This is a genomic window from Nonomuraea sp. bgisy101 (assembly GCF_057708945.1).
Genome location: NZ_JBYITD010000024.1, coordinates 1 through 179,344, shown reverse-complemented (window position 1 = coordinate 179,344; position 179,344 = coordinate 1). Strand labels below are relative to the sequence as shown.

The 179,344-nt window shown below is 71.1% G+C and carries 160 protein-coding genes, 5 tRNA genes and 2 pseudogenes; 77 read left to right on the top strand and 90 right to left on the bottom strand.

Annotated elements, in window-relative coordinates; translation table 11 throughout:
* Positions 1-126 precede the first annotated feature (126 nt).
* A complete protein-coding gene (locus AC3EO4_RS37360; RefSeq protein ID WP_431900174.1) occupies positions 127-1,011 on the top strand; it encodes a TIGR03619 family F420-dependent LLM class oxidoreductase in 885 nt (294 codons plus the stop codon).
* Positions 1,012-1,295: 284 nt separating this feature from the next.
* Here the strand turns inward: AC3EO4_RS37360 and AC3EO4_RS37355 are convergent, their stop codons facing one another.
* Entirely contained in the window at positions 1,296-1,862 is a 567-nt protein-coding gene (locus tag AC3EO4_RS37355; RefSeq protein WP_431900173.1) for a histidine phosphatase family protein, read from the bottom strand.
* A 101-nt stretch (positions 1,863-1,963) separates the two neighbouring features.
* On the opposite strand from AC3EO4_RS37355, the pseudogene AC3EO4_RS37350 reads away from it, so the two are divergent.
* A pseudogene (locus AC3EO4_RS37350) lies at positions 1,964-2,182 on the top strand (hypothetical protein); the annotation flags it as partial.
* Between the two features lie 70 nt (positions 2,183-2,252).
* Here the strand turns inward: AC3EO4_RS37350 and AC3EO4_RS37345 are convergent.
* The 3 genes from AC3EO4_RS37345 to murQ are packed head-to-tail and all read right to left on the bottom strand — an operon-like array spanning position 2,253 to position 6,071.
* Positions 2,253-4,160: a S9 family peptidase gene (locus AC3EO4_RS37345; RefSeq protein WP_431900171.1), complete on the bottom strand. Its 1,908-nt coding sequence runs from the start codon at positions 4,158-4,160 to the stop codon at positions 2,253-2,255.
* Positions 4,157-5,179: a serine hydrolase domain-containing protein gene (locus tag AC3EO4_RS37340; protein ID WP_431900169.1), complete on the bottom strand. Its 1,023-nt coding sequence runs from the start codon at positions 5,177-5,179 to the stop codon at positions 4,157-4,159. The genes AC3EO4_RS37345 and AC3EO4_RS37340 overlap by 4 nt, the downstream gene beginning before the upstream one ends.
* Positions 5,169-6,071 (bottom strand): N-acetylmuramic acid 6-phosphate etherase, encoded by a 903-nt coding sequence (gene murQ / locus AC3EO4_RS37335; RefSeq protein WP_379572081.1) that lies wholly within the window; start codon positions 6,069-6,071, stop codon positions 5,169-5,171. The genes AC3EO4_RS37340 and murQ overlap by 11 nt, the downstream gene beginning before the upstream one ends.
* A 48-nt stretch (positions 6,072-6,119) precedes the next feature.
* On the opposite strand from murQ, the gene AC3EO4_RS37330 reads away from it, so the two are divergent.
* Entirely contained in the window at positions 6,120-7,199 is a 1,080-nt protein-coding gene (locus AC3EO4_RS37330; RefSeq protein ID WP_379572079.1) for an exo-beta-N-acetylmuramidase NamZ family protein, read from the top strand.
* Positions 7,200-7,201: 2 nt separating this feature from the next.
* Here AC3EO4_RS37330 and AC3EO4_RS37325 read toward each other — a convergent pair whose 3' ends face one another.
* The 9 genes from AC3EO4_RS37325 to AC3EO4_RS37285 all read right to left on the bottom strand — a co-directional run bounded on the left by AC3EO4_RS37325 (position 7,202) and on the right by AC3EO4_RS37285 (position 17,103).
* A complete protein-coding gene (locus AC3EO4_RS37325) occupies positions 7,202-8,017 on the bottom strand; it encodes a GNAT family N-acetyltransferase (RefSeq protein ID WP_379572077.1) in 816 nt (271 codons plus the stop codon).
* The gene (locus tag AC3EO4_RS37320) at positions 8,017-9,027 is read right to left on the bottom strand and encodes an ABC transporter ATP-binding protein (protein ID WP_379572075.1); all 1,011 of its coding nucleotides are present in this window, start codon (positions 9,025-9,027) and stop codon (positions 8,017-8,019) included. The genes AC3EO4_RS37325 and AC3EO4_RS37320 overlap by 1 nt, the downstream gene beginning before the upstream one ends.
* A complete protein-coding gene (locus tag AC3EO4_RS37315; protein ID WP_431900166.1) occupies positions 9,024-10,010 on the bottom strand; it encodes an ABC transporter ATP-binding protein in 987 nt (328 codons plus the stop codon). Before AC3EO4_RS37315 ends, AC3EO4_RS37320 begins: the two co-directional genes overlap by 4 nt.
* A 6-nt stretch (positions 10,011-10,016) precedes the next feature.
* Positions 10,017-10,913, bottom strand: a complete 897-nt coding sequence (locus AC3EO4_RS37310; RefSeq protein WP_379572071.1) for an ABC transporter permease — start codon at positions 10,911-10,913, stop codon at positions 10,017-10,019.
* Between the two features lie 64 nt (positions 10,914-10,977).
* The gene (locus tag AC3EO4_RS37305) at positions 10,978-11,985 is read right to left on the bottom strand and encodes an ABC transporter permease (protein ID WP_379572069.1); all 1,008 of its coding nucleotides are present in this window, start codon (positions 11,983-11,985) and stop codon (positions 10,978-10,980) included.
* A gap of 3 nt (positions 11,986-11,988) precedes the next feature.
* Positions 11,989-13,806: an ABC transporter substrate-binding protein gene (locus tag AC3EO4_RS37300; protein WP_379572067.1), complete on the bottom strand. Its 1,818-nt coding sequence runs from the start codon at positions 13,804-13,806 to the stop codon at positions 11,989-11,991.
* A gap of 216 nt (positions 13,807-14,022) precedes the next feature.
* Positions 14,023-15,336: an ABC transporter substrate-binding protein gene (locus AC3EO4_RS37295; protein ID WP_431900165.1), complete on the bottom strand. Its 1,314-nt coding sequence runs from the start codon at positions 15,334-15,336 to the stop codon at positions 14,023-14,025.
* A gap of 13 nt (positions 15,337-15,349) precedes the next feature.
* Positions 15,350-16,213 (bottom strand): carbohydrate ABC transporter permease, encoded by an 864-nt coding sequence (locus AC3EO4_RS37290; protein WP_379572063.1) that lies wholly within the window; start codon positions 16,211-16,213, stop codon positions 15,350-15,352.
* Positions 16,210-17,103 (bottom strand): carbohydrate ABC transporter permease, encoded by an 894-nt coding sequence (locus AC3EO4_RS37285; RefSeq protein ID WP_379572061.1) that lies wholly within the window; start codon positions 17,101-17,103, stop codon positions 16,210-16,212. Before AC3EO4_RS37285 ends, AC3EO4_RS37290 begins: the two co-directional genes overlap by 4 nt.
* A gap of 105 nt (positions 17,104-17,208) precedes the next feature.
* Between AC3EO4_RS37285 and AC3EO4_RS37280 the strand changes: the two genes are divergently transcribed.
* Entirely contained in the window at positions 17,209-18,123 is a 915-nt protein-coding gene (locus AC3EO4_RS37280) for a carbohydrate kinase family protein (RefSeq protein ID WP_431900163.1), read from the top strand.
* A complete protein-coding gene (gene melA, locus AC3EO4_RS37275; RefSeq protein ID WP_431900161.1) occupies positions 18,120-19,424 on the top strand; it encodes an alpha-glucosidase/alpha-galactosidase in 1,305 nt (434 codons plus the stop codon). The genes AC3EO4_RS37280 and melA overlap by 4 nt, the downstream gene beginning before the upstream one ends.
* On the opposite strand, the gene AC3EO4_RS37270 is transcribed toward melA, so the two are convergent.
* Together AC3EO4_RS37270 and AC3EO4_RS37265 are read right to left on the bottom strand one after the other, a co-directional pair.
* Positions 19,421-20,197, bottom strand: a complete 777-nt coding sequence (locus AC3EO4_RS37270; protein ID WP_379572055.1) for a DeoR/GlpR family DNA-binding transcription regulator — start codon at positions 20,195-20,197, stop codon at positions 19,421-19,423. The two genes, melA and AC3EO4_RS37270, sit on opposite strands and share 4 nt — an antisense overlap.
* Before the next feature lie 8 nt (positions 20,198-20,205).
* The gene (locus AC3EO4_RS37265) at positions 20,206-21,540 is read right to left on the bottom strand and encodes a family 4 glycosyl hydrolase (RefSeq protein WP_431900160.1); all 1,335 of its coding nucleotides are present in this window, start codon (positions 21,538-21,540) and stop codon (positions 20,206-20,208) included.
* A gap of 182 nt (positions 21,541-21,722) precedes the next feature.
* On the opposite strand from AC3EO4_RS37265, the gene AC3EO4_RS37260 reads away from it, so the two are divergent.
* Entirely contained in the window at positions 21,723-22,568 is an 846-nt protein-coding gene (locus AC3EO4_RS37260) for an endo alpha-1,4 polygalactosaminidase (protein ID WP_431900158.1), read from the top strand.
* A gap of 261 nt (positions 22,569-22,829) precedes the next feature.
* Here AC3EO4_RS37260 and AC3EO4_RS37255 read toward each other — a convergent pair whose 3' ends face one another.
* The gene (locus AC3EO4_RS37255) at positions 22,830-23,540 is read right to left on the bottom strand and encodes an SDR family NAD(P)-dependent oxidoreductase (RefSeq protein WP_431900157.1); all 711 of its coding nucleotides are present in this window, start codon (positions 23,538-23,540) and stop codon (positions 22,830-22,832) included.
* A gap of 167 nt (positions 23,541-23,707) precedes the next feature.
* Between AC3EO4_RS37255 and AC3EO4_RS37250 the strand changes: the two genes are divergently transcribed.
* Both AC3EO4_RS37250 and AC3EO4_RS37245 read left to right on the top strand, forming a co-directional pair.
* Complete coding sequence (locus AC3EO4_RS37250) at positions 23,708-24,466, top strand: Mut7-C RNAse domain-containing protein (protein ID WP_379572047.1); 759 nt, start codon at positions 23,708-23,710, stop codon at positions 24,464-24,466.
* Between the two features lie 547 nt (positions 24,467-25,013).
* On the top strand, positions 25,014-25,511 hold the full coding sequence (locus tag AC3EO4_RS37245) for a cupin domain-containing protein (RefSeq protein WP_431900156.1): 498 nt from the start codon (positions 25,014-25,016) through the stop codon (positions 25,509-25,511).
* Here AC3EO4_RS37245 and AC3EO4_RS37240 read toward each other — a convergent pair.
* Positions 25,508-26,269 carry an aminotransferase class IV gene (locus tag AC3EO4_RS37240; protein ID WP_431900154.1) on the bottom strand — a complete coding sequence of 254 codons (762 nt, stop codon included), beginning with the start codon at positions 26,267-26,269 and terminating at the stop codon, positions 25,508-25,510. The two genes, AC3EO4_RS37245 and AC3EO4_RS37240, sit on opposite strands and share 4 nt — an antisense overlap.
* Positions 26,270-26,344: 75 nt before the next feature.
* Here AC3EO4_RS37240 and AC3EO4_RS37235 point away from each other — a divergent pair, with 75 nt between their 5' ends.
* Positions 26,345-26,932: a nuclear transport factor 2 family protein gene (locus tag AC3EO4_RS37235; protein ID WP_431900152.1), complete on the top strand. Its 588-nt coding sequence runs from the start codon at positions 26,345-26,347 to the stop codon at positions 26,930-26,932.
* Between the two features lie 248 nt (positions 26,933-27,180).
* Here AC3EO4_RS37235 and AC3EO4_RS37230 read toward each other — a convergent pair whose 3' ends face one another.
* Positions 27,181-28,386 carry a M20 metallopeptidase family protein gene (locus AC3EO4_RS37230; protein WP_379572039.1) on the bottom strand — a complete coding sequence of 402 codons (1,206 nt, stop codon included), beginning with the start codon at positions 28,384-28,386 and terminating at the stop codon, positions 27,181-27,183.
* A 61-nt stretch (positions 28,387-28,447) separates the two neighbouring features.
* Here AC3EO4_RS37230 and AC3EO4_RS37225 point away from each other — a divergent pair, with 61 nt between their 5' ends.
* Positions 28,448-29,227: an HAD-IIA family hydrolase gene (locus AC3EO4_RS37225; protein WP_379572037.1), complete on the top strand. Its 780-nt coding sequence runs from the start codon at positions 28,448-28,450 to the stop codon at positions 29,225-29,227.
* Positions 29,228-29,269: 42 nt separating this feature from the next.
* Positions 29,270-29,890, top strand: a complete 621-nt coding sequence (locus tag AC3EO4_RS37220) for a hypothetical protein (RefSeq protein ID WP_379572035.1) — start codon at positions 29,270-29,272, stop codon at positions 29,888-29,890.
* On the opposite strand, the gene AC3EO4_RS37215 is transcribed toward AC3EO4_RS37220, so the two are convergent.
* Genes AC3EO4_RS37215 through AC3EO4_RS37205 form a run of 3 tightly spaced genes read right to left on the bottom strand, consistent with a single transcriptional unit; the run spans position 29,851 to position 32,049 of the window.
* Complete coding sequence (locus AC3EO4_RS37215; RefSeq protein WP_379572033.1) at positions 29,851-30,504, bottom strand: response regulator; 654 nt, start codon at positions 30,502-30,504, stop codon at positions 29,851-29,853. The genes AC3EO4_RS37220 and AC3EO4_RS37215 overlap by 40 nt on opposite strands.
* A complete protein-coding gene (locus AC3EO4_RS37210) occupies positions 30,501-31,541 on the bottom strand; it encodes a sensor histidine kinase (RefSeq protein WP_431900149.1) in 1,041 nt (346 codons plus the stop codon). The genes AC3EO4_RS37215 and AC3EO4_RS37210 overlap by 4 nt, the downstream gene beginning before the upstream one ends.
* A 58-nt stretch (positions 31,542-31,599) precedes the next feature.
* Positions 31,600-32,049 (bottom strand): NUDIX domain-containing protein, encoded by a 450-nt coding sequence (locus tag AC3EO4_RS37205; RefSeq protein WP_379572029.1) that lies wholly within the window; start codon positions 32,047-32,049, stop codon positions 31,600-31,602.
* A 65-nt stretch (positions 32,050-32,114) separates the two neighbouring features.
* On the opposite strand from AC3EO4_RS37205, the gene AC3EO4_RS37200 reads away from it, so the two are divergent.
* Together AC3EO4_RS37200 and AC3EO4_RS37195 are read left to right on the top strand one after the other, a co-directional pair.
* A complete protein-coding gene (locus tag AC3EO4_RS37200; RefSeq protein WP_431900147.1) occupies positions 32,115-33,044 on the top strand; it encodes an acyl-ACP desaturase in 930 nt (309 codons plus the stop codon).
* A 7-nt stretch (positions 33,045-33,051) separates the two neighbouring features.
* Positions 33,052-34,974, top strand: coding sequence for an ABC1 kinase family protein (locus AC3EO4_RS37195; protein ID WP_379572025.1), 1,923 nt, complete (start codon positions 33,052-33,054; stop codon positions 34,972-34,974).
* Between the two features lie 83 nt (positions 34,975-35,057).
* Here AC3EO4_RS37195 and arfB read toward each other — a convergent pair whose 3' ends face one another.
* Positions 35,058-35,465, bottom strand: a complete 408-nt coding sequence (gene arfB / locus AC3EO4_RS37190; RefSeq protein WP_431900146.1) for an alternative ribosome rescue aminoacyl-tRNA hydrolase ArfB — start codon at positions 35,463-35,465, stop codon at positions 35,058-35,060.
* 97 nt (positions 35,466-35,562) lie between these two features.
* Here arfB and AC3EO4_RS37185 point away from each other — a divergent pair, with 97 nt between their 5' ends.
* The 5 genes from AC3EO4_RS37185 (at position 35,563) to AC3EO4_RS37165 (ending at position 42,861) form a co-directional block, all read left to right on the top strand.
* On the top strand, positions 35,563-36,399 hold the full coding sequence (locus AC3EO4_RS37185) for a hypothetical protein (protein WP_379572022.1): 837 nt from the start codon (positions 35,563-35,565) through the stop codon (positions 36,397-36,399).
* An 8-nt stretch (positions 36,400-36,407) separates the two neighbouring features.
* The gene (locus AC3EO4_RS37180) at positions 36,408-38,168 is read left to right on the top strand and encodes an HSP90 family protein (RefSeq protein WP_431900144.1); all 1,761 of its coding nucleotides are present in this window, start codon (positions 36,408-36,410) and stop codon (positions 38,166-38,168) included.
* 4 nt (positions 38,169-38,172) lie between these two features.
* A complete protein-coding gene (locus AC3EO4_RS37175) occupies positions 38,173-40,698 on the top strand; it encodes a hypothetical protein (RefSeq protein ID WP_431900142.1) in 2,526 nt (841 codons plus the stop codon).
* 62 nt (positions 40,699-40,760) lie between these two features.
* Positions 40,761-42,254 carry an alkaline phosphatase D family protein gene (locus AC3EO4_RS37170; RefSeq protein ID WP_431900140.1) on the top strand — a complete coding sequence of 498 codons (1,494 nt, stop codon included), beginning with the start codon at positions 40,761-40,763 and terminating at the stop codon, positions 42,252-42,254.
* Between the two features lie 40 nt (positions 42,255-42,294).
* Complete coding sequence (locus tag AC3EO4_RS37165; protein WP_431900138.1) at positions 42,295-42,861, top strand: HAD family hydrolase; 567 nt, start codon at positions 42,295-42,297, stop codon at positions 42,859-42,861.
* A gap of 163 nt (positions 42,862-43,024) precedes the next feature.
* On the opposite strand, the gene AC3EO4_RS37160 is transcribed toward AC3EO4_RS37165, so the two are convergent.
* Positions 43,025-44,437 carry an FG-GAP-like repeat-containing protein gene (locus AC3EO4_RS37160; protein WP_379572012.1) on the bottom strand — a complete coding sequence of 471 codons (1,413 nt, stop codon included), beginning with the start codon at positions 44,435-44,437 and terminating at the stop codon, positions 43,025-43,027.
* A gap of 66 nt (positions 44,438-44,503) precedes the next feature.
* On the opposite strand from AC3EO4_RS37160, the gene AC3EO4_RS37155 reads away from it, so the two are divergent.
* Entirely contained in the window at positions 44,504-45,733 is a 1,230-nt protein-coding gene (locus tag AC3EO4_RS37155; RefSeq protein ID WP_379572010.1) for a cytochrome P450, read from the top strand.
* Here AC3EO4_RS37155 and AC3EO4_RS37150 read toward each other — a convergent pair.
* The 5 genes from AC3EO4_RS37150 to AC3EO4_RS37130 form a co-directional block, all read right to left on the bottom strand.
* Positions 45,715-47,121, bottom strand: coding sequence for an MFS transporter (locus tag AC3EO4_RS37150; protein ID WP_431900137.1), 1,407 nt, complete (start codon positions 47,119-47,121; stop codon positions 45,715-45,717). The genes AC3EO4_RS37155 and AC3EO4_RS37150 overlap by 19 nt on opposite strands.
* A gap of 77 nt (positions 47,122-47,198) precedes the next feature.
* Positions 47,199-47,798 carry a TetR/AcrR family transcriptional regulator gene (locus AC3EO4_RS37145; RefSeq protein WP_379572006.1) on the bottom strand — a complete coding sequence of 200 codons (600 nt, stop codon included), beginning with the start codon at positions 47,796-47,798 and terminating at the stop codon, positions 47,199-47,201.
* A 9-nt stretch (positions 47,799-47,807) separates the two neighbouring features.
* Complete coding sequence (locus tag AC3EO4_RS37140) at positions 47,808-48,446, bottom strand: biliverdin-producing heme oxygenase (RefSeq protein WP_431900135.1); 639 nt, start codon at positions 48,444-48,446, stop codon at positions 47,808-47,810.
* A gap of 9 nt (positions 48,447-48,455) precedes the next feature.
* Positions 48,456-49,526 carry an acyltransferase family protein gene (locus AC3EO4_RS37135; RefSeq protein WP_431900133.1) on the bottom strand — a complete coding sequence of 357 codons (1,071 nt, stop codon included), beginning with the start codon at positions 49,524-49,526 and terminating at the stop codon, positions 48,456-48,458.
* Between the two features lie 114 nt (positions 49,527-49,640).
* A complete protein-coding gene (locus AC3EO4_RS37130; protein ID WP_431900131.1) occupies positions 49,641-50,369 on the bottom strand; it encodes an alpha/beta hydrolase in 729 nt (242 codons plus the stop codon).
* 213 nt (positions 50,370-50,582) lie between these two features.
* Here AC3EO4_RS37130 and AC3EO4_RS37125 point away from each other — a divergent pair, with 213 nt between their 5' ends.
* Together AC3EO4_RS37125 and AC3EO4_RS37120 are read left to right on the top strand one after the other, a co-directional pair.
* Positions 50,583-50,834 carry a type II toxin-antitoxin system Phd/YefM family antitoxin gene (locus tag AC3EO4_RS37125; protein ID WP_379571998.1) on the top strand — a complete coding sequence of 84 codons (252 nt, stop codon included), beginning with the start codon at positions 50,583-50,585 and terminating at the stop codon, positions 50,832-50,834.
* On the top strand, positions 50,834-51,274 hold the full coding sequence (locus AC3EO4_RS37120) for a type II toxin-antitoxin system VapC family toxin (protein WP_431900129.1): 441 nt from the start codon (positions 50,834-50,836) through the stop codon (positions 51,272-51,274). The genes AC3EO4_RS37125 and AC3EO4_RS37120 overlap by 1 nt, the downstream gene beginning before the upstream one ends.
* Here the strand turns inward: AC3EO4_RS37120 and AC3EO4_RS37115 are convergent.
* Genes AC3EO4_RS37115 through AC3EO4_RS37100 form a run of 4 tightly spaced genes read right to left on the bottom strand, consistent with a single transcriptional unit; the run spans position 51,259 to position 55,658 of the window.
* On the bottom strand, positions 51,259-52,623 hold the full coding sequence (locus AC3EO4_RS37115) for a phenylacetate--CoA ligase family protein (RefSeq protein ID WP_431900127.1): 1,365 nt from the start codon (positions 52,621-52,623) through the stop codon (positions 51,259-51,261). The genes AC3EO4_RS37120 and AC3EO4_RS37115 overlap by 16 nt on opposite strands.
* Positions 52,623-53,792: a sensor histidine kinase gene (locus tag AC3EO4_RS37110; protein ID WP_431900126.1), complete on the bottom strand. Its 1,170-nt coding sequence runs from the start codon at positions 53,790-53,792 to the stop codon at positions 52,623-52,625. Before AC3EO4_RS37110 ends, AC3EO4_RS37115 begins: the two co-directional genes overlap by 1 nt.
* Positions 53,785-54,438 carry a response regulator gene (locus AC3EO4_RS37105; protein ID WP_431900125.1) on the bottom strand — a complete coding sequence of 218 codons (654 nt, stop codon included), beginning with the start codon at positions 54,436-54,438 and terminating at the stop codon, positions 53,785-53,787. Before AC3EO4_RS37105 ends, AC3EO4_RS37110 begins: the two co-directional genes overlap by 8 nt.
* Complete coding sequence (locus AC3EO4_RS37100; RefSeq protein WP_431900124.1) at positions 54,435-55,658, bottom strand: sensor histidine kinase; 1,224 nt, start codon at positions 55,656-55,658, stop codon at positions 54,435-54,437. Before AC3EO4_RS37100 ends, AC3EO4_RS37105 begins: the two co-directional genes overlap by 4 nt.
* Positions 55,659-55,826: 168 nt before the next feature.
* Between AC3EO4_RS37100 and lon the strand changes: the two genes are divergently transcribed.
* The 6 genes from lon to AC3EO4_RS37070 all read left to right on the top strand — a co-directional run bounded on the left by lon (position 55,827) and on the right by AC3EO4_RS37070 (position 63,510).
* Positions 55,827-58,187, top strand: coding sequence for an endopeptidase La (gene lon, locus AC3EO4_RS37095; RefSeq protein ID WP_431900123.1), 2,361 nt, complete (start codon positions 55,827-55,829; stop codon positions 58,185-58,187).
* Positions 58,188-58,565: 378 nt separating this feature from the next.
* Positions 58,566-59,516, top strand: coding sequence for a methionine ABC transporter ATP-binding protein (locus AC3EO4_RS37090; RefSeq protein WP_431900121.1), 951 nt, complete (start codon positions 58,566-58,568; stop codon positions 59,514-59,516).
* Positions 59,513-60,172, top strand: coding sequence for a methionine ABC transporter permease (locus AC3EO4_RS37085; protein ID WP_431900119.1), 660 nt, complete (start codon positions 59,513-59,515; stop codon positions 60,170-60,172). The genes AC3EO4_RS37090 and AC3EO4_RS37085 overlap by 4 nt, the downstream gene beginning before the upstream one ends.
* Positions 60,173-60,249: 77 nt before the next feature.
* On the top strand, positions 60,250-61,071 hold the full coding sequence (locus tag AC3EO4_RS37080; protein WP_379571960.1) for a MetQ/NlpA family ABC transporter substrate-binding protein: 822 nt from the start codon (positions 60,250-60,252) through the stop codon (positions 61,069-61,071).
* Positions 61,072-61,214: 143 nt separating this feature from the next.
* Positions 61,215-61,802, top strand: coding sequence for a hypothetical protein (locus AC3EO4_RS37075; RefSeq protein ID WP_431900118.1), 588 nt, complete (start codon positions 61,215-61,217; stop codon positions 61,800-61,802).
* 181 nt (positions 61,803-61,983) lie between these two features.
* Positions 61,984-63,510, top strand: a complete 1,527-nt coding sequence (locus AC3EO4_RS37070; RefSeq protein WP_488186372.1) for an AMP-binding protein — start codon at positions 61,984-61,986, stop codon at positions 63,508-63,510.
* Positions 63,511-63,774: 264 nt separating this feature from the next.
* Here the strand turns inward: AC3EO4_RS37070 and AC3EO4_RS37065 are convergent, their stop codons facing one another.
* Complete coding sequence (locus tag AC3EO4_RS37065; protein ID WP_379571955.1) at positions 63,775-63,960, bottom strand: hypothetical protein; 186 nt, start codon at positions 63,958-63,960, stop codon at positions 63,775-63,777.
* Positions 63,961-64,256: 296 nt separating this feature from the next.
* Here AC3EO4_RS37065 and AC3EO4_RS37060 point away from each other — a divergent pair, with 296 nt between their 5' ends.
* On the top strand, positions 64,257-65,528 hold the full coding sequence (locus AC3EO4_RS37060) for a S1C family serine protease (protein WP_431900116.1): 1,272 nt from the start codon (positions 64,257-64,259) through the stop codon (positions 65,526-65,528).
* A 92-nt stretch (positions 65,529-65,620) separates the two neighbouring features.
* Here AC3EO4_RS37060 and AC3EO4_RS37055 read toward each other — a convergent pair whose 3' ends face one another.
* The 5 genes from AC3EO4_RS37055 to AC3EO4_RS37035 all read right to left on the bottom strand — a co-directional run bounded on the left by AC3EO4_RS37055 (position 65,621) and on the right by AC3EO4_RS37035 (position 70,633).
* On the bottom strand, positions 65,621-66,361 hold the full coding sequence (locus AC3EO4_RS37055; protein ID WP_379571951.1) for an ABC transporter permease: 741 nt from the start codon (positions 66,359-66,361) through the stop codon (positions 65,621-65,623).
* The gene (locus AC3EO4_RS37050; protein ID WP_431900114.1) at positions 66,354-67,235 is read right to left on the bottom strand and encodes an ABC transporter ATP-binding protein; all 882 of its coding nucleotides are present in this window, start codon (positions 67,233-67,235) and stop codon (positions 66,354-66,356) included. The genes AC3EO4_RS37055 and AC3EO4_RS37050 overlap by 8 nt, the downstream gene beginning before the upstream one ends.
* Entirely contained in the window at positions 67,232-67,534 is a 303-nt protein-coding gene (locus AC3EO4_RS37045; RefSeq protein ID WP_379571947.1) for a transcriptional regulator, read from the bottom strand. Before AC3EO4_RS37045 ends, AC3EO4_RS37050 begins: the two co-directional genes overlap by 4 nt.
* A complete protein-coding gene (locus AC3EO4_RS37040) occupies positions 67,531-68,142 on the bottom strand; it encodes a hypothetical protein (protein ID WP_431900113.1) in 612 nt (203 codons plus the stop codon). The genes AC3EO4_RS37045 and AC3EO4_RS37040 overlap by 4 nt, the downstream gene beginning before the upstream one ends.
* A gap of 148 nt (positions 68,143-68,290) precedes the next feature.
* Complete coding sequence (locus AC3EO4_RS37035) at positions 68,291-70,633, bottom strand: ExeM/NucH family extracellular endonuclease (RefSeq protein WP_379571943.1); 2,343 nt, start codon at positions 70,631-70,633, stop codon at positions 68,291-68,293.
* A 124-nt stretch (positions 70,634-70,757) separates the two neighbouring features.
* On the opposite strand from AC3EO4_RS37035, the gene AC3EO4_RS37030 reads away from it, so the two are divergent.
* Together AC3EO4_RS37030 and AC3EO4_RS37025 are read left to right on the top strand one after the other, a co-directional pair.
* On the top strand, positions 70,758-72,143 hold the full coding sequence (locus AC3EO4_RS37030; RefSeq protein ID WP_431900111.1) for a pentapeptide repeat-containing protein: 1,386 nt from the start codon (positions 70,758-70,760) through the stop codon (positions 72,141-72,143).
* Positions 72,144-72,202: 59 nt separating this feature from the next.
* Entirely contained in the window at positions 72,203-72,871 is a 669-nt protein-coding gene (locus AC3EO4_RS37025) for a permease prefix domain 1-containing protein (RefSeq protein WP_379571939.1), read from the top strand.
* On the opposite strand, the gene AC3EO4_RS37020 is transcribed toward AC3EO4_RS37025, so the two are convergent.
* On the bottom strand, positions 72,846-73,190 hold the full coding sequence (locus AC3EO4_RS37020) for a helix-turn-helix transcriptional regulator (RefSeq protein WP_431900109.1): 345 nt from the start codon (positions 73,188-73,190) through the stop codon (positions 72,846-72,848). The genes AC3EO4_RS37025 and AC3EO4_RS37020 overlap by 26 nt on opposite strands.
* 89 nt (positions 73,191-73,279) lie before the next feature.
* Here AC3EO4_RS37020 and AC3EO4_RS37015 point away from each other — a divergent pair, with 89 nt between their 5' ends.
* A complete protein-coding gene (locus AC3EO4_RS37015) occupies positions 73,280-74,452 on the top strand; it encodes a cytochrome ubiquinol oxidase subunit I (RefSeq protein ID WP_379571935.1) in 1,173 nt (390 codons plus the stop codon).
* Between the two features lie 37 nt (positions 74,453-74,489).
* Here AC3EO4_RS37015 and AC3EO4_RS37010 read toward each other — a convergent pair whose 3' ends face one another.
* From AC3EO4_RS37010 to AC3EO4_RS37000, 3 genes are read right to left on the bottom strand one after another with little or no spacing between them, the layout of a single operon-like run.
* Positions 74,490-75,503 carry an RNA-guided endonuclease InsQ/TnpB family protein gene (locus AC3EO4_RS37010; RefSeq protein ID WP_431900107.1) on the bottom strand — a complete coding sequence of 338 codons (1,014 nt, stop codon included), beginning with the start codon at positions 75,501-75,503 and terminating at the stop codon, positions 74,490-74,492.
* Complete coding sequence (locus AC3EO4_RS37005; RefSeq protein WP_431900105.1) at positions 75,500-75,670, bottom strand: helix-turn-helix domain-containing protein; 171 nt, start codon at positions 75,668-75,670, stop codon at positions 75,500-75,502. The genes AC3EO4_RS37010 and AC3EO4_RS37005 overlap by 4 nt, the downstream gene beginning before the upstream one ends.
* The gene (locus AC3EO4_RS37000; RefSeq protein WP_431900104.1) at positions 75,663-75,824 is read right to left on the bottom strand and encodes a transposase; all 162 of its coding nucleotides are present in this window, start codon (positions 75,822-75,824) and stop codon (positions 75,663-75,665) included. Before AC3EO4_RS37000 ends, AC3EO4_RS37005 begins: the two co-directional genes overlap by 8 nt.
* 154 nt (positions 75,825-75,978) lie before the next feature.
* On the opposite strand from AC3EO4_RS37000, the gene AC3EO4_RS36995 reads away from it, so the two are divergent.
* The 6 genes from AC3EO4_RS36995 (at position 75,979) to AC3EO4_RS36970 (ending at position 86,760) form a co-directional block, all read left to right on the top strand.
* Positions 75,979-76,707, top strand: a complete 729-nt coding sequence (locus AC3EO4_RS36995; RefSeq protein ID WP_379571932.1) for a cytochrome d ubiquinol oxidase subunit II — start codon at positions 75,979-75,981, stop codon at positions 76,705-76,707.
* 32 nt (positions 76,708-76,739) lie between these two features.
* Positions 76,740-78,548: a thiol reductant ABC exporter subunit CydD gene (cydD, locus tag AC3EO4_RS36990; protein WP_431900102.1), complete on the top strand. Its 1,809-nt coding sequence runs from the start codon at positions 76,740-76,742 to the stop codon at positions 78,546-78,548.
* On the top strand, positions 78,545-80,314 hold the full coding sequence (gene cydC, locus AC3EO4_RS36985) for a thiol reductant ABC exporter subunit CydC (protein WP_431900100.1): 1,770 nt from the start codon (positions 78,545-78,547) through the stop codon (positions 80,312-80,314). The genes cydD and cydC overlap by 4 nt, the downstream gene beginning before the upstream one ends.
* A 91-nt stretch (positions 80,315-80,405) precedes the next feature.
* Complete coding sequence (locus AC3EO4_RS36980) at positions 80,406-83,585, top strand: FtsX-like permease family protein (protein ID WP_431900099.1); 3,180 nt, start codon at positions 80,406-80,408, stop codon at positions 83,583-83,585.
* On the top strand, positions 83,582-86,323 hold the full coding sequence (locus AC3EO4_RS36975) for an FtsX-like permease family protein (protein WP_431900097.1): 2,742 nt from the start codon (positions 83,582-83,584) through the stop codon (positions 86,321-86,323). Before AC3EO4_RS36980 ends, AC3EO4_RS36975 begins: the two co-directional genes overlap by 4 nt.
* Before the next feature lie 59 nt (positions 86,324-86,382).
* A complete protein-coding gene (locus tag AC3EO4_RS36970) occupies positions 86,383-86,760 on the top strand; it encodes a thioredoxin family protein (RefSeq protein WP_379571922.1) in 378 nt (125 codons plus the stop codon).
* A 52-nt stretch (positions 86,761-86,812) separates the two neighbouring features.
* Here AC3EO4_RS36970 and AC3EO4_RS36965 read toward each other — a convergent pair whose 3' ends face one another.
* The 4 genes from AC3EO4_RS36965 to AC3EO4_RS36950 all read right to left on the bottom strand — a co-directional run bounded on the left by AC3EO4_RS36965 (position 86,813) and on the right by AC3EO4_RS36950 (position 91,393).
* The gene (locus AC3EO4_RS36965; RefSeq protein ID WP_431900096.1) at positions 86,813-87,589 is read right to left on the bottom strand and encodes an SAM-dependent methyltransferase; all 777 of its coding nucleotides are present in this window, start codon (positions 87,587-87,589) and stop codon (positions 86,813-86,815) included.
* A 178-nt stretch (positions 87,590-87,767) separates the two neighbouring features.
* A complete protein-coding gene (locus AC3EO4_RS36960) occupies positions 87,768-89,096 on the bottom strand; it encodes a class II 3-deoxy-7-phosphoheptulonate synthase (protein WP_379571918.1) in 1,329 nt (442 codons plus the stop codon).
* A gap of 140 nt (positions 89,097-89,236) precedes the next feature.
* Positions 89,237-90,403, bottom strand: coding sequence for an FAD-dependent oxidoreductase (locus AC3EO4_RS36955; RefSeq protein ID WP_431900094.1), 1,167 nt, complete (start codon positions 90,401-90,403; stop codon positions 89,237-89,239).
* A 42-nt stretch (positions 90,404-90,445) separates the two neighbouring features.
* Entirely contained in the window at positions 90,446-91,393 is a 948-nt protein-coding gene (locus AC3EO4_RS36950) for a LysR family transcriptional regulator (protein WP_431900093.1), read from the bottom strand.
* A 75-nt stretch (positions 91,394-91,468) separates the two neighbouring features.
* Here AC3EO4_RS36950 and AC3EO4_RS36945 point away from each other — a divergent pair, with 75 nt between their 5' ends.
* A complete protein-coding gene (locus AC3EO4_RS36945) occupies positions 91,469-93,736 on the top strand; it encodes a M64 family metallopeptidase (RefSeq protein ID WP_431900091.1) in 2,268 nt (755 codons plus the stop codon).
* Here AC3EO4_RS36945 and AC3EO4_RS36940 read toward each other — a convergent pair.
* From AC3EO4_RS36940 to AC3EO4_RS36910, 7 genes are all read right to left on the bottom strand, one after another.
* Positions 93,733-94,731 (bottom strand): phosphotransferase, encoded by a 999-nt coding sequence (locus AC3EO4_RS36940; RefSeq protein ID WP_379571910.1) that lies wholly within the window; start codon positions 94,729-94,731, stop codon positions 93,733-93,735. The two genes, AC3EO4_RS36945 and AC3EO4_RS36940, sit on opposite strands and share 4 nt — an antisense overlap.
* Entirely contained in the window at positions 94,710-95,537 is an 828-nt protein-coding gene (locus AC3EO4_RS36935; protein ID WP_379571908.1) for an aldose 1-epimerase family protein, read from the bottom strand. Before AC3EO4_RS36935 ends, AC3EO4_RS36940 begins: the two co-directional genes overlap by 22 nt.
* A gap of 49 nt (positions 95,538-95,586) precedes the next feature.
* Positions 95,587-96,591 (bottom strand): LacI family DNA-binding transcriptional regulator, encoded by a 1,005-nt coding sequence (locus AC3EO4_RS36930; protein WP_379571906.1) that lies wholly within the window; start codon positions 96,589-96,591, stop codon positions 95,587-95,589.
* Positions 96,592-97,992 (bottom strand): GH1 family beta-glucosidase, encoded by a 1,401-nt coding sequence (locus AC3EO4_RS36925; RefSeq protein WP_431900088.1) that lies wholly within the window; start codon positions 97,990-97,992, stop codon positions 96,592-96,594.
* Positions 97,989-98,840: a carbohydrate ABC transporter permease gene (locus AC3EO4_RS36920; RefSeq protein ID WP_431900087.1), complete on the bottom strand. Its 852-nt coding sequence runs from the start codon at positions 98,838-98,840 to the stop codon at positions 97,989-97,991. The genes AC3EO4_RS36925 and AC3EO4_RS36920 overlap by 4 nt, the downstream gene beginning before the upstream one ends.
* Positions 98,837-99,793 carry a carbohydrate ABC transporter permease gene (locus tag AC3EO4_RS36915; protein ID WP_431900086.1) on the bottom strand — a complete coding sequence of 319 codons (957 nt, stop codon included), beginning with the start codon at positions 99,791-99,793 and terminating at the stop codon, positions 98,837-98,839. The genes AC3EO4_RS36920 and AC3EO4_RS36915 overlap by 4 nt, the downstream gene beginning before the upstream one ends.
* Positions 99,794-99,890: 97 nt before the next feature.
* Positions 99,891-101,222: an ABC transporter substrate-binding protein gene (locus AC3EO4_RS36910; protein WP_431900084.1), complete on the bottom strand. Its 1,332-nt coding sequence runs from the start codon at positions 101,220-101,222 to the stop codon at positions 99,891-99,893.
* Positions 101,223-101,690: 468 nt separating this feature from the next.
* On the opposite strand from AC3EO4_RS36910, the gene AC3EO4_RS36905 reads away from it, so the two are divergent.
* Positions 101,691-102,215, top strand: coding sequence for a CGNR zinc finger domain-containing protein (locus AC3EO4_RS36905; RefSeq protein ID WP_379571896.1), 525 nt, complete (start codon positions 101,691-101,693; stop codon positions 102,213-102,215).
* A 265-nt stretch (positions 102,216-102,480) separates the two neighbouring features.
* Here AC3EO4_RS36905 and AC3EO4_RS36900 read toward each other — a convergent pair whose 3' ends face one another.
* Together AC3EO4_RS36900 and AC3EO4_RS36895 are read right to left on the bottom strand one after the other, a co-directional pair.
* Complete coding sequence (locus AC3EO4_RS36900; RefSeq protein WP_431900083.1) at positions 102,481-104,055, bottom strand: MFS transporter; 1,575 nt, start codon at positions 104,053-104,055, stop codon at positions 102,481-102,483.
* A 24-nt stretch (positions 104,056-104,079) separates the two neighbouring features.
* The gene (locus AC3EO4_RS36895; RefSeq protein WP_431900081.1) at positions 104,080-104,511 is read right to left on the bottom strand and encodes a hypothetical protein; all 432 of its coding nucleotides are present in this window, start codon (positions 104,509-104,511) and stop codon (positions 104,080-104,082) included.
* A gap of 87 nt (positions 104,512-104,598) precedes the next feature.
* On the opposite strand from AC3EO4_RS36895, the gene AC3EO4_RS36890 reads away from it, so the two are divergent.
* A complete protein-coding gene (locus AC3EO4_RS36890) occupies positions 104,599-106,071 on the top strand; it encodes a helix-turn-helix domain-containing protein (protein WP_431900079.1) in 1,473 nt (490 codons plus the stop codon).
* Between the two features lie 290 nt (positions 106,072-106,361).
* On the opposite strand, the gene AC3EO4_RS36885 is transcribed toward AC3EO4_RS36890, so the two are convergent.
* Together AC3EO4_RS36885 and AC3EO4_RS36880 are read right to left on the bottom strand one after the other, a co-directional pair.
* Positions 106,362-107,330, bottom strand: coding sequence for an alpha/beta hydrolase (locus AC3EO4_RS36885; protein ID WP_431900078.1), 969 nt, complete (start codon positions 107,328-107,330; stop codon positions 106,362-106,364).
* A gap of 287 nt (positions 107,331-107,617) precedes the next feature.
* Positions 107,618-108,382, bottom strand: coding sequence for a VOC family protein (locus tag AC3EO4_RS36880; protein ID WP_379571886.1), 765 nt, complete (start codon positions 108,380-108,382; stop codon positions 107,618-107,620).
* A gap of 141 nt (positions 108,383-108,523) precedes the next feature.
* Between AC3EO4_RS36880 and AC3EO4_RS36875 the strand changes: the two genes are divergently transcribed.
* Positions 108,524-108,772, top strand: a complete 249-nt coding sequence (locus AC3EO4_RS36875; RefSeq protein WP_379571884.1) for a hypothetical protein — start codon at positions 108,524-108,526, stop codon at positions 108,770-108,772.
* Positions 108,773-108,982: 210 nt separating this feature from the next.
* On the opposite strand, the gene AC3EO4_RS36870 is transcribed toward AC3EO4_RS36875, so the two are convergent.
* From AC3EO4_RS36870 to AC3EO4_RS36835, 8 genes and pseudogenes are all read right to left on the bottom strand, one after another.
* Positions 108,983-109,219 (bottom strand): DUF6508 domain-containing protein, encoded by a 237-nt coding sequence (locus AC3EO4_RS36870; protein WP_379572105.1) that lies wholly within the window; start codon positions 109,217-109,219, stop codon positions 108,983-108,985.
* Between the two features lie 63 nt (positions 109,220-109,282).
* A pseudogene (locus AC3EO4_RS36865) lies at positions 109,283-109,792 on the bottom strand (O-acetyl-ADP-ribose deacetylase); the annotation flags it as partial.
* 178 nt (positions 109,793-109,970) lie between these two features.
* Positions 109,971-111,374, bottom strand: a complete 1,404-nt coding sequence (locus tag AC3EO4_RS36860; RefSeq protein ID WP_431900075.1) for a dihydrolipoyl dehydrogenase family protein — start codon at positions 111,372-111,374, stop codon at positions 109,971-109,973.
* A gap of 34 nt (positions 111,375-111,408) precedes the next feature.
* Positions 111,409-112,605 carry a cytochrome P450 gene (locus AC3EO4_RS36855; protein ID WP_379571880.1) on the bottom strand — a complete coding sequence of 399 codons (1,197 nt, stop codon included), beginning with the start codon at positions 112,603-112,605 and terminating at the stop codon, positions 111,409-111,411.
* A gap of 111 nt (positions 112,606-112,716) precedes the next feature.
* Positions 112,717-112,791: transfer RNA gene (locus AC3EO4_RS36850), tRNA-Val, on the bottom strand.
* 1 nt (position 112,792) lies between these two features.
* Positions 112,793-112,863: transfer RNA gene (locus AC3EO4_RS36845), tRNA-Cys, on the bottom strand.
* 29 nt (positions 112,864-112,892) lie between these two features.
* Positions 112,893-112,964, bottom strand: a tRNA-Gly gene (locus tag AC3EO4_RS36840).
* Positions 112,965-113,020: 56 nt separating this feature from the next.
* Positions 113,021-113,674, bottom strand: a complete 654-nt coding sequence (locus AC3EO4_RS36835) for an ACT domain-containing protein (protein WP_431900073.1) — start codon at positions 113,672-113,674, stop codon at positions 113,021-113,023.
* A gap of 134 nt (positions 113,675-113,808) precedes the next feature.
* Between AC3EO4_RS36835 and dusB the strand changes: the two genes are divergently transcribed.
* From dusB to AC3EO4_RS36820, 3 genes are all read left to right on the top strand, one after another.
* Positions 113,809-114,918, top strand: a complete 1,110-nt coding sequence (dusB, locus tag AC3EO4_RS36830; protein ID WP_431900071.1) for a tRNA dihydrouridine synthase DusB — start codon at positions 113,809-113,811, stop codon at positions 114,916-114,918.
* 69 nt (positions 114,919-114,987) lie between these two features.
* Complete coding sequence (locus tag AC3EO4_RS36825; RefSeq protein WP_379571874.1) at positions 114,988-116,874, top strand: TRAP transporter permease; 1,887 nt, start codon at positions 114,988-114,990, stop codon at positions 116,872-116,874.
* Positions 116,871-117,836 (top strand): TAXI family TRAP transporter solute-binding subunit, encoded by a 966-nt coding sequence (locus AC3EO4_RS36820; RefSeq protein WP_379571872.1) that lies wholly within the window; start codon positions 116,871-116,873, stop codon positions 117,834-117,836. Before AC3EO4_RS36825 ends, AC3EO4_RS36820 begins: the two co-directional genes overlap by 4 nt.
* Positions 117,837-117,894: 58 nt before the next feature.
* Here the strand turns inward: AC3EO4_RS36820 and AC3EO4_RS36815 are convergent, their stop codons facing one another.
* Positions 117,895-118,389 (bottom strand): DUF2087 domain-containing protein, encoded by a 495-nt coding sequence (locus tag AC3EO4_RS36815; RefSeq protein WP_379571870.1) that lies wholly within the window; start codon positions 118,387-118,389, stop codon positions 117,895-117,897.
* Between the two features lie 48 nt (positions 118,390-118,437).
* Here AC3EO4_RS36815 and AC3EO4_RS36810 point away from each other — a divergent pair, with 48 nt between their 5' ends.
* On the top strand, positions 118,438-119,037 hold the full coding sequence (locus AC3EO4_RS36810; RefSeq protein WP_379571868.1) for a hypothetical protein: 600 nt from the start codon (positions 118,438-118,440) through the stop codon (positions 119,035-119,037).
* A 208-nt stretch (positions 119,038-119,245) separates the two neighbouring features.
* Here AC3EO4_RS36810 and AC3EO4_RS36805 read toward each other — a convergent pair whose 3' ends face one another.
* From AC3EO4_RS36805 to AC3EO4_RS36795, 3 genes are all read right to left on the bottom strand, one after another.
* On the bottom strand, positions 119,246-120,391 hold the full coding sequence (locus AC3EO4_RS36805) for an ROK family protein (RefSeq protein ID WP_431900069.1): 1,146 nt from the start codon (positions 120,389-120,391) through the stop codon (positions 119,246-119,248).
* Between the two features lie 101 nt (positions 120,392-120,492).
* Positions 120,493-122,997 (bottom strand): DEAD/DEAH box helicase, encoded by a 2,505-nt coding sequence (locus AC3EO4_RS36800; RefSeq protein WP_379571864.1) that lies wholly within the window; start codon positions 122,995-122,997, stop codon positions 120,493-120,495.
* Between the two features lie 174 nt (positions 122,998-123,171).
* Complete coding sequence (locus AC3EO4_RS36795) at positions 123,172-124,413, bottom strand: acyltransferase family protein (RefSeq protein ID WP_431900067.1); 1,242 nt, start codon at positions 124,411-124,413, stop codon at positions 123,172-123,174.
* Positions 124,414-124,594: 181 nt separating this feature from the next.
* Here AC3EO4_RS36795 and AC3EO4_RS36790 point away from each other — a divergent pair, with 181 nt between their 5' ends.
* A complete protein-coding gene (locus tag AC3EO4_RS36790) occupies positions 124,595-125,842 on the top strand; it encodes a sensor histidine kinase (protein WP_431900065.1) in 1,248 nt (415 codons plus the stop codon).
* Positions 125,833-126,480: a response regulator gene (locus tag AC3EO4_RS36785; protein ID WP_379571858.1), complete on the top strand. Its 648-nt coding sequence runs from the start codon at positions 125,833-125,835 to the stop codon at positions 126,478-126,480. The genes AC3EO4_RS36790 and AC3EO4_RS36785 overlap by 10 nt, the downstream gene beginning before the upstream one ends.
* A gap of 211 nt (positions 126,481-126,691) precedes the next feature.
* Here AC3EO4_RS36785 and mihF read toward each other — a convergent pair whose 3' ends face one another.
* The 3 genes from mihF to AC3EO4_RS36770 all read right to left on the bottom strand — a co-directional run bounded on the left by mihF (position 126,692) and on the right by AC3EO4_RS36770 (position 128,743).
* Positions 126,692-127,000, bottom strand: a complete 309-nt coding sequence (gene mihF / locus AC3EO4_RS36780) for an integration host factor, actinobacterial type (protein ID WP_183659676.1) — start codon at positions 126,998-127,000, stop codon at positions 126,692-126,694.
* 102 nt (positions 127,001-127,102) lie between these two features.
* Complete coding sequence (locus AC3EO4_RS36775; RefSeq protein WP_358131934.1) at positions 127,103-127,525, bottom strand: GlcG/HbpS family heme-binding protein; 423 nt, start codon at positions 127,523-127,525, stop codon at positions 127,103-127,105.
* Between the two features lie 54 nt (positions 127,526-127,579).
* Positions 127,580-128,743 carry an ROK family protein gene (locus tag AC3EO4_RS36770; protein ID WP_379571856.1) on the bottom strand — a complete coding sequence of 388 codons (1,164 nt, stop codon included), beginning with the start codon at positions 128,741-128,743 and terminating at the stop codon, positions 127,580-127,582.
* Positions 128,744-128,766: 23 nt separating this feature from the next.
* Between AC3EO4_RS36770 and AC3EO4_RS36765 the strand changes: the two genes are divergently transcribed.
* Positions 128,767-129,936, top strand: coding sequence for an MFS transporter (locus tag AC3EO4_RS36765; protein WP_431900064.1), 1,170 nt, complete (start codon positions 128,767-128,769; stop codon positions 129,934-129,936).
* Positions 129,937-129,969: 33 nt separating this feature from the next.
* Positions 129,970-130,959 (top strand): phosphotransferase enzyme family protein, encoded by a 990-nt coding sequence (locus AC3EO4_RS36760; protein WP_379571852.1) that lies wholly within the window; start codon positions 129,970-129,972, stop codon positions 130,957-130,959.
* Positions 130,960-131,013: 54 nt separating this feature from the next.
* On the opposite strand, the gene AC3EO4_RS36755 is transcribed toward AC3EO4_RS36760, so the two are convergent.
* The gene (locus tag AC3EO4_RS36755) at positions 131,014-136,167 is read right to left on the bottom strand and encodes a DNRLRE domain-containing protein (protein WP_431900062.1); all 5,154 of its coding nucleotides are present in this window, start codon (positions 136,165-136,167) and stop codon (positions 131,014-131,016) included.
* A gap of 78 nt (positions 136,168-136,245) precedes the next feature.
* Positions 136,246-137,205, bottom strand: coding sequence for a hypothetical protein (locus tag AC3EO4_RS36750; protein ID WP_431900060.1), 960 nt, complete (start codon positions 137,203-137,205; stop codon positions 136,246-136,248).
* 455 nt (positions 137,206-137,660) lie between these two features.
* On the opposite strand from AC3EO4_RS36750, the gene AC3EO4_RS36745 reads away from it, so the two are divergent.
* The 10 genes from AC3EO4_RS36745 (at position 137,661) to AC3EO4_RS36700 (ending at position 148,464) form a co-directional block, all read left to right on the top strand.
* Positions 137,661-138,848 carry a LacI family DNA-binding transcriptional regulator gene (locus AC3EO4_RS36745; RefSeq protein WP_431900058.1) on the top strand — a complete coding sequence of 396 codons (1,188 nt, stop codon included), beginning with the start codon at positions 137,661-137,663 and terminating at the stop codon, positions 138,846-138,848.
* Positions 138,845-139,756, top strand: coding sequence for a carbohydrate ABC transporter permease (locus AC3EO4_RS36740; protein WP_379571844.1), 912 nt, complete (start codon positions 138,845-138,847; stop codon positions 139,754-139,756). The genes AC3EO4_RS36745 and AC3EO4_RS36740 overlap by 4 nt, the downstream gene beginning before the upstream one ends.
* Complete coding sequence (locus tag AC3EO4_RS36735) at positions 139,753-140,571, top strand: carbohydrate ABC transporter permease (RefSeq protein ID WP_379571842.1); 819 nt, start codon at positions 139,753-139,755, stop codon at positions 140,569-140,571. The genes AC3EO4_RS36740 and AC3EO4_RS36735 overlap by 4 nt, the downstream gene beginning before the upstream one ends.
* Before the next feature lie 9 nt (positions 140,572-140,580).
* Entirely contained in the window at positions 140,581-141,897 is a 1,317-nt protein-coding gene (locus tag AC3EO4_RS36730; protein WP_431900056.1) for an ABC transporter substrate-binding protein, read from the top strand.
* Complete coding sequence (locus AC3EO4_RS36725; protein WP_431900054.1) at positions 141,894-142,838, top strand: ADP-ribosylglycohydrolase family protein; 945 nt, start codon at positions 141,894-141,896, stop codon at positions 142,836-142,838. Before AC3EO4_RS36730 ends, AC3EO4_RS36725 begins: the two co-directional genes overlap by 4 nt.
* 8 nt (positions 142,839-142,846) lie before the next feature.
* A complete protein-coding gene (locus AC3EO4_RS36720) occupies positions 142,847-143,815 on the top strand; it encodes an ADP-ribosylglycohydrolase family protein (protein ID WP_379571836.1) in 969 nt (322 codons plus the stop codon).
* The gene (locus tag AC3EO4_RS36715) at positions 143,812-144,951 is read left to right on the top strand and encodes an ADP-ribosylglycohydrolase family protein (RefSeq protein ID WP_379571834.1); all 1,140 of its coding nucleotides are present in this window, start codon (positions 143,812-143,814) and stop codon (positions 144,949-144,951) included. Before AC3EO4_RS36720 ends, AC3EO4_RS36715 begins: the two co-directional genes overlap by 4 nt.
* Positions 144,948-146,279, top strand: a complete 1,332-nt coding sequence (locus AC3EO4_RS36710) for an ADP-ribosylglycohydrolase family protein (RefSeq protein ID WP_431900053.1) — start codon at positions 144,948-144,950, stop codon at positions 146,277-146,279. Before AC3EO4_RS36715 ends, AC3EO4_RS36710 begins: the two co-directional genes overlap by 4 nt.
* Entirely contained in the window at positions 146,276-147,160 is an 885-nt protein-coding gene (gene rbsK / locus AC3EO4_RS36705) for a ribokinase (RefSeq protein WP_379571830.1), read from the top strand. Before AC3EO4_RS36710 ends, rbsK begins: the two co-directional genes overlap by 4 nt.
* Before the next feature lie 119 nt (positions 147,161-147,279).
* The gene (locus AC3EO4_RS36700; protein WP_379571828.1) at positions 147,280-148,464 is read left to right on the top strand and encodes a low temperature requirement protein A; all 1,185 of its coding nucleotides are present in this window, start codon (positions 147,280-147,282) and stop codon (positions 148,462-148,464) included.
* A gap of 91 nt (positions 148,465-148,555) precedes the next feature.
* Here the strand turns inward: AC3EO4_RS36700 and pyrF are convergent, their stop codons facing one another.
* Both pyrF and pcp read right to left on the bottom strand, forming a co-directional pair.
* Positions 148,556-149,362, bottom strand: a complete 807-nt coding sequence (pyrF, locus tag AC3EO4_RS36695; protein WP_379571826.1) for an orotidine-5'-phosphate decarboxylase — start codon at positions 149,360-149,362, stop codon at positions 148,556-148,558.
* Between the two features lie 10 nt (positions 149,363-149,372).
* A complete protein-coding gene (gene pcp, locus AC3EO4_RS36690) occupies positions 149,373-149,990 on the bottom strand; it encodes a pyroglutamyl-peptidase I (RefSeq protein ID WP_379571824.1) in 618 nt (205 codons plus the stop codon).
* 141 nt (positions 149,991-150,131) lie between these two features.
* Here pcp and AC3EO4_RS36685 point away from each other — a divergent pair, with 141 nt between their 5' ends.
* Positions 150,132-150,401, top strand: a complete 270-nt coding sequence (locus AC3EO4_RS36685; RefSeq protein ID WP_379571822.1) for a DUF6968 family protein — start codon at positions 150,132-150,134, stop codon at positions 150,399-150,401.
* Here the strand turns inward: AC3EO4_RS36685 and AC3EO4_RS36680 are convergent.
* Positions 150,394-150,738, bottom strand: coding sequence for a hypothetical protein (locus AC3EO4_RS36680; protein ID WP_431900051.1), 345 nt, complete (start codon positions 150,736-150,738; stop codon positions 150,394-150,396). The two genes, AC3EO4_RS36685 and AC3EO4_RS36680, sit on opposite strands and share 8 nt — an antisense overlap.
* Before the next feature lie 24 nt (positions 150,739-150,762).
* On the opposite strand from AC3EO4_RS36680, the gene AC3EO4_RS36675 reads away from it, so the two are divergent.
* A complete protein-coding gene (locus AC3EO4_RS36675) occupies positions 150,763-151,563 on the top strand; it encodes an alpha/beta hydrolase (protein ID WP_431900049.1) in 801 nt (266 codons plus the stop codon).
* 24 nt (positions 151,564-151,587) lie between these two features.
* Positions 151,588-152,385 (top strand): Cof-type HAD-IIB family hydrolase, encoded by a 798-nt coding sequence (locus tag AC3EO4_RS36670; protein ID WP_379571817.1) that lies wholly within the window; start codon positions 151,588-151,590, stop codon positions 152,383-152,385.
* On the opposite strand, the gene AC3EO4_RS36665 is transcribed toward AC3EO4_RS36670, so the two are convergent.
* Positions 152,375-152,725, bottom strand: a complete 351-nt coding sequence (locus AC3EO4_RS36665; protein ID WP_379571815.1) for a winged helix-turn-helix transcriptional regulator — start codon at positions 152,723-152,725, stop codon at positions 152,375-152,377. The genes AC3EO4_RS36670 and AC3EO4_RS36665 overlap by 11 nt on opposite strands.
* 59 nt (positions 152,726-152,784) lie before the next feature.
* Here AC3EO4_RS36665 and AC3EO4_RS36660 point away from each other — a divergent pair, with 59 nt between their 5' ends.
* From AC3EO4_RS36660 to AC3EO4_RS36645, 4 genes are all read left to right on the top strand, one after another.
* Positions 152,785-153,342 (top strand): NADPH-dependent F420 reductase, encoded by a 558-nt coding sequence (locus AC3EO4_RS36660; protein ID WP_431900047.1) that lies wholly within the window; start codon positions 152,785-152,787, stop codon positions 153,340-153,342.
* A 79-nt stretch (positions 153,343-153,421) separates the two neighbouring features.
* The gene (locus AC3EO4_RS36655; protein ID WP_431900044.1) at positions 153,422-153,799 is read left to right on the top strand and encodes a hypothetical protein; all 378 of its coding nucleotides are present in this window, start codon (positions 153,422-153,424) and stop codon (positions 153,797-153,799) included.
* Positions 153,800-153,928: 129 nt separating this feature from the next.
* On the top strand, positions 153,929-155,050 hold the full coding sequence (locus AC3EO4_RS36650) for an alpha/beta hydrolase family protein (protein ID WP_379571809.1): 1,122 nt from the start codon (positions 153,929-153,931) through the stop codon (positions 155,048-155,050).
* A gap of 131 nt (positions 155,051-155,181) precedes the next feature.
* The gene (locus AC3EO4_RS36645; RefSeq protein WP_431900043.1) at positions 155,182-156,471 is read left to right on the top strand and encodes an FAD-dependent oxidoreductase; all 1,290 of its coding nucleotides are present in this window, start codon (positions 155,182-155,184) and stop codon (positions 156,469-156,471) included.
* Between the two features lie 310 nt (positions 156,472-156,781).
* Here AC3EO4_RS36645 and AC3EO4_RS36640 read toward each other — a convergent pair whose 3' ends face one another.
* On the bottom strand, positions 156,782-157,675 hold the full coding sequence (locus AC3EO4_RS36640) for a hypothetical protein (RefSeq protein ID WP_431900041.1): 894 nt from the start codon (positions 157,673-157,675) through the stop codon (positions 156,782-156,784).
* Between the two features lie 18 nt (positions 157,676-157,693).
* A complete protein-coding gene (locus tag AC3EO4_RS36635) occupies positions 157,694-158,509 on the bottom strand; it encodes a helix-turn-helix transcriptional regulator (protein ID WP_379571803.1) in 816 nt (271 codons plus the stop codon).
* Positions 158,510-158,593: 84 nt separating this feature from the next.
* On the opposite strand from AC3EO4_RS36635, the gene AC3EO4_RS36630 reads away from it, so the two are divergent.
* The 3 genes from AC3EO4_RS36630 (at position 158,594) to AC3EO4_RS36620 (ending at position 162,348) form a co-directional block, all read left to right on the top strand.
* On the top strand, positions 158,594-160,177 hold the full coding sequence (locus AC3EO4_RS36630; protein WP_431900040.1) for an AMP-binding protein: 1,584 nt from the start codon (positions 158,594-158,596) through the stop codon (positions 160,175-160,177).
* Positions 160,178-160,276: 99 nt separating this feature from the next.
* Positions 160,277-161,584 carry an ABC1 kinase family protein gene (locus AC3EO4_RS36625; RefSeq protein ID WP_431900038.1) on the top strand — a complete coding sequence of 436 codons (1,308 nt, stop codon included), beginning with the start codon at positions 160,277-160,279 and terminating at the stop codon, positions 161,582-161,584.
* A 32-nt stretch (positions 161,585-161,616) separates the two neighbouring features.
* Positions 161,617-162,348 (top strand): sulfite exporter TauE/SafE family protein, encoded by a 732-nt coding sequence (locus AC3EO4_RS36620; RefSeq protein ID WP_431900036.1) that lies wholly within the window; start codon positions 161,617-161,619, stop codon positions 162,346-162,348.
* Here AC3EO4_RS36620 and AC3EO4_RS36615 read toward each other — a convergent pair.
* From AC3EO4_RS36615 to AC3EO4_RS36590, 6 genes are all read right to left on the bottom strand, one after another.
* Positions 162,345-163,220, bottom strand: coding sequence for an SGNH/GDSL hydrolase family protein (locus AC3EO4_RS36615; protein ID WP_431900034.1), 876 nt, complete (start codon positions 163,218-163,220; stop codon positions 162,345-162,347). The genes AC3EO4_RS36620 and AC3EO4_RS36615 overlap by 4 nt on opposite strands.
* A 97-nt stretch (positions 163,221-163,317) precedes the next feature.
* On the bottom strand, positions 163,318-164,805 hold the full coding sequence (locus tag AC3EO4_RS36610; RefSeq protein ID WP_431900033.1) for a M1 family metallopeptidase: 1,488 nt from the start codon (positions 164,803-164,805) through the stop codon (positions 163,318-163,320).
* Positions 164,806-164,870: 65 nt separating this feature from the next.
* Positions 164,871-165,557: a type 1 glutamine amidotransferase gene (locus AC3EO4_RS36605; RefSeq protein WP_431900031.1), complete on the bottom strand. Its 687-nt coding sequence runs from the start codon at positions 165,555-165,557 to the stop codon at positions 164,871-164,873.
* 80 nt (positions 165,558-165,637) lie between these two features.
* A complete protein-coding gene (locus AC3EO4_RS36600) occupies positions 165,638-166,171 on the bottom strand; it encodes a hypothetical protein (protein ID WP_379571789.1) in 534 nt (177 codons plus the stop codon).
* Positions 166,172-166,189: 18 nt separating this feature from the next.
* Positions 166,190-167,191, bottom strand: a complete 1,002-nt coding sequence (locus AC3EO4_RS36595; protein WP_431900029.1) for a LacI family DNA-binding transcriptional regulator — start codon at positions 167,189-167,191, stop codon at positions 166,190-166,192.
* On the bottom strand, positions 167,184-168,539 hold the full coding sequence (locus AC3EO4_RS36590) for a rhamnulokinase (protein ID WP_431900027.1): 1,356 nt from the start codon (positions 168,537-168,539) through the stop codon (positions 167,184-167,186). The genes AC3EO4_RS36595 and AC3EO4_RS36590 overlap by 8 nt, the downstream gene beginning before the upstream one ends.
* A gap of 99 nt (positions 168,540-168,638) precedes the next feature.
* On the opposite strand from AC3EO4_RS36590, the gene rhaI reads away from it, so the two are divergent.
* The 5 genes from rhaI to AC3EO4_RS36565 all read left to right on the top strand — a co-directional run bounded on the left by rhaI (position 168,639) and on the right by AC3EO4_RS36565 (position 174,433).
* The gene (rhaI, locus tag AC3EO4_RS36585; protein WP_431900025.1) at positions 168,639-169,784 is read left to right on the top strand and encodes an L-rhamnose isomerase; all 1,146 of its coding nucleotides are present in this window, start codon (positions 168,639-168,641) and stop codon (positions 169,782-169,784) included.
* Between the two features lie 144 nt (positions 169,785-169,928).
* Positions 169,929-172,193 carry a bifunctional rhamnulose-1-phosphate aldolase/short-chain dehydrogenase gene (gene rhaD, locus AC3EO4_RS36580; protein ID WP_431900023.1) on the top strand — a complete coding sequence of 755 codons (2,265 nt, stop codon included), beginning with the start codon at positions 169,929-169,931 and terminating at the stop codon, positions 172,191-172,193.
* A gap of 267 nt (positions 172,194-172,460) precedes the next feature.
* Positions 172,461-173,351, top strand: coding sequence for an SMP-30/gluconolactonase/LRE family protein (locus AC3EO4_RS36575; RefSeq protein ID WP_431900021.1), 891 nt, complete (start codon positions 172,461-172,463; stop codon positions 173,349-173,351).
* Positions 173,352-173,434: 83 nt separating this feature from the next.
* A complete protein-coding gene (locus AC3EO4_RS36570; RefSeq protein WP_431900019.1) occupies positions 173,435-173,911 on the top strand; it encodes a nucleoside deaminase in 477 nt (158 codons plus the stop codon).
* A gap of 12 nt (positions 173,912-173,923) precedes the next feature.
* Positions 173,924-174,433 (top strand): pyridoxamine 5'-phosphate oxidase family protein, encoded by a 510-nt coding sequence (locus AC3EO4_RS36565; RefSeq protein ID WP_379571779.1) that lies wholly within the window; start codon positions 173,924-173,926, stop codon positions 174,431-174,433.
* A gap of 15 nt (positions 174,434-174,448) precedes the next feature.
* Here the strand turns inward: AC3EO4_RS36565 and AC3EO4_RS36560 are convergent, their stop codons facing one another.
* The gene (locus tag AC3EO4_RS36560; protein WP_379571777.1) at positions 174,449-175,336 is read right to left on the bottom strand and encodes an NAD-dependent epimerase/dehydratase family protein; all 888 of its coding nucleotides are present in this window, start codon (positions 175,334-175,336) and stop codon (positions 174,449-174,451) included.
* 269 nt (positions 175,337-175,605) lie between these two features.
* On the opposite strand from AC3EO4_RS36560, the gene AC3EO4_RS36555 reads away from it, so the two are divergent.
* Positions 175,606-175,740, top strand: a complete 135-nt coding sequence (locus AC3EO4_RS36555) for a hypothetical protein (RefSeq protein ID WP_379571775.1) — start codon at positions 175,606-175,608, stop codon at positions 175,738-175,740.
* Between the two features lie 55 nt (positions 175,741-175,795).
* On the opposite strand, the gene AC3EO4_RS36550 is transcribed toward AC3EO4_RS36555, so the two are convergent.
* From AC3EO4_RS36550 to AC3EO4_RS36540, 3 genes are all read right to left on the bottom strand, one after another.
* Positions 175,796-175,870: transfer RNA gene (locus tag AC3EO4_RS36550), tRNA-Val, on the bottom strand.
* Between the two features lie 9 nt (positions 175,871-175,879).
* Positions 175,880-175,951: transfer RNA gene (locus AC3EO4_RS36545), tRNA-Gly, on the bottom strand.
* Positions 175,952-176,115: 164 nt separating this feature from the next.
* A complete protein-coding gene (locus AC3EO4_RS36540) occupies positions 176,116-176,685 on the bottom strand; it encodes a CGNR zinc finger domain-containing protein (RefSeq protein ID WP_379571773.1) in 570 nt (189 codons plus the stop codon).
* A 72-nt stretch (positions 176,686-176,757) separates the two neighbouring features.
* Here AC3EO4_RS36540 and AC3EO4_RS36535 point away from each other — a divergent pair, with 72 nt between their 5' ends.
* Complete coding sequence (locus AC3EO4_RS36535) at positions 176,758-177,516, top strand: class I SAM-dependent methyltransferase (RefSeq protein ID WP_431900015.1); 759 nt, start codon at positions 176,758-176,760, stop codon at positions 177,514-177,516.
* A gap of 217 nt (positions 177,517-177,733) precedes the next feature.
* Positions 177,734-179,284: a histidine ammonia-lyase gene (gene hutH, locus AC3EO4_RS36530; RefSeq protein WP_379571769.1), complete on the top strand. Its 1,551-nt coding sequence runs from the start codon at positions 177,734-177,736 to the stop codon at positions 179,282-179,284.
* Positions 179,285-179,344: the final 60 nt, after the last annotated feature.

Sequence of the window (179,344 nt, the reverse complement as noted above, 5' to 3'; positions counted from 1 at the left end):
CAGTTTGGCCCTGCCGGGTTATGCCCGGCGGGGCCTTTCTGCGTTTACGGGGAGGTTCGGGACGCCCGAGCCCGTGCCACGGGCCGCTGCCGCGGAACGCGGGGGCGGGGGCCTAGGCTGGCGGCTATGAAGATCGGATTCGCCGTTCCCGTCTCAGGGCCGTGGGCCACCCGTGACAACATGCGCAGGATCGCCACCCGCGCCGAGCGGCTCGGCTACCACGAACTGTGGACCTTCCAGCGTCTTCTCTACCCCGTGGGCCACGCCATGGGCTCGACCTACCGCAGCGTCCACGATCCCGTCGTCACCCTCTCCTACCTCGCCGGGGTGACCGAGTCGATCAGGCTGGGCGTGGCCGTGGTCAACGCCTTCGAGCCGCCAGCCCTGGTGGCCAAGCAGCTGGCCACGCTGCAGGAGGTCTCGGGCGGGCGGGTGTCGTTCGGGCTGGGGCTCGGCTGGCTGCGCGAGGAGTTCGAGGCCATGGGGATCGGCTTCGAGAAACGCGGTCGCAGGGGCGAGGAGTTCGTCGAGGTCCTGCGGAAGTGCTGGACGGACGACGTGGTGCGGCACGAGGGGGAGTTCTACCGGATCCAGGCCTCGCACATGGACCCGAAGCCGTCGCCGGTCCCGCCGATCCTGCTGGGCGGCGGGGCCGAGGTGGCGCTGCGCAGGGCCGGCCGGCTCGCCGACGGATGGGTGAGCGCGAGCAGGGAGGACCTGGCCGGCATCGCGGAAAGAATCTACATCGTAAAGGCGGCGGCCAGGGACGCGGGACGCGATCCCGGGGCGCTGCGGTTCGTCTGCCGGGGCGTCACCAGAGTGACCGAGGCCGTTGACGGTCCGCCGTTGAGCGGGCCGTACGAGAAGATCAGGCAGGATGTCGCGGACCTGGAGGCGCGGGGCGTGACGGAGGTGTTCCACGACCTGAACTTCGACCCCGAGATCGTGACCGCCGCTCCCGAAGAGGCCATGCGCAGGGCCGAGGCGGCGCTGGAGGCGCTGGCCCCCTGACCACGGAGCGGTGGCGGCAGGTTCCCCCGGCGCGCGGAAGGACCTGGTGCTCCAGCGGCGTCCCCGGCACCAGTCCGGTCCTTAAAGCGATGAGGTGGCGTTCCCCCCAGCGCCAGGTCCGGTCCTTGAAGCGATGAGGTGGCGTTTCCACCCGGATGAGGTGGCGTTCCCACCCGGGTGGTTCCGTGGCGATGAGGCGGCATCCCACCACGTCGGATCCTGGGTGAAGGGGCGGCGTCCCTGCACAGGTCGGGTTCCAGTACTCCGGCCGTACTTGGCGATCTTCAGTCCAGCTGGGGAGGGCTCTGCGGGGCCCGGTAGAACTCGACGCCGACGAAGTGACCGTCGGTGAAGCCGAGGCGGACGCCGTCGCAGTGGGCGAACGGCGTTCCCCACGTGTAGTGCGGAGCATCCGGCAAACACGCCACCAACGCCAGTTCGATCGCCCCTCCGTGGCCGATCAACAGCGCCGACCCGCCCTCCGCGACATCGGCCACCGTGTCGGCCCAGATCGCGTGGTGGGTCTCGGCCACGGCCGCCGCGGCACGACCCTTCCGGATGATGTCGGCGATCTGCTGGTATGGCTCGGCCCAGTCCCACTGTGCATGCCGAGGGATCTCTCCGGATACGTAGCCCGACGGCATCTCCACGGTGTCGTCGACGGCGAACCCCATCGCGACGGCGGTCTCGACCGCCCGTGGGGACGCACTGGTGACGACGCGCTCGTAGGGGCCGACTCCAGAACCGATGAAGCGGGCCAGGGCGATGCCGTCAGCCGACAGATGAGTTCCCCTGCCGCGCATGGCGCCCTTCTTGGTCAAGCTGTGTCGGCGCACGTCCAGCCAACGCATGAGGCGTCCTCCTTGACAAGGCGGTGTGGTGGGCGAGTGCAACGGACACGTGCGACCACCGCGATGACAAACGAAGATCATAAGGTGGCGGTGGACGCGGCCGCTGGTACGCGCCGGGCCCGCTGCCGCTGTCGGTCCCGGTCAAGGTGGCCGGCACGCGCCGGCGCATCTGGCACGTTTCCGCACCTCGCCCGGCCGCTGGTGAGCCTAGGTCCTCCGTCGGCAGCGCCGATCCGCCATAGGAGTCCCTCCAGACCGGCACAGGCCTGACCGGTCTGGACGAGCATCAGGTCCGCACTTGGACCTCTGGGCACCGGTGGATCAGTCGCGTCATCAAGCACGCGCCCGAGCCGGCGCTACGCACGACACGTTGGGCACGAACCCGGAGTGCTAGGCGGTGAGGTGGCGTTCCCACCAGTCGAGGATGGCCTCGAAGCGGGCGATCCGGTGGGACGGCAGTCCCGAACGCGACATCTCGTGTCCCTCGCCGGGGAACAGCAGCATCTCCGTCTCCACGCCGCGCAGCTTCAACGCCACGAACAGCCGCTGCGCCTGCTCGACGGGGCACCGCCAGTCCTGCTCCGAGTGGATGATCAGGAACGGCGTCTCGATCCTGGACGCGTGGCTCAGCGGGCTGAGCTCCGCCCACCGGGCGGGGTCGTCGCCGTAGAGGTCACGCGCGAATGACCAGCCGATGTCGCTGGAGCCGTGGAAGCTGTCGATCGCGTTGACCGCCCGCTCGCTGATCGCCGCCCTGAACCGCTCGCCGTGGTGGGCGGCCAGCCAGGTGGTCATGTAGCCGCCGTGGGAGCCGCCGAGCACGCCGACGCGGCCGGTGTCGAGACCGCCGGTGGCGAGGGCGGCGTCGAGGAGGGCGAGCAGGTCCATGGCCGAGACGTTGCCGACGTCGCCGATGACGGCGGCGCCGTGGGCCTGGCCGTAGCCGGAGGATCCGCGCGGGTTGCCCATGACGACCGCGTATCCGGCGGCGGCGTAGACCTGGGCCTCGTCGAAGACGTGCCAGCCGTACTGCGTGAAGGGGCCGCCGTGGATCATCAGCAGCACGGGGTGCGGGCCGTCGCCGGTGGGGCGGACGAGCCAGCCGTGGACGGGGTAGCCGTCGGGCGCGGTGGTGGTGATCTCTTCGAGAGGGAGCGGGGTGAGGGCGGCGAAGGAGGTGAGCGTGTTCTCCTTGCCGTCGCGGAGGGCGACGAGCTCACCCGAGCTGGCCTGGTCGGCGACCGTGGCGACGATCACGCCCGCGGCCTGCGCGGCCGCGTAGACCTCGCGCGGGCCGGAGATGAGGACCTCGGGCGCTGATCCGTCGTACGGCACGAGCAGCAGGTCGGAGGCGCCGCGGTTTTCGGACGGGAACAGCACGCCGTCGTTGGTGGTGACGATGACGCCGTTGCTGGCCAGGTGGTACGGCTCGGCCTCGGTGAGGCGGCGGGGCGGGTTGGCGCCGTCGGCGGCCACGGACCAGACGCCGCGGTGCTCGGCGACGAGCGTGCGGCCGGTCGGGCCTGGGGCGGCCGCGGTGAAGCAGACGGTGGCGCCGTCGGGGGTGAAGCGCGGCTGGCCGACCGAGAGGGTGGTGTCGGTGATCTGGCGGAGGCCGGTGCCGTCGGGCGCGGCGAGCCAGACGTCGGAGTAGTGGGTGCTGTCGCGGGTGTCGTGGCGGGCGGCGGTGAAGGCCAGCAGGGTGCCGTCGGGGCTCCAGCTGGGCTCGTCGTGGTCGTAGTCGCCTCCGGTCACCTGGACGGCGGGCGGCACGGAGGCGCGGGAGGCGAAGGGGTCGGCGACGAACACGTGGGATCGGCGGTCGCTGTAGAAGCCGAGGTTGTCCACGCGGTACTTCAAGGTGGTGATGCGGCGGGGCCGTTCCTTGTCGGGCTTGGTGTCGCCGTACCTGCCCTCCTCGGGGACGCGGGAGACGAACGCCAGCCGCCGCGAGTCGGGGCTCCACGCGGGCTTGCCGGCGCCGAGCGGTTGGTCGGTGACCTTCCACGGTTCGCCGCCCGCGGTGGGCATGACGTGCAGTTGGGGGCGTCCGCCGGATTCGGCGCGGGTGAAGGCGAGCCAGCGCCCGTCGGGGGAGTAGGCGGGTTCGCCGTCCCTGCGTCCGGCGGTGAGCTGCAGGGGTTCGCCGGTGCCGTCGGTGGGGATCAGCCAGAGCTCGCCGCGGTACTCGTCGGCGTCGAGGTCGGGCAGGGTCACGGCGACGACCGCATGGGTGCCGTCGGGGGACACGGTCGGGGCGCCGAGCTTATGCAAAAGGGAGATATCTGAGGGTTTCATGGTCGAGACACTATCCGGAGAGCCTTGGCGGAGACGGCTTCGCGGAGTTCTCTGATGCCGGGGCGGCCTCGGACGGGGTGGACGGCGTTGGTGAGCAGGACGACGGTCAGCTTGTGGGCCGGGTCGACGACCAGGGAGGTGCCGGTGAAGCCGGAGTGTCCGTAGGCGTCGGTGAGGGGGCCGACGATGCCGGGGTCGCCGATGCGCACGCCGAGCCCGTGGCGGAAGGCGGCGTCCTGGACGGGGTGCTCGCGGGTCATCTCGTCGGTGAGGGGGAGCAGACCGAGGCGCAGGGCCTCGCCGAAACGGATGAGGTCGTCGGCGGTGGAGAAGACGCCTGCGTGGCCGGCGACGCCGCCGAGGGAGTGGGCCGTCTCGTCGTGTACCTCGCCGATGGCGCGGTGGCATTCGGTCTTGGCGATGCGGGCCGGATCGTGGGAGGGCGGGGCGCCGATGCGGCGGTAGCCGGTGTCGAGGAGGCCGAGCGGGGTGGTGACCAGGTCGCGGACGAGGGTGTCGAGCGGGGCTCCGCCGGCGACCTCGGCGATCCGGCCGACGGTGATCATGCCGACGTCGGTGTACAGGTAGGGCCCGCCGACCGGTGAGGTGATGGGAGTGGCGAGGATCGTGTCGAGACGGTCGGCGGGGGGCACGCCGTCGACGCGGTGGGTGGGCTGGAGTCCCGCGGTGTGAGTGAGCAGGTGGCGCAGGGTGATGTGGGTGCGGTCGCCGTAGTGGTTGGGCAGCCAGGCGGCGACGGGCGCGTCCAGGTCGAGGCGGTCCTGCGACACCAGGGAGAGGATCACCGCGGTGGTGAAGAGCTTGCTGACCGAGGCGAGGTCGAAGACGGAGTCCCTGCGGGCGGGGGGCCTGGTGGGGGCGAGCGTTCCGTCGTGGTCGGTGTAGCGGACCAGTTCGCCCGCGGCCGCCGCGTCGGCGATCTCGCCGTCGACGGCGATGACCGCGACGGCGGAGGGGATGACGGAGGGTGTGGCGGCGGCCAGGATGTCAGCGAGCATGCCGTACCTCGCCGAGGCGGGAGCCGTGCGCCTCCAGCAGCGCCCGCGCCTCGTCGGCGTCGACGCCGTGCTCGATCATCACCACGGCGATCTTGGCCTGGCCGCCGGCGGCTTCGAGCGTGTCCTTGGCGGTCTCGACGGTGGCGCCGGTGATGTCGCTGACCATGCGGGCGGCGCGGCCGGCGAGCTTGGCGTTCATGGCGGACATCTCGATCATGTTGTTTCCGTAGGTGCGGCCCAGCCTGATCATCGAGATGGTGGAGATCATGTTGAGCACCAGCTTCTGCGCGGTGCCCGCTTTGAGCCTGGTGGAGCCGGTCACCACCTCGGGTCCCACGACGACCTCGATGGCATGCTCGGCGGCCGCCGACAGCGGCGTCTGGTGGTTGCACGACAGGGCCACGGTCAGGGCTTCACGCCGTCCGGCCTCGGACAGCGCGCCGAGGACGAACGGCGCGGTTCCGCTGGCCGAGATGCCCACGACGGAGTCCAGCGCGCCGACCTCGAGTTCGGCGAGCGCCTGCTGGCCGGCGGGGAAGTCGTCCTCCGCGCCTTCCACCGATCGGGTCAGCGCGGGCAGGCCTCCGGCGATCACACCCTGGACGAGCGAGGGATCGGTGCCGAAAGTGGGCGGGCACTCCGAGGCGTCGAGGACGGCAAGGCGGCCAGAGGTGCCCGCGCCCACGTACAGCAGCCTGCCTCCGGCCTGCATGCGGGTGGCGATCGCGTCGATGGCGCTGCTGATGGCCGGCAGGGCCGCGCCGACCGCGGTGGGCACGGTGGTGTCCGCCTGGTTCATCAACTGGGCGATCTCCGAGGTCGGCAGCCGGTCGATCTGGCTGTAGCGCGGATCGCTCTGCTCCGTGGACAGCTCGGGGAGTGGATCAATCATGACGCTAATTTCCACCTTTGGCATCTCGTATGCAAATAAGCTTCAGCTATGTCTTACGTACGCACCGGAGCCGAGCGGCTGGCCGCGGATCCAGATCTCGTGAACGGCGGCCGGCTCGGCCTGATCACCAACCAGACCGGAGTGCTCCGCGATCTGACCCCCACACCTGCGGTTCTGCGGAACCTGACCGCGTTGTTCAGTCCCGAGCACGGCATCAGGGGCACGGCCCAGGCCGGGTTCAGCGAGGGGCCAGGGGAGGAGTACGGCCTGCCGGTCTTCGACACCTACACGAAGACCGGAGCCGACCTGGACGAGCTGGTGGCGGGCTCCGGCGTGGACACGCTGGTGTTCGACCTGTTCGACGTGGGCGCCCGCTTCTACACCTACGTCTGGACGATGAAGGACCTGATGGAGTCGGCCAGGCGGCTGGGCGTCGGCTTCGTCGTGCTGGACAGGCCCAACCCCATCGGCGGGACCGTGGCGGAGGGCCCGCCGCTGGACCTCGCGTTCGCCAGCCACGTGGGCGGCGCGCCGATCCCCGCCAGGCACGGGCTGACGGTGGGGGAGCTGGCGCGCCTGCTCGATCCCGAGGTGCAGGTGATCACGATGGAGGGCTGGCACAGGGACCTGCCGTTCGCCGAGACGGGACTGCCGTGGGTGATGCCGTCGGTGAACATGCCCACGATCGACACCGCGCTCGTCTACCCGGGTACCGGGCTCATCGAGGGCACGAACCTCTCGGAGGGGCGCGGCACCACCAGGCCCTTCGAGCTGATCGGCGCGCCGTATCTGGACGACAGGTTCGCTCCCGCGCTCAACGACCTCGGGCTGCCGGGCGTGCGCTTCCGCGACCTGGCGTTCACCCCGACGTTCAGCAAGCACGCGGGCACCGCCGTTCGCGGGGTGCAACTGCACGTCACCGACCCGCAGGCGTTCAGGCCCGTGTTCACCGCGGTGTCGATGATCCACGTGGCCCGCTCGCAGCATCCCGAGGAGTTCGCGACCAACGAGTTCACCGACCACCTGTGGGGGTCGGACACGCTGACCCGCTGTCTGGAGGCGGGCGAGGACCCGCGCGGGCTGTGCCCTGAGCCCACCCGCCCCCGGGGTGAGCTGCTCTACCGGTGATCTCAACGCAGATCGCGCTGGTAGAGCCAGAAGACGCGCTCGGCTCGCGCGCCCACGGCGCGCGAGTAGAAGCGGAGCGGGCCCACCCAGCCGATCTGCGCCTCGCTCAGCCCCGTCGCGTGCTGGTCGGCCAGGCAGCGGCGCAGCAGCACGCCGCCCAGGCCGAGCCCGCGCGCCGCGGGCGCCGTGCCCATCGGGCCGAACCACGTGGGCCTGGCACCCCAGGCGGCGAAGGCGACGATCTCGCCGTCCAGCGTCGCGTGGTGCAGGCCGGTGGCGTTGGCCGCCTCCCACGCCCAGCTCGTGTTCCACTCCCGCTCGACGAACGCGGCGACGTCCGAGCGGTCCTCGTCCGGGCCGGTGGCGTGGAGCTCCACGCCCGCGGGCAGCGGCTCCTCCTCGGCGGTGACGGGAAGCCTGGCCGTCATGTTCCACGCGACGTTGTAGCGTTCGTAGCCCGCGCTCTCGGCCAGGCACGCCGCGGCCGTGTAGCGCACGTCGATGCCGGGCCAGGCGTAGGCCGGCGGGTTGCCGGCGAAGCGGGCCTGCGTCGCCCCCTCGGCACGCAGCCACTCCTCCGCGGCTGCGACCAGCTCGCGTCCGCGCCCCCTGCCCTGGGCGTCAGGGTGTACGGCCAGCAGGTCGAGATGCCCGATCGCCGGGTCCCGTTCCGACAGCGAGGCCAGGGCGAAGCCGCCGTCGGTGGTCAGCGCCTTCCACCTGCGGGTGGCCGGCGGCGACATGAGCCTGTCGACCATGGCGGGAGCCTCGGCGGCGTCGAAGACGAGCGCCGCGCGGGCGATCTCGTGCGGGCCCATCAGCCGCGCTCCACGTGCGTGGCGACGACGCTGCGCCGCTGGGGGTGGAAGCAGGCGTGCCGCTGCGGGACGCCGTCGGTGAGGTCGAGGGCGGGACGGCTCGTCTCACACTCGTCGGTTCTGAACGGGCAGCGCCTGGCGAACAGGCAGCCCGCGTCCTGGTGGCTCTCGTCCAGCGACTCCGTCGGCACCACCGGCTCGGCGCCAGGGACCTCGAGGCCGTGCAGCACGGGGATGGCCGACAGCAGCGACTGGGTGTAGGGGTGCACGGGGTCGGCGATGATCGTGTCGACCTGGCCGCGCTCGATGACCTGGCCGCGGTAGATGACGTACAGCTCGCCGTCGTCGCCGATGTAGCGGGCGGTGGCCACGTCGTGGGTGATGAACAGCACGCTCACGCCGAGGCTCTCGCGCAGGTCCTTCAGCAGCGCGAGGATGCCGAGCCTGAGCGACACGTCGATCATGGAGGTGGCCTCGTCGGCGACGAGCATCTCGGGGTCGACGGTGAGCGCGCGGGCGATGACCACGCGCTGGCGCATGCCGCCCGACAGCTGGTGCGGGTAGCGGCCGAGCACGGAGGCGGGGTCGAGGCCGACCAGCGACAGGACCTCGCCGGCCCGCGACTCGATCCACGACTTGGGCCTGCCGGTCTGCTTGGCGCGCAGCTCGAGCGGGGCCTGGAGCGTCTGGTGGATCGTCCTGGTCGGGTTCAGCGCCGAGTAGGGGTCCTGATGGATCATCTGGATCTTGCGGAAGTGCGGCTGCCTGGCCTTAGGCTTGAGCGACGACAGCTCGACGCCGTCGACGCTGATCTCGCCGTCGTCGTAGCTCTCCAGGCCTGCGATGATCCTGCCGAGCGTCGTCTTACCGCAGCCGGACTCGCCGATGAAGGAGGCCGCGCCGCCCTTGGGGATCTCGAAGTCCACCCCGCGCAGGGCCTGGACGGTCCGCCCCGACAGGACGCTTCCCCGCTGCTTGAAGGTCTTGGTGATGCCCTTGCCGCTGATCATGCGAGCTCCTTGACCTTGACCGCGTGGCAGGCGATGATCCGGTCCCCGTGCGCGAGGGCCTCGGGGTCGACGATGTCGCAGACGTCCATGCGCAGGGGGCAGCGCTCCCTGAACACGCAGCCCTCCTTCGGCACGGTGGCCAGCGTGGGCGGCCTTCCCGGCAGGGCCCGCGCCTCGTCGATGTCGCCGGTCAGGCGCGGGATGGCCCTGATGAGGCCGCGGGTGTAGGGGTGCTGGGGGTCGGCGAGCACCTTGCGGGTGGGGCCCTGCTCGACGATCCGCCCGCCGTACATGACCGCGAGCCGGTCGGCGACCTCGGCGACCACGCCGATGTCGTGGGTGATGACCATGGTGGTCAGCCCACGCTCGGCGTGGACCTCGCGGATGATCCGCAGGATCGTCGCCTGGGTGATCATGTCGAGGGCGGTGGTGGGCTCGTCGAGCACGACCAGGTGGGCGTTGAGCACCAGCGCCAGCATGATGCCGACGCGCTGGCGCATGCCGCCCGACAGCTCGTGCTGGTGGGAGTCGAGCACGCGCGCGCCGTCCAGGCCCATGCGGCCGAGCAGCTCCTTGGCGTCCTTCACCAGGCCGCGCAGGTCGTCGACGCCATGGGAGCGGCCGAGGTCGAGCAGCTGCTTGCCGACGGTCTTGAGCGGGTTGAGCGAGTTCTGCGCGGCCTGGAAGACGTAGCCGATGTGGGCGCCGCGCGCCTTGCGCAGCTGTTCGCCCTCGAAGGTGACCACGTTGCCCAGGTCGTCGATCTCGACGCTGCCCGCGCTGATCCGCCCTGGCGGCTGCACCGCGTTGAGCAGCGAGAAGGCCAGCGTGGACTTGCCGGAACCCGATTCGCCGACGATGCCGGTGATCGTGCCCGCGGGCAGCTTCATGCTGACGTTCCTGACGGCGGGCAGCTCGCCCGCCGGGGTCTTGTAGACGACCGTGAGGCCGTCGATGCGCACGCCCGGCGCCTGTTTCGCCACTTGCTACTACTCCTCGCGCAGCCGGGGGTTGAAGATCTCGTCCATCGCGTCCACCACGAGCACGATCCCCAGCGTCAGCAGCAGGATCGCCAGCAGCGGGGCCAGCAGGTAGCCGAGCGCCGACGGCGTCGTCATGGCGCCCGCCTGGAAGACGGCCAGGTTGAGCATGACGCCCCAGTTGTTCGACTCGTACGGCAGGACGCCGAGGAAGAACAGGCCGACCTGCGCGTACACGGCGCCGGTCACCGCGATGAGCGTGTTCATCGCGATGTAGGGGGCCATGCTGGGCAGCAGTTCCTTGCCGACGATGTGCGTGGTGGACAGGCCGAGGCCGCGCGCCGCCTCGATGAAGCCGCGCTCGCGCAGCGACAGGGTCTGCGCGCGCACGGCCCGCGCCACGCCGCCCCAGCCGAGCAGGCCGAGTACCAGGCCGATCTGGAACGGGTTGCCGAACTTCCACACCGTGGACAGCACCAGCAGGAGGGGCAGCCCTGGGATGGTGAGCTTCATGTCGGTCAGGCGCATGAGGACGCTGTCCCACCTGCCGCGCTTGAAGCCGGAGAACAGGCCGATGGCCGCGCCGAGCACGACCGTGATGACGGCTGTGACCAGCGCCGAGAGCAGCACGTAGCGGGCGCCGGTGATGACGAGCGCGGTGACGTCGCGGCCCTGGGGGTCGGTGCCGAACCAGTGCTCCCAGCTGGGCGGGGCGGAGATCGCGTCGGTGTCGCGGGGCAGCAGCTCGGGGTAGAGCATGGGCCCGAAGATCCCCATGAGGGCGAAGCCGATGATGAGGGCGACGCCGAACATGCGGCTCGGCTTGCGCTTCATCACCCGCCAGACGCCGCGCCAGAAGTTGCGCCGCAGGGACGGTGCGCTGGTTTCGAGAATGACCGCCGTCACGAGCCCTCCTCCGTTGGTCCCGTGACCTGGGTGCGCTGTTTCATGCTCGCCTCGCGAAGCTCGGTCACGCCGCCTCCTCGCCGCTGCGGACCCGCGGGTCGATGACCGTGTAGAACAGGTCGGCCACGATGTTCGCGATGATGACCGACACGGTGATGAGCAGGAAGGCTCCGCCCATGAGGGCGTAGTCGCGGCCGTTGATGCTGTCGATGAGCAGCAGGCCGAGACCCGGGTAGTTGAAGATCCGCTCGATGAACACCGCGCCGCCCAGCAGCGTTCCCAGCGACAGCGCCAGGATCGTGAACAGCGGCAGGATCGCGTTGCGGGCGATGTAGCGGAAGACGATCGAGCGCTTCATCCCGCGCAGTTCGGCGGCCAGGATGAAGTCGTCGCCGAGCACGGTGACGACGCTGGACTTCATGGCCAGGATCCAGCCGCCGTAGGCCGACAGCGCGTAGGTGACCACGGGCAGGACGGCGTGCTCGACGAGCGAGCCGATGTACTCGGCGTTGAAGCCCGGCTCGAACAGGATGTCGGCGACGCCGTCGGCGGGCAGGATCGGGATCAGCGTGGCGAAGACCGCTCCGAGGAGCAGCGCCAGCACGTACTGCGGCACGCCGTGGATCAGCGAGCCGGAGATGGCCAGCAGGTCGCCGAGCTTGCCGGTGCGCTTGATGGCGGCGTAGACGCCCATGACGATGCCGACGAGGAAGCTCAGGAGCGTGCCGATGAGGACGGGTAGAACGGTCCACTTGGCCTTGTCCATCAGCACGTCGGTCACGGGCGTGCCCGGGTTGATCACCGAGATGCCCAGGTCGAAGTGGAGCAGCCCCGTCATGTAGTCGGTGTACTGCTCCCACAGGGTGCCCTTGGGCATGAAGCCGTACATCACCGCGGTGGCCTGGGCGGCCGCCGCGGGGTCCATGCCCTGCTGGACGAACTTCTCGACCTGGGCGGCCATCGGGTCGCCAGGGATGTTCCTCACGATGAAGAAACTGACCGTGGCGACCACGAAGATCATGACGAGCCCGCGGGCCAGGTGGCCCGCGAGTCGCCGTGCGATAACCGTCATGCGCTACTGCTTCTTCTTGACCATGCCGAGCTGGATCCAGACACCGGCGGGCTGCCTGAGCAGGTCGCTCTCGTTCTCGGGGAACCCGGTGAAGCGGTTGGTGTTGATGAACTGGGTGTTGACGTAGTCCCAGAGCTGGACGACCGGCAGGTCCTGGTTGGCCGCCTTGGCGAGCTGGCCGATGATGGCCTTCTGCTCCTCGGCGGGGGCGGTGTTCAGCTTGGCGGTCAGCTCACCCGGGTTGATCTTGGCGCCGTCGACCTCGATCTCCTCGGGGCCGCCCATCCAGTTGCCGCTCTTGCCGGGCGCGGCGTGGGTCACCTTGCCGCCGATGTTGGTCCAGCCGTTGGAGGCGCCGTAGAGGCGGGCGTAGATGTTGTACGGCGCGGGGCCGAGCGCGATCAGCCAGAAGCCGACGTCGTACTTGCCCGCCGCGATCTCCTCCAGGTAGAGGGGGTAGTCGGCGGTCGTGACGACCTCGGCGTTGACGCCGCTCTCGGCGAGCTGGCTCTTGATGTTCTCGGCGCCGGCCAGCCAGTCGGAGAAGCCCGCGGGCGCGCGCAGCTGGACGGTCCAGGGCGAGCCGTCGGCCAGCGCCCACTTGCCGTCCTTCTTCTGCAGCCCGGCGGCCTTGAACTCCTCCTCGGCCTTGGCCACGTCGTGCTTGTACGGCTCGAGCGCGCTCAGCTCGGAGCCGAGCCACTCCTGGGCGGGCTTCTGGTGGATGCCGCTGGTGGTGACCGCGGGGGTGCCGCCCTCGGGCGAGGCGACCTTGGTGGTCTGCTCGCGGTCGATGAGGTAGGCCAGGCCCTTGCGGACGTGCACGTTGTCGTACGGCTTCTTGGACTGGTTGAACGCCAGGCCGAGCGCGACGGGGGAGAAGCCCTTGATGACGCCGTTGCCCGCGGTCGCCTTGATGCGGGTCATGGTGTCGGCGGGCACCGCGACGAACGGGGCGCTGTCGAGCTTGCCGCCGATCAGGTAGTTCCACACCTGCTCGTTGCCGGTGTAGTTGAGCAGCTTGACCTGGTCGGGGCCGACGTTGGCGGCGTTGTAGAAGCTCTTGTTCTTCACCAGCAGCGCCTCGCCGGGGTTGACGCGCTGCAGCACGAACGGGCCGGCGGAGACGTCCTTCGGCGGGGCGAAGGCGATGATCTTCTGGCCGAGCGCGGTGATCTCCTCGCGGGCCTTGTCGGCGGCGGCGCCCTCACCGCGGGCGGCCTTGATGGTGTCCCAGATGGTGGCGGGGACGACGCTGCTCCACACGTGCGCGGGCACGACGGGCATGTCCATGATGCCGCGGACGAAGGTGACGCTGGGGTTGGCCATGTCCTGGGTGATCTTGAGGGTCTTCTCGTCGACCACCTGCACGTCCGAGGCCGCGCCCGCGGCGCCCGGCTGGACCGAGAAGGCCGTGTTGCCCTGCGAGTAGGCGATGGCGATCGAGAGCTTGACGTCCTCGGCGGTCACCGGCTTGCCGTCGGACCACTTGTTGTTCGGCTGCAGGTGGACGGTGAGCGAGGAGTTGTCGGGAGCGATCTCCCAGCTGGCCGCGATGCCCGGGTAGAACTGGTTCGGGTCGGTCACGTGGTTCTTGGTCCACGCCAGCTTCATGGCGTTGTACCCGGCGAACGAGTTGCCCTTGGGGTTGAAGGGGTTGGCGGGGCCGCTCGGGTCGATGCCGGGCTTGTTGCCGTCGATCGTGGTGTAGAGGCCGCCACCGGCGCTGCCACCACCGGCCGCGGACTTGTTGTCGGTGCTGCTGCACGCCGTCATCGTGGCGAGCCCGAGCAGCGCCACTACGGCTGCTAGTCGCTTCATGTACCGCTCCGTGGGGGGCTTATCGATGGGTCCGGTATAGATCGGGGATTGTCCGGACCCTATGGTCAGCCCGCGGATGCGTCAATAATCTCCAGCGGTTGTGAGGTGAATGTAACTTTCCTTCATCGCACCGCGCGCTGGAAAAAGGCCGTCACAGGGGGGTTGGGTCGCACGGCGCGCATGGGCGCGCCGGGACCCCCGTAGTGTATCCGCTGGTCAGCCGGTTCCAAAGAGAGCGTTGACTTGGGTGTTGGCGGCGGTGAGAGCGGTGGCGGCGTCCTTCTGCCCCAGCCACACCTCCTCCATCGCGGTCTGCACGATCTGCCCGATCTCGTCGCCGTGGTCGCTGACCGGCAGCAGGAACGTGCCGTCCTTGGCGTCGGCGATGGCGGTGAAGGCCGTCACGTCACGTCCCGCCTTCTCGTGCGCCTTCATCGCCCGCTCGGCCGAGGAGGTGATGGCGGGGAAGACCACCGCGCTGTCGCCCACGATGTCCTGGCAGCCGGTCGAACCGAGGAACTTCACCCACTTCCAGGCCTCCTCCTTGTGCTCGGTCCCGGCGTAGACGACGTCGGCCAAGCCGTTGAAGGCGGATTTGCGCCCCTGCGGGCCCTCCGGCAGCGGGGCGAAGGCGAACGTGCCGTCCGCCAGATAGGTGTTGATCATCCAGGAGCCGGTGATGCCCAGCGCGGCCTTGCCCGAGTCGAGCACCGCGTCGGTGCCCAGCGAGCTGGTCTTGTCGTAGGGGGCGGTGTAGCCCTTGTCGCTGAGGCGCTTGAACCATTCGACGGTCTCGGCGAGCTTCGGGCTGTCGTAGAAGTACTTGCCGCCGAACGGGTTCTTGTCGATGAAGGTGAAGCCGTTGGAGACGGCCAGGTCGCCCCAGCCGTTCTGGCCGAGCGCGCCGTCGCGCAACTCGGGGACGTAGCCGTGGACGGCCACCTTGCTCTTGTCGAAGCCGGGCTCGTCGCCGCGCCTGCCCGCCGAGTCGACGGTGAGCCTGGCGATCGCCTTCTCGAAGCTGCCGCCGTCGGAGGGGTTCCAGGTGAGGTCCTTCAGGTCCACGCCCGCCTTCTCGGCCTGCTCGACGTTGTAGACGACGGCCATGGTGTCCCAGTCCTTGGGCAGGCCGTACCGCTTGCCGTCCTTGACCCACAGCTCGGCCAGGCCGGCCCGGTACTGCGACAGGTCGACCTTGTCGGCCTTGACCATCGGCTCGATGTCGAGCAGCTGGCCGTTCTTGACGAACTGCGGGTAGTAGGAGGCCTGCATGGTGATCACGTCGGGGGCCTCGCCGGAGACCATCTGGGTGGTGAGGTTCTGCCAGTACTGGTCCCACGCGCTCTGCTGGATCTTGATCGTGATGCCCGGATTGGCCTTCTGGAAGGCGTCCGCGCACTTCTGGTAGGCGCCCTGCTGGACGTCGTCCCACAGGCCGTAGGTGAGTGTGACGTTCCCGCCGCCCTCCTGCGCGGAGGTGCCGCAGGCGGCCGTCAACAGCAGTACGGCGAGCGCCGCCGCTCTTCTCATGGGGGAGACCCTCCTATTTGAGTCCGCTGAACTGGATGGAGTCCACGAGGCGGCGGCCGAAGAAGACCAGCAGCAACAGGACGGGGATCACCGACAGCGCCGAGCCGGCCATCAGGCCCGTCCAGTCGGGTGCGGTGTTGGGCGACTGCTTGAGGAAGATGCCGAGCGCGGCGGTCAGCACGCGCGTCTCCTCGCCCGGCGCGATCAGCAGCGGCCACAGGTAGTCGTTCCACGCCCAGACCGCGGTGGTCAGGGCGAGAGTGAGCAGGGGGCCCCTGGTCATGGGGAGCACGACCCGCCAGAACAGCGTCCACCTGCCCGCGCCGTCGATGGTGGCGGCCTGCTCCACCTCGCGGGGGAAGCCCAGGAAGAACTGCCGCAGGAAGAACACCGCGAACGGCGTCATCAGCAGGCTGGGCGCCACCAGGCCCTGGAAGGTGTTGAGCCAGCCGAGCTGCTTGATCACCGCGAAGCTGGGCAGCAGCGTGAAGATCGGCGGCACCATCAGCGCGGCGACGAACAGGCTGAACAGGGCGTCCCTGAAGGGGAAGCGGAGCCTGGCGAAGGCGTAGCCGGCCATCGCGCAGAACAGCGTCTGCACCAGAGTGATCAGGCCGGTGTAGATGAAGGAGTTGCGCAGGTAGAGGAAGAAGTCCAGGTTGGCGCCCGAGCCTCCTGCGGCCCTGGTCTCCTCGCGGGTGGCCAGGCCGAGCACGCGCTCGAAGTTGACCAGCGTGGGGTGCTCGGGCAGCAGCGCGAAGTTGTCGGTGGCCAGCTCCCTGCCGGGAGTGATGGCGGTGCGCAGCATCCAGTAGAAGGGGAAGAGCGTGATCAGGATGGCCAGGGCGAGGCAGGCCCAGGCGAGGATACGTCTCATGCGAGGTCCGAGGTCGAGGCGCGGAGCATGCGCATCTGAACGAAGGTCAGCACGCCGAGGATGAGCACCAGCGTCAGCGCCATGGCCGAGGCGTAGCCCATCTTGAAGTGGGTGAAGGCCTGCTCGTAGATGTAGTAGTAGACGACCCTGGTGGCGTTGACGGGGCCGCCCTTGGTGGTCACGGCGACGGTGTCGAACAGCTGGAACGACCCGATCAGCGAGACGACGAGCACGAAGGCGAGGATCGGCCGCATCAGCGGCAGCGTGACCCTGAAGAAGGTGCGCAGCTCACCGGCGCCGTCGAGGGCGGCGGCCTCGTAGACCTGCTTGGGCACCAGACACATGCCGGCGTACAGCAGCAGCGCCGTGTAGCCGGTCGAGGTCCATGCGTTGATCATGGAAACGCTCGGCATGGCCAGGTCGGGCGCGGTCAGGAAGCCCTGGTTGTCCAGGCCCATGCCGGTCAGCAGGTGGTTGAAGAAGCCGAGGTTGGCGTCCAGCAGCCACATCCAGAGCAGGCCGACGGTCACGTTCGGCACCAGCCACGGCACCACCAGCAGCGATCGCAGGACGACCGAGCGCGTCAGCCGGTGCATGAGCGCGGCCAGGAACAGGCCGCCGACCATCTGCACGGTGATCGTCAGCACCACGTAGTAGCCGGTGACCTTGAGGGAGTTCCAGAACAGCGGGTCGTGAAGGAGCGTCACGAAGTTGTCGGCGCCCACGAAGGCGGGTTCCGACAACAGGTTCCAGTCCGTCATCGAGTACCAGGCGCCGAGCAGGGCCGGATACACGTAGAAGACGCCGAAGCCGACCAGCGCGGGAGCGAGGAAGAGCAGCGCTACCCGTCTGTCGTCGCGCCCTCGGTTCGGCAGCGAGAGTGTGGACACGGGGCCAACTCTTGGCAACTTACGAAAACTTGTCAATACCTTCGCTGCGAATCCACTTTTGAAAGACTTGACAAGTAAGTGAAGGCGCTGGGAACGTTCGTGCCCATGGCCACAACAGACTTCGACCTGCTCGTCGTGGGAGACGCCAACCCCGATGTGATCGTGTCGGGGACACCGTCCACGCTCGCCTTCGGGCAACGCGAGCAACTGGTCGAGACGGGGGAGCTGGTGCTCGGCGGATCGGCCGCCATCACCGCGTGCGGGGCGGCCAGGCTCGGCCTGCGCACCGCCTTCGCCGGCCGGGTCGGCGCCGACGCCGCCGGCGAGTTCGTCCTGTACACGCTCGCCGGGCACGGAGTGGACGTCTCCGCCTGCGTCGTCGACGCCGCCAGGCCCACCGCGCTGACCGTGGTGCTCGTACGCGGAGCCGACAGGGCGATCCTGACCTCGCCCGGCTGCCTGTCCGACCAGTGGGCGGTACCGCCATCGCTGGTCGCCAGGGCCGCCCACGTGCACGTCTCCTCCTTCTTCCTGCAACCGGGGCTGGACGTCGCCGGACTGTTCCGTACCGCACGCGAGCTCGGCGTCGGCACCTCGCTCGACACCAACGACGACCCGTCAGGGGAGTGGAAGGGGCTCGACGGCATCATCGGCCTGACCGACGTCCTGCTCCCCAACGACGCCGAGGCCCTCGCGATCGCCGAGCTCACAGGTCAGGACGTGACGGCCGCGGCACGCGCGCTCGCCGCCAAGGGGACGCTGCCGGTGGTGAAGCGGGGCGCGGCAGGCGCCCTGGCCTGGCCGCCCGAGGGCCCCGTGCACGCTCCCGCGGTCCCGAACCCCTCGTTCGTGGACGCCGTGGGCGCGGGCGACAGCTTCAACGCCGGATTTCTCGCCGCGCGGCTCAACGGGCTGCACCTGGAGGCATGCCTGCGGCTCGCCGTCAGGGCGGGCACCCTTTCCACCCGAGCCGCGGGGGGCACAGCGGCGCAACCGACCTGGGAGGAAGCGACATCATGAGAAACCCCAAGATCGTGTTCGTGGGCGCGGGCAGCGTCGTCTTCACGCAGGGGCTGCTCGCCGATCTCCTGCGCTATCCGGAGCTGTCGTCACTCCACCTGTCGCTGCACGACATCGACCCCGAGCGGCTCCAGGTCGCCGAGGCCGTCGCCCACCGCATCGCCGCGGCCAAGGGCGCCAAGCCGCGCATCACCGCGACCCTCGACAGGCGCGCCGCCCTCGACGGCGCCGACTTCGTGATCAACATGATCCAGGTCGGCGGGCACGACTCCACGGTCACCGACTTCGAGATCCCCGCACGCTACGGCCTGCGCCAGACCATCGCCGACACCATCGGCGTCGGCGGCGTGTTCCGGGCGCTGCGCACCTTCCCCGTGCTCGACGCGCTGGCCGCCGACATGGCCGTCGCCTGCCCGGACGCGCTGCTGATGAACTACACCAACCCGATGGCCATGAACGTGTGGTACCTGTCCGGCAGGGTGCGCAACGTCGTCGGCCTGTGCCACTCGGTCTACTGGACGATGCGCGGGCTGTCCGACCTGGTGGGCGTGCCGTACGAGGAGGTCGTCTACCAGGCGGCCGGCGTCAACCACCAGGCATGGGTGCTGCGCTTCGAGCGCGAGGGCGAGAACCTCTATGACAGGCTCGACGCCCGCATCGACGTCGACGCCGAGCTGCGGCGCAGGGTCCGTGTGGAGATGTACCGGCGGCTGGGGCACTACCCGACCGAGACCAGTGAGCACTCGGCCGAGTACGTCCCCTGGTTGCTGCGCCACGCCGGAGAGATCGACAGGCTGCGCATCCCCGTCGGCGAGTACCTGCGGGTCAGCGAGGAGAACGTGCGCGAGTACAAGCGCACCCGCGACGCCGTACGGCACGGCGCCGAGCTGGAGATCGCCGGCACCGACGAGTACGCGCCGCAGATCATCCACAGCATGGTCACCGGCACGCCACGCGTCGTCTACGGCAACGTGGTCAACGACGGGCTGATCTCCAACCTGCCCGACGGCAGCGTGGTCGAGGTGCCGTGCGCGGTCGACGCCACCGGCGTGCGGCCCACCCGCGTGGGCGCGCTGCCCCCGCAGTGCGCGGCGCTCAACCGCGCCTACGTCAACGTCAACGAGCTCACCGTCCGCGCCGCCGAGGAGGGCAGGCCCGAGCACGTACGGCACGCCGTCATGGTCGACCCGAACGCCTCGGCCACCCTGTCGCTGGACGACATCTGGCGCATGTGCGACGACCTGACGGTGGCCCACGGCGACCTGCTGCCGGAGTCGCTGCGGGTCACACCGGCGAGCTAGCCGGCCAGCTCCACCCTCAGGCCCCGCTCCCGCAGCCGAGCCACCTCGCCAGGGTCGGCCGACTCGCCCGTGATCAGCAGGTCGACGCCGGACAGCGGGCAGATCGGGGCCAGCTCGACCCTGCCGAGCTTGGTGGAGTCGGCCACCATGATCCGCCTGCCGGCCGCCCGCAGCATCCGCTGCTTCATCTCGGCGTCCGGCAGGTTGACGTTGGTGAAGCCGCTGTCGACGTGCACGCCGCCGCAGCCGAGGAACACCGTGCTCGCCCTGATCCCGTCGAGCAGCCTGCCGCCCATGGGGTCGACCAGCGAGTGCTGCTGGCGGCGCAGGCTGCCGCCGGTGACCACCACGGAGAAGCGGGGAATGGCGGGCTCCAGCTCCAGCGCGGTGCGCAGGCCGTTGGTGAAGACGGTCACCTCGGCCAGGTCGGCGCGGGCCACCAGCTCCCTTGCCACGTAGGCGGTGGTGGTGCCCGCGCCCATCAGCACGCTCTCACCTGAGCTGATCAGGCGGGCGGCGGCCTTGGCGATCAGGCCCTTCTCCACCGCGGCGGCGCCGAGCGACATCTCGAACGAGGCCTCGGTGAGCGCGGGACCGGCGGCGACCGCGCCGCCGCGCACCCTGCGCACCTTGCCCTGCTCCTCCAGCGCGTCGAGATCGGCGCGGACGGTCACTCCCGAGACGCCGAACGCCTCGGCCAGCTCGTTGACCCTGGCGAAGTCCTGCTCCCTGAGCAGGCCGAGCATGCGCTCGCGGCGTACCTCCGTCGGCATCGACTCCTTCACCCGCGCACCGCCTCCGGCAGCAGGTCGCCGTGGGCGGCCAGCAGTTCCTCGCAGAGCGCCTCGATGGCGGGCAGCGGGAGCGTCGCGGCGGTGTTCGGGTCGAGCATCGCCGCGTGCAGGACGTGCCTGCGGTCACCGTCGAGCACCGCCCGCACGGTCAGTTCGACGACGTTGAGGAAGGTCCGGTTGAGCGCGGCCAGCTGGATCGGCAGCTCGCCGACCCGCTGCGGGCGGATCCCCGCCGCGTCGACCAGCGCGGGCACCTCCACGCACGCCTCCTCCGGCAGGTTGCCGATCAGGCCGCCGTTGCGGACGTTCACGTGGACGAGCTTCTCCTGCCCCGTCAACATGGCCAGCAGCGCCGCCGCCGCGGGCTCCTGGTGCTGCCACCTGATGAGCAGCGGCCTGCCCGCCGCCAGTGCCCGCCTGGTCTCCTCGTAGACGTGCAGGGACATGCCGGCCCTGCGCAGGTACTCCTCGACCGGCACACCCAGCCTGGAGGTCTCCGCCGCGTGGCGCATGATCCACGGGACGTACTCGGCGGCGTGCTCGCTGGACTCGGTGGGGAAGAAGCCGAAACGGCGGTACATCTCCACCCTGACGTGGCTCTTCAGCTCGGCGTCCGCGGCCAGCGCCGCGTCGAGGTCGGGGTAGAGGGAACGGCCCTCGGCGTCGGCGAAGACGAGCACGAACGACTGGTGGTTGACGCCCGCGCTGCGCAGGGTCAGCTCGTCGAGGTCGCGGCGCACGAGGTCGGCCAGGTAGACGTGGGTGTCGCAGACCGCGTGACAGACCCCCGCGAACCTGGTGAAGCCTGTCGCCTCGTGCATCGCCCAGCCGGTCATCGCCATCGGGTCGGTGTGGCTCAGCAGCCACGCGTCAGGACACAGCTCGGTCAGCTCGAGGCCCAGCTCGACCGCGGCCGGGATGGTGCGCAGGCCCCTGAAGATGCCCCCGATGCCGATCGTGTCGCCGATGGTCTGGCGCAGGCCGTAGCGGTGGGGGATCTGGAAGTCGCGCAGCGTCGCCTCGAACCCGCCGACCTCGATCGAGGCGACCACGTGGTCGGCGCCGTCGAGCGCGCGCCGCCTGTCGGTGTGGCCGACGACGCGCGCTCCCGCGCCGGCCTCCGCGTTCAGCGCCCTGGCGAGGGCCTCGGCGGTGGCGAGCCTGGCCGGGTCGTCGTCGTGCAGGACGATGTCGAGGTCGCCGTGCAGGGGGTCGGACAGGAAGAGATCGGACAGGATCCTGCGCGTCGGCTCGACGTTTCCCGCCCCGACGAAGACGATCCGCGACATCCGCACCTCCAACCTGGGCGACCAGTATTCCATGACAGCATCTTGCTCGAAGCTGTTGAAATCCCGGGTCTGCTGCGCAACTCTAGACGCGTGCTGGCGTGGGCACCCCGATCTCACCGGGCCACGCCACCGCTCGCGGGCCACGGGCCTGGCCGCGAGTCGGAGTGCGGAACAGCATGCCTGGCGCCCTTGCCGATCATCACGCGAGGAGAAGCATGCGAGCCTTACAGATCCTTGCCGCCACCCTGCTGACCTGGGTGGCCTTCGTCGTCGTTCCCCCGCAGGCCCAGGCGGCCGCACCGCCGCCGCCGACCCCCTGCCCCGGCTGCTGGAAGCCCGCGCTGAACACCAGCTGGCAGTGGCAGCTGTCGTCGGTGCCCGGCGAGCCGTTCCTCAACGTCACCATGTACGACATCGACGGCTTCAACGCCACCGCGGCCACCGTCCGGCGCCTGCACGAGACCAAGGCGGGTCGCAAGGTCGTCTGCTACGTCAGCGCAGGCTCCTACGAGGACTGGCGGCCCGACGCCGCCCAGTTCCCCGCCTCCGTCCTCGGCGCCGACCTCGACGAGTGGCCGGGCGAGCGGTGGCTCGACATCAGGCAGTACGGCGGCCCGCTCGGGCAGATCATGCGGGCGCGCATGGACATGTGCAAGAGCAAGGGCTTCGACGCGATCGAGTTCGACAACGTCGACGGCTACACCAACGAGACAGGGTTCCCGCTCACGGCCGCCCACCAGATCGCCTACAACGCGTGGCTGGCCAACGAGGCCCACGCCCGGGGGCTCTCGGTGGGGCTGAAGAACGACATCGCGCAGATCCCGCAGCTGCTGCCGTACTTCGACTGGGCGCTGAACGAGCAGTGCTGGCAGTACAGCGAGTGCACGACCGGGCAGAACGGCGACTACGGCTACGACCAGTTCGTGAGCGCGGGCAAGGCGGTGTTCACCGTGGAGTACGAGCTGGGCACCTCGAAGTTCTGCGCCAAGTCCAACGCGCAGAACTTCAACTCCCTGCGCAAGAACTACGAGCTGGACGCCTACCGGGTGGCCTGCCGCTAGACGGGCGGCCTCGAGCGGGGCGCTTCGGACGAGGGGTACGGACCGGGTTCTCGGGGGAACCCCGGCCCGCACCCGCCCCGATCACCTGCCGCACACAGGGCCCGGCCACCCGGCCGACGATCCCACCATCGGGGGCCGGCCGGGTGGCTCTCCGGCCGGCCCGAGGCCGCCGTGAACGACCAGGAGCACGGCCAGGTGGCCCGCCGGTCAGGCGGCGTCCGGGCGGTTCCTGCGGGGCGGTACGGTCACGTGGTCCGCTGGTCAGGCGGGTGCCGGAGGTTCCGGCTGGGCGCCGGACACCAGCCGGCCCGCACGCCGCGTGATGGCGCCGCTCCAGATGTCCGGCAGCACGGCGAACGTTCCGGCTCGCACCGCCGCCAGAGCCTCGTCGGCGACGATCTCCGGATCCTCTCCCTCGGCCGACATGCCGGTGCGGACGAGAGCGGGGCACAGCACCGTCACGCCGATCGGCGTGTCCGCGAGTGAGAGCGCGGCCTGCTCGGCGAGGGCGACAACCGCATGCTTGGACGCCGCGTAGGCCCCGCCGGTGGGGAACGTCACCAGGCCGGCCAGAGACGCCGTGATCAGGATGTGCCCGGGACGGCCGGTCGCGAGCATCGGCGGAACGAAGGCGCGCAGCCCGTTGGCCACGCCCCCCACGTTCACGGCGAACACGCCGGCCCAGTCCTCCGCGCCGACCTCCCACGGCGCGCCCAGGTCCCTGCCGACGATGCCCGCGTTCAGGCACACCAGCTGAACGCCGGGCGCGGCCGCGGCGAGGGCCGCCATCGCCCCGGCGTCGGAGACGTCGGTCTGGACGGCGTCGGCGCCCAGCTCCGCGGCGACGCCGGCGAGCGCGGCCGCGTCGATGTCGGCGAGCACGACGCGCGTCCCCGACGAGCGGAGACGCGTGGCGATGGCTCTCCCGATCCCGCTCGCGGCACCGGTGACGACGGCACTCGTGATGTCCATGGTCCCCCCTTGTCGACCCGCACCTGATTATCCCCGAGTGTGATCAACGAGCGATGTCGCCAGGCCCGCCAGGTCGCCGAGACCATGACGGATGACCGCACCGACCTCCGGCCGGTCCCGCACCGCCGTCGTGGTCGCTCGGGGTGGTGGGTCCGCGGGAAACGGGCATGCGTTCGCGTCATCCTCGATGGCATGCTGGCAAGGTGGTCGTACGCCTTCGCATCGCCGCAGAGCTGAGACTGTTCCTGCCGGTGGCCCGTCGCCAGGAGTGGCACCAGGTGCCGCTCGACGGCACGGCCACGCTCGGCCACATGGTCGAGTCGCTCGGCATCCCGCTCACCGAGGTCGGGCCCATGAAGGTCGGTGACAGCGGGGTCGAGCCGTCGTACCAGCCCGCCGCGGGCGACGTGGTCGAGGTGCCGCCGGTGCCGCGCCCGCAAGGGCTGCCTGAGGGGCCGCGCTTCCTGCTGGACGTCCACCTGGGCACGCTGGCCAGGCGGCTGCGGCTGCTGGGGATCGACACCGCCTACCACAACGACATGGACGACCCCTCGCTCGTCGCGCAGGCCAACGAGGAACGGCGGGTGCTGCTGACGCAGGATCGCGGGCTGCTGCGCCGCCGCGCGTTGTGGCTGGGCGCGTACGTGCGGGGCACGCGGGCCGACGAGCAGCTGCACGACCTGCTCGGACGGTTCGCGCCGCCGCTGAGGCCGTGGACGCGCTGCACGGCGTGCAACGGCGAGCTGGTCACGGTCGGCAAGGAGGAGGTCGAGCCGCTGCTCGAGGCGGGCACCCGGCGCAGCTACGACGCCTACGGTCAGTGCGGGGAGTGCGGGCAGGTCTACTGGCACGGCGCGCACAGCGACCACCTGGAGGAGATCGTGCGCACGGCGTACGCGCACCCGGCCGTCGGCGCCACCTCGTAGCGTCGACACGCGCCGGGCCCGGAGCACGGCGGGCATCCCGAGCCAGGGATCAGACCAGACGGCGTCAGGACCGGCCAACCGGCAAACGACGCGACCGGCACACCCACCCCACCGGCCTGGCGTGGTTCGCTGCGCAGGGTGGTCGGTGGTCGCGGGGTTGGGGAGGTCGTGGGTCTCGCGGTTGGTGCGGCTCGTGGGTTTCGGTGGGGTCGCTGCGCAGGGTCGTAGTCGATGGCTGCCGAGCGCGGGGGCGTGGGCTCGCGGTTGATGGTTTCTCTGGGCTCGACGGGGTGGCTGCTGGTGGCGTGACGGGTGGTCGGTGGGTTCGGGAGGGGCGCGGTTGCACCGTTGAGGCGTTCTCGCGGGCTCGGCGGGAGCGCCATCACGGGGGTGTGGTCGGTGGGCCACCTGGGGCGTCGGAGACCTGTGGCCCTGGCGGTGGCGTGGCGGAGGATCTCGATGAGTGATGACTGCGGGCTGCGATCGCTTCTGGTTCGCCCGGCGTTCCCGCCCTGAGATGGAAGCCAACCCAACGAAGGGATGGATGATGGCCTCCACCGAACAGGACACCCGTGCGCTCGTCGTGCACGGCGAGGACGCCGAAGTGGTCGGCCTGCCGCACGGCGGGGCGTTCCGCCTGCTGGCCGACGCGGGCGTGACCGGGGGCGCGCTGGGCGTCAACAGTCTCACTCTGGGCGTCGGCGCGGACGGCGCGCGCCCGCACCGCCACATGCTGTCCACGGAGCTGTTCTACGTGGTCGGCGGGAAGGCGGTGTTCTATGTCGGCGGCGACGTGGTCACCGTTGAGGCGGGCGGACTCGTCGTGGTGCCGCCAGGGACGCCGCACGCGTTCGGCGCCGCCGAGGGCTCCACGGCCGAGGTGCTGGCGGTGCTCACCCCTGGCGTCGAACGGTTCGAGTACTTCCGGCGGCTCGGCAGGATCGGCGGGGTCAGGAGTCGTTCGACAGCTTGCTGCCCGATCAGGAGCGCTTCGACGTGCACTTCCTGGACCTCCCGCACTGGCGGAGCCCGTGAGCGCGTCTAGATCGTGTCCCAGGGGACGTCGTCGTAGAGGCCGAGCAGGCGGGTGGCGAACGCGTCGTCCAGCTTCAGCGTGTCCTCCTCCAGCCGGCCGACCATGACGACGCCGTGTGAGTTGGTGAGGAAGACCGCCTCGTAGGAGCGCAGGTCGGGCACCCTGATGGGCCGGCGCTCCTGGGGGATGCCGGCCGATTCCAGCGCCCGTTCCATCAACTGCATGGTGATGCCGTGCAGCATGGGCAAGTCGGGCCAGATGACGGCGGTCCCGTCGAAGCAGCCGAGGTTCGTGATCAGGCCTTCGGAGATCAGGCCGTCGGGGGTGGTGAGCAGCCCCTCGTCGTAACCCCCGGCGTCGACCAGCCGGCCGTGGTACGCCTGGGGGAAGCCGCCCAGGTGCTTGATGCGCGGCAGGAAGCGCTGGTAGGCGACGGGTTTGACGCTCCGGGGCTCGGTGGCGACGTCGACGGGAGGGCGCGTGCTGACGAACACGTGCGGGCCGTCGTCGGCCTCCATCACGTAGACGCGGACGCTGACATCGGTGAGGTCCGTGCCGAGCGCTGCTCTGATCGAGTCGAGGACGAGCTCGGTGTCGAGCTCGACGTCGAACAGCTCACGGGTCGCGGCCGTCAGGCGGGTCAGGTGCAGGTCGAGGCCGCGGGTGCGCCGGTCGCGTACCTGCATGGCGGTGAAGTGGCCGTAGCGGGCAAGGAGGGGCAGGCCGGCATCGGGGTCCGCGACCCGGCCGTCGATGACGGTGATCATCTGACCAGCCTACGCCGGGCGGGTGCGGCGGCCCACGCCGGTGCGAATGTAGCAAGCGTTTGGTTTGATCTGAGCATGGACGAACGTGAGGTCGCCGACAGGCTGGAGATCGCCGATGTGCTCGCCCGCTACGCCAGGGCCGTCGACGCGGGGGAGTGGGACAGGCTCTCGGAGGTGTTCACCTCCGACGCCGTGATCGACTACCGGGCGGCGGGCGGGATCGTCGGGGGACTTGCCGAGGTCAGGGGGTGGCTGGCCGAGGTGCTCGCGCGCTGGCCGGGTCGGCTGCACCTGATCGGCGCGCCGGTCGTCGACTTCATCGGCGCGGATGCCGACGGTAGGGCCGGCGTGGAGAACGGTGCGGCGGACGGTGGTGAGGGCGGCGCGGAGGCGGGCCCGGCGGACGGCGGCGAGGGCGGCGCGGAGGCCGACGGTCGGGACGGCGAGGAAGGTGGCGGCGAGGCGATGCGTGAGGTGGTCCGTGAGGCCGTGGTCCTCGCGCCGTTCACCGACACGCTGGCCCCGTCCAGGGAGATGACGGCCGCCGGTGCCAAGGGGTTCTGCCAGGGCGGCGGCTGGTACCGGCATCGCATGATCCGCACGCCCGATGGGTGGCGGAGCAGGGAACTGGTCGAGGAGCAGTCCTGGCGGACGGTCGGCTGACGACGTGACGGCGGCCCGCCCCGCACGCTGGAGCGGCGTGATGGACGGGCCCCCGCCCCGTGACCGCGGTGGGCCATCGGGTGCCTGCCGTACCAGGAGGGGCGGCGAGCACCCGATGTGAGGCGGACCGCTGTACAGGCGAGCCCGATGGGAGGCGAGCGGACCCCGAACGGGCCCGATGGGAGGCGGGCCTGAGACCGGACGGGCCGACGCGGGGCAGGCGGTCAGTGCCGGGGGAAGGCGGGGCGTCAGGCGGTGGCGCGGTCGGCGGAGAGCCTGCTCAGCGCCAGCGACGCGTACAGGGCGGCGCCGTCCGGCAGGACGGCGTCGTCGAACTGCGCCTCGGGGGAGTGGTTGTACGGCGCGCTGGCCGGGTCGCGGTCGGGCGGGCAGGCGCCGAGGAAGACGAACGCGCCGGGCACGTCCTCCAGCACGTAGGAGAAGTCCTCGGACCCGGTGACCGGCTGCGGGGCCACGAAGAAGCGGCCGGGTCCGAAGAGCCCGTCGACGGTCGCGCCCGCGAACGACGCCTCGTCCGCGGTGTTGACCGTGACCGGGTAGCCCATGCCGAAGGAGGCTTCGACGCGCAGGCCGTGCGCCGCGCCGATGCCTTCGACGAGCTGGACGGCGCGCTGCTTGATGCGGGCCCTGCTGTCCTTGCTGAAGGTCCTGATCGTGGCGGAGAAGCGGGCGTCGTCGGGGATGACGTTGTCGACGGTGCCGGCGTGGAAGCTGCCGACGGTGACCACGACGGGGTCGAAGACGTCGAAGGCCCTGGTCACCAGCGTCTGCAGGGCGGTGACCATCTCGCAGGCGGCCGGGATGGGGTCCTGGGCGCGCTGGGGCGTGGAGCCGTGGCCGCCCCTGCCGATCACGTGGACGTTCAGGGTGTCGGCCGCGGCCATGATGGGCCCGCCGCGCGAGGAGAAGACGCCGGGCGGCAGCATCGCCGAGACCACGTGCATGCCGTAGGCGGCCACGGCTCGTGAGCCCGCGGCGTCGAGGACGCCCTCGTCGATCATGACCTTGGCGCCCTCGTAGCCTTCCTCACCCGGCTGGAACATGAACACCACGTCCCCCGCCAGTTCCTCCCGCCTGGCGGCGAGCAGGTGCGCGGCCCCCGCCAGCATCGAGGTGTGCAGGTCGTGGCCGCAGGCGTGCATCCTGCCCTCGTGGGAGGAGATGTACGGCAGGCTGTTGCGCTCGGTGACGGGCAGCGCGTCCATGTCGCCTCTGAGCAGGACCGCGGGCCCTGGCCTGCCGCCGCGCAGCACCGCGGTGACCGAGCTGAGCGACTCGCCCGTGCTGATCTCCAGCGGCAGGCCGTCGAGCGCGGCGAGCACCTTCTCCTGCGTGATGGGCAGGTGGAGGCCGACCTCAGGCGTGGTGTGCAGGGAATGGCGGAGCCGGATGAGCTCGTCGCGCATGTCCTGGGCTGATTCAAGAAGCGACATGGAGAACATTCTTCATGTGTCTGACATCGGTTGGACAAGAGGCGATTTATAGGATGACGAGATGACTGAGCGTAAGCCCATCCAGAGCTGGCTGTCCGACATGGACGGTGTCCTGGTGCACGAGGGGCAGCCCGTCCCCGGCGCCGACGTGTTCATCAAGCGCCTGCGCGATTCGGGCAGAAGCTTCAGGGTGCTCACGAACAACTCCATCTACACCCCCAGGGATCTCGCGGTACGGCTGCGCGTGGCGGGGTTGGAGGTGCCCGAGGAGTCGATCTTCACCTCGGCGATGGCGACCGCGCGCTTCCTCGACGACCAGCGTCCCAGGGGTTCCGCCTACGTGATCGGCGAGGCGGGGCTGACGACGGCGCTGCACGAGATCGGCTACGTGCTGACCGACCTCGATCCCGACTACGTGGTGCTCGGCGAGACGCGCACCTACAGCTTCACGCAGATCACCAAGGCGATCAGGCTGATCGAGGGCGGCGCCCGCTTCATCGCGACGAACCCGGACCCGGTGGGGCCGTCGAACGAGGGCTCGCTGCCGGCGTGCGGCGCGGTGGCCGCGATGATCACCAAGGCGTCGGGCGTCGAACCGTACTTCGTCGGCAAGCCCAACCCCATGATGATGCGTCACGCGCTGAACGCGATCGAGGGCCACAGCGAGACCACCGCGATGATCGGCGACCGGATGGACACCGACATCATCTGCGGCATGGAGGCGGGCCTCTACACGATCCTGGTGCTGAGCGGCGTGATGAAGCGCGAACAGATCGAGCGTTTCCCGTTCCGTCCGTCGCTGGTCGTGGAGTCGGTGGCCGACCTCATCGACAGGATCTGATACCTGCCGCCCTCTGTCAGGTACGGCTGGCAGGCTGGCCCCATGCATCGCATCTACCTGGAGCTCGGTCCCAAGAAGGTGTTCGCCTGCTCGCTCGACTGGCCCGGCTGGTGCCGCGTCGACAGGACCGAGGAGCCGGCCGTCGACCGGCTGGCCGAGTACGCCCCGCGCTACCGGTTGATCGCCGAGCGCGCCGGACTGGTCTTCGAACCGGGTGAACCCGTCGTGGTCGAGCGGGTCAAGGGCAGCAGCACCACCGATTTCGGCGCGCCGGACGCCGAGCCCGCCGCCGACGCCGAGCCCTTCGACCCCGCGACGGCCGCCCGCGACGTGGCCCTGCTGAGGGCGGCGTGGGCGCTGTTCGATGAGGCCGTCGCCGTCACCCCCGAGGAGCTGCGCAAGGGCCCGCGCGGCGGCGGGCGCGACCGCTCCAAGATGGTCGCCCACGTGACCGAGGCCGAACGCGGCTACGCCCGCAAGCTCGGCGTCAGGCACCCGCCGTACACGTCGGTCGCCGACCGGGAAGCCATGCGGGAGGAACTGGCAGGGGTCCTGCTGGAGGGCGGCTCGGGCGGCTGGTCCTGCCGCTACGCCTGCCGCCGCATCGCCTGGCACGTCATCGATCACCTCTGGGAGATGGAGGACCGCAGGTCGTTCTCGTAGGCCAGGATGACCAGCTGGACCCTGTCCCTGACGCCCAGCTTGGTGATCGCGCGCGAGATGTGCGTCTTGACGGTCAGCGGGCTGATCACCAGATGGCGGGCGATCTCCTCGTTCGACAGCCCGGCGGCGATCAGGCCCACGACCTCCAGCTCGCGTGCCGTCAGCGCGTCCAGGCTGCCCGACGGCGCCGGACGGCTCGCGAAGCGCTCGACGACCCTGCGCGTGACGCCCGGCGACAGCAGCGAGTCGCCCGCGTGGACGACCGCGACCGCGCGGCGCAGCTCCGCGGGCTCGACCTCCTTGGTCAGGAATCCGCTGGCGCCCGCGCGGAGCGCGGCGAAGACGTTCTCGTCGGTGTCGAACGTCGTCAGGATGATGATCCGACAGGCGGGCAACTCGGCGAGAATGCGCCGGGTGGCGGCGATGCCGTCCGAACCCGGCATGCGGATGTCCATCAGCACCACGTCGGGCTTGAGCCGCAGCGCCTGGCGTACCGCCTCCTCGCCGGTGCCTGCCTCGCCGACCACGGCGATCTCCTCGTCCTTGGCCAGCAGGGCGCGGAAGCCCGCGCGCACGAGCGCCTGGTCGTCGGCGAGCAGCACGTCGATCGTCATACCGGCAATCCTGCCCTGACGGCGAAGCCGTCGCCGGCCTCGATCTCCAGCCAGCCGCCGAGCGCGGTGACCCGTTCGCGCATGCCGGTCAGGCCGTGGCCCTCGGTGTAGGAGACGGGGCCCGTGCCGTCGTCGACGACCTCGACCCGCACCTGGTTCGAGGAGTAGTCCAGGTGGACCAGCAGGCGGCGCGCGTCGGAGTGCTTCAGCGCGTTGGTCATGGCCTCCTGCACGATGCGGAAGGCGGCCATGGCCTGCGCCGCGGGTACCTCGGTGGGATCGCCGCCCTCGTCGAGGGTCACGTCGAGTCCCGCCTCCCTCGCCCTGGCCACCAGGTCGGCGATGGAGGAGAGCTCGGGCTGGGGCTCGCCCGACACGTCCCGCAGCACGCCGATCAGCGACCTGAGGTCGGCCATCGCCTTCTTGCGGACGTCGGAGGCGACCCTGATGGCTCCCTTGGCCTCGGGGAGGGAGTCGGCCTCGGCGGCGACGTTCAGGTGGAGGCCGACGACGGTGAGGGTGTGCGCGACGACGTCGTGCAGTTCCCTGGCGATCTGCAGCCGCTGCTCGGCCAGCCTGGTGCCGGCGGCCTCGCGCAGCCTGGCCTCGTGCTCGGCGCGCCAGCGCAGGTGCTGGCGGTAGCCGTGCGCCAGGGCGAGCACCAGGGCGAGCCACAGCAGCTCCGCGCCGCCCCTGGCCAGCTCCATGGTGGGCCCGACAGCCGCGGCCAGGGTGAGGACGCAGATCGCGGCCGTCCAGGGCAGGTTGGCCAGCCCCGCGGTGAAGACCGCGACCGTCATCGGCCAGATGACGCCGCCCTCGAACAGCCCGCCGTACTGCGCGCCCAGCAGCACCGCGGCCGACAGCGCCAGCACGACGACGGGACCGCGCCGCCTGGCCAGCAGCAGCAGGCCGAGTGCGATCGCGACGGGAATCGTGCCGTCCCAGGTCAGCGGGGCGCCGACCGAGGCGAGGGAGGTCAGGGCGCAGATCGCGGTGAGTACGGCGAGCACGGCGTCGAGAAGCAGGAGAGGCATGCCGCGAACGCTAACGAGGGCTGTGCCCCCGGGTCGTCCTCCTTCGCGAGTCATCGGGCTACATCGATCGATGTATGAGCCGGGGCAGCGACGTGATGTGCGCGGCGAGATAGACGCCGAGGGCCTCGGGGACCAGCCGCCGCGAGGTGATCTCGGCGGGGTCGAGGGGCAGCCGCTCGACGTCGTAGACGCCGCTCGCGGGGTCCTCCACCTCGGGGCCGTGACGCAGCGCCGGGTCCATGGAGACCAGGCGGCAGCCGTACACGTGCTGGGTCTTGACCGCGCCCTGGTAGGGATAGGTGAGCGTGGTCAGCGGCGTGACCGCGGAGACGACCGCGCCCAGCTCCTCCAGCAGCTCTCTGCGCAGGGTGTGCTCCAGGCTCGCGTCCTCCGGTTCGACGTGTCCGCCCGGGATCGACCAGTACAACTCCTTGCCGGGGACCGTGCGCCGGAAGACGACCAGCCGCTCCTCATCATCAAGCAGGACACCTCGGACACTAGGTCGCATAAAGACCCTCCAGTTTCTTGGGGTAGCCTAACTTACGGTTGCGTAGCTTGAAGGAGATGAGCTTTATGGTGATGAGTCAGACGGAGCTCCTGCACGAGCTTGAGCCGGTGGTGGCGGGCGAGCTCGACCGGCACCTCAAGGTCGCCAAGGAGTGGTTCCCCCACGAGTACGTTCCGTGGAGCGAGGGCCGCAACTTCGACGGCATCTTCGACGGTGACGCCTGGCAGGAGAGCGACTCGACCATTCCCGAGGCGGCCCGCGTCTCGCTGATCGTCAACCTCCTCACCGAGGACAACCTGCCCAGCTACCACCACGAGATCGCCACCACCTTCGGCCGCGACGGCGCGTGGGGCACCTGGGTCGGCCGCTGGACCGCGGAGGAGGGCAGGCACGCCGTCGCCATCCGCGACTATCTCACCGTCTCGCGCGCCGTCGACCCCGTCGCGCTGGAGCGCGCCCGCATGGTCCACATGGAGGGCGGCTTCCAGACCGAGTACGGCACGATGCTGCAGCAGCTCGCCTACGTCTCCTTCCAGGAGTTGGCCACCCGCATCTCGCACCGCAACACCGGCAAGGCGTCGGGCGACCCCAACTGCGAGCGCCTGCTCGCCAAGATCGCCGCCGACGAGAACCTCCACATGCTCTTCTACCGCAACCTGCTCAAGGCGGCCTTCGAGCTCGACCCCAACCAGACGATGCGCGCCATCACCGACGTCGTGACGACGTTCCAGATGCCGGGCACCACCATCGAGGGCTTCACCCGCAAGGCGATGGTCATCGCCCACGAGGGCATCTACGACCTGCGCCTGCACCTCGACGACGTGCTCATGCCGGTGCTGCGCCAGTGGGCGGTCTTCGACAAGACCAACCTGGACGGCGACGGCGCCAAGGCCCGCGACGAGCTGGCCGCCTTCCTGGACAAGAGCGAGACGACGGCCGCCAGGTTCGTGGAGCGCAGGGAGGCCCGCAGGGCGCGCGAAGCCGCCATGCGATGATCTGCGGATGCCCCTGCTCCTAGCCGTCTCCCTCGCCGTCGTGCTGCTGATGCTCGCGACGGCGGCGCAGCGATTGCTCGACGTCAGGTTCGGCCCCGTCCGCATGACCCTGGCAGTGCTGCTGGCGCTGATGCTCACCCCGGTGTTCCTGGCGCCGGTCTTCCAGTCGTTCGAGAAGTACGACGCCACTCGCGATCCCGGCCTCGGCCCCCTGTGGATCGTGATCCTGGTGTCGATGTGCGTCGTGCTGATCCCCATGGTCATCCTGGTGCTCGGCGAGGCGCTCGTGCCGCCCGGCTCCATCCCGGGGCCGATCGAGCTGGTGAAGTCGGTGCGCGGGCGGCTCGCCCGCGCCCGCCGCTACTCCCAGATCACCAGGATCGCCTTCAGGCACGGCCTCGGCCCCTACCTCAGGGGCAGGGGCGACGACCCGGCGGACCGCGGCGGCAGGGTACGGCTGGCGGCCTCGCTCCGCGAGGCGCTCGACGACGGAGGCGTCACGTTCGTGAAGCTCGGGCAGGTGCTGTCGACCAGGCGCGACCTGCTTCCGCCCGAGTTCGTCGACGAGCTCGGCCGGTTGCAGGACCACGTCAAGCCCGCGCCCTGGGAGGAGATCGCCCAGGTCGTCGACCTGGACGCGTTCGCCTCCTTCGACCGCACGCCGCTGGCCGCCGCCTCGATCGCCCAGGTCCACGCCGCCCGCCTGCACAGCGGCGAGGAGGTGGTCGTCAAGGTTCAGAGACCAGGGATCGCGCCGGTCGTGGCCAAGGACCTCGACATCGTCGCCAGGCTGGCGGCGACGCTCGAGGCCAGGACGAAGTGGGGCAGGGCGCTCGGCCTCAGGGAGCTGGCCGCGGGGTTCGCCGCCGCCCTGCGCGAGGAGCTCGACTTCCGCGTCGAGGCGGGCAACATGGCGGCCGTCGCCGCCTCGGCCGGCGGCTCCGTGGTCTATCCGACCCCCTACACGCCGCTCTGCACCGAGAGGGTGCTGGTGATGCAGCGCCTGTCGGGCAAGCCGCTGGCGACGGCCCCCGCCGCCGAAGGCCCCGCGCTGGCCCGCACGCTGCTCGACTGCCTGCTGCGGCAGATCCTGCTCGACGGCGTCTTCCACGCCGACCCGCACCCCGGCAACATCATGCTGCTGACCGACGGCTCGGTGGGCCTGCTCGACTTCGGCTCCGTCGGGCGGCTCGACGCGTCGCTGCGCTCTGCGCTGCAGCGCTTCCTCCTGGCCATGGACAGACAGGACCCGCTCGGCGTGACCGACGCGCTCCTCGAGGTCGTCCCCAGGCCTGAGGACATCGACGAGGCGGGACTCGAACGCGCGCTCGGCCAGTTCATGGCCAGGCACCTCGGGCCCGGCATGGACAGCGTCGCGATGTTCACCGACCTGTTCAGGATCGTCTCCGAGTACGGCCTGTCGATCCCGCCGGAGGTCGCCGCCGTCTTCCGCGCGCTCGCGACGCTGGAGGGCACGCTCGTCAGGCTCTCGCCCGGATTCCACCTCATCGGCGAGGCCAGGGCGTTCGCGGCGCGCTACCTGGCCGAGCAGGTCAACCCCGGCAGCGTGAAGGAGGCCGTGGCGCAGGAGGTCACCGCGCTGCTGCCGATGCTGCGGCGGCTGCCCCGACGGATCGAGCGGATCGCCAGCGCGGCCGAGCACGGCAGGTTCTCGATGAACGTGCGGCTGCTGGGTGACGAGCGCGACCGCGCGTTCGTCACGAACCTGCTGCACCAGACGCTGCTGACGGTGCTCGGCGCGACGGCGGGCCTGATGGCGGTGCTGCTGCTCGGCACCGAGGGCGGCCCCGTGGTCATGGCAGGGCAGATGTCGCTGTTCCAGCTCATCGGCTACAACCTGCTGGTGGTCAGCTCGGTGCTGGTACTGCGCGTCCTCGTCGGCATCTTCCGCCGGAGACCGCCCTCGTAGGCCTCACATCATGGACGGCGGGCGCGGGCCGTCCATGGCGAAGACACGAGCAGGGCGGCTGGATCACGGGAGCGCCGCCGAGCTCAGAACTCGCGGCGGAGCCGTTTGAGGTCGGAGCGGTGCTTCTTGGTGAAAAGCCGGCGCTCGACTGCGCCCTTGCTCGGCTTGGTCGGTCTGCGCCGCTTGGGCGGCGGCGCGACGGCCTCGCGGATCCGCTGGGCGAGCCGGTGCGCCGCGGCCTCGCGGTTGCGCAGCTGGGAGCGGTACTCCGAGGCGGCCACCGTGATCACCGGCGACGGCAGCCGCTCCAGCGCGCGAGACTTCAGCGCGGGCGGGATCGCCGTGCTCGCCGACACGTCGAACAGCAGCTCCACCCTGCTGTCGGTGGTGTTCACCCCCTGACCGCCCGGTCCTGAGGAACGCGAGAAACGCCACACGAGCTCGTCGCCAGGAATGGCGATCGAGTCGTTGACGATCAACGGGCCGACCATCGGAACGCCTCCTTCGCCTGGAAACCGTACCCGGGTGACATATGCCCAAGGCAACAAGATTTTCCCCGTAACCCATCCGCAAGCCGGGCGTGGCACCATGTCCCCGGAAAAGTGGGGAGTGATCACGGTGGGGATCGTCGGCGTGCACGGCATCGGCAAGTACGACTACTACCTGCGGGCCGGCAGGTCGGTGGGAGGCGCGGCCGAGGCGATGCGGATGAAGTGGGACCGCTACCTCAGCGCCGGGCTGGGCGGCCCGCCGGGCGCCTACTTCGCCGAGGTGGCCTACTACGCCCACCACCTCAACGACCAGGGCAAGGCCAAGCAGGTCGAGTCGATGGGGGCCACGGAGCAGCAGGTGTTCGTCGCATGGGCCAAGCAGCTCGGCGTGGGCGAGACCTTCACGGGGGCGCTCAAGGCGTTCACCGGCTGGCTGCTGACCAGGCTGGACAGCAGGGCTGCGGCCTTCGCGGCGCTGTTCTGCCCCGAGGTCGCCGCCTACCTCACCGACGCGGCCAGGCGCGAGCGGTGCAGGGGGGAGGTGGCCGAGGTGCTCAGGCGGCGCGCGCCCAGGGTCGTGATCGCCCACTCGCTCGGCAGCGTCGTCGCGTACGAGACCCTGCACGCCAACCCGGACATCGAGGTGGACCTGCTGATCACCCTGGGCAGCCCGCTCGGCATGCGCAACGTGGTGTTCGAGCGCCTGCTGCCCGCCCCCGTCAACGGCCTCGGCGAGCGGCCGAAGGGTGTGCGGCGCTGGGTCAACATCGCCGACAAGGACGACATCGCGGCCATCCCGCCCGGCCTGCGCGACCACTTCACCGGCGTCGACTTCGAGGCGCTGGTCAACCTGGACTGGCTCGACTTCCACACCGTGGAGAAGTATCTGGGCTGTGGTGCGATAAATCAGCATCTCCACCCATACCTGGCATAGTGTCGGGCGTGGAAAACGCCTTTCAAGTGGACCTGCGCGGCGTCGTCGATCTGCTGAGCCGTCACCTGTACTCCAGCCCCCGCGTCTACGTGCGCGAACTGCTGCAGAACGCGGCCGACGCCATCACCGCCCGCGCGGAAGGCGAGGGCCGCGTCGCGATCGAGGTCGCCGAAGGACAGGTGCGCGTCCACGACAACGGTGTCGGCCTCACCGAGGCCGAGGTGCACACGCTGCTCGCCACCATCGGCCGCTCCTCCAAACGCGACGAGCTGGGGTTCGCCAGGCACGAGTTCCTCGGGCAGTTCGGCATCGGGCTGCTGTCGGGCTTCCTGGTGGCCGACGAGATCCACGTCGAGACCAGGTCGGTCACCGGCGCCCCCACCGTGAGCTGGATCGGCAGGTCGGACGGCACCTACCAGGTGTCGCCCGCCCCCGCCGAGCGGCCCGAGCCCGGCACGACGGTCACGCTGAAGGCCCGCAGGGACGCCGCCGAGTGGGTCGACCCGCGCACCGTCGCCGAGCTGGCCGCCCTGTACGGCTCGCTGCTGCCGATCGCGGTCACCGTCAACGGCGTCGCCACGACGGCCGACCCGCCGTGGCTGTCCCCGCACGACTCTCCCGACGCGCGCAGGGCGGCGCTGCTGGAGTACGGCAGGCAGCTGTTCGGCTTCACCCCGTTCGACGTCATCGACCTCGACGTCCCCGAGGCGGCCCTGACCGGCGTCGCGTTCGTGCTGCCCAGCCCCGCCAACCCGACCGCGCGCGCCACCCACCGCGTCTATCTCAAGCGCATGCTGCTCACCGAGCGTGCCGAGGGGGTGCTGCCCGAATGGGCGTTCTTCGCCCGCTGCGTCCTCGACGCGGGCGAGCTGCGCCCCACCGCCAGCCGCGAGGCCCTCTACGAGGACGACCTCCTGGAGCACACCCGCGACCACCTCGGCCGCCAGCTGCGCGAATGGCTCGTCAGGCTGGCCGAGACCGACCCCGCCCGCCTGCGCGCCTTCCTGCGCCTGCACCACCTCGGCGTCAAGGCCCTCGCCCTGCACGACGACGACATGCTGCGCCTGGTCGACAGGTGGCTGGAGTTCGAGACCAGCGACGGCCCGATGACGCTCGCCCAGTTCAGAACCCGCCACCCGCAGGGTCGCTTCACCTCCAGCGTCGACGAGTTCCGCCAGCTGTCGGCCGTGTCGGGCGCGCAGGGCGTCGGCCTCGTCAACGGCGGCTACGTCTACGACAGCGACATCCTGCAGCGCCTGCAGCGGATCGACCCCGACATCCGCCTCGACCGCCTGGACCCCGGCGAACTGGCCACCCACCTCGGTCCCGTCGACCCGGGCGCGGACCTGGCCGCCAGGCCCTTCCTCTCCGCGGCCGCCCGCGTCCTCGACCCTCTCGGCTGCGAGCTGGTCCTGCGCGACTTCGATCCCGCCTCGCTGCCCGCCCTCTACCTGACCAGCAGGGCCGCCGAACACCAGGCCGAGCTGCGCGAGGCCAAGGAGGCCGCCGACGACCTGTGGGCCGACGTGCTCGGCGCGATGGAGCGGACCGTCGCCGCCGACCGTCCCCGACTGGTGCTCAACCACCGCAACCCGCTCGTGCGCCGGGTCGTGGTCCTCAAGGACCTGTCGCTCGCCGCGACCGCCGTGGAGGCGCTGTACGGCATGGCGCTGCTCCACGGCCACCACCCCCTGCGCGCCGCCGACACCGCCGCGCTGAACCGTTCGTTCCTCGGCCTGCTCGACTGGGCCGTCCTCGGCAAGGAGTGACCCGATGGCCGACGTTGAGGAGATGCTGGACCAGGCCAGGCAGATGCCGTACGGCGAGGCCAGGTCCGTGCTGCTCGAACAGGCGCTCAAGGCCGCCGGTCACGACCCCGAGCTGGCCTTCGAGGTACGGCTGGAGCTGACCGAGGCGTACCAGTACGGCGCGGAGCCCGCCAAGTCGTTCGCCACGTTCTCCCGCAGCGTCGCCGACTACGACGCCGACCCGGGGCGCTGGTCGGACTGGCAGACCTACAGCCTGCTGTGGCAGTTCAAATGGATCGCCAGCGACATGCGCCGCTTCCCCGAGGTCCCGCTCCAGCGGGCCTACGACGCGCTCGCCGAGATGGAGCGCCGCTACGTCGAGGCGGGCTACGGCCTGCACGCCGTCCACACCCAGCGCACCTACGTCGCCGAGCACATCGGCGACAGGGCCGCCGCCGACGAGTGGTTCCACCAGTGGCAGACCACCCCGCGTGACGACATGTCCGACTGTGAGGGGTGCGATCCGAGCGGCAAGGTGTGGCACCTGTCGTGGATGGGCCGCGACGAGGAGGCCATCGAGCTGGCCGCCCCCGTCGTCGCAGGGCATCTGACCTGCCACGTCCAGCCGCAGGGCATCCTCAGCAACCTGCTGCTGCCGTACCTGCGCACGGGGCGGCTCGACGAGGCCGCCGCCGCGCACCTGCGCGCCTACCGGCTCGTCCAGGGCGACGCCAACTACGTCGACGACTTCGGCGACCACATGGAGTTCTGCGCCCTCACCGGCAACGAGACCCGCGGCCTGGAGATCCTGCAGCGCGAGCTGCCGCTGCTCGAGCGCTCGCCCACGCCGAGCGACCGCATGCACTTCGCCGGGTGCGCGGCGCTGCTGCTGCGCCGCCTGGAGGACCTCGGCCAGGGCGGGCTGACCGTGCGGAGGAACGGCGCGGACGTTCCCGTCGGCCGCCTGCGCGAGGAACTGGAGGCCGACGCGCGCGCCCTGGCGGCCCGCTTCGACGCGCGCAACGGCACCGGCGAGCAGAGCCGCAGGCTGGAGGAGCGGCTGGCGGCCGAGCCGCTGGTCGACCATCTGCCGCTGACCCCGCACGCGCGCAGGGTCGTGATCCCCACCGCCCCGTCCGCGCCCCCGCCGGCCACCGCGGGACCCGACGAGCTGCTCGACCTGGCCGAGGACGCCTGGCGGCGCAGCGACCACGACGCGGCCTTCGCAGCGTGGGAGCGCTACGACGAGATCGGCGGTGAGGCGGGCGGCAGGCGCACCGACGGGCTCGGGTTCGCCGCGCTCGTCCAGGGCGACGTGGAGCAGGCGCGCGAGCTGTGGACCCGCGCGGCCGAGCTCCACGCACTGGCGGGCGACGAGGTCAGGCGGCAGGTCGCGCTCGGCAGGCTCGGGCTGGTCACGCCCGAGGGGCTGCCGCTGGTGGAGGAGTCGCACCGATGGCTGTCGGCCAACGGCGACGAGCGTCAGCGCACGGCCGCGGTGTCGCGGCTCGCCCAGGCGTACGCGAGCGCAGGGCGGGTCGGCGAGGCGATCGCACTGCTCGAAGGGTCGAAGGACGGCGACCGGCTGTCCCTGCTGGCCAGCCTTCTCGCCGACGGCGACCCGGAGCGCGCGGCCGAGACGGCACGAGAGGCGAGGAAGGCGCTGCGGGCCGAGGGCGACGTGCTCGTCCTCGCCAGAACCGCGCTGTTCCAGGGGCAGCTCATCCAGCGGCACGGCGGCGAGCTGGAGGAGCTCCTCGGCGCCTTCGGGGAGGTGCTGGCCGTCGCGCCGCGCACCGAGCCTGGGCTGCGCGCGGTCGCCCACGCCTCCAGGGGCGAGGTGCTGGTCATGGTGGAGCGCGCGGCCGAGGCGACCGAGGACCTGGTCGAGGCCGTCGCCCTGTTCACCGCGCTCGGCCAGTCCGGCAACGCCGCGCTCGCCAGGGTCGACCTGGCCGCCGCCTACCTGGCGGGCGAGCGGCCCATGGACGCCGCCATCGCCGCGGAGGAGGCGCTGGCGATGCTCGACACCGACGACCTGGACAACACCACGAGCGTCATGTGGACCCGCGCGAACGCGCTGCGCATGCTGGACGACAGGGACGCCGCGCTCGCCGACTTCACCGCGCTCGTCCCGATGTACGCTCACCCGTTGCAGTCGGCCAGGGCGGCGGAGTCCGCGGCGAGCATCCTCGACGAGCTGGATCGCGACCAGGAGGCCGCGGACACCTTCGCCGCCGCGGCTGGCTACTACCGCGCCGCAGGGAGCACCGATGACCAGGCCAGGATGACCCGCAGACACGCCATGTCGCTGCACTGGGCGGGCAGGAGCGCCGCCGCGATCGAGGCCATGGCCGAGGCGAGGACTCTGCCCCAGGACCCGTTCCAGCTCGCCGCCCTCGCCTACGACGAGGCCCGCGTCCTCGACGGCCTCGGCAGGAAGGACGAGGCGCTCCTGCGCGCCCGCGAGGCGGTCGAGCGCTTCACCGAACTCGGCGACGAGCGGGCGGTCGAGTCGGCGAAGGACCTGCTCACCTGGTTGGAGGAGTGATGTTCATCTCCGCTTGACTCGGCTGTCATGGCCGGGTCAGCGGAGAAGGACATACCTGGGGCGTGGAACGCAGAACCTTCCTCGCCGCGACGGCCGCCTCCTTCCTCCTCCCTCCCTCCCGAGCTCTCGCAGGTGATCCGTTCACGCTCGGCGTCGCCTCGGGAGACCCCACCACCGACGGTTTCGTGCTGTGGACCAGGCTCGCGCTCGACCCGCTCGGCGGGGACGGGCGCGGCGGGATGCCCTCCCGCTCCATCGACGTCGACTGGCAGATCGCCACCGACGAGCGCTTCTCCACGATCGTCCGGTCCGGTACGGTGACCGCCACGGCCGCAGGCGCGCACAGCGTGCACGTCGAGGCGCGCGGCCTCGAACCGGGACGCGAGTACCACTACCGCTTCAGGACCGAGGGCAAGCTGTCGCGCGCCGGCCGTACCAGGACCACCCCGACCGGGGCGCAGCCCCTCTCGTTCGTCGTGGCGGCCTGCGCCCACTACGAGCACGGCTACTACACCGCCTACCGCCGCCTGGCCGAGCAGGAGCCCGACCTGGTCGTGCACCTGGGCGACTACATGTACGAGTACGGCCCCAGCGGCTACACCGCGCTGGCCGGCAGGGTCCGCACGCACACGCCGGGCAAGTGCGAGACGCTGGCCGACTACCGGTTGCGGCACGCGCAGTACAAGAGCGACCGCGACCTGCAGCGCGCGCACGCCGTCGCGCCGTGGCTGGTCGCCTTCGACGACCACGAGATCGAGAACAACTGGGCGGGGCCCGTCTCCAGCACCGGCGCCCGCGACTTCGCCAGGCGCAGGGCCATGGCCTTCCGTGCCTACTACGAGAACATGCCGCTGCGCCGCGCGAGCGTCCAGGGCGCCGTCCTGCGCGTCAACCGGCGCGTCTCGTGGGGCACGCTGGCCCGCTTCCACCTGCTCGACACGCGCCAGTTCAGGGACGACCAGGCCTGCCTCGACGGGGTCCGCGCCTCCTGCGACGAACGGCTGTCGGCGCGCCGCACCCTCCTGGGCGACGAGCAGCGGCGCTGGCTGTCGGAGGGGCTGCGCTCGTCCACCACGCAGTGGAACCTGCTCGGCCAGCAGATCATCATGGCGCAGCGCGACTACAAGGTCGGGCCGGGTCGCGAGGTCAACCTGGACTCGTGGGACGGCTACGCGCCCGAGCGCGACCGCCTGCTCGGCTGGATGAAGGAGACCTCCAATCCCGTCGTCCTGACCGGCGACGCGCACATGCACCACGCGGCCGAGCTCAAGCTCGACTTCGACGACCCGTCCTCGCCCGTGGTCGCCCGCGAGCTGGTCACCTCCTCCATCGCCAGCGACGGCGACGGATACCGCGACAAGGCCTGGATCGCCGAGGCGCTGGCGGAGAACCCGCACATCTCCTACATCGACCAGCGGCGCGGCTACATCGCGGCCAGGCTCACCTCGTCGGAGCTGTCGGTCGACTTCCGGACACTCGACTTCATCTCCCGCAAGGGCGCGCCCGCCAGGACCACCAAGTCCCTCACCATCCCCGCCGCCCCACTCGGCCGCTGACCCCCGCGCCGCCGCGGGTCGTGAGTTAGCGTCTGTTGTCATGACCTGGGTGCTGTTTGACTACGGAAACGTCCTGTCCCTCCCGCAGCCGAAAGCAGACGTCGAGGCCATGGCCGCCGCCGCGGGGGCCGACCAGGACATCTTCGAGCGCGGCTACTGGAAGCACCGCCTGGAGTTCGACAGGGGCACGATCACCCCGCGCGCGTTCTGGTCGCTGGCGCTCAACCGCGATGTCGGCGACGAGGAGGTCGCCAGGCTCGTCGAGCTGGACGTGGCCAGCTGGTCGCACCCCAACCGCGACACGGTGGCCGTCATGGAACGGCTGCCGCGCGTGGCGCTGCTGTCCAACGCGCCCGACTGCGTCGCCGACGGCATCGACGGGCTGCCGTGGATGGCCAGGGTCGAACCCCGCTTCTACAGCGCCAGGATGGGCATGGCGAAACCCGACCCCGAGATCTACCTCGCCGTCCTGGACGGGCTGGGAGCCGAGCCTGGCGAGGTGACGTTCGTCGACGACAGGCTGGAGAACATCGAGGCCGCCGAGCGGGTCGGCATCGTCGGCGTGCACTTCCGCGAACCCGGCGACCTGGCGCCGCTGCTGGGCTGACCCGCTCGCGACCGGCTCCGCCGATGCCGGCCCGCTCTGCCCGCGACCGGCTCCGCCGAAAGGCTGACGCGCTGTCCCCGCGACCGGCTCTGCGAAAGGCTGACGCGCTGTCCCCGGCGTCCGGCTCCGCCGAAAGGCTGACGCGCTGTCCCCGGCGACCGGCTCAGCCGAAGGCGTAGCCGTACAGGCCGGGGCCGCTACCGAGCTTGTGGGCCTTGCCGGGGCGCAGCCCGGGAAACGGACCGGGGCGGCGCGAGCCAGGCACGAAGGTGACCACGCCCGTCCCGGGCGCCGCCACGACGAGCCCGTCGACGGGACGGGCCGTCGACAGCGTCCGGTAGCGGCCGACGGCGGGCAGAGCGGTCAGCGACGCCCCGAAGTCGCGGCCCCTGCCCTTGATCAGCAGGTCGCCGTACCGGGTCAGGCCGCCCTTCCTGGCGCTCGCCAGCACCTGCACCGAGTTCTCCCCCGGCACGCCGATCGCCAGCTCGGCGTCGCCGTCGCCGTTGAAGTCGCCCGTCGCCAGCGCCGCGCCGAACCTGTCGTAGTAGCGCGGGGTCCCCTTCAGCAGCCGCTGCGTCCACGCCTCCCAGCGGCCCGTGCCGTAGCGGACGTGGACCATGCCGTCGCCGTAGTCCATGGCCCGCTGGTTGGCGCTCAGGCCCTCGCCCGGCACGCCGATCGCCAGGTCGTCGCGCCCGTCGGCGTCGAAGTCCGCGGCGGCGAGCGAGGCGCCGAAGGCGTCCCACTTCTCCGAGCCGCCCTTCACCCCCGGCGAGGACTGGGTGTACTGCACGGCCCTGCGGCTGCGCGGGTTCACCACCGTCACCGAGCCCTGGCCGTCCAGGCGGACGGTGTCGGCCGGGGCGCCGATCGCGATCTCGTCCTTGCCGTCGCCGTCGAAGTCGCCGGTGGTCAGCGCCGAGCCGAACTGGTCGGTGACCAGACCGCGCTGGCGCAGGCCGCGCTGGGTGATCTGGTACCGCCCGCGGCCCTCGAAGCCGTCGACGACGACCGTGCCGCCGGTGCCCATCGCGGGCGCGCCGATGACCAGCTCGTCGGCCTTGTCGCCGTCGAGGTCGCCCGCCGCCAGGGCCGCGCCGTACCGGTCGGAGCCGCGCTTGGCCGGCGACAGCTGCCTGCCGGGGGTGAGGCCGCGGGGCGAGCCGTGGAAGAGCTGCACGGCGCCGTTGCCGTCGGCGCCGGGGACCGGCGTGCCGAAGAACTCCTCCGAGACGCCGACAGCGAGGTCGGCGCAGTCGTCGCCGTCGAAGTCGCCGACGGCGAGAGCGGAGCCGAAGGAGTCGCCGGTCTCCGGGTCGCCCGGCACCCCGGGCGTCGCCTGGGAGAGCCTGGCCTTCTGGCCGGAGCCGTACATGATCGTGACCGCGCCGGCGCGGGAGCGGCCTTCCACGCTCTCGTACGGCGCCGCGATGGCCAGGTCGGGCAGTCCGTCGCCGTCGAAGTCCGACGGGTGCCCGCCGCAGGACGTCACCGAGGCGCCGGCGGCCGGCATGGGGAGGAAGGGGAGGGTGAGGCAGGCGACGGCGAGCAGGGCGGTGCGCGAGACGTTCATGCCCGGATGGTCCCCAGGCCCGTCGAACCTGGCCTTAACACCCCGGGAACGTGCCAGGATAGGCGGGTGGACATCGACCTCGCGGACCTGGACTTCTGGCGTAAACCGCTCAAAGAGCGGCAGGAGGCGTTCGCCAGGCTCCGGCAGATGGAGCACCCGGTCTTCTTCCCCGAGCGGAAGGTGCCGCTGCTGCGTTCGGGCACCGGGTTCTACGCCCTCGTCAGGCACGCCGACGTCGTCGAGGCCAGCCGCAACGCCAAGGTCTTCTCCAGTGAGCCCGCCGTCACCAACCCCGAGCCGCCCGGCTGGGTCAAGCACGTGTTCGGCGAGTCGATGGTCAACATGGACGACCCCCGCCACGCGAGGCTCAGACGCATCGTCTCGCGCGCCTTCAGCCCCAAGATGCTGCAGAACCTGCAGGCCGACATCGAGAAGGCGTGCGAGCGGATCGTCGACGACGTGATCGCCGCGGGTCCTGGCGACTTCGTCACGCAGGTCGCCGCCCGGCTGCCCATCCACGTCATCTGCGACATGATGGGCATCCCCGACGAGTTCCGGGCGAAGGTGCACGAGCACGTCGACGCCTCGACCGCCTACAGCGGCGTACGGCCGAGCGTGCTGCAGAGCGCCCGCCTGGCGGGCAAGAACGTGGTGGCGCTGCTGGCCCTGCAGCGCATGGTCATCCAGCTCGGCCACCAGCGCGTCGCCGACCCGGGCAAGGACCTGGTGTCGGCGCTGGTCACGGCCAACCCTGACGGGGAGAGGCTGACCGACAAGGAGCTGGGCTCGTTCTTCGCGCTGCTGCTGGTGGCGGGCAACGAGACGGCGCGCAACACGATGGCCCACGGCATCAAGCTGCTCACCGACCACCCCGAGCAGCGCGAGCTGCTCATGGGTGACTTCGACGGGCACGTCAACGGCGCGATCGAGGAGATGGTCAGGCACGTCTCGCCGATCATCCAGTTCCGCAGGACCGTCACCGAGGACTACTCCCTGCGCGGCCTCGAGCTGAAGAAGGGCGACAGGGTCGTCCTCTTCTACGGCTCGGCCAACCGCGACGAGGAGGTCTTCCCCGACGCCGACGCCTTCGACATCACCCGCGACACCAAGCCGCACGTCGGCTTCGGCGGCCCAGGACCGCACTTCTGCCTGGGCGCCAACCTGGCCAGGCAGGAGATGCGGACCATGTTCCGCGAGCTGCTGACCAGGTTGCCCGACATCAGGTCGGTGGGCGAGCCCGAGCTGCTGGTGTCCAACTTCGACAACAGCGTGCGCAGTCAGTCGTTCACGTTCTGAGGCCGCTGCGGGCTCTGCGGGGCCAGCACGTTGGTCCTGATCGTGAGGAAGGTGATCAGCGCGGAGACGGCCATCATGCCGGCGCTGATCAGCATCGCCCTGGTGAACCCCGCGGCGTACCGCACGGGGTCGCTGAGAGCGTCGCCCGCCAGCCCGACGAACGGCGGGATCGCCGCCACCGCCAGCAGGCTGCCGGTCCTGGCCAGGGCGTTGTTGATGCCGCTTGCCGTACCGGCGTAGCGGTCGTCGGCGGTGGCCAGCACGGTCGCGGTCAACGGCGCGACCGCCGCCGACAGGCCGAGGCCGAAGACCGAGACGGCGGGCAGCACGTGCAGCCAGTAGCTGGAGCCCTTGCCGATCGTGCTCATCAGCAGGAAACCGGCGCCGGCCACGAGGATGCCGGTCGTCATCGGCAGCCGCGGGCCGTACCTCTTGGCCACCTCGCCCGCCCGCGCCGACAGCAGCAGCATGAGGATGGTCACCGGCAGCAGCGCCGACCCCGCGGCGACGGGGGAGAAGCCCGCGACCGTCATCAGCTGCAGGGTGAGCAGGAAGAAGACCACGCCCATCGCCGCGTACATGATCAGCGTGACCACGTTCACGGCGCCGAACACGGCGTTCTTGAACAGGCTCATCGGCACCAGCGCGTCCGGCGACCTGCGGATCTCCCACGCCACGAACACCCCACCGAGCACCAGGCCCGCGACCAGCGGCACCAGCTGGCCCTTCTCGGTCAGGCCGTAGGTGATGCCCGCCAGGGCCAGCGCCGCCAGGACCGAGCCGACGATGTCGAACCTGCCGACGGCCTGCTCGTCCTTCGTCTCGGGGACGTGCCTGAGCGTGATGACGACGACGAGCGCGGCGAACGGCAGGTTCACCAGGAACGCCCAGCGCCAGCCCGCGTTCTCCACCAGCCACCCGCCCAGCAGCGGGCCGATCGCGGCGGCCACGCCGCCCAGCCCGGACCACGCGCCCACCGCCCTCGGCCGGTCCTCGCGCACGAAGCTCGCCTGGATGATCGCCAGAGAGCCGGGGGTGAGCAGCGCGCCGCCGATGCCCTGCAGGCCCCGGGCCAGGACCAGCAGCTCGATGTTGGGGGCGAGCCCGCACAGCGCGGAGGCCAGGGCGAACCACACCGTGCCGATGAGGAAGACCCTGCGACGGCCGAACCGGTCGCCGAGCGAGCCGCCGAGCAGGATCAGGCCCGCCAGCGTGAGGGTGTAGGCGTTGATCGTCCACTGGAGGCCGGCCATGTCCGCCTTCAGCTCGGCCCGCAGCGCAGGAAGCGCGACGTTGACGATCGTGCTGTCGAGCATGGCCAGGCCTGAGCCGAGCACGGTCGCTGCCAGGATCCACTTGCCCTGTGCGGATTTGAGCTGGACGTCCATGTGGACAATCTTGTCGTAAGGCTCGAAGCGGACTGGACTCCCCCCTCTGAGGGGACGCCCGCCGGGGGTGGGGACGGTCAGGAGGTGCTGCTCAGGGCGCGCAGGACGAAGCCCGACACGATCTCCTCGGCCGCCTCCACGCTCACCCGGCCGCTGATCAGCGGCTCCCGTTCGGCGCCGATCACCGCGAGGATCATGCGGGCCGTCGCCGCCACGTCCTGTACCTGGAAGTCGCCCGACCCCGCGCCGCTGTCCAGGATGTCCACGAGGATCCGCTGCATGGGCGCCACGTGGTCGGCCAGCTGCTGGTAGGCGTCGGGACCGAGCGTCGCGCTCAGCCCCGCCGCTCCCGGGTGCGGGTGCGCGAGCAGCCCCGCCAGCTGCAACCGCACGAACGCCCGCAGCCGCTCGGCCGGCGTGGCCGAAGGAGGCAGCTCGCTGGTGTAGGCCTCGATGAAGTAGTGCGTCACCCGCTCGGTGAACGCCAGCAGCAGCGCCGCCTTGTCCGGGTAGTAGTTGTAGAGCACGGTGCGGGTGATGCCCGCCTCGTGCGCCACGTCCGTCATCGAGATCGCGTCGATGCCCTGGACGCGCGACAGCCGCGAGACCGCCTGCAGGATCCGGTCCTGCGTCTGGGCGCGGTGCTCGCCGATCGTGGCGGCGGAGATCCTGGGCATGAGCACATGTTAGGCCGCGGACCTGACCGTGTGCAGCAGCTCTGCGAGCACCTCGGTGTTGAGCTGGTACGCCAGGCGCACCTCGCGGATGATCCGCTGCTGCTCGGCCTCGTCGACGGGAAGGGCGTCGAGCCTGGCGCGGTAGTCGTTCTTGAAACGGGGCAGCGAGCCGACCTCGTCGAAGATGTAGAAGTCGACGCCGCCGCCCTTGCCGTACCCGTAGATCTTCTGCAGCTCCATCCTGATGAACTGGCCGCCGGACAGGTCGCCCATGTAGCGCGTGTAGTGGTGGGCGATGTAGCCGCCCGGCCAGTCGGCGACCTGCTCGATGCGGGCCACCAGCGTCCTGGTCGCCTTGGAGGGCTCGATGCGCTCGCGCCAGGCGGGACCGTAGACGGTGGCGAGGTCGCGCTCGAGCGCCGCTTCCCGGTAGAGGGAGGGGAAGACGAACGGCCCCGCCATCGGGTGGTCGGCCAGGCGCTTGGAGACGCCGTCGAGGGCCAGGTAGGCGAAATAGTGCTGGGCGACCATCTCGCCGTACTCCTGCGCGCTGAGCCGCCCTGCCATGAGTTCCTTGAGGTAGCTCTCGTCCTCGGCGGACTCGTGGTCGCCCCAGGTGGCGTTGCGCAGCGTCTCGGAGAAGGTCATGACACAGTGTCACCAAAATCTGCGGCCCGCGTCAAGCCGATGACGACACCATGTCATAAAGACCAGGGCAAGAGCCACGACCGGGAGCCATGCCAGCCGTTCGAGCACCCACGAGGGCGTGTCGGGCCTGCCGTACAGGCCGAAGGCGAGCACGGTCACCACCAGCGCCGACTGGTGCCACAGGAAGATCGACATGGCGCCCAGATTGGCCAGGGCGACCGGCGCCCACAGCCTGGGCCTGCGCATCAGCCGGCTCAGCGGCCCGTGGAGAAGCAGCGCGAGGCCTGCCTGCGCCAGGCCGAAGCAGACCGCGGCCAGCGTCGGCGGGCTGAGGTTGGAGGCGCTCTGCCCCGTGATGCCGATCATGGCGGCCGGGTACCCGCCCCACGCCACCAGCGCGACGGCCGCCGCGCCTCCACCCGCCAGGAGCCACGGGCCGACCCTGCGCGGGCACAGGTCGCCGCGCGCCCACAGCACGCCCAGCAGATACGGCACCAGCCACGCCGCCGCCAGGTTCACCCAGCCGACCGCCGCCGGAGCGCCCAGCCCGAACCGCAGCAGGTCCACGGCCGCCACGACCGTGACCGCCGCGCCGACCGCGACCGGCCCCGCCCTGACCAGCCACGGCGTGAGCGCGGTCAGCGCCGCGAACACGCCGAGGAACCACAGCGGGCCGAGCGCGGGCTTGGCCAGCGCGACCACCGACGCGACCGGCTGGCCGTTCAGCACAGACACCAGCGCGCCGAGGGCCGCCCACGCCAGCAGCAGCGGCACCACCGGCAGCGCCAGGCGGACCAGCCGCGCCACCACCCACGAGCGGTACGGCTCCCGCACCCCCCGCGCGGCCGCGTAACCCCCGACGAGGAAGAACACGGCCAGTGTCTGGAGCACCCACGAGACGGGCGACAACTGCGGCATGTACGCCAGCGGAGAGGAGATGACCAGGTGCGGGTTCCGCTCCCACGCGCTGACCAGCCAGTGCCCGAGCACGACCCCGACGATCGCCACCGCCCGGAGCGCGTCCACGCCCCTGTCACGGCCCGCCGGCGTCGCCGCCTCGATCCTGCGCACGTCAAGCACGGCCCACCTCCTCGCCGCTGGTCGTCGGGGTGGCGGCCTGGATGCTGCGCACGTCAAGCACGGCCCACCTCCTCGCCGCTGGTCATCGGGGTGGCGGCCTGGATGCTGCGCACGTCAGGCACGGCCCACCTCCTCGCCGCGGCCGAGCGCGATGAGGGCGAGGTTGCGCAGGGAGGCGGTGCCCTCGTCGAAGTAGTCGCTGTGCCCGCCCGGCCCGGTCGCGAAGATCCGGGCGCCGAACGCGGGATCCATCGGATCCCGCCCGAACCCGACGGGCCCGGCCTTCAGGTGGGGCACCATCGAGATCCAGTCGCCCGCACCCCGCCCCGCCCACACGCGCGGCCCGATGAGCGAGGCCCTGCGGGCGCCGCCCATGCCGGGGCTGCCGACGACGGCGAGGTCGGCCACCGGCAGTCCCGGCGCGGCCAGGGCGCAGACGACCGAGCCGTAGCTGTGGCACAACAGCGCGACCGGCGCCTTCGGCAGGCTCAGCACCCGCTCGCGCAGTTCCCGCGCCCCGTCCGCCGCCGCCACGTCGGTGAGGGCGGACAGGCTCCAGGTGGGCGGGCTGTCGTAGCCGAGCCACGCGACGACCGCCAGCCTCGTGCCCGGCGCGATCCTGCGCGCCTCGGCCAGCAGCGCCCTGGCCGCTCCGCCCGGCCGGTGGGTCCCGTTCTCGAAGGTGGCGGCGGTCGAGTCGCTGCCCGGCACGATCACCGCGATCCGGTCGGCGGTGGCGAGATCGCCGTACACCTTGACGAGCCGATCGCCGGGGGAGACGGGCATGGCGAAGGCGGCGACGCCGAGCAGCAGCGCCCCACCTGCGCAGAGTTTCCTGACCATGGGGCCGAAGGTAGGAATCGCGGCCGCTAGCGGTCGTCGCTCCCCGGCACGATCTTCGCTGGTCCCTCTCAGGTGCTAGCTCGTCCGCGCGAAGAACCCGTGACCTTCGGCTGATGAGCGTCGGCCACCCCCGCTCGTGCGAGATGCCGGGTCACTGCATGTGATCTTGTATTGGCCTAGCATCAATCTAGACCGACTAGACAGGGGGCTCCCATGAGCGGATGGCAGGTGCAGGAGGCGAAGCAACGCTTCAGCGAGGTCGTGCGACGGGCGGTCAGTGAAGGCCCGCAAGTGGTCACGCGGCACGGAGAGGAAGTGGCCGTGGTCATCGACATCGCCGAGTATCGCCGTCTCAAAGGCGACGCTCCGGACTTCGGGCAGTTCCTCCTCGCTGACCCCGACTGGGACGACGACATGGAGTTCCCACGGAACCAGGACCTCCCCCGAGAGGTGGAATTCGACTGATGGGCGTCGGCTACCTCCTCGACACGAACGTGGTCTCCGAGGTCCGGAAACGCAACGGAAGCTCTCACGTCAGGAACTGGATAGGCGAGGCACACGGGCCCACGCTCTACCTCAGCAGCCTGACGGTGGGTGAGATCCGCAGCGGAGTCGAGCTCCGCCGGCGCAGGAATCCCGCGCAGGCGACGATTCTGGAACGCTGGCTTCACGGGCTTCACCGGCAGTTCGGTGATCGCATCATTCCCATCACCTCGGAGATCGCGGAAGAATGGGGACGCCTGAACGCCATCCGTCCGATCCCGACGATGGACGGCCTGATCGCCGCGACGGCCAGAGTGAACGGCTGGACGCTGGTGAGCAGGAACGTCAAAGACTTCGAGGGGACGGGCGTGTCCGTGGTCAATCCCTTCGAGCCGCCGCGGCGAGATCAAGCCCGCGTGTAGCGGTGCTTGGAACCCGGCGGGAAGTAGTCGGGGTCGCCCGTCTCGCGCAGACGGATGAACGGCGGCTGCCTGTCCGCGGGAACGTAGGCGGCGAACTCGCTGTTGAGCCGGAGCAACTGGCCGAGGATCGCCTCCCCGACGGCCCGCGCCGTCTCCTCAGCGGGCGGCACGCCTTGCGCCAGCTCGACCGTCACGGTCAGCCGCCGGTCGCGCTCGGCGTCCTCTACCACCTCAAGCACGAACTTGCCGGTGACCATCCCGCACACCTCCGGCTGCTCCAGGCCGACAGAGATGTTCTCGGGATAGACGTTCGCGCCGTAGTAGGACACCGTGAAGTGACCGCGGCCGAAGACGTAGGCGAAGGGCCGCTCCGGGCCAGGGACCGAGGGTGTGAAGCCGCGCCCGGCGAGGAAGCCCAGCATCCTGTCGTACGGCAGCAGCCCGCCCTCGTCGGCGATGTGGTAGCGGACCAGGGGGATCCCGTTGTCGCCTGAGAAGAGCAGCGTGCCCTCGTGCTCCTCGAAGAAGCGGACCTCCGGGTCGTACTGGACGAGTGTCGGCAGCCGCGACTCGCCGAAAAGCTCCCGCGCGGTGTCGGGGCGGGCCGCCAGGAATCGGCGGATCTCGATCGACAGCGGGGTCTCGTTGCCGAGGACGCCCGCGTCGGCCGTGCCGTACAGGGAGGCGGTGTCGCGGAGTGGGTCGGTCATGCCGGCACGCTCGGCCACCAGTGACCGCCACTCCTCGCTGAAGACCTCGCCCGCGGTGACCAGCTTGATCCGGTACTCGTGCCAGGGAAGGCCGCCGGTGTCGATGACGTCCTTGAGGAAGGGCGGGTAGCCGAGCAGGACCACCTGGTCGAAGTGCGGGGCCAGCTCGGGGATCACCCTGACGATCTCGCGCTTGTCGGCGCCCGGCGCGACGGCGGTGATCGGGTAGCCGCGCTCGGCCAGGTGGCGCACGCAGGAGAGGGTGAACAGGCCGCCCACCCAGGTGCCGAGCGCGAAGCACACGACGGCGAGCGTGCGCCTGCGGCGCGCGTCGAAGGCGTCCCTGAAGACCTCCTCGAACCTGTCGGCGATGACCCGCTCGTCCTCGGCCGATCGGGGCCAGAAGGAGGGGGTGCCGGTCGAGCCCGAGGAGACGGCGATCATGTCGCCGATGGTCCCGTCGCGGCAGAGGTCGGGCAGGGGATGGCGGCGGGTGTAGGTGTCCTTGGTGGTCATCGGCAATCGCGAGAAGTCCCGCAGGGTCGTGACCTGGGCCGGGTCGATCGCGTGCGCGGCCAGGAACGCGCGGTAGGCGGGCACCGTCGCCGCCGTCCGCTGGAAGAGCTCCACCGGGTCCATCAGCCGATGGTACGGCCCAGCGGCAGCCTCGCCCGCACCTCGAATCCGCCCTCAGGCCTCGGCCCCGCCTCGAGGGACCCGCCGAGTAACTCGGCCCGCTCCCGCATGCCGATGATCCCGTGCCCGCCCCCGGCGGCGGGGGCGGCCGCGAGCGGGGGCCGGTTGGCGACGACGATCACCAGTTCCGCCTCGGTCCTGCCCACGTCGACGCTCACCTCGGCGCCTGGCGCGTGCCGCATCGCGTTGCTCAGGGACTCCTGCAGGATGCGGTAGGCCGTCTCGCCCACCGGCGGATCCACCTCGCCGAACTCGGAGGTCACCGTCACCGGGTGGCCGGCCGCGCGGACCGTGTCGAACAGCTCGCCGACGCGGTCGAGGTCGGGCGCGGGAGCCTGGCGCAGGGTGCCGACGATCTGCCGCATCTCGGAGATCGCCTCCAGCGAGATCTCCCGTACCTCGGCCAGGCCGGTGTCGAGGAGGGCGGCGTCACCGGCGGCGCGCAGCCGTACCGCCTCCGACTGGATGGCGATGGCCGACATGTGGTGGGCGACGACGTCGTGCAGCTCGCGCGCGATCCGCAGCCGTTCCTCCGCCACCGCCTGCGCGGCGAGGGTCTGCTCCGCCTGCGCCGTCAGCTCGGCCTGGGTGCGGCGGCGGGCCCTGACGACCTGGCCGAGCACCAGGACGACCGGGAGGAGCAGCAGCTCCAGGCCGAAGGGCTGCGGTCTGTACAGGATCTCCGCCAGCGTGGGGACGATCCACACGGCGACGGCGCCGATGACGGGGACGCGGGTGGCGACCGTGTAGGCGCACAGCACGACCGAAAGGCCGCCGACCGAGGTCAGCTGATGGATGGGGTACGGGTTCCACACCATCACGACGGCCGCCAGAACCAGCGACATGACCGGCGCCGGTCTGCGCAGCGCGACCGGCGCCGACGCGATGGCCGCGACGAGTGTGAGCATTCCGTCGTCGGTCGGCGGGTCGAGGTCGCCGGGCCCGAGCCGCCGGCCGACCTCGACCGGCGGCTCGAGTCCGGCCGGCCCGAGCGGGAAGCCGGTGGTGCTCGCGGTCAGGTCGTCGCGGGTCAGCCAGAACAGCACGAGCCCGACCACGACGTCCGCGGCCAGCAGCATCCGTGGCGACGCGTACCACTTGGAGTCATTCACCGGGGCGGACCAGCCCCGTCTCGTAGGCGTAGACGATCGCCTGCGCCCTGTCGCGCAGGTAGAGCTTGGTCAGCACCCTGCCCACGTGTGTCTTCACCGTCTGCTCGGCGACCACGAGCCGGTCGGCGATCTCCTGGTTGGACAGGCCCTGCGCGATCAGGGTGAGCACCTCGGTCTCGCGCTCGGTCAGCTCCGCCAGGCGCTTGACCGACGGCGCCCGGGGGCCGCCCAGCCTGGCGAACTCGTGGATCAGCCGCTTGGTCACCGCCGGAGCGATCAGGGCCTCGCCCGCGGCGACCACCCGCACCGCCTCGGCCAGCTGCGCGGCGGAGGCGTCCTTGAGCAGGAATCCGCTGGCCCCCGCCCGCAACGCCTCGTAGACGTAGTCGTCGAGGTCGAAGGTCGTCAGGATCAGCACCTTGGTCTCACCGGCGGCCATGAGCCGGCGCGTGGCCTCCAGGCCGTCCATCACCGGCATCCTGACGTCCATGAGCACGACGTCGGGCTTCAGCTCGGCCACCCGCTCGATCGCCTCCTGGCCGTTGGCGGCCTCGCCCACCACCTCGAGGTCGGGCTGGCTGCTGAGGAACACCGTGAAGCCCGTGCGGACCATGCCCTGGTCGTCGGCGATCAGCACCCGGATCATGACGTCCGCTCCAGCGGCAGCAGGGCCTTCACCTCGAACCCGCCCCCTTCCATGGGACCAGCCTCCAGCGATCCGCCCAGCAGGGTGGCCCGCTCACGCATGCCCACCAGCCCGTGGCCGGCGCCCGGGGCCTCCCCGGGCCTGCGCCCTGGCCCGTTGGCCACCCGCACGCGCAGGTCGCCGGCCCAGATCACCTCGACCGCAACGGCCGAACCCGGCGCGTGCCGCATGGCGTTGCTGAGCGATTCTTGCACGATCCGATAGGCCGAGACGGCCATGGCCGTGGGCACCTCCTCCAGCTCTCCCGAGCGTTTGACCAGCACGGTGAGGCCGGCCGACCTGGCGTTGCCGACCAGCTCGTCCAGCCGGTCGAGGGCGGGCGGCGGCGTGGTGTCGGCCCTGCCCTCTTGATCGCGCAGCACGCCGAGGACCTGCCGCAGCTCCTTGATCGCCTCAAGGGACAGCCCGCGGATCTGCGCGAGCCCCGCCTCCAGGAGGGAGGCGTCCCCTCGGGCCTCCATGGGGACGGCCTCCGCCTGGATCGCGATGACCGACAGGTGGTGGGCGACCACGTCGTGCAGTTCCCTGGCGATCCGCGCCCGTTCGGCCATGACGAACCGCTCACCGATGGCAGCGTCCCTGCTCTCGGTGGCGCTGCGCCGTACCCGGACGTTGTAGCCGAACAGCAGGATCACGGTCATCGTGACCGTGGACAGCGTCATCGTGTTGCGGTCGACGATCCAGACGGTCAGCACCGAGACCACCCACACCGCGATCGTGACGCGCCTGTCGGACCTGGCGGCGACCGTGTAGAGCACCAGCAGGTACATCACGATGGCCGCCCCGAGGTAGGGCGGCTGCATGTCGGTGACCTGTTCGACGACGTGGAGCGACACCGGCATGAGCACCACGGCCAGGCGCCAGGCCACCAGCGGACGGCGCTCGCGCAGGGCGACCGGCAGCGAGAAGCCGAGGGCGGCCAGGTAGACCATGTACGCCGGCTGCCGCGTGGTCGGGCTCAGTTCCGTGAGCGTGGTGACGAACAGGGTCGCCGCCACGACGAGGTCGGCCCCCTGCACCACGTCGACGTGGTCGAAGGGCAGCAGCAGCCGCAGCACGCCGGGCGTGCGGCGGCGCAGGCGGGGAGAACGGACCGGAGGCGGGTCGGCCTCGCCGCGGAAGAACGCGAGCCAGAACGGCTGGACGAGGGCCGAGATCACCGCAACAGCGTACGGCCCCGCTCACCAGGCAGGCGTCACCCCTGGGAGTGACCATCTCAGGTATGACTTACATCATTACGATCGCCGTGAGCGAACATCAGCAAGGAAGGGAACAATCCTGGGCTCCAATGAATTGAGCGTGTATAACTCAACCCCATTGGAGTTCAGATGAGTGAGAGCTTGATCCTCCCGGTCCTGCCGCTCGACGACGAGGTGGTCCTGCCGGGCATGGTGGTCCCTCTGGACCTGTCCGACTCGGAGGTCCGGGCTGCGATCGACGCGGCTCAGGCTTCTGGTCTCAACAAGCCGCGTGTCCTCCTCGTTCCCAGGATCGACGGCCGCTACGGCGCGGTCGGCGTGCAGGCCGTGGTCGAGCAGGTCGGCAGGCTCCCCGGGGGCGAGCCCGCCGCCGTCGTGCGCGGCGTCAACAGGGCGCGCGTCGGCAAGGGCACGACCGGCCCGGGCGCGGCCCTTTGGGTGGAGGTCCACACCGTCGACCCCGTGCACGTCGGGGAGCGGGCGCAGGAGCTGGCCAAGGAGTACAAGGCGCTGGCCACCACGATCCTGCAGAAGCGTGGCGCGTGGCAGGTGGTCGACCAGGTCAACCAGATCGACGACCCCTCGGTCCTCGCCGACAGCTCCGGCTACACGCCGTGGCTGAGCACCGCCCAGAAGGTCGAGCTGCTGGAGGCCCCCGACCCCGCCGACCGGCTGGCCAAGCTGGTGGAGTGGTCGCGTGAGCACCTGGCGGAGCTCGACGTCGCCGAGACGATCCGCAAGGACGTCCAGGAGGGCATGGAGAAGCAGCAGCGTGAGTTCCTGCTGCGCCAGCAGCTCGCCGCCGTGCGCAAGGAGCTGAAGGAGCTCAACGGCGACACCGCCGAGACCGAGGAGGAGGACTACCGCGCCCGCGTGGAGGCGGCCGACCTCCCCGAGAAGGTGCGCGAGGCGGCGCTCAAGGAGGTCGACAAGCTGGAGCGGACCTCTGACCAGTCTCCCGAGACCGGCTGGATCCGCACGTGGCTCGACACCGTCCTCGACATCCCCTGGAACGAGACGAGCGACGACAACTACGACATCGCCGGCGCCCGCGAGGTGCTCGACGCCGACCACACCGGCCTCGAGGACGTCAAGGACCGCATCATCGAGTACCTGGCCGTGCGCAAGCGGCGCCAGGACAAGGGCCTCGGCGTGGTGGGCGGCCGCCGCAGCGGCGCCGTCCTCGCCCTCGCCGGTCCGCCCGGAGTCGGCAAGACGTCGCTGGGCGAGTCCGTGGCCCGCGCCATGGGCAGGAAGTTCGTCCGCGTCGCCCTCGGCGGCGTGCGCGACGAGGCCGAGATCCGCGGCCACCGGCGCACCTACGTCGGCGCGCTGCCCGGCCGCATCGTGCGCGCCATCCGCGAGGCCGGCTCGATGAACCCCGTCGTCCTGCTCGACGAGATCGACAAGGTCGGCGCCGACTACCGGGGCGACCCGACGGCCGCCCTGCTCGAGGTCCTCGACCCGGCGCAGAACCACACCTTCCGCGACCACTACCTGGAGGTCGAGCTCGACCTGTCGGACGTGCTCTTCCTCGCGACGGCCAACGTCCTCGAGGCCATCCCGGGGCCGCTGCTCGACCGCATGGAGGTCGTCACGCTCGACGGCTACACCGAGGACGAGAAGGTGGCCATCGCCCGCGACCACCTGCTGCCCAAGCAGCTGGAGCTGGCCGGGCTGACGGCCGAGGAGGTCACCGTGGAGGAGGCGGCCCTGCGCAAGCTGGCCGCCGAGTACACCCGCGAGGCCGGCGTGCGCTCCCTCGAGCGTTCCATCGCCAGGATCCTGCGCAAGGTCACGGCCAAGGACGAACTGCCCACCACGGTCGGTGAGGACGGCCTGGTCGACTACCTGGGCAGGCCGCGCTTCGTGCCCGAAGCGTCGCTGCCCGAGTCCAAGCAGCGCACCTCGGTGCCCGGCGTGGCCACCGGCCTGGCCGTCACCGGAGCCGGCGGCGACGTCCTCTACGTCGAGGCGTCCCTGGCCGACCCCGAGACCGGCGACACCGGGCTGACCCTCACAGGACAGCTCGGCGACGTGATGAAGGAGTCGGCGCGGATCGCGCTGTCCTACCTGCGCTCGCACGGCGCGGAGCTGGAGCTGCCGGTCACCGCGCTGAAGGACCGCTCGGTGCACGTGCACTTCCCCGCGGGCGCCGTCCCCAAGGACGGGCCCTCGGCGGGCGTCACGCTCACCACGGCGCTGGCCTCGCTGCTGTCGGGACGGCTCGTCCGCAACGACGTGGCGATGACCGGTGAGATCTCCCTCACCGGGCGGGTGCTGCCCATCGGCGGCGTCAAGCAGAAGCTGCTGGCGGCGCACAGGGCGGGCATCACCACCGTCCTCATCCCGGCCCGCAACGAGCCCGACCTGGACGACCTGCCCAAGGAGGTCCGCGACGAGCTGACCATCCACGCCGTCGGTGACGTGCGTGAGGTGCTCGACATCGCCCTCACCCCCGCCAAGGTCGCCCAGACCACCGCGGCCTGACCACCCGCCGAAGCCGCCCCGCCGTCCGTACGGCGGGGCGGCTTCGCCATGGTGGCCGGACAACGGCGCCTGTCGGTCGCGTTCTGTCACGCGCCGCCAGACGGGCGGTGGTGAGCCACTTCACATCGGCGGACGGGAATAGGCGCCGGTAAGAGGATCGTTGGCAACAACGTGAACGAGATGCGAATGCGCAGGTGTATGGGCTGTCAGGCCCGCTAGAGCGCACCCTTCCGCCCTCCTCGTTCGAAGGTATCTCCCTGATGATCCGCCCCAGCTTCGTGCTGCGCCGCCTGAGCCACCTGCCGTTCCACCCCGGCACTCGCTGACGCGTCCCCCAACGCTGACCGTCCGTTACCGAATCCGTTGTGGGGAATTTTCGTGATCCAGGCTGCAGGCCTGCGCAAGTCGTACGGTGACACCGTCGCGCTGGACGGTGTCGATCTGCACGTGCGCCAGGGGGAGATCTTCGGTGTGCTCGGCCAGAGCGGCGCGGGAAAGAGCACGCTGCTGCGCTGCGTCAACCTCCTCGAGCGCCCCGACCGCGGCACCGTCGCGGTCGCCGGGCAGGAGCTGACCACGCTCGGCGAGCGCGACCTGCGCGCCGCCAGGCAGCACATCGGCATGATCCACCAGCACTTCGCGCTGCTGTCCTCACGCACGGTCGCGGGCAACGTGGCCTTCCCCCTCGAGGTCATGGGGGTGGGCAGGGCCGAGCGTTCGGCCAGGGTCGCCGAGCTGCTCGAGCTCGTCGGCATCGCCGACAAGGCCGACGCCCGCCCCGGGCAGCTGTCCGGCGGGCAGAAGCAGCGCGTGGGCATCGCCAGGGCACTGGCCCGCAACCCGAAGGTGCTGCTGGCCGACGAGGCGACCTCGGCGCTCGACCCCGGCACGACCTCCTCCATCCTCGCCCTGCTCAGGCGGCTCAACACCGAGCTCGGGCTGACGATCCTGCTGATCACGCACGAGATGAACGTGGTCAAGAGCATCTGCGACTCGGTGGCGATCATGTCGGGTGGCGCGATCCTGGAGTCGGGGCCCATCAGGCAGCTGCTGACCACGCCCGGCTCCCGCCTGGCCGCCGAGCTGTTCCCGCTGCCGGCGCCCGAGACGGGCAACGTCACGATCACGTTCACCGGAGCGGCGGACGAGCCGGTCATCTCGCACGTCGTGCGCAAGTTCGACGTGGACGTCAGCATCCTCGGCGGCGCGCTCGAGGAGGTCGCCGGCGGCTCTGTCGGCCGCCTGCGCGTCTCGCTGGCGGGCGCCGAGACCTCGGCCGCGCTCAGCTACCTGCGTGAGCGGGGGCTGATCGTGGAGGTGGCGGCATGACCTGGGAAGAGATGGTCCCGCTGCTCGGGCAGGCGACGTGGGAGACGGTCCAGATGGTGTTCTGGTCCACGCTCTTCACCGTCGTGTTCGGGCTTCCGCTCGGCGTGGCCCTGGTCGGCACCTCGCGTGAGGGGCTGTTCCCCTCGCGGATCGCCAACCAGCTGCTCAGCCTGGTCGTCAACATCGGCAGATCGCTGCCGTTCATCATCCTGATGATCGCGGTGATCCCCTTCACGCGGCTGCTGGTCGGCACCACCATCGGCCTGTACGCGGCCGTCGTGCCGCTGACGATCGGCGCGGTGCCGTTCTTCGCCCGCCTGGTCGAGATCGCGCTGCGTGGTGTCAGCGCCGACGTCGTCCAGGCGGCCCACGCCATGGGCGTCAGCCGTACCTCGATCGTCGCCAAGGTCCTGCTGCCCGAGGCCAAGTCGGCGCTGGTGGCCGGGATCACGGTCACCGTCATCACGCTGGTGTCCTACTCGGCGATGGCGGGCGTCATCGGCGCGGGCGGCCTCGGCGACCTGGCCATCCGGTACGGCTACCAGCGATTCGAGACGCCTCTCATGATCGCGACCTGTGTGGTCATCATCATCCTCGTCCAGCTGGCCCAGACCGTCGGCGACGCTCTCGCCAACCGTCTGGCCGCCAGGCGCTAGCGACACCTCCACCCCGTTCTTCCGGGGTCCGCCACGAGCGGATCCTGCTTCCTCATACCCAGACAAGGAGCACAGCCGTGCGCAAGTTGTTCGGTCTCGTGACCGCCGCCGTCCTGGCCCTGACCCTCGCCGCCTGCGGATCGTCCGCTTCCGGCTCGTCGGCCTCCGGCGCCCCGAGCGACCCGCTCAAGATCGGTGCCACTCCCACGCCGCACGCCGAGATCCTCAAGTACATCTCGGACAACCTGGCGGCCAAGGAGGGCCTGAAGCTGGAGATCGTCGAGTTCAGCGACTACGTGCCGCTGAACCCGCAGCTCCAGGAGGGCCAGCTGGACGCCAACTACTTCCAGCACCAGCCCTACCTCGGCGACTACAACAAGGAGAAGGGCGCCAAGCTCACCTGGGTGGAGAACGTGCACCTGGAGCCGCTCGGCCTCTACTCCAGCAAGGTGAAGGACGTCGCCGCGCTCGCCTCCGGCGCGACCGTCGCCGTGCCCAACGACGCCACCAACCTCGGCCGCTCGCTGAAGCTGCTGGCCGACAACGGCGTCATCACGCTGAAGGACGGCGTCGGCACCGCGGCCACCGAGCGTGACGTCACCGCCAACCCGAAGAACATCACCTTCAAGGCGCTCGACGCGGCCCAGCTGCCCCGCTCGCTCGCCGACGTGGACGCCGCGGTCATCAACGGCAACTACGCCCTCGAGGCCAAGCTCAACCCGGCCACCGACGCGCTCATCGCGGAGAAGGCCGAGGGCAACCCGTACGCCAACGGGCTGGTCGTCCAGGAGGGCAAGCAGAACGACCCGCGGGTGCAGAAGCTGGCCAAGCTGCTGCAGAGCCCCGAGGTCAAGAAGTACATTGAGGACACCTATAAGGGCGCGGTCATCCCAGCCTGAATTTTTCCTGTGAATGATCGGGAAAATGTGTTTTCCGAATAATCGACCGCCGGCCAGGTAATCAAGCGAATTGTAAGTGTTCGGCAATCCGCCGGGACTACGAAGAGCGTGTCAGAAACCCTCTTCTCCCGAGGAGTCCCGTCATGCGATTCGTTTCGCGAATCCTGACCGGCGCCGTCATCGCCATTGCCGTGGCGGTCGGCGCCCCCGTCGCCGCGGGCGCGGCGACGACGGCCACGGCCACGGCCACCGGCACCGGCACCGGCACCGGCTGGGGGGCCTACCACTCCAGCGACCACAGGGCCGAGGCCTCAGGGCACGTCTCCGTGACCAAGAAGTCCTACAAGGTCTGGCACTGGGAGACCTTCTACAAGAAGGTCCTGGTCTGCTGGAAGGACAAGCACGGGAACAAGCACTGCGTCTGGAAGAAGAAGCCCTTCAAGAAGAAGGTCTGGACCTGGAAGCACGACTACTTCTACTCGGTGGACAGCACCCTCACCAACCACAAGTGGTGGGGCAAGCAGAAGTACGTCTGCGCGTGGGAGACCTTCAAGGTCGTGAACTTCGACGGTTCGACCTATTTCAAGAGCTTCAAGAACTGCGGCAAGCACGACGCCGACTACTCGTTCGGCGGTAAGAACGCCAAGCACATCTACGTGGATGTGAGCCGTGGCGCACATGGTGGCCCGAGCGGCTTCCACTCCGGCTGGCAGGACGTTTACCACGCCTAATGGCGGTTCCCCCTCGAAGAGGCCGTGATCTCGAATACGGGATCACGGCCCCGCCGTTTTCCGAGGAATTCGCGAGATGGATGTGACGCCATTTCCCGGTGTCATTCCCGTGAGGCTGCGGTGGATGGCGGGACGGCGTGGACACTTCCTGCGCGACCCCGAACCGAATACTGTTCTGGTCATGTATCCGGGAGCCATCGCAGCAGTCACCCCCGACAAGCCCGCTGTGATCATGGCGGGCTCCGGGAACGTCGTCACCTACCGCCAGCTCGAGGAGGAGTCGAACAGGCTCGCCCACCTCTTCCGCTCCGCCGGCCTCAATCCGGGCGACCACATCGCGTTCATGCTCGAGAACCATCCGCTCTTCCTGGTCATCGCCTGGGCGGCACACCGCTCAGGGCTGTACTACACCGCGATCAGCTCGCGCCTGCAGAGCGAGGAGCTGTCCTACATCGTCGACAACTGCGAGGCCAGGGTCTTCATCGCCTCGTCCGGGCTGGCCGAGGTGGCCGCCTCGATCGACGCGCCCGGCGTGGAGCTCAGGCTCATGGTCGACGGCGTCGCCGACGGCTTCCAGTCCTACGAGGAGGCCGTCGCGGGGCAGCCGCCGACGCCCATCGCCGACGAGTGCCTGGGCGCTGACATGCTCTACTCCTCCGGCACCACGGGCAGGCCCAAGGGCGTCAAGCCGACGCTCTCGCAGGCGCCGCTCGACACTCCCGGACCGCTGCTCCAGCTCATCCAGTTCCTGTTCGCGCCCGCGGCCGACAGCGTCTACCTGTCGCCCGCGCCGCTCTACCACGCCGCCCCGCTGCGCTACTGCCTGCAGTTCCAGCGGCTCGGGGCGACGGTCGTCGTGATGGAGCGTTTCGACCCCGCCGAGTACCTCGCGCTGGTCGAACGGCACGCGGTCACGCACACCCAGCTCGTGCCGACGATGTTCATCAAGATGCTCAAGCTGCCCGACGAGGTCAGAGCCAAGCACGACCTGTCGTCGCTCCAGTGCGCGATACACGCCGCCGCGCCGTGCCCGATCCCCGTCAAGGAGCAGATGCTCGACTGGTGGGGTCCCATCATCCACGAGTACTACGCGGGCACCGAGGGCAACGGCTTCCTGTACGCGGGCCCCTCGGACTGGCTCGCCCACAAGGGCACCGTCGGCCGCCCCCTGCTCGGTGTCGTGCACGTCTGCGACGAGGAGGGCCACGAACTGGCGCCCCGCGAGCACGGCACGGTCTACTTCTCCGACGGACCCCGCTTCGAGTACCACGGAGACCCGGACAAGACCCGCTCCGCGCACGACCCCCAGGGCAGGGGCTGGACCACGCTCGGCGACATCGGCTACGTCGACGAGGACGGCTTCCTCTACCTGACCGACCGCCGCTCCTACATGATCATCTCGGGCGGGGTGAACATCTACCCGCAGGAGTCCGAGAACGTGCTGTCCCTCCACCCCAAGGTCGCCGACGTGGCCGTGTTCGGCATCCCGGACGAGGAGATGGGCGAGCAGGTCAAGGCCGTCGTCCAGCCCGCCGACCTCGCCGAGGCGGGCCAGGCGCTGGAGGCGGAGCTGATCGAGTACTGCAGGGCGCGGCTGGCCCACTACAAATGCCCCAGGTCCGTCGACTTCCGCGACGAGCTGCCCCGCCACCCGACCGGCAAGCTCTACAAGCGGCTGCTGCGCGAGCAGTACCTCGACGTCCCCTAGGAACCTGACCGCACAAGGCCTGCCGCCTTCGTCGCCGCCCCGACCGCTCCGGCCCGTCCGCGCCGCCCCGTCCGCGCCGCCCCGTCCCCGATCGCGCCACAGAGGAGCCTGTCACCAGGCCCTTGAACCCGGCTCGGCAGACCACCCACACCCACGCCGAGGACCGGAAGGCCGACGAGGACGAGGGCGGGGATCCGATCTTCTCGTCAACCGGGCGGCGGGCCGTGGCCCGCTCGAGGCGAGGGGCGTGACAGGACCCTTCGGTCAGCCCCGTTCGATGATCCTCGCCAGGTCCCTCCGGAACGCCGATCCGTCGAGGCTGGGGTGGCCCGTCCTCTTGTCCGCCACGATCTGCTCGGCGTGGTCGAAGCAGAGGGCGTATCCCCGCATGATCGTGTAAGCCTCGGCGGAGCGCTTCTGTCCCAGGCAGACAAAGCAGTAGAGGGTCATGATTGTCACGGTAGCCAACGATCGGCAGCCGGAGGCGGGCCTCCCGCGAGCCCGCGGCGGGGAGTCGGGTGTGGACTCGGCAGGGGAGGAAGGCCGATGGTGCGCTGCACCCCGCTCGATGAATCTTTGATGAGAGATCGCGACCGCAGCCCATGCCTGACCTGGGGTGATAAAGCCCCCGTCAGGGGGTTCGGCACCCCAGGATCGGCGGCTTAACCAGCGTTTACAGCCCCGTTGACACCCTGGGAGTACGGCACGCCACAGTGGCGCGCCACAGCGGCCTTTTGGGGATGGACATGAACGCGAACGAGCCTCGTGAGCACGGCGAAGGCAATGTGGGTGGGAGCTGGACCCAGTTCGGTTCCAAGCCTCCGGTCGCCGGCGGATTCCAGCACGCCGTGCCGACGCCGTCGGACGATACGACGATCATGCAGGTGCCTGCCGTACCGAAGCAGCAGTCCAGGTTCACCACCGGCCAGAAGGCCATCGCGGGGCTCGCCCTCGCGGCGACGGCGCTGATCGGCGGCGTGGCGGGGGCCGCGACCGTGAGCGCCTTCGGTGGCGGGACGACGACCGTGGCCTCCTCGCCCAGCCCGACTTTCAAGCAGGCGTCGAACCCGCTGACCGTGGCCGACGTCGCCCAGAACGTGCAGCCGTCGGTCGTCATGATCCAGGGCCGGACGGGTGAGGGCTCGGGCGTCGTCCTGTCGGAGGACGGCCTGATCCTCACCAACAACCACGTGGTGGTCGGCGCGGGCCAGGGCGGCTCGATGACGGTGAAGTTCAGCGACGGCAAGACCGCCAAGGCGTCGGTCGTCGGCACCGACCCGACGACCGACCTGGCCGTCATCAGGGCGGAAGGCGTCTCGGGGCTGACCAAGGCCGCCCTCGGCGACAGCGACGCGCTCAGGGTGGGCGACGCCGTACTGGCGATCGGAAGCCCGCTCGGCCTGGACGGCTCGGTCACCGCGGGCATCGTCAGCGCGCTGGACCGCACGCTCACCGTCGGCAACGAGGACCAGAACCAGCAGCAGCTGCCGCCCGGGTGGGGCAACCTGCGCGAGCAGTCGCAGCCGTCGTCGACCACCACGATCGGCGGGGCCATCCAGACGGACGCCGCCATCAACCCCGGCAACAGCGGTGGCGCTCTCGTCAACGCGGCCGGTGAGGTGATCGGCATCAACACGGCCATCGCGACCGGCGGCGGTACCGGCAACATCGGCGTCGGCTTCGCCATCCCGATCAACACCGCCAAGCAGGTGTCCCAGCAGCTCATCGACAACGGCAAGGTGAGCCACGCCTACCTCGGCGTCAGCGTCACCGACGCCTCGGGTGACGTGCCGGGAGCTCTGGTACGGCAGGTGCAGGAGGGAAGCCCCGCGGCCAAGGCCGGTCTGAAGAACGGCGATCTGATCACGAAGATCGGCGAGACGGCGGTTGACGGGGGAGATACGGTAGTCGGACAGGTCAGAGGTTTCAAAGTCGGCCAGCAGGTCAAGATCACATATATGAGGGACGGCAAGACCCAGGAGGTCACCGTGACCCTCGCGGAGAAGACTGGCGAGTAGAACCCCCCTCGTTGGACGGAGGTGCCGTCGAGATCGCTGCGGACTCGGCGGCACCTCCCCCCTTTTCAGCCCCCTTCCGGCCGGGCGGGGGTTCAGCGGAACCTGCGGCCCTCGTCACGGCGGTAGGCCCACACCGCGGCGGCGGCGCCCGCGACGGTCCAGACCGCCAGCGTGACCAGCGGCAGCGGCTCAGGCCTGAAGTCCGTGGTCGCGGCCCACACCAGCTCCATGGCACCCCTGCTCGGCAGGTACGGCGCGACCGCCCCGATGAAGGCCGGCGGGTCCATCGGGTTGCCGAACATGCCGCCGCCGATGGCGATCGGGAAGAACAGCACCTGCGAGACCGCGATGGCCGCCTTGGCCGGGAGCGAGTAGCCGACGAGCAGGCCCAGCATCATGAACGGCAGCGCGCCCACGATCAGCGCGCCCAGGCCGAGCAGCAGTTGCAGGGGCGTGGCCGTCGCCTCGGTGAGGAACGCCGCGACCAGCACGACGGGCACGACCGCGATCAGCATGACGGCCAGCGAGGTCAGCATCCGCCCCGCGAAACGGGGGAAGGGGCCGGCGGGCAGCGTGCGCAGGTAGGGGTCCCAGGGCTTGCCGCGGTCGTCGGCCACGCCGATGCCGAGCCCCATCAGCCCGCTCGACATCACGGCGAACAGCGTCATCGACGCCGTGCCGACCGTGGCCGTCACGGGATCGTGTCCGGCGAACGGCACGACGAAGGCCAGCATCGAGATGGTGGGGAAGAAGACGCCGGCCACGATCGCGATCGGGACCCGCAGCTGCTCGAGGAACTGGTAGCGGGTGTGGGTCAGGATCAGGCTAGACACCTGCGGTCTCCTTCGAGGTGATGGCGAGGAAGGCGTCCTCGAGCGTGGCCGGGCTGATCTCGAGCCCCGAGAACGGCACGCCGCTGGCGACCAGGTCCAGCACCAGGCGGTCGGAGTCGGAGGTGAGCAGCTCGTGACGGTCGTCCACCCGCTCGGCGCTGACCACGCCGGGCAGGTCGGGCAGGTCGGCGGCCGACAGCGACACCCGGCGCACGCCCACCATGCCGCGCACGGCCTGCATCGTGTCGTCGGCCAGCACCCTGCCCTTGCCGATCACCACCACGCGCTCGGCCAGCGCCTCGACCTCCTCCAGGTAGTGGCTGGTGAGCACCACCGTGCCGCCTTCGGCGTGGAAGGCTCTGACCCCTTCCCACAGCGACCTTCGCGCCTCCACGTCGAGACCGGTGGTGGGCTCGTCGAGGAAGACGATGCGCGGCTTGCCGGCGAAGGCCAGCGCCACCGCGAGGCGGCGCTTCTGGCCGCCTGACAGGCCCCCGACCTGCCTGCGGGCGAGGTCGTCGAGGCCGAACCTGGCCAGCAGTTCCTGCCTGCCCACCCTTTCGGGGAAGTGGGAGGAGACGAAGTCGACGATCTCGCCGACGCGCAGCGCCTCCGGCAGGCCCGTCTCCTGGGGCGTCACGCCCATGCCCTGCCGTACGCGGGGGTCGGAGGGGGCGCCGCCGAGCAGCTCGACCACGCCCTTGGTCGGCCTGCGCAGGCCGACGAAGAGGTTGACGAGCGTGGACTTGCCCGCGCCGTTCGGGCCGAGCAGGCCGACGAGCTGTCCTGAGGGGATCTCCATGGACACGTCGTCGAGGGCGGTCACCTCGCCGTAGCGTCGGGTGACCTCGACGGTCCTGGCCAAGACGGTCATGCTTCGCCTCCAAGAAGGGCGCGGATCGCGATGGTGTATTCCTCGAAGGCCAGCCGTCCGCGCCTGGTCAGCGCGACGTAGGTGACGGGGGTACGGCCCTTGTGGGTTTTGGTGATCTCGACGTAGCCCGCGTCCTCGAGCTTGGTCAGGTGCACCGACAGGTTGCCCGCCGTCATGGCGAGCAGATCCTTCAACCCGGGGAAGGCGATCTGGTCACCTTCGGCCAGGGCGTTGAGCGTGGCCACCACGCGCAGCCTGGCCTGCGCGTGGATGACGGGGTCGAGGTCGGGGAGCGTCACCGGCGCCGCCTGAGCACGATTCCCATGACGAAGAAGCCGCCGCCGACCAGCAGCGAGATCAGCAGGGAATGCCAGCCGGGACCCAGGGTGGCACCGGCGGTGTTGACGGCCGCGATCCAGACGCCGAGAAAAAACATCGGCCACTCGTGCCAGACGGCGCCGCCCGCCATGTAGAGGATGGAGACCACCAGCAACGACACCGAGGCGTAGAGCAGGCCGATCTGGTCGCGGGGGAATATCGGGGCGAAGTGGCTGAGAATCAGGCCCATCGACAGCATTCCGACGAACCAGGCGTAGCCGTACATCATCCCGCGTTCGGCGGTGCCGCCGCGGATCTTCACGGCGGAGCGGGCGGTCCAGAACAGGAACGCGCCGGCCAGCAGTTGCGCGCCCATCAGGACGGCCAGCGCGAGCTGCCAGGTGATCGGGGCGATGGGGCGGCCGTCGAGACCGTAGGACAGGAAGAAGGTGCCGAAGCCGACGAGCCACGCCAGGCCCCAGGGGGCGTAGAGGAACAGGGGGTCGGGCTGAAGCCTGCGCGCGGCGGCGGCGCCCTGCTCCTCGATGAGCCGCATCATCTCGGCGGGGCTCAGGTCTTCGTCGTCCACAACAGTCCAAACTGGTCGATTCCATCAACTGGTTTGAATCATAAACCTGATTGCGTGGCAAACGGAAGTGGGGGAGTGGAACACCCGCAGACACAAGAGCGGCCCCTCCCCGCGCTGGGGGAGGGGCCGCTCTCGCCTGCCTACCGGGTCAGCCCTTGCCTCCGGGGAGGGACAGGCCGATGACCAACGGGTCGTGGTCGGAGGAGCGGAACGCGTCGGGCTGGTAGAGGCCCGGCGGGTTGAACTCGGTGTTGTAGTCGAGGATGCGCGGCTCGTCCGAGTTGACGTGCCAGATGGTCGCACCCGTCACCCGCTTGAGCAGCTGCTTGCCGACCAGCGCGTGGTCGAGCTCGCCTGCCAGCCCGCCGAACAGGTAGCTGTAGCGGAACGGCGCGGGCACGAACCGCTTGGTCACGCTCGTCAGCCCTCCGGTCTGCAGCGTGTCGATCGGGTCCTCCTCGCCGTAGGCGTTGAGGTCGCCGAGCACCAGCGGGTTGGGCAGGTCGAGGGAGGAGATCACCCCGAGCACGGCCCCGGCCTGCTTGACCCGCAGCGGGTTCCAGCAGCTCTGCCCGTCGCCCTGGTCGGCGTCGGGACCGCTGGGCGGGCACGAGCCCTTCGACTTGAAGTGGTTGACGATCATCGTGAACGGCTGGCCGCCGCCCGCCCGCCTGAAGGTCTGGATCAGCGGCGGCCTGCTGAAGACCGGGTCCTCGGACGACAGCGCCGCCCCGACCGGCGCCACGCGGGCGGGCTTGTAGATCATCGCCACGTGGATCAGGTCCGTCCCGGGGAACGGGTGGGTGAGCGCCGCGTAGGTGCCCGCGCCGACCTTGGCGTTCAGCGCGTCGACCAGGGCCTGCAGAGCGGTCTGGCCGTTGTTCTCGACCTCCATGAGCCCCACCACGTCCGCGTCGAGGCCGTGCAGGGTCGCCACCAGCTTGTCGAGCTGGCGCCGCTGCTCCTCGGCGGTCGTCGCGCCGCGCGAGCCCAGCGTGGTGAACCAGTTCAGCGTGTTCAGGCTGGCCACCTTGACGTTGCCGCCGACGGGCAGCGGCCTGGGCAGGCGCGGGTTGGTCCGCAGGAAGCTGATCGGCTTGGTGGGCTGGAGCCGGTAGGAGCCGAACCCGTAGCCGAGCACGCCGGTCACGCCGAAGGCCGTGTCACCCGTGCGCACCACGCGCGGGCTGGTGTAGGGGATCGTGGCGGGGTTCTCCCTGGTGGAGCCGTCGTCGATGAGCAGCGTACGGCGGGCGTCGAGCGCCGCGTCCACGCCTGGCCTGTCGGTCGGCTGGTAGAGGCGTCCCTCGGAGGAGACGGTGACCTCGCCGAAGCGTCCGAGGTTGAAGTGCTCGGAGACGGTCAGCGGCTCGTCGAACGTGACGAGCATGTTCTCGACGGGCTCGAAGGTCGTGCCGTCGGCGCGTGGCAGCCGGTACTGCTGTGAGGGGATCGTCCCCGTTCCGCACACGTCGATCGCGGTGACGGGCGACAGCTCGGTCCACCCGTTGAACTCGGTGACCTTGCCGGTGACGAGCACCCTGTCGCCGACCTTGACGTCCTTGACGGTGTCGCGGGCGAACGCGAACAGGCCCTCGGAGGTCTTCGGGTCGGCGTCGGGCGTGGCGTCCTGCAGGAAGAAGCCGCTCAGCTCGGTGCTCTTCTGGAAGTCGCCGGTCACGACGCCCTCCACCCGTACGGTCTGCCCGGCCAGGGGGCTGGCCTCGCCCGCGCCCTGGACGCCGGCGATCTGGTGCGTCGCGGCCGTGTCGCAGGGCTCGCCCGTGGGGGTGGGCGATGGTGTGGGGGTCGGCGTGGGCGTCGGCTCCTGGCCGCCGTCACAGGGGGCGGCGGGCGACGCGGTGTTGCGCGGGGCGGGCGAGCCGGACTCCAGGTCAGCGGCGTTGTCGTCGGTGTCGGCGCAGCCGTGCGTCTTGCGCAGCGCGGCCGTGGTGTTCGACAGGCCCGGCGCGGCGGCCGTGCCCTCGAAGAAGGTCGCGTTGCCGAAGCCGACGAGGTCGGCGATCTGGGCGGTCTGCTGGGCCGTGCACGAGGTGGGGGTGCCGTTGCAGGCCAGGCCCGTGGCCGAGCGGACCAGGGCGAGCTTGCCCGCGCCGGCGCTGACCGCGATGGTGGCGGTGGCGTCGGGGGTGGGCAGCGCCGGGCCGGGGTTGCTGCCGGGAGCGAGCTGCACGAGGTAGTACTGTCCCGGCGCCAGCGTGCCCGACAGCGGGGCGACGTTGGCGGCGAAGTGGCCCGAGCCGGTCGCACTGGCGTACTGCACCGACCAGCCGTCGACGGCCACGGGCGCGGAGCTCCTGTTGAACAGCTCCACGAAGTCGTTGGCCAGCGGCGCTCCAGAGTTGCCTCCGCCGCCGTAGACCTGGCTGATGACGACGGGGCCCGGCGCCGCGGAGGCCGGGGCGATCGTGAGGGTCGCCACGCCCGCGGCGGCGAGGCCGAGGGCGACAAAGGCGGATAAGGCTCGCATGACCCGCACTTTAGAGGGAGATAGTCGAACATACCGCCACCAAACGATGAAATCATCGACCCTTGACAGACGGCGTCTGGCGTCATGTCGTCTCATGACCTAGCAACGCGGGTATGCACACGTCATGGACTGGGTCACGTGTTCACACTCCCCGTCGTGCACGGGAGTCGCGCGCCAGCCGTACGGCAGCTGCCTGTCCCACCTTTCTCCCGAGCAGCTGGCCGACGCACTCGCAGCCGTCCGCCCAGGACGGCTGCTCGACCTCCGCGGCACCACGATCGACGGCGAGCTGCTGGCCAGGGTGCTGGCCGCGGCGGAAGGCAGGCCCGGCAGGGCCCGCATGGACCTGGCGCGCTTCACCGGCGAGGCGCGCTTCACCGAGGTGAGCTTCCAGGGCGACGTGTCGCTGGACGGCTCCAGGTTCGACAGGCTCGCCTCCTTCTTCGGCGCCAGTTTCGCGGGCAACGTGTCGTTCAACGGCGCGCGGTTCGCCCGCCAGCTGTCCTTCCACGGGGCGCGGGTGCGCGGGCATGCCGGATTCGACAGGGCGGTGGTGGCCAGCGACGCCCTGTTCGGCCAGGCGGTCTTCGCGCGCGGGCTGTCGGCGGAGCGTGCCAGGTTCGACGGGTTCGCCACGTTCGACGGGGCCGAGTTCGGCGAGCTGGCCACCTTCAGGGGCGCGAGGTTCGGCCGCACGCTGTCGTTCAAGAAGGTGCGGGGGCGGGCGGGCTTCGAGTCGGCTCACTTCGCCTCCGGGGCCTACCTGTCGGCGACCAGGCATCTGGCCGTGACCGGAGCGCGCGTGGACGGCGCGCTCGACCTGGTCGTCGAGGACTGCTCGGTCGACCTGCGCAAGGTCGAGGTCAGGGGCACCACCGCGGTCAGGCTGTCGCGCGCCCACGCCGACATGGAGGCGGCCGTCCTGCGGGGGCCCGCGACGGTGAGCGGGCGGGGCTTCTGCACGATCAGCTCGCTGCGCGAGGCGGTCGCGCCGGACCTGTCGCTGTACAAGCTGGACCTGTCGGCCTGCCGCTTCGCCGGGCTCGCGCATCCCTCGGGGCTGCGGCTGACGGGATGCACCTTCGCCTTCACTCCTCGCGGGGTGCGCTTCAGCCTGCGCTGGCCGCCGCTGCGGTGGTTCTCCAGGCGCAGGGCGCTGGCCGACGAGCACGGCTGGCGTGGCTGGTCCAAGGGCCCCGACGACCCCTCCTCGCCGGACGGCCTGGCCGTGCTCTACGACGCACTGCGCCACTCGCCCGACGACGACGGGACCGCCGCCGACTTCGCCTTCGGCGCGATGGAGATGCGCCGCGCCGCGGGCCGCCGCTGGTGGCTGTCGCTGTACTGGCTGCTGTGCGGGTACGGCCTGCGCACCGGCAGGGCGGTGGCGTGGGGCGTGTTACTGGTGGCGGTCACCGCGGGCGCGGTGCTGTGGACCAGCACCTCCCACGCGGCCAGGCGGGCCTCGACGCCGCGTCCCGCCGTGCCAGGACCCGCCGCGCACCATTGACCGCGAATCAGGGGTTTCCCCGATGCTGCCCCTGGGCGGCCCTTCGTACACTGGAGACCATGCTCATCGACGACTACGTGGCAGGGCTCCACCGGGCGCTCGACGGCCCCAGCGGAGCCAAGCGCGATCTGGTCGTCGAGGCTCGCGACAGCCTGGCCGACACCGCCGAGGCCTACGAGGCGGGCGGGCTGGCCCGGCTGGAGGCCGAGCGGCTGGCGGTCGAGGAGTTCGGCGAGCTGGCCGAGATCGCGCCCGGCTACCAGCGTGAGCTGACCACCACGGCCGGGCGCAGGCTCGCCGCGCTGCTGTTCGTGAGCGTGCCGATGACCACGCTGCTGTGGAGCGTGGTCTGGGCGTTCTTTCCCATGGACGCCGCCGACTGGTCGCTGCGGCCCACGTGGTTCGTTCCCGTGGCCCGCCTGCTCGACGGCTTCCACCTGACCACCGGGGTGCTCGGCGGGCTGACGCTCCTGGCGCTGACCTGGGGCGCCCGCTGGGTGCGCAGACCCGAGCGGCTGACCAGGGTGCTCGCGCTGTGGGTGTGGGCGATGCTGCCGGTCACGCTGCTGCTCAGCGCCGCCCTCCAGTACGGCTCCCACGGCCCCACCGGGTTCACCGCCTTCGTGCCCGGCATGGTCCTGTCGCTGACCACGCCGCTGCTGAACGGCCTGCAGCTCTACGGCGCGGCCCGCTGCCTGCGCATCACCCGGCGGCTTCGGCCCGCCTGAGCCCCGGCTCGAGCACGCTGCCGATCACCCCGGTGAACTCCCGCCAGGCCGACCGCTCGCCCGCGAGTTGCTTGGCCCCCGAGGCGGTCAGCCGGTAGGTGCGCCGCTTGCGCCCGCCGACGGTCGCCCACTCGCTGGCCAGATAGCCGACGCGCTCCAGCCTGCGCAGCGCGGGATAGACGGTGCCGGTCGGGACGGCCAGCGCGCCGCCGCTGCGTTCCGTCAGCGCCTCGATGATGGCGTAGCCGTGCAGTGGCTCGTGCTCCAGCACGGAGAGCAGCAGGGCGTCCATGTGCCCGCGAAGCGCGTCGGGATTCACATCACCCATCCTAGGTCCGCGGTCGTCATGTAGACAGTCTACATGTAGGCTCTCTATATGTAGACAGACACAACGACGGAGTTGATGGGATGGACGTCCTCGACCTGGCCCGGCTGCAGTTCGCGCTGACCGGCAGCCTGCACTTCCTCTTCGTGGTGCTCACGCTGGGCCTGGCCCCCCTCGTGGCGATCATGCACACCCGCTGGGTGCGCTCGGGCAATCCACTGCACGAGCACCTGACCCGCTTCTGGGGCCAGATCTACGTGATCAACTACGCCCTCGGCATCGTCACAGGCCTGGTGATGGAGTTCCAGTTCGGACTGAGCTGGAGCGGCCTGTCGCACTACGCGGGCGACGTCTTCGGCGCGCCGCTGGCCATGGAGACGCTGATCGCGTTCTTCCTCGAGTCGACGTTCCTCGGCCTGTGGATCTTCGGCTGGCACCGGCTGCGCAAGGGCCTGCACCTGGCCTGCATCTGGATCGTCACCCTCACCGCCTACGGCAGCGCCTTCTACATCATGGTCGCCAACTCCTTCCTGCAGAACCCGGTCGGCTCCGTGGTCGACGGCGACCGTCTGCGGCTGACCGACTTCGGCGCGCTGATGACGAACAAAGCGCTGGTCCTGTCCTTCCCGCACGTCCTCGGGGCGGGGCTGGCGGCGGGCGGCTTCGTGGTGATGGGCGCGAGCGCCTACCAGTTGCTCCGCCGTACCGCCTATGCCGAGTTCTTCACCAAGTCGCTGCGCACCGGGGTCGTGGTCTCGGCCGTCGGCGTCCTGCTGGCCGTCGCCACCGGCTACGCGCAGTTCGGCGTGGTCCAGGAGGGCAAGTTCAACGGCAACACGGGAGCGGCCACCGGGCTCGGCTTCATGGTCCTGATCGGCGAGCTGCTGCAGCTCGTCGTCCTGCTCATGCTGCTGCCCGTCATCTACTGGCTGCCCCGCTGGCGATGGACGCACCCCATCCTGATGATCATGACGCCGCTGCCCTTCCTCGCCGCCGTCTTCGGCTGGATGGCCCGAGAGATCGGCCGCCAGCCCTGGATGATCTGGGAGCGGCTCACCGTCGCCGACGCCATGTCGCCAGGGCTGACCTCGGGCATGGTCACCGCGTCGCTGATCGGCTTCACCGCGGTGCTCGGCCTGCTCGCCGTCGTCGACTACGTCCTCATCGCCCGGGTCGTACGGCGCGGCCCCGGCGATCTCGCCCTCGGCGCCTGGCCCCTCGCCACCACCCCCGCGCCCGTCCGCATGGAGGTCTGACGTGACTCCTCCGCTCCCTGAAGGGAGCGGCTTCTCGCTAAGCCGCTTCCGCCCGGCGAAGGGCAAGCCCTGCCCTGAGAATGTTCGTGGCCGCGTTCACGTCGGCGTGCGCGGCATGCCCGCACGCCGTACAGGCGAACTCAGCCTGTGTGGGGCGGTTTTCTCGCGCGCAGTGCCCGCAACGGGCGCACGTGCGGGAGGTGTTGGCGGGATTCACTGCGATCAGCTCTCGACCGGCGCTTTCAGCCTTGTGCGCGAGGACCGCAAGGAACACCCCCCAACCCGCGTCGAGAATGCTCCGGTTGAGGCCGGACTTGGCGGCGACCATCCGGCCGGGCTGTTCGAGAGTGCCGGCAGCGGAGTGGGTCATGTTGGTGATCGGCAGGTCTTCGTAGACGATCACGTCGTAGTCGAGGACCAGCGCGTTCGCGGCCTTGTGCGCACCGTCCAGGCGCTGACGGCGGACCTTGGCGTGCAGGGCGGCGAGCTGGGAGACCACCTTACGGCGGCGGTTGGATCTGGGCTTCTTCCGGGCCAGGTCCCGCTGGGTGGCGGCGAGCAGGTCGGCGGAGACTGCCAAGTGACGGGGGTTGGCCAGGTGGTCACCATCGCTGGTCGTGACGAGCGAGGCCACGCCCATGTCGATCCCGGCCACCGCGCCGGTCGCCGGGAGCGGCTGGGCGGGCACACCGTCGCACGACAGGATCACGTACCAGCGGGAGCCTTCCCGCTTCACGCTGATCGTTTTCACGGTGCCCCGGACCGGGCGGTGCTGGTGTACGCGTATGTGCCCGATGCCCTGCAACCGCACGTAGGTGGTGGTGGGGTGCTCGGGCTGGGAGTCCCAGCGGCAGCCGTCGCCGTCTTTGGGCCACTCCACCGTGTCGAACCAGCCGCGCCCCTTGAAACGCGGGAAGCCCGGCGCACGGCCCTCGCGGACCCGCTTGAAGAACGACGCGTACGCCTTGTCCAGGCGGCGCAGGGTGGCCTGCTGGGAGGAGAACGACCAGCGCGCCTGCCCGTCCGGGTCGTCGGCGCGGATGTGCTTCACTCGGCCGACTGCTCGCCGTACCGGACGGTCACACCCGCCTTGCGGAAGGCCGTTCGCCGGTGCTCCAGCGCGGCGTTGTACAGCTGGCGGTGGTCTTCCAGGCACTGGGCCAGCGCGGCGGCCTGCTTGACGGTGGGGCGCAGCAGGAACTTGAACGACCTACGCACGGCGACCTGCCCCGGGCCGCTCAGCCTGCGCCTGGATGTAGCGCTGCACCGTCACCCGCCCGCCGAGGACCGGGCGGCGGTACTTCGGGCACCACACGACGTGGTACCCGAGGTCGTACGCCGCACCGGGAGAGGTGCGCAGCTGACGAGTCACCCGATCATTACAACACCGTCATGCATCTAACAACTCAGAGAATGGAGATTCTGATGCGCGGACCTGGCAGGTCAGAGCACGCTCGGGCCTTGGCGGCCCTCCCTCTCCCGATTCCCCCGTCGTCCAAAGGCGACGGTCCCCTCGGGAGTATCTGATGGAAGTCGTCTGGCTCGTCGTCTTCGCCGCCCTGCTGGCGGGCTACTTCGCCCTGGAGGGCTTCGACCTGGGGGTGGGGCTGCTGCTGGCCGGACGCCCCCAGGAGCGCAGGGACCGCATGGTCGCCGCCATGGCGCCGTTCGTGCTGGCCAACGAGGTGTGGCTGGTGGCGGTCGCGGGCGTGCTGTTCGGCGCGTTCCCGCTGCTGGAAGGGGAGGTGATCTTCGCGCTCTACCCGTTCGTCGTGGCGATGCTGCTGGGCTGGGTCGTGCGCGACGCGGGCCTGTGGTTCCGCCGCAGGATCGAGGGTCCGGCATGGCGCGGCTTCTGGGACCTGATGATCTCGCTGGGCTCGCTCGTGCTCGCCTTCGGGTGGGGCATGGCCATCGCCTCCATGGCGGGGCTGCCGTGGCCGGCGGGGATCGCCGCCGGCGCCCTCACCACCGCGCTGTTCGCCTTCCACGGAAGGACCTTCCTGGCCTGGCGGCAGGCCAGGGGCACCGGCCGCGGTCTGGCGCTGTCCGCCCTGGCCGCCGCCGCGCCCGTCATCGTGCTGCTGGCGGCCGCCGCCCCGCACCTGCTGGACAACGCCGCGCCCGCAGGGACGCTGAATGTGCTCAGTCTCATGGTCGTGCCGTTCGCGCCCGTCATGGTAGGCGCGCAAGTATGGGTGTGGCGCACCTTCCGGCCAGTCAAGGGCGCCGACCGCATCCCGTCGTTCTTCTAGAGGACTCGTTGCACAAGGACCTTCTGCGGCTCATGCGAGCCGAGCGCGCGGTGCGCACGCACCTGACCGTCACCATGGCCGCCGCCGTGACCGCGGGTCTTCTCGTGCTGGTCCAGGCCGAACTGCTCGCCGGGGTGCTGTCGGGCAGGTTCACCACCGCGGCCCTGTCGGCGCTGGCGGCGGTGGTAGGGCTGCGCGGCCTGCTCGGCTGGGCGCAGGGCATCTTCGCGGCGCGGACCTCCACGGGAGTGAAGTCCGCGCTGCGCCACCGGCTGCTGGCCAGGCTGCAGGAACTCGGGCCCGCCCGCCTGACGGGACACCGCTCGGGCGAGCTCGTCACGCTCACCGGCCGCGGGCTCGACGCGCTCGACCCCTACCTGACCGGGTACCTGCCCGCGATGGCGGTGGCGGGCGTGGTGCCCGTCGCCGTTCTCATCAGGCTCTTCGCCGCCGATCTCACCAGCGCGCTCATCGTGCTGGTCACGCTGCCGCTCATCCCGATCTTCGGAGCGCTCGTCGGCATGCACACCAAGGCGGTGACCGAACGGCAGTGGCGGGCGCTGTCCAGGCTGGGCGGGCACTTCCTCGACGTCGTGCGCGGCCTGCCCACCCTGCGCGCCTTCGGCAGGGCCCGCTACCAGGCGACCGTCATCCGGCAGGTGGCCGACGCGCACAGATCCGCGACGATGCGGACCCTGAGGGTCGCCTTCCTGTCCTCGCTGGTGCTCGAACTGTGCGCGTCGCTCTCGCTGGCGCTGGTCGCGGTGCCGATCGGGCTGCGCCTGCTCGGCGGGTCGCTCGACCTGACGACGGCGCTGCTGGTGCTGCTGCTGGCACCCGAGGCGTACCTGCCGTTGCGGATGATGGGGACCCGTTTCCACGCCTCCATGGAGGGCGTCGCGGCCGCCGACGCCGCCTTCGCCGTCCTGGACGACACCGCCGATCCTTCGCAGGAGACCCAGGAGCGGGCCGGCGCCCGATCACCTCGGCCAGGGCCGGCCTCCGAGAGCGCCCCTCACCCTGTGCCGGCCTCCGAGAGCCACCCTCGTCCGGAGAGGACCTCCGAGAGCCCGCCCGAGATCCGCCTGGAGAACGTCACCGTGCGCTATCCCGGCCGCGACGACCCCGCGCTCCAGGACGTCAGCCTCGTCATCACCCCTGGCGAGCGCGTGGCGCTGGTCGGCGAGAGCGGCGGAGGCAAGAGCACGCTGCTCCACCTGCTGCTCGGCTTCGTCCAGCCCACCGAGGGTCGCGTTCTCGTCGACGGCGCCGACCTCGGTGACCTCGACCAGGCCGCGTGGCGCGACACACTGGCGTTCGTGCCCCAGCGCCCGCACCTGTTCGCCACCTCCGTCGCCGACAACATCCGCCTCGGCGCCCCCTCGGCCTCCCTCGACCGCGTACGGCAGGCCGCCAGGGCCGCGCACGCCGACGAGTTCGTGAGCGCCATGCCCGGCGGCTACGACACGCTCGTCGGCGAGCGCGGCGCGAACCTGTCGGCGGGCCAGCGGCAGCGGCTGGCCCTCGCCCGCGCGTTCTGCAGGCCGGACACCGCCGTGCTGCTGCTCGACGAACCCACCGCGAGGCTCGACGGGCGCAGCGAGGCCGCGGTGGTCGCCGCCACGGCCGAGCTGAGCGACCGCCGCACCGCGGTGATCGTCGCCCACCGGCCAGCGATGATCGACCTGGCCGATCGGGTGATCCGCATCCACGAGGGCCGCGTGGTCTCCGACACCGCCGCCTCCTCCTCCGGCCGTCCTCCAGGGCCGGGCGGAGGACGATCATGCGACGGGGACACGGGGAAGGCGCGGACGGCGGCGCAGGCGGGAGACGAGCGATGACCACCACGCGGCAACCGGGGACGCCGGCCACCACGCGCAGGCGGATGAGCGCCCGCGTGGTGTGGGCCGTGCTGGCGGGCGCGGCGGCCGAGCTGGCGGGCGTGGGGCTCACCGCGTCGGCGGCCTGGCTCATCACCACGGCCGCCCAGCAACCGCCGCTGGCCGCGCTGAGCGTGGCGATCGTGGCGGTGCGGGCGTTCGCGACCAGCAAGGGCGTCTTCCGCTACGCCGAACGCCTCACGGGGCACGACGTCGCCCTTCGCGCCCAGGCCGCCACCCGCGAACGCCTCTACGAGTCGCTCATCCCGCCCAAGCAGCCCAGGCACGGGGGCGCCGACCTGCTCAGCAGGATGGTCGACGACACCGACGCCGTGCAGGACCTGCTCGTGCGCTGCCTGCTGCCCGCGACGGCCGCTCTCATCACCGGCGTGACCGCCGTCGTCGTCGCGTTCGCCGTCCATCCCGGCACCGCGCCGGTGCTCCTGGCGGGGCTCGTGGTGGCGGGCGTGCTCCTTCCCGCGGGTACGGCCGCCGCCGCCCGCCGCTGGTCGGCGCGCATCGCCCCGGCCAGGGCGGCGCTCGCCGAACGGGTGGCAGACCTGGTGCACGGCTCGGCCGACCTGGCCGCCTACGGCGCGGGAGGCCGGGCGCTGACCGACGCGCTCGACGCCGACGCCGCCCTGTCCTTCCTCGAACGCCGCCAGGCCCGCGTCCACGCGGCGGCGCTGGCGGTCGGCGTGCTGGTGCAGGGGCTGACGGTGGTCGCGATCGTGTGGCTGGCGCAGAGCACGGGCGCGGGCAGCGTCGCGACGGCCGTCCTGGCGTTGACGGCGCTGGTCTCCTTCGAGCCCGTGCTCCCGCTGGCCGCCGCGGGGGAGCGGTACGCGGGGATCGCCGCCGCGCTGCGCCGGTTGAAGGAGATCGGGTCGGTTCCGCCGGCCGTGACCGAACCCGCCGCGCCCGCCGCGTTGCCGGACGGGCCGCTGACCGTCGAGATCGACGACCTGGTGGTACGGCACGCCAGGCCCGCCGCCCCGAACCCGGCGTCGGCGGAAGGTCAGGGGACGGACGCGCGAGGCACGCCGGCCGCGGCGGTCGACGGGGTGAGCCTGACGCTGACGCCGGGCAAGCGGGTCGCGCTCGTGGGACCCAGCGGCGCGGGCAAGAGCACCCTGCTGGCCGCGTTGATGCGCCTGGTCGAGCCCGAGTCGGGGGCGATCAGGGTCAACGGCGTCGACATCGCCGACCTCGACTCCGACGACGTCCGGACGCTGATGACCGGCCTCACCCAGGACCCCTACATCTTCCAGACCACCCTGCGCGACAACCTTCGCCTGGCCGGCCCCGCCTCCACGCCCGACGAGCGGGAGCAGGCCGTGCGCAGGGCCAGGCTGGACCGCTGGGTGGCGCGCACCGGCTGGGACGCCGAGCTCGGCGAGGACGGCAGGACGGTCTCCGGTGGCCAGCTGCAGCGCCTGGCCCTGGCCAGGGCCCTGCTGTACGACCCGCCCGTGCTGCTGCTCGACGAGCCCGCCGAGGCGCTCGACGAGGCGACCGCCGACGAGCTGATGACCGACCTGCTCGACGTGACGCACGGCCGTACGACGCTGCTCGTCACCCACCGGCTCAAGGGACTAGAGCACGTGGACGAGATCGTGGTGCTGGAGCAGGGGCGGGTCGTCCAGCGCGGGCACCACGACGACCTGGTCAGCGAGCCTGGCTACTACCGGGATCTGTGGCAGTCGGAGGCCCTGGTCTCGGGATGATCTCAACTATGTGCTGAAATCAAGGCACTTCTTGCATGTGTGAGATTTGTCCCGCGAATGTTCTCCCGTACAGATATGAGGGGGACACCGGATGCGGGGCCGGACGACGTGGGTGGTCAAGCGTGCGGCCGCCGAGCCCCTGCTCCCGCTGACGGCGTTCGCGGCGATCCTGCTGGCCACCACCACGCTGGTGTCGTTGGCGATCTCCATCTCCTCGGTGGTCGACGTCGGCGTCCGCTGGAGCGTGACACAGGCCGACCGGGCCAGGACCTCGGCCGAGGTCACCACGTGGGTCAAGCGCGAGAGCTTCGCCCAGGCCGACGCCGCCGTCCGCGCCCAGGCGGCGGAGTCCTTCCCCCGGTTCGCGCCACGCGTCGTCTCCGTCATCAAGTCCGGCCCCTACCAGGGCGAGGACGGAGAGCGGCTGCTCTTCGGCACCCGCTCCGATCTGGAGACCGGCGCCGAGCTGCTCCAGGGCACGTGGGCGCGCCCCGGCGCGGAGCCACTGCAGGCGACGCTGCCGCAGGAGACGGCGCAGCGGCTGGGGGTCAGCGCGGGCCAGGAGCTCACGGTACGGCGCCGCGAGGCGGACCAGCCGCTGACAGTGCTGGTCACCGGCGTGTTCGCCACGCCCGACGGCCTCCATCCCCCTGCCGACGACGCGCTCATGGTTCCAGGGGAGACGTTCCTGGCGAGGTTCGCCGACCAGGTGCTCGGCTACTGGCATGTCACCCCCGACCTGAAGAACATCGCCACCGGCGACCTCGCCCCCCTCTCGGCGGCGGCCGCGGGCCTGCCCGACCGGCTCAAGGCCCGCCCCGCCTGCGCCGACTGCACGGTGCGCGAGGAGCTGTCGACCTATCTCGCCCAGCTCGACCGCAGCGCGCTGGTCGGCCAGTCGACCATGCTGGTGCCGGTGCTCCAGCTGCTGATCCTGGCCGGGTACTCGCTGATGCTCACCGCCAGGATGCTGGCCGAGGGCCGCCGCATGGAGATGGCGCTGCTGCGCGCCCGAGGCGCGGGCATGGGCGGGCTGGTGTCGCTGAGCATGACCGAGGCACTGCTGATCGCGCTGCCGAGCGTGGTGATCGCCCCCTTCGCCGCCCCGCACGTCCTCAACGGCGTCAGCGGCCTGCTGTGGGCGCAGGCGGGAGCCGTACGGGTGCCCGCCGCGCCCGAACCGGTCACGTTCGCGATCGCGGCGGCCGCGGCGCTGGCCGGCGCCGCGCTGCTGGCCGCCTCCGCCGCGCGCAGCGCCCGCCGTACCTATGTCGAGGAACAGGCCGCGCGCGGCCGCGGCGACCGCGGGGGCGTGCTGGCCAGGGCAGGCGGCGACATCGCCCTGCTCGTGGTGGCCGGCCTGGCCGTCTGGCAGCTCACCAGGTACGGCTCGCCCGTCACCGCGACCGCCGGGGGTGGGCTCGGCATCGACCCCATGCTCGTCACCGGCCCGGCGCTGGCCCTGCTCAGCGGCGGCATGCTCGGCATGCGCCTGGTGCCGTGGACGTCAGGGCTCGTCGCGAGGCTCACCTCGCGCCGTGCCACGCTGGCCCCCGCTCTCGGCGCGTGGCAGGTCAGCCGCCGCCCGCTGCGCTACGTCGGCCCCGCCCTGCTGCTGACCATGGCCGTGGCCATCGGCGTGCTGTCGATCACCACGACGACCACGTGGGAGTCGTCGCAGCGCGACCAGGCCGGCCACAGGGTAGGCGCCGACCTGCGGATCTCCCCTGCCACGGGGCCGGGCGAGGTGGGCGGGCTCGGCGCCGGCAGGGTGTACGCGAGCCTGCCGGGCGTCAGCGCCGTCAGCCCCGCCGTCCGCGACTCGGTGTCGATCGGGTCGGGCTCGGCCGAACTGCTCGCGCTCGACGCCGACCGGCTCGACACCGTCATGAACCTGCGCGAGGACCTGTCGGCCGTCTCCCTGGCCGCCATGGCGGAGGGGCTCACAGCGGGAAGGCCCACGCTTCGCGCGGTCCCCGTTCCCGGCACGCCCTCCGAGCTCGCCGTGATCGTGCGCACGCGGGCGCCCGCCCCTCTGAAGGCCGAGCTCCTGATCAGCGACGCCGAAGGCGTGCGCTGGCGGCTCGACCTGGCCGACAGGGCAGCTGCCGGCGAGCGGGCGCTGGTCGCCGACCTGGCCGCGCTCGCCGGCAGGGCAGGCAGGATCGCCTATCCGCTCGCCGTGCGCGGCCTCACCTTCGGCGAGACGCCCGCACCCGTCGTGGTCGCCGCGCTCAGGGCGGGCGGCCACGACGTCCAGCCCCCCGGCGACCTGGCATGGGCCGGGTTCGAGCAGGTCGGCAGGTTCCAGGGCAGCGGGGTCGGCGACGGCGGCGTCAAGGAGGTCACGACGGGGCAGGGCGGCCTGTTCGGCATCGACGCCGTGCCCGAACGCGGCAAGGCGGTGGTGCTGGCCGTACCGCCCGGTACGCCGTCGCAGCGGCTGTTCGGCGGCACCGTCGGCGGTCGGGCGACGCTGCCCCAGCCGCTGCCCGTCGTCGTCACCGACGAGCTGGCCGCCGAGGAGAAGCTCTCGGTCGGCATGAGGCTGTTCCTGCCGTTCGACGCCACCACCTCGGCGCTCATCGTGGTCGCCGTCGTCGACAGCCTGCCCGGCATGACCGTCGGCGAGCCCGGCGTCCTCGTCGACCTGCCCACGCTCGCCGACAGGAACATCCTCACCGTCAACGCGCCGCCCAGGGTCACCGAATGGTGGGCGGCCGCCGAGGACGGCGACCCCGGCGCCGCCACGCGAGCGCTCGCCGCTCACCCCGGCTGGAGCGCGCGCGTCCTCGACCGGCAGAGCGTCTTCACCGAGCTGCGCGACGACCCGCTGGCCGGCGGCCTGCAGAGCGCGCTGCTGATCGGCTTCGTCGCCGCGGTCATCTTCGCCGGGCTCGGGTTCGCGGTCAACGCCGCGGTCGCCGCCCGTGAACGCTCGGCCGAACTCGGCCTCCTGCACGCGCTCGGCGTCACCTTCCGCCAGGTGCTCGGGCTGCTCGCGGTCGAGCAGACGTTCCTGATCGGGCTCGGCCTGGCGGGCGGCACCCTGCTCGCCGGCGGCATGGCGGCCGTCGTGGTGCCGCACCTGGTGTTGTCAGGGCAGGTCACGGCGGTGACCCCGCCCGTGCGGCTGGACATCCCCTGGGTCCAGACCGCCGTCCTGCTCGCGGTCATCGCGGCGGGCCTGTTCGCGATCGTGGCCGCGCTCGCGGGCTCGCTGCGTCGTCGCGGCCTGGCGCAGGCCAGGCACATCGGGGAGGACGCATGACCGCCATCCGGCTCGCGGCCCGCCTGACCCTGCTGCATCGGGGCATCGCCGCGCTGCTCGGCGTCCTCGTGCTCAGCATGACGCTGCTGGGCGGGGCGCTGCCGAGGGTGTTCGAGGACTCCTACGAGCGCTCGCTGCTGCAGGCCGTCCGCGAGACCAGGCCCGAGCTGCTGGAGATCGCCGTGGACGCGCAGTCGGTCGCGGTCGGCGCCCGCCCCGCCGACGCCGCCGCGCTGGCCACGCGCATGGACGCGCTGCGCAAGGCCATGCCGCCCGCCCTCGCCTCGCTGGTCGGCGAGGTGAAGTACGGGGTGAGCACCAACCGCCTCAGGCTCGTCGGCCACGTCGGGCGCGAGCCGCGCGCCGACAACTTCGTCGACCTGGCGTGGAACACCGGCGCGGCCAAGCGGGTCCGCTACGTCAAGGGCGTCCCTCCCTCGAACGTCACCACGGGCCCCAACCCGCTCACCGAACGGTCGACGCCCAACCCCCGGCAGGACGCGGCCCTCACCGTCCTGATGGCCAGGCCCCAGCTCACCACCGTCGAGGTCGGCCTGCCCGAGGACGTCACCGAACAGATGGGGCTCGACGTCGGTGCCACGATCGTCTCGGCGGGCGGGCTCCTCATCAAGGTCACAGGCCTGTACGAGCCGATCGACCCCGCCGACCCGTTCTGGTCGGTGTTCCCCTCGATGGCCCGCGTCTACATTCCCAACCCGGCCGCCAACGCCGCCTCGTTCGTGGTCACGGGCCTGGCCGACCAGAAGGTCGTGGCGGCGCTCAGCCAGGTCAGGGAGCGGATGAACTACCGCTGGGGGTTCTCCGCCGTGCCCTCGGCGTTCACCGTCGAGGCCGCTCCCCGGCTCGGGGCCGCGCTGGACGCCTTCACGGCGGCGGCGCGCCGGATGTCGACGCCGGTCATGCCGTACAAGGTGACCAGCAGGCTGCCCGCGACGACCGACGACTTCCTCGGCAAGCTGGGCGCCACCCAGACCCTCATGGGGCTGCAGCTCGCCGGGCTGTTCGCGGTCGCGTTCGGGGTGGTGGCGCTGGTGCTCGGCCTGCTGCTCGGCCGCGTCGCCGCCGGCCTGGTGGCCGCCAGGGCCAGGGCCGCCTCGACGGCCCAGTTCGCGGCCGTCGGCGCGGCGGTGATCCTCTTCGCCGTCGTCCCCGGGGCGGCGCTGGGCTTCGCGCTGTCCAGGCTGGCGCCCGGCCTGGACACGACGATGTCGCTGCTGGCGGCACCCGCGCTGGTCCTCGCCACCTTCCTGTACGGCATGGGCCACCTCCTCGTCGTCCACCGCGGCCCGCTGGTCGAGCGGCGCGACGACCTCGTCGTCAGGCCGTTCACACCGCGCAGGCTCGTCGCCGACCTCCTCGTCGTCCTCCTGGCGGCGGTGGCCGCCTACCTCGCGATCAGCCGCGGCGTGACGGCCGCCCCGCCAGGGTCGGGCGGCGACCCGCTCCTGGTGGCGGCGCCCACCGCCGTCGCGCTCGCCTGCGCGCTGGTCCTGCTGTGGGGTTACCCGTACCTGCTGCGCCTGTTGTCCCTCGCCGCGGCCAGGAGCAGGCGCCCGGTGCTGTTCCTCGCGGTCGCGGCGGCCGCCCGCTCCAGGACCGCCGCCACGCTGCCCGCGCTGATCCTGGTGCCCGCGCTCACGCTGTCGGTCTACAGCGCGCTCACGCTCGACTCGCTCGCCGAGGGGCAGCGCGCCGCCGCCTGGCAGCGGACCGGCGCCGACGCCAGGGTGTCGGTCGGGGAGGGCGCCATCTCGCCGGAGGCGATCGAGCAGGTGCGCGGGCTGCCAGGTGTGCGGGAGGTCATCCCCTTCGAGCTGCGCGCGGGTCGCCTGTCCGGCGGCACGCTCGCCTTCACCTACCTGCGGTTGGACACCGCCGCCTACGCACGGAGCCTCGCCGACGCCCCGCCCGCCGTGTCGGTGCCCGTCACGGCCGTCAACAGGGCCGCCGACAGGTCCGCGGCGACCGCCAAGGGCTCCGCGGCCCCCGTCCTGGTGACCAGGGGCCTGGGCACGGCACGGGCCAGGCCGATCGTGCTGTCGGGCAACGACGCCGCCCCCGTCGTGGTCGACCACGTGGGCCACATCGAGCGCTTCCCCGGTGTCGAGCCCGCCGGCGAGTTGCTCGTCCTGCCCACCTCGGTGCTGCCGGAGGAGAAGGCGCCGCTGCGCCCCAACGAGCTGTTCGTCTTCGGCGAGGGGATCAATGCGGCCGATCTGGAGAAGGCGCTCGGCGCGTGGGCCGTGGCCGGCACCCGCGAGGCGGACCTGGCCGCGATCGTGTCCACCCCGCTCACCAGGACGATCACGCTGGCCTTCCGGCTGTCGGCCCTCGCGCTCGCCGTCTACTCGCTGCTGGCCGTATGGGTGACGGTCGTCGCGGGCGCCGCCGAGCGGCGGCGCAGCATCTCCTACCTGTCGACGATGGGCATGTCGGGCAGGCAGGCACAGGCGATCACGCTCGGCGAGGTGTCACCCCTGGTGATCACGGCGGGGGTCGCGGGCATCCTGCTCGGCACCGCCTACCCCGCGGTCTTCGGCGGGGGAGTGGATCTGAGCGACTACGCGGGCGGGCTGCCCGTCGGCTACTCCGTCACCTGGACGACCCCGCTCCTGCTGGGCGCGGGTGTCACCGTGGCCGCGCTGCTCGGCGCCGTCGGGCACGTCGCCGCATCCGGCAGGCGCGGCGTCGGAGTGGCGCTGCGGGCGGGGGAATGAGCGTGTAATGCTTGAGGTTCTAAAAAGAGCAAGTTTGACGACGATATGAGGAGCCACTTGTGGCGACCATCGAAGTAACCGACCAGAACTTCAACGACATCGCCGACAAGGGGATCGTCCTGCTCGACTTCTGGGCGGCGTGGTGCGGCCCGTGCCGTACGTTCGGGCCGATCTTCGAGAAGGCTTCCGAGAAGCACGCCGACGTGACGTTCGGGAAGATCGACACCGAGGCGCAGCCCGGCCTGTCGGAGGGATTCGAGATCACCTCCATCCCGACGATCATGGCGATCCGTGACGGCATCGTCGTCTTCGCCCAGCCGGGCGCGCTGCCCGCGCCCGCGCTCGAGGACCTCATCGGGCAGGTCAAGGCGCTCGACATGGACGCCATCAGGGCGGAGCTGGCCCAGGAGATGGGCACCGCCTCCGAGCAGAACTAGAACCGGACTCCCGGAGCCCTCGCCCGCATGGGGTGAGGGCTCCGCCGCTTTGTCAGCGCAGGACGCCGACGCCCGCGTAGCCGATCGAGCTGGCGCTGTCACCGACCAGCGGCGGCTGCTCGGGACGCCAGTCCTTGGGGAAGACCAGGCCGGGCTCGACCAGCTCGTAGCCGTCGAAGAAGCGCCTGATCTCCTCCTCGGTGCGCAGCCTGAGCGAGGCGGTGGCGCGCTCGTAGATCTGCAGCGCCTCGGGCGTGGTGTCCGGCTTGGCGTCGATGGCGTGGCTGATGACCAGGTGGCTGCCCGGCACGCTCGCCTCCCTCAGCGCGCCGACGACGGGATAGGCCTCCGTGTCGGGCAGGAAGTGCAGGACGGCGAGCATCAGGAACGCCACAGGACGCCTGAAGTCGATCAGTTCGCCGAGCTCGACGAGGAGCTTGCCCGGCTCGCGGACGTCCCCGTGCAGGATGTCGACGTTCGTCCCGTCGGCCAGCAGCGCCCTGCCGTGCGCGCAGACGACGGGGTCGTAGTCGACGTACACGACCCTCGCGCCCGGCGCGCTCTCATGGGTGTTGCCCTGAGTGGGCAGGCCCGAGCCCAGGTCGACGATCTGGTCGACACCCTGGCTGACCAGGTGGCGTACGGCGCGGCCGAGGAAGGCGCGGTTCTCCTTGGCCGACCGTCTGGTCTCGGGGAAGAGCTGGAGGATCTGCTCGGCGGCGGCCCTGTCGGCGGCGAAGTTGTTCTTGCCGTCGAGGTAGTAGTCGTACATCCGCGCGACGTTGGGGACGCTCGGGTCCACTCCCTCGGGGGCCGGCTGACCATCCACGATTACTCCACACCTGGGTGACGTTGTCCTGGCGATCATAGAAGACGATTCGGTTTCATGTCCGCCGTACCGCGGACAACCAGGAGGTCCGCGGCACCAGGGGAAGCGGGCCGCGGCCCCCAGGGGAAACCGAGCGCCCGCCCCCTGAGTGAGGGAGCGGGCGCGTGGCGTGGCGGGGTCAGACCGACCGGTACAGCTCCGCCACCCGGAAGGCCAGGTCCAGCGACTGGCTCCGGTTGAGGCGGGGGTCGCACGCCGTCTCGTAGCGCAGCGAGAGGTCGTCCTCGACGATCTCCTGCCCGCCGCCGACGCACTCGGTCACGTCGTCACCGGTGAACTCGATGTGGATGCCGCCGGGGTGCGTGCCGAGCGCCCTGTGCACCTCGAAGAAGCCGGCCACCTCGTCCAGCACGTCGTCGAGCCGCCTGGTCTTGTGCCCGCTCGGGGCCTCGAACGTGTTGCCGTGCATGGGGTCGCAGATCCACGCCACCTGGGCGCCGGACGCGGTCACCTTCTCCACCAGCACCGGCAGGTGCTCGCGGATCTTGGACGCGCCCATCCGCGTGATGAACGTCAGCCGCCCCGCCTCGTTCTTCGGGTTCAGCTTGTCGACCAGCGCGAGCGCCTCCTCGGGCGTCGTCGTGGGGCCGAGCTTGACGCCGATCGGGTTGCGGATGCGGGAGAAGAACTCCACGTGCGCCCCGTCGAGCTGGCGGGTCCGCTCGCCGATCCAGACCATGTGCGCCGACACGTCGTACGGCAGGCCGGTGCGCGAGTCGACCCTGGTGAGCGCCCTGTCGTAGTCGAGGATGAGCGCCTCGTGCGAGGAGTAGAACTCCACCGTGTGGAACTCCTCGGGGTCGGCGCCGCAGGCCCGCATGAACGCCAGCGCCTGGTCGATCTCCCTGGCCAGCTGCTCGTAGCGGCGCCCGGCAGGCGACTCGGCCACGAAGTCCTGGTTCCACGCGTGCACCTGGCGCAGGTCGGCGTAGCCGCCCTTGGTGAAGGCGCGGGCGAGGTTGAGCGTGACGGCCGAGGAGTGGTAGGCGCGCAGCAGCCGCCACGGGTCGGGCTTGCGTGAGTCGGCGGTGAACTCGAACCCGTTGACCATGTCGCCGCGGTAGGCGGGCAGTTCCACGCCGTCGCGGACCTCGGTGCCCTTGGAGCGGGGCTTGGCGAACTGTCCCGCGACGCGGCCGATCTTCACGACCGGGACCTTGGCGGCGTAGGTGAGCACGATCGCCATCTGGAGCAGTGTCTTGAGCTTGTTGCGGACGTTGTCGGCGGTCGCGCCGGCGAACGTCTCGGCGCAGTCGCCGCCCTGCAGGACGAAGGCCTCGCCCCTGGCCACGGCGGCCAGCTGGTCCTTCAGCTGGTCGCACTCGCCCGCGAAGACCAGCGGTGGCAGTCCGCCGAGCTCGGCGACCACTTTCTCGAGCTCGCTGCGGTCGGGCCAGTCCGGCTGCTGGGCCGCGGTCATGGTTCGCCAGGAATCAAGGTTGCTCACGGCATACGAGGGTATTCCACCAGCCCCCCGCACGCCGACCTCGGCGTCCACGTTGTGAGAACGTGGCGGCGCCGGTGGCCGTGACCGTGTCCCCGAAAGGCCAGCGGGGCCGGACCTGCGCGCGCGGCCGTCCTGTCATGTCACCTGGTGGCCACATGTTCGGGACGGACGCCGTTGCCGATGAAGGTCCTGGCCAGGTTGTTGAGCAAGGGGACGCGCGTCAGGTCGGGCACCCGGGTGAGCCGCAGCGAACCCGACAGCGCGGGCGCGATCAGCCGCCTCTGCGCCACCTGCTGGGCCAGCTGCGTCACCCTGGTCGGGAACATGCGCCGCCGCTGGACCTCGCGCACCGCGGAGGGACCCTCCGCGAGGATGATGTTGGCCGTGGCGACCGCGTCCTGGACGGCCAGGTTGATCCCCACACCGAACACCGGTGTCATCGCGTGCGCCGCGTCGCCGATGCACAGGAATCCTGGCCGATACCAGCGGCGCAGCCGGTTGAGCGCGACGGTGAGGGTGCTGACGTCCTCGAAGCTCTTGAGCAGCGTGACCCGCTCGCCGAGGAACGGCAGCAGCCGGCCCACCTGGCGGCGCAGTTCCTCGATGCCCGCGGCGCGCAGCCGCTCGGCCCCGCCCTTGGGGACGACGTAGCCGAGCTGCCAGTAGGTCTCCCTGTTGATCGTGGCCATGAGCCGGCCCGGCGAGACGCGCAGGAAGGTGTCGCCGGGGTCGGTGTCCTCACGGGGCATCCTGAACCAGACGACGTCCATCGGCACGCCGAACTCCTTCGGCACCAGGCCCGCCGCCTTGCGCAGGACCGAGCCGCGGCCGTCGGCCGCGACCGTGAGGTCGGCCCTCAGCTCGTGCTCGCCGTCCTCGTCGCGGTACCGCAGGCCGCGCACGGCCCCGCCCTCGCGGATCAGCCCGTACGCCTCGGCGTTCATGAGCAGCCGGAACGACGGATACTTCGCGGCCTGGGAGGTGAGGAGGTCGAGGAAGTCCCACTGCGGGACGAAGGCGATGTAGTCGTAGCGTCCCGGTAGGCCGCGCAGGTCGGCCAGGTGACTGACCCCCGTGTCTGTCACCAGGTCGAGCCCGTACGCCTTGCGGTGCGGAATGCGGTGGAACTCCTCGGCCAGGCCCAGTTCGTCGAGCACCTGGAGGGTCGAGGGGTGGATCGTGTCCCCCCTGAAGTCGCGGAGGAAGTCGGCGTGCTTCTCCAGCAGCGTCACCTCGACGCCCGCTCTGGCCAGCAGCAGGGCGAGCATCGCGCCCGCCGGGCCGCCGCCTGCTATCACACAGCGCATAAATTCATCATGCGTTGAGATCCGTGGATGCGCAAGGGGCGCTCACATGAGGTCGGGCGGCGTCCCGTACCGGCTGCTCCATGCCTGGTACGGCAGGCTGCGGGCAGCGACGGCCCGGTGCGCGGACACGGCGGCGGCCAGCACGGTCGCCGACTGCGCGGCCACAGGACCCGCGGTGCGCCAGAGCAGCACGTGCCGCATCCAGAGCGGATTCCCCCTGAGGGGCAGCACGGTCACGGCGGGCCCCGCGTCGTAGAGCGCCTGGCAGGCCGACACCGCGTGCCCCGCGCCGACCAGCTCGCGCCGCACCCCCGCCTCCACCATCTGGTAGCGCGCCCGCGGTGAGAACCCCGCCGCCGCGCAGGCCTCCAGCAGGTGCTCGGGCCAGCCCATACCGTCCGACGGAGGCAGCACCCATTGCTCGCCTGCCAGCTCCGCCAGGTCCACCTCGTCGCGGCCCGCCAGCGGATGCCCCGACGACAGCGCCACGAAGACCGGCTCGACCGCCACCACCCCGAGCCCGAGTGACGCGTGCGACCGTAAGGCGTGGCCCGGGTAGTCGGCCACCAGCGCGACGTCGAGCCGGTCGTTGGCCACCATGTCCACCAGCACCCTGACGAAGTGCTCGGTCTGCAGCGTGATGCGCGAGTCGGGCAGCGTTCTCGACAGGCTCTCCAGCAGCGTGACGACGATCGGGTTCTCGAAGCTGCCGACGCGCACCACCGGATGGGCGGGCGTGCGCGCCTGCAGCAGGTCGTCCACGCCCGCGATGATGGAACGCGTCCTGGCCAGGACGAACTCCCCGAACGCGGTCGGCGACACGCCTCGGTGGTCGCGCTCGAAGACGGGCCCGCCGAGCGTCTGCTCGATGCGGCGCAGCTGGGCGGTCAACGCGGGCTGCGAGACCCCGAGCGACGCGGCGGCCCTGGTGACGCTGCCCTGGTCGGCGATGGTTCTCAGCACCCTCAGATGCCTCAGCTCCAACTGCATGCCCGGACCATAACACCGGGATTATCCCCATATGGGATGTCCCTGCGACCGCTGCACAGGCCGATATTTCGGGGCATGCGGATATTTGTTGCAGCGGTGCTGGCCCTCGCGTGGCTGGTCCCCCTTCCCGCCCTCGCCGAGCCGGGCAGCGCCACGGTCACGCAGGTCCAGGTGACGGGCCCGCCCGGCAAGCGCTTCAACCTGATCATCATGGGTGACGGGTACACCGAGAGCGAGCAGGCGGCCTTCAGAGCCGACGTCGACCGGCACCTCAACGTGATGTGGTCCATCGAGCCGTTCAAGTCCTACCGGAACTACATCAACGTCTACCGCGTGGACATCGTCTCGGGGGAGTCGGGCGTCAGCTGCGACCCCGACCTCACCTCGCCGAGGAAGACCACACCCCTGAGCATGGGCTTCTGGGGCGGCTGCAACGCCTCCAGCGTGCAGCGCCTGATCACCATGAACAACGCGGCGGCCACCCGCTACGCCAACATGATCGCCGGGACCACCTCCGCCAACCGGCAGATCATGGCGCTGGCCAACAGCGGCACCTACGGCGGCGCCGGCGGCTCGTACGCCACGGCCTCCGGCAGCAACGCCATGTCGGCGCTGATCAGCCCGCACGAGCTGGGACACTCGCTCGGCGGTCTGCAGGACGAGTACGACTACTACCAGCGCGGCGTCCCCGGCGGCCCCTACACCGGTGGCGAGCCGAGCAGCGCCCACCACAGCCTGCTCACCGAGCAGCAGATGAAGGACCAGCAGCGCAAGTGGTGGCGCTGGCTCGGCGACGCCAGCGAGTCCGGTGGCCCCATCGCCCGCTACGAGGGCGGCCTGTACACGACCACGGGCGTGTGGCGGCCCAGCAGGCACTCCATGATGAAGACCCTCGGCTACTACTTCGACCAGGTCAGCCGTGAGGTCATGGTCCGGCGCATCACCGCCAAGACCGACGTCGTCCAGGACGCCACCCCCACCGCCGCCCCCGTGGGCGCCGACCGCGTGCTGTGGGTCGAGCCGATGCACCCGGTCGGCCACGGCCTGGTCACCACGTGGAACGTCGACGGCAAGGACCTCCCGGGCGACGTCGACGTCCTCGACCTGCGCACGCTCGGCCTCACCCCCGGCACCCACACCGTGAGGGCGACCGTCACCGACCCGACGGACTTCGTCAGGGACCCCGCGATCAGGACCGCCATGACGAGCACCCGCACCTGGACCGTCGACACTGCGATCACCACCCCGCCCGACGGCGTCGCGCCCGCCATCGTCTCCTCCACCCCGACCGACCGGCCCGTCGGCGGTGCCGACGTCGTCTACGTCGAGACCACCCACCCCGCGGCCGCCGTCCCCGCCGTGACCTGGTCGCTGGACGGCAGGCAGATCGCCACCGGAACGGAGGTCGCGCTCAAGGGCCGCACCACGGGCGCGCACACGCTCACCGCCGCCCTCGGCGGCCAGACGCTCACGTGGAAGGTCGACGCCGTCGCCCCCACCACCGCCTACGAGCTGTCGAAGCCGCTGCTCAAGCCGGGCGCCGACACCTACATCTACAACGGGCCCTTCACCATGAGGCTCACCGGCGACGACGACAACGACGGTTACGTCGTCTCGGAGTCGCGGGTGGACGGCGACGGCTGGTTCAACTACTTCGGCTGGCCCACCTCCTCCGAGCAGCCGTGGACCTTCACCGAGACCGGCACCACCATCGACCACCTCGTGTACGGCAAGCTGCCCCGCGGCCGCCACACGATCGAGTACCGCTCGATCGACGCCTCGGGCAACCACGGCAGGGAGCGCGCCTTCACCGTCACCACGATCGCCCCGCCCCCCGCCTGCACGACGACCGTCACCGGCGCGCACCGCGGCCCGCTGACCGTGCGCGAGGGCGTGACCTGCCTGACCGGCGCCGAGATCACGGGCCCCGTCACCGTACGGCCGGGCGCCTCCCTCGTGGTGCGGGGCGGCACGGTCGAAGGCGCGCTCACCGCCTCGAAGGCCGCCGAGCTCCACCTGCTCGACACCGAGGTCGACGGCGCGCTCAGCGTCTCCGGCGGCGCGCTCACCGCCGTCGGCGCCAGGATCCGCGGCGCCGCCGTCCTGAACGGGACCACCGGCGCGATCGTCGCGGGCACCACGGTCAGGGGCGCGCTGACCTGCGCCGGGGCCACCCCCGACGACCTGGGCGCCCCCAACACCGTCACCGGCGCCACCACCTGCCGCTTCGCCGGCCAGGACGCCAGAGCCAGAACGCTGGGCGCCGAGGCGGGCCAGGACTACGAGGCGGTGACCAACTCCGCCGTACCCGAGCACGGCGAGGAGGGCCACCGGCACTACTAGAGCCGGTCGAGGACCTTGACCAGCGAGGTCATCGCCAGATCGCGCAGTGGAGCGTAGTCGGCCTCCGGGTACTGCCGGGGGCCGTTCTCCACCAGCAGGATGAGGTAGAGATACGCGCGATAGAGGTCGAGCCGCCGGTGTGCCCCAGGAGTCAGCTCCAGCGGGCGCACCGCGCGGTAGCCGGCCAGCAGCGGGTCGTCCTCGTCGATCTCGCGGAAGAGCGTCGGCGTGATCAGGTCGGCCAGCGGGTCGCCCCAGAAGGCGCGCTCGTGGTCGATGATCGCCTGGATGCGGGGGCGTCCCGTCAGGTCGAGGAAGACGTTGCCAGGCCAGACGTCGAAGTGGACCAGGTGCGGCGTGGTCACCTCGTCGAGCACGCCCGAGGCGCCCTCCAGCACCGCCCTCAGCTCGGCGACCGGGCGGGGGAGCGGGGTCGCCGGGTAGCGCAGCGCGTCGTCGAGCAGCGCCCCCACCATCCGCAGGTACGCCTCGCGCCACGTCGAGCCCGTCAGACCGTTGTGCGGGTAGCCGTACACCTCGCCGGTGACGGTGCTGAAACGGGCCAGATGGCCGCCCAGCTCGTACCGCAGCGCCGCGTTCGCGGCCTCGTCGAGCGCCGCCTGGTTCCACGGCGTGCCGTCGAGCGCGGACAGCACCAGGTAGTCGCCGCCGAGCACCGGATCGTCGAACCCCGCCTTCAGCAGCGCCGCCACCGGCACCCCCGCCGACGCCGCCAGCGGGTAGGCGGCCGCCTCCATGCGCAGCAGGTCGTGCTCGTAGGTGAGCTGCTCCAGCTCCGGCGGCGGCGACAGCTTCAGCACGACGCTGCGGCCGTCGTCGAGCGTCAGCCGCCACACCGCGTTGGCGAAGCCGTCGGCCAGCTCCACCGCGTCGCTCACGTGCGAGCCGACCGCCCGATGGGCGAGCCGCGACAACTCGTCCGCGGCCAGCCTGCGCTTGGTCCTGCTCTCCATCAGCGGACTCCGATCGTCCACGACGCTTCGTGCTCGTCACCCGGCTCCAGCACGACCAGGTCGGCTCCCGAGTTGAACGCGTCGGGCGGGAAGGTCATCGGCTCGACCGCCACACCCGTGTAGCCGAGGTGCGTGCCCGTGCAGACCTGCACCCACGGCATCACCGCCGGGTCCCAGCTCACCGTGATGTCGTCGACGGCGACCTCGCCCGACGACAGCCCCGTGAACGTGTGGTCGAGGGGGGTGTCTCCGAGCTCGCGGGGCTGCCTGAAGTCGTACGGCGTGCCCGCCACCTCCTCCAGCGAGCGCGGCAGCATCCGCTCGTCGGGCAGCAGCACCTTCTCGGCGGGCACGTGCAGCCGCCCGCCGAGAAGCCACGGGTGCGGGCCGCAGCCGTAGGGGGCGGCCCGCTCCCCGGAGTTCCCGCAGGAGACCGTCGTCGTCAGGCCCCGCTCGCCGAGCGCGTGGGTGACGAGGAACGACAGAGTGAAGGGGTAGCCGGGCGAAGGGGCGAGGTCGTACGCCAGCCGTACCCGCGACCCGTGCTCCTCGTCCACCCGCCACTCGGCCGCGTGGACGAGGCCGTGCAGGGCGTGGCCGCGCCCCGGCTCGTTGACCGGCAGCTCGTGGCGTTCGCCCGCGAACGTGTAGACGGCGCCGCCCACCCTGTTGGGCCACGGCGCCAGAAGGGTCCCCGCGAAGTAGGGGACGGGGCCGCCTTCGGGCCAGCTGGTGAGCAGCTCGCGCGCGCCGTGACGCAGGCCGCGGACGGCGGCGCCGCGGGTGCTGATCTCGGCGGTGTAGCCGGCGCCGGAAAGTGTGGGCACGAGGGGATTCCTTTCGACCGGCAAAGAATACAGAGGGGGTGCGCGGCGCTCAGGCGGTGCCGCGCAGCACCAGATGGGTGTCGAGGATGAGCACGGGCTGGCGCAGTTCCTCGCCGTTGATCCTGGCGACCAGCAGGTGCGCCATCTGCCTGCCCATCAGCTCCGTCGGCTGGTGGACGGTGGTGAGCGGGGGGTCGGTGTGCAACGCCACCTTGGAGTCCTCGAACCCGACCACGGCCACGTCGCCAGGGACGGAACGGCCCGCGGCCTTCAGCGCCCGCAGCGCGCCCACGGCCATCAGGTCGGAGGCGGCGAAGACCGCGTCGAGCCCGGGATGCGCCTCCAGCAGCTCGCGCATCGCGCTCTCGCCGCTCTCCTCGGAGAAGTCGCCGAAACCGACCAGCTCGCCCATGCCGGAGGCCAGCAACGCGTCGCGGTAGCCCGCGAGCCGGTCGACGCCCACGCCCATGTCCTGCGGGCCCGCGATCGTCGCGATCCTGGTGCGACCCAGGCCGAGCAGGTGCTTGACCGCCTGCCTGGCCCCCGCCCTGTTGTCCATGTCGACGTAGCTGAAGGCCTCGAGCCCGACGGGACGGCCGCCGAGCACGGTCGGCACGCCCATCGCCTCCAGCCTGCCGGGCAGCGGGTCCTCTCCGTGCAGCGACAGCAACAGCACGCCGTCGACGTGCTGCCCTGTCAGGTAGTGCTCCAGCCGCTCGTGCTCTTCAGGGGACTGCGCCATCGCGAGGATGAGCTGCAGCCCCGTCTCCGCCAGCGCCGAGCCGATGCCGCGGATGATGCCCGCGAAGTACGGCTCGTCGAAGATGCGTTGCTCCGACTCCGACACCACCAGCGCCACCGTGTCGGTACGTCGTGTGACCAGCGCCCTGGCCGCCCTGTTGGGGACGTAGCCGAGCTCCTCGATGGCCTTCAGCACGGCGTCCCTTGCCTTCGAGCTCACCTTCGGCGAGCCGTTGATGACGCGGGACACCGTGCCCCTGCCGACCCCTGCGAGCGCTGCGACCGCTTCGAGCGTCGGTCGGTTCATGGCCATTCAGCTATTGTGCCGGATCGTTTCCGCATACCACAGCGCGCTGTCCTTGGGGGTCCTGCGCTGGGTGGCGTAGTCCACGTGCAGGAGTCCGAAGCGCTTGCCGTACCCCCAGGCCCACTCGAAGTTGTCCATCAGCGACCAGGCGAAGTAGCCCTCCAGCGGCACCCCCTCGTCGATGGCGGTCCTGCAGGCGCGCAGGTGGGCGTCGAGGTAGGCGATGCGGTCGGTGTCCCGCACCCTTCCTTCGGACAGCACGTCGTCGAAGGCCGCGCCGTTCTCCGAGACGACCAGGGAGAGGCGGGGGTAGTCGGCGGCCACCCGCACCAGGATCTCCGTCAGGCCGCTGTCGTCGATCTCCCAGCCCATCGCCGTGACCGGCCGGCCGGCGTTGACGAACGAGACGTGCTCGCTGCCCACCCAGGGGGAGGCCGAGTCGGTCGGCGCGGCCGCTGCCGACGCTGCGCCACCGGGGGCGCCGGAGACGGTGAAGCGGCTGTAGTAGTTGACCAGCAGCATGTCGATCGGGGCCTTGATCGCCTCCTGGTCGCCGTCCTTCACGAACGCCATGTCCGTGACCTGCTCCAGGTCCTCCAGCACGTCGACCGGGTAGCGGCCCTTCAGCAGCGCGTCCAGGAAGAACCTGTTCTGCAGCCCGTCGACGCGCCGTGCCGCGTCGAGGTCGGCCGCGGTGTCCGTCGCGGGGGAGATCGCGTACAGGTTCACGCAGCCGCCGACCCTGTTGCCGTCGTTCTTGAGCACCCGCGCCGACAGGCCGTGCGCCAGGTTGAGGTGGTGCGCGGCCCTGATGGCGCTCGCGGGCTCGCGCCGTCCCGGCGCGTGCTCGCCCGAGGCGTAACCGAGGAAGGCGGCACACCACGGCTCGTTGACCGTGGACCAGTTGCGCACCCTGTCACCCAGCGCCTCGTGCACGGCCGCGGCGTACTCGGCGAAACGGTAGGCGGTGTCCCGCTCGGGCCAGCCGCCCCTGTCCTCCAGCGACTGCGGCAGGTCCCAGTGGTAGAGCGTCACCCACGGTTCCACCCCGCGGCCGAGCAGCTCGTCCACCAGGCGCCGGTAGAAGTCGAGCCCCCGCTGGTTGATCGCGCCCATCCCGTCGGGCTGCACACGCGGCCACGAGATCGAGAAGCGGTAGGCGCTCAGCCCCAGCTCGGCCATCAGCGCCACGTCGTCGCGGTAGCGGTGGTAGTGGTCGATGGCCACGTCGGCGTTGTCGCCGCCCAGCACCCTGCCAGGCTTTCTGGAGAACACGTCCCAGATGGACTGGCCGCGCCCGTCCTCGCCGACCGCCCCCTCGATCTGGTACGCCGAGGTAGCCGCGCCCCACGTGAAGCCGGTGGGGAACAGCAGCCGGTCGTCGAGCCGGTCCTGTTGGGTTGTCACGCCTTGACCGCACCTTCCATGATGCCGCCGACGATCTGCCGGCCGAACGCGATGAACACGATGATGAGCGGGATGATGGACAGCGCGGTCCCCGCGAAGATCAGCACGTAGTTCGTGGAGAACCGCTCGTTGAGCGCCTGGATGGCGATCTGCACGGTGGGGTTGTCGGGCGTCAGCACGATCATCGGCCACATGTAGTCGTTCCACAGCAGCATGAAGGTGTTGATGCCGAGCACCGCCATGCCCGGCCGTACGGCGGGCAGCACGACGTTCCACCAGATCCGCATCGTCGAGGCGCCGTCCACCCTGGCCGCCTCGACCAGCTCGTTCGGGACCGCCTGCTCGGTGTACTGGGTCATCAGGAACACGCCGAAGCCGTTGAGCAGGTACGGCAGGATCACCGCCGTGAGCGTGCCCGTCCACTCCAGGTCGACCATGAGCCGGTAGAGCGGCACGACGCCCATCTGCTGCAGCGGCACCATCATCGTCACCAGGATCGTCAGCAGCAGTAGTCTCCTGCCCCGAAAGCGCAGCCTCGAGAACGAGAACCCGGCCAGCGTCGAGATCAGCACCACCGACACCGTCACGACGGTCGCCACGATGAAGGAGTTCATCAGCCCGGTCATGAAGTGGGCGTCCTCGTTGGCCAGCACCGCCTGGATGTTCTCGCCCAGGTTGCCGCCCGGCAGGAACGGCGGAGGGACCTCCACGGCGTCGTCGTTGGTGCGCGAGGCGATGACGAGCATCCAATAGAGGGGGAAGGCCGACAGCACGATCGCGAGCGCCAGCATGACCCTGGTCATGACGGTGGCGTTCCACAGCCTGGGGCTGCCTGAAGAGCCGGTCATCTGGTGCCCCCGATCCGGCGGACGAACAGGAAGTTGATCAGGGCGCCGAGGAGGATGAGCAGGAACAGCAGCCAGGCCGCCGCTGCGGCGTAGCCGTAGTCGAACTCCCTGAAGCCCTGCTTGACGATGAACATCGCCACCGTCTGGAACTGGCCCTGCGAGCCGCCGTCCACGTTGCCGTTGTAGAAGGTGGTCGGCTCGGCGAACAGGGTGAGGCCGCCGATCGTCGAGTTCAGCACCACGAAGATCAGCGTCGGGCGCAGCATCGGCAGCGTGATCTGCCAGAACTGCCTGCGCCGCGAGGCCCCGTCGATCGAGGCCGCCTCGTACAGGTCGCGCGGGATCGTCTGCATGCCGGCGAGGAAGATGATCGCGTTGTAGCCGGTCCATCGCCAGTCGACCATGGTGGCGATCGCCAGCCACGAGGGCAGCCGCTCGGCGCGCCAGTTGATCGGCTCGATGCCGAACCAGCTCAGCACCCAGTTCACCAGGCCCCAGTCCCTGGCGTACAGCTGGGTGAAGACCACCGCGACCGCCACCACCGAGGTGACCAGCGGCAGCAGCACGCTCATCCTGATCGCCAGCCGCAGGCGCAGGCGCTTGTTGAGCGCGTTGGCCAGCAGCAGCGCCAGCAGCAGCTGGGGGATGGTGGCCAGCAGGAAGATCCCGACGGTGTTGACGACCGCGTTCCAGAAGTCCTCGTCGGCCAGCAACTGGGCGTAGTTGCCCAGGCCCGCCCACTCGGTGGTTCCCGCCAGGTCATAGTCGTACAGCGAGTACCACAATGTGAAGGCCAGCGGGAACAGCCCGAAGAACGCGAAAAGCACAAAATAGGGGGAGATCAGGAAGTACGGCATGGCCCTGATGTCCAGGACGGACCGCCAGCGCCTGCCGTTCCTCGGCGGTGGCGGTGCGGCGACCCTCGAGGGCGCCTTTTCCAGGTGAAGGCTCATGGAGACCTCTCGCTTCGGGGACCGGCGACCGGCCCGCCTGCGACGGGTCGCAACGGCGGGCCGGAGCCGGTCACGGGATCGCGGCTGCCGGGCCTGATCAGCCCGCGGCCTTGACCGCGTCGTCCACGAGCTGCTGCCAGGCCTTGTCCTGGACGACCGAGCCGTCGTCCATGCCCTGCACCACCGACTCGACGGCGTTCTTGACCTGCGTGTGCTTGACGCCGAGGAACACCGGCTGCAGCGAGGCCGCCGACTTGGCGAAGATGTCGCCGATCGGGGCGTCGTTGAAGAAGGCGTTCTTCGCGCCCGTCACCGCCGGGTCCTGCTGGGCCTTGGTGTTGCTCGGCATGTTGCCGAAGTCGGTGAAGATGCCGGCCTGCACCTCGGCGCTGGTCAGGTAGTCGGCGACCTGGGCCGCCTCCTTCGGGTGCGCCGACTGCTTGGGCACCGCCAGCCACGACCCGCCCCAGTTGCCGCCGCCACCCGGAACGGCCGCGACGTCCCACTGGCCCTTGGCGCCCTCGCCCGCGTTGCCGCTGACGACGCCGAGCATCCACGAGGGGCAGCCGACGGTGGCGAAGGCGTTCTTCTTGGTGCCCGTCGCCCACTCCTCGGTGAAGTTGCGCAGCTTGGCCGTGAGGCCGAGCTGGGTCATCTTCTGGGCGAAGTCGAAGGCGGTCTTCACCGCGGGGTTCTTGTCGACGACGAGGGCGTTGGACTTGTCGAAGTACGTGAGGTTGCCGTTCTTGGCCGCCTCCTGGACCAGCACCACGTTGTAGAGGGTGTTGGTGCCGTCGGTGAACTTGGCGTCCTTCACCTTGCCCTGGAACCGCTGGCCGACCTTGAGGAAGTCGTCCCACGTCGGCCAGAGGGCGGCGACCTCCTGACGGTCGGTGGGGAGACCCGCCTTCTCGAACAGCGTCTTGTTGTAACAGACGCTCATGCCGCCGATGTCGGTGCCGAGGCCGAACACCTTGCCGTCGGAGGACACGCCGTTCTCCCACTTCCAGGAGGGGTAGTCGGCCTGGCGGCCGGACAGGCCCTGCTCGCCCAGGTCGGCCCACCACTCGGGGTGCGCCTTCGCCAGGCCCATGCCGCCCTCGTCGATGCCGACGACGTCGCCCGCGCCCTTGCCGGCCTGCAGCCACTGGATCATCTGCGGCCAGTAGACCTGCTCGAACTGGTCGGTGAGCACCTCCAGCTTGATCTGGACGTCCTTGTGTTCGGCGTTCCACTTGGCGACGGCGTTCTTGTAGCCGAAGTTCTCGCCGCCGCCGAACACCTTGACCTTCACGGTGACGGGCTCGGCGGCACCGGAGGCGGCGGGAGCGCCGGCGGGGGTGGAGCCCGAACCGCAGGAGGCGATCGCCAGGGCGGTCGCGGCCAGGGCGGCGGCGGTGAGGCTGCCGCGACGCTTGGTGGTCATCATTCTGGACCCCTCTCGGGTGGTCGCGGCCTCGTCCCCGGCCGGTGAACCGCGATGGACATTCATTTGGGAGCGCTCCCACGAAGGGTGTCCGACGACGGGTCGGGGCGTCAATACGGCGCAACAGAACCGTTACCGGAGAGGTGTTTTCCCACTGTGAAGTCGTACTTCTCTGGATAAATACCCCATAGACGACTTTGGGAGCGCTCCCATCACAGAACCACCGCAACCCTCAGTCGGACGTGACGCCGTCAGGGCGACGGCTCACCGCAACCCGCGCTCTTGTGGGGCGCGGCAGCCTGGATCGCGGCTCAGTGCAACCCCGGCTCCGGCGGGGCGCGGCGCCTACTGCCCTGGCTACGGCTCACCACAACCCCCGCTTTTGTGGGGCGCGGCGCTCTGGGTGGCGGCCCACCGCAAGCCGGGGCGCGGCCCACCGCCAGGCCCTGTCGCCGGCGCTATCCTGCGGGCGTGCACTCGACGAAAGTCATGGCCCGCCGCGCCGTCGCCCTGACAGTGGCGCTGCTCCACGAGCACGCCGACACGGAGGGAGTCACCCGAGTCCTCCTGGAATACGGCGAGCGGCCGCCCCTCGACCTCACCCCGAACGACGTCGAGACGATGCGCGAGGCGGCCTCACGACTGGTCCGGGTGTTCGGCGCAGAGACCGTCGACGAGGCCGCCGCCCTGCTGAACGAACTCCTCGCCGGCTCCGCCGGTCCACCCCGCCTCACCAGCCACCACGGAACCAGTACCTGGCACCTCCACGTCGACGAGGCCGACGACGGGCCGTGGGGGTCATGGTTCCTCGCCTCCTCGGCGATGGCGCTGGCCGTCCTGCTCGCCGACCACCAGCGCCTGCCCGGCGGGCTGTGCGCCGCCGCGGGCTGCGGCAAGCCGTACCTGGACCTCGGAGGCGGCAGCCCCCGCCGGTACTGCGGGAGCCGCTGCGCCACCAGGGAACGCGTCGCCGCCCACCGCGCCTCCCACCCCTGACGCTCCGCCCGCCCGCTCCTCCGCCCGTCGGTCTGCCCGCCCGCCCGCCCGCCTGCCCGCCTGCCCGCCTGCCCGTTCGCCCGCCTGTCCATCCATCCGTCTGCCCGTCCGCCTGCTTGCCTGCCTGTCCGCGCGTCCGACCGCGCGGTTCCGGGTGCGGCCCGCACTCGACGACACGTGGGATTGCGGGCCGTGGCTTCGGGTCTCGGCGCTTGGGGCTTTGCCTGGGTCGTCGAATGCGATGCCGCGTCGGGGGCGGTGATGGTCAGGCGGCGGTCGCGGGGCGGGGAAGGCGGTGGGAGAGGAGGAAGGCGACCGCCGCCACGAGTTGGATGGTCGCGCCCGCCAGCAGTGCGGCGGCGGGGGAGTGGGCGGCCAGCGGTCCGGCCATCGCCGAACCCAGCGCGAACGAGGTGATCTTCAGGCTGGCTCCCGTGGTGAAGACCTGGCTGCGCAACCGGGGCGGCGCCTCGCGGTGCCGTACCGCGAACAGGGCGGTGAGCTGCGGTCCCTCGCCCAGCCCGACAAGCACGACGGCCAGCACCGCCACCGTGAACGTTCCCGCCAAGGCGGCGAGCGCCAAGCCCGCGCCGATGATCAGTACGCTCGCCAGCACGACGGCGTCAGGGCGCGTGGTGGGGAACCTGGCGAGCACCGCGTTCGCGGCCAGAGCGCCGGCGGCCAGCACGGACAGCAGCAGCGCGCCGTACCCGGGATCACCCAGCAGGCGCCCGCCGAGCAGCGGGGCGGTGACCGTCAGCGTCGCGAGGCCCGCGTAGGAGATCATCGAGGTCAGCGTGGCGCGCCTGAGGCTTCCCGCACGGGCGAGGGCCGCGAACCCGGCGACCAGTTCGTGGCGCATGCCGTGGCGCGGCGAATCGTCGGCGTCCCGGGTGGTCGGGTTCGATTCGACGGCGGCCTCGGCCGTGGACGACGCGGTGCCGGTCTTGAACTCCTGCGAGGGGCTGCCGCCATCGGGCGTGGCGGGGGCTGCCTGCGACCACGGAGGAGGGACGGTAGCGGTCTTGGTGGTGGTCTGAACAGCGGCCCCGGGGGTGGTGTCGGGCGTTGCCCGGGCGGCGGTCTCGGGCGTGGCCTGGCCGATGGCTTCGCGAACGGTCTCGGATGTGGCCTGGGCGGTGGCCTCTCGAACGGTCCCGGGCGTGGCCTGAGTGGTGGACCCGTGAATGGTCTCGGGGGTGGCCTGGGCGGAGGTCTTGGCGGTGGCCTCGTGAATGGCCTCGTGGCTGGGCTCGTGGCTGGGCTCGTGGATGGGTTCGGCGGGGATGGGGAGTTGGCGGGAGGGGAGGGACCAGGCGGCCGGGAGGGCGGCGGCGACCAGGGCGGCGGAGGCGATGACGGCGACGTTCGCACCGGCGGAGGCCGCGACGAGTCCCGCGAGGGCAGGGCCCGCCAGTCCGGCGAGGTTGTAGGCGATGGAATCGAGGACGTTCGCGCGAGGCAGCCGGTCAGCCGGGACGAGACGCGGGAGTTGCGCGGTCCAGCCGCCCGAGAGGGCGGGGCCGAGCAGGCCCGCCGCCACCGCCACCCCGATCACGACCGGGTCCGGTGCCCCGCCGAGCAGCGCGAGGATCGCCAGGAGCCCGGCCGCGTATCCGGCCAGCAGGGCGGCGAGGAGGCGTCCAGGCTCGCGGGCTCGGTCGAGCGCGGCGCCGAGGACGGGTCCGCCAAGGGCCGCGGAGATCGTCAGCCCTGCCAGCAGCCATGACGCCACCGAGGGGGACCCGGTGACCGCCAAGCCCAGCACCAGGAGCGCGGGCCCGGACATCTCGTCGCCCGTTCGCGCGGCCACCACGGCCGTCATGTAACGCCTTACCATTCACAAGACGTTACAGCGTCGAGTCTATCCCGGATAGCCGTGGCGCCGGTTGGCCTGCACAGCGCCCTGGTAGGCGTCGATGAGACCCCAGACCCACAGGCCGAAGGAGACGGGCAGGAGCAGGAATCCGACGATCACGAACGCCAGAATGAACCCGAAGATCAACGTCGCGTACGACCCGACAAGGATGCCGACCCCCTTGGCGGTGTCCCCGTTGACGATCGATCCGACCCCGGGCAGGAAGAACGACAGCAGAACCGAGATCGACGGCTCCTTGTGCGGCGGCAGCGGGACAGGAGGTCGCCGTCTGGTGTACGGCACGGCGGGGTGCCCGAAAGGACCGGGGATTTGCTGGCCGTACGGGATCGGAGCGCTCGATGAGTCGTAGGGCCCTGAAGGGTAGCGCAGGCCGTACGGATCGGACGAGCCGTACGGATAGGGCTGCTGGTCGGACAAGACGACCCCCAGGGACGAGAAGGATTTGTCCCACAACACTATGCCCGGCCCCGCCGATCTGGCCGTGATCGTGGTTAGCCTGACGGTGTGCAGGCACTTATGCTGCGCCTGTCGATGCTCGACACGGGCGCGGAGAGCGCGGTGCGGGTCATCGCATACTTCGACTCGCTGGTGCGCGACCACGTCGGTATCGCGAAGCTGCTGCAGGCCACGGCCACGCTGGCGCAGTGCCCCGTGGGGCTGCTCGACGCCTCGACGGGCAGGCGCTGGCGGGCGACACCAGGCAAGAACCCCGCGATCAGGCCGAAGACGCCCACCCAGCCCCAGACCGCCCCGGAACCCGAGGCCGCTGCCAAGCAGGCAGAAGCGACGCCAGGCCCCAACGCTCCGCTCGGATCGAACACCCCACTGGAGTCGAGCACCGGGCTGGGGTCGAGCACCGGGCTGGGGCCGAACACTGGGCTGGGGTCGAGCACCGAGCGTGGGTCGATCACGGGGGCGAGCGATGGGCCGAGGTCGACGGCCATCCGGGGATCGAGCGCGGAGCCGAGGCCGACGGCCACCTTACGGGCGGGCGTCGAGCCGGGGGCGAAGATCGCCCTGACGGCCAGGAGCGCGCCAGGGTCGAGCGCTGAGCCGAGGCCCACGATCACCTCGGGGACGAGCACCGTGCCTGGGGCCGACGGCGCGCCTGGAAAGGAGGCCGTCCCACTACGTGGGGGAGCACCGGTGCACGGGGGCGTAGTGGACGCGGGCGCCGCCGGGGCAGGGTGGCTCGTCAGGGAGCTCGGCCCCGAACTCGGCACGGTCTGGATGGAGCGAGAGGGCGACCCGCACGGCCTCGACGAGATCGTCCTCGAGAGGCTCGCCGTCGCCGCCGAGGTGACGCTCGAACGTACCGCCTCGGCCGCCGACCCGGCGCTGGTCGAGCTCGCCCTGTCGGCGGACACCGGCGACGCCGCACGTGCCAGGGCGCTGCGACTGCTCGGCTTCGCGACGGGCGCGCCGCTGCAGGTGCTCGCCGTGCCCGCCGCCGACGGGCCCGCACTCATGGCGGGACTGCGCGCGCAGGGCACGCACGCCAGGACCACCACGGTAGGCGATGTGGCCGTCGTGATCGTTGCCGCCGAGGTCAAGGCATTGCCTCCCACCGTGCGGGCCGGGGTGGGACCGTCCGTGCGCGCCACCAAGGTGGCCGACTCCTGGGAGGCGGCCAGCCTGGCGTTGCGCTTCGCCACGGAGGAGTCGCGGGACCGCGTGGTGCGCTGGGCCGATCTGGGGGCGCTGGCGCTGCTGGCCGCCCACGTTCCCGACGAGGCCGTCGCCGAACTGCCCGACGTTCGCGCAATGCGCTCGCTGCCGCCCGAGGTGGCCGCCGCGGTGCGGGCGCTGTGCGAGGAGGGCTCGGTACGGCGGGCCGCCGTCGCCGCGCACCTGCACCACAGCTCGATGGCCGCCCGCATCGCCAGGGCGGAGGCCGCGCTCGGCTTCTCGCTCGCCGTATCGGCGGGTCGCCTCCGCGCCCACCTCGCGCTCTCCCTGGCCCGCCTGGTCGCCTGACCGTCCGGCTCCTGCTCTCGGTCGCCCGCCTGTTCGTCTGGCCGTCCGCGTGCTGTTCTCGGTCGCCTGGATGGTTGTCTGGCCGTCCGGCTCCTGCTCTCGGTCGCTCGCCTGGTCGTTTGACCGTTCCCCGGTCGTCTTGACCGATCGCGACCTCGGGGAGAGAGCCTTGGCACGCTGGCGTTCAGAGGGGTCGGAGAGCCTGGCGTGACCTGCGGGTTGAAGTGCGGCCGACAGCCTTGCGGCGGGGGCTACCGGTACCGGCGGGCTCCGCCAGGGCGGCCGGCCGATCAGGCCAGGAGGGCTCGCCGCAGGGCGACGATGCGCGCGGCTCCCGCCTGTCGGCTCACCTCCGCGTCGGGGATGATCAGGTCGAAACCGTGGAACGCGCCCGCGTACAGGTGGAACTCGGTCGACACGCCCGCCTGCGAGAGCCGCTGCGCGTAGATGAGGCATTCGTCGCGGAACACCTCGAGCTCGCCGACGTCGATGAACGCGGGAGGCAATCCTGAGAGGTCTTCGGCCCTGGCAGGAGCCGCGTACGGCGAGACGTCGTCGGTGCCTTTGCGGTCGCCGAGCAGCGACGTCCACCCGAAGACGTTGGCCGCCCTGGCCCACACCACCGCGGACTCGAACTCCAGTGTGGACGGCGTGTCGTCGCGGTCGTCGAGCATCGGGCAGACAAGGAGCTGGTAGGCGACGGCGGGGCCGCCCCTGTCCCTGGCCAGCAGCACCGTGCCGGCCGCGAGTCCGCCGCCCGCGCTGGCTCCCCCCACCGCCACGCGTGCCGGGTCGATGCCCAGCTCGGCGGCGTTCTTGGCGGTCCAGGCCAGGCCCGCGTAGCAGTCTTCGACCGGCGCGGGATCGGGGTGCTCGGGCGCCAGGCGGTAGTCGACCGAGACCACCACGCACCCGACCTCCTTCACGAACCGCCCGACGAGCGCGTCGTCGGCGTCGGGCGTACCGACGATCATTCCGCCGCCGTGGATCCAGTAGAGGCACGGCAGCGGCCCGTCGGCGGCCCCGGCGGACCGGTAGACGCGCAGCCGCACGTCGGGAGCGCCCTCGGGGCCCTGCGCCCACCGTTCCTCGATCGTGACGAGCGGATCGTCGACCGCCGTCGCCGCGTACATGGCGGCCGCCTGAGCCCGCATCTCGGGCAGGTCCTCCGCGGTGAGGGTCGACAGGTCGGGAAAGGGCATCTCGAACCGGTCGAGCGCGGCGGCGAGTTCGCGGTCGAGGTTGGGGTGGTGGGGCATCGTCTGGCACCTTCCGGTTGACGGGGCGTGCATCTCGATGGTGCGTGGCGGGCACACCCCTCACAACCGCAAGACGGCGGGGATGCGCGCCGATCTGGCCGCCGGATGGCGGGCCGCTCGCCCCGCCGACCCGCGCCGCCGACCAGCTCGGGTGCCGCGGTGGCGCGGGTGGTCACGGTGATCCGCACCGCCGGGTGTGTCGGTTGGCGCGGGTGGTCACGGTGATCCGCACCGCCGGGTGTGTCGGTTGGCGCGGGCGGTCACGGCGACCCGCACCGCCGGGTGTGTCAGGTGGCGCTGGTGATCACCGCGAAGCGGGCGCCGAACGGGTCGTCGAGCGCCGCGAAGCGGCCCACCCCCTCGACCGACTCGGCCGGCATGACGACGGTGCCGCCGAGCTCCTGGGCTCGGGCCACCGCGGCGTCGCAGTCGGCGACCTCGAAGTACGGCATCCAGTGGGGACTGTCGCCGACCGCCAGCGGGACGAGGCCGCCGATGCTCGGATCGTCACCCTGCGCGGTCGAGACCACGGTGTAGTCCATGGGACCCATCGGCACGGTCGCGACCGTCCAGCCGAAGACGGCCTGGTAGAACGGCTGGACCGCGGCGGGGTCAGGCACGTGGAGCTCGACCCAGCCGAGCGAGCCCTGGTCGGTGACCAGGTCGAGGCCCGGGATGTCGCCGCCCTGCCAGACGGCGAACTGCGCGCCCGCGGGGTCGGTGAAGTGGGCCATCCGCCCGGCGGTGAAGACGTCGGACGGCTCCACGCGGACGGTGCCGCCGTGCTGCTCGACGAGCTTGGCCGAGGCGTCGGCGTCGGGCGTGGCGAAGTAGGTCGTCCAGGCGGCGCCGGCCCCCTCTTCCATGAGCGGCCCCAGGGCCGCGACCGTCTTGCCGTCCAGCTGCAGGAAGCCGTAGCCGCCGCTGTCGGGGCCCGCCGGCCGGAAGGACCAGCCGAAGACACCACGGTAGAAGGCGGCGGCCTGCTGGACGTCGGGCACGCCGAGGTCTGTCCAGTTGGGCGCGCCTGGAAAGAACTGAGTGGTGAGCATGGAGCCAGCTTGGCACCGTCCGCCGACGAAAACCGGGAACGCCGGAGATCGGCGCGGTTCGCGCGCCGCGGTTGGGCGCGTTTTCCGTGCGAAACCGGGTAGGTGATCGCGGTCATGTTCCACGGAGCGGGGAGGCCGACGATGCCGCTCATCGACACCGAATGCGTCCGGCAGCTGCTGGAGTCCGCGGACCCCGACGCGACCCTGGTGTTCGTGCGGGGCGACTGCGTGGTGATGCCGGGCGACCAGATCGACGAGGCCCACCGCGGCCTGGTCATCGCCAGGCGGGCGGACCTGCGAGAGTTCGTCCCCGGAGAGCACCCCACCGAGCAGCAACTGGAGACTCTCGCGCACCGGCTCGACAACGTGGTCCGCGACCTCGGCTCCTAGACCCGCCGTCCGTAAGGCCGGCCACGCCGAGCCCACGGCCCGGCGTCGGCGCCCCCTCTTGTGTCAGCGGTGCATCGAGGTCGGCACCCCGTCTGGTTCCAACGGCGCAACCGCTCGGGCGAGGTCGGCGTCTGGTTCCGACGGCGCAACCGCTCGGGCGGGGTCGGCGTCCGATGTGGTGGCGACGGCGCAACCGCTCGGGGAGCGGCGTCAGCGTCCGGTCTCGTGCCAGCGGCGCAACCGATCCAGGATCGGCCGCAGCTCGTCCAGGTCGGGGGCGGGCCCGCCGAACCGTTCGGCGCGGACGATCGACGTGGCCAGCCGTACGGCGTCGCTCACCGGAGCCTCCGCCACCTCGACGGTGGTGGTGCGCCGCCAGAGCGGCCAGTCGAAGGCGACCACCACGCCGAGCTCGTACAGCAGCTTGACGTCGCCGGTCTCGAACACCTCGCGCCAGCGGTCGGCGGGCTGGGCGGACAGTGCGGCGACGATCTCGTCGTTGGTCGGCCCTGAGGCGTCGACGGCCTGCTCGAAGGCGGCGTGCGCGTCGTGGCCGAACAGGACGAACCGCACCTCCTCCACGCTCGTATGCGCGGCTTTGACGGTGCAGGCGGCGATGCGGGCCGCGGAGTCGAGCGGCCAGCCGTAGATCCCCGCGGAGATGGCGGGGAAGGCCACGCTCGTCGCCCCGAGCGAGTCGGCGACCCCGAGCGACTCGCGGTAGCAGGAGGCCAGCAGCGCGGAGCGGTCCTGCTCGGCGGAGTAGACGGGACCGACCGTGTGGATCACCCAGCGTGCGGGGAGCTCGCCCGCCGTGGTGGCGACGGCCTCACCGGTCGGCAGGCCGCGACCGTACCTGGAGGCGCGCAACCGGCGGCAGTCCGCGAGGATGGCGGGACCGCCGCGCCTGTGGATCGCGCCGTCGACCCCGCCGCCGCCCATCAGGGAGGAGTTGGCGGCGTTGACGACGGCGTCGACACGCTGCTCGGTGATGTCGCCCTCGACCGTGGTGACCCTCATGTGACAGAAGCCTAGAACGACATCGCGGCGGACCGGCTGTTCTCGCCGCTGACCGGCCTCGCGGCGGGGGCGTGCCAGGAGCGGGCCGACTACGAGACCGGGGTGCCCCTCGCGGCCCTCGACCCGGACGTCGATGCGGCCGACCCCGCGGAGATCGGCCGCCTGGCGTGACGGCGGGTCAGAGCCCGTACTCCTCCAGCAGCCGCAGCCACACCTCGCTGACCGTCGGGAACGACGGTACGGCGTGCCACAGCATGTCGAGCGGCACCTCGGCCGTGACCGCGACCGTGGCCGCGTGCAGCATCTCGGCCACAGCGGGACCCACGAACGTGACGCCGAGCAGCACCTTGCGCTCCTCGTCGACGACGATCTTGGCGCGTCCCGTGTAGCCGTCGCCCAGCAGGGACGCGCCCGCGACCCTGCCCATGTCGTACTCGACCACGCGCACGTCGAAGCCGTCGGCGCGGGCGGCCTGCTCGGTACGGCCGACCGAGCAGACCTGCGGGTCGGTGAACACCACCTGGGGCGCGCCCTTGCCGTCGGCCAGGTCGCGCAATCCGGTGGCGTCGTCGGGCCTGCCGTGCGCGCGGGCGGCGATGACGTCGCCGCACACCCTGGCCTGGTACTTGCCCATGTGCGTGAGCAGGTTGCGGCCGTTGACGTCGCCCACGGCGTACAGCCAGTCGGAGCCAGGCACCCGCATGCTGTCGTCCACCTGGACGGGGCCCTCCCCGTCGAGCCCGAGGTCGTCGACGGCGGGCCTGCGGCCGGTGGCCACGAGCAGTTCGTCGGCCTCGATGCTCTCGCCGTCCTCCAGGTGGACGGTGACGGGGCCGCCGTCCGCGGCCCGCTCGACGCGGGTGACCTTGACGCCGAACCGCACGTCGATCCCCGCTTCGCGCATCGAGTCGGCGAGCATCCGCCCGGCGAACGGCTCGGTCCGCCCGAGCAGCCCGCCGCCGCGCACCAGCAGCGTCGTCTCGGCGGCGCCGAGGGCGTGCAGCGCCTGGGCCATCTCGCAGGCCACCACGCCGCCGCCGAGGACGACCAGGCGTGCGGGCACCTCGCGGACCGAGGTGGCGTCCCTGCTGAACCAGGGCCGCGCCTCGGCCAGCCCCGGGATGGGCGGCACGACGGGGACGCTGCCGGTGGCCAGCACCACCGCGTGCCTCGCGCGCAGCGTGGTGATCGTTCCGTCCTTGTCCTTGACCTCCACCAGGCGCTCGCCCGCGAGGCGGCCCCTCCCGCGCAGGAGCGTCGCAGGCAGCTTGGTGACCCATTCGGCCTGGCCGCTGTCGTCGAGGTAGCCGACCGCCTTGTCCCTGCTGTTCAGCACCGCTGCGACGTCGATGGGCCCGTCGAGCGCCAGCCCCGGCACCCTCGACACCTCGGCTGCCAGCTCCATCGGCCGCAGCAGTGACTTGCTGGGAATGCATGCGTAATAGGAGCATTCGCCCCCCGTGAGGTGGTTCTCGACGACGGCGCAGGACAGGCCGCCGCGCACCACCCGCCCCGCCACGTTCTCTCCCGCGGGACCTGCGCCGATCACGACCACGTCCACGTCGGTGCTCTGCATCGTCATGTTCCGACCGTACGGCCTGCGCGAAACGGGGCCGTCACCAGGTGAGGTGGACGGCCTCGGGGGAGCGGTGGATGAGGGTGGGCGACATGCGCACGTCCTCGTCGGCCAGGCGCAGGCCGGGCAGTTCGCGCATCAAAGTGCGCAAGGTGATCTGCGCCTGCTCCTTCGCCAGCTGCGAGCCAGGGCAGCCGTGCGGCCCGTGCCCGAACGACAGCTGCCTGGACGCGGGCCTGGTGATGTCGAACTCGTCGGGGCGCGCGTTGGCGTCGGCGTCCCGGCCCGCGGAGGCGAAGGAGACGAAGAGCACGTCGTCCTCGTCCAGCCGGGTGCCGCTCAGCGTCACCTTGCCGGTGACCGTGCGGCGGAAGCCCTGGACGGGCGCCTCGAACCTGAGCGCCTCGTCGATCGCCGCGGGGACCAGCTCGGGCCGCTCGCACAGCAGCTCCCACTGACGGCGGTCGCGCAGCAGGTTGAGCACCAGCGTGCCGAGCAGCGCGGTCGCGGTCAGATGCCCGGCCAGCAGCAGGTTCTGCAGGTTGGAGACGATCTCCTTGCGCTGGTCGAGTGTCAGCTCGCCGGACCCGGGCGCCAGGTCCCTGACCATCTCGGTGATCAGGTCGTCGCGCGGGTCCTCCCTGCGGGCGCGAGCGTAGCCGTCGAGCAGATGCTGCAGGGCCACGATCTCCTGTGCAGCCTTCACCTGCTCGGCCTCCGTCAGCTCGGAGAACAGCAGGCTCTCGGCCCGCTGCGCGCCGCCGATCGCGCCAGGGACGTCGGAGGGGTCGAGGCCGAGCAGGTGCCCGATCACGTCGGCGGGCAGCGGCCTGGCATAGGCTGCCATCCACTCGACCTGGCCGTCGCCCGCGAACGCGTCGATGAGCGCCTCGGCGCGCTCGGTGACGAACGGGAGGGCGGCGGCCACCCTGGTGGGAGACAAACCCCTGGTGAGCGGCCTGCGCAGGCGGCGGTGCGCCTCGCCGTCGGCGGTGAGCACCGCCTGGACGCCGCCGAGCCCCTTGACCAGCTCCGAGAGCGCGGCGCGACCGGGGAGGTAGTCGGGCTTCAGCGCGCGAGCGGAGGAGAAGTGCTCGGGCCTGCTCAGCACCTCGCGCACGTCGTCCCGCCTGCTGACCAGCCACGCGCCGAGCTCGGGCAGGAAGGTCAGGCCGCGGGTTTTGCGGGCCTCGGCGTAGACGGGATACGGATCGCGGTGGAAGGCCTCAGCGCTCACCCGCCCCATGGTCGCGGGTGGCCGCGGGCAGGACAAGATCTGAGGGCGCCCGGCTATGCCGGCACGGTGTCAGCAAACACGAAACCCCAGGCCCGAGGGCCTGGGGTGTGCTGGTGGACGATACTGGGATTGAACCAGTGACCTCTTCCGTGTCAGGGAAGCGCTCTCCCGCTGAGCTAATCGTCCGAGGTGGAGACGGGATTTGAACCCGTGTGGACGGCTTTGCAGGCCGCTGCCTCGCCTCTCGGCCACTCCACCGAGGGAGGCCCTCAGCGATGGCCTCTCCGAGCGGAAGACGGGATTCGAACCCGCGACCCTCACCTTGGCAAGGTGATGCTCTACCACTGAGCCACTTCCGCGTTGCCGCTCGTTCGCGGCGACAAGGAAACTCTAGCGGAGTTTCCGAGCACATGCGTCATCCATCGTTCCTGCGTAGCTGCCTGGCCACGCTTCGCTCGGTCGACGGCAGGGTCAGGAAGATCTCCAGAATCCTGGTCAGCCGGTGAACCTCGATCCGGTGGAAGGCGGGCCCGTCGGAGCGGGCGAGGATCAGCGTGAGCGCCAGCGGCGGCAGGGGGGCGGCGATGATGTGCACGCCCGATTCGAGAGTGGAGGCGACAGGCCTGGGCGGGGTGACCTCGGGCAGCGGGACGTGCTCGGGCGCGCGCCAGCTGGCGTAGACGAGGGAGCGCGGGTCCCTGTCGGTGCCGGCGGCCGCCCAGTCGGCGCTGAACAGCACCGGCATGGAGTCGATCAGCGTGGACAGCGCCCTGTCGCCCGCCGTGGTGATGTACTTGAGAATCTCGAGCTCAGGGTAGGTGCCGGGGGCCTCCCGCGTGGTCCAGACCCCTTCCACGGTGACACCCTGCACGCTCGCCAGGCTCTTGGCGAGCGTCTCCTTCGAGGTGCTGTCGGGACAGAAGAGCGTGAAGTCGTCCAGCGCCCTTCCCGCGCCCCGCTCCAGCACGGTGACCTGGGTGATGTCGGCTCCTGCCGCACCGAGCGCGCGGGTGACCTGGCCGAGGGCGCCTGGCCTGTCGGGCAGCGCGATGCGCAGTCGCAGAAGCATCCATGGCCTCCCGATGTCGCAGGTCGATCCCCTGTCACACCCTATCCGCGAATAACGCTCACGGGTCCTGGTGCGCTAGAACTTAACAAACCGACCGTCGACGCATTCGCAGGAAGCGAGGGTGGCGTTCCGCCATGAAGATCGGGCCGCTCGAGGTGTGGCCGCCGGTGGTGCTCGCACCGATGGCGGGGATCACCAACGCTCCGTTCAGGGTGCTCTGCCGGGAGCAGGGGGCGGGGCTGTTCGTGTGCGAGATGATCACCACCAGGGCACTGGTGGAGCGCAACCCCAAGACCATGCGGATGATCAGGTTCGCCGACTCCGAGCGGCCGAGGAGCATCCAGCTCTACGGCGTCGACCCCGAGATCGTCGGCAGGGCCGTGAAGATGATCGCCGAGGAGGACCTGGCCGACCACATCGACCTCAACTTCGGCTGCCCGGTGCCCAAGGTGACGCGCAGGGGTGGCGGGTCGGCGCTGCCGTACAAGAGGAACCTGCTGCGGCGGATCCTGCGCGCCGCGGTGGGCAACGCGGGCGCGCTGCCCGTGACGATGAAGATGCGCAAGGGCATCGACGACGACCACCTCACCTACCTCGACGCGGGCAGGATCGCGGTGGAGGAGGGCGTGGCCGCCATCGCGCTGCACGGCCGCACGGCGAGGCAGCACTACGGCGGCGTCGCCGACTGGGAGGCGATCAGGCGGCTGAAGGAGGCCGTCACCGACATCCCCGTGCTCGGCAACGGCGACATCTGGAGCGCCGACGACGCTGTGCGCATGGTGGCCGAGACCGGCTGCGACGGGGTCGTCGTGGGGCGCGGCTGCCTCGGCCGTCCCTGGCTGTTCAAGGACCTGGAGAACGCCTTCGACGGCAGCGCCGAACGGGCCAGGCCGACCCTCGGAGAGGTCGCGGACACCATGGCCAGGCACGCCGAGGGCCTCACCGAGTGCTTCGACATCGAGCGCTACGCGATCGCCGACTTCCGCAAGCACGTCGGCTGGTACCTCAAGGGCTTCACCGTCGGCGCTGACCTGCGGCGCGAACTCGCCACGGCCGAGTCGCTCGACGGGCTCAGCTCGAGCCTGGCCAGGCTCGAGCGCGACCAGCCGTGGCCGCCCAACACCGACACCCCGCGCGGCAAGTCGGGCGAGCGCGACCGGGTTCACCTGCCCGACGGCTGGCTCGACGACCCCTACGACTGCGTGGTGCCGCAGGACGCGGAGTCCGACATCTCAGGCGGCTGACCGCCCGGGCGAGATCGCCGTCAAAGATCTCTTGACTTTTGGTCGGTGCGCGTGGGTAACGTGCCCAGCGTGAGCGCCTCTGCAGCCGAGGACCTGATCGCCGAATTCGACGCCGAGCGGCCCGTCCGCAAGCTGAGCGGTCGTGTCTCGGCGCTTGTGACGATCATCGCGCTCGGGCTCGCGCTCTACGTGCTGTGGTGGACCTTCTTCCCCGGCGCGGTCCAGCCGTACCGGATCGGATTCCTCGCGGTCGTGCTGCCGCTGGCGTTCATCTGCTTCGGCCGCGACAAGGAGCGGCCCTCGATCCTCGACTGGGTGCTCGCGGCGCTCGCGCTGGTGGCCTGCCTCTACCCGCTGGTGGTGTTCGACGAGTTCATCAGGCGTGCGTTCGACCCGACGACGCTCGACGTCCTCGCCGGCCTGGCGATCACGGTGCTGGTGCTCGAGGCGGCGCGCAGGACCGTCGGCTGGATCCTGCCCGCGGTCTGCCTGATCTTCATCGCCTACGCCTACTGGGGAGGCTGGATCCCGATCGGCTGGTCGATCGGGCACAGGGGCTACGACATCGACCGCGTCGTCGTCGCCTTCACGATGGGCACCGAGGGCATCTACGGCGTGCCGCTCGACGTGGCCGCCACCTACATCATCCTGTTCACGATCTACGGCGCGGTCCTCGACCACTCGGGCGCGGGCAAGTTCTTCGTCGACGTCTCGCTGGCCGCCTTCCGCAGGTCACGCTCGGCTCCCGGCCGTACGGTGACCATGGCGGGCTTCCTGCTCGGCACGGTCAGCGGCTCCGGTGTGGCGACCACGGTCAGCGTCGGCAGCGTCGCCTGGCCGATACTCAAGCGCGCCGGCTACCCGAGGGAGCAGGCCGGAGGCGTGCTGGCCGCCTCCGGCATCGGCGCGATCCTGTCGCCGCCCACGCTGGGCGCGGCGGCCTTCATCATCGCCGAGTACCTGAGGGTCAGCTACCTCCAGGTGCTGCTCTACGCCACCATCCCGACCGTCCTCTACTACCTGGGCATCTTCCTGGCGATCGAGATGGACGCCAGGAAGTACGGCACGCGGGCCGTCGCCGTCGACGCGCCCAGGTTGTGGCCCCTGGTCAGACGGTACGGCTACCACTTCAGCTCCCTGTTCGTGATCATCATTCTGATGGCGCTCGGCCAGTCGCCGTTCCGCGCCGTGGTCTACGCGACGCTGCTGGCGTTCGCGCTGTCGTTCCTCGACCCCGAGCACAAGCTCACCCCGCGCAGAGCGGCCGAGGCGCTGGCGGCGGGGGTCAAGGGCGTGCTGCCCGTCGCGGCCACCTGCGCGGCGGCCGGCACGATCGTCGCGGTCGTCACGCTGACCGGGCTCGGGCTGAAGGTCAGCTCGCTCATCGTGGGCCTGTCGGGCGGCAACCTGATCGCCACGGCCGTGCTGTGCGCGGTGGCGGTGCTGCTGCTCGGCCTGGCCGTCCCGGTGACGGCGTCGTTCGTGATCGCGGCCGTCATCATCGGGCCCGCGCTGACCAAGCTCGGCGTGAGCTCCCCCGAGGCCTACATGTTCATCTTCTACTACGCGGTGCTGTCGGAGGTGAGCCCGCCGACCGCGCTGTCGGCCTTCGCCGCCTCGGCGATCACAGGGGGCAACGCCTACCGCACCATGATGGCCACGTGGAAGTACTCCCTGCCGGCCTTCCTCGTACCGTTCGCGTTCGTGCTGACCCCGGCTGGAGGCGCGCTTCTGGGGCAGGGGAGTCCGTGGCAGATCGCCTGGACGTTCGCCGCGTCGGCGTTGGCGGTCGTGGCGCTCGCGGTGGCCACGGGCGGTCTTGCGGGTCCCGTCGAGCGGGTCCTGTGCGGGGCGGCGGCACTGCTGCTCCTGGTGCTGTCGCCCGTGCCGATCGCGATCGGCGCAGGTCTCGTTCTGCTGGCGCTCGCCGTACACCTAGTGAGGAGACGCACATGAGGTTGTTGTCCGTGGTGTTCCTGGCGGTGGTCGTGGCCGTGGCCGGCTGCGGAGGTGACAGGGGCGCCGAACGAGCGGAGCAGACAGGGGGCGGCGGGAAGCGGCTGTCGATCGCGACAGGCAACACCACCGGCGTCTACTACATCATGGGCGGCGGCCTGGCCGACCTCATCAGCAAGAACCTGCCCGGCTACGAGGCCACGGCCGAGGCGACCGGCGCGTCGGTGGAGAACATCCAGCGCGTGGTCAAGGGCGACTCCGACCTGGGCTTCACCCTCGCCGACTCCGCGGCCGACGCGGTGCAGGGCAAGGGCGCCTTCTCCTCCGCGCAGCCGATCAGGGCGCTGGCCCGCCTCTACAACAACTACACCCAGGTCGTGGCCTCCGCCGAATCGGGGGTGAAGAGCATCGCCGACCTCAAGGGCAAGCGGGTCTCCACCGGCTCGCCCAACTCGGGCACCGAGGTGATCTCGCTGCGCCTGCTCAAGGCGGCGGGTCTCGACCCCGACAAGGACGTCACCCGCCAGGCGCTCGGCCTGCCCGAGAGCGTCGACGCCCTGAAGACGGGCGGGCTCGACGCGCTGATCTGGTCCGGCGGCCTGCCCACGCCCGGCATCACCGACCTGACGACGACCATGAAGGAGAAGGCGGTCTTCGTGCCGCTGGACGACGTGCTGCCCAAGCTGCAGGCCGAGCACGGGCAGGTCTACTCGGCGGGCAGCATCGGCAAGGACGTCTACCAGGCGCCCGCCGACGTGGCCACGGTCGTGGTGCCCAACCTGCTGGTGGTCAACGAGAAGATGGATCCCGCCCTGGCCGAGAGCATCACGAAACTGATCTTCGATCACCACGCCGACCTGGTCGCGGTCTCGAAGGCGGCCACGGAGATCACCAAGGAGACGGCCGTGAAGACCGAGCCCGTCCTGCTGCACGACGGGGCGAAGAAGTACTTCGGGTCGTAGGCCCCTCAGGGGTGGGCAGGGCCGGATCGGCCACCGCGCGATCCGGCCGCCGCCCCTGTCACAGGTCGACCTGCCCGCCGCTGCGCCAGTAGACGTTGGCCTCCCTGCTCAGCAGGTCCGCCTCGACCAGGTAGCGCCGCAGCGCCGAGAAATCGTGGTGGAAGGCGCGCAGCACCACGTTCACGTCCTTCTCGGAGTAGCGGACGCCAGGCTCGAACAGCCTGGCGATGTGGTGCAGCACCACCAGCCGCTTCTCGTGCTTGGCGGGGATCTCCTTCAGCCGCCCGTCCACCAGGAAGGCCTGCAGGACCCGCTCCTCCTGCGTCAACGCCCGCGGCGGCGGGGCCGCCGCCTTCAACAGCTCGCGGAACCGCTCGGGCCGCGCGGCCCAGGTCCCGTCCTGCCTCCGTACGGCCAGGCCGCCCCGCTCCAGCCGTTCGAGGACGTCCTCGCCCGCCTCCGGCCGCTCGCCCAGCACCAGGGCGGCGAAGGCGCGCAACGTCGTGTCCTGGTGGAGGAGCCCGAGGACTCGCCGGATCTCTTCGTCGCTCATGCGGCTATTTTGAACCATTGGATCACCTCGAGCGTCTGATCCAGCGTGATGACCAACCTCCTGCTCGCCGGCGCCCTCGCGTTAGCCGCCGCGCCCGCCGACACCATCCCCAAGGGGTTCCTCCTCTGGGAGAGGGCCGCGGCCAAGAAGGACGACAACCCCGAGACGAACTGGGCCGTCAACAGGCGGATCACGGCCAGGCTGACGGTGAACCCGTGCGACAAGAACGCGCTCGCCTCGGCGGGACGCGTCGCGGCCCGCACGATCGTCTACACCTCGGTCCCCGACTTCCAGAAGTCCGAGCAGGTGATCCTCTACTCGAGCGGGGACCAGGCGACCCAGGCGCTGGCCGAGCTCAAGGCGGCGCTGCGGACCTGCGCCTCGGCGAAGACCGGGGGGTTCGCGTACAGGTACTCGGCCAAGCCGGTCACACTCGGTGACGAGGCGCTGGCCGTGACAGGGCAGAACTACGCGGGGCGCAAGCCGGCGATCGGCGGAGAGCGCGCGATCGTCTCGCGCAAAGGCAACGCCCTGATCCTTTACTCGCAGGCGGGCGAGTGGGGCAAGCCGGCGAAGGCGGACTTCACGGCACAGACCAGGGACGCGACGACGATGCTCGGGAAGATCTGCGCGATCGCGTCCTGCTGATTGTCACGAGCTTGAGACAAGATCATGACACGATCGCAGTGTCGTGACAGGGATCCTTGGGGGGAGACGTGTGCCGGGGCGCCCTTGCCAGTCCGTTCCGGCACACGTTCAGCTGTTTCCGCGTGCCCATCCGCTGCTGTCACGCCGTCGATGATCGATCCGGCGCCGGCGGAGGTGGCCTCGCCACCGGCGCCGCGCCCGGACGCGTTCAGGGCAGGCGGCCCGCCGTACCCGCGTGGAAGACGCGGTCGCGGGCGAGGGAGAGGGCGAACTCCACCGCGCCCGCTCGGACGGCGTTGCCCGTGACGGCGCTCGGCACCAGCTCGACGGGAGCCTCGCACCGCGTGAGCCGGTCGGCCACGAGCCGGTGGAGCTCGATCCCTCCCGCCCGGAGCAGCGGGCCGCCGAGGACCACCAGGCCAGGATCGAGGACGCCGACGAGGCCGGTGACGGCCGCCGCCAGGCGGGCGGCGAGCTCGCCGAGGAGCGCGGCGTTCCCCCCGGCCAGCGCACGGGCCGCGATCTCGACGGCGCTCCCGCCTTCCACCCGCGTGCCGTGGACGCGGGTCAGCTCGCTCACCGCGGCCGCGTTCAGGAGCGTGCCGAGAGGGCGGCCGCCGGGAGTGAGGATCGAGCCGACCTCGCCGCCGCGGCCCGAGGCGCCGCGCCAGAGCCTGCCGTTCAGCACGACGCCCGAGCCGAGGCCCTGACCGAGCCAGAGCAGGGCGAAGGTGTCCCTGCCTTGGGCCGCGCCCGCGGCCTGCTCCTCCAGAGCGACCAGGTTGACGTCATTCTCCATGCGGACGCGGGGGTTGCCCAGCAGGTCGCGCAGCGGGCCGAGATCGTGCACCCCGCGCGGCGCGGGCTCCCGTGCGGCGACGTCGAGGCGGTCGCCGCCGCCGTCGACGATGCCGGGCATGCCGATCACGACCTGCTCGAGATCGGCCGCCGCCAGCCCCGCGCCGGCCGCCGCCTGCCTGAGCGCCCCGGCGAGCGTGGCGACGGGGTCGGCCTCGGCCGGGATCGCGGTCGTGTGCTCGGCGACCAGATGGCCCTCGAGATCGGCCACCGCCACGTCGAGACCGCAGGAGGTGACGTCGACGCCTGCCACGTGCGCCGCGGACCCCTCCAACGCCCACATCTGCGCGGCGGGGCCCGCGCTGCCGGGTTTGCGGCCGCCTTTGCGCACCAGACCCGCCCCCTCCAGCCGGCGCAGCACCTCGGCGGCGGCGGCCTTCGACAGCCCGGTCCCCGACTCCAGCTCGCCCCTGGTCAACGGGCCCTCACCGAGCAGGAGCTCGAGGGCGGCGCGCTCGTTGAGCGTCCGCAGCACGCGCGGGCTGCCCGACGTCATGACCGTCCTCTCCCGCTCCGTCGATCGATCCGCGGCCGCCCAGGCGGCGGCGGACGCGGCCGCCCGCGCCCGTGGGCGGGGGTCGCGGCCGCCGACGAGGGTCACAGGCGGTTCAGGCCGAGGACGTGGAGAACGGCGCGGCCCTCCTCATCGGAGGCGGCCAGATCCACCTGGGCGTCGATGCCCCAGTCCCCGTCACCCGCCGGATCCTTGATGACCTGCCGCACCTTCCAGAGCTCCTTCTCCTCCGCGATGCGCAGCAGGCCAGGCCCGCGAGCGTCGGCGTCGGTGAAGATCTCCTCGTGCTCGTCATAGTAGGCGTCGAGCGCCGCGCCCCAGTCGACGTCGGGCGCCAGCTCCTCCAGCTCGTCCTCCTTCTCCAGCGCGCACAGCTCGACCAGGCGGAACATCGCGTTCCTGACCAGGACCCTGAACGCGCGCGGGTTACCGGTGACGGGCCTGACCTTGCGCTCCAGCTCCTGCTCCTGCTCCAGCGCCGTCTCCGGGTTGCTCAGCTTCTCCCACTCGTCGATCAGCGAGGAGTCGACCTGGCGCACCAGCTCGCCGAGCCACTCGATGAGGTCGACGAGATCGTCGGTCTTGAGGTGCTCGGGGATCGTCCGGCTCAGCGTCCTGTACGCGTCGGCCAGATAGCGCAGGACCGCCCCCTCCGACCTGGACAGCTCGTAGAACTGGATGTACTCGGTGAACGTCATCGCCCGCTCGTACATGTCGCGCACGACGGACTTCGGGCTCACGTTGTAGTCGGCGACCCACGGGTGGCCGCGCCGGTAGGTCTCGTAAGCGCCGAGCAGCAGCGTCTCCAGCGGCATCGGATACATGATCTCCTGCAGCTGCTCCATGCGCTCCTCGTACTCGACCCCGTCGGCCTTCATCTGCGCCACGGCCTCGCCGCGGGCCTTCTTCAGCTGGGCCGACAGCACCTGGCGGGGGTCGTCGAGGATGGACTCCACGATCGAGACCATGTCGAGCGCGTAGCTGGGCGATTCCACGTCCAGCAGGTCGAAGGCGGCCAGCGCGAAGGTGGACAGCGCCTGGTTGAGCGCGAAGTCCTCCTGCAGGTCGATGGTCAGCCGGGCCTTCCTGCCCTGGTCGTCGGGCTCGCTCAGCTTCTCCACCACGCCGCCCGCCAGCAGCGAGCGGTAGATCGCGATCGCCTGGCTGATGTGCCGCCGCTGCCACTTGCGGTCCTCGTGGTTGTCGGTGAGCAGGTGCTTCATGGCGGCGAAACAGTCGCCCGGCCGGTTGATGACGGCGAGGAGCATGGCGTTGCTGACCTTGAAGCGTGAGGCCAGCGGCTCAGGCTCGGCCGTCTGCAGCTTCTCGAAGGTCTCCTCGCTCCAGCCGACGAACCCCTCCGGCGGCTTCTTGCGGGCATAGCCGCGGCGGCGCTTGGGATCATCGCCGATCTTGGCCAGCGCCTTGGCGTTCTCGATGTCGTGCTCGGGGGCCTGGCAGGCGACGTAGCCGATCGTGTCGAAGCCCGCGCGGCCAGCCCGGCCGGCGATCTGGTGGAACTCGCGGGCGCGCAGGCGGCGCACCTTGTTGCCGTCGTACTTCGACAGCGCGGTGAACAGCACGGTCCTGATCGGGACGTTGACCCCGACGCCGAGCGTGTCGGTGCCGCAGATGACCTTCAGCAGGCCCGCCTGGGCCAGCCGCTCCACCAGCCGCCGGTACTTCGGCAGCATGCCCGCGTGGTGGACGCCGATGCCGTGCCGTACCAGGCGGGAGAGGGCCCGGCCGAACCGCGTCGTGAAGCGGAAGTTTCCGATCATCGCGGCGATGGCTTCCTTCTCGGCCTTCGTCGCCATGTTGATGGACATGAGGGACTGCGCGCGCTCCATCGCCGCCGCCTGCGTGAAGTGGACCACGTACACAGGCGCCTGGCCTGTGCTGAGCATCTCCTCGAGCGTCTCGTGCAGCGGGGTCATCCGGTAGGAGTAGACCAGCGGGACGGGGCGCTCGGCGTGCTTGACGACCGAGGTCTCCCTGCCCGTGCGCCTGGTGAGGTCCTCCTGGAACAGGGCGACGTCGCCGAGCGTCGCCGACATCAGCACGAACTGCACGTTCGGCAGCTCCAGCAGCGGCACCTGCCATGCCCAGCCGCGGTCGGGCTCGGCGTAGAAGTGGAACTCGTCCATGACGACCTGGCCGATGTCGGCCGCGGCGCCGTCACGCAGCGCCACGTTGGCGAGGATCTCCGCGGTGCAGCAGATGATCGGCGCCCCGGGGTTGACGCTGGCGTCGCCTGTCATCATGCCGACGTTCTCGGTGCCGAACAGCGCGACCAGGTCGAAGAACTTCTCCGAGACCAGCGCCTTGATCGGCGCGGTGTAGAACGTGCGCTGGTCGCGGGTCAGAGCCGTGAAGTGGGCTCCCGCCGCGACCAGGCTCTTGCCCGACCCTGTCGGTGTGGCGAGGATCAGGTTGTTTCCCGAGACGACCTCGATCAGCGCCTCCTCCTGCGCCGGGTAGAGGGTGAGCCCCCGTTCGGAGTTCCACGCGACGAACGCGTCGAAGATGGCATCGGGATCGGCGTCGATCTCTTCGGGAAGGCGGTCTATGAGGCTCACCCTCTCCATCTTGCCAAGGACATGGCCCAACCGGTTAACGAGATCCGGTCAGAACCGCGCACGGGAGGCGGTGAGGTTGGTGCCCGGCGGCGGTGGCGGGCGGGGAGAGGGCGGGTGTGGCTCGTCCGGTCAGAACCGCGCACGGGAGGTGGTGAGGATGGTGCCCGGCGGCGGCTCGTCCGGTCAGAGGCGCGCGCGGGGTGCGGTGAGGAGCAGGCCGGCGGCGATCGCGAGCGTCGACAGGACGGGCGCGCCTCCCGGGGCGAACCCGAAGGCGGTCAGTCCCAGCAGCCCGCCGCCGACCAGGGCCGCCGACACCAGCGAGCCGCTCCACGTGGCCACGCCGTACGGCAGCGCCGGCGGCTCCTCGAACCGGGCGAACGCCCGCAGCAGCGGCCAGATGAGCAGGCAGAGCGTCCCGAACCACACCGGCCATCCCGCCAGCCAGCCGAGGCTCCCCGGCGCGGGGGTGTCGAGCCCGAGCCCGACGACCACGACGCCGCTCATCGCGAACAGCGCGGGCATGTGCCACAGGTACACCGTCATCATCCGGGGACCCGCCCACGCCACCAGCCGTTCGGTGCGCAGCCGCATGATCCACGGCCGCAGCAGCGTGACCAGGCCGATCTGACCGATCCCCACCCCCAGCATGGCCAGCGTGGGCGGCGCCATGTTCGACATCTCCGCGCCGGGCAGCCCGATCATGCTGCCGGGGTAAGGGCCGAAGGCCACCAGCAACGCGGCGGCGCCGTACCCGGCCATCGCCAGCAGCCCGGGACGGCCCAGCCTGCGGTCGACGTAGAAGAAGCCCAGCTGGTGGACGGCCAGCCACACGAAGCCGATGTTGAGGTAGCCGATCAGGTCGGGGCCGGAGGTGAACCTGACCAGGTCGGTGGCCACCGCGCCCGCGACCAGGACGGCGGGCGCCCGCCATCCGTGCCTGGCGTGCATCCTGAGCATCAGCGGCGTCGCGGTGACGGCGATCAGGTAGACGACCAGGAACCACAGCAGCTGCCCCGTCAGCCGGGACCCCACCTCCAGCGGCTGCTCCGGCACCCCGAACGTCGCCAGGACGTGCGGGAAGGGGATCCACACCGCCGCCAGCGGCAGCACCGGCCAGGCCAGGCGCCGCAGCCGTACGGCCAGCCACGCGGGCGCCGTGCCGGGAGCGCGGCGGAAGCTGATCGCGTTGGCCGCGCCGCCCGCGAAGAACACCAGCGGCATGACCTGGCTGATCCAGGTGACCACCCACACTCCCGGGGTGGACAGCGCGTTGCCCGTCGTCAGGCGGACGCCGTCGTAGCCCAGCACAGGGATCGTCCAGTGCTGGAGCACGACCAGGGCCATCCCCGCGAGCCGCAGGACGTCGATGAAGGAGTCCCTGGTCGTGGCGCGTACGGCCGGGCGTTCGAGCAGGACGGTCATGGGGGAGCCTCGATTCGGAAGGTGGTGACTCAAGGCTTCCGTCCGGGCCCGTCCGGCGCAGTGACGCGGTCCGCCGTCTTACGGTCAAGATCGCACTACCCCGGATGGTAGGGCTGGCCCTACCCCTTGACGCCTGCCCGCAGGGGCGAAGCAGGACCTGCGAGACTCGTAGCGTGATGTCATGCGCTCCCTGATGAGACGAGTCCTGCTGGACAGTCGTTACCTCCTGGTCGGCTTCCCGACCGCCGTGATCGCCTTCATCCTGCTCATCGCCGGGTTCGCGGCGGGGCTCGGCACGGTGGTCGTATGGATCGGCGTCCCGATCCTCTGCGGCACGCTGCTGGTCGCCAGGGGTTTCGCCGACGTGGAGCGCGGCTGGCTGTCCGACGTGCTCAGCCGCCCCGCCATCAGGCCGCGTTACAAGGAGGCGCCCGCGACGGCGGGCCGTTTCCGTCGCATCGTGAACCCGCTGACGTCCGGGCAGTCGTGGCTCGACCTGATGCACGGCATCATCAACTTCCCCATCGCCATCGTCACGTTCGTGGTGACGGTGGTGTTCTGGGCGATCCCGATCTTGGGCCTGTCCTACCCGCTCTACGGCTGGATCACCTCGCGCATCCCCGGCAACATGGAGCTTCCCGAACTGCTCGGGCTCGGTGAGGGCTACCTGGTCAACTCGGCCTTCTACGGCGGCGTCGGCCTGCTGGGCGCGTTCGTCATGCCGTTCATGGTCAGGGGGGCGGCGCTGCTGCGCGCGGGGCTCGGCAGGGCGCTGCTGACGAGCGTCGCCGAGCTGCACGAGCGCATCGACGACCTGGCCCAGGGCCGGGCGGCGGCGGTGTCGGCCGAGGCCGACGCGCTGCGCAGGCTGGAGCGCGACATCCACGACGGCCCGCAGCAGCGCCTGGTGTCGCTGGCGATGGAGCTGTCCAGGGCCCAGCGCCAGCTGAAGAAGGACCCGCAGGCCGCGCACGCGACGATCGCCGAGGCCATCACGGCCACCCGGGAGACGCTGGACGAGCTGCGCGCGCTCTCGCGCGGCATCGCGCCGCCGATCCTGGCCGACAGGGGTCTCGCGCCCGCGCTCGCCGCCCTGGCCGGCAGGTGTACGGTGCCCGTCGACCTCGACGTGCAGACCGCCGAGCGTTACGTCGCCGCGGTGGAGAACACGGTCTACTACGTGGTCGCCGAGTCGCTGACCAACATCGCCAAGCACAGCCGCGCCACGACCTGTTCGGTCCAGCTCAGCCGTACCGGGAACACGCTGATGCTGACGATCGGGGATGATGGGGTCGGCGGCGCACACGTCGCCAAGGGACACGGTCTGGCAGGGCTGGCCGACCGGCTGCGCGCGGTCGACGGCGAGCTGGTCGTGAGCTCCCCTGTGGGCGGGCCGACAGTGATCGTGGCGGAGGTGCCGTGCGGGTAGTCGTGGCCGATGACGCGGTTCTGATCAGGGAGGGCCTGATCAGGCTGCTGGAGGAGTTCGGCTGCGAGGTGGTGGCGGCGGTCGGCGACGGTGAGGCGCTCGTCGAAGCCGTGGCCTCGTTCAAGCCGGACGTGTCGGTGGTCGACGTGCGCATGCCGCCGTCCTTCACCGACGAGGGGCTGCGCGCGGCGGTGCGGGCGCGCACGCTGGTACCGGGGGCGCCCGTGCTGATCCTGTCGCAGTACGTCGAGGTCTCCTACGCCGACGACCTGCTGGCCGACGCCCGTGGCGCGGTCGGCTACCTGCTGAAGGACAGGGTCGTGGACGTCGACGAGTTCATGGAGGGGCTGCGGCGCGTCGCCTCGGGCGGCACTGTCTTCGATCCGCAGGTGGTGGCCCAGCTGATGGTGCGCAGGCGCAGGGACGATCCACTGGCCCAGCTGACCCCGCGCGAGCGGGAGGTGCTCGGTCTGATGGCGGAGGGAAAGTCGAATCCGGCCATCGGCAGGGACCTGGTGATCAGCGACGGCGCCGTGGAGAAGCACATCAGGAGTATCTTCTCCAAGCTCGGCCTCTACGCCGACGACAGCGACCAGCATCGCAGGGTGCTGGCCGTCCTGGCGTATCTCAGGGGCTGAGAAGTCTGAGCGCGTGGGCGTGCCCGCGTGTCTCGGAGGCTGAGGAGCCGCGGGCGCGTGGCCGCGCCCGTGTGTCTCGGGGGCTGGGGAGCCGCAGCGTGTGGCCGTGCCCGTGTGTCTCGGGGGCTGGGGAGCCGCAGCGTGTGGCCGTGCCCGTGTGTCTCGGGGCTGAGGCGCGCGGCCGGTCCTGGTGGACCGGTCGCGAGGGGACTCAGGCCCCGAGCGCGTCCACGAGCTTCTTCCGCTGCTGGGCGCCCAGGCCGCCGAGACGACGCTTCTCGTCGACGCCGGCCTCCTCCATGAGCGCGGTGGCCTTGGCGGGCCCGACGCCCTTGACGGCGCGCAGCGCCTGGGAGACCTTGATCTTCTTGGCGATGTCGTCGTCGCGCTCCAGCAGGTCGGCGAAGGTCAGCTCACCGGCCTTGACCTTCGCGAGCAGAGCGGTGCGGGCGGCGCGGGCCTCCGCGGCCTTCTCCAGCGCCGCCTTGCGCTGCTCCGGGGTAAGAGTGGGAAGTGCCATCTCGATCTCTCCTCGGGGAGTAATGCTTCGGGACTTTGTTACCCGTGGTGTCGCGGCTAATCATGGCGGATGCCAGCGGCTCTTGTTGCGGAAAGCCGCCGCTCAGCCGGTGCGCCAGACCGAAGCGGCCGCCTCGGCGCACGCCACGTCCTGCGCGACGGTGCCTCCGCTGACCCCCACACCGCCGACCACGCGTTCTCCTTCACCGTAGTCCGCCCACAAGGGGATGCCACCTCCGAAGCACACGAACCGGTCACCCGCGAGGCCGTACAACTCGCCTCCAGGAGCGGTCAGCGGCGCCAGGTCGGCGGTCGAGATCCGGTTGGCCACCGAGGTGTAGGCCTTGCCGGGAGCCAGGACTGGACCGGCGATCTCGGCTCCTTCCATGCGCTGGAAGCTCACCAGATGGCCGCCCGCGTCGACGACGGCGACGGACACCAGCGCGCCCTCCCTCGACGCCTGTCTGATCGCCGCCTCGCACATCCGTAACGCGATCTCCAACCCCACCGTGTCCCGAAATTTCATGAACACATGGGTATCGTCCCGTGCGTCCTGGTTGCAAGATCATCGTGGTTTCTGTCACATTTCGCGTTTCGGGCGTGTCGCACGCCAGAATTCGAGCCCCTCGCGGGTCAGGAAGGCGTCAAACACCGACTCCATCGCCCCGATGAGGGGGCCACGGTCGCCCAGCGCGGAGGGCAGGATCGGCGCCGGCTGCCGCCTGCGCATCTCCATGAGCGCCTCGTCGCAGGAGCGCCGCAACGTCTCGCCCACGAGCGCGACGCCGAGGCCCGACACGGTGACCGCGGCGGGGTCGAGGGCGTTGACGAGCGCGCCGACGCCCTTGCCGAGAGCCCTGGCGTTCGCCTCGATCGCCGCCGCCGCGGCCGGATCGCCCGCGGCGGCCGCGGCGACGATGCCTTCGGCCTGTTCCCTGCCCCTGCCCCGGCCCGCCTCGAGACCCAGGTGCCTGAGCAGGGCGTTGCGGCCCACCGCCAGGCTGAGGCAGCCGCGGGCACCGCAGGGGCACGGGTCGTCGCCGCCGGTCAGCGGCATGTGCCCGAACTCGCCCGCCGTACCGCCCGATCCCGCCAGCGGGCGGCCCTCGATCAGCAGAGCGCCGCCGGGGTCGAAGTCGACGTGGACGTGCAGGCCCACGTGCACGCCGCGCAGGTGACCGCGACGGGCCTCGGCGAGGCCCGCGAGCCTGGCGTCGTTGCCGACCCGCAGCGGCACCTCGCCGAGCGCGAGCGCCGCGGCCACGTCGACGTCGACCCAGTCCAGGTGGGAGATGTCGAGCAGGCCGTCCGCGCGCACGGGACCCGCGGCCGACACTCCCACGCCCACCACCCTGGGTCCGAGCCGTTCGCGCAGCGCCGCGCCCAGTGACCGCAGCGCGCCGGAGGGTGTGCCGTCGTGCTCTCGCGTGGCGAGCACGGTCGAGCCGCCGCCCAGCTCGCACGCCGCGATCGTCCAGGTGTCCTCGCGCAGGTCGGCGGCCAGGGCCAGCGGCCCGTTGGGGTGCGGTCCCGGCAACTGCGTGGGGCGGCCCCTGGCGTGCTCCTTCGGCGGGGCCTCCTGGAGCAGCTCCTCCTCGACCAGCCCGGCCACCAGCACCGAAGCCGTTCCGCGGGCCAGCTCCAGGTCGCGCGTCAGCTGCGATCGCGTACGGCTGGCCGCGCCGTCGTGCACCGCGCGCAGCAGTCCGAGGCGGTTGTGCACGCGCAGGTCTCCCACATCCATGGAACACAGTTTATGCTCTAGCCGTGAACAAAAGAGCTCGTATCGGTGTGTTCGGCTTCTTCTTCCTCTGCGGCCTTGTCATGGGCATGTGGGCGGCGGGCCTGCCCGCCCTGAACGAACGGCTCGCCCTCGGGCCGGAGCGGCTCGGCTTCGCCCTGTTGCTGGTGTCGTTGGGCGCGCTGGCCTCGATGCTGGCGGCGGGCAGGATCGTGGACCGGCTGACCAGCAGGACCGTGTGCTGGTTCGCGGGACCGCTGTCGGCCGTGGTGCTGCTCGGCCCCGCGCTGGCGCCGTCCTACCCGGTGCTGATGGTCACGGCGGTCGTGCTCGGACTGGGCCTCGGCGTGATCGAGGTGGCGATGAACGTCCACTCGGTCGAGGTCGAGCACGCCTACGGCCGGCCGATCATCTCCGCCTTCCACGGCACGTGGAGCCTGGGCGGCGCGACCGGCGGCGCGCTCACCGCCATCGGGCTCAAGCTCGGCGTGGACGGGCAGGCGCTGCTGGTCGGCGCCGCCGTCGTCGTGCCCTTCCTGTACCTTCCCGCCGCCCGCCTGCTGCTTCCTGGGCGGCCCGCGACAGAGCCGGCCGAGCAGGGGGGCGGCATGGGCGCGATGCGCTGGGGGCTGGTGGCGCTGCTCGGTCTGGTCGCCTTCGCCGGGCACCTGAGCGAGGGCGCGGCCATCGACTGGGCCGCGCTGCACGCGCGTCTGGTGCTCGACACCGATCCCGCCGCCGCGCCCCTTGCCTACACCGTGTTCTCCATCGCGATGACCTCGGTCAGGCTGCTCGGAGACCCGATCAGGGCCAGGTTCGGGCCCGTGCGCACGATCCAGCTCGCCGGCGTGTTCGCCACGGCCGGGTACCTGCTGGTGCTGTTCGTGCCCACCGTCGTCGGCGCGTGGGCGGGCTGGGCGCTCGCCGGCATCGGCCTGGCCACCGTGGTGCCCGTCGTCTTCAGCGCCGTGGGCGCGGCCGGAGGGGCGGTCGGGCGGGCGCTGTCGCTGGTGACCGCTTTCGGCTACTCGGGGCTGCTCGTCGGGCCCGCGGTCCTGGGCTTCGTGACGGAGAGGTCGTCGCTGCCCGTCGCGCTGATCATCCCCACCGTGCTGGCCGCGGTGGTCGGCCTCGCCGGCGCCCCGGCGATCCGCGCGATCAGCACGGCCCCCGAGCCCGTGCCCGCAGGCCGCTGACCGGCCACCCACGGCTGCCTGGACAATGGCACGGTGGAGCTACACGATCTCTCCGCCGGTGACGGCGTGCTCGAACGCGTCGGCGCGGTGGCGCGGGCGGCGCTGGAGCGCTACGACGTGTCACCCGCGGCCACCGCGACGCTGATCAACGTCTCGGAGAACGCCACCTTCCGTGTCGACGACCCTGAGACGGGCGGCCGGTCGATCCTGCGGGTGCACAGGCTCGGCTACCACTCGGCGGCGGCCATCGGCTCGGAGCTGGACTGGCTGGAGGCCCTCAGGAGGGAGGAAGGCGTCCGCACGCCTGCCGTGATCGAGGCGGCCGACGGCGCGAAGGTGGTCGGGGCAGGCGGCAGGAACGTCGTGATGTTCGCGTTCCTGCCCGGCGCCGAGCCGCGAGAGGACCGCCTGGTCGACGGGTTCAAGCAGCTCGGCGCCGTGACCGCGCGCATGCACAGGCACGCCGTACGGTGGCGGCGGCCCGAGGGGTTCACCAGGTTCGCCTGGGACTGGGACGCCGCCTTCGGCGCGGAGGCCAGGTGGGGACGGTGGCGGGACGGCGTCGGCGTCGACGGCGAGGCGCACGCCGTCCTGCGGCGCCTGGAGGACCGGCTGCGCGAGCGCATCGCGCGCTACGGCCGCTCACCCGAGCGGTTCGGGCTGATCCACGCAGACATGCGCCTGGCCAACCTCCTCGACGACGGCGGACCCGAACCCAGCGTCATCGACTTCGACGACTGCGGGTTCGGGTGGCACGTCTACGACCTGGCCGCCGCGCTCAGCTTCATCGAGCACGAGCCGGTGGTGCCCGAGCTCATCGACGCCTGGCTGGACGGCTACCGCAGCGAGGAGCCCTTCACAGCGGAGGACGAGCGCGAGATCTGGACGTTCATCCTGTTCAGAAGGCTGCTGCTGGTGGCGTGGATCGGGTCGCACCAGGGGGTGGACATCGCCAGGGAGCTCGGCGAGGGCTACACCCGCGGCGCCTGCGACCTCGCCGACCGCTACCTCGGCTCGGTCTGACGCCGTGCGGGCGACGGGCCCCGCGCGCCGGGAGGGACGCACGGGGCCCGTGCCTCACCCCACGTACGGCCGCTGCAGGAAGCGGCCGAGCGCGGGGTCGTACAGGCGGGCGCCCATGAGCACCGTGCCGCCCAGCGCCGCGGAGACGAACCTGCCGCCGAGCCAGCCGTACCTGCGCGGTCGCGAGGCGATGCCGAACTCGTCGAAGGCCAGCACCGTCGCCGCCCCCGTGTCGAGGTCGAGCTCGGTGCCGACGTCACCGTGCAGGGTGGTCAGCTGCACACGGACCGCGCCCGTCGCCGAGGTTAGCGCCGCCAGCTCGCCGCCGATCCCGGTGACGGTCCTGACGACCGACCCGCCTTCGGCCAGCCAGCGCGGCGTCTCGCCCTCCGCGCCGTAGTGGTGCACGGTCGCCGCGCCGGTCCCGCTCGTCTCCGACCTGACCCGGCCCATGGGGTCGCGCGCCCAGGTGAGCGTCTCGTCGCCCGCGGTCTGCTTCGACGGTGCGCCGTCGTCGAAGTAGTCGACGGTCCTGCCGCCCGGCAGGCTCGTCGTACGGCCGAGCCCGTCGTAGCCGTAGCCGTCCCCGGTCAGGCGGCCGTCGGCGTAGGTGTAGCCGGTGATCGCGGAGGCCGCGTCGTCGGCCTGAGGGCACTCCTCCTCGGAACTCTGGACGGCCAGCCGCGTCCTGTTGCTCTGGCCGTCGTAGGCGTAACGGCGCAGCGAGCACACGGGGAAGGCGATCTCCCGCACCGAGGTGAGCCTGCCCGCTCCGTCGTAGCCGAGCGTGCGGTCGGTCATCGTGTCGGTGCGCAGCTGGAGCACCGGCTGCCCGTGGACGGAGAGCCCGGCCTGGTCGATCAGCACGGGCCCCTCCACCCCGTCCCTGGTGTAGACGCGGGCGAACGGCCGGCCGATCTCGTCGAACAGCCCCGCCATCCGCAGGCCGCCCGGCAGCTCGCCGGCCACCACGCGGCCGTCGTCGTCGTAACGGGCGGTGAAGACGCCCGCCACCGAGTCGGTGACCGAGGTGAGCAGGCCGCGCGGCTCCACCGCGTGGTCGTATGCGTAGACGCTGGTCGAGGGCGCCGAGTCGCTCACCTTGGTCACGCGGTCGAGGTCGTCGTACTCGGTGCGGGTCACCGCCCCGTCCGCGTCGGTGTGGGAGATGAGACGGCCGAGCCGGTCGAAGCCGGAGACGACCTTCGCGGCCGCCTGCCTTCGCTCGACCACCCTGCCGCTGCTCGGGTCGTAGCCGAGCTCCCGCGCTCCGATCGCGACGGGCCTGCCCGCGCCGTCACGCCTGACGGTCGTGACTGAGGAGCCCTCCGTGATCGTGTCGACCTCACCCAGTGCCGTGTAGGTGAAGGTCCTGTCACCGTCCCTGCAGGTCAGCCCCGCCCATTCGGGACGGCCGCCGCACTCGCCACCGCCGCCGGCGGTGAAGGGCACGGGCCTGCCGACCGTCTTGGTGACGGCCTGCCCGCCGGGGTCCAGGACGGTCCGCAGCGGCAGCCCGCTGCCCCAGTCGTACACGGTGGCGGTGGTGCGCACGTCGGCGTCGGGCATGGACTCCCGTCCGACGATCCTGGCCCCCTTCCTGAGCGTGGTGGGCAGGTCCCTGGCCAGGGCGTCGCCAGGCCGCTGCTCGTCGTAGGCGAGCACGGTGCGCGTTCTGGCCCCGATCGCGAAACCGGCGGGCAGATCCTCGTTGATCTCGGCTTCGAGGTTGACGATGTGGACCGGGTCGAGCTCCTCCAGCTTCCTGCGGCCGGCCGGATCGTAGACGGCGCGGGTCGACAGCAGCTCGGCGCGCTCGGCCGGGCCGTACCCGGAGATGCCCAGCTCGCCGAGGCGGTAGTCGGTGTCGGGCCGCTGTGACAGCTCCCTGTTGCCCGCGGTGAGCGTGCGGACGGCATGTCCGAAGCGGTCGTACTCGGCCGCGCTCAGCCGCCCGCCCGGCACCAGGGTGTTGACGGCCCTGCCTGCCTCGTCCAGGTAGGTGACCGTGGCCCGCGTCCACGATCCCGGCCGCTGGTCGGGCGGGAGCACGGCGGTGGCGGTGACGGCGGCCGCCTTCTGCCCCCAGGCCGCGACGTGCTCGGCCGCCACGTCGGCGGGGCCGCCGGCGGCCCGGTCGAGCGGCACGCCGTACACGAGGGTGGTGGTGGCCTGCCCCGCCACCTGGTCGGCGGTGCCCGGCCTGAGCGTGGCACGGGTGAGCGACAGCAGGCGGCCTTCCGCGTCGTAGCGAGGCGTCCAGGGCAGTTCGCCCGGCGGGGTGAGCGAGGTGAGGCGGCCCGCGGCGTCGTAGCCGTACAGGGTCTTGAGCGGGGGGCTGATCCGGGGATCCCACACCTCGGCCAGCCGTCCCGCGGCGTCGTAGGCGTACCGGGCGATCGCGAGGCCCTCGAAGCTCAGCGTGGTGACCCGGCCGTCCGCGCCGTAGGCCAGGTCGAGCCTGCGCCCCGCCTGGCTGATCGCCGTCAGCCTGACCTGGTCGCCCACGCTCTCGTACGCGTGCTCAGCCGGGAGGTAGACGCCTCCCTGCCTGGCGAAGACGGTCGCGCGGCCGAGGGAGTCGGTGAGGGTGTAGGAACCGGTGAGCGTGAGGTCCTCGGCGCCGAGCTCGGGCTTCCAGCCTCCGCCGGTCCTGGTGAACTGGACCGGTCTGCCGTCCTGGGTGATCACTTCGACCGACGTGGGGGAGGTCTCCCGTAGGGAGGCGACGGCAGGCGGCCACTCCTTGCCGAACGGCGTGATCGGACTGTTCCCGCCACGCGAGCCGTGGACCCTGGTGACCGACAGGCCGAAGGGGCCGCCCTCGGTGGTCCGCAGCCGGTAGTCGCCGGTCAGCAGGTTGACCTCGCCGGGGCCCACCTCGGCCCTGGCGGCCGCCGAGGCCGACCGGTCGGAGACGATGGTCGCGGGGGCGCTCTCGGCGGCGTTGCCGAAGACCACCGCGCGCACCTGGACGGCGGCGTCGCCCAGCTGCGCGCCGACGTCCCAGACCAGCCCGGAAAGGCGGCCTGGCGCGGCCACCGGCCAGGCGGTCAGCGGCTTGCCGTCGGCGCCGAGCACGTGGGCGACGGGGATGTCGGCCCAGGCGTCGCCGTCCGCTCTGCGGTACTGGAACGTGGCCTGGGCGAACCCGGTGCCCGCCACCTCCAGCGGGAGCCTGCCCGTCGTGCGCCCGCCGTCCTTCGGCGAGGTGAGCACGGAAACGGCGGCGCCGGCGCCCACGTTGAAGGCGTAGGCCGTCGTGGGGGAGGCGTTGCCCGCCTTGTCCAGGGTGTACACGCGCAGGGTGTGGGGGCCCGTGGTCGGCGGCGTCACCTTGGCGGTGACGGCGGCGCCCGTGGTGAGCACCCTGGTCTCGGCGCCGTCGTCGAGCCTGTAGGCCAGCCAGCCGGTGTCGGAGCCGGCCGGGGTGAGGGTGAAGGTGCCCGGCCTGCCCGCGTCGCCGTACCAGCCGCCGTCGGAGGGGTAGTCGGCCGAGGCCGCCTTCGGAGCCGGGGGCTTGACGGTGTCGACGGTGAAGGCCGCGCTCTGGTACGCCTTGGACGACAGGGAGCCGTCGTTGGCCCAGGAGCGGATCGTGTACGTCTTGCCGTTGACGAGCTTCCCCGCGGGCACGGTGGCGGAGGAGAAGCCGTTGCTGGCCACATAGTCGCCGTAGAGATCGTTGACGACCAGGCTGGAGCCGTCGTAGACGTCGAACAGGCCGCGGGTGTTGCCCTTGTCGGGGTCGCGCACGTGGTTGCGCAGCTGCGGCGTCACGGTGTTGGTCCACCGCGTGCCCGCGTAGTCGCTGAAGGGCGAGACCCACGTCGAGACCGGCGTGTCCGGGTAGGAGTTGTAGGTCACCGAGATGTACGGCACGCCCGAGGAGGCGTTGCCCGAGTTGAAGCGCTTCCAGGCGAACTCGTCGGACTCGTTGGCGGCCCGCAGGCCCATGCCCGACTCCGTGTACGCCTTGTCCGCCCACATCTGGACCAGCGAGGTGACGTTGGCGCTCACCCAGCCGTTGGCGCAGCCGCTGCCCCAGCCCTTGGTCTCTGTCGAGGTGGCGTAGCGGGTCGCCATGGTGGGTCCGGGCCAGCGGGAGGAGGTCGAGGCGCGGTTGGCCGACCAGACCTCCCACGCCCTGGCGTTGCAGGACCAGGAGTGGTGGTTCCACAGCTTCAGCGACGCCGACAGGATCTTCTTGCCCGCGATGCCGGGGGTCTTCCACGTGATGAAGGATCTGGCGACCTGGCCGCTGCCGTTGTCACCGATCTTCAGCTCGGTCGCGCCCGACTGGTCGGTGCCGTAGCCCTGCTGCACGAAGGTGTCGAAGACCTGGCCGAGGTTGAGCGAGGGGTCGACGGTGACCGGGTAGCGCGTGGCGGGGTCGTTCAGGAACGCGGGGTCGGGGGTGAGGACGAGGTCCTGGCCCGACAGTGTCATGGCCACGGGCGCCCGGTTCAGGTGGTCGCCCGAGCTCGGGTGCACCTGCGCGTCCCACATGACGGGTGCGGGGATGGTGGCGGCGACCTTGCCCTTGCGGTCGACCAGCTCGACACCGCCGTCACCCGATCGGCGGGCCGTCATCCCCGGTGCCCTGAGCCGCAGCGTGTACGACAGCGGCGTCGCGGGACGCCGCTTGAGCAGCAGGAACTGCTCGGCGCCCGTCCTGGTCGCGGTCACCATCAGATCGGCGCCCGGCAGCACCTCCGGGTAGGTGGCGGTCTCGGCCTGCAGCCGCGGCGTGGGCAGCGAACCCTTCCACCGCATGGTGACCCTGGACTCGCCCTCGCCCACCGTGATGAGGTCGCCGCCCCCGACACCGAGGGTGAGCCCGCGCCGGTGGCCCTTTGCGGCGATCCGGCCGCTCGCGTCCGTGGCGAGACTGATGTCGACCGGAGCCCAGCCGCCGTCGCGGCGGAAGCGGATCGGGCCGGCGAAGCTGTCGACGGTCGTCGAGCCGTCGGGGTTGGCGTAGGTGGTGGTCGTCTCCGTGCGGGCGGACTCGATCTCCACCCGACGGCCGTTCAGGCGGGCGGTGAGCTTGGCGGAGGCCTCGTCGGGCGCGCTCGTCGGCCGGGTCGCCGCCGGGAGCGGCGGTACGGCCGACGCGGCGGCGGAGGCGAGCGGGGTGAGGGGGATCAGGGGGAGGAGGGCGAGCGCGAGACCGCAGGCGACCGCCCGCGGCGTGATGGCAGGCATGGGTGCTCCGGAAGCGGACGTAGGGCGACGCCCCCGCCGCGATGACGGGGGCGCCGGACAAGCAGGGGGAGAGAAGGACTACCTGGTCGAGCAGCTCTGCTTGCGCACTTCACCCCAGGTGATCGGCCCGGGCCACTGCGCTCGGATGGCGAAACACTGGTTCTTCTGCGCGGCTTCGCGGATCTTGTAGATGAAGGAGGCGATGCCGGTCACGACCGCCACCTTGCAGATCAGCTTGACCCGCTTCTCCTTGATCTTGTCGCAGACGTACTTGAGCACCTCGGCGGCGGCGGCCGCGCCGCCGTACAGCCAGGCGTTGTGGATCCTCTTGGTGACGGTCCGCGAGAAGATGACCCTGCACATGGCCTTCCACCAGGTGCACTGCAGCTTCAGCGCCGGATCGGCGACCACGGGGTAGGCGGCGCCCGCGTGGTTGACGGTCTGAACCAGCGTCATGCCCTCGACGCGGTAGGTGGTGGGAACGGGGTTGCCGTTGGCGTCCTTGGCCCACGGAGCGTCGATCTCACCGAGGTAGACCTCCTCGTTGTAGATCAGCACCGTCGAGCCGTCCTCGTCCAGCTCCAGCGTGCTGTTCTCCGGAGCACTGATCGGGAAGCGGTACTCGGTCGGCGCCGAGGAGTCCTTGATCACGGTCAGCACGCGGGCCACCTGGCCGGTGCGGTTGTGCGCGAAGGCGACGCTCGGCTGCTTGGCCGCGTAGGTCACCAGGCCGGGCAGCGGCTGGTTGCCGGTGCCCACCGCGTCGGGGGTGCCGATGCCGATGTCGGAGTCGCTCACGGTCGCCGTGAGCGAGTTGTCGACGGCGGTGGAGGCCGCGAAGGGCTGCTGGGTGTTGCCTTCGGGGATCTCCGTGGGCGGCGTGGTCTTGGCCTCCTCGACGATGTCGGGGACGACCTGGGTCAGGGCGGCGAGGGCGGGGTCGTCGGCGGCGGTCGCCGGGATCCCCGACAGTCCGACCGAGCTGATGGTGAGGAATACCGTCGCGATGACGGCCAGTGCACGAGTGCCGATCCGCATGAATGTCCTTCCGCATGCGATGAGGGGGAGTGTGCACAAACGCCGCAAACGTAAGGATCATGGCTGTCCATCAGAGTGATCATGGATGGCTGGACGGTAAACGTTTCCCATCCAGAACGATCATCCGTCCCGAGAGTGAAACGGTCCGTGAGCTCGCGCGGGACGGGGACCGTCGCCTTCTCGCGCCGCGTGAACGAGCGGTGACCGTACGCCTGCCGCAGCCTGGGAGCCCCTCTCGTTCGGGCTCGCCTCGGCCGACGAACCGGTCGCTGCCGCCGCCGCCGTCGGATGGGCCGGCGTGACGGGCGCCCTGAGACGATCAACCGGGCGTTGACCTGGTGTTACGTGATCGTGACTTGACCCTCGAAGTTACGTGCATGTTTCATGGGCCCAGCGCCGTAAACGTTTACAGCTTCTTTACTGTAAACGTTTACAAACCGAGAGGGAGGGCAGCCTTGGCCGAGGGACCCACGATCAACACGATCGCCGAACGGGCCGGGGTGTCGATCGCCTCCGTCTCGCGGGTGCTCAACGGCCTGCCCACCCGGCAGGAGACGGTCCGCAAGGTGCTGGCCGCCGCGGAGGAGCTCGGCTACGTGCGCAACGCCGTGGCCAGGAGCCTCAAGTCGCGCCGCACCAACCAGGTCGCCTTCGCCATGGCCGACATCGGCAACCCCGTCTACCTGGCGATGGTGCGGCAGATCCAGCCGGTGCTCAAGGCGGCTGGATACCGGCTCGTCCTGCACTCCACCGACGCCATCGTGGCCGACGAGATCGACGTGCTGCACAGCCTCGGCGAGCGTTACGTCGACGGGCTGATCATGAGTCCGCTGCGCGTCACCGACGAGCACCTGAAGACGATCGCGACTGCACGGGCGCCCGTCGTCATCATCGGTTCGGTGCCGGACGGCACGCGGGTCGACAACGTCAGGGCCGACTCGCGCACCGGCGTCAGGCTCGCCATCGACCATCTTCACGGCCTCGGCCGCCGCAGGATCGGTTTCCTCAACGGCCCGCTCGACACGGTTCCCGGTGCGGCGCGCGCCGCCGCCTACAGGGAGGCGCTGAAGGAGCGCGGCCTGCCGTACGACGAGGGGATCGTCGAGGTCGGCGACTTCTACCGGGCCGAGGGGGCGCGCGCGGCGCGCGCCCTGCTCGACCGGGCGGCCGGTGTGGACGCGCTGATGTGCGCCAACGACCTGATCGCGCTGGGCGCGCTCGACGTGCTGCGCGCGGCGGGACTGCGGGTGCCCGAGGACGTGGCGGTGGTCGGCATGGACGACACCGACCTGGCCGCCGCCTCGTGGCCGTCCCTGACGAGCGTCTCGCTGGGCTCCGCAGAACGCGGCAAGGCCGCCGCCGAGCTGCTGCTCGACCGGCTCAACGACATGGACAGGGAACCGCGGCTGGTCACGGTGCCGCCCGTGCTCGTCGTCAGGGCCTCCACGGCCGGCGAAGGCGCCGAGCGGAGACCGGTCTCCGCCGGACAGGCGCTCTCCGCGGGAGGGGAGGCGTCCACTCCCCGGGCGGGTTCCCCCAGCCGGACGACAGGACCAGGACCTGACCGGGAGAGCACGGGGGAAGCCGCCGTCACCGCAGTACCCGTCCAAGCCGCACCACAGCCGAAGGGAGGCACGCCATGACGGCGGTCGCGACCAGACCCTCGCGCACCTCGCCGAACCCGCGCCGCAAGGTCCGTTCGAGGCAGGGCCGCGAGACGCTGCTGCTGATGCTCCCCGCGCTGGTGCCGGTGCTGCTGTTCAGCGTCGGCCCGCTGCTGTACGGCATCGGCCTCGCCTTCACCGACGCGCGCGCGGGCCGTAACGCGGTCTACGAGTTCGTGGGCCCGCAGAACTTCGTCGACCTGCTGTCGGACGCCGACTTCTGGTCCTCCTTCAGGATCGGCCTGATCTGGGCGGTCTCGGTCACGGGCCTGCAGTTCCTGCTCTCGCTCGGCCTGGCCATCCTGCTGAACCAGAACCTGCGGTTCAGGGGCCTGGCCAGGGTCCTCGCGGTCGTGCCGTGGGCGATGCCGCCCGTGGTGATCGGCCTGATGTGGCGCCTGGTCTACCACCCCGACGCGGGCATTCTCAACAGCATGCTCGGCACCGACATCGACTGGCTCGCCGACTTCTCGCTGGCGCTGCCCGCCGTGATCGTGATGGGCGTCTGGAGCGGCATGCCGCAGACCACCGTGGTTCTGCTGGCAGGGCTCCAGGGCGTGCCGAAGGAACTGTACGAGGCGGTCGAGGTCGACGGCGCGGGCACCTGGCGCAGGTTCTGGAACATCACACTGCCGCAGCTGCGGCCCGTGATCGTGGCCATCACCTCGCTCGACTTCGTGTGGAACATCAACCAGTTCAGCCTCGTCTACGTGCTCACCCAGGGCGGTCCTGGAGGTCAGACGCGGCTGCCCATGCTCTTCGCCTACGAGCAGGCCTTCCGCTACGGCTTCTTCGGCTACGCGGCGGCGCTGGGCGTGGCGACCATGATCGTCGTGCTCGCGGTGCTCGGCGTCTATCTCTGGCGGCAGATGAGGGAGGCGTCATGAAGCAGATCCCGAAGTACGCCGCGCTCCTGGCCTACATGATCTTCCTGGTGTTCCCGCTGGTCTGGCTGCTGTCGACGGCGTTCAAGACGCCGCAGGAGATGGCCAACCTGAACCCGGCGTGGATCCCGCGCGAGCCGACCCTGAGCAACTTCGAGGCCGCCTTCACCGAGCAGGATCTGGTGGGCGCGGGCGTGCGCAGCCTCATCGTGGCGTTGTGCAGCGCGGTTCTCACCGTGGTCATCGCCCTGCCCGCGGCCTACGCCATCGCCCGCCACCGCAGTCTGGTCAGCAAGATCGCGGTCGGGTGGGTGCTGGTCAGCCAGGTCTTCCCGTTCATCCTGATCATCATCCCGCTCTTCATGGTGCTGCGGAACCTCGATCTGGTGAGCACGCTGCCCGGCCTGATCATCGTGCATGTGACGTTCACGCTGCCGTTCGCACTGTGGATGCTGCAGGGCTACGTGCGGGCGGTGCCACCCGAACTGGAGGAAGCCGCCTCCGTCGACGGCGCCGGACGCGTGCGGTCGATCGTGAGCGTGGTGGCGCCGCTACTGGCCCCCGGCGTGGTGGCCACCTTGTTGTTCTCGTTCATCTCGTCGTGGAACGAGTTCCTCTTCGCGCTCGTGGTCCTCAAGGACCCCGACGTGATGACACTGCCACTCACTCTGGTCCGCTTCACCGGGCCTGAGGGAGTGTCCAGGCTGGGTCCGCTGGCCGCCGCATCGGTCGTGGCGACGATCCCCAGCCTGATCTTCTTCGCAATCATCCAGCGACGGCTGAGGTCCGGCCTCATGGCCGGAGCGGTCAAGGGCTAGGAGGCTCTTATGCGTATCAAATCCGCTTTGGCAGTCGCGGCGATCGTCGCCATGGCGGCCGCGTGCGGCTCCGGCGGTGGCGGCGACGCCGCCGAGCCCGCCAAGTCCGGTGGCGAGCCGGTGAAGCTGAACTTCCTCAGCCTGGCCTGGCAGAAGGAGTCCGTGGCCGCCAACAAGGAGCTCGTGGACGCCTGGAACAAGGCCAACCCGAACATCCAGGTCACCTACGTCCAGGGCAGCTGGGACAACGTCAACGACCAGCTCGTCACCTCCTTCGAGGGTGGCGACGCGCCCGACGTCATCCACGACGACTCCCCCGCGCTGTCCGGCTTCGCCTCGCGCGGCTACCTGCTGGACCTGAAGGACAAGGTGCCCGCCGAGCTGAAGAGCGACATCCCCCAGTCGGCGTGGGACACCGTCACCTTCGAGGACGGCAAGGGCAACCAGGGTGTCTACGGCGTGCCGTTCCTGCAGGAGTCGCAGGTCATCATCGCCAACAAGAAGCTGCTCGACGCCGCGAAGGTGCGCGTGCCCACCGTGGACTCCCCCTGGACCTGGGACGAGTTCGCCGAGGTCAGCAAGAAGCTGACCAAGGGCGAGACGTTCGGCGTGGCGTGGCCGATGAAGTCGCCTGTCAACAAGACGCTCAACCTGGCGCTCAACTTCAACGGCACCTTCTTCCAGACCGGCGCCGACGGCAAGACCACGGTCAAGGTCGGAGCCGAGGAGAAGCAGGTGCTCCAGCGCATCCACGACCAGCTCTACAAGGACAAGTCGGCCGACCCGTCGGCGCTCGGCATGGGCACCGCCGACCCGCTGCCCGGCTTCTTCGGCGGCAAGTACGCGCTGCTGCCCGTCGGCGTCTACCTGCGCCAGCAGGTCGTGGAGCAGGCTCCCGACGGCTTCGAGTGGGTCACGCTTCCCCCGATGAAGGGCGAGACCGCCAACCAGGGCGCGGTCTCCCAGACCCTGTCGGTCTCGGCCGACAGCAAGCACCCCGAGGAGTCCATCAAGTTCATGTCGTTCTTCCTGAACGGCCCGAACCAGGCCAAGCTCGCCAAGGGCGACTGGCTGCTGCCGACCTCGCAGAAGGCCGCCGCCGACCCGTCGATCACCACTGAGGAGAACGGCTGGGACGTGGCCACCGCCTCGGCGAAGAACCTGGTCGTCGCGCCGTTCCTCAAGGTCAACGGCTTCGACGAGTGGAAGAGCAAGGTGGCCACCCCCACCCTGCAGCAGTACTACGCCAACAAGATCTCTCTCGACGAGGCGGCGGCGAAGCTGGTCGAGGAGGGCAACAAGGTGCTGGAGCGGTACTCCTCGTGACCTTGACGCAGGATCGCGCCCGAGGGTGTCTGCTCGGCCTCGCGGCCGGCGACGCCCTCGGCGCGCCCGCCGAGAACATGGAACCCGCCCAGATCGCCGCCAGATGGGGCAGGCTCACCGAGATCGAGGGCGGCGGCACCGATGACACCGAGTACGCCATCTTCGCCGCGTCCCTGCTGGTGCGACACGGCCACGAGCTGACCGCCGAGGACGTGGCCGACGCCTACCGCAGGGAGATCATCCCCGCGGTGCTCGGCCCGATGAAGGGCGCCGGCTTCTCCGAGCTCGGCACCATCCAGGCGCTCAGGCGCGGCCTCGAGCCGCCCATGACCGGGATGATCCACTCGCACGGCTGGTCGGACGGCCTGGCGATGAGGGCGGCGCCGTACGGGATCTTCTGCCCTGGCGATCCCGCGGAGGCGGCGCGGCTGATCGAGCAGGACGGCCTGGTCAGCGGCGAGGGAGAGGGCATCAACGGCGGCAGGGCGGTGGCCGCGGCCGTGGCGGCCTCGATGGCGGGGGCCGCTCCTGAGGAGGCGGTCGACGCGGGACTGGCCGCGATCCCCGAGGACTCGTGGACCGCGCGCACCATCGCCAGGGCGCGCCCGCTCAGGGACTCACCCGAGCGGCTGCACGAGGCCGTGGTGATCAGGCACTACCCGTGGACCGACCTCGCGCCCGAGGCCGTGGCGCTGGCGTTCGCCGCCTACCTGCACGGCGAAGGCGACGTGGAGGAGTCGGTGACGTACGCGGTCAGTCTCGGCCGCGACGCCGACACCATCGGCGCCATCGCGGGCGCGCTGTCGGGCGCGGGACAGGGCGAGGGCGGCGTGCCCGCCAGGTGGGCCGAGCGCATCGGCCCCGCCACCGGCAAGTGTCTGCCGGTGGTCGCGGGCAGGCACGTGCTCGACGTCGCGGACGAGCTGGCGAGAGGACTCTAGGACAACACATGTCGGGGGACAGGATCACAGGCGCGTTCGTCGGCCTGGCCGTGGGCGACGCGGCGGGCTGGCCGGCCGCCAGGCATCGCTCCGCGCTGCACGCGCCGTGGAGCAGGCGGCTGCACCGCGAGCTCGACGCCTTCGCCGAGGAGCACAGGGTCACGACGCTGCCGGTGCCGTTCGCGCTCAACCAGCAGACCGCGCCGCTGGCCGTCGGGCCTTCCGACGACGCCGAGTGGCTGGCGTGGACGGCGCTGACCATCGCGCAGGACAGGGTGAGGGCCTTCCTCGACCTGGCCGAGCGCGACGACCTGCGGGCGCGGATCTCGGTGACGACCGCGCTGGACAACCTGCGGCGCGGCGTCGAGCCGCCCGCCAGCGGGCACGACAACCCACACTTCTTCGACGACGCGGCCGCCGTGCGGGCCGTCGCGTTCGGCGCCACGGGCCGCGACCCTGTCCCCGACGCGCGGATCACCAACGCGGGAGACGGCGTTCTCGGCGCGAAGGCGATGGCCGCGGCGGTCGGGGCGGCCGTCGAGAGCGGTTCGGCGGCCGCGGCGGTCGAGGCGGCGCTGGCCGAGCTGCCCGAGGACAGCGCGATCGGCCTCAACGCCAGGACGGCGCTGCGCGTCGCGCGCAAGGCGGGAGCGGCCTTCGCCGCGGTGCCCGAGCTCGACGCCGCGCTGATCGACCACGTCTACAGCTACGCCGTCTCCGCCTCGGTGACGGTGCCCGTCGCGCTGGCGCTGGCCGAGGTGTCGGGCGGATCGCTCGCGCAGGCCGTGCCGGCCGCCGCGTGCCTGTCGGCGGTGGCCGACTCCGCGCCCGCGCTCACCGGCGCGATCACCGGCGCCTGCGGCGGATTCTCGGTGATACCTGAGGGGTGGGCCGCCTCCGCACGGAGGCTGGCCGGGTGCTGCCTGCCCGAACTGGCCGGCAGGGATCTAGTGGATATTTCGGAGGGAATGGCATGACGCCGCTGGAAGACAAGGCCGCTGGTTGCGTGGCGGGAGCGGCGGTCGGTGACGCCCTCGGCGGCGCCACCGAAGGCTGGACTCCCGAGCAGATCACGCAGCGGTACGGCGGGACGGTCGAGGGGGTCGTGCCGCCCTTCAACTCCGACTGGCGCAACGCGCGGCCGATCGCGCCGTACCACAAGGGCGACGGCCACATCACCGACGACACGTTGATGACGCACGCGCTGATCCGCGTCTACGAGAAGACCGCCGGACACCTCGACGCCTATGCGATGGCCGAGCACATGGTGCCGGAGATGATGGCGCAGAAGCAGTGGATCCCCGAGCTCGAAGCCGAGGCGCTGCCGCTGCAGCGGGTCTTCCTCGCCGAGAAGTGGATCGTGGCACGCCTGCACTACGGGCACGTCGACCCGCGCGAGGCGGGCGTCGGCAACATCGTCAACTGCGGCGCCGCCATGTACGTCGCGCCGGTCGGCGTCGTCAACGCGGGCGACCCCGACGCCGCCTACGCCGAGGCGATCGACCTGACGGGGGCGCACCAGTCCTCCTACGGCCGCGAGGCCGCTGGCGTCATGGCGGGCGCGGTGGCCGAGGCCATGCGGCAGGGGGCGACGGCCGACTCGGTGGTGGCCGTGGCCTCGCGGCTGGCCAAGGACGGGACCAGGGCCGCGATCGACGCGGTGTGCTCGCGGGCTCGCGACTTCGGCCACTGGGAGGGCTCCTTCGAGGCGCTGCGCGCGGCCATGCGGCCCTACGACACCGTCGCCGACACCTACCGCGACCAGGGGCTCGGCGCCCGGCGGCCGTCCCGCGTGCACAGCATCGAGGAGCTGCCGCTGGCGCTGGCGTTCCTGCTGATCGCCAAGGGCGACTACAGGGACACCGTGCTCGGCGGGGTCAACTACGGGCGCGACGCCGACTCCATCGCCTCCATGGGCGGCGCGATCGCCGGGGCGCTCGGCGGGCTGTCGGCCGTGCCGTCCGCGTGGGTGTCGCAGGTCGGTACGGCCAGCCGTACCGACCTGGTGGCGCCCGGCGTCGCCCTCGCCGGCGTCGCGCGGAGGATCCACCGCGACGACGTGGCCAGGCGGCGCGCCCACGAGGACGCCTTCGCCGAACTGGCCGGCGAATGATCAGGCTCACCTGGGTGCAGCCCGAGGACCTGGTGGGGCACGAGCTACGCCAGGCCGCCGAGGACGGGCGCGACGTGGCGGACGTCGCGGCGCGCTGGCACGCGGCGGGCGGCCACGAAGCGCCACCCCGCGCGGGCGCCTCCCCGCCCGACGCGCTCGGGCTGCGCGGGCTGGCCGAGGAGCTGCTGGACGAGCTCTCCTCGCGCGAGTCGCCGCTGGAGGAGCCCTCCGGCCTCGCGGAGATCGTCTCCCTGTGCCCGGCCTGGCCGGTCGCCGGCGGGAGGGCAGAGCGGCCCGATCACGACAGGGTGCTGGGCGCGTGGCTGGGCAGGGCCGCAGGGTGCGTGCTCGGCAAGCCGGTGGAGAAGATCCCGCGCGAGGGCGTCAGAGCCATCGCCGAGGCCACAGGGAACTGGCCGATCCGCGGCTGGTTCACCGCGGCAGGCCTGCCGTCCGAGATCAACGAGCGGTGGCCGTGGAACCGGCGCAGCGCGGTCAACTCGCTGGCCGAGAACATCGACGGTGTACCCGAGGACGACGACCTCAACTACCCGCTGCTGGCCCTGTCGGTGCTGGAGCGGCACGGCCGCGACTTCACCACCGACGACGTGGCCAAGCTCTGGCTCGACGAGCTGCCCGCAGGCCGTACCTTCACCGCCGAGCGCGTCGCCTACCGCAATCTGCTGGCGGGCGTCGAACCGCCGGAGACCGCGACCCGCCGCAACCCGTTCCGCGAGTGGATCGGCGCGCTGATCAGGACCGACGTGTACGGCTGGGTCAACCCTGGCGACCCGGCGAAGGCCGCCGAGTACGCCTGGCGCGACGCCAGGCTCACCCACACGGCCAACGGCGTCTACGGCGCGATGTTCGTGGCCGCCATGTGCGCCCGGTCGATGGTGGCGAGCTCGGTGAAAGAGGTGGTCGAGGCGGGCCTGTCCGTGGTCCCGCCCGGTTCCAGGCTGGCTCACGCCGTACGGCAGGCCGTCGAGGACGCCGGGCGCCTGGCCGACTTCGAGCAGGTCCTCGACCGCCTGCACGAGCGGCACGGACACCTGCACTGGGTTCACACGATCAACAACGCCGCCCTGGTCGCGGCCACGCTCGTGCACGGCGACGGCGACTTCACCGCCTCGATCGCGGGTGCGGTGGCGGGCGGCTGGGACACCGACTCGGCGGGCGCGACGGTCGGCTCGATCGTCGGCGCGCTGAACGGCGGGGTGCCCGGCCAGTGGCGGATGCGCGACAGCCTGGCCAGCAGCCTGACCGGGTTCGACGGCATCGCCCTGAGTGAGCTGGCGCGGCGCACAGAGAGGATGATGGTGGCATGATCTCGGTCTTCGGCAGCGCGAACATGGATCTGGTCGCCTACGTGCCCACGGCGCCCAAGCTCGGAGAGACTGTTACGGGTCGCTCCTTCCGCACCATCCCCGGAGGGAAGGGTGCCAACCAGGCGATCGCCGCGTCCCGCGCGGGCGCGGACGTCGCCTTCCTGGGCGCGGTCGGCGACGACTCCTTCGGGGTGGTCCTGCGGGCGACCCTCGTGGAGTCGGGCGTCGACGTCAGCGTGCTACGGCAGGTGCAGGGCACCAGCGGCATCGCGCACATCGTGGTGGAGGACTCGGGCGGCAACTCGATCATCGTGGTCCCCGGCGCGAACGGCACGGTGACCGGGCCCTCGCAGGACGACCTGGAGCTCATCGCCGGCTCCTCCGCGGTGCTGCTGCAGCTGGAGCTGCCGATGGCGGCCGTGATCAGCGCGGCGAAGGCGGCCCACGCGTCGGGCGCGCCGGTGATCCTCACACCGGCTCCCGCCCAGCCGCTGCCCGCCGACCTGCTCGACGCGGTGACGCTGATCGTGCCGAACGAGCACGAGGCGGCGGCGATCACCGGCGTCGAGGACCCGGAGAAGGCGCTGGACGCGCTGCTGGAGCGGGTGCCCGAGGCGGTGATCACCCTGGGTTCCGAAGGGGCGCTGTACGGCTCGCGCGACGGGCTGCGGCTGCGGGTGCCCGCCGTCCAGGTGAAGGCGGTCGACACGACAGCGGCGGGCGACACGTTCGTCGGCGCGCTGGCGGTGGCCAGGTCGGAGGGTCTGGAGCCCGAGGAGGCGCTCCGCTTCGCCTCGGTGGCGGCCTCCATCTCCGTGCAGAGCGAAGGCGCGAGCACCTCGATGCCGACCCGCGCGCAGATCGACGCGGCGCTCGGCTGACCCCTCACCCCTTGCCGCTCACGCGCCGGCGTCCTTCGGGGAGGGGCGCCGGTCGCGGCGGCGGGGTTCGGGCAGGACAAACGCGTTCATAGTGACGGAAATGCCGGGAAAATGGGCGCATGCGTCTCCCCAGCTGGTTCGCCGAGCGTGTCGAACCCACCTCCCCAGACCAAGTACTCCGCGTCTCCACCCTTGAACTCTTCTTCGACCTGGTCTTCGTCTTCACCGTCACGCAGCTGACCACGCTTCTCGTGGACGGGTTCAAGGACGGTGCCCCCGGTGTTCAGGACCACGGCGGGCCCGCTGCGGGCGCCCTGCGGGTGCTGCTCGTGTTCGGCGTCATCTGGTGGATGTACGCCGGATACGCGTGGCTGACCAACACGATCCCGCCCGTCCGTCCCGCGCGGCGGATCCTCGTCCTGCTGGGCATGGTCGGATTCCTCATCATGGCCCTGGCCATTCCCACGGCCTTCAACGGTGGCGGGTGGGCCTTCGCGCTCGGCTACCTGATCATCGTGCTCGTCCACGCGGGACTCTACCTGCAGGCCACCGCCTCGTTCGTCCGGGTCGTACCGTTCAACCTGGCGGCCACGGCGCTGCTGTTCGCCGCCGGCTTCGTCACCGGCGTTCTCGTCTACGTCCTGTGGGTCGCCGCGATGGTGCTGCTGTGGGGCAGCCCGTACTTCATCGGGCAGAGGGGCTTCCCGCTGCACCCTGCACATATCGTGGAACGGCACGGGCTGCTGGTGATCGTGGCGCTCGGGGAGTCTGTCGTGGCGATCGGCATCGGGGCACACGGCAGCGTCGCTCCCGGCCTGCTGGTCGCGGCCACTCTGGGGCTGGTCCTCGCGGCCTGCCTGTGGTGGAGCTACTTCGGCGCTGAGGACGAGGTGGCCGCCGAACGCACGCTCGCCCTGGCCGAAGTGGTACGCCGGACCAGACTGATCCTCGGCGCGTACTTCTACGCCCACATTCCCATGCTGCTCGGCATCGTCGCGGTCGCGGCGGGTGTCAAGGAAGCGCTCGGCCACCCACTCGACCACATGCACCCCGGCCCGGCGATCGCCCTGTCGGCGGGCATCACGCTCTACCTGGTCGGTGACATGATGTACCGGCGTGTCCTCGGCATGCCCTCACGTCCGCTGCGCCGGACGGCAGCGGTGCTGGCGCCCGTGACGATCCTCCTCGGCCTGTGGACGGCCCTCTCCCAGCTCGCCGTTCTCGTCGCCCTGCTGGTCACGGCCCTCGCCGTCGAACACTTCGGCCGTTCCCCCAAGCCGGTCGTGCCCGCCGACGAACAGTAGCGAGATCACCGTCCCCCGTGGCAGGACCTGCCAGGGGAGTACGGCTCGTGGCCAACCGACCGGTTCCGGTCGTGGGCGACCACGGGCGGCCCTAGTCGCGCAGCCGCTCGGCGCACTCGTCGCGGTAGCGCTCCACCAGCGGCCGCACGCGACCGGGGTCGGCCAGCACCGCACGCGACACCGAGGGCAGCACCGACCGGCGCACGCCCGCGAAGAGTCTGGCCACGTCGGCGGGCGAGGCCCCCTGGGCGCCGAGACCGGGGGACAGGATCGGGCCGCCGAGACGGTCGAGCGGATGGCCCACCTTGTCGAGCGTGGCGCCCACGACCACCCCCACCGAACCGAGGCCGCCGGCGCCCTCGTTGGCCTCCGCCACCCCGTCGAGGATCTGGTCGGCGACCGCGCTCTGCAGGGCGCTCGCCTCGGGGTTGGAGGTGCGGGCCAGCACGAACACGCCCGCGTCGTTGCCGCGCGCGACGGCGAGGGTGCCGGCGAGCGACCCGAACCCGAGGTAGGGGCTGACGGTCAGCGCGTCGGCCGCCATCGGGCTGCCCTGCTCCAGGTACGCCTCGGCGTAGGCGGCCATCGTGGTGTCGATGTCGCCGCGCTTGGCGTCCAGGATCACCAGCGTGCCGGCCTCGCGCAGCGCGGGGATGACGCGCTCCAGCACGGCGACGCCCCTGCTGCCCCACCGTTCGTAGAAGGCCGACTGCGGCTTGACGGCGGCGGCGAGGTCACCGACCGCCTCGGCGACGGTGTGGGTGAAGCGCTCGAGGCCCGCGGGGGAGTCGTCCAGGCCCCACGCCGACAGCAGCGCGGGGCTGGGGTCGATGCCGACGCACAGCGGCCCCCGCCGCTCCATCTGCGCGCGTAACCGGCGGCCGAACGGCTCGCTCATGCCCGCGACTCTACTGGACGGCCCCCTCGGGGAGGTCGTCCTCGAGACTGTCCGACGCCTTGACCAGAGCGGTCAGCGCCCGTGCCACCGTGGCGGTCTCCATGCTCGGCCGGTCGGTGTCCGTGACCTGGTGCGGCGCGTACGGCACGTGCACGAACCCGCCTCGCAGGCCGGGCCGCTCGGTCGCGATCAGGTGCGCCAGAGCGTAGGCCACCTGGTTGCACACGAACGTGCCCGCCGTGTAGGAGACGGCCGCGGGGATCCCTTCCGCCCTGACGGCCCGCACCATCGCCTTCACCGGCAGCGTGGACAGGTAGGCGTCCGGCCCGCCCTCCACCACGGGCAGGCCGGAGGGCCGGGCGCCGGCGTTGTCGGGGATGCGCGCCTCGATGAGGTTGATCGCCACCTTCTCCACCGAGATCACCGCACGCCCGCCCGCCTGGCCCATGCACAGGACCAGCGCGGGGTCGTGCCGCTCGATCGCCTCCCGCAGCGCGGCCGGCGCGTCGGCGAACACGCACGGCAGCTCGACCGCGGTCACCCCGGGGACCAGCAGGGCGGCGTCGTAGGACGGGTTGGTCGTCTCCCCGCCGAACGGCTCGAACCCCGTGACCAGCACACGCGACATTCATCTGCTCCTTGGATGCGGCGCCTGACGTCCGGTACGAGTCTCGACCATGAGGGACAGTGGTGAGCCGGCGGGCCGGACGGCGACGGCTATCTCGGCGTGGTCACTTTCGTGGCACGCGCTCCTGGGTAGTCACCTGGCATGTACGAGATCGCCCAGCGTGTTCTCACGCTGCTGACCGAGCCGCCCAGCGAGGTCACGGTGACGATCGGGCTGCCGTTCGAGGAGCCGACAGGGGAGTGGTCCTGCCCGTACAGGATCGACGGGCTCGACGGCTGGGAGCACGAGAGGAAGGTCACCGGCGTGGACTCCCTGCAGGCGCTGGAGATCGTGCTCACCGTGGTGCGCAGCGCCCTCACGGAGTCGGCGGAGGCGCGCGAGGGGTTGCTGGTGTGGGAGGAGTTCACCTGACCAGGCGGCGCCAGCGCGGGATCTCGGTCACCACGGTCGCGGCGGCCAGCACCGACACGACGGCCGCGACGGCGGGCGCCCACGCCACCCACGACGCCGCCACGGCGGCGACCAGCTGCAGCGCCACCAGCAGGATCGTCACGAAACCCGGCACGGCGACGATCACCTGACGCTTGTCGCCGGGGGTGGCGAAGACCGTCGGCAGCCCGATGAGCACGATGACGGACAGTACCGCCAGCGCCACGGAGTGCGGCGCCAACGCCCATGGCGTGGCGATCCAGGCGGCCAACTCGGTGGTGAATCGAAGTGCGGAGCCGATTCCGGCTTTTTCAGGCACCCGGAAACCCTACTATGTGCCGTTATGTCTGACGTAAGACTGTTGGAGCTCAGGGCGCGTACCCGTGAACGCCCCCCAGGACCCGAGATGGTGCGGGTCATCGACCTGACCAGCCCCTCGGGGCTGCGCCTGCGCCGCTACCACCCCGCCGAGCGACCGCGCCCGCTGGTCGTGTACCTGCACGGTGGTGGCTGGGTCTTCGGCGATCTGGAGACCCACGACAGGACCTGCCGCAGGATCGCGCGGGAGTGCGACGTCGAGGTGCTGGCCGTCGACTACCGGCTCGCCCCCGAGAACCCCTGCCCCGCCGCCCTCGACGACGCGGTCGAGGTGCTGCGCTGGACCAGGCCCGTGGCGGTCGCGGGAGACAGTTCGGGCGGCTACCTGGCCACGATGGCGTGCATGCGGCTGCGCGACGAGGGTTGCGCGATGCCGGCGCTCCAGGTGCTGCTGTGCCCGAACACCGACCTCACGCTCTCCTGCCCGAGCGTCGTCTCCAAGGGCTCGGGCTTCGGCCTGGACGCCGAGACGCTGGAATGGTTCGTGGCCCAGTGGGTGCCCGACCCCGCCCTGCGCCCCGCCGCCAGCCCGCTGCTGTCGCCCAACCTGTACGGCATGCCGACCACGCTCCTGGTGACCGCGGAGAACGACGCGCTGCGCGACGAGGGCGACGCCTACGCCGCCAAGCTGGCCGAGGCGGGCGTGAAGGTCGTCCACCGGCAGGAGCCGGGGCTGGCGCACGGCTTCATCCAGGAGGCCGCCCCCGAGGCAGGGCCGGCCTGCGAGCGGGTCTTCTCCGACATCAAGGCCCTGATCCCGCGTTGAGGCTCATGCCGGATAATGCCCGGCATGAGCCTCCCCCGCCTGATCGCCACGGACCTCGATGGCACGCTGCTCGACCCCTCGGGCGCGGTCACCCCCCGCACCCGCCGCGCACTCAGGACGGCCAGGCAGGCGGGCGCGGAGGTGGTGTTCGTCACCGCCAGGCCGCCGCGCGCCATCGAGCGGATCGCCGAGGAGACCGGCGTGTCGGGCACGGCGATCTGCAGCAACGGGGCGGTCGTCTACGACATCGCCGCGGGCCGGATCCTCGCGACCCACCCGCTCGGCCTTGAGGACGCCCGCACGGTCGCGCGGACCCTCTCCGAGGCGCTGCCGGGCGTCGCGTTCGCGATCGAGACGGGCACCGGCGTGCTGTTCGAGCCCGGGTACGGCAAGCACGTCCCCGCCGACCTGCCCTACCGCAGGCAGGTCGAGTCGGTGTGGTCGGCCACGGAGCCCGTGGTGAAGCTGCTGGCCTGGTCCAGCGAGCACCACGCCGACGAGATGTTCACCGCGGCCGTCGCCGCCGTCGACGGCCAGGCCGAGATCACCCACTCGGGCGCCGGCGGGCTGCTGGAGATCAGCGCGGCGGGGGTGACCAAGGCGGGCACGCTGGCCGGACTGTGCGAGGAGCGCGGCATCGCCCCCTCGGCCGTGGTGGCGTTCGGCGACATGCCCAACGACCTGGCCGTTCTGGCCTACGCGGGGACGGGCTACGCGATGGCCAACTCCCACCACACCGTGCTGGCCGCGATCGAGCGCCACACCCTGTCGAACGCGGAGGACGGGGTCGCCGTCGTGCTGGAGGGCTACTTCACGCCGTGAACTCCTCCTGGGCGGCCATGACCTCGTCGGCGTGCTCGAACGCCCACTCACCGAACGCCTCGATCGGCCCGAGCATGCTGCGCCCCAGGTCCGTCAGTGCGTACTCCACCCTGGGCGGCGCCTCGGCGTAGGCGGCCCTGGAGACGATCCCGTTGAACTCCAGGCGCCGCAGCGTCTCGTTCAGCACCTTGGGGCTGATCCCGCCGATCCGTCTGCGCAGCTCGGCCGGACGGCTCGGCCCGTCGCGCAGCGCCCACACCACGACGGCGTTCCACGTGTTGGCGAGCAGGTCGAAGGCAAGCCTGGCCTGGCAGTCGGCGAGGAACATCGCGGCACGCACCAATCGGTATCCATTGGATTTTCTACCTTCGTCCTTACTTACACCTTCGAGGAGGACGCATGCGTATCGGCATTCTCGGCGCGGGCGGCATGGCCGACGCCCTCGGCACCCAGTGGCGTCGCGCGGGACACCAGGTGATGACCAGCAGCAGGAGGAATGAGGGCTCCTTCGCCCGGGCGATGGAGTACGGCGACGCCGTGCTGCTCGCCGTCCCCTCCCACGCGGCGCTCGACGTCGTGGACGGGTCACTGAAGGGCAAGGTGCTCATCGACTGCACGAACCCGAGCGTGGGGGGCGAGCTGACCGGCGACCACCCGCTGGCCGAGCGGGTCGCGGTCGCCACGGGAGCGCGGGTGGTCAAGGCGTTCAACCTGTGCCACGTGGACGTCTGGCGGATGACGCCGCCGCTGTTCGGCGGGCGCCCGCTGGCCGTACCCCTGTGCGGTGACGACGAGGAGGCGCTCGCGGTGGCCAGGGGGCTGGTCGAGGACCTCGGGTGCACGCCGTTCGACGGCGGGGGGCTGGCCAGGGCCGCGCTGCTGGAGGTGACCGCCGCCTTCATGATCGGGCTGTGGTTCAAGGGGCTGGACGCCCAGGCCATCGCGCCGCCGCTGTGACGACTACACCCGTCGGTGTAGTCGCGATGACGACGGGCGGAGGATGTCGCCGAAGAGCGCCGCCAAGATGCTGGCAGACATGGTCAAATACCTCACCCCCTTCAAGATCCTTGCCCTGGTCAACGTGGCGGCGGTGCTCCTCCAGGCCGTCACGGCCGGTCAGCTGCTCAGCGGCGGCGGCAAGGCGCTCCACGGCATGGGCGCGGGCGGCGTCCATGCCGCGGGGCTGCTCCTGCTGATCGTCGGCGTCCTGGTGTGGCGTCCGGGACGGGGGCCGGGCCGGCCCGCTCTGGCAAGCCTGGCGGTCCTGCTGCTGGGCTTCGTCCAGTCGGCCACGGGAGGTTCGGGCGCGACGGCGCTCCACGTGCCGCTCGGCATGACGATCATGGGCCTGAGCGTGTGGCTGGCGGTGTGGGCGTTCACGCCCTCGCGTTCGGCACGCACTGTGTCACCTTGAGACCCGTGACATCGCGCGAGCCGTCCCGGCGCCCCCTCTCTCTACTTGATTGGCCCCATATCGCGAAGAAAGGCCGATAAAAGTCCATATGGGCTTTGACTCCGGGGAGACGATCAGCATGCTTGCCTCATGAGGGACGTACAGGTGATCGTCGGGCCGGGTCTGGCGGCCGACTGGGCATTGCTGGGGGAAGTGGCCGAACGCGAGTTCGCGGCGCTCGGCGTGAGCGGGGCGCTGCGACACGCCCGCGACGCCGTCGAGGCTCGCGCCCTCCTCTCCAGTACGGCGGGCGGCCCCGTCGTGGCGATCCCAGGACCCTCGGGTGAGCTGCGCGATCTCATGGGCTCGGTCGAGGGGGTCGTCTGGTGCGACTTCAGCCGGGTGCGTCAGATCGAGGGAGCCGCCCACATCCACGGCAGGGGAATCGACGGGCTGGCGTGGGCGATCAGGCACGCCGTCCACCAGGACCGGCAGCGGCCGCTGCGCGTCAGGTACGGCAAGCATCCCGAGCAGTGGGGCGACCTGCACCTGCCCGCCCACGGCACCGCGGATCTCCCCCTGCCCGTCGTCGCGCTCGTCCACGGCGGGTACTGGCGCTCGGTGTGGGCCGCCGACCTGATGGACGCACTCTGCGCCGACCTGACCGCGCGCGGGTTCGCCGCGTGGAACCTGGAGTACCGCCGCCCCGACCTGCACGGCTGGGACGCCACGACCGCCGACGTCGCTGACGGCCTCGGCGCGCTGTCCGGCGTCGCGGCCTCGCTGTCCGGCGCCCGGCTCGACCTGGGAAGGGTCGCGGTCGTCGGACACTCGGCGGGCGCGCAGCTCGCGTTGCGGGCGGCGGCCGACAGCGCGAAGGTGGCCATGGCCGTGTCGCTGGCAGGGGTGCTCGACCTGGTGGAGGGGGATCGGCGCCACCTCAGCTCGGGCGCGGTGGCCGCCGCCCTCGGCGGGCCCGCGCGCGGCGACTGCGGGTCGCCGCACGCGACGTACGCCGAGTCGAGCCCGCTGTTGCGGCTGCCGCTGGGAGTGCCGCAGCTCATCGTGCAGGGATCGGGCGACGACCTCGACCTGATCGACTTCAGCCGCAGGTACGCCAGGGCGGCCGAGGCGGCAGGAGACGAGGTGACCTACATGGAGATGTCGGGCGACCACTTCGCGGTGATCTCGCCCCGCACGCCCATCTGGCGCACCACGGCCCTGGCCATCGCCGACCGCCTCGCCGGCGACAAACCCGCGAAACCAGCCTGAGGCCCGCCCCTCTCGCGCCCGGCGGCTTCGCCCGCCGGGCGGATCCTGGGTACGTGGTGCCGTGACGCGGAACACGTCCTGGCGTTTCGCGCCGCCGCGCCGTACCAAGGAGGGGAGGGAAAGGAGCCGCAGTGGAGGTCTCGATCGTCGGAGCCGGCCTGGTCGGCTGTCTTCTGGCCTGTTTTCTGGCCAGGAGAGGCCATGAGGTGACGCTGTACGAGCGCCGCCCCGACCCCAGGCTGAGCGGAGCCGAGCGTGGCAGGTCGATCAACCTGGCCATCTCCGAGCGCGGCATCGACGCCCTGAGAAGGCTCGGCCTGGCCGAGGAGGCCCTGTCGGACGCCATCCCGATGCCCGGCAGGATGATGCACGCCGTCGACGGCACCCTGACCTTCCAGTCCTACAGCTCCGACCAGCGGCACGCGATCAACTCCATCAGCCGCGGCGCGCTCAACGGCAAGCTTCTCGACGCCGCCGAGGCGAGCGACGGCGTGCGGGTCAGGTTCGGGCACCGGCTGACCGGGATCGGGGACGGCACGCTGGAGTTCGAGGGCGGCATCGTCGAGAAGGGCCAGCAGGTCGTCATCGGCGCCGACGGCGCCTACAGCGCGGTCAGGGCCAGGCTCCAGCAGATGCCGGGCACGGACTTCAGCCAGGAGTACCTCGACTACGGCTACAAGGAGCTGACGATCCCGCCCAAGCTGGGCGAGTTCGCCTTCGACCCTGGGGCCCTGCACATCTGGCCGAGGGGCCGTTCGATGATGATCGCGCTGCCGAACCCCGACAAGTCGTTCACCTGCACGCTGTTCTGGCCACACGACGCGCTGGCCGCGCTCGACACGCCGGAGAAGGTGCGCGCCCACTTCGGGAAGGAGTATCCCGACGCCGCCGAGGTGATGCCGCACCTGGCCTCCGACTACGCGGGCAACCCCGTCGGGCACCTGGTCACCATGCGCTGCGACCCCTGGTACAGGACCCTGAACGGCACCCTCGTCGGGCTGATCGGCGACGCGGCCCACGCCATCGTCCCCTTCTACGGCCAGGGCGCCAACTGCGGCTTCCAGGACTGCGTCGAGCTCGACAGGTGCCTGGACGAGACGGGCGACGACTTCGCCAGGGCGCTGGAGCTGTTCCAGCGCCGCAAGGCCGACACCGACGTCATCGCCCGCCTCGCGCTGGACAACTTCGTGGAGATGCGCGACAAGGTCGGCTCCAGGGCCTTCCTCGCCCAGAAGCGTGTCGAGCACGCCCTGGAACGGGTGCTCCCCGGCCGCTACGTCTCCCGCTACGAGCTGGTCTCCTTCTCCACCACCCCGTACGCCGAGGTGGAGCGGAGGGTGGCCCGCCAGCGCCGCTGGGCGGGAGCAGCGGCGGCGGGGCTGCTGATCGCGGGGGCCGTCGCATGGAAGAGATCCCGATAAGTCATGATTTAGTGCGTGGTTGGCGCACTTGATCACCGCTATCGGGGCGAGCACCCTCTTCGCACGCTCGCCTACCTCTTCACCGACGACCGTCCCCGGCTCCTGCTCGCCGTCCTCACCGGCTGTCCACGATCAGGAACGCCGACCGCATCGTGGTCATGCGCGACGGGAGGATCGAGGAGATCGGCACGCACGAGGAGCTCATGCGCCTGGACGGCGCCTACGCCTCCCTCGCCTGAACCCCCGCCCGCGCGCGCATCCGACCCCCGCGCGCGGGTCGGCCCCGTTCTCCCCGGCCAGGCGCCTACCCTCAGGTGAGCAGGAACACCTCCCAGCCGTCACCGCGTTCCTCGTCTGCGACGGCGTCGGCGGTCAGGCGGCGAAGCTCGTTCACGTCGATGGGGCACAGTCCCGTGCGCAGCGCGGCCAGGCCGTCGCTCGACTCCACCCCCACCAGCTCCCTCAGCCTGTCGCGGTAGGCGACCCGGTCGTCCAGCGTGACGTCGTGGCCGCGGAACCGCCTGGCCGGATACTCCCGCGCGAGCCGCCTCAGCCCCTTCGCCGCCTCAGGCGTCGGCTCGACGGCGGTCACGACCAGCGGGCCGCTGTCCTTGTGCCACACCGCGTACCACTCGCGCTCGGGCAGCCGCGTCGAGCCCAGGTGGCCGTAGCCGATCCCGAGGACGAGCAGCGGCCCGAGGACCACGAGCTTCGCGCCTTCGGGCAGCTCGAACGGGTCGCCGGTGAGCGCGCCCAGCTCCGAGGGCAGGATCGGATACCACCCTTCGGCGAAGGTCGTCAGATGCGGCTCGCAGTCGACGCCCAGCAGCTCCCGCAGCCGCTCCCGATACTCCACGAGCAGGTCGACCGTCGGCCGCCGCAGCCCCGTGCCGGCGTACAGGTCGCACAGCCGCCGCATTCCCTCCTCGACCCCCGGTGCGGGCTCGACGACGCTGACGAGGTCCTGCCCGTCGTGCGAGACGGCGATCCACTCCCGCCCCCGCGGCAGCGTCTCGGGCATCCAGAGGTTGCCGACCGCCACCGCCAGGACCGGGAGGTCGATCCCGTAGGCGGCCGGCGGCGCGTACGGCACCCGCATCTCGCCTGGGCCGACGAGGTGCCGCACGCCCAGGGCGTCCAGCTCGGCGATGTGCCCGCGCAGGCCCTCGATGAACTCCGCCGGCACCTGATCCATGTCGGTCACGCGGCGATCATGCCAGAGCTACGGCAGCAGGCCCAGCCGTCGGGCGGCCACCACGGTCTCGTGCCTGTTGTGGGTGCCGAGCTTGCGCATCGCCCCGCGCAGGTAGCTCTTGACCGTCTCTGGTAGCAGCCCCAGCCTCCTGGCGATCTCGGCGTTGCCGCAGCCGAGCCCGACCCACGCCAGCACGTCGAGCTCGCGCGGCGACAGCCGTACCGGAAAGGGGGTGGCGCTCCGGCCGTCTCCGGACAGCCGCGCGCACACCGACAGCAGCCGCTCGCGCAGCTCGGGCTCGGCGACCTCCTGGGCGATCGCGCGCAGCTCGGCGTTGGCCTCGCGCAGGTCCTCCTGGCCCGGCGCCGCCCCGGCGCGTTCGGCCAGGGCGAGCCGCCTGGTCACCTCGTCGCGTACGGCCAGCTCGGTCGCCAGCTCGCCGCCCACCCGCATGGCCACGAGCAGCACCCTGTCGCCGAAGGCGAGCGGCTCCCTGATCGCGCCGTAGAGCACCGCCCGCACCACGGAGTTCACGACGACGGGCACGGCCAGCACCGAGCGCAGCGACTCGGCGAGGACGGGCCGGTCGTACTCGTGGGTGATGTCGGTCGCCGTCGCGTAGTCGCCGACCGCCGCCGGCCTGGCCAGCGAGAGCACCTTGCCACCGAGCCCCGCGCCCGCGTTCACGGCCAGCCCGTGCAGCGCGTTCGTGCGCGTGCCGCGCAGCTGCGACATCCTGATGTGGCGCCGATCCCCGACCATCCCGCCGAAGGCCACCTGCACGCCCGCCGAGCGCTGCAAAATGCTGAGCGCCTGCTGGAGCGCGTCCACCTGCTCGAGCATGTCCCGATCCAACCACCGGCGAGCCCGCCGTACCACCCCTGTTCGGGGGTGGTACGGCCGGGGGCACGGTCGCAGACTGTGAGCATGCAGTCCTACTCCAGCGCCGTCGCGGACACGCCGCTGCTCGGCGAGACGATCGGGCAGAACCTCGAGCGCACGGTCAGCCGTTTCGGAGGCAGGGAGGCGCTCGTCGACGTGCCGACGGGCAGGCGGTGGACCTACACCGAGCTCAACGAGCAGGTGGACGGGCTGGCCAGGTCGCTGCTGGCCAGGGGGATCGCCAAGGGCGACAGGGTGGGCATCTGGGCCCCCAACTGCGCCGAGTGGGTGTTCACGCAGTACGCCACGGCGAAGATCGGCGCGATCCTCGTCAACGTCAACCCCGCCTACCGAGGCCACGAGCTGGAGTACGTCGTCAGGCAGTCGGGCATGCGGCTACTGATCAGCGCCGTCTCCCACAAGACCAGCGACTACCGGAAGATGATCGAGGAGATCGGCTTCGACGAGGTCGTCTACCTCGGCGAGGACAGCTGGGACGCCCTGCTCGCCGAGCGGGCCCCCGCCGAGCGCCTCGCGGAGGTCGAGCTGTCGCCCGACGACCCCATCAACATCCAGTACACCTCGGGCACGACGGGCTTCCCCAAGGGCGCGACGCTGTCGCACCACAACATCCTCAACAACGGCTACTTCGTCGGCGAGCTGATCCACTACACCGAGCACGACAGGGTCTGCCTGCCGGTGCCGTTCTACCACTGCTTCGGCATGGTGATGGGCAACCTCGGCGCCACCTCCCACGGGGCGTGCGTGGTCATCCCCGCCGCGGGCTTCGACCCCGAGGCCACCCTGCGCGCCGTCGAGCAGGAGCGCTGCACCAGCCTGTACGGCGTGCCGACGATGTTCATCGCCGAGCTCGCCATGGCCGGCGGGTTCGACCTGTCCAGCCTGCGCACCGGCATCATGGCCGGCTCGCCGTGCCCGGTCGAGGTCATGAAGCGCGTCGTCGGCGAGATGCACATGACCGAGGTCGCCATCTGCTACGGCATGACCGAGACCTCCCCCGTGTCCACCATGACCAGGGCCGATGACGGCCTGGAGCGCCGCACGGAAACGGTCGGCAGGGTGATGCCGCACGTCGAGGTCAAGATCGTGCACCCGGAGACCGGCCAGACGGTGCCGAGGGGCGAGCCTGGAGAGCTGTGCACCCGCGGCTACTCGGTCATGCTCGGCTACTGGGAGGAACCGGGCAAGACGGCCGAGGCGATCGACTCGGCCCGATGGATGCACACGGGCGATCTGGCCACCATGGACGACGACGGCTACGTGAACGTGGTCGGCCGCATCAAGGACATGGTGATCAGGGGAGGGGAGAACATCTACCCTCGCGAGATCGAGGAGTTCCTCTACCGCCATCCCGACATCGCCGACGTCCAGGTCGTCGGCGTGCCCGACGAGAAGTACGGCGAGGAGTTGATGGCCTGGGTCGTCATGCGCGAGGGCGCGGAGCCGCTGACGGCGCAGGTGGTCAGGGAGTTCTGCGCGGGGGAGATCGCCCACTACAAGATCCCGCGCTACGTGCACGTCGTCGACTCCTTCCCGATGACGGTGACCGGCAAGATCAGGAAGGTCGAGATGCGCGAGCGCGCGATCGACCTGCTCGACCTGCGGTGACCATGCCGTGCAGCCCCTGCCTCGCCCCTGCACGGAACCATGGACGTGTGTGGCCACCATCACGTTGCCTTATTAGAAAACTGTCCAAAAAATGATGACATGGCCGACCTTCCCCGTCTGGCGGTGACGCGAACCGCCAAGCTCGCCACGCTCCCCCTCGGATACGCGGGCCGTACCGCGCTGGGCCTGGGAAAGCGCGCGCTCGGCAGACCCGCCGAGCTGATCGCGACCGAGGTGCAGCTGCGCACCGCCGAGCAGATCTTCAAGGTGCTCGGCGAGCTCAAGGGCGGCGCCATGAAGATGGGGCAGCTGCTGTCGGTGCTGGAGTCGGCCCTGCCGCCCGCGATCGTCGAGCCCTATCGGGCGGCGCTCACCAGATTGCAGGACTCCGCCCCTCCCATGCCGGCGGCCACCGTGCACCGAGTGCTCGCGCAGGACTTCGGGGACGGCTGGCGCGAGTACTTCGCCTCCTTCGACGACCTCCCCGCCGCCTCGGCCTCGATCGGGCAGGTTCACCGCGCGGTCTGGGCCGACGGCAGGCGCGTCGCGGTCAAGGTGCAGTACCCCGGCGCGGCCAGGGCGCTGCGCACCGACCTCCGACAGGTCGGCAGGGTCGCCAAGCTGTTCGGCGTGCTGCTGCCCGGGCTCGACGTGAAGGCGTTCGTCCAGGAGCTCCAGGAACGGGTGGAGGAGGAGCTCGACTACGGCCTGGAGGCCGAGGCATGGCACGCCTTCGCCGAGGAGTACGCCGGCGACCCGGACTTCGCGATCCCTGCGGTGGTCGCCGCCTCCGAGCATGTGATCGTCACCGAGTGGCTGGACGGCATTCCGCTGTCCAGGGTGATCGAGGAAGGCACGCAGGAGGAGCGCGACAGGGCCGCGCTGCTGCTGGTTCGCTTCTCGTTCTCCTCGCCGACCCGCTGCGGCCTGCTGCACGGCGACCCCCACCCCGGCAACTTCAAGGTCACCGAGGACGGACGGCTCGGCGTGCTCGACTTCGGCGCCGTCAAGCGGCTGCCCGGCGGGCACCCGGCGGCGATCGGGCCGCTGCTGCGCTGCGGAGCGGCCGGCGACATCGAGGGCGTGGCCGCGGTGTTCAGGGGCGAGGGTGTGATCCGGGAGGGCGTCGAGGTCGACATGGACGCACTGGCCGCGTTCGTCGCACCGTACGCCGAGCCGATCGCCGCGCAGGAGTTCGCCTTCACCCGCGACTGGATGCGCCAGCGCGGCCTGTACATGTTCAGCGACGGATCGAGCGTCTTCCGGATGCTCAACGTGCCGCCCGACTACGTGGTGAGCTTCCGCGTGCTCACCGCGGGCTACGGCATCCTGTCGCAGCTGGCGGCCAGGGCCCGCTTCCGGGCCGAGGCCGAGCGCTGGATCCCCGGCTTCGCCGACCCGGCCTAAGCGACATTTCCGGTAGGTCTTAGCATGTCGTGATGCTCGAAGTCCTCGGCCTGCTCACGGTCGGCGTCGTGGCCGGCGTGGTCAGTACCGTGGTCAGCCTGGCCTCGATCGTCTCCTATCCCGCGCTGCTCGCCTTCGGCCTGAACCCGCTGGCCGCCAATGTGACCAACACCGTGGCCCTGGTCTTCACCGGCATCGGAGCGGCGGCCGGGTCGAGACCCGAGCTTCAGGGGCAGGGCCCCCTCGTCCTGCGCCTGGGCTGGATCACCGCCCTCGGCGGCGCCGCGGGCGCGCTGCTCCTGCTGATCACGCCCTCGCGGACGTTCGAGACGATCGCACCCTTCCTGATCGCGATCGCCTCCGTTCTGCTCATCCGCCCGCCCGGCATGCGGCCGGGCGGCAACCACAGCAGGCTCACGCGGGTCGCGCTGTTCGCGGTCGCCGTCTACATCGGCTACTTCGGCGCCGCGGGCGGCATTCTCATGTTCGCCGTGCTCACCGCGATCATGGACCAGGCGCCCGCCAGAGTGAACGCGGTCAAGAACGTCGTCTCGGGGCTGGCCAACTGCGTGGCGGCCGTGGGGTTCGCGCTGTTCGGGCCCGTGGCGTGGTGGGCGGTCGCGCCGCTGGCCGCCGGATTCCTGATTGGTGGCCGGCTCGGCCCCTCCCTCGCCCGCCGCCTGCCCGGCAGGTCGCTGCGCTACCTCGCGGCGGCTTGCGGGCTGGCGGTGGCCGTCAAGCTCGGCCTCGACGCGTTCGCCTAGCGCGCGGGCTCCAGCGTGTCGAGGACCCTGAGAGCCTGGTGGTCGGCGCCCCGCCGGTTCGGATGCAGGGGGATCGCGGGCCCGATCGGGTCGGTCGACAGCGGCAGGTAGCCCTCCACCCACTTGACACCCGGACGCTTGCACACGTCGTGGCCGATGCTGGTGCTGTAGGTGTCGACCAGCTCGACGCCCTTGGCCACCGCCACCCTCGCCAGCATCGCGTTGAGCTCCTCCAGCTTGTCGCCGAGCCATTCGAGGTCGCGGTCGGCGGCTTGGACGTACGGATAGCAGCCGCCCTCCTGCGGCAGTCCGGCCAGGTAGTCGACGAGCAGGACGCGGGCCCGCGGGGAGCGCTGCCTGATCCCGTCGACCACCGCGGCCACCTTGGGCTCGGTCGCGAGGATGGCCTGGGACATGCGGTCGACGCCGCCGCTGACCCACGTGCGCCTGCACGACCTGCCGAGCGGGGCGGGCAGCAGGTTGAGGCAGTCGGCCGCCGCCGAGGCGAGCCGCGCGTCGTTGCCGCCGATGCCCAGCGTCACCAGGTCGGTGCTCGCGCTCAGCCGGTCGAACTGCGGTGGGTTCACGCCGTCGAACAGCCTCTTGACGTGGTTGACGTCCTGCGCGGCCGTCATGTTGGCGGTCGTCGCCCCACCGCAGGTCGCGTCACGGAAGACGGGCACCCTGAGCGCGGCGGCGACCTGCTTCGGATAGTTGTAGGTGCTCTGCGCGCAGCCACGGGGCGCGTGCTCGTCGGTGATGTGGAGGACGGAGACGTCGGCGCTCCACGAGTCGCCGAGCGCGACGTACTCCTGGTAGGCCTGGGTGGGCGCGGTCAGCAGACCGGCGAAAAGGATCAGGGAAGCCAGCACGCGGTCATTGTGGGGAGCGTCACTCCGCGTGCGCAGCCGATTTCACCAAGTCATGGGAGTCGGTACGGCAGACGCGTGCCGTACCGACTTCGCAGGGTCAGGGCTTGTGCTCCTTCAGCAGCTCATGCATCTTCTTGATCTTGGCGATCGACGGCGGTTCGGCCACCGCGGAACTGGTCTTGGCGGCGACCGCCGCGCCGGTCGGCGAGGTGGCCGGCTTGCCCGGTGTGAACAGCCAGGTGTCGAACAGCGCGTCCAGTTGCTTGCCCGAGATCCGCTCGGCCAGCGCCACGAACTCGGAGGTCTCGGCGTTGCCGTGCTCCTTGCTGCGGACCCACGCCCTGATGATGGAGAAGAAGGCCGCGTCGCCGACCTCGGTGCGCAGCGCCTGCAGCGCCATGCCGCCGCGGTAGTAGGTGGCGTTGTGGAAGAGGTCGGCCATGCCGGGATCGCCCGGCTTGACCTGCCAGAACGGGTCATCGGCCGGAAGGTCGTTGTAGAAGAAGTCGGCCACCTCGGCGGCCGTGCCCTCGCCCAGCTTCTCCGACCACATCCACTCGGCGTAGGTGGCGAAGCCCTCGTTGAGCCAGATGTGCTTCCAGTCCTTCACCGCGATGCTGTCGCCGAACCACTGGTGGGCGTTCTCGTGCACGACCACGTAGGTGTCGGGGCCGCTGGAGAAGAAGCGAGGGTCGTAGACCGGCTGCGTCTGCGTCTCCAGCGCGAACCCTGGCAGCGCGCTGGTGACCGAGCCGCCCATCGAGTGGAACGGGTAGCGGCCGACCTGGCCGGCGAGCCAGTCGACGATCTGCGGCGTCTGCTCCACCGACTCCTTGGCCGCCGCGTCGTAGCGGCCCAGGTTCTTGCTGTAGGAGGTGGTGACCGGCAGACCGGACGAGGAGCGGCCCGTGCGCACGTCGAGCTGGCCGATGAACAGCGTGGCCAGGTAGGTGGCCATCGGCTTGTCCATCACCCACGTGGAGGTCGTCCGGCCGTTCGACGTCCGTTCCCTGGTCTTGATGCCGTTGCTGACGGCCTGCGTGCCCTGGGGCACGCTGATCGAGATGTCGTAGGTCGCCTTGTCCAGCGGGTGGTCGTTGCTGGGGAACCACCACCACGCCACCTGCGGCTGGCCCAGCGCGAGAGCGCCGTCGGCCGTGGCGATCCACGGGGTGAAGCCGCCTGTCTCGTCGGGCACCGGCACCTTGGACGGGGTGTCGGCGTAGGTCACCTCGACGACGAACGGCGTGCCGCGGGTCAGCGTGTGGGCAGGGGTGATCTCCAGCTCGTGCAGGCCGGACCTGGCGAAGGTGGCCGGCCTGCCGTTGACCTTGACGCTGTCGACCTTGAGCAGGAAGTCGAGGTTGAAGCGGGTCAGGTGCTGGGTGGCACTGGCCAGGATCGTGGCCTTCCCCTGCAGCAGGTCGGTGCCCGGCTGGTAGGAGAGGTTCAGGCGGTAGTGCCTGGCGTCGTAGCCGCCGTTGCCGTGGTTGGGAAAGTAGGAGTCTCCGATGCCCGGAGCACCCGGGCCCTTGTCCGTGGCCGCCGCGGGTGTGGCGAGGAAGAGCGCCGCGGCCGTGCTCATGGCGATGAGGGTGCGTGATCGGATTGATCGCATCATCGCAAATTAACCGAGCGCCGCCACCTCGTCTACGACATTCGGGCCACCCCGGCGAAACGTCGTGAGACCTCCCTCCAGACCGGGACGGCGGCCGGCTCGTCGAGCAGCGCCTGCCTGTGCAATGCGGCCAGGTCGAAGCCCCTGTCGTCCCACTCCATGATCCGTCCGGGCCCCACCTCAGGATGGAACTGCACGCCCCACGCCGTCGCGCCCACCCTGAAGGCCTGGTAGGGGCAGGCCTCCGTCTGCGCCAGCCAGACGGCCTCCTCAGCAAGCTCGACGACCGCGTCCTTGTGGTGCTCGATCGCGGTGACGACCTCGGGCAGCCCGTGGAAGAGCGGGTCGGCGGCCGCCTCGGGACGCAGGGTGATCGGGACGCTGCCGTTCTCCGGCTCGCCCGCGTCGGCCTTCACCAGCCCGCCCGCGACCTCGGCGAGCATCTGCCCGCCCAGGCAGATCCCCAGGTACGGCCTGCCGCCGTCGATCGCCTGACCCACCAGCTCCCTGATCGCGGGCAGCCACGGCGCCCTGACGTCGTCAGAGGGCAGGTAGCCGCCGCCCAGCACGAGCAGCGCGCGCTCGCCCAGGCGGGCGGGCACCTCGGCTCCCTCGAAGGCCCGTACGACCTCCAGCCCGAGACCGTCCTCGGCCAGCCAGTCGCCCACCCTCCTGGGGCCTCCACTGGCGGCGTTCTGCACGATCAGGACTTCACGCATCGTCGTAGGCCTCTCTCATCCGGTCGAGACCGTGCTCGCCGGCGTATCAGGGTGGACATCCAACCGCTCGCGCGGGTCTCTCAGCGAGGCAGGGGCCGGGTCTGGTCGTCGCCCTGGTCCGGTGGCTGGTAGGGGGTGAACGCCGACGGGTAGGACGGCGGCTGCTGGGGCGGCGGGCCGTACGGGGCAGGCGGCACGCCCGGCCGCGGCCTGGCCGCGCGCCACCGGGAGGGGAAGGCCGAGGCGGTCAGCAGCAGCACGCCCAGCACGAACATCAGCCCCACCTGGCCGAGGGTGTCGAAGCCGACCCTGAGCGTGGCCGGCAACAGCTCCATCAGGTTGGCCGGGTACAGCTCGACGATGATCATCATCAGTCCCGCAAGCGTGTACGTCAGGCCGGGCAGCAGAGAGGCGACGGGGGACAGGCGCGAACCTGCGAGGAACCCCAGAGCGATCGCGCACGCCGCGAGAGCCAGAGCTCCCGGCCACGGCATGGTGAACATCCTCAGGGCGAAGACGATCTGGCCGGTTCCGTAGGCCAGGGCGACGGCCAGCAAAGGGGTCAGGAGCAGCCCAGCGACCACTCCGAGGACATGGCGGACAGCGTTGGACATGACGGGAAGTCTAGAACGTCACCGGGTGGATTCCCTGACCACCAGCTCGGGCTGGAACATGATCTGCTGGTGGGCGTGCGTCTCGGGGTTGTCGCACTCGTCCATGAGCAGCTCCGTGGCGACCCTGCCGAGCTGGTACGTCGGCTGCCTGATCGAGCTGAGCGACACGGTGGAGGCGGCGGCGAAGTCGATGTCGTCGTAGCCGATCAGCGACACCTGCTCGGGCACCCGCACACCCGCCTGCAGCAGGCCGCGCAGCAGGCCGAGCGCGAGCAGGTCGTTGGCGCAGAAGACCGCGTCGGGCAGGTCGGCCATGAGCTGCTCGGCGGCCTGCTGCCCGGCCTTCGCGGTCATCGCCGGCATCTCCGTCACGCGCAGCTCGGCGGGGTCGCGCCCGGCGGCGGCGAGCGCTCGTTCCGCCCCCTCGCGCCGCTCCCTGCACTGCCGCATCGTGGCGGGGCCCGCGACGTAGACCAGCCGCTCGGCGCCGCCCTCCAGCAGGTGGGTGGCCGCCATCGAGCCGCCCATCACGTCGTTGACCGACACAGCGCACTGGTCGGGCCGCTCGGCCGGATGGTCGACGAGCACCACGCTGATGCCGCGTGAGCGCAGCCGTTCGAGGCGGCGCGAGTCGTCGTCGGACGGCGTGATGAGCACGCCGCGAACCCGCTGCTCGGCGAAGACGAGCAGGTTGCGCTCCTCCTTCGACCTGCTGCCCGAGGAGTTGCCGAGGATCACCGCGTAGCCGCGCTCGCTGGCCAGGTCCTCGACCCCCGCGGCCACGTCGGTGAAGAAGGGGTTGCCGATGTCGATCACCGACAGGCCGATCGTGCGGCTGTGGCCCGCCCTCAGCGTCGAGGCCGAACCGTGGCGGACGAAGCCCAGCTCGCGGATCACCTGCTCGACCCTGCTGCGCGTGGAGCCCGCGACCTTCTCGGGGCGGTTGAGGACGTTCGACACCGTGCCAGGCGACACCCCTGCCCTGGCGGCGACCTCCTTGATGCTGACAGTCTCAGCCAAGCCCGCCTCCAGGGTGGTAGGTGCGCAGCGGCTGGCTGCGCCGTACTAGCTCGCGCGGGTCGGCGGCCAGCCCCATGGCGCGGGCCTGCACCAGGACGTTGCCCAGGGCCGCGGCCTCCACCGGGCCCGCCACCACGGGCAGGCCCGTGGCGTCGGCCGTCAGCTGGCACAGCAGCGCGTTGCGGGCGCCGCCTCCGACGATGTGCACGACCTCGATCTCCCGTCCGCTCAGCCGCGCGGCGTCGCCGACGGCTCTGCGATAGGCGAGGGCGAGGCTTTCCAGGATGCATCGTACGGCCTGCGCCCTGCTCCCAGGCGAGGGCTGCCCCGTGCGCGCGCAGTAGGCGTCGATGCGCGCGGGCATGTCACCCGGCGGCAGGAAGCCGGGATCGTCGGGATCGATCACCATCCGGTACGGCTCGGCCAGCGCGGCGGCCCGCAGCAGGCCGTCCAGGTCGCTCTCGCCCCACACGCGCATGCACTCCTGCAGGATCCACAGGCCCATGACGTTGCGCAGGTAGCGGATGGTGCCGTCCACGCCCGCCTCGTTGGTGAAGTTGGCGGCCATGCTGTCGCCGGTCAGCACGGGCTCGTCCAGCTCGACGCCGACCAGCGACCAGGTGCCGCAGGAGATGTAGGCGAAGCCGGGGGTCTGCGCGGGCACGGCGACGACGGCCGAGGCGGTGTCGTGGGAGGCCACCCGCGTGACGACGCCGCCGTGCCCGACCTCGCGCCCGACGTCCGCGGTCAGCGGGCCCACGACGGTCCCCGGCACTGATATTTCCGGAAATATGCGCATCGGCAGCCCGAGCTCGGCGACCAGCGGCCGCGCCCAGTCCCTGCCTCTGACGTCGAACAGGCCGGTCGTGGAGGCGTTGGTCAGCTCGGCGCCCTTGACCCCCGTCAGCCAGTAGGTCAGCAGGTCCGGGATCATGAGCAGCGTCTCGGCGTGGTCGAGGCGGCTCTCGAGCAGTTGGTAGAGCGTGTTGAACGGCAGGAACTGCAGGCCGTTCACCTGGTAGCCGTCGGCGCCGAGGCGCTCGGTGTAGCGGGCGGTGCGCGCGTCCCTGTAGTGGACGGGGTTGCCGATGAGCCCGCCCCGGTCGTCGAGCAGGCCGTAGTCGACCGCCCACGAGTCGATGCCGATCGAGTCGGCCTCGCCTGCCTTCCGCAGCCCTTCGAGCATGTCCTGGTAGAGGGCGAGGATGTCCCAGTGGAGGGTGCCCGCGACGGTGACGGGACGGTTGGGGAAGCGGTGCACCTCGACGAGTTCCACCCGGTCGGCCGTGACCTCGGCGCGCATGACCCGGCCGCTGGAGGCACCGAGGTCGACAGCTGTGAATCGCATGGTGTGATTAAAACGTACAAACCGCTTTGCGGGCACTCTCGTTGACGTATCCGTTCTGGTCGGCCTAGGTTGCGTTAAAACGTTTCGGTTTGGAGTCTCATGGTCAAGGACCTGCTCAGGCGGCAGCACATCGAGACGCCCTCGTGGGCGTACGGCAACTCCGGCACCAGGTTCAAGGTGTTCGCTCAGCGGGGGGTGCCGCGCGACCCCTACGAGAAACTGTCGGACGCCGCCCAGGTGCACGCCTTCACCGGCATCGCGCCGACCGTGGCGCTGCACATCCCGTGGGACAGGGTCGACTCCTACGCGGACCTCGCCCGCCACGCCCACTCGCTCGGCGTCGGCATCGGCGCGATCAACTCCAACGTGTTCCAGGACGACGACTACAAGCTCGGCAGCGTCACCCACCCCGACCCCGCCGTCCGCCGCAAAGCCCTCGACCACCTGCTCGAATGCGTCGACATCATGGACGCCGCCGGGTCCGCGACGCTCAAGCTGTGGTTCTCCGACGGCACCAACTACCCGGGCCAGGACGACATCCGCGAGCGCCAGGACCGGCTCGCCTTCGCGCTGGAACGGGTCTACGAGCGGCTGGGGGAGGGGCAGCGGCTCCTGCTGGAGTACAAGCTGTTCGAGCCCGCCTTCTACGTCACCGACGTGCCCGACTGGGGCACCGCCTACGCCCACTGCCTCAGGCTCGGCGACAAGGCGCAGGTCGTCGTCGACACCGGACACCACGCGCCGGGCACGAACATCGAGTTCATCGTGGCGTTCCTGCTGCGCGAAGGGAAGCTCGGAGGGTTCGACTTCAACTCCCGCTTCTACGCCGACGACGACCTGATGGTGGGGGCCGCCGACCCGTTCCAGCTCTTCCGGATCATGTTCGAGGTGATCCGCGGGGGAGGATACGGCCCGCAGGTCGCGTTCATGCTCGACCAGTGCCACAACATCGAACCGAAGATCCCCGGACAGATCCGGTCGGTCATGAACGTCCAGGAGGCCACGGCGAAGGCGCTCCTCGTGGACCGGGACGCGCTGGCCGCCGCCCAGCGCGAAGGCGACGTCCTCGGCGCGAACGCGGTCCTGATGGACGCCTACAACACCGACGTGCGGCCGTTGCTGGGCGAGCTGCGGGCGGAGACAGGCCTGGACCCCGACCCGATGGCGGCCTACGCGAGATCGGGCTACTTCGAGAAGATCGCCGCCGAACGTGTCGGCGGCGCCCAGGCGGGCTGGGGCGCCTGATCCCGCACGCCCACCACGCCCGCCGGCCCGGTATCCCTCCTCTCGTCGGGAGCCGCATCCCACCGGCCGGGCGGCTGGGCGCCGCGTCGAGGCACGCACCACGTTCACACCCACCCAGCAGCACACACCCAAGGGAGAGACCTGATGACGGTTACCGAGCTGCTCGACCGGGCCCACGCCCTCGGCTCGGACCCGCGCAACACCAACTTCGCCGGCGGCAACGCCTCAGCGAAGGGCGTGCGGCGCGACCCCGTGACCGGCGGTGACGTCGAGCTCATGTGGGTGAAGGGATCGGGCGGCGATCTCGGTACCCTCACCGAGGGCGGTCTGGCCGTCCTCCGCCTGGACCGGCTCCGCGCGCTCGTCGACGTCTACCCCGGCGTCGAGCGCGAGGACGCGATGGTCGCCGCCTTCGACTTCTGCCTGCACGGCAAGGGCGGCGCCGCGCCGTCCATCGACACCGCCATGCACGGCCTCGTCGCAGCCGCCCACGTCGACCACCTGCATCCCGACTCCGGCATCGCCCTCGCCACCGCGGCCGACGGAGCCGAGCTGACCGCGCGGATCTTCGGCGACCGCGTGCTGTGGGTGCCGTGGCGGCGGCCGGGCTTCCAGCTCGGCCTCGACATCGCCGCGCTGAAAGAGGCCAACCCACAGGCCATCGGCTGCGTGCTCGGCGGCCACGGCATCACCGCGTGGGGCGAGACGAGCGAGGAGTGCCAGGCGAACTCCCTGGAGATCATCCGCACCGCCCAGCAGTACATCGAAGAGCACGGCAAGCCCGACCCCTTCGGCCCGGTGATCCACTCCCCGCTGCCCGACACCGAGCGAAGGGAGCGCGCCGCCGCCCTGTTCCCGCTGATCCGCGGGCTGTGCTCGACCGACGCGTGCCAGGTGGGCCACTACACCGACAGTCCAGCGGTCCTGGAGTTCCTCTCCCGAGCCGAACACCCCCGCCTGGCCGCCCTGGGCACCTCCTGCCCCGACCACTTCCTGCGGACCAAGGTGTCTCCACTGGTCCTGGACCTGCCGCCGAACGCGCCGTTGGACGAGGTCGCCGCCCGTCTCCGCATCCTGCATACCGAATACCGCAGCCACTATGCCGCCTACTACCAACGGCATGCCGTACACACCTCACCGCCGATGCGCGGCGCGGACCCGGCGATCGTGCTGGTCCCTGGCGTCGGCATGTTCTCGTTCGGCAAGGACAAGCAGACCGCCCGGGTCGCAGGCGAGTTCTACGTCAACGCGATCAACGTGATGCGCGGCGCCGAGGCCGTATCCACCTACGCGCCGATCCCCGAGTCGGAGAAGTTCCGCATCGAGTACTGGGAGCTCGAGGAGGCCAAGCTCCGCCGTCTGCCCAAGCCCAAGCCGCTGGCCGGACGCATCGCGCTGGTCACCGGCGGCGGCTCCGGCATCGGCGCCGCCACCGCCCGCCGCCTCGCCGCCGAGGGCGCCTGCGTCGTCGTCGCCGACCGCGACCTGCCCGCCGCCGAACGGATCGCCGCCGAACTCAACAACGGATCCGTTCACCCACCCGCCGCCGCACCGGCCACGGCCCCCGCTCCCCGTCCGTCCGCCGCCGCATCCGCCGCGTCGGTTCGCGATCCCGGTGTCGGATCCGTTCACCCATCCGCCGCCGCACCGGCCACGGCCCCCGCTCCCCGTCCGTCCGCCGCCGCATCCGGCGCGTCGGTTCGCGATCCCGACGACGGCACCCCAGGGAAACCGGCGGGCGGCGTCGGCGGGCGTGGGCCTCGCCCGGCGGATGTGGCGGTGGCCGTGGGGGTGGACGTCACCTCGGAGGAACAGGTCGTCGAGTCCGTACGGCAGGCGGTGCTCGCCTTCGGCGGTGTCGACCTGATCGTGAACAACGCGGGCCTGTCCCTGTCGCGCTCCCTCCTGGAAACCACCCTCGACGACTGGGACCTCCAGCACGATGTCATGGCCAGGGGCTCGTTCCTGGTCTCGCGCGAGGCCGCCAGGGTGCTCCTTCTGCAGGACATGGGAGGGGACATCATCTACATCTCCTCCAAGAACGCCGTCTTCGCCGGTCCGAACAACGTCGCGTACGGGGCGGCCAAGGCGGACCAGGCGCACCAGGTCCGCCTGCTGGCGGCCGAGCTCGGACCGCACGGCATCCGCGTCAACGGGATCAACCCCGACGGTGTCGTCAGAGGCTCGGGCATCTTCGCCTCCGGATGGGGTGCCAACCGCGCGGCGGTGTACGGAGTGGAGGAGGAGAAGCTCGGCGAGTTCTACGCGCAGCGGACGTTGCTGAAGCGGGAGGTCCTCCCCGAGCACATCGCGGCGGCGGTGTTCGCCCTGACCGGCGGGGACCTGTCGCTCACCACCGGCATGCACGTTCCCGTCGACGCGGGTGTGGCCGCCGCCTTCCTGCGCTGACCCGCTTCACAAGAGCTCACGCGCTGAAAGGGGCTCAAGGGCTCACGGGCACAAGGGGTTGCGGGCAGGCTTCGCATGTGTCCGTGCAAGCGCATCACAGGTGTCCGGGGCCGGTTGGACGGCGAGATCCGACCGGCCCCGGTCGGTTCCCCAAGGTGCCCGCGGAGGGCAGCGACTTGCCAGAGTCCGCATCGTCTTCCCGAGCTTCCCAGGGGCGCGGTGGTTTGGGCCTTCTGCCGTGCCGTACCGGAAGGAATCGTGAGCGGCATGAGAGCAGCGATCCTGATGACAGCCGTTTGCGCCCTCCTCGTCGCCACCCCCGCCCAGGCCGTCGCCATTCGGCCCGACACCATCGCCCTGCCCAACGGGTTCCAGCCTGAGGGCATCGCGATCGGCTCGCGTCACGCGGCCTACTTCGGCTCCCGCGCCACCGGCGACATCTACCGGGCCGATCTGCGCACCGGCGAAGGCCGTGTGATCAGCAAGGGGCCCGGTACGGCGTCCCTCGGGATCAAGGTCGACCGCAGGGGCCGGTTGTTCGTGGCGGGCGGCCTCGGTGGAGACGCCCGCGTGGTCGACTCGCGTACGGGTGCGGTGCTCAAGTCGTTTACGCTCGCCACCGCGCCCTCGCTCGTCAACGACGTGTTCCTCGCCTGGGACGCGGCCTGGTTCACCGACTCGACCAATCCCGTTCTCTACAAGGTCCCGGCGGACCTGCGCGGCGAGGTGACCAGGCTCCCGCTGACGGGCGCCATCCGGTACGGCACCGGCATCAACGCGAACGGCATCACCACCACTCCCGACCGCCGTTCCCTGCTGATCGTGCAGTCCAACACCGGCAAGCTGTTCAAGGTGAACGCGGACACCGGCGCGACCACCGAGGTCGACCTGGGTGGCGAGTCGGTGGCCAACGGCGACGGCCTGCTGCTGGAGGGCCGGACGCTCTACGTGGTCCAGAACCGGCTGAACGCCATCGCCGTCGTACGGCTGACCGCCGACGGCTCCAAGGGACGCGTCATCAAGCGGATCACCGACCCGCGCTTCGACATCCCCGCCACCGTGGCGCGCGACGGCGACCGCCTCTACCTGCCCAACGCCCGCTTCTCCACCCCGCCCACTCCGGACACGACCTACTCGGCGGTGGCCGTCCGTCCGTAGAGCTCGTCGCCCGCGGGGCCGGGCGGCATGGCGGTCACGCGAGGGGCGGCCGGTCGAGGGAGCCGTCCGCCTAGCATGGCCAGGTGAACGAGATCGACCTGCGGCATCTGCGCCGCTGCGTGGAGTTGGCCGCCGAGGCACTGGAGGCGGGCGACGACCCGTTCGGTTCGGTGCTGGTGGCCGCGGACGGCACCGTCCTGGCCGAGGACCGCAACCGGGAGACGTCGGAGTCCGACGCCACCCGCCATCCCGAGATCGACCTGGCCAAGTGGGCGGCGGCGAACCTGCCCGTGGAGGAACGGGCCGGCACGACGCTGTACACCTCGGGCGAGCACTGCCCGATGTGCTCGGCCGCGCACGGCTGGGTGGGGCTGGGGCGGATCGTGTACGCCGCCTCGTCCGCCCAGTTCGCCGAGTGGCGGGCCGAGCTGGGCCTGCCCGCCTCGCCGGTCAGTCCGCTGCCGATCCGGCAGGTGGTCCCCGGCATCGCGGTGGAGGGTCCCGCCGCGGAGCTGGAGGAGGTCGTGCGTGGCCTCGTGCGCCGTTCGGCGGGGAGGTGATATGCCGAAGGTATGGCAGACAAAGAGCCCGTGACCGAGCTCGACGCCCGGTTCAGCAGCGACAAGGCCACTCCGACGAGCTGGCGTGAGGCGCGCGGCATCCTGGAGGCGGCGGAGATCTACTGGCTGACGACGATACGACGGGACGGCAGCCCCCACGTCACTCCGCTGATCGGGATCTGGCAGGACGGCGCGCTGCACTTCTGCACGGGGCCGACCGAGCAGAAGGCCAGGAACCTGGAGGCCGACGCCCGATGCGTGCTGACGACCGGCGCCAACTCCTTGACGACGGGGGTGGACGTGGTGGTCGAGGGTACGGCGGTGCTGGTGGAGGACGAGGCCAGGCTGGGTCGCCTGGCCGAGGCGTACGAGGCGAAGTACGGCCACGACTGGCATTTCGACGTCGAGGACGGAGCCTTCACCCACGAGGCGGGCAGGGCGCTGGTGTTCGGCGTCGCGCCCGAGCGTGGCTTCGGATTCGCCAGGGAAGGCGAGTACGGCCAGACCCGCTGGCGGTTCTGACCGCCGGGTCTCCGATCAGGACTCGGCGGCGAGGGCGGGGAAACCCGTCCGCCATGTGGGCCAGGCGGGTGTCCAGCCCAGGGCGCGGGCCTTCGCGTTGGAAGCTCCGCGCTCCCAGCCCTCCCGTCCCACCGCAGCCCCCGCGCCCGCCGGAGGGATTTCAGAAGGGCCGGTCGTGACCGGCGGCGCCGGTTCGCCGAGCGCGGACGCCAGCACGGGCACCCACTCCCGCGCCGGTGCGGGCTCGTCGTCGACGACGTTCACGACTCCGTCGGGCCACTCGAGCGCCAGCAGCGCCGCCCGCGCGGCGTCCGCCACGTGCACGAACGAGCTGACCGCCGCCCCGGCCTTCAGCTGTCCCTCCCGGAGCTGGTCGGCCGCCCACTCGCCGGGGAAGTACCAGGTCCCAGGCCCGTACAGCAGCCCGTACCGGAGCACGACGTGCCGTTCGATCTCCGCCGCCGCGGACTCCAGCGCCATCGCGGGCCCGACCAGCCCTTCGCGCGCCAGGTCCAGCGGCTCGTCCTCTGTCGCGGGCTTGTCTCCCGCCGCGTAGACCCACGAGATCGACTGGGCGACGATCCGGCCGACGCCCGCCTTCAGCGCACCGTCGACCAGGTTGCGGGTTCCTTCGCGCCTGATCCGCGCGTTCTCGTCGAACCGGCGCTCGCCCAGCGCGGTCAGCTGATGGATCACCGCCTCGGGCCGGGCGGCGGCGAGCGCGCGAAGCGTGGACTCGCGGTCGAAGACGTCCAGCCGTACGGCGTCGGCCCCTGCGGCGGTGATCGCGGCGAGGCCGGCGTCAGACCTGGAGGTGCCGACCACCTCGTGTCCCGCCTCCAGCAGCATCGGAACCAACAGGCGACCGATGGCGCCGTTGGCTCCGGCGAGAAGAACCCGCATGCGACTCACCCCTTCTCCGCTCCTTCGCCGGCACCCCCGAAGAAGCAGCGCTGCAACACCGCGACGATGACGGCGACAGGGATCGTAGCGAGGAGCGCGGCGCCCCGGTTCAGCGGGTACCGGGTACCGGGTGCCGACGCCGAGCGAGCGGCTGACCAGGTCGGCGTAGCCGTCGTCCATGCCGAGCCGCGGCCGATCATTACCGTGAGTAACATCTGGACCGGCCCGGCGGCAGTGGATACTTTTGACCCTCTTCCCAGCAGAGGGCGATGATGAGCGACGAAACCCCAGAACGGCTCCCGATGCGCGAGGACGCCGAACGGTGCCCCGGCACCGACGGTGACCGGCGCTGCGTCCTCCCGCCCGAGCATCGCGGTGACCACGTCTACCCGCCGCTCAGGTGAGGGGAGCGCCGCACGACAAAACAAAACCCCAGGCCAGAAGGCCTGGGGTGGAGTGTGGTGGACGATACTGGGATTGAACCAGTGACCTCTTCCGTGTCAGGGAAGCGCTCTCCCGCTGAGCTAATCGTCCTCGGGTCCGAGCGGAAGACGGGATTCGAACCCGCGACCCTCACCTTGGCAAGGTGATGCTCTACCACTGAGCCACTTCCGCGTTGCCGCTTGTTCGCGACGACGAAGAGAACTGTACCGAATCCTTGCCCAGTCCCCAAACCGAGCGCCTCGGCGGCGAGACGGGCCCGTGCGTCAGGCCGACACGGCGGCGCCGGACCACGACAGCCTCGTGCGGTCCCGCGCCCGGCCTGGGCAGGCCACCGCTCACGGGGTCTTGGCGCGGGCGCGGAAGGCGGCGGTCTTCACCCGGTTCTGGCAGGCGGTGGAGCAGAACCGGCGGGTGCCGTTGCGGGAGACGTCCACGTAGACGCGGTCGCAGTGCGGCGCCGTGCACACTCCGAGCCGATCGTGGAACTCGCTGCCCAGCACGATCGCCAGCGACGTCGCGCAGCTGGCCGCCCAGTCGCCCGCCATGGTGCCGCCGGGCCCGTGGAAGTGCAGGTGCCACGGCTCCCCATCATGGCGGTTGAGGTGCGGGCGGGCGTCGGTCTCGTCGAGCAGCCGGTTGATCTGATGGGCCGCCGAGTCGATGTCGTCGGCGTCCACCGCCTCGAACACCGTGCGCAGCCGTTCCGCGACGGCGGCCAGCTCGGTCGCCTCCGTCTCGCCTGCCTCCCTGTGGCGCGGATAGCCGGCGCGCAGGCCTTCGGTGGCCGCCGCCGGCAGGTCGGAGGGCAGGACATAGGTCCGGCCCCGCCGCTCGCCGGGCGTCAGGGCGTTGACCAGGCCCACGGCGACCCGCACCACTCCATCGTTGTGACTGTTGAATTCCACTTGACCAGTTACACCTTTGCGCTCTACGTTGTGACTGCCGAAATTGTAAACGACGGTCACAAGGAGATCTTCGTGCTTACCAACGATGCCGCCAAGGAATGGATCGCGCGCTGGGACCGCCAGCAGGAGGGCTACCTGCCCGACCGCGAGGAGCGTTTCACCGCGCTGATCGACGCCGTGGAGGCGATCGGGCGTCCCGACCCGCTCGTCATCGACCTGGGATGCGGCCCTGGCTCGCTGTCGGCCCGATTGGTGGAGCGCCTGCCGAAGGCCACGGTGATCCCCGTCGACGCCGATCCGCTGCTGCTCGGCCTGGGCCGCGCCGCCTATCCCCATCTGGACTTCGTCTCGCTCGACCTGCGCACCCCCGGCTGGAGCAGGGAGTTGGGCCTCGACAGGCAGGTGGACGCCGCGGTGAGCACCACCGCGCTGCACTGGCTCTCCGCGCCCGAACTGGCTGTCATGTACGGCGAGCTCGCCTCGGTGCTGAGGCCTGGCGGGCTGCTGCTCAACGGTGACCACCTGGACTCCGACGACGCCACGCCGTCCATCGCCCGGCTCGAGCGCGCCGTACACGACATGGAGACCGAGCGGTTCTTCGCCGGCGACCGCCCGGAGGGTTGGGGGCAGTGGTGGGAGGCGGTGGCCGCCGACCCCGCCCTGTCGGCGCTCAACACCGCCCGCAGCACGGCGGGTGCCGCGCACAGCGGCTCGGAGTCCAATCTGCTCTCGACGCATGTCGAGGCCCTGCGCGGCGCCGGATTCGCCGAGATCGGCACCCTGTGGCAGCGCGGCAACAACCGCCTGCTGTGCGCGGTGGCCGGTGTCTAGACCGTCCCCCTGGGTCGGCGCCGAGACGTGGCCGCGCAAGCCGGTGCTCGCGCGGCCCGTTTCGCGGCCGTCGGCGGGCTCCTCGCCGACCAGGCCCGTCCCGCTGGCTCCGTTGTGGTGATTCGTTCCCGAGTGGGGCATGAGAGGCATAGCGGGGGCCATGTCCTGTAAGGAGCTAACATCACATACGCCGGTTACCTGAGCGAGAGAGTGCAAAATGCGCGACAACGAAGTCGTGAACGTCGGGCCTGAGCCGCTGACCTTCACCGACGTGATCCGAGTGGCCCGACACGGTGCCCCCGTCCAGCTCACGGACGACGCCATCGCCGCGATCTCCGCCGCCCGCCAGCGGGTGGACGAGCTCGCCGAGAGCCCGACCCCCGCCTATGGCGTCTCGACCGGTTTCGGCGCGCTCGCCACCCGGCACATCGACCCCGAGCTGCGCGCCCAGCTGCAGCGCTCGCTGGTGCGCTCGCACGCGGCGGGCAGCGGGCCCGAGGTCGAGACGGAGGTGGTGCGCGCGCTGATGCTGCTGCGCCTGCACACGCTCGCCACGGGGCACACCGGCATCCGTCCGACGACCGCCAAGACCATGGCCGCCCTCCTGAACGCGCACATCACCCCTGTCGTCCACGAATACGGCAGCCTGGGCTGTTCGGGAGACCTCGCGCCGCTCGCCCATGTCGCCCTGACCTTGATGGGCGAGGGCGTCGTCAGGGACAGGTCAGGAAAGGTCGGGCCGAGCGCCGAGGCGCTCAAGCAGGCCGGCATCGAGCCCGTCGAGCTGGCGGCCAAGGAGGGCCTGGCCCTGATCAACGGCACGGACGGCATGCTCGGCATGCTGATCCTCGCCATCGACGACCTGACCAGGCTGCTCAAGACCGCCGACATCAGCGCCGCCATGAGCGTGGAGGCGCTGCTCGGCACCGACCGCGTCTTCGCCCCCGAGCTGCAGGCCCTGCGCCCCCAGCCCGGCCAGGCGCTGGCGGCGGCGAACATGGTCCGCGTCCTGAAGGACTCCGGCATCATGGAGAGCCACCGCGACCCGAGCGCCTGCACCCGCGTCCAGGACGCCTACTCCCTGCGCTGCGCGCCGCAGGTCGCGGGAGCCGCCCGCGACACCGTCGCCCACGCCGCGAACGTCGCCACGTGGGAGCTGGCCTCCGCCGTCGACAACCCCGCCGTCCTGGCCGACGGTCGCGTGGAGTCCAACGGCAACTTCCACGGCGCGCCTGTCGCCTACGTCCTCGACTTCCTGGCGATCGTCGCCGCCGACGTCGCCTCGATGTCCGAGCGCAGGACCGACCGCTTCCTCGACGTGGCCCGCAACCACGGCCTGCCCGCCTTCCTCGCCGACGACCCCGGCGTCGACTCGGGCCACATGATCGCCCAGTACACCCAGGCGGCCGTCGTCTCGGAGATGAAGCGCCTGGCCGCCCCCGCCAGCGTCGACTCGATTCCCAGCTCGGCCATGCAGGAGGACCACGTGTCCATGGGCTGGTCGGCCGCCCGCAAGCTGCGTCGCTCGGTCGACGGGCTGACGCGGGTGCTGGCCGTGGAAGTGCTCACCGCCGCCCGCGCGATCGACCTGCGCGCCCCGCTCGAGCCGGCCCCCGCGACCGGCGCGGTGGTCAGGGCGCTTCGCGAGAGCGTGCCGGGCCCAGGCCCCGACAGGTTCCTGGCGCCCGAGATCGAGTCCGTCGTGCGCCTGGTGGCCGACGGCGCCGTCGTCTCGGCCGCCGAGTCGGTCACCGGCCCCCTGGCGTAGGAGCCGCGGCCTGTACGGCAGGCACCCGGCAGCCCGCCCTCGGCGCGTGGCGGGCCCGCG

What these genes read in the sequence shown, in the direction of transcription:
- AC3EO4_RS37085 (WP_431900119.1), top strand. Translation starts at nt 59,513, where the DNA reads ATGACCTGGGAAGAGATGGTCCCGCTGCTCGGGCAGGCGACGTGGGAG.
- AC3EO4_RS37035 (WP_379571943.1), bottom strand. Translation starts at nt 70,633, where the DNA reads ATGCGAGCCTTATCCGCCTTTGTCGCCCTCGGCCTCGCCGCCGCGGGC.
- AC3EO4_RS37305 (WP_379572069.1), bottom strand. Translation starts at nt 11,985, where the DNA reads ATGACGGTTATCGCACGGCGACTCGCGGGCCACCTGGCCCGCGGGCTC.
- AC3EO4_RS36915 (WP_431900086.1), bottom strand. Translation starts at nt 99,793, where the DNA reads ATGAGCCTTCACCTGGAAAAGGCGCCCTCGAGGGTCGCCGCACCGCCA.
- hutH (WP_379571769.1), top strand. Translation starts at nt 177,734, where the DNA reads ATGCGCGACAACGAAGTCGTGAACGTCGGGCCTGAGCCGCTGACCTTC.
- AC3EO4_RS37070 (WP_488186372.1), top strand. Translation starts at nt 61,984, where the DNA reads ATGTATCCGGGAGCCATCGCAGCAGTCACCCCCGACAAGCCCGCTGTG.
- AC3EO4_RS37145 (WP_379572006.1), bottom strand. Translation starts at nt 47,798, where the DNA reads ATGCCCAGGATCTCCGCCGCCACGATCGGCGAGCACCGCGCCCAGACG.
- AC3EO4_RS36980 (WP_431900099.1), top strand. Translation starts at nt 80,406, where the DNA reads ATGCGGGGCCGGACGACGTGGGTGGTCAAGCGTGCGGCCGCCGAGCCC.
- AC3EO4_RS37225 (WP_379572037.1), top strand. Translation starts at nt 28,448, where the DNA reads ATGACTGAGCGTAAGCCCATCCAGAGCTGGCTGTCCGACATGGACGGT.
- AC3EO4_RS36790 (WP_431900065.1), top strand. Translation starts at nt 124,595, where the DNA reads ATGCGCTCCCTGATGAGACGAGTCCTGCTGGACAGTCGTTACCTCCTG.
- AC3EO4_RS36880 (WP_379571886.1), bottom strand. Translation starts at nt 108,382, where the DNA reads ATGCTCACCACTCAGTTCTTTCCAGGCGCGCCCAACTGGACAGACCTC.
- cydD (WP_431900102.1), top strand. Translation starts at nt 76,740, where the DNA reads ATGCGAGCCGAGCGCGCGGTGCGCACGCACCTGACCGTCACCATGGCC.
- AC3EO4_RS37060 (WP_431900116.1), top strand. Translation starts at nt 64,257, where the DNA reads ATGAACGCGAACGAGCCTCGTGAGCACGGCGAAGGCAATGTGGGTGGG.
- AC3EO4_RS37165 (WP_431900138.1), top strand. Translation starts at nt 42,295, where the DNA reads ATGACCTGGGTGCTGTTTGACTACGGAAACGTCCTGTCCCTCCCGCAG.
- rhaI (WP_431900025.1), top strand. Translation starts at nt 168,639, where the DNA reads ATGGTCAAGGACCTGCTCAGGCGGCAGCACATCGAGACGCCCTCGTGG.
- AC3EO4_RS37025 (WP_379571939.1), top strand. Translation starts at nt 72,203, where the DNA reads ATGCTCATCGACGACTACGTGGCAGGGCTCCACCGGGCGCTCGACGGC.
- cydC (WP_431900100.1), top strand. Translation starts at nt 78,545, where the DNA reads ATGACCACCACGCGGCAACCGGGGACGCCGGCCACCACGCGCAGGCGG.
- murQ (WP_379572081.1), bottom strand. Translation starts at nt 6,071, where the DNA reads ATGATTGATCCACTCCCCGAGCTGTCCACGGAGCAGAGCGATCCGCGC.
- AC3EO4_RS37210 (WP_431900149.1), bottom strand. Translation starts at nt 31,541, where the DNA reads ATGCCTCTCCTGCTTCTCGACGCCGTGCTCGCCGTACTCACCGCGATC.
- AC3EO4_RS36920 (WP_431900087.1), bottom strand. Translation starts at nt 98,840, where the DNA reads ATGACCGGCTCTTCAGGCAGCCCCAGGCTGTGGAACGCCACCGTCATG.
- AC3EO4_RS36660 (WP_431900047.1), top strand. Translation starts at nt 152,785, where the DNA reads ATGCGTATCGGCATTCTCGGCGCGGGCGGCATGGCCGACGCCCTCGGC.
- AC3EO4_RS37105 (WP_431900125.1), bottom strand. Translation starts at nt 54,438, where the DNA reads ATGATCCGGGTGCTGATCGCCGACGACCAGGGCATGGTCCGCACGGGC.
- AC3EO4_RS37230 (WP_379572039.1), bottom strand. Translation starts at nt 28,386, where the DNA reads ATGTCGCTTCTTGAATCAGCCCAGGACATGCGCGACGAGCTCATCCGG.
- AC3EO4_RS37160 (WP_379572012.1), bottom strand. Translation starts at nt 44,437, where the DNA reads ATGAACGTCTCGCGCACCGCCCTGCTCGCCGTCGCCTGCCTCACCCTC.
- AC3EO4_RS37050 (WP_431900114.1), bottom strand. Translation starts at nt 67,235, where the DNA reads ATGACCGTCTTGGCCAGGACCGTCGAGGTCACCCGACGCTACGGCGAG.
- AC3EO4_RS36600 (WP_379571789.1), bottom strand. Translation starts at nt 166,171, where the DNA reads ATGTCCAACGCTGTCCGCCATGTCCTCGGAGTGGTCGCTGGGCTGCTC.
- melA (WP_431900161.1), top strand. Translation starts at nt 18,120, where the DNA reads ATGAGAAACCCCAAGATCGTGTTCGTGGGCGCGGGCAGCGTCGTCTTC.
- AC3EO4_RS37140 (WP_431900135.1), bottom strand. Translation starts at nt 48,446, where the DNA reads ATGACCTTCTCCGAGACGCTGCGCAACGCCACCTGGGGCGACCACGAG.
- AC3EO4_RS37195 (WP_379572025.1), top strand. Translation starts at nt 33,052, where the DNA reads ATGCCCCTGCTCCTAGCCGTCTCCCTCGCCGTCGTGCTGCTGATGCTC.
- AC3EO4_RS36955 (WP_431900094.1), bottom strand. Translation starts at nt 90,403, where the DNA reads ATGCGCTGTGTGATAGCAGGCGGCGGCCCGGCGGGCGCGATGCTCGCC.
- AC3EO4_RS36555 (WP_379571775.1), top strand. Translation starts at nt 175,606, where the DNA reads ATGATGAGCGACGAAACCCCAGAACGGCTCCCGATGCGCGAGGACGCC.
- AC3EO4_RS37345 (WP_431900171.1), bottom strand. Translation starts at nt 4,160, where the DNA reads ATGAAACCCTCAGATATCTCCCTTTTGCATAAGCTCGGCGCCCCGACC.
- AC3EO4_RS36910 (WP_431900084.1), bottom strand. Translation starts at nt 101,222, where the DNA reads ATGATGACCACCAAGCGTCGCGGCAGCCTCACCGCCGCCGCCCTGGCC.
- AC3EO4_RS37260 (WP_431900158.1), top strand. Translation starts at nt 21,723, where the DNA reads ATGCGAGCCTTACAGATCCTTGCCGCCACCCTGCTGACCTGGGTGGCC.
- AC3EO4_RS36635 (WP_379571803.1), bottom strand. Translation starts at nt 158,509, where the DNA reads ATGCTCGAGCAGGTGGACGCGCTCCAGCAGGCGCTCAGCATTTTGCAG.
- AC3EO4_RS36670 (WP_379571817.1), top strand. Translation starts at nt 151,588, where the DNA reads ATGAGCCTCCCCCGCCTGATCGCCACGGACCTCGATGGCACGCTGCTC.
- AC3EO4_RS36575 (WP_431900021.1), top strand. Translation starts at nt 172,461, where the DNA reads ATGAGAGCAGCGATCCTGATGACAGCCGTTTGCGCCCTCCTCGTCGCC.
- AC3EO4_RS36835 (WP_431900073.1), bottom strand. Translation starts at nt 113,674, where the DNA reads ATGCTTCTGCGACTGCGCATCGCGCTGCCCGACAGGCCAGGCGCCCTC.
- AC3EO4_RS37030 (WP_431900111.1), top strand. Translation starts at nt 70,758, where the DNA reads ATGGACTGGGTCACGTGTTCACACTCCCCGTCGTGCACGGGAGTCGCG.
- AC3EO4_RS37330 (WP_379572079.1), top strand. Translation starts at nt 6,120, where the DNA reads ATGTCTTACGTACGCACCGGAGCCGAGCGGCTGGCCGCGGATCCAGAT.
- AC3EO4_RS36775 (WP_358131934.1), bottom strand. Translation starts at nt 127,525, where the DNA reads ATGAAATTTCGGGACACGGTGGGGTTGGAGATCGCGTTACGGATGTGC.
- AC3EO4_RS36860 (WP_431900075.1), bottom strand. Translation starts at nt 111,374, where the DNA reads ATGACGATGCAGAGCACCGACGTGGACGTGGTCGTGATCGGCGCAGGT.
- lon (WP_431900123.1), top strand. Translation starts at nt 55,827, where the DNA reads ATGAGTGAGAGCTTGATCCTCCCGGTCCTGCCGCTCGACGACGAGGTG.
- AC3EO4_RS36950 (WP_431900093.1), bottom strand. Translation starts at nt 91,393, where the DNA reads ATGCAGTTGGAGCTGAGGCATCTGAGGGTGCTGAGAACCATCGCCGAC.
- AC3EO4_RS36975 (WP_431900097.1), top strand. Translation starts at nt 83,582, where the DNA reads ATGACCGCCATCCGGCTCGCGGCCCGCCTGACCCTGCTGCATCGGGGC.
- AC3EO4_RS36810 (WP_379571868.1), top strand. Translation starts at nt 118,438, where the DNA reads ATGACCAACCTCCTGCTCGCCGGCGCCCTCGCGTTAGCCGCCGCGCCC.
- AC3EO4_RS37245 (WP_431900156.1), top strand. Translation starts at nt 25,014, where the DNA reads ATGGCCTCCACCGAACAGGACACCCGTGCGCTCGTCGTGCACGGCGAG.
- AC3EO4_RS36630 (WP_431900040.1), top strand. Translation starts at nt 158,594, where the DNA reads ATGCAGTCCTACTCCAGCGCCGTCGCGGACACGCCGCTGCTCGGCGAG.
- AC3EO4_RS37235 (WP_431900152.1), top strand. Translation starts at nt 26,345, where the DNA reads ATGGACGAACGTGAGGTCGCCGACAGGCTGGAGATCGCCGATGTGCTC.
- pcp (WP_379571824.1), bottom strand. Translation starts at nt 149,990, where the DNA reads ATGTCGCGTGTGCTGGTCACGGGGTTCGAGCCGTTCGGCGGGGAGACG.
- rbsK (WP_379571830.1), top strand. Translation starts at nt 146,276, where the DNA reads ATGATCTCGGTCTTCGGCAGCGCGAACATGGATCTGGTCGCCTACGTG.
- AC3EO4_RS36610 (WP_431900033.1), bottom strand. Translation starts at nt 164,805, where the DNA reads ATGAGCACGGCCGCGGCGCTCTTCCTCGCCACACCCGCGGCGGCCACG.
- AC3EO4_RS37340 (WP_431900169.1), bottom strand. Translation starts at nt 5,179, where the DNA reads ATGCTCGCTGACATCCTGGCCGCCGCCACACCCTCCGTCATCCCCTCC.
- AC3EO4_RS37015 (WP_379571935.1), top strand. Translation starts at nt 73,280, where the DNA reads ATGGACGTCCTCGACCTGGCCCGGCTGCAGTTCGCGCTGACCGGCAGC.
- pyrF (WP_379571826.1), bottom strand. Translation starts at nt 149,362, where the DNA reads ATGAGCGAGCCGTTCGGCCGCCGGTTACGCGCGCAGATGGAGCGGCGG.
- AC3EO4_RS36945 (WP_431900091.1), top strand. Translation starts at nt 91,469, where the DNA reads ATGCGGATATTTGTTGCAGCGGTGCTGGCCCTCGCGTGGCTGGTCCCC.
- AC3EO4_RS37290 (WP_379572063.1), bottom strand. Translation starts at nt 16,213, where the DNA reads ATGAGACGTATCCTCGCCTGGGCCTGCCTCGCCCTGGCCATCCTGATC.
- AC3EO4_RS37240 (WP_431900154.1), bottom strand. Translation starts at nt 26,269, where the DNA reads ATGATCACCGTCATCGACGGCCGGGTCGCGGACCCCGATGCCGGCCTG.
- AC3EO4_RS37295 (WP_431900165.1), bottom strand. Translation starts at nt 15,336, where the DNA reads ATGAGAAGAGCGGCGGCGCTCGCCGTACTGCTGTTGACGGCCGCCTGC.
- dusB (WP_431900071.1), top strand. Translation starts at nt 113,809, where the DNA reads ATGAAGATCGGGCCGCTCGAGGTGTGGCCGCCGGTGGTGCTCGCACCG.
- AC3EO4_RS37280 (WP_431900163.1), top strand. Translation starts at nt 17,209, where the DNA reads ATGGCCACAACAGACTTCGACCTGCTCGTCGTGGGAGACGCCAACCCC.
- AC3EO4_RS37175 (WP_431900142.1), top strand. Translation starts at nt 38,173, where the DNA reads ATGGCCGACGTTGAGGAGATGCTGGACCAGGCCAGGCAGATGCCGTAC.
- AC3EO4_RS37115 (WP_431900127.1), bottom strand. Translation starts at nt 52,623, where the DNA reads ATGGACCCGGTGGAGCTCTTCCAGCGGACGGCGGCGACGGTGCCCGCC.
- AC3EO4_RS37215 (WP_379572033.1), bottom strand. Translation starts at nt 30,504, where the DNA reads ATGACGATCGACGTGCTGCTCGCCGACGACCAGGCGCTCGTGCGCGCG.
- AC3EO4_RS36590 (WP_431900027.1), bottom strand. Translation starts at nt 168,539, where the DNA reads ATGCGATTCACAGCTGTCGACCTCGGTGCCTCCAGCGGCCGGGTCATG.
- AC3EO4_RS36715 (WP_379571834.1), top strand. Translation starts at nt 143,812, where the DNA reads ATGACGCCGCTGGAAGACAAGGCCGCTGGTTGCGTGGCGGGAGCGGCG.
- AC3EO4_RS36625 (WP_431900038.1), top strand. Translation starts at nt 160,277, where the DNA reads ATGGCCGACCTTCCCCGTCTGGCGGTGACGCGAACCGCCAAGCTCGCC.
- AC3EO4_RS36675 (WP_431900049.1), top strand. Translation starts at nt 150,763, where the DNA reads ATGTCTGACGTAAGACTGTTGGAGCTCAGGGCGCGTACCCGTGAACGC.
- mihF (WP_183659676.1), bottom strand. Translation starts at nt 127,000, where the DNA reads ATGGCACTTCCCACTCTTACCCCGGAGCAGCGCAAGGCGGCGCTGGAG.
- AC3EO4_RS37355 (WP_431900173.1), bottom strand. Translation starts at nt 1,862, where the DNA reads ATGCGTTGGCTGGACGTGCGCCGACACAGCTTGACCAAGAAGGGCGCC.
- AC3EO4_RS37200 (WP_431900147.1), top strand. Translation starts at nt 32,115, where the DNA reads ATGGTGATGAGTCAGACGGAGCTCCTGCACGAGCTTGAGCCGGTGGTG.
- AC3EO4_RS36800 (WP_379571864.1), bottom strand. Translation starts at nt 122,997, where the DNA reads ATGGAGAGGGTGAGCCTCATAGACCGCCTTCCCGAAGAGATCGACGCC.
- AC3EO4_RS36710 (WP_431900053.1), top strand. Translation starts at nt 144,948, where the DNA reads ATGATCAGGCTCACCTGGGTGCAGCCCGAGGACCTGGTGGGGCACGAG.
- AC3EO4_RS36605 (WP_431900031.1), bottom strand. Translation starts at nt 165,557, where the DNA reads ATGCGTGAAGTCCTGATCGTGCAGAACGCCGCCAGTGGAGGCCCCAGG.
- AC3EO4_RS36750 (WP_431900060.1), bottom strand. Translation starts at nt 137,205, where the DNA reads ATGCGGATCGGCACTCGTGCACTGGCCGTCATCGCGACGGTATTCCTC.
- AC3EO4_RS36740 (WP_379571844.1), top strand. Translation starts at nt 138,845, where the DNA reads ATGACGGCGGTCGCGACCAGACCCTCGCGCACCTCGCCGAACCCGCGC.
- AC3EO4_RS37360 (WP_431900174.1), top strand. Translation starts at nt 127, where the DNA reads ATGAAGATCGGATTCGCCGTTCCCGTCTCAGGGCCGTGGGCCACCCGT.
- AC3EO4_RS36685 (WP_379571822.1), top strand. Translation starts at nt 150,132, where the DNA reads ATGTACGAGATCGCCCAGCGTGTTCTCACGCTGCTGACCGAGCCGCCC.
- AC3EO4_RS36650 (WP_379571809.1), top strand. Translation starts at nt 153,929, where the DNA reads ATGAGGGACGTACAGGTGATCGTCGGGCCGGGTCTGGCGGCCGACTGG.
- AC3EO4_RS37185 (WP_379572022.1), top strand. Translation starts at nt 35,563, where the DNA reads ATGTCCCCGGAAAAGTGGGGAGTGATCACGGTGGGGATCGTCGGCGTG.
- AC3EO4_RS37130 (WP_431900131.1), bottom strand. Translation starts at nt 50,369, where the DNA reads ATGGTCAGGAAACTCTGCGCAGGTGGGGCGCTGCTGCTCGGCGTCGCC.
- AC3EO4_RS36560 (WP_379571777.1), bottom strand. Translation starts at nt 175,336, where the DNA reads ATGCGGGTTCTTCTCGCCGGAGCCAACGGCGCCATCGGTCGCCTGTTG.
- AC3EO4_RS36805 (WP_431900069.1), bottom strand. Translation starts at nt 120,391, where the DNA reads ATGACGTCGGGCAGCCCGCGCGTGCTGCGGACGCTCAACGAGCGCGCC.
- AC3EO4_RS36930 (WP_379571906.1), bottom strand. Translation starts at nt 96,591, where the DNA reads ATGGCCATGAACCGACCGACGCTCGAAGCGGTCGCAGCGCTCGCAGGG.
- AC3EO4_RS37150 (WP_431900137.1), bottom strand. Translation starts at nt 47,121, where the DNA reads ATGGACGTCCAGCTCAAATCCGCACAGGGCAAGTGGATCCTGGCAGCG.
- AC3EO4_RS36700 (WP_379571828.1), top strand. Translation starts at nt 147,280, where the DNA reads ATGCGTCTCCCCAGCTGGTTCGCCGAGCGTGTCGAACCCACCTCCCCA.
- AC3EO4_RS36730 (WP_431900056.1), top strand. Translation starts at nt 140,581, where the DNA reads ATGCGTATCAAATCCGCTTTGGCAGTCGCGGCGATCGTCGCCATGGCG.
- AC3EO4_RS36735 (WP_379571842.1), top strand. Translation starts at nt 139,753, where the DNA reads ATGAAGCAGATCCCGAAGTACGCCGCGCTCCTGGCCTACATGATCTTC.
- AC3EO4_RS36720 (WP_379571836.1), top strand. Translation starts at nt 142,847, where the DNA reads ATGTCGGGGGACAGGATCACAGGCGCGTTCGTCGGCCTGGCCGTGGGC.
- AC3EO4_RS36815 (WP_379571870.1), bottom strand. Translation starts at nt 118,389, where the DNA reads ATGAGCGACGAAGAGATCCGGCGAGTCCTCGGGCTCCTCCACCAGGAC.
- AC3EO4_RS37250 (WP_379572047.1), top strand. Translation starts at nt 23,708, where the DNA reads ATGCGTTCGCGTCATCCTCGATGGCATGCTGGCAAGGTGGTCGTACGC.
- AC3EO4_RS37220 (WP_379572035.1), top strand. Translation starts at nt 29,270, where the DNA reads ATGCATCGCATCTACCTGGAGCTCGGTCCCAAGAAGGTGTTCGCCTGC.
- AC3EO4_RS37325 (WP_379572077.1), bottom strand. Translation starts at nt 8,017, where the DNA reads ATGGGCCCGCACGAGATCGCCCGCGCGGCGCTCGTCTTCGACGCCGCC.
- AC3EO4_RS37300 (WP_379572067.1), bottom strand. Translation starts at nt 13,806, where the DNA reads ATGAAGCGACTAGCAGCCGTAGTGGCGCTGCTCGGGCTCGCCACGATG.
- AC3EO4_RS37120 (WP_431900129.1), top strand. Translation starts at nt 50,834, where the DNA reads ATGGGCGTCGGCTACCTCCTCGACACGAACGTGGTCTCCGAGGTCCGG.
- AC3EO4_RS36900 (WP_431900083.1), bottom strand. Translation starts at nt 104,055, where the DNA reads ATGGTAAGGCGTTACATGACGGCCGTGGTGGCCGCGCGAACGGGCGAC.
- AC3EO4_RS36795 (WP_431900067.1), bottom strand. Translation starts at nt 124,413, where the DNA reads ATGACCGTCCTGCTCGAACGCCCGGCCGTACGCGCCACGACCAGGGAC.
- AC3EO4_RS37270 (WP_379572055.1), bottom strand. Translation starts at nt 20,197, where the DNA reads ATGCCGACGGAGGTACGCCGCGAGCGCATGCTCGGCCTGCTCAGGGAG.
- AC3EO4_RS37205 (WP_379572029.1), bottom strand. Translation starts at nt 32,049, where the DNA reads ATGCGACCTAGTGTCCGAGGTGTCCTGCTTGATGATGAGGAGCGGCTG.
- AC3EO4_RS36620 (WP_431900036.1), top strand. Translation starts at nt 161,617, where the DNA reads ATGCTCGAAGTCCTCGGCCTGCTCACGGTCGGCGTCGTGGCCGGCGTG.
- AC3EO4_RS36770 (WP_379571856.1), bottom strand. Translation starts at nt 128,743, where the DNA reads ATGGATGTGGGAGACCTGCGCGTGCACAACCGCCTCGGACTGCTGCGC.
- AC3EO4_RS37255 (WP_431900157.1), bottom strand. Translation starts at nt 23,540, where the DNA reads ATGGACATCACGAGTGCCGTCGTCACCGGTGCCGCGAGCGGGATCGGG.
- AC3EO4_RS36875 (WP_379571884.1), top strand. Translation starts at nt 108,524, where the DNA reads ATGCCGCTCATCGACACCGAATGCGTCCGGCAGCTGCTGGAGTCCGCG.
- rhaD (WP_431900023.1), top strand. Translation starts at nt 169,929, where the DNA reads ATGACGGTTACCGAGCTGCTCGACCGGGCCCACGCCCTCGGCTCGGAC.
- AC3EO4_RS36885 (WP_431900078.1), bottom strand. Translation starts at nt 107,330, where the DNA reads ATGCCCCACCACCCCAACCTCGACCGCGAACTCGCCGCCGCGCTCGAC.
- arfB (WP_431900146.1), bottom strand. Translation starts at nt 35,465, where the DNA reads ATGGTCGGCCCGTTGATCGTCAACGACTCGATCGCCATTCCTGGCGAC.
- AC3EO4_RS36995 (WP_379571932.1), top strand. Translation starts at nt 75,979, where the DNA reads ATGGAAGTCGTCTGGCTCGTCGTCTTCGCCGCCCTGCTGGCGGGCTAC.
- AC3EO4_RS36565 (WP_379571779.1), top strand. Translation starts at nt 173,924, where the DNA reads ATGGCAGACAAAGAGCCCGTGACCGAGCTCGACGCCCGGTTCAGCAGC.
- AC3EO4_RS37265 (WP_431900160.1), bottom strand. Translation starts at nt 21,540, where the DNA reads ATGGAATACTGGTCGCCCAGGTTGGAGGTGCGGATGTCGCGGATCGTC.
- AC3EO4_RS37125 (WP_379571998.1), top strand. Translation starts at nt 50,583, where the DNA reads ATGAGCGGATGGCAGGTGCAGGAGGCGAAGCAACGCTTCAGCGAGGTC.
- AC3EO4_RS37065 (WP_379571955.1), bottom strand. Translation starts at nt 63,960, where the DNA reads ATGACCCTCTACTGCTTTGTCTGCCTGGGACAGAAGCGCTCCGCCGAG.
- AC3EO4_RS36820 (WP_379571872.1), top strand. Translation starts at nt 116,871, where the DNA reads ATGAGGTTGTTGTCCGTGGTGTTCCTGGCGGTGGTCGTGGCCGTGGCC.
- AC3EO4_RS37075 (WP_431900118.1), top strand. Translation starts at nt 61,215, where the DNA reads ATGCGATTCGTTTCGCGAATCCTGACCGGCGCCGTCATCGCCATTGCC.
- AC3EO4_RS37320 (WP_379572075.1), bottom strand. Translation starts at nt 9,027, where the DNA reads ATGATCAGCGGCAAGGGCATCACCAAGACCTTCAAGCAGCGGGGAAGC.
- AC3EO4_RS36755 (WP_431900062.1), bottom strand. Translation starts at nt 136,167, where the DNA reads ATGCCTGCCATCACGCCGCGGGCGGTCGCCTGCGGTCTCGCGCTCGCC.
- AC3EO4_RS36655 (WP_431900044.1), top strand. Translation starts at nt 153,422, where the DNA reads ATGGTCAAATACCTCACCCCCTTCAAGATCCTTGCCCTGGTCAACGTG.